Raw genomic sequence first — 181,218 nt, 5'->3', positions numbered from 1 at the left:
TACCGAAAGTACTTCGCAAGCAAAAGCAGATGCATTAGCACAAAAACTAATGACTGAAATTAAAAATTGTATATAAATATGATTGATAACAGAAATATTTTTAAGAATAATATAACCTAAAAGAAATAATTTAAAAATTTAATGATATGAGAATATTAATGGTGTTTCTAGCAATAATATTATTAAGCACTACAGCAGTAACTTCGCAACACGTTGTGGATAGTAGTAGAATTGTAAAAGTTCTTACGTTTAATATTCTCCATGGAGCTACTACGAAAAATAATTTTGATTTAAATCTTTTAGCTGGAGTAATTAAAGATACTGATCCTGATTTTGTTGCTATGCAAGAGGTAGATTTTAAAACAAATAGAGCCAAAAAGTATGATTTGGTTACAGAACTTGGATGGAGAACTAAAATGGTGCCTTTGTTTGCAAAAGCCATGGAATTTGATGGTGGAGAATATGGGGAAGGAATTTTGTCTAAATACACGTTTCTTAAAACAAGAAATGTGGCTTTACCATATAGTAAAGGAAACGAACCTAGAGCAGCTTTAGAAGTAGTATCTAAATTAAAATCTGGTGATACTGTCGCTTTTATTGGAACCCACTTAGACCATTTAGAAAATGAAACAGATAGGGTTGCACAAGCAAAAAAAATTAATGAAGTATTTTCTACAAATAAGTACCCTACTATTTTAGCAGGTGATTTAAATGCAATTCCAAAAAGTACTCCTATCAATATTTTAGAACAAGTTTGGACATCAACATATGATAAAACAAATCCAAAACCTACATATCCTTCAAATAACCCTAAAATAAAGATTGATTATGTAATGTTTCTTCCAAAAAATAAGTGGAGGATATTGGAAACTAAAGTTATTCAAAATACCATCGCTTCCGATCATTGCGCTTATTTAGTAACCATAGAATTATTAAACTAAATAAAAATTGAACAATCTGTAGGAATAAGTTTAATTTTGTCATTTATATAATTGTAATAATTTTTTAAATGTCAAAACCTTTTCAATTTAAACAATTTACTATTCGGCAAGATAAAACTGCGATGAAAGTAGGTACCGATGGAGTGTTAATTGGAGCTTGGACTGAAATTAATCAAGGTGTTTTTAACATTTTAGATATAGGTGCTGGCACTGGTTTAATTGCTTTAATGATGGCGCAAAAAAGTAATGCCGAAGTGATAGATGCAATTGAATTAAATGACGATGCTTATGAACAAACAGTTGAAAATTTTGAACAAAGTAATTGGGGAGATCGCTTGTTTTGTTACCATGCTTCTTTACAAGAATTTGCTGAAGAAATAGATGAAAAGTACGATTTAATAATTTCTAATCCTCCCTTTTATACTTCAACGTATAAGAATATTTCTGAAGAAAGAGCTATGGCAAGACATTCCAAAAGTTTACCTTACTACGATTTACTTGAAGGAACTTCAAAATTATTAGCCCCAAACGGAAATTGTGCATTTATAATTCCTTTTGAAAATGAAAAGGAATTTATTGATTTAGCGGCACAAAATAAGTTGTTTCCAGCTAGAATTACCAGAGTAAAAGGAACTTATAATGCTTCTATAAAAAGGAGTTTATTGCAATTTTCTTTTCATCAAAATGAAATTGAATTTCAAGAATTGATTATTGAAATTAATAGACATGATTATACGGAAGAATATAAAAATTTAGTACAAGATTTTTATTTAAAAATGTAATAAATTTAACCTATTACATGTTCAGGATTGTAACCTAAATAGGAAACTTCTTTTTCTTTAAAAACAATACCATTTTCTTCTAACTCGACTAAAATTGGTTCATAAACTTCTTTATTAATTGGTATTTGAACTCCTGGAGTGGTAATTTCTTTATTTAAAATCTTAAGTGTAGCAATTGCTACAGGTAAACCAACTGTTTTAGCCATAGCTGTATATACTTGATTGTCACCAAGGCATACCATACTACTTTCAATTTGATGTTTTTTACCATTTAGTTCATACCCAAACAAATGCTGCATAACAATCATATCTTTATCATTTTCTTTTAAAGTCCAACTGTCTTTTAAAATTTTTTCTAAAATTTGGGCTGGTGTGGCATTTTTTAAGCCAATTTTTTTTGTTGAATTAAACAAATCAAGTTCTAATAATTTTTCCCATATAATATCATCCTGATCAATTTTTAAATAGTGGCGTAATTTTAATTCTACAGAATCGTTAGGGTTGTAGGCTAAGAATGAATTGGTAAATTCTCTATAACTCATGTTCTCAGAATTTTCCATAGTGTAACTATCATCAGTCATTCCTAGTTGTACAAAAATATTCCAAGCTCTAGAATAACCTACACGTCTAATAGTTCCACGATATAAAGTTAAAATATCGTCTAAACCGTAAACACTTCGGTATTTTAAAGAGTCTCTATTGGCATAGGCTTCAAATTTTCCATAACCATCAATGTTTAAAATTTCGGTACGTCTAAATAATTTATGATATGGAATATATTTATAGGTTCCTTCTTGAATAAATTTTGATGCACCACCTTGCCCAGCTAAAACTACATTTCTTGGATTCCAAGTAAATTTGTAATTCCATAAATTATCATCACTTTCAGGAGCTACTAATCCACCGCAAAAAGACTCAAATAATAACATTTTTCCTCCTTTTGTTCTAATTTCATCAATAATTTTCATAGCACTCATATGGTCTACCCCAGGGTCTAAACCAATTTCATTCATAAAAATTATGTTTTTATGAACTGCATCTTGGTGTAACGCTTTCATTTCATTAGAAATATAAGAAGCTGTTACCATACTTTTTCCGTATTTTAAGCAATCCTTAGCCACATTAATATGTAAATGAGCAGGGAGCATAGAAACTACAATGTCAGCATTTTTTATAGCATTATTTCGATCAAAATCATCAAAAATATTTAAGGTAATGGCCTGACCGTTTTTATGATTTAGAATTTTCTTTTTAGCAAGCTCAAGAGACATATCAGCAACAGTGATATGTAAATTTTCCGAAATTGATTTGTCTAATAGATACTTTATTAATGAAGATGAAGATTGACCAGCGCCAATAACCAAAATTTTTCGCATTGTTGTTTTGTTATAAATGGTAGACGAAAATACAAATTTAAAAACTTATTTTGTAAGTTAATTGTTATTTTCAAGGTCTATGGCATCTAAAATCTCTTTAGCTCTAATAAAATCTGCCGAATTTACTTTAAGTTTATAACCTTCAATAAATGCAGTTCCAATGGAAGTTGCTATGTTTTCGTCAATAATATAGCTCTCAATACCTTGGTTTGCTAATAATGATTTTGCAATGTGAATTTCGTGTATTAAGCTAGCAGTTAAAATTGTAACTAATGTATCTTTATGATCTTCCATAATTTTTTATTTTCACATAAATATACAAAATAATGGATTGAGAAATAATCAATTTTTTTAATTTTACTGTCAAAATAATATTACATGAATAAAAATTTAGTAATTATTTCAATTTTAGGAGCTATAACAATTGTTTTAGGGGCATTTGGTGCTCATGCTTTGAAAGAAGTTTTAACAGTGGACGAACTAAAGAGTTATGAAACTGCAGTAAAATATCAAATGTTTCATATAATTGTTTTATTAATTGTTAATACGTATACAGGATTTAATTTAAAGAATAAAAATGTAATTAGTTATTTGTTTTTAGCAGGAATTTTATTCTTTTCAGGATCTATTTATGCCATCACTTTAGGAGTTTCTCCAAAAAATATTTGGTTTATCACACCTTTGGGAGGTTTATTATTTATAATAGGATGGCTTAAGCTTGCATATTCTTTTTTAAAAATAAAAAAAGAATAAAAATGAAATTAAAAGAATTGGAATATTAAAATGTTTGTTGGCTTAAACTATTAACCATATTTTAGCCAAAAATTTATTGAAAGAAAAAATGAAAAACGTTTTTTTTTGTCAAAAAATGAAAACGTTTTCGTAATTTTTTGTAAAAAGAAAATTTGTATTATTTCACTGATATTTAATTTTTTATCAAGTGGAAAACGTTTTAGTAAATAGTCAGATTATACTGATAAATGTCATAAATATAAGCTTATAATAATGCTTAAATTTGTTGTAGATAATTAATAAAGATTACTAATAAATAAAACACAACTAATGGAAATTCTTAGAAAATCAGTAGTTACGTCATTAAATGACTTGGGGATTAAAAATGTTAAAGAAATAGTTTACAATCCATCTTATGATGAGTTATACAAATATGAATTAGACCCAAATTTAGAAGGATATGAGAAAGGTTATTTGACAGAACTTGGAGCTGTTAATGTTATGACAGGTAAATTTACAGGTCGTTCACCTAAAGATAAATTTATTGTAAAAGACGATGTTACAAAAGATACTTTATGGTGGAATTCAACTCAAGCTCCAAACGATAATAAACCAACAACTCAAGAAGTTTGGAATGATTTAAAAGGATTGGTTACTGAAGAATTGTCAGGAAAAAGATTATTTGTTGTAGATGCTTTTTGTGGAGCTAATGAAGATACTCGTTTAAAAGTACGTTTTATTGTTGAAGTTCCTTGGCAAGCACATTTTGTAACCAATATGTTCATTCGCCCAACTTCAGAAGAATTAGAAAATTTTGGAGAACCTGATTTTGTAGTAATGAATGGCTCTGAAATTTCAAATCCAAATTGGAAAGAACATGGGTTAAACTCTGAAAACTTTGTATTGTTTAACTTAACTGAGAAAATCCAAATTATTGGAGGTACTTGGTACGGAGGTGAAATGAAAAAAGGAATGTTTGCAATGATGAACTATTACTTACCATTAAGAGGAATTGCATCTATGCACTGTTCTGCTAATGTTGGTAAAGATGGCGATACTGCAATTTTCTTTGGCCTATCAGGAACAGGAAAAACAACGTTGTCTACAGATGCAAGTCGTCAATTAATTGGAGATGATGAGCACGGTTGGGATGATGAAGGTATTTTTAACTTTGAAGGTGGATGTTATGCTAAAACAATTAATTTAGATAAAGATTCAGAACCAGAAATTTATGCAGCAATTAAAAAAGATGCATTATTAGAAAATGTAACAGTTGATGAAAATGGTAAAATAGATTTTGATGATAATTCTGTAACTGAAAATACACGTGTTTCTTACCCAATTCATCATATTGAAAATATTGTAAAACCAGTATCTAAAGCTGGAGCAGCTCAAAAAGTAATTTTCTTATCTGCTGATGCATTTGGTACATTACCTCCAGTTTCAAAATTAACTCCTGAGCAAACTAAATATCACTTCTTATCAGGGTTTACAGCTAAATTAGCAGGAACTGAACGTGGAATTACAGAGCCAACGCCTACATTTTCAGCTTGTTTTGGAGCAGCTTTTTTAACACTGCACCCTGTTAAATATGGTGAAGAATTAGTGAAAAAAATGGAAGCTAATGGAGCAGAAGCCTACTTGGTTAATACAGGATGGAACGGAACAGGAAAAAGAATATCTATAAAAGATACACGTGGAATTATTAATGCAATTTTAGATGGTTCTATTGAAAAAGCTGAAACTAAAACAATTCCAATTTTCAATTTAGAAGTACCAACTTCTTTACCAGGAGTTCATACAGAAATTTTAGACCCAAGAGACACTTATGAAAACCCTGAAGATTGGACAGAAAAAGCAACCAAGTTGGCTAGTTTATTTATCAAAAACTTTGAAAAATATACAGATAACGAAGAAGGAAAAGCTTTAGTTGCAGCTGGACCACAATTATAAGTTAAGAAAGTATAAACATTTTATTAAAGCCTTCCATTTTGGAAGGCTTTTTCTTTTAAAAAAAATTAAAAATTGTATATTTCAGCCCTAAAAAGTAAATTAAACACAATGAAATTTATCAGTAATCCATTAAAACGATTTATTAACCTTGAAACATCTTCAAGTATTATTCTTTTTGCATGTTCAATAATAGCTATTTTATGGGCAAATTCTTCCTATGGTTATTTGTATAAAGATTTATGGAGTCGTGAATTTATATTGGGTTTTGTTGATACAAAATTTCATTTAGCCAAACCACTGATATTATGGATAAATGATGGTTTAATGGCCATATTTTTCTTTGTGATTGGTTTAGAAGTAAAACGAGAAATATTGGCTGGAGAATTAACTACTTTAAGAAAAGCATCTCTTCCAATTTTTGCCGCCATAGGTGGAATGGCTTTTCCAGTTTTAATTTTTTTAGTGTTAAATAACGGAAAAATAGGAGCTGAAGGTTGGGGAGTACCTATGGCAACAGACATAGCATTTACATTAGGAATACTTAAACTTTTAGGAAATAGAGTTCCTTTAGGGTTAAAAATATTTTTGACAGCATTTGCCATTGTTGATGATATTGGAGCGGTATTAGTAATTGCAATTTTTTATAGTGCAAACATTCAATGGGATTTAATAACTTATGGCATGTTGATTTTTGCTTTTGTATCTTTTTTAAGTTATAAAGAAATTTATTCAAAATATTTATACTTTGTTTTAGGAGTTATTGTTTGGTTGTTATTCCTAAAATCAGGTGTTCACCCAACAATTGCTGGAATTTTAATGGCTTTTGCAATACCAATTAAACGAAAAGCTAATTTGACCGAATATGTAAAACTGATAAGAGAAGAATTGAGCGTTTTTAAAGAAGATGCCACTCCTTCAAAAACAATTTTAACTAAAGAACAATTGGAAGTAATAGGTTCTGTAGAAGGAATTACTGAAAAAGTTAATTCACCTTTACAAAGTTTAGAGCATAATTTGCATGGATGGGTGTCTTATATAATTATGCCAATTTTTGCGTTAGCAAATGCGGGTGTAGTCATCAGTTTTGATGGGTTGGAGGATTCAAGTCATATAGTGGTAAACATCACTTTGGCTTTAGTTTTAGGGAATACAATTGGAATATTATTGATGTCTTTTATTGGTATTAAGTTGAAGTTAGCCGATTTACCAGAAAATGTAAATTTTGGACAATTAATAGGAGTAAGTTTCTTAGGAGGTCTTGGGTTTACCATGTCCTTGTTTATTGCTAATTTAGCTTATACAGAAGAAAATTTAATTTCTGCATCAAAAATGGGAATTATTCTGGGCTCATTAGTTGCTGGGATTTTAGGATATATAATTTTACGTTCAACATTAAAACCTAAAGTTACTACAGGTTAAAAACTTTGATGGTATTTATATTCTACAAATTTAAAATAGTTGTATAATTTATAATTAACATCCAACCCATAATCAATATTAAAGTCATAATCAATCACATTTTCATAAATATTTGGATTGTATTTTAAAGGGTTTCCAGCTCTAATATTCCATTCAGTAACATAAAATTTATTTTTAATTTCATAATACTCTTGCGAATAAAAATTGGCTGGTTTTGCAATAGAATATAAATAGGTTTCAAATCCTGGATCTATAATAATAATCTCGTACTCCAATTCATCATTTGCTATTCTCACAGCGCCTTCAGGAAGTTTAGTATCTTTATTAGTAGTGGTTTTAGTTGTTGAAGAACATCCAACAATAAATAACCCAATTGCTAAATAATACAATAAATGTTTCATAATTAGGTATTTTAGTATTAAATAAATGTACAAAAACTATTCCAATTTTATAGGTTTAAAATGTTAGTTTTTAAATAATTAAATTAAATTTGTTAATAATCAATTACAATTAAACAAATGAAATATTTATTTATTATTTTCACGCTGTTCATCTCTATTCAAGTACATTCTCAAGATAGATTGACTGGAACTAATTTTGTAACTCGATCTGAGGTAATTGCAAAAAATGGGATGGTAGCAACCTCGCATCCTTTAGCAACACAAATAGGATTAGATGTCTTAAAAAAAGGAGGGTCGGCAATAGATGCTGCCATTGCTGCTAATGCCGCCCTTGGACTTATGGAGCCTACAGGTAGTGGTATTGGAGGGGATTTATTTGCAATTGTTTGGGATTCCAAAACTCAACAATTATATGGCTTAAACGCTAGCGGAAGATCTCCAGAGAACTTAACTTTAAAATATTTTAAAGACCATAACTATAAAAAAATACCTTCTTTAGGGCCTTTACCTGTAAGTGTTCCAGGGTGTGTAGATGGTTGGTTTGAATTGCATTCTAAATTTGGTAAATTACCGATGAGTAAAATTTTAGAGCCCGCTATAACTTATGCAAATGAAGGGTTTCCAGTAACTGAATTGATAGGGTATTATTTACAACGTTCAGTCCCTTATTTAGGATCTCAATTTCTAAATGTACTGGATACTTATACTGTAGATGGAAAAGCTCCTTCGAAAGGAACAATTTTTAAAAATCCTTATTTAGCCAATACATACTCTAAAATTGCCAAAGGAGGAAGGGATGCGTTTTATAAAGGAGAAATAGCTCAAATCATTTCAAAATTTATTCAAGAACAAGGAGGTTTTTTATCCTACAAAGATTTTGCAACGCATAAGTCAGAATGGGTACAACCAGTTTCTGTTAATTATAGAGGTTTTGATGTATGGGAACTGCCACCAAACGGACAAGGAATTGCAGCGTTACAAATGTTAAATATTATTGAGCAATATGATTTTTCAAATATTAAATTTGGTTCTGCTGAACATATTCATATTGTAACAGAAGCAAAAAAATTAGCTTTTGAAGATAGATCCAAGTATTATGCTGATATGGATTTTGCAAAAGTTCCGGTTGAACAATTATTAGATAAAAAATATGCTAAAAAAAGAAAAAATTTAATTACCAATAGAGCAGGGAAATACAATGCTGGTGAAATTAGCGCTGGAGAAACTATTTATTTAACCGTAGCAGATAAAGAAGGTAATATGATATCATTAATTCAGAGTAATTATAGAGGAATGGGATCTGGTATGGTGCCACCAAAATTAGGTTTTATGTTGCAAGATCGAGGGGAGTTATTTAATTTAGAAGAAGGACATTTTAACACTTACGAACCAAAAAAGAGACCTTTCCATACGATCATACCTGCTTTTATAACAAAAGACGGAAAACCATATGTTAGTTTTGGTGTTATGGGAGGCGATTTTCAACCACAAGGTCATGTGCAAATTGTAATGAATTTGATAGATTTTGGTATGAATTTACAAGAAGCTGGTGATGCACCAAGAATAGAACATACTGGTTCTTCAACACCAACTGGAGTTAAGGTAGTTGATAGGGGTGAAATAAAGCTAGAAAGTGGAATTTCATTTGAGGTAATACGAGAATTAATTGCCAGAGGACATAAAGTAGGTTATGGTGGCTATTTTGGAGGTTACCAAGCAATTATGTACGATGCTGAAAATAAGGTTTATTTTGGAGCTTCAGAATCTAGAAAAGACGGACAAGCTGCAGGTTATTAAAATATATATTATGGAAAAAAAAAGATGTGGTTGGTGTGGGAATGACCCGCTTTATATAGAATATCATGATACAGAATGGGGAGTGCCAGTTTATAATGATGATAAACTATTTGAATTTTTAATTTTAGAAACTTTTCAGGCAGGTTTAAGTTGGATAACTATTTTAAAAAAAAGAGAAAACTTTAGAAAAGCTTTTGATGATTTTGATTATAATAAAATTGCTAAATATGATGAGGCTAAGTTTGAAAAACTTATTAATAATTCAGGGATTATAAGGAACAAGTTAAAAATTAAGGCTACAATTTCTAATGCTATTGCATTTAAGGAAGTTCAAAAAGAGTTTCACTCTTTCTCAAATTATATTTGGAATTTTACTAAGGGAAAACCAATTAAAAATAAATGGAAAATTTTATCTGAAGTCCCTGCAACTACTGAGCTTTCAGACCTGATTTCTAAAGATCTAAAAAAAAGAGGGTTTAAGTTTGTAGGTTCAACAGTAATTTATGCTCATTTACAAGCAACAGGGATGGTAAATGACCATATAACCGAATGCTTTAGATATCATCAAGTATCATAATTATTGAATGGGAATATAAATTTCTGTTATCCAGTTAGCTGGATTTGGTTCTTCATTTGGGCCAACGGTATAAACCTCAAAAGGTTCGCCTTTTTCAATGGCAGTATATCCTTTTTCAACTAAAGTTTTATATGCATTTTCCCAAGCTTGGTATAAATATTTGTAATCACCTTTTAAAATAGTTTTAAATGTTTTTTGAGGCAGTAAAAAACCAGTTAAAACATCACCTGTTGTAATTACTCTTTCTTTAATAGGAATACAAGTTGAAAAAATGGTTGTTTTATTTATTTCATCCCATTGATGAGTTAGTAAAAATGGTTGTCCAGATGCTTTGATTGAATTTTGATTTATGAACTCAAGTATTTTTGGAAACATTTCTTTAGTTTTAGCATCAATTGTTTCAATTTTACTAGATGTGGTTAGGTACAAATAATACCCGCCACCAAAATCTACCTCACCAATAGTGGTAAATGAATGTTTATCCATTTCTTTAATCAAATAATTTTCTATAAGCTCTAGACCTCTATTATACATAGGAGTCATATTTTTTTCAATTCCCCCTTGTGTTAACCAAAAAAGTTTTTCTCCAAAGTTGCTTTTACCTTTCATACCCCAAATAACTTCTGTATGGTTATCAATTTCACTAAATCTCCAATAAACTTCAGAAACATTACCTGTTCCAAAATCTATTTGTTGAATAATTTCTTTATTTGGAATAAGTGAAATTGTTTTCATAGTTCCCGTGCCATCTTTGCCTGTCCAAGTATATGATGCACCAACTCCAGAAGTTTTATTAGGATAAGATGCAACAATAGTAGAATCTAGTTCATACCAAGGCCCCCAATTTTCCCATTTTTTAAAATCATTAATTGTGTTAAAAACAACTTCAATAGGTGCTTTTATAATTTTTGAGCGTTTTATATCATAATTACCATCAAGTGTAGCTATATAAATTGATAACCCTATTACTAAAATTAAGAGTAAGAAAAAAAAATATTTTAAAGCTTTCATGGGAACTAAAATTTAGTGATTTACATTACTTAATTTTACTAAATTAATCATTTTTAAATTATTAAATTTGAACCTTATAAATAAAAAACAATCAAAATATGAAATTTAAATATTTAGTCTTGGTGCTATTAAGTTTTTCTTTTTTGTTTTCATGCAATTCAGAAAAAAAAGAGGAACTCACTAAAAAAGAAATTGCTCCAAAAGATTTTAATTATGTAGTAGAACAATTTGCAGATGTAAAAATTCTTCGTTATCAAATTCCGGGTTTTGAAGAACTGAGTTTGAAGCAAAAAAAATTAGTTTATTTTTTATCTCAAGCTGGAATGGCTGGTAGAGATATTATGTACGATCAAAATTATCGTCATAACCTAGCCATAAGAAGAGCATTAGAAGCTATTTACCAAAACTATGAGGGAGATAAAACAACGGATGAGTGGTTAAACTTTGAAACTTATTTAAAAAGAATATGGTTTTCTAATGGAATTCACCATCATTATTCAAACGATAAGTTTAAAGCTGGTTTTTCTAAAGAATATTTGAATACCTTATTAAAAGAAACCAATACAGAGATTTCAGTTGAAGCTTATGAGGTTATTTTTAATGATAAAGATGCTAAAAAAGTAAATTTAGATGCAAGTAAAGGTTTATTAAAAGGTTCTGCAGTAAATTTTTATGACTCAAATATAACTGCAGAAGAAGTAGATGAATATTATGCATCAATAATAGATAAAAATGATGCTACTCCAATTGAATATGGACTTAATTCAAAATTGGTAAAAAATAGTGACGGAACTTTAGAAGAAAAAGTATGGAAAGTAGGAGGTATGTATGGTGAATCTATTGAAAAGATGGTTTTTTGGTTACAAAAAGCTGTAGATGTAGCAGAAAATGATGCTCAAGCAGAAGCTTTAAAATTGTTGATTGAATATTACCAAACAGGAAATTTAGAAACCTGGGATAAATACAATATAGCTTGGGCAACCAATACAGCAGGTGATATTGATTATATTCACGGTTTTATTGAAGTATATAACGACCCAAAAGCCTTTAGGGGATCGTATGAATCTGTGGTTCAAATTAAAGACTTTGATATGTCTAAAAAAATGGCAGTTTTATCTGAAAATGCGCAATGGTTTGAAGATAATTCAACACTAATGGATGCGCATAAAAAGAAAAATGTGGTTGGTGTATCTTATAAAACGGTAAATGTAGTTTCCGAATCTGGAGATGCTTCACCTTCTACACCAATAGGAATAAATTTACCAAACAATAACTGGATTCGTCAGCAACATGGATCTAAATCAGTTTCTTTAGGTAATATTATCAATGCCTACAACAACGCAGGAGGTACAGGTAGATTAAATGAATTTGCTTTTGATGAAGCAGAAGTGGAAACTGAAATAGCATATGGAAAGTTGGCTGATAAATTACATACCGCTTTACATGAAGTTATTGGTCATGCAAGTGGACAAATAAATCCAGGTGTTGGAATGCCAAAAGAAACGATGAAAAATTACGCTTCTACTTTAGAAGAAGCTCGTGCTGATTTGGTTGGTTTATATTATCTGCCTGATGCTAAATTAGTAGAAATGGGAATTTCACCAAACGCTGAAGGTATAGGTAAAGCTGCTTACGATGGCTATATTAGGAATGGATTGATGACCCAATTAATTCGATTAAATCTTGGAGACGATGTTGAAGAGGCTCATATGAGAAATAGACAGCTAGTTGCTGCTTGGGCTTTTGAAAAAGGAACTAAAGATAATGTAATAGAAAAAGTTGTTAAAGAAGGTAAAACGTATTTTGTAGTTAGAGACTATGTAAAATTAAGAACCTTATTTGGTGAACTTTTACGTGAAATTCAACGAATTAAATCTGAAGGTGATTTTGAAGCTGGAAAAGCTTTAGTTGAAACTTATGGGGTTAAAGTGGATCAAGCTATTCATAAAGAAGTATTAGAGCGTAATAGTAAATTTAAATCTGCGCCTTACAGTGGTTTTGTAAATCCTGTTTTAACTCCTGAAATGGATACAGAAGGTAATATTACAGACATTAAAGTAGTGCAACCATCAAGTTTTGCTGAACAAATGTTAGCGTATGCTCAAAAATACACCACATTACCAAGTGTTAATTAAGAATTTATAAATACAAATTTTAAAGTCCGTTTCAATTAATTTTGGAACGGATTTTTTAATGCAAAGAAAAAGTGATTAAAGTAAAAATGGCAATAATTAAAAAGATAGTTATTAAAATGATAAAAGTATTTTTGTAATACTTTTTATGAATTTTAATATCTTTTCTGTAACTCCAAATCATTAATAATATAAATGCAATTACAAAACAAGCAGCAAAAATTAATTGTCCTTTACTAAACATATTTTAGATGTGTTATTAACAACAAAAGTACAAAAAAATAATAGTGTAAAGTAAAGTTTCTATACAGTTTAAATATCTAAAACTATAAATTTTCCTACTTTTAAACCCTACAAATAATACTACTAAATAATGAAAAATAAATTAAAGGCTGTACAAGAATTTCATGAGTCGTTTGGTCTAGGAATCAAACATAAACCAATTGCAAAATTAGCGGAGAGTAAATTGAAATTACGATTTGATTTAATGGCTGAAGAAAATGAGGAGTATTTAGAAGCTGCTAAAAATAATGATTTAGTTGAGGTTGCAGATGCTTTAGGAGATATGTTATATATTTTATGTGGAACCATTTTAGAACACGGTATGCAACATAAAATTGAAGAAGTTTTTAATGAAATTCAACGAAGTAATATGAGCAAATTAGGTGCCGACGGTAAACCAATTTATAGAGAAGATGGGAAAGTGATGAAAGGGCCTAATTATTTTAAACCAAATATTCTTAAAATTATTAAGGATTAATTTTAGCGTTTCTTTAATAAAAACTTAGATACAATATTTTTTTTGATTTTACGTTATTTGCATAACAAACTACTATGTTATGTTTAAAAATTTCTTTTGGATGTGTTCTGGAGCAGACACAGATATTTTAAAAACTTGTTCAAAAGCAGAACAAATTAAGTATGCAGGTATAGGAGGAACCGTTTTTTTTACTGCCCTAATGGCTTCTATTGCCTCAAGTTATGCATTGTTTACAGTATTTGACAATTATTTTACTGCAATATTTTTTGGTTTAATTTGGGGGTTACTCATCTTTAATTTAGACAGGTTTATTGTTTCAACTATAAAAAAACAAAACCATAAATGGCGAGAATTGTGGCAGGCTACTCCACGAATTATTTTAGCAGTTATTATTGCAGTTGTAATTTCTAAACCCTTGGAAATGAAAATTTTTGAAAAAGAAATTAATCAAGTATTGTTAACTAAAAAAAACGATTTAACCTTAGCGAATAAAAATCAAATAGCCACTCAATTTACACCTGAAATAGACAAGCTTCAAACTGAGATAAATGGTTTAAAAAATGAAATTGATTTAAAAGAAGAAACTACAAATAACTTGTATGAAACCTATATTGCAGAAGCTGAAGGTAGAAAAGGAACAAAAATCTTAGGGAAAGGACCAGTTTATAAAGAGAAAAGAGAAAAACACGATGCAGCTTTAGCAGAATTACAGCAAGCAAAAATTGAAAATAAAGAAAAAATAAGCACAAAAGAAACTCAAATTGCTTCTTTAGTTGCGCTTCAAAAAAAGCAAGAGCAAATAACTCAACCAATAATTGATGGTTTTGATGGCTTAATGGCAAGAATTAATGCCTTGGAAGAATTACCTTGGTTGCCATCTTTTTTTATTTTCCTATTATTTTTAGCTATAGAAACCTCCCCAATTTTTGCTAAAATTATTTCACCTCAAGGAGAATACGATTTAAAACTTCAAGATATTGAAAGTTCTGTTAAAAGTTGGGTTTTTCAAAAAGAAGAACAGAGAGCTATGGTTTTAGCAACAGACAGAGAAGTCAATCAAAATATATACAACGATTTGGCAGAAGAAGATAAACTTTATAATTATAAAAAGCAAAAAGCACGTGAGCTTTTACAACAACAAGCAGATGCTTTTTATAAAAGTCAAAAAAAGATGATAAGTTAATATTTTCATCAACATATCATCTCTTTTTAAAAATGATACTTTAAATTTTTAGTAACATTTTATTTCAGCCATTGCAGCAAATTTATCCCCATCAAAAGCCGATTTTGCAATAATTTTAAAAAACCTAAAGTTTGACTCATTTGTTAAATTTATATGATGAATGGTGTTGATGTTTTTCAATTCATAAGTGCCTTTATTTTCCCAATTTGTAGCATCAGTACTTATTAAAATTTCAATAGTTTTAATTTTCCTCATACCATCTCTTTGTAAAAATGAAAACCCGTTAACTAGTTTGTTTTCTCCCATATCTATTGTTAAGGTATGAGGGTATGAGGCTGCATTTTGTTTCCATTTAGAGTGCCAATAGGTTGAAGGATTATTATCTAAAACATAAGATGCTAATGCATCATCTTCTTGAGAACTGTATGATTCAATTTCCCAGTTTGATCTATCTAAATATTCTTTATCACCAAATTCAATAATGGGTTCATTATCAACAAATTTGTATGCATAAGAATAGGTTGTAATTTCACCGTTTATATGACAGAACCTTAATCTTAGCGCATAAGGTGTATTGTCTTTTTTAAACAATTCATTTAAGGGCATATCAATATTAAATGTATTATTTTCTGAAATTGGAGCTGCCCATGTTACAGCGTCATAATCGGCATTATCATCAGCTGGATCGTTGTAATAGCCTACATAATTTACATCAACATCACTTTGAAAAGTGCCATTTAAATTTAGTGAACCATTATTATATGTTGCTTTAATAGAGGTAATTTGTAAGCTTGCTCCAGTGTAATATTCTATATTGGAACTACCAAAAATTTGATTGTTATTTAAAATTGCACAACTAGCTTCAGTTAAGAAAGTTGGCGAGTTACCATAAGTGTAATTACCAGATCCCATAAGAGAAGTGCCTTTATTTTCTAAGGTAGATTCAGATACTTTTTGTTTGTTATGAGGTAAGTTTAAAGCATGTCCTAATTCATGCAATAATCCTCCAATATATTTTGTAGCATCTGCTCCTTTTTTAGTTCCATCTTTAAAATAATTGACATCCATGTGTTCATAATCTAGAGCAAAGCACCATTTTCCCCATCCATAAAATGGTACATCTGGATTATCTTGATCTTTAACTGGCACAACAACAATGGTATGCTCGCTTTTATTTTCTTCAGGATTTGTTCTAAAATATGCATCAACTTCCTCTTTAATTATAGCTCCACCTCCTTCATATGGATAGTTGCTTGTTGGGTATTTACCATTGATATAAATTATTTTTACTCTATTTTTTTCTTTGTCAGTTAATAAATTATATGTTTTATTTCCAAAACCGTAATGATTCATATTGCTTTTATAAAATTGCTGTCCGTGTAAAAAAATTTCACTGAGTCGTTTATGAGAATTTGGTAGGTTTTTAATATCTGATGGTATAAAATAAACAATATTAAGATTGTATTTTTCTGAAGAAGTATAATTAAAAGTTTCTTCTATAGGTTCAGGGTTAATAATAATTTCTTCAATTTCATTCTCTTTTTTGGAACAAGAAAATGCAATAGAAATTAACATTGTAAGAATGATAAATTGTAGGCTTCGATAAATTATTTTCATCTAAAATAAGGTTTAGTTTTAACTATTAATTTTAGTTAAAACTAGATTTTATTTACAGAGTTATGGTGGAATATTTTGTCAATTACAGCTCTTATTTTAATGTCAAAAAAAGAATAAAAAAATTAATTATTTAAAGGGTAAATAGTTACGCTATATCCAAGCCAGCTTTGTAGTTTATTGTAAATTTTTTGTTGATCTTCAGAACTAAAATTTTTGATTCTAGTGCTATGAGATCCTTTTTTCAGAACCATTTTTAGAGCATCTACATGTGGCTTTGGAGTTGGTGCACAAGCACCCCAAGTGTCATATTCGCCATAAATATATAAGATTTTTTTTCCTTTATTTTCAATAAAATCTCTAACATTTTTTATATAGTTAGGATTATAGGTTAAATCTACATTTTTAGGTGCAAATCTTAAATTTGTAGGCTTTAAAGCTACTTTTAATAAATCTTTTACAGGTGAAGTATCAAAGCCATAGTATCCTAACTCAGTCATGTGTTGATAATAAGAAGGTAATAAATCGTAATAAGTGGTATCATTATAAAAACTAATCCCTACAATTTTATTCACATACTCGAATAATTGTTTTGGACTTGCATTTTCATTTGGAATTTCATCACATTTTCCGCCCCATTGCCAAAAAGAAAAAGGAAATTCTAAAGTAGCATATTCTAGAGCTTCTTCAGCTGAAAGCTCGGTAAAACTCATATTTTTTTCTTCTGCATATTTAGAAATTTCATTCAAAACAGCCTTTCTATTTTTTAAAAGTAAGCGTTGAAACTTAGTTATATTCAATCTACATTCATCTGAACCTACAGTATTTATATGTTCTTGAGTTCTAATGTCTTCTGGAGTATTAATAAGTGGTGCTACATATGGAACAGCAACATCTACATCCCAAGGATATTTACTTTTATAAATTAATACGGTTTCCCCTCCTTTGCTTATTCCAGTTGAAATCCATTTTCCGGTATATAATCTTTTTAATTTGTTGACTAACTTGTGGTAATCTTCAATGGCTTGGTCATTTTTTAAATATTGCCATTGAATTGAATCAGGTCTAGATTTGCCATAAAATCGATACTCTACCTGTACTTGATTTCCTTTAAATATTTTACTTAATTCATAGGTTCTGGGTGTTGCATTATATCCTTCAGTAATAATAACCGTAGGTTTTGCTTCATCTATATGAGATAAATAAACATAATGTTTAAATGTTCCAGCATTTGGGTTTTTATGGTCAAGAGGTTGTTCTAATACAATTTGAAACGCTTTTGTAAAATGATCTTTTGGATCAAGTTTAGTAATTTCAGCTTTTGGGAAAAGTTTTTCTAATTGTTGTTTAAAAGTTAATATTTCTATAGGTTCTAAATTAACTCTACAGCTAATAATAGAAAAGCTTAAAGCTAAAAAAAACAAGAGTGATTTGTAAAATTTCATAAGAAAAAGCGTAATTTATAAAGTTTAAAGATACCTATTGCATTGGTGAATACGTTGTACTTTTTTAACGTTAATACCTAACATTTTATCAATAATGATAAGTGGACTTTATTATTTAGTCATTAGTGATTCAATCTCTTCAATTTCTATTGGCATAGCTTCTGTAAGGTTTTTAACACCGTTTTTAGTAATTAAATAATCATTTTCTAAACGACAGCCAATTCCTTCTTCAGCAATATAAATTCCAGGTTCGCAAGTTAATACCATTCCAACTTCAAATGGTCTTGTATATAAACCTACATCATGAACGTCTAAACCAATATGATGAGCTGAACCGTGCATATAATACCTTTTATATAAAGGTTTCTTAGGGTCTTGATTTTTAATTTTTTCTTTGGTTAATAGACCTAATTTAACCAATTGCTCTTCAACTAAGTTAACCATTTGTTTTTCATAATCAGCAGAAACTATTCCTGGTTTTAGTAATTTAGAACCTTCTTTTAAACAATGTAACACTGCTTTATAAACTTCTTTTTGGCGTTTAGTAAATTTTCTGTTTACAGGAAAACAGCGTGTGGTATCTGAGTTGTAATTTGCATAACAAACCCCAAAATCCATTAACACCATTTCACCATCTTTACATATACTATCGTTAGTGTTATAGTGTAATGCACAAGCGTTTTTACCCGATGCTACAATGGGCATAAAAGCATTTCTTTTAGCACCTTTTTTTAGTAGCTCATAAGTTAATTCAGCTTCTAGTTCGTATTCAAATAGTCCAGGTTTTACAGTTTTTAAAACTCTTTTAAAACTACCAACACTAATATTGGCTGCTTTTTGCATCAGGTTAATTTCTTCTTTAGATTTTATTTGACGTAATTCTCGAGTAATTTTAGCTGCTCTTTTATAATTATGAAGGGGGTACTTTTCTTTACACCAAGAAATCATTCTATCTTGGCGGGTATTAATTTCAGAAGTTAGCGTTTTTTTATGTTCATTATGACCTAAGTAAAATGCATCAGCTTCAAAAGCCATATATTGAATAGTTAATTCAAAATCTTGCAACCATTTTACATTTTTAATGCCAGAAACGGTATAGGCTTGTTCTTGGGTTAACTTTTCACCTTCCCAAATTTTAATGAGATCACTTGTTTCTTTTACAAATAAAATTTCTCTATTTTCAGGTAAGGCAGCATCTGGATATAAAACCAAAATAGACTCCTCTTGATCTACGCCACTCAAATAAAATAAATCATTGTTTTGTGTAAACCCCATAACATCGTCTGCATTATTAGGCATAACATCATTAGAGGTTAAAATAGCAATGGAATTGGGATCCATTTTTGCTGCAAAGTTTTGTCTGTTTTTTATAAATAAGGAAGAAGGTATTTGTTGGTATCTCATAATATAGTAGACTCTATAATTTTAGTTTTTAAATGCTAAATTTAGTGAAGTTTTTTTGTTCTATATTATTTTAGAATGATTTATTAGTGGCAGAGATTAAATTAATTTTTTTTCAATATATCTAGAATTCATAATTCTTAAAGCTCCCATATATTTCATTTTAAATGAAACCACATCACCAACTTTATATCTTTTTCTACTATTACTTAAATCCACTACCAGCATATCTGAACTAGCACCAATAAAAGTAATTTTTTTATCTACAGGTTGTAAAAAATCAGTTGTTGAAATATCTAATAAACCAATATCTAGAATTCCTCTTTTATGAGTAGTCCCATAGTCTTCAGGATTTATTTCTAACATTTCTCCTGATGGATTTTCCTCTAAATCCCCATAAGGTACAATGGGTTTTTCAGTAATTTCAATAATTTCTGCATGCAATAGAAAAACATCATTTTTCATTTTTGGAATGGTTTTATTTGAAAATAAATCAATACCAAAAAATAATGTTTCTCCAATTCTGAAATGGTTAACTCCTTTAGGTATTTGTTTTTTTTGCAAAAGAGGAATCATTACCGATGAGCCTCCGGTAACATTTTCAATTTTTTTACCAAATTTTGCTTCAATTAATTGTTCGTATAAACTTAACTGAATTAATTTGTCTTTACTTGGCATAACACCACTTAAACAGTTTAAATTAGCTCCAATACCCACTACTTTTATGTTAGGTAATTCAAATACTTTTTTGTAAAACTCCAGTAAGTGTTCCCCTAAAATGCCTTCACGTAAATCACCTAATTCAATCATAATAATAATGCGGTGAATTTTTTTTTGTCGTATGGCTTCTTCTGACAACCATTTTATGGTTGTATATTCCGTATTGAAACTTACATCGGCATATTTAACCACATTTTTAATACTTCTTTTTGCTGGTGGTTTAATATAAATAGTTTCAACTTTTGGATTTATAGATTTTATAATTTTTAAATTGGTAAGTCTAGCATCACAAACTTGTTCATCTCCTAATGAAAGTAAAAATTCTAAAAATTCTTTATGTCCACAAAGCATTTTTACTACTGGAGACCATTCTTTATCGTGTTTTTTAAAAAGTTGTTTTAAGTAATTATAATTGGTTTCTAAAGATTTTTTATTGAGTGTGACAAAAGCCATGAGTTAATTTTTAATTGATAAATAACTAATTGAAGAAAGAGAAATTCCAATTAAAATTGGATCTAAACCAAATGGAATTGGTGTTTTTAGTATGGTTAATATGAGTGTTGAAAAACCACCTAATAGCATAGCAACAAGAGCAGCTTTTGGCTTTCTTTTTTTTGAAATAAGAATACCAAGTACGGGTATAAGTAACCCTGAAACCATAAAAGAATAGGAGAGTAGCATTAATTCTAAAACACTTTGCATACTGCTTGCAATTAATATTGCTGTGCCTCCTACTAAAAATGTAGTAATTTGTGAAATTTTTATGGTATTGGGACTCAAATCTTTTAAGCCTAGAATATCAGTTACAAAATTTCCAGATGCCGCTAAAAGACAACTATCTGCAGTTGACATAATAGCTGAAAAATAAGCTGATAGCATTAAACCCATAAAACCTACAGGAAGTATTTTTTTTAATAATAAAGGCATTCCAATTTCAGGATCCATCATTAGGGCATTTTCAAAACCTTCAGCAGCAAATAAACCCTTTGCTGCTGCTACTCTAGCAAAAAGCCCAAGTATTACACCCATAAATGCCATAATTGGATATTCAAATAAACCTGCAATAAACCAAGCTTTTTTGGCTGTTTTTTCATTTTTACAAGCATATATTCGTTGATAAAGAGTCATTCCAACAAACCAAATAGGGACAATTATAACAAACCAATTTATTAACTGTACCCAAGATACATTTTTTAAAGAGTAAAATTCCTTTGGTAATACATTAATAATTTCTTGATACCCTCCTAAATAATTATAAGCAATTGGTATTCCAATAAAAATTAGCCCAGCCATTAGTATAATCCATTGAAAAGTATCAGTATATATAACGGCTTTCATACCTCCAAAAACAGTATAGAGTAGAGCAATACCTCCCATAATTAATAAGGCATCTAATAGGTCTAAACTTGGAAATGTACCAATTGCTAATTTAGCGCCTGCTAAAAATTGTGAGGAAGTAAACCCTAAGTAACCTATAAATGAGATAATTCCTGCAGCCATTGCTACAGTTACTCCGTAGTTATGTTTTAAAAATTCAGGAAATGTTAAAAAACCATGTAAATTTCCTTGTTTAACCACTTTAGGAATTAAGAAAACGGCACTAATCCAAGCGCCAATTAACCCTGTAAAAAGCATCCAAGAACCAGATATACCCATCATAAATCCTAGTCCGCCTAAACCGATGGAAAATCCCCCACCAACATCAGTAGCAACAACAGAAAGCCCTATGTGCATACTACTCATTTTACCTCCGCCAATGTAATAATCTTTAACATCTTTATTTTTCTTGAAGTAGTAAAAACCTATTCCAAGAACTAGAATCATGTATATTGTAAAGACAATTATGTCAGCAATTTCCATAAAAAATAGTTGCTATTTTTTTAAGCGCATTTCTAAATATTTATTTTCAAACCCAAGTTTTTCATATAAATGTTTCGCTGGGTTGTGAGGTTCAACATGCAAGGCGATGTCACCTTCAGCTATTTCAATAGCCTTTTGCATTAGTTTTTTGCCAACACCTTTTCCTCTAGTTTTATTATGGACAGCAATATATACTAATATGTTTTCAGGTATATACCCTCCCATTCCTGTATGGTTTATAATGGTAGCCCCTAATATACCCTCATTATCTTTTAAAACTAAAACAAAACCACCTAATGAATTTTTAGAATCTTTTACTGCAAAATTTAAACACTTTAAAATATCTTCTTTTTCGTCACCATATTCTTCTAAATGCTTGTATAAAAATTGTACAACTTCCTCTTTTTCTTTGCCTGTTGGTTTAGAAGCTTGGTTGTATACTTTAAAATTATTCATTTTTATTGATTTTCCTGATCTTGTAAATATTGTTTATATGCGGCTTTATCAATTTGTTTTCTTCTTCTAACCGATTTTTTTGTAAAATGTTTTTTTTCTCTCAATTGGTTTAAAAGTTTTGTATTTCTTGTTTTTCTTTTATAGCGTTTTAAAGCTCTTTCAATATTTTCACCTTCTTTTACTTCAATTATTAACATATATAATATTTAAATTTCTGCTAAAATACAAAATAGTTTCTATAGAAACAATTAATGAATTATATAATGTTTTATAATTATTTTAATTTTGAGGTAAAAAGATATAGGTATATCTATAAATAGTGGCTGATATTTTAACTATTTATATAGTTTCTGTAGGAATATTTTATAATTAAATAAAAATTAATTAATTGAAAATGAGGAGTGTTTATTCTGAAGGAAACTCCTCTGAAGTAATTATTGGAGAAGCATCAATTTCATCTACTTCCATAATATTGGTTAAAATATCAATTCCATCAATAATAGTTTGTAATTTTTCAGGTGGAAGTGCTTGAAGTTTTTCACTTAATTTTTGTTGAAAAGTTATTGGTGCTGATTGAAGTAATTCCATTCCTTTTGCTGTAAGAGATATAAGTGTAACTCTTTTATCAGCAGCTTTTGGTAGTTTAGCAATTAGCCCTTTATTTTCTAATCTTCTAATAATTCCTGAGATGGTACTAGCATTTAAATTTAAAAATGATTTAAGTTTAGATGCATTTGTTTTATAATCCTCTTGTTCAGCCAAAAATTGTAAGCATAATAATTGAGGGATACTAACACCTTGCTCTTTTTCAACACGCTTGCTTTCTAAATTAATAGAGCGTACTATTTTTCGTAGTTTTATTAAAATATCAATAAAAGTCATTCGCCAAAATTACATAAAAAATGCTTATTTAATTTTAAAAGCAGAAATATCAATCGAAGTTTTTGTATTAGAAACCAGCTCACTTACCAATTTGCCAGTTGCAGGGGCGAGACTTAAACCCATCATTGCATGTCCTGTTGAAATGATTAAATTATTAAATTTTTTTGACTGTTCAATAATTGGAAGTCCACTTGATGTGCAAGGTCTAAATCCAGTCCAAACTTTTTCTTTTGTGGGAGTTTGAAGGTTTATATCTGGATAAAAACTATGAATATTTTCAACAATACCTAGAAGTCGCTTAAGGTTTATTTTTTTGTCATTTGTAGTTGTTATTTCTAAAGTCCCTCCAAAACGTACAGTAGCGTTTAAAGGAGTTACTGCAACTTTTCCTTCACATAAAATAGCAGGAACCGAAGGCAAATTTTGTGTTCTTGAAACATCAAAACTATAGCCTTTTCCAGGTAATAATGCTAATTTTATTTCCAGTTTTTTTAAAAGTTGAGAGCTCCAAGATCCAGCAGCCATCACAAACGAATCTGCTTTTATGGAGCCAATAGGTGTTTTAACTTCTTGAATGGAGGTATGGTTTAATTTAAAGTCTATTATTTCTGTATTTGCTAACAATTTCACCTTCATTTTTAATACTTCTTCTTTTAAAAATTTTAAAAATAAATGAGGTGATAAATGCGCATCGGTTTTATAATGAACAGCTCCAAGTGCATGTACAGTTGTTCCTTTTTCTATATTTTGAACCTGTTTGTTGTCTAAAATGTCAACATTTACACCAAATTGTTGTGCTATTTTAGCCGTTTTTAGTTCTTCTTCTCCAGTTTTTTCATTTTGATAGAGCATTAATAACCCTTTTTCTTGATACAAGAAATTTTTATTGGTTTTAGCAAATTCTTGATACAATGCTTTGCTCAAAAATGAAAGGTTTTTTAAGTGTTGCATGGAGTTATTTACATGAGTTTGGGTGGAGTTTTTATAAAATTGATACAACCAATTAACAAGTTCTAAGGAAGCTTTAGGTTTAACATAAAAAGGACTTTTTGCATTGAACATCCATTTAATTCCTTTTTGAATAACTCCTGGTTGAGCAAGTGGAATTATATGGCTAGGAACAATCATACCAGCATTACCATAAGAAGCACCATCTAACATATCAGTTTTGTCAATAACCACAACTTGGTGTCCTTCTTTGGCTAAATAATATGCAGAACAGAGTCCTATGACTCCACCTCCAATAACCACTACTTTTTTACTCATTGTAATTCCACTTAAAATCCCAAATAGGTTGTTTATTTAAAAGATGTTCCACAAAATAATTCCATCTTTTTTTAGTAAAATAATTTCTATGCAAACCTTGATATCCGTGTCGCTGACTTGGTAAAATTAATAAATCAAATTCTTTATCTGCTTTTACTAAAGCTTCTGCTAATTTAAAAGTTGCAGAAGGGTTTACATTATCATCAATTCCTCCATGTACTAATAAAAGTTTTCCTTTTAAATTTTTAGCATTGGTAATATTTGAAACTTTTTGATATGTTGAATCTATTGGCCAACCCTGATACATTTCAGGCCACCAGGCTTTTTCCATTCTAAAATCGTGATCGGCTGAACTTGCTACACCAACTTTATAAAAATTAGGGAATCCAAGCATAGCTCTTCCTGTATCATATCCACCTGCAGAATGACCAAAAATACCTACTTTATCAATATTTATCCAACCATATTTTTCTCCTAAATATTTAATTGCTAACACATGGTCTTCCAAATTGTTTTCCATGTTTTTGTACGAAAAATTATGAAATTCTTTAGATCTATTTGAAGTTCCTAATCCATCAACCATCATAACAATAAAGCCAAGTTCAGCTAACGACTGATTCATAAAACCCCTGTCAAACGACTTAGGGAAAACTTGTGTATGCGGCCCTGTATAAGTATGGTCGATAATAGGATATTTTTTTGATGCGTCAAAATTTGTAGGTTTCCAAATAGCACCATAAATTGTTGTTTTACCATCTTTAGCTGTTAGTTCAAAAACCTCAGGAGACTGCCATCCTAAAGCAATTGCGTTATCTACATTTGCTGAAGTAAGTTTAGTTAGAATTTTTCCAGATTTTGAGCTTCGAAGTACTGTTTTTGTTGGAATATTAATAGTAGAATAATTGTCTATAAAATAGCTACCATCTTTAGAAAAAGAAATGTTGTGATGTGTATTTTCAGAAGTTAATAATGTTACTTTTCCTTTAAAATTTACTTTATAAAGTTTTTGATGATAAGGATTACTATTTGCTTCCTTTCCTGAAGCTAAAAAATAAATAAATTCTTTTTTTTCATCAATATATTCAATATTATTTATAAAATACTGACCGTTTGTTAATGAAACAATTTCTTCTGTTTCTAAGTTCAATAAATATAATTGTCGCCAACCAGTTCGTTCAGATAAAAAGACTATTTGTTTATGATTCTTTAATAATCTGTAATCAAAATTATCCACATTGGTTTCGCTTTGTTCTATAATTAAATTTTTTTCAGTGTGATTGTTTAGGTCTATTTGTTTTACATACTCTTTTTTAAAACCACGTTCGGCATAGTTTGCAAGTAACCTACCAGATTGCTGTAACCATTGTGTTGAAACACTGTTAATATGAGTGTTTTTTGGAAGTTGGCTTTTAACTTCCTTTTTTGTTTCTATATTAAAAAAAACAGGTTTTACATGAACCATTGAAGTATCTCCTGGTGAACCCCTGTAATAAGATAATAATTTGGGTTTGTAAAGTGAATCTATACTATAATCAAGCAAATACATTTTTTCAGCATTGCTAAAATCAACTACACTTGTAGCAATCCATTTTGAATCTTTTGACCAATTAACATAAAAATGCTTAGGGCGTTTCCCGTTTTCACCTTCCATAATATCGTACCAACCATAGTAAGTGGCATATTCATAATCTTTATCTCCATCAAAACTTAATTGATGATGTTCTTCATTGTTTTCTGTTGACTTTATAAAAAGGTTGTAATTTTTTGAATATGCAATCCATTTGCCATCGGGAGACTTAGTTTCAAACTGATTTTTCTTCTCCTTTAGGTCTTCTTCTTTTAGATGAATATTATAAGTTTTTAAATCTAGAAAATAAGTTTTTTTATCAAATTCAAATGTAAGATTTTCGTTTTCTGTTCTCTCTACATTTGATATTTCAATTTGATTTTTAGCAATATTTTTGCCTAAAAGTTTATTAAAAGATTCAACAAACTTAGCTTGATTAAAGAGTGGCTTTACTTTATTTTCTTTAAATGAAACTGTTTTGTAATACGCTCCTTCTTTACTATAATCTACAAACCAAATTCCCGAACCGTTTTGAAACCAATAAACATTTGTATTTAAATTAAAAGCAGTTTTATTGTTGTAATTTTCATACATAAAACTTACAGCTCGTTTGTAATCATCTTCAGTTATTTTTTGAGCTTGAATAGAAATTATTCCAATCAATAATCCAATTAGTGTACAATAAATCCGTTTCATTTTTTTTATTTTAAATTACTTGAAATCCGTAAGCATAAGGATCCTCTTCAGGATCTATAACAATAGTGTTATAACCATATATTTTTGCCCAACCTTGTATGCTCGGAATGATTGCTTTTTGATTATTTAAAGTTGTTTCTTGTTCAATTTTTCCAATAAATTTTGAACCAATATAACTTTCGTGAATATATTTTTCACCTTTTTTTAATTTTCCTTTCGCAAATAATTGTGCCATACGAGCAGAAGTTCCTGTTCCGCAAGGAGAACGATCAATAGCTTTATCTCCATAAAAAACTGCATTTCTACCAGATGATGTTGGATCAATAACTTGTCCTGTCCATAATAAATGAGTTACATTTTTAATGGTTTCATCTTCAGGATGAATAAAAAAGTTAGGGTATTTTTTATTGATTTCTTTTCTTATAATTTGTGAATACTGAATTAATTTGCTAGCTGTAAAATTTTGTATTCCTGAAAAGTTAGTTTGAGGGTCAATAATTGCATAAAAATTTCCACCATAAGCAACATCAAAAATAAGTTCACCTAACTCAGGACATTCAACAGTTAAGTTTTCTGCTGCTAAATAACTTTTAACATTTGTAAGTTTTACCCAATTTACTTTTTTACCTGTTTGTTGGTATTCAATTTGAACTAAGCCAGCAGGTGTTTCCATCTTAATTTTCCCTGGAGTTTTAGGATTAACTAACCCTTCTTCAATAGCAATAGTTACCGTTCCTATTGTGCCATGACCGCACATAGGTAAACAACCAGAAGTTTCAATAAATAAAATAGCGACATCATTTTCTTTATGGTTTGGCGGATAAAGAATGCTACCGCTCATCATATCATGTCCTCGAGGTTCAAACATTAAGCCTGTTCTTATCCAATCAAACTCTTTTAAAAAGTGTTGGCGCTTTTCACTCATAGTAGTTCCTACTAAATTTGGACCCCCACCAGCAATAACTCGTACAGGATTGCCACAGGTATGGGCATCTATACAAAAAAAGGTTTTTTTACTCATTTTTCACTTTCTCAATATAGTTGTCAATTCTTTTTTCTAAAATGGATAGTGTAACGGTTCCTTGTTCTAAAATAATTTCATGAAATTGGCGGATATCAAATTTTGTTCCTAAAATTTCTTCAGCTTTTTGGCGAAGTTCTCTAATTTTTAACTCTCCAATTTTATACGATAGTGCTTGTCCAGGCCACGAAATATATCGATCAATTTCAGTATTCACCTCATGTAGTGAAAGTGCTGTATTCGATTTTAAATATTCTATAGCTTGTTCTTTGGTCCAATTTTTTGAATGTATGCCTGTGTCAACAACTAGCCTACAAGCTCTCCACATTTCATAAGTGTATTTTCCAAAGTTTTCATAAGGTGAGGTGTAGATACCCATGTCATTTCCTAAAAATTCCGAATACAATCCCCATCCTTCTCCATAAGCCGAGAGATATAAATTTCGTCTAAACTGAGGAATAGTTTTACTTAACTCGCTGTTTAAACTAATTTGTAAATGATGTCCTGGAACCGCTTCATGTAAAGTTAAAGAAGGTAAAATATATAATGGGCGACTTGCCAAATTATAGGTGTTTACCCAATAATAACCTGGTTGGGTTTCACTACTTGGAGGGCTGTATCTTCCTCCTGTATATTTAGGTGCAATTACTTCTGGGACTGGAGCAACTCCATAAGGTTTTCTAGGTAATGTTTTAAAAAATTTAGGTAATTGCGCATCTATTTTTTTTGCTATGTTTCTAGCTTCTTTTAATAAATTATCACCTGTTTTTGCATAAAATTGCTCATCAGTTCTTAGGAAATGTAAAAACTCTTCAAAAGAGCCGTTAAAGTTTACTTGACGAATAATGTTCTTCATTTCGGCTTTTATACGAGCAACTTCTTTTAAACCAATTTGATGAACTTCTTCAGCAGTAATAGTAGAAGTGGTATAATAATTTACTCTATTTTGATAGTAGGCTTTTCCATTTGGTTGATTAGAAACGCCTCCTTTTTCTCTGGTTTTTATAAAATATTCATTTTCAAAAAAATCTTTGATGAGTTTAAATTGAGGAATTACTTTGGTTTCAATTGTAATTTTAGCGGCCGATAATAAAGAATCTTTCTGTTCTTGTGAACTATTTGAAGCTAAATTTTTAAATGGCGAATAGTAAAAGCTATCTTTATAATTATCAACTATTTGACTGTTGTATGTTTCTTCAAAATTGTTAAAAATAATTTTTGGTTGCGAAATGTCTTTTTTTAACCCCTCTTTCATTAAAGCAATATGTTGATTGACAAAGTTTGGCAAAGCATTAAGCTTATTTAAATAGTTTACAAATTGTTGATGTGTTGAAAAATCTCTAACATGATAAGGTAAACTTGTATGAAAGCCACTATCTGATAGTAAAGGGTTTAAATATGCTTCAAAATCATAAAAATCAATTTTATCTTGTAGGATAAATTTTAATAATTCTACTGAAATTTGTTCTGATTCTGTTAGCTCATTTAACTTTATGAAATTGAGCTGTTGAAGTTGCTCGTTTGCAAAATCAGCCTCAGATTTGTAAAATTCTTTGGTATATAAACCTAAGGGATATTCAGCTTTATCGTAACCTATATGTTCTTCATAAGTTTTTATGAGTGCTTTTAGTTTGGTTGAAGAGGAATTATCAGTTTCATTACCCAAATTACAGGAAATAAACATGACCATTAGTAGTACAAGTTTGGCTATATATTTCATAACTATTAAATTTTAGAACTTGTTAGTTTTCCATCCACCAAACGAGTAATGCCTAATGGGTTTTCATTTTTTAATTCATTTGGAAGTAACTCATTTGGCCAGTTTTGAAAGCTAAATGGGCGAACCCAACGTTTAATGGAATTAATGCCAACTGCAGTAAACCTACTGTCTGTTGAAGCAGGGTAAGGACCTCCGTGAACCATAGAAGGACAAACTTCAACTCCCGTAGGAACGCCATTAAAAATAATACGACCAACCCTATTTTGAAGAGCGTTAACAATATTTTGATGTTTAGGTAATTCTTCAGTTTCGGCTAAAATTGTACCTGTTAACTGTCCTTCTAATTTTAAAATAATTTCTTCTAACTGTGCTATATTCTCACATTGTACTACCATTGAAAATGGACCAAAAACTTCTTGATGTAAATTAATATTTGTTAAAAAGGTGCTCCCTTCAACAGTGGTAATTGCTTGACGCCCATAATTGGCTGAAACTTCTTTTGATAAATTTGCAACTGTTTGTAACCCTTTTTGAATGAGTATTTTAGCTTTGTTATTTTCGTAATTACCAATAATGTTTGGATGCAACATACAAGAGGGTTCAATTTTTACAATTTCTTCAGATAAAGCTTGAATGAAATTAGTTAAATCAGTGTTTTTTATTCCTAAAATTAACCCTGGGTTTGTACAAAATTGACCTGAACCTAAAGTAATGGAATTTGCATAAGTCTGTGCCCAATTTTTCCCTTTGTTTTTTACTGCTTTTGGTAATAAAACTACGGGATTTATACTTCCCATTTCAGCAAATACAGGGATAGGTTCTGGTCGTTGGGCTGCCATGTTGTATAAAGCTCTACCACCTTTAATACTGCCAGTAAATCCTACAGCTTTAACTTGTGGATGTTTAACAAGGCTTACACCTACATCAATACCACTACTATTTAAGTTTGAAAAAATGCCATTTGGCATTCCAGTTTTTTCAGCAGCTTGTATAATTGCAGAAGCAACCAATTCTCCAGTCCCTGCATGCATAGGATGAGATTTTACAATTACAGGACAGCCAGCAGCTAAGGCAGCAGCAGTATCTCCACCAGCAGTTGAGTAAGCTAAAGGAAAATTACTAGCACCAAAAACTACAACAGGTCCTAAAGCGACTAGCATTTTACGGAGATCTACTTTTGGTATTGGAGTACGTTTAGGATTGGCGGTATCTATAGATGCTTCAACCCAAGAGCCTTCTTTAACTAAATTTGCAAAACTTCGTAATTGAAAAACTGTTCTACCTCTTTCGCCCATAGCTCTTCCTTCTGGTAAACCTGTTTCATTACAGTATGTTGTAATTAATTCATCGCCTAAAGCTTCAATTTCATTTACAATTTCATTTAAAAATAGCGATTTTTTTTCGCCAGAAATTGTTTTAAAAGTTTTAAAGGCTTCAGTAGCCAAATTAATAGCTTTTTCAATTTCTATATTAGAAGCTTCAGTAAAAACAATTTCATTTTCAGCATTTATTTGAGGATTGAACGTTTTAAAAGTTACTTTTCCTAATGATGATAGTACGTTTCCTATATAATTTTTACCTGTAATCATACTTGCAGTTTTATGTTTTAATCTTGATGTTTTTAACTAGCGATGCTTTTAAATTCTAATTGAAAAAACTTTAATAAATAAAGAGGTTAATTTTTTTAATTTAATAACTTGGTAATGTTGGTCTAGTTTTTATGCTGTTATTAATAATTTTTAAAACTTGGTCTTTTTCTTCACCAATTAAGGGTAGGCGTGGTTCACGAACGTACTCTGTGCCTATTCCTGTTGCTACTTCTGCTAGCTTAATATTTTGTACTAATTTAGTGTTAATATCTAACTCTAACAATGGTAAAAACCAACGGTATATATTAATTGCTTCTTTTGTTCTACCAGCTGTAGCTAGCTTATAAATTGCAACTGTTTCATTTGGAAAGGCACAAACCAGTCCTGCTACCCATCCATCAGCACCCATAACTATACTTTCTAATGCTAAGGTATCCACACCACATAAAATAGCAAAACGATTTCCAAAACGATTACGCATTCTTGTAATGTTTGAAATATCTCTTGTAGACTCTTTTACCGCTTGAATATTTTTACACTTTGCTAGTTCTGCAAACATATCTAAAGTAACTTCTATACCATAATCTACAGGATTGTTATAAATCATAATTGGTAAAGTAGTACTATTGGCAATTTTTTTAAAATAAGTGGTAGTTTCCCTAGTATCTGCTTTGTATCGCATTGGAGGTAAAACCATGAATCCGTTGGCTCCATATTTTTCAGCTTTTTGAACAGCTTCAATAGCTTTTTTTGTGGATTGTTCTGCGATGTTAATTATAACAGGAATTTTTCCATCAACAATTTCTATAGTTTTTTTAATTAAAACGATTTTTTCATCATCGGTTAAGGTACTGGCTTCTCCTAAAGTACCTCCAAGTATAATTCCATTAACTCCAGCTTCAATTTGAGCTTTAATATTGACTTCAAAATTAACTAAATCTAATGTATCGTTTGAAGTAAATTTTGTAGTTACAGCAGGCATAACACCCTTCCATTGTATTGTCATAGTTAGTAGTTTTTTACAAATTTAGAATAACAGTTAAACCAAAGTAATCTGATTTTTATCGAATAATAGTATTATTTTAACTTATTTTACTATTTTTGAATAAAAATAGAATAATATTAGCTTATTTATTGAATAATAATGAAAGTTCTACCTTTTACAATACCAAAACCTGAAAATGTTACTTTATATACCGAACGTTATAAAGGGGAAACTTTTTATGAAAAGTTACATCAACATAAAGAAATACAAATAAGCTTGGTAATAGAGGGAGAAGGAACTTATATTATTGGAGATTGTGTGGGCGATTATAAAGTGAATGATATTTTTGTAATAGGTGAAAACTTACCGCACGTTTTTAAAAGAGATGAATCTTGCGAAGGGAGTTGTGAAATGATTTCAATCTTTTTTTCAAAAAACTCTTATGGAGAAGGGTTTTTTAAATTGCCTGAATTTGAACATTTTCAACCATTTTTTAACGATGCAGTACTTGGTTTTGAAGTACTGTCCAATAAAAGTGAAATTGCTAAACTTTTAACTAGAATTAGAAAAATTTCTAAGTATGAACAATTTACATCATTTATTGAAATATTAAATTTAATAGCTAAAGCTGAAACACATACGTTGTCATCCTTAATTAACTTAAAAAAATATGGAGGGAATGAAGGTAAAAGAATGAGTGATATTTTTCAATACACCATGGATAACTTTCAAAAAGAAATTACATTAAATGATGTGGCAGATATTGCTAATATGACTCCAAATGCATTTTGTAGGTATTTTAAACAGCGTACCACCAAAACTTTTGTGAATTTTTTAATTGATATTAGAATTGGAAATGCGTGTAAGCTTTTGGCTAGTAATAATGATTTTAGTATTACCGAAATTTCTTACAAATCGGGTTTTAATAATTTAGCGAATTTTAACAGAAAATTTAAGGCAATTAAAGGAATTACACCTTCAGAATACAGAAAAAAACATTAAATAAACCCAAGCTCTTTTTGAAGTTTTTTAGTAAGACTTTTTACTACTAAATTATACGAATGATCGATCAATTCTATAATTAATTTATTAGGAACGCTGCCTTCAATAGTAATGGTATTCCAATGTTTTTTATTCATATGGTATCCTTCAATAATGTCTACATATTGGGCTCTAAGTTCTATGGCTTTTTCTGGATCACATTTTAAATTTACCGTGGAAGGATGATGCTCTAAACCAGCTAAAGCAAACATTTTATTGGCAACTTTAAAAACCAAGGTTTGTTGATCAAAAGGAAAGCTTTCAGTTACATGTTTTTTAGCTAAACAACACTCTCTAAATTCTTCAATATTCATAGTTAGTTTAATTTATTTGTTTCAGAATTTGGTAAAACCAATTGAGAATAATTTAGTTTCCAACCAGATGTTTCAAGTAATTTTTCAATCATTAAAATGGTGTCTAAGGCTTCTTTTTTGGCAGAGTTTAATAAACCGCTTTCTGGAATTTTTTCAATAATAAACTTTTTTGATTCTTTATTGAGTTCGGTTAAATCAGTTGCATTAAATTTATTAAAAAAGCCATCAACTTTGTCATAATATTTCACTTCAGTTTCAACGGTTAAAACCTTTGGTTCTGGGAAATGAGTTAATATAATTTCTTTTTTATCCTTATTTGATTCTAATTGAATTTGTGATAAATCAAAACCAACATGTACTTTTGCGTTAATTAGTAAAATAGCTTTCTTTTTGCTCGAAATAATATTTAAGAAACGGTTTTTTGTGTTCTCATAATGATAAATTTCAGCAAAGTCTCCTTCAACTGAAATTAGCTTACACACACTTTTAATTTTTTCAATTAAAACAACAGATTGTTTTTCAGTTTTTTCGTAATCTTTCTTTTTGTAAAAAAATGAAAAGCCAAAATAGCTAAGAAATATACCAAATAAAGTTCCTAAAAGTAATTCCATAATTTTTTGAAGTTATTCAAAGATAAGAAACTTCATTAAACAATAAACAAATCACTTGCAATACCATCGGCTAAAAATTTTCCTTTAGCTGTTGTTGTTAAAATAGTTGTGTGTTGCTTGTTTTGTTGAATTTCTAAAAGTCCTTTTTTAATAAAAGGCACTGATTTTTTAGTTATAAATGCCAAATAGAAATTCCCAAACTCTTTTTCAATTAATTCAAAAGAAATTCCCCAAATGGTTCTTAAGCCTGTCATAATATACTCATTAAATCGGTTTTCAATAGTAAGTGTTTCTTTTTCTAAAGGTAAAATGTTTTCTGAAAGAGATTTGACATATTTTGCATTGTTTGAAATATTCCAAGCGCGTTCAAGTTTGTTAAACGAATGTGCAGAAGGACCAATTCCAATATATTTTTTACCTAACCAATAAGAAGTATTGTGTTTAGAGAAATAATTTTTTTTACCAAAATTTGAAATTTCATATTGAATAAGACCTTGTTTTTTGGTTTCTTCTACCAGTAGGTTAAAATGTTCTAAAGCCAAATTTTCATTAATTGGAGAAATTTTACCTTTTTTAATAAAAGTATGTAGTGCTGTTTTTTCTTCAACGGTGAGTGCATAACTTGAAATATGAGGAACATTATACTCAAAAGCAATATTTAAATTTTGTTTCCATTTTTCAATGCTCATGTTAGGCACTCCGTAAATTAAATCAATGGTTAAATTATCAAAATATTGAGTAACTTCTTTTAAGCATTTTTTGGATTCTTCAGCAGTATGCGCTCTATTCATAAACTTTAAATCGTCTTCAAAAAAAGATTGAATTCCAATACTTAATCGGTTAATAGGAGAGTTGGCAAGTTCTTTAATTTTTTTAGAAGTTAAATCATCAGGATTTGCTTCAAGGGTAATTTCAGGATTGTTAATTACCTTGTAGTTTTTATAAATAATTGATATTAAGTTTGCTATTTCTTTAATTGTTAAAAGTGATGGAGTGCCTCCGCCAAAATATATGGTTTCTATTTCATCATTTTCAAGTTCATTTTTTCTTAAAATTAATTCTTTTATTAAAGAAGCCATCATTTCTTCTTTTCTTTTTAAAGAAGTAGAAAAATGAAAATCGCAGTAGTAACACGCTTGTTTACAGAATGGTATGTGTAAATAAATTCCAGACAAAAGAGGTGTGGTTTTTAGTTGTTAAATGTACGTTTTTAAAAAAATATATAAAAGGTGATTTTTGTTACCTAAATTGTGAAAACTGAATTGTATTTTTGATTAAAACCCATAGTTATGTATGTACATATAGTTTCATTTAAAGTAAAAGATGGAGAAGGGATTTCTTTTGTTGAATTACAAAAATTTGAAGAATTAACCGAAGCAAAACCTGCAGGTCTAGATCATTTTCATATTTTTAAAGATAGAAATGAAGAAAATAGGTTTTTTTTGGTAGAATATTGGAATTCAAAAAAAGACAAAGAAAAAATAGAGATGTCAAAAGAATATCAACTTTTTAGAGAGCATCGAAAATTAGTAATTGATAAACGCTACGAAACTTTTGAATGTGATGTTGTAGTTTAATTATTTTTTACTCTATTTCCATTTTGTTTTACAAAAGCAGTCCAACCTGTATAGCTTTTACCAGCAGTTATTTTCCCACTGTTGTAAAAGTGACAAACAGCTGCTGCTAAACCATCTGTTGCGTCTAAATTTTTAGGTAAACTTTTTAATTTTAATAAACTCTGTAGCATTTTGGCTACTTGTTCTTTACTAGCATTTCCATTACCTGTTATTGCCATTTTTATTTTTTTTGGAGAATACTCTGTTATTGGTATTTCTCTTGATAAACCTGCAGCCATAGCAACACCTTGAGCACGTCCTAGTTTTAACATGGACTGAACATTTTTACCAAAAAATGGAGCTTCAATAGCAATTTCATCTGGGTGATAAGTTTCAATCAAATGTATGGTGCGTTCAAAAATTAATTTCAGTTTTACGTAATGATCATCGTATTTTTTAAGCATTAATTCATCTAATTGAATTAATTCCATTTTTTTATGAACTACTTTAATCAATCCAAACCCCATAATAGTGGTTCCTGGATCAATTCCTAATATGATTTTTTCTGAACTCAATTATTTGTTTATTTGTAAAATCAAATGTACAACATCTTGCATAAATATAAACGGACTCTTTTTTTTATTGTAAAACTAATCATAGTATTTGGTGCATTTTACTTTATATATCAAAAGTTGATGAATAATGGACTTTTGACTATTGGTGAATTGAAGTTACAAGTTTCAGTTTTGTGGACTCACAGTGCTTGGATGCTTCTTTTATTGCTTTTGTTGACAGATTTAAATTGGCTGTTGGAAATAATAAAATGGCAAAATTTGGCTTCTGTAGAAAAAAAAATCACATTTTTTGAAGCTTATGAGCAATGTTTTGCGTCCTTAACTGCATCAATGATAACACCTAATAGAATTGGTGAATATGGAGCTAAAGCTCTTTTTTATAAAGTTCCAAATAGAAAAAATATCATGGGATTAAATTTGTTAGGAAATTTGAGTCAGTTGGTTGCAACCTCTTTGTTCGGTGTTGTTGGACTGGTATTTTTTTTAACCAATTTCAAGGTTCAAACTCCAAAAATAACAATTCAATATAGCTTAATTTTAATAATTATAATTGTTTTAGTCATTCTTTTTATAAGAAACGATAATTTTAAGAAAGCAAAACTATTTTTAAGGCAAATTTCAAAAAAAACATACTTTTTAACACTGGTGTTAGCTGTTTTTAGGTACTTAGTTTTTACACATCAATTTTATTTTTTAATAATTTTATTTGAGTTGAATGTTGATTATTTTACCGCTATGTATTTAATTTTTAGTACTTATTTTATTGCCTCAGTTTTACCAAGTTTAACAATTTTTGATTGGGTGATAAAAGGTTCAGTAGCAATTTTTGTTTTTGGTTTTGTTGAAGTAAATGAGCTTACAATTGTAGCCATTACAACTTTTATGTATTTGCTAAATTTTGTAATTCCTGCAATTATAGGTAGTATTTTTGTTTTTAATTATAAACCCATATCTAACAAATGATTTATATTATTGGCATTATTTCTTTTAGTTATTTTTTATTGATAGCTTCATTTATCATTGGGTTTGATAAAATTAAGAATGTTAGTAATAAAGATTTATCTCCCAAAAATAACTTTTCAATTTTAGTTCCTTTTAGAAATGAAGCTGATAATCTCTCTAACTTATTACAATCAATTTTAAATATAAAGTACCCAAAAAATAAGTTTGAAATAATTTTAATTAATGATGATTCTTCAGATGATTCTGAATTGATAGTGTTCAATTTTATAAAACAGCATCCGCTTATAGGTAGCACTTTAATTAATAATGAAAGAAACTCAAATTCACCTAAAAAAGATGCGATAAATACAGCCATAAAAATTGCAAAATTTGAATGGATTGTAACTACAGATGCCGATTGTAAAGTTCCAACATTATGGTTGCAATTATTTAATCAAACTATTGAAAAAAACAAATGTCTGTTTATTGCAGCTCCTGTAAAATTTAAAAATGGTAAAGGTTTGTTATACCATTTTCAAAACTTAAATTTTTTAAGTTTGATAGGTAGTACTTTAGGAAGTTTTGGAATTAACAAACCCATAATGTGTAATGGTGCTAATTTATGCTATAATAAAGAAATGTTTATAAAATTAAATGGTTTTAAAGGAAATGAAATGGTAGCCAGTGGCGATGATGTTTTTTTAATGGAGAGAATTTTACAAACTTACCCCAAAAAAATAAGCTATTTAAAATCGCTTGATGCTACAGTTGAAACTTTGTCAGAGCAAAAAGAACAATTATTCTATAATCAGCAATTGCGTTGGGCAGCCAAAACAACAGCGTATAAAAACCAATTTTCCAAAATAGTTGGTTTAGTAGTTTTTTTTAATAATTTATTATTAATATTTTTAGGGATTTTAGCAATATTTTATCCAATTTATGGATGCTTTTTTTTAACACTTTTTCTTTTAAAATTAGTTTTAGATAGCATTTTAATTCTTAAAACGTCATTTTTTTTAAAAAGTACAGAATCTCTTATATATTATCCGTTAATAAGTGTTTTTCACCCTTTCTTTATTATTTTAATAGCTTTAATGTCATTGTTTAAAACAACATATAAGTGGAAAGAAAGACGGTTTGAAAAATAGTTTATTTGGCTTCAAATAAATTAGTAATTATACTTTCGGCATTAAACCATAAATAAAGTATAATAATTAATAATACTACCAACAGCATCCCTCTTTTATAATTTGGTTTTTTGCGTTTTTTAAATCGTTGACCTTCCATAGTATGTGCATTTAATAACTACTTTTTTATTGCTCGTAACATTTCTCTTTTTCCTGGAGGACCAGGTAGTTTTTCAACTAAAAAACCTACAGTTTGTAAAGCCCTTCTTACACTTCCTTTAGCACTGTAAGTTACTAAAACTCCATTAGGTTTTAAAGCATTGTACATTTTTTTAAAAATTTCTTCTGTCCATAATTCAGGTTGTACTCTTGCTCCAAAAGCATCAAAATAAATTAAATTAAAAATGTTTTTATCATTTATTTCATTAAAAAGCTGCTTTCTTTTGATTAAAGAAAATGATTTAGAGATGCGATGTTTTTCTTCCCATTTTTGCTGGTGTATTTGTTTAAAAATGCTATTAAATGTTATGGCATTTAATTGTGAAACATAATTTAATTTTTCAATTTCATCAAGAGCAACAGGGTAAGCTTCTATACCAACGTAATCTATTACCAAACCTGTTTTAGGTGCTTCTAAAAAAGTAATAAAACTGTTTAAACCAGTTCCAAAACCAATTTCTAAAATAGAAATGTGTTGTTTGGAAAATAATGACAACCCATTTTTTATAAATACGTGTTTAGCTTCTTGGATTGCTCCATGTTTTGAGTGGTATTGCTCATCCCAATCAGGCAAGTGAATGGTAGAAGATCCATCAGAGGTTATAATTATTTCTCTTTTCAATATTTAGTTAATAAGTAATTTTTTGATTCTAGGAATGGGACCTGTACACGTTGTTTTATGACACGCAATGCAAGAATTTACCATGAGGTTAAATTGTTCTTTAACGTTTTCTTGTGAAGCGGTAAAAATAGCTTGCTGATTTTTAATAAATGTTTTTGAAAAAACTTCAAAACTTTCAGTTCTATCTTTAGGGTTTGTTAAAACAGCAGAGTGAATATCTAAAAATTTAATCGAAAAATCGCCAATAGCTTCTTTGTTAACAATCTTTTGTTTAAGAGTCTCATTGGTTTTATACATTTCTTCCATCAGTAAAGCCATTTCAGAAAATTCATACATTACCAATTCTTCATTCGGATTTTTTAATTCTTTAGCTTTATTTGAGTTACAAGCCAAAAACAGTCCAAAACTTATAAATAAAATAATAACTTTTTTCATTATTCTTTCATTAACACACCGTTAGCCTCAAAAGATAAAGTGTATTTAGGTTCCGTAATTTTTGAAATTTCTTCTTTAGATTTACCAGCATCTTCAGCAAAATGGCGTAATTCTTCAACGGTGGTAGTAGTTACAAAAGCTTTTCCGTTAACAATTACTTCTCTTCCATCTGAATTAAGAGGCATGAAAAAGCCATAATCTTTAAATTTCACAAATGATTCTTGATTATTTCCTAAATCTAAATTCATCCAACAACCTTTGCTTTTACAAACAGAATTGATTTTAGAACTAAATTTTACATGGATAGTATCTCCTTCTTTTAGTCCTTTATAGTTGGTTGCCATTTGCTCTTTCGATATCACATTACTATCATTAATTGTATCTCCAAAAGAAAGGTAGGTAATCTGTTGTTTTTCAATATTTTTATTGTTTTCATTTTTACATGAAGCTAAAAAAAATAAAGCCAAAACTACTAATATGGTATTTTTTCTCATTTCAATTTATTTAAATTCAACATTTTAGGCAAATATATTAAAAATAAGCAATTAACTTAAGTGAGGTTTGAAATTATTAATTAAAAAAAATAAGTAATTTTGTTTAAATTAAATTTAGACGTGTTATGGCTTTACATATAGAAAAAATTGAAAAATCAAAAATTTCAGAAGTTGATTTTAACAACTTAAAATTTGGTCAGGTTTTTACAGACCATATGTTTGAATGTGATTATGAAAATGGTGAATGGCAAACTCCAAAAATTAGACCTTATCAAGCACTTTCTTTTGATCCTTCTGCTAAAGTATTTCATTACGGACAAGCTGTTTTTGAAGGAATGAAAGCTTATAAAGATGATAATGATGATGTTTGGTTATTTAGACCAGACCAAAACCAAGAACGAATTAATAAGTCTGCAGAGCGTTTAGATATGCCTCCTTTTCCAAAAGATTACTTTTTTGAAGGATTAACAACATTAATAAAAATGGATAGTGATTGGGTTCAAAAAGGAGCTGACAACTCATTGTACATTAGACCTTTTGTTATTTCAACTGAGAATTGTGTATCTGCATCCTCATCCAACAAATATAAATTTATGATTATTTGTTCACCAGTACAAGCATATTATGCAGGGGAAGTAAGAGTTGTTTTTGCAGATAAATATAGTAGAGCGGCTAATGGTGGAGTTGGTTATGCAAAAGCTGCTGGTAATTATGCAGCATCATTTTATCCTGCAAAATTAGCAGCGAAAGAAGGATATCAACAAGTGTTATGGACCGATGCAGCAAATCATGAATTTTTGGAAGAAGCTGGTACTATGAATGTGTTTTTTAGAGTTAATGATACCTTATTAACAGCTCCAACAAGTGATAGAATTTTAGATGGAGTAACACGTAAAAGTATCATTCAATTTGCTGAAGATAAAGGAATAAAAGTAGAAGTAAGACCAGTTAGAGTTACTGAAATTATTGAAGCTGCTAAAAAAGGTGAATTAAAAGAAATGTTTGGTGCTGGAACCGCAGCGGTAATTAGCCCTATTTTAGGATTTGCTCACAAAGGTGAAAAATTTGAACTCCCTAAGATTGACGATAGCTACGCTTCTTTTATTAAAAAAAGTATTACAGATATTCAACGAAATAAAGCTGAAGATAAATTTGGTTGGAGATTTCAAGTGAAATAAATCAAATCATTTTTAGAAATCTTGTCTAAAATAATAAGTTTTTATACATTGCATACGCTTAAACAATCGGATTTTTATCCGATTGTTTGGCATATTTATTGGTTTTAATTTAGTAAAATACCATTTATGACTACCTTAGAAGAAGCTAAAAATAAGTTACAAGAAAAAGGGTTTTTAGATGTAGAAACCCCAAAAGATATTAATTATGTTGAAGAAATTAATAGACTTAGAAAGGAAAAGAATGCAGTAATTTTAGCTCATTATTATCAAGAAGATGCCATACAGGATATTGCAGATTTTGTTGGAGATAGTTTAGCATTGGCTCAAAAGGCAGCGACTACAAATGCAGATGTTATAGTTTTTGCAGGGGTTCATTTTATGGCTGAAACAGCTAAAATCTTGAACCCGACCAAAAAAGTATTATTACCAGATTTAAAAGCTGGTTGCTCTTTAGCAGATTCTTGTCCTCCAGCTGACTTTGAAGCTTTTAAAAAACAACACCCAAATCATTTAGTTGTTTCGTATGTGAATACTTCAGCTGAAATTAAAGCTTTAACAGATATTGTTTGTACATCGTCAAATGCAGAGAAAATTATAAATTCGATACCTAAAGAACAACCAATTATTTTTGCACCCGATAGAAATTTAGGCGCTTGGTTAATTAAAAAAACAGGTAGAGATATGTTGCTTTGGGATGGAGCTTGTATGGTTCATGAAGCATTTTCAATTGATAAAATTTTAAATTTATATGCTGAAAATCCAGAAGCTGAAATTATAGCACATCCAGAGTCTGAAGCTCATTTACTAAAAGTAGCCAAATATGTTGGCTCAACTTCTGGGTTATTAAATTATGTAAAAACTAGTAAAGCTAAAACTTTTATTGTAGCAACTGAGGTTGGTATTTTACATAAAATGCGTCAAGAATCACCAGATAAAATTTTAATTCCTGCACCTGTAGAAGACGATAACTGTAATTGTAGTGAGTGTTTTTATATGAAGATGAATACGATGAAAAAATTATATTTGTGCTTAAAACACGAACTACCTAATGTTGATGTTGACCCAGAGCTAAGTAAAAAGGCACTAGTCTCAATTGAACGCATGTTGGAGCTTTCCAAATAACCATTTATATGAATGAATGCTGAAAAAAAGATACATAAAACTGATTTTTTAATTATTGGTTCAGGTATTGCTGGACTTACATTTGCTTTAAAAACAGCAACTCATTTTAAAGACGCCAAAATTACTATAGTAACTAAAAATGAAAAAAATGAATGCAATACCAAATATGCTCAAGGAGGTATTTCAACAGTTTGGGATAAAACAGTAGATTCATTCGATCAACACATAAAAGATACTTTAATTGCTGGTGATGGTATTTGTGATGAAGAAGTTGTTGAAATGGTGGTAAAAGAAGCACCTAAACGTTTACAAGAACTTATTGATTGGGGAACTAAATTTGATAAAGATAAAAATGGAACCTATTCTTTAGGTAGGGAAGGAGGTCACTCACAAGATAGAATTTTACATCACAAAGATATTACTGGAGCTGAAATAGAAAGAGCTCTTATTGAACAAGTTGAAAAATTTGAAAATATCAATTTTTTAACATACCATTATGCAATTGATTTAATAACTGAGCATCAGGTAAAAAAGAAACAAACAAAACGACAAGAGAAAATTACTTGTTATGGAGCTTATGTATTAGATGAGAAAAAGAGCATTGTTAAAACTTTTTCATCAAAGGTTACAATGTTGGCATCAGGTGGTATAGGTCAGGTTTATATTACTACAACTAACCCAGTAATTGCAACAGGTGATGGAATTGCTATGGCCTATAGAGCAAAAGCTGAAATATCAGATGTTGAATTTATACAATTTCACCCAACAGCACTGTACAATCCAGGAGAATACCCAGCGTTTCTTATTTCTGAAGCAGTTAGAGGTGAAGGAGCAATTTTAAGAGATTTTAATGGAAAACGCTTTATGCACAAATATGATGAACGGGAAGAATTAGCTTCGCGTGACATTGTTGCTCGAGCTATAGACAGTGAACTTAAAAAAAGTGGAGCTCCTTATGTATATTTAGATTGTACACATATTAATTTTGAAGAATTTCAGAAGCATTTCCCAAATATCACTGAAAAATGTATGAGTTTAGGGATTGACGTGAGGAAAGACTTTATTCCAGTATCACCAGCGCAACATTATATTTGTGGAGGTGTAAATGTTAATAAAAAAGGAAAAACCTCCATTAAAAACTTATATGCAAGTGGCGAAGTTACTAGGTCGGGGCTTCATGGAGCAAATAGATTAGCCTCTAACTCATTATTAGAAGGGTTGGTTTTTTCACATAATGCTTTTGAAAATTTAAAAAAACGTTTTTCAAAAATTAAATTTCCGAAGCAAATACCTGTTTGGAATGATAGTGGTGTTGTTAAAAACATGGAAAAAATATTAATTACTCATGATAGAAATGAAGTGAAGACAATTATGAGTAATTATGTAGGAATTGTACGTTCAAATGAACGATTATTACGTGCAGAAAGAAAATTAAAAGTTTTGTATGAAGATAATAAAAGATTATACGATCATTCCGAACTATCGGTAGATTTGTGTGAGCTTAGAAATCTTATTACTACTGCATATTTAATAACGCAATTTTCTAAAACTAGAAAAGAAAATAAAGGTGGCTTTTATAGTGCTGATTTGGTAAATGAGTTGTAAAATATAATTGTCAATATGTGATAATAAAAAAAACCGTTCATATGAACGGTTTTTTTATTTTTTATTTACTCATTTCAGTAAAATATTTATAAAATAATGGAATGGTTTCAATACCCTTTAAGTAATTGAAAACCCCAAAATGTTCGTTTGGAGAATGAATGGCATCGCTATCTAAACCAAATCCCATTAAAATAGTTTTGCTTTTAAGTTCTTTTTCAAATAGAGCAACAATTGGTATACTTCCTCCCGAACGTTGAGGAATTGCAGGAATGCCAAAAGTTTCTGTGTAAGCTTTATTAGCTGCTTGGTATCCAATATTGTCAATTGGAGTAACATAACCTTGACCTCCATGATGAGGTGTTACTTTTACTTTTACAGCTTTTGGAGCTATACTTTCAAAATGTTTTATAAACAAATCAGTAATTTCTTTCCAATCTTGATTTGGAACTAAACGCATAGAAATTTTTGCATACGCTTTACTTGCAATTACTGTTTTGGCTCCTTCACCAGTATAGCCTCCCCAAATACCATTAACATCTAAAGTTGGCCGAATTGAATTTCTTTCATTTGTTGTATAACCTGTTTCTCCATATATATCATCAATATCTAAAGCTTTTTTATAATTTTCTAATGAAAAAGGAGCTTTGGCCATTTCAGCTCTTTCTTGAGACGATAATTCTTCAACCTTATCGTAGAAGCCAGGAATAGTAATATGATTATTAGAATCATGCAAAGAAGCAATCATTTTTGTTAACACATTAATTGGATTTGCAACAGCTCCTCCATATAAACCAGAGTGTAAATCTCTGTTAGGGCCAGTAACTTCAACTTCAACATAACTCAACCCTCTTAATCCAGTAGTGATAGATGGTTGTGAATTTGAAATCATTCCAGTATCTGAAATTAAAATAACATCGTTCGCAAGTTTTTCTTGATTTCGTTCTACAAACCAAGCCAAACTTGATGAGCCAATTTCTTCTTCACCTTCAATCATAAATTTAACATTACATGGAAGATTCCCAGTTTTGGTCATGTATTCCAATGCTTTTACATGCATATACATTTGACCTTTATCATCACAAGCGCCACGCGCAAAAATGGCTCCGTCAGGATGTTTTTCTGTATTTTTAATAACAGGCTCAAATGGAGGAGAAGTCCATAATTCTATAGGATCAGCAGGTTGAACATCATAATGTCCATAAACCAAAACAGTAGGTAAATCTTTATTTATTATTTTTTCTCCGTAAACTATTGGGTAACCTGGAGTATCACATATTTCAACGTGGTTGCAGCCAGCTTTTTCCAAAGCTATTTTAATAGCATCGGCAGTATTTAAAACATCTTGACTGTAAGCAGAATCTGCACTAATAGATGGGATTTTTAGTAATTCAATAAGTTCATTTATAAATCTGTCTTTGTGTTGACTGACGTAGGATTTAATATTTTCCATTAAAATTAAAATTTATTTTATTCAAAAATACACATTTTTATCTGATTTAAAATTAATGAAAAAAATATGGAATAACTACTTTGCATTTTCTAAGTATTGTGTATATTTGCAGTCCAATTTCGCGGCTGTGGTGGAATTGGTAGACACGCTAGACTTAGGATCTAGTGCCGCAAGGCGTGGGGGTTCGACTCCCTTCAGCCGCACAAAAGCCTCTCAATATTGAGTGGCTTTTTTTATTCAGGTACAACATAGGTACAACATTTTGCTGATTTTAAAATCTAATTTAAATTGATATCAAATCTTAATCTTTAATACTTAATTAAATTATTAGAATGAAGTTGTAATTATAATTATTAAAGTTTAGGTCTTGATCGTATCCCAAGATTATTTTTTATTGAATAACTCTTTGTTTTTGGAGAGATTATAAAACCATTACCTTTATAATATATAACCTCATTTTGATTATCAAATCTTTTTCCATAAAAAGAGAAACCAAATAATGAATCAGTAAAATCTTTTTCAATTAAACCATACCCTTTATTGTTCCAAATAAGACCATTACTAAAAGAATCAATCCTATTAATTAAATACTCAACTCTTTCAATCTTTAATTTTTTATTATTGTAGTTTGTAGTTATTTGATTTAGATTAAGTTGATTATTTCTCTTACAAGATGTAAAAGACAAAGCAAGTAGAATTATTAAGCTATTTCTCATATCTTTTAATTTATTGTTTTTTTATCATTTTTAATACCCGATCAATAAGTACATCATCTATTGATGAATTCTTTTTCAGTTGTTATGATTTCAATACCTGGTTTAATGCCATGGTCTTCAATTAAATCTCCTTCAAGGGTATAGGCTTTCCATGATGGTAAGTAAACTTTAATGCCATTTGAGAGATCATAGGCCTTAGGATTTCCTGAAGCTCCATAGGTTGTCATACCCACTACTTTGGTGTTTGGCAATGTTTTCATCATTAAAATAAAAGACTCATTACTACTCATTACAGCCGAACTAGACAATACGTATACGTTCCCTGAATAGTTATGGTTTTTTTTGTTAGGATATATTTTTTATGTGACTTTTTTAATTCAAATTTAATAGGTGTTTTACTTGCAAAACCTGTCTCAGCTAAATTTGGTAAGAAAAATACTTTTATGGGTACTATGATTTTAGCTGTAATATTTAGTGTTGCTTTTTATTGGGTACACCCAAATGATGTGGAACTTACTTTTGGATTGAATATAATTATAGGAATTACAGCTGGTATAGTTTTACCACTTAGCTTATTTTGAAGCTTTTAAAACTAGTAATCCTGTCCTGATTAAATGTTACATATATTTTATAATTATCTAAAAATGACAAAATAATTAGGTGCTACATCTAACTAATGATAGATAATATTACAATAATTGTTCGAGAACTTTCTCCGTCTTTTGTTAGTTACATTTACTTAAAAAAATAATCTATATTTGTTAGCAACATTTAAACTTGATGAGTTATGAAAGCAAAAGAAAATCTATTTTAATTTTATTATTTTGTTTACCTTTTTTCACATAAGTTGTAGCCCTAATAATGATAAGACAGAGGAATTTAAAGAAGGTAAACTTATTAATAATATTAGACCAAACAATATAAAATGATTTTCGATAAGAAATCTTATTCACAGTTTGCTGTAATTCTAAATCAAATATATAGGGTACTTCTTATGAGACTATATACCTTCTGGTGGAGCAATACGAATCAAAGGCTCAAATCTAGTCATTGTGTCTGACTTAGATGGTGATATTGTATTCTCTGATTATAGGGAATGAAAATTTAAAACAAAATAATTATGTTTGGAATAATAAACTTTGAAACTTTTTTAATAGCTGGACTAATTTTGAATTTAACGCCTGGAGCAGATACAATGTATATACTTGGAAGGAGTATTTCTCAAGGGAAAAAGGCAGGGGTTTTATCTGCGTTGGGAATATCAACAGGAGCAATTTTTCATATAATTTTTGCAACGTTAGGGCTCTCTATAATTCTTGAAAAATCTGCCATAGCTTTCGAAATAGTGAAGTACGTTGGTGCTGCATATTTGATATTTTTAGGGTTTAAAGCGATTCTTAAAAAGCCAGATGAGAACTTTGAATTAAGTAAAGAAAATCAAGTTACTAATTATAGAAAAATTTATATTTCTGGAGTCTTTACTAATATTCTGAATCCTAAAGTAGCATTATTTTTTCTTGCATTTTTACCACAATTTATTGATCCAAGTTATGAGGTAAACTATTTACCTTTCTTGATTCTAGGAATTACATTTCTAACAACAGGAACAATTTGGTGTCTAATTTTAGCTTTGTTCGTGTCCAAATTGTCGAATCAAATTCGAAAAAACTATAAAATAAAAAATTGGTTGGATAAAATAACAGGCGTACTATTTTTAACACTTGGGATAAAGCTAGCATTGACAAAAAAATAATTGTTAACATGAATGATAGAATGATATGTAATTGGATTGAAAGTATAAAATAAAGCTCAGTCTACAACAAATATTTATATAATTTATACTTAAATTTGAGCTAATAAAAAACAATAAACATTCAACAAACGGTTTGTTATCACTGAAAACCTCCGATTTTTCAGTCGTGCAAATCTTATAAGAAACTAGTTGTGTGTTATTTAATCAAACTGAGTGAGCTACCAAGAAAAACATACCAAAGGATTTATTTCCAACTTCATAAAAAGTTTTTGGGAGTTTGAGACTTGCGAAAATGAATGCTACTATGAAATACTTCCAGACGGATTTTTTGACCTGATTTTTGAAATTAAAAATGGGCAAATTACCAAAGTATCGTTGACAGGAGTTTGGACAAAACAAATTCAAATCTCGATACCAAAAAATATCAAATTGATTGGCGTTTGCTTCAAACTGATTTCAGCTGAGTATATTTTTAAAAAGTCAATCAAAGAACTTAAAAACACAACAACAAACTTGCCAACTAATTTTTTTGGCTGTGAAAATTTCGACTTTGGAAATTTCGAAAAATTTACCGATTCAATAACCGAAAAATTAAAATACGGACTCAAAAACCTAAAAGAAATTGACAGTAGAAAATTTGAACTTTTCAAGATTATTTATGATCGAAAAGGTGAAATTTCAGTCCAAGAAATTTCAGAAAGGACTTTTTGGAGCAAACGGCAAATTAACAGATATTTTAACAGTCGTTTCGGTTTTTCACTTAAAACATTCTGCAATATCTTAAAATGTCATTCATCATTAAAACATATTGCAAATGGTAAACTTTTTCCAGAAAATAATTATTACGACCAAGCCCATTTTATCAAGCAGGTAAAGCAGATTACAGGCTCGACACCAACTAATTTGTATTTGAACGAAAATGACCGATTTTTACAATTGACCACCATTCAGACAACGTAAATTTGTGTTTTCAACTAAAAAATAAAAAAATGAAAGCAAACAAATTAACCCCCAATTTTGAGGTAAAGAGTATTAGAGAAACCATTGAATTTTATCAAAACGTTTTAGGTTTTTCATTGGTAATAGTGGTTCCCGAAACGCAGGATGGAATTGAACAATCATTGACAGGCGGAAAGAATTATGTTTACGCCTTGGTGAGTAAAGACAATATAGAAATGATGTTTCAGCGGACTGACAGCTTCAAACAAGATGTTCTTCTAGCAAAAGACATTTCAATGGGAGCAAGTGTATCGTTCTATATGGAAATTGACGGAATTGATGACTTTTACAAGCAAATAAAAGACGAAGGTTTGAATCCAACCGAACTGAAAACGGCCTGGTACGGAATGCGTGAATTTTATCTAAAGGACAATAATGGTTACATACTTGGATTTGCTGAAAAAAGTGAGTAATGGACATAGAAACTTGCTGAAATTTATTGTCTTTCGCTAATAGGATGATAGAAAAAATGTCATTTTATAAAGTTACTTTGGTGTTTTCTGTCGAAGACAAAATATTCACTTCAACCAATGTGGAGACCTTTGAATTTATCAATGTAAAATGCAATCCAAAAATATTTTGGAGTTTAGGGAAAAACATGAAGAAGTAATCCCAGGCTGCTATACGAACAAAACGCATTGGAATAGCATTTTGACTAATGGAAAAGTAATTGATTACAAATAGAAAAAGAGAGGGAATTATCAATGTTGACGAGATGAATTTCTCTACGTAATATCATAACCCAATCCCTCTCTTTTGTTCTTTCTGATTAGTAGTTGAAATTAATGAATTGTTAACTTAGGCTATATAAAATTTACGCTTACATTTAAGCTAAAATTGAAAGGGTAAATGCATTAATAAATTTTATAAAAATACATTAATATTAATTTGAGAGCAAAAAAACTTTAGATTATGATTTTATCAATTTTACTAAGTACTGTACTAATTGGACTTGGACTAATTCATTTTAATTGGGTTGTTGGAGGTAAATTTGGTTTTGAGGCATCATTACCGACAAAAGAAAGTGGAGAAAGAGTTTTGAATCCAAAAAAAATTGATAGTGCCATAGTTGGAATTGGATTAACAATATTTGGAATTTTTTACATTCTTAAATCTGGAGTTATTGAGTACAATCTACCTAATTGGATTATAAAATATGGAAGTTGGATAATTCCAATAATATTTCTTTTGAGAGCAATTGGAGAATTTAAGTATGTTGGGTTTTTTAAAAGTGTAAAGAAAACAGATTTCGGGAAATTGGATACAAAATTATTTTCGCCTTTATGTTTTATAATTGGAACAATTGGGATTTTAATTGAACTTATGAAATAAAACTGGTACTACCTAAAAGTGATAACTCTATTTATTAGTATAATGCATGCTTCAAATTCTGGTGTTTGTAATTAAAATTATATATTATGAAAATTTCAATTAGAATTATATTATTTGTATTTGTCATTATCATTTTTTCAAACTTAAGTTTTTTAAATTTAGGATATAATAAAATCCTTAATTTATATAATTTTCAAACAAAAAACAATGAATTTAATTTTATTTTATTGAAAGAAAAGGGGAGAAACATAGAGTTGATGAATAAAAAATTCGAATTATTCAAAAAAGAAAACCCTTAGACATCAGACACAGTTATTTTTAGAGTATTTGAAAGAAAACCAATAAAGTTTTGGAATTGGTATAAATATTTAACGGATGAAATTTATAAATACCCTCTTCTCAAAGAAGAATAATTCTAAAAAAATAAATTTACCAATCAAACAATAAACAAATATAAAAGTACCTTATTTTTGAATTAAAATAGGGGCAAATGTATATAATATAAGCATATAACAAGTAGGCATAATTTAAAAAAAGAAAATCGTAACTGTAACAATTTAAATAAACAATTGTCTTTACAAAAAAACTTTAACTGTTCAAAAATGAAATATAATTTTTTATTAATTGTAATCACAATACTAATCAATTCATTAAAAGCTAATTGTCAAAATGAAATAACAAAACAGTTAGAGTATGGCGAATACCCCGTTGGCTACAAAGTCATTCATACTTATGACCAAAGTAGGTCTTATTTAAACAAATATGATTACTATAAAGCAAGAACCAATAACCCTATTGGAAGGCCAATGCAAATATCTGTTTGGTACCCTGCAAAAAAAATTAATTTTTCAAAAAGAATGAAGTATAAAGATTATATTGGATATTGGGCATCAGAAACTGATTTTAAAAAAAACACTCCTAATAATAAAATAGATGCAATTAAGAACTTCATAAATCAAACTGAAACTACAAAGCAAAATGTTATTACTAATCTTTTAAATGAAAAAACTCATGCTTTTTTAAATGCTGAAGAGGTTGAAAAAGATTTTCCAATAATTATTTATGCTCCACCTATGAATAGCTCTGCTTCAGATAACAGTATTATCTGTGAATATTTAGCTAGTAAAGGGTATATTATATTTTCTGTTATGGCTAAAGGTGAATATACTTTATTACAAACCAGAACACTTAGAGATGTACATACGCAAGCAGAAGACTTAGCTTATCTACTAGGCTTTGCTAAAAGAAAGCACAAAAGTGAAAAAATTGGCACTTTTGGCTTTAGCTTAGGGGGATTATCAAATATCATTTTTGCTTCAAAAAATAAAGACATTGATGCAACTATTTCATTAGATGGATCAATTATGTCTCAAGGATGGTTAGATTTAATTAAAAAAAGTGAATTTTACAATCCTTATGATTTTTCTTCAAATCTCTTATTAATTGGAAAAAACCTAAAGAACCCTGAACAAAATCCTTCTACTTTTTATGATAAGGTTAAATATTCTAATAAAGCCTTAATAAGATTTAATCATAACAAACATAGTTATTTCTCTGGCTTAAATTTATTGTATGAGACGACTACAAATGACTCGCTATCTTTATCTGAAAAAGGAATGATCTATAACTTTTATATTGAAATGACTAGTTATATTGGAGACTTTTTTGATGCAAACTTAAAAGGCTTTGATTCATTCAAAGAAAAGGATAAAAAATTATATGAACACAGTTTCACTTTTGAGAAAGGACTAAAGAAGCCTTTAAACCCATCTTCTATAGGTCAACATATTTCTGATAATGGATTTTATTACACTGAGAAAATAATAAATGAGATACTTAAGCACGAAAAAGAGTACTTAACAAAATTAGATTGGCGAGAATTACTTCAAACTAGTCTTTATCTTCAAAATAATGCAAGATTAGATGAAGCTATTGAAACCCTATTATTATCTAATAAAGCATTTCCAAATTGGTATCTCACCAATTATAACTTAGGAAGGTTATATCTGGAAAAAGGAAACAAAAACAAAAGCGTTAAATATTTTAAAATAGCATTAGAGGATAACCCAAGACATTTGGAAAGCTTAAATTCACTAAAATTATTAAATGAAAAAATACCTGATTATCATCTTAATAAAATAAATAATATTACACCTTATCTAGGAAAGTATATTGTAGATAAAAAAAGAAACCGAAGAATTTATTTAGAGGATAATAAATTATATTTAGAATCTAATTATTGGGATGAACCTCTTGAAATATGGCCATTTACTAGAACCTTATTTTTAGTTGAAAGTGACAACCCTAGATATAATATGCAAATTTTATTTGAACTTGATGAAAAAAAAGCTGTTAAATCTCTTTCAATAAGAGGGCTAAACTCTGGCAGAATCAATTCCCCTAATATAAAAGAGTAATAAGTTATTATGGATAAAACTATTGCCAACACCGTATATAATTTATTGATAGTTCTAGTCTACTTACGAAAATCTTCGCGAATTTTCTATTCGGTTTGTATTTGCTAAATTAGTTGCTTAAAGCACGCAACTAATTTTATATAAACACGTTACCACACATAATGACCCGTCCTGAATTAGTAACTGATACTTATTGTTTGGAATTTATTACAATAAGAGGAATAGGCAGGGTGTGTGAAATTGACAATCAAATTGTTGGATTTTCATTAGTGGACTTAATAGAAAATAATATTTGGGCACTATTTGTACACCCTAACCATGACAAACAAGGAATTGGAAGACAATTACACGACTTGATGTTAAATTGGTACTTTAATAAAACTTCTAAAAATGTTTGATTGGGAACTGCACCAAACACAAGAGCAGAAATTTTTTATAGAAAATCGGATTGGAAAAAAGTTGGAACTCACGGAAAAGGAGAAATAAAATTTGAAATGACATTTGAAAACTGGAAAAATAAAAGTACAGCAAGTAATAATGTATAACCAAAATTGTTGGATTCACTAAAATAGAATAATTCTAAACCTTAAAATGAGTATATTTAACAAGCAAAAAATTGCACTATTAAAACAATAAGCACCATAAAAAGTACATTTATTCTTTAATTAAAATAAGATAAAAAATTATTTGATATAAGTATATATCAGGTTGGTATAAATTATGAAAAAGATATCCATATTAATAATATTACTCAGTCTCTTTAGCTGTAATTCAGAGAAAAAATCGAACAATGAAACAATAGAATTTGATTTAATTGGATTTTACGAATATAAAAGTAACGAGTTAGCTGAAAATCATTACATAGTAATTGACACATTAGACAACAAATTAAATGGATTTTATTTCGGAACTGAAAGTTCAGATGAACACGGAGTCTTTTTCTATAAAGTCAAAATGAGTAAACTGATTATTAAAAAAAATAATATTCAATTTGAGATTGGAGAAAGGAAGCTTTATGAGAACTCTCAAATGAAAATAATTAAAACACAAAATCAACTTGACAGAGAAATTTTAATTGGAACCTCAAAAAATATTTTAAAATATAGTGGAGTGATAACTAAAAGTGGATTTGAACTAAACTGTGAATCTGAATTTAATGATTGTTTGGGAGTCAAAATGAACTTTATAAATAAAACAGAATAAAATTAACGTATGCCAACAATACCTAATAATTCAGTGTGGCTTTTCGTTTAATAAAAAAAGTTTGTTGTATTTTTAACCACCTTGATTTCAACAGTGGAAAAGTCTCCGACATTTTCCATGCCGAAATCAGAGCTTATACTGTTGTACACAAGCTGAATCCAGCCGTATATTTTAGCACTTTTGGTTTTTCCCTTTGCTAAATTTCAAAGTTCAAAAACTAAAAGAGTTAAAATTCCAACAACATTGAATTGCTAACCTTAGTATGTAGTAAGAAATTAATATTAAACTTACTTTGTGCTAACTATAGTATACTTAATGAACACAGAATTATCCCTGAATTTTGGAAAAATAATTAGGGAACTTCGAAAGGAAAAAGACATCTCTCAAGAAGAACTAGGTTTTCGTTCAAACTTACATCGAACATATATTAGAATGATTGAACGAGGAGAAAAAAACATTTCTCTCGAAAATATTGACAAATTAGCGAAAGGGCTTGATGTATCTATGAAGATAATATTTGAAAAACTTAACAAAATACATCAATGAGAATTACTTTTTTAGGACAAGGAATAGAACCCATTGGACGTTTTTTTGGAAAAGATTGCAATGTAATGGGCGAGGTATTACTTTCTCGTCACGATTTATTTTTAAAATACCGATTTAAAACGCATTGCACTACCAACTTGAATGCTAAAGAACTTGAAGAACATTATGGAAATCGAGTGCGTTCAAGAATGCAACAGTTGTTTAATTTGGTAGCTTTTGATAGGGGGAGTGGGGATAAGAGAAACTAGTCAAAGGTTTGGCACTAAAATAATGTATTGCCAAATCTTTGAATTTTAATTTACGAAGACTCTCAAATAAACAATGTTGAAAAACTCCAATGCTTTTTGTAACTTAATACCAGTTTTATACCTTATAGTAAAATGTGTAATTGGATGGTTCAGTTTAATTAGTAATTAGATAGGGATATAAATAATAGGGTATTTTAAAATTTATCTAAATATTGCGGAATATAATCCCTAAAAAATAGTATATTTGGGGATTACAATCGCTAATTATGATAAAAAGAGACTTAGAAAAATTAATTGTTAATCGTTTTGGTAAAGGTAAAGCTATTCTTTTAATTGGTCCTCGCCAGGTAGGTAAAACTACTCTTTTTAATAAATTATTAGAGGATGAAGAACATCTATTTCTTAATGGCGATGATCCAACGGTTAGAAAACTACTTACGAACCCTAATATAGAGCAGCTTAAAAATATTATAGGAAACTATAAAGTTGTGTTTATTGACGAAGCCCAACGTATTGAAAATATTGGTCTAACACTAAAGTTAATCACAGATCAACTTAAACTTGTTCAACTGCTGGTAAGTGGTTCGTCTGCTTTTGAGCTCAATAACCAAACACAAGAACCCTTAACTGGAAGAAAATGGGAGTATCAATTATATCCTATTTCGTGGAATGAGTTTGAAGATAATGTTGGTTATTTAAAAGCACAACAACAACTAGAGCTTCGCGTTGTATACGGAATGTACCCAGATGTTATCAATAACTTTGGGGATGAAAAAGACATTTTAAAACAATTAACAGATAGTTATCTTTATAAAGATATATTGAGTTATGGGGGTATTCGCAAACCTGAAATTTTAGAAAAGTTATTGCGCGCATTGGCATTTCAAATAGGCAGCGAAGTGAGTTATAATGAACTTGCTCAATTACTAGGTATCGATAAAAAAACTGTCTCTAATTATATTGATTTACTTTGTCAAGCCTATGTCGTTTTCAAATTGCCAAGTTTTAGTAAAAACTTACGAAATGAAATAAAAACCAATCAAAAAATATATTTTTATGATACAGGCGTTAGAAATATGATTATTGGTGATTTAAATCCGTTAGAAGTTCGTCAGGATAAAGGTAATCTTTGGGAGAATTTTTTAATAGCAGAAAGATTAAAATACAACGCCTATACTAGTTCATTATCTAAAGGCTATTTCTGGCGAACCGTGCAGCAACAAGAAATTGATTATGTGGAGGAAAATGCAGGAAAAGTTACAGGATTTGAAATAAAATGGAATCCAAAAAGTAAAATTAAAATTCCTAAAACGTTTGTAAATACCTACAATACAGAAGTGAAAGTGATTACGAAAGAGAATTTTAGGGAATTCTTAAAATGATAAATTAATTTTTTAAAAAATCTTAGGTTTTTGAAACCAATTTCCAAACATACTTAAGTTAAGAGACAGCTTATGAAAATTTTCTTGGATTAAACCCCTATCGGTTGTTCCTTCTTTCCCATAGGAATAGTTTAAATTTATAAAAGATGAAAAGTTACTTTTTGAGGTGGGAAGACCTAGACCTAAAGAAAAACTATAACGATTAATATTTTTATTATTGATGTTTAAGTAGCCAGAATCATAATTTATACCAGCTCTGTATTTGATTCTACCAAAATAGCTAGTATGATTAGAAGGAGATTTAAATTCAATTCCAATAGCATATATTGATTGATTGATATAGGTAGATGCATTATTGGTTTGATTTGTGTTTTCCCAATATTTTATTCTGTAATCAACGTTTATTAAAATTTTTTTATTTAATTGAGAGCTAATTCCGAAACCCAATTTTAAGGGTAAGTTAAAATCATCTGCATTTTGGTTAAATTCACTAGAAATTATCCTACTTGATTTTGTGCCTACAGTAGCTTCAGCTCCTCTTAATATGGTTGGGAAATTAATTGTAGCACCAAAGGTTGTTTTACTGCCTAAAGTGTATTGAACTCCTAAAGTTGCACCTAAACTAAAATAAACATTTTTATCATTTAAATAAGTAGAGCTTAAACCGTAATTTAACCACTGTTCTTGACTTATTGATCCGAATAAACCAACGAATTCAGTTCCGAATGATAAATTATTGTTAATTTTAAATCCATGCCCCCAAAAGATTTCATTAATGCCTCCTGAACCAATAATTTTTGTTTTGTAATTATTAATACTGCCTTCAATGGGTTGTATTATGTCTATTTCATAATTAACTTTACTATATGGTTGTATGCCTATGCTCATATTCCAATATTTATTAATTGGAAAAGCCATGGCTAAATGAGTAAAATTAAAATTGTTTTCTTTTTGACTTACATCACTATCAAATTTCAATGAATAAGTGTTGTTAAAACCTAATTCATATAAAAAAGAATTTTTTTTAATTGTTGTTAATGAGGAGGGATTTGATTTATTAATTGTGGTTGAGGAAGACCTATAAGCAATACCTGAATTTCCCATTGCTGAAAATCCTCCAAAAAAATTTAAATTCTCTTTTCCAATGCCATAAATTGAATATGGAGAGCTAAAATCACTTTGTGCATTTAAAGTTAAGTTTATAGAGAAAATAAAATATAAGAGAATAGTTTTGGTTTTCATAGAGGTTAATACAGTAAATAAATTAATTCAATTTTCATTCTACTTTCTTTGTTTGATGCACTATCATATATTGAAAGTTTATCAACTGATTTATTATTATTAGGCATTTGAAATAATAAAGCATAGTTGGTTAAATAAGTACTTGTTTGAATTTCCTCAATAAAAGAAGTAATATCTGCTGAATAATAATAATCAAAATTTAATTCTTCATCATAAGATTTTAAGGTAGCATAAAGAGGATTACCATCAGGTCCAATTACTTGTTTTATAATTCTGTTTTTATTATCGATAATAAGAACTTTAAGAGAATCTATTGCTGATATTTTTGAACCATGATTATCGGGATTAGGATACATTTTCAAAGTAGCATTCATTACCGTTCCACCATTTTCACTTTCAAGGGAAGTTAAATCCCTAATGAAGGGAACTTCAAGTCTCATATTGAGACTTGTACCTGCTTGAATATACATTTGATTATTAGTATCTATACTTGGTAAAATATATTCACTATCTGTTATAGGGCTTAATAAGGTGGAGCTTTTATTATTTGAAATATTATTAAAAATTTCACGAATTTCAAAATCTATAAAGCGATCATTGTCAGAATTTAGACCATCATCTAAAGTATAATACATTCTTATTACTGAAGCACCCAACTCGCTATTAATACGAGTTTTAAAACCTAGGACATTATTACTAGTTTTATTAGGAATAATTGTAATCCCTTTAAATATTTTTTCTAGATCATTTATATTTTCAATTGTTTTATTTTGAATTTTTTTGAAAATATTTTCACCAAAACTATGATTTAAGATTATATTGATGGAGTCTTTTTTATTAGGGTAAGGAATGAATGATTTTTCCCCTAATATTTCATCCTTGAAATTTAAATATGACGTATTGTAAAATTGTGTTTGATCTTTGTCTTTAGGCTCAAAATCATCAATAATTTCATGTACGTTATAAGATAGTGGGTTAATTGTATCACCATAATAATACCTATCATAACGTAAAATAAGTGCAATTGAATCATAAATTGAATTTTCATCAATATAAAATTCTTTTGGAGCTAATGTAAAATAACTTTGTGATTTTAAATCTCCGAATTCATGATCTTTAATGGCTCCAATTAATATTCTATTTGTTCCAGAAGTTATTATAGAATCAGATTGAATTGTTGCGGTAAGTAGGGTTAAAGTATCAATTAGGACAAGTTTAGAGTCTAAATTAATAAAATCTTCCCCAACTAAATATTCTTTAGAATCATCATTGCAAGATATTAGAATACAAAACCCTATAAATAACAAAATTATAGTATTTCTCATTATTTTTTTTGGCAAATGTATTTTAAAGGTAAAATTTTAAATAATAAAATATATAAAATTTAAAAAAGCATCTACAAAAGCGTTAATTAAATGTTAAAGTGCTGATTTACAATACTTATGAAGTTTAGTAGAAGAAGTATGTAGGTAGGTAGATAGATTTTTGCAGTTTGTATATCTTATTATCCTTAATTAAATGGTACAACATATTTTTGTGTCATAATAATAAGTTTTAGATCAATGTACTTAAGGTTAGGGGTATTTTTATTAATGATTGTTTCAACTAAAGGTAAAGCTCAAGAAGTTGAAACTTTTGAAGCTAATATTAGTTCGACACTTAACAACTCCAATTCAGTTGGATTCAAAAACGCTTCCATTACTATTAATTTACCCCTTTCTTTAAAAAAAGGAATATTAACCAACAGCTTATTATTTTCAAATTATAATTTAGATTATAATTCAGATGAAACTATAAAAACTAATACTATTGAAAATCTTAAAACCTTTAAATATTCATTAGGATATTCTCATCTAATTAATAATAAATGGAGTATTAAAACTAGGATTTCTCCAACAATATCTTCAAATTTTGAATCTGAATTAACCATTGATGACTTTTTTATTAATGGTAGTTTGATTTTTAACAGATTGAATAAAAATAATCACATTCATATAGGAATAGTTTATAATACTAGTTTTGGAACAAAAAAGGCAATACCAATTTTAAGTTATTCAAGAAATTTGAATAATTCTGTTTCATACACATTAGGAATGCCAATTACAAAAATTGAATATTTCATTAATAAAACAAATAGTGCAAACCTTTATTTAAAGCCAAAAGGATTTTATTCAAATATTAGTGATAATTTAATTTTTGACGCAAATAAAAATGGTGATAAAATAAAATATCAATCGATGCTGTCTGGGTTTAAATATTCTCATGATGTTGATGAATTTTGGAATTTATCTTTTGATATAGGTTATCAATTTTCTTCAAAATATGAGTTGTTAAATAATAATAAAAGCGTCTATAAATTTAAAACAAATGATAGCTTTTTTATTGGGTTTAATTTGAAATTAGATTTATTATAAAATTAAAAATAAAGTTTATGAATTTAAAAAAAATGATTTTTAAAAGCACTATACTATGTATATTGATAGTTCTAGTAAGTTGTTCAACAGATGATGATGATGATATGGGAAATTGGTTAGAAAGTTCATCTTTTGATGGATATTCAAGAGCTAATTCTGCTGCATTTGTTATTGGAAATAAAGGATATATTGTTGCTGGTTACGATGGAGATGATTATATGTATGATTTATGGGAATATGATAAAGATGGAGATTATTGGGTTCAAAAAGCGGATTTTCCTGGAGTTCCTAGAACAGCCGCAGTAGGTTTTGCACTTAACGGAAAGGGGTATTTCGGGACAGGTTATGATGGAGATGACGAATTAAAAGATTTTTGGAGTTATGACCCAGTCTCTAACTCATGGATACAAAAAGCAGATTTTGGAGGTACAGCTAGAACAGGCGCTATTGGTTTTTCAGTCTCTGACAAAGGTTATATAGGTACGGGATATGATGGTAGCGAACTTAAAGATTTTTGGCAATACAATGACATAACAAATGAATGGACTCAATTATTAGGATTTGGAGGTAACAAAAGAAAAGATGCAACTGTATTTGTAATAAATGAAAAAGCATATATAGGAACTGGGATACAAAATGGAGCGTATCAAAATGATTTTTATGAATTTGATGGAATTTCTGAAACTTGGAAGCGTTTAAAAGATTTAGATGATGAAGATGAAGATTACGTAATATTATTATCAAATGGGGTTGGTTTTTCTTTAAATGGTTATGGATACATAACAACAGGTGAAGCATCAGGTATTACAACTAATTTATGGGAGTACAATCCCTTAACAGATACTTGGGAGGATAGACCTAGCTATGAAGGAACTGCAAGACAAGATGCTGTAGCCTTCTCTTTTTCTGATAGAGCATTTGTTTTGATGGGTAGAAGTGGAAGCTACTATTTTGATGATAATTGGGAATATCGTCCTGATTTAGAAAGTGATTTAGACGATTAAATACTGTTGTGATTGTTTGTAAAGTTATTAAAGTAACCCATAAATTCCATATGAGGATGCTTAAATAACTTTTATTTTTAAGAATTCAATTTTATTAAACTTTATTTTATAATTTTTTAAATGAAAAAATATGTAATTATTATAGTATTAGTGTTATTATTTATTCTTAAATTTTATAATACATTTGAAACAAAATATCATTTAGAAACTTTTAAATTAACTAATGGTTGGGGATATAAAATATCAACTAAGAATAAAATAATTATTAAACAAGATATTATTCCAGGGATAACAGATAACAAACCTTTTAAAACTGAAAAAGAAGCAAAAATTATAGGAGAATTGATAATTGATAAATTAGAACATAATAAAATACCAAGTGTTACTAAAAAAGATCTTGAAACTAAAGGAATTATATTTGACTAATTTTTACTATTATTGATTTAATATATAACAAACTATGGGATGTTTAATATAAAAAATGCACCTTCAGTTATTTTACATTTACTATCTTGGTTGATTGTAGTTCTAATTGTTTTAAGTGCTTTTTATAACAAATTTAACTATTTACCCAACGATGATTTTTTTTATTATAGATTATTTTTAAACATAGTTATATTTTATTTGAATTTCAGCTTTTTAGTTCCAAAATTATTACTTAATAAAAAAATTGGATTGTACATATTTACTTCATTTACTTTTTTTTTATTTTTTTTATTTATTTATTTAAATGTTTTACCTTCTATTAAACTGATTTCTAACGTTGAAAAATTTTCTGATTTTCAAAATAAAAAACTTTTTTTTGAAGGCTTTATTCAAGGAATTGTAATTTTTTTATTATTTGCGATTAGTTTAAGTATTAAATTATCAATGGAATGGTATAAAAATGAAAAAATTAAAAATTTAATAGAAACTCAAAAACTTAATGCTGAATTATCGTTTTTAAAATCACAATTAAATCCTCATTTTTTATTTAATTCATTAAATAGTATTTATTCTTTGGCTAATAAGAAGTCAGATCTTACAACTGATGCAATAATCACATTAGCTGAATTAATGCGCTATATGGTTTATGAAACAAATAAAGGACTTGTTTCTTTACAAAATGAAATTGATTATATAAAAAATTATATTTCTTTACAAAATTTAAGGTTAAAGGATTCAAGTGGAGTTCGTATTAATATTCAAGGAAACCTAGATCATAATATTGAACCATTGCTACTCATTACATTTATTGAAAATGCTTTTAAATATGGAACAGATTTTACAGGAAAAACATTTGTTGATGTAAGAATTATTGTTGAAGGAAATAATTTAAGCTTAAATGTTAGTAATTATATTTCTCAAAAAGAAAATAGTAATTTTAGTTCAGGAATTGGACTAGAAAATATTAAAAATAGATTAAATTTATTGTATCCAAATTCTCATAATTTAATCATTGAAAAATCTAATAACTTATTCAATGTTGCGTTAATCTTAAAATTAAAAAAGTAATGAGATGTTTAATAATAGATGATGAACCATTGGCAATTGAATTGTTGGAGGATTTTATATCTAGAATTTCAAGTTTACAATTAATTAGTAGTTGTTCCAATGCATTTGAGGCTGTTACAGTTATTCAAAACAACAAAATTGATTTAATATTCTTAGATATTGAGATGCCTGACTTTACAGGAATTGAATTTATGAAGTCTTTAAAAATAACTCCTTTGATTATTTTTACAACTGCTTATTCTCATTACGCAGTTGAAGGATTTAATTTAAACGCGCTTGATTATTTGGTTAAACCTATACCTTTTCATCGTTTTTTGAAAGCTGTTAGTAGGGCACAAGAAATCTACTTATTAAAAAATGAGGAAAGGGAAGTTGACATTGAGAAAAAAAACTTTCCAAGTTTTATTTTTGTGAAATCTGAATATGAAAATATAAAATTAAATTTTGAAGATATAAAATATTTTGAAGGTCTTAAAGATTATATAAAAATATTTACGGTTTCACATAAGCCAATATTAACATTAAGTAACTTTAAAAATATTGAAGAAAAATTACCAGAAAATTTATTTATTAGAGTACATAGGTCATATATTGTTTCATTTAAATATATAAAATCTGTACAACGAAATAGAATACTTATTGATGAGATAAGAATACCAATAGGGCAAAATTACAGAGAGGAATTTATAAGGAGAATTGGAGTATAATTTTTTTAATATAATTTAAATTTTATTGGTTTAGAGTGTATAAAGTATAAGTAATCGTGGTGATTAATCCAATCAAAAAAACAAAGACTGATAAGGTTAAAATTTTTTGTTTTATAGAAATAACTTTTCCTAAAAAATAGAGATCATCTATCATCTCATCATAAATATTTTGCCCTCTCTTCATGATGCGTTTGAATTCTTGTTTGAATTCAGTTAAAGAATTTTTCGAAAAATTTTCAGCATATAAAGCCCCTTTATAACCACTTTCATTAAATGACTTTCCAAAGTAGCGGTGAGGTAACATACTAAGTAGAGCAAAAATCATTGATAGCATACTACTGATTACCAGTATTTTGGATCCCAAGTTAATTATAATATCTCTAGTGTCATAACTTACAAAGTGAAGGCCAAAAAATAAAGAGGTTATTATAGAATTTACTGTTAAAATAATTTTGGCTTTATTATCAACCATATTTAAAAGTGTATAATGATTTCTTGAAACATTTCTAAAAAGAGTTTGTACGCCACGAGCATCAAATTTTTGTAACTTTTCTTTTTTTACTTTTAATAAATCAATTTTATTTTCTTCGTTTTTCATATTTTGTAATTTTCATGTCACACAGTTTTTCTGCTTCCTCAATTATTTTGAGTTTATTATGATATGAAATTTTTAAATCATCTAAAACAGTAGGTTTTGTTATTATTTCTTTAACTAAAATCACATTATTTTTAATGAGTTGTATTTTTTCATTCTTTTTTAAAGATGTTAAAACAGTGATAGGATACAAACCAAATTCATCAATATTTTTTCTTATTCCATTATTTTTAGGGTAATCCCAAGACAACATTTTTAGGCCAATACAATTACCATAATTAATGGCATCTTGGGTAAATCTTGTATTAGTCACTAACCAACCTTGTTTTAGATGAGTTTTGTTTTTCACATTTGAATTCCACTGTTTTTGAATATCCCAAAATCTGGAATTAATATATAATGGAACTTTAATATTACTTACGGCTTTTGAGTTCGAATGAAACTTACACTCAATGGCATAAGAATTTCCATTTTTTTGTGCTAGAATATCAATTTCATGTGTAACACATTCACCGTTTAATGTAACACCGACTTTAGTTTTAAAGCCTTTTTCTTTTAATAAAGCCCCTACTAATTTTTCGAAAGGGTATCCTGTTGGTCCTAAATCAAATAAGGCTTTTTTTAAGCTATATTTTGAAGCGGATACATTATTGATTTTTTTTAATATAAAAAAAGCTTTTTCATAGATTACATCAGAAGAAATATTGTTATAAATCATAGGATGTACACTTTTTATTATTGTACTAACTTCTTGATTAGACGCACCACAATTTTTTAATGACTCTTCAAGTTTTTGTATCTCAAATGGTTCTATTTCTCCTGAACTTTTTTTGACAGATATTAAATTTTTTTGCATGTTTTTTTATTTTAATACTTATAAAAATAATTTCAGGAATTGTTAATAAGTTTGCCATCGGTCATTTCAATAATTCGGTTGGAGGCTTTGGCAAAATCATTATCATGAGTTACTGCAATAATAGTTTGTCCAAATTCTTGTGATAATTGGTGAAATGTTTCAAGAACAATACTTGTGTTTTTACTATCTAAATTTCCTGTAGGTTCATCACACATAATAATTTTTGGATGATTAATTAAAGCTCTTGCAATAGCAACTCTTTGTTGCTGTCCTCCAGAAAGTTTAGATGCTGGTTTTAAGGCTTGGTTTTTTATTCCTAAAAGATCTAGCTTTTGATAAGCCTGTTCTTCTATTTCTTTGGAAGATAATATTCCTAGTTTTAGTGCTGGAATCATAACATTTTTTAAGCATGAAAACTCAGGAAGGAGATAATGAAATTGAAATACAAATCCAATATTTTTATTTCTGATAGTAGCAAGATTATTAGGTTTTTGTCCGGTAATTTTTTCTTCATTTATAAATAATTCTCCTTTGTAATCTGTATCCATTGTGGAAAGAATATATAATAAAGTTGATTTCCCACTACCAGATTTTCCAACCATCGTAATAAATTCACTGTCAAATATTTTAAACGATATATCGTCTAAAGCTTTAAACTTTATTGGTTGGTAAAAAATTTTACTTATTTTTTTGGTTTGAAGAATAACTTTTTTTTCCATTATTTTCTAAATATTTCAATGGGATCAATTTTGGCAGCTCCAATTGCAGGAAAGTAGCCAGCCCCTAAAGTGATTAAAACTCCTAGGATAGCACCAATTATAAATATCGGAGTCTCGTAGCCGATAGGGAAATATTCTCTATCGCCACCAATATAAATACCGCTCACAAGTTTAATTAAGCCAGTAGCCATTAATAGTCCAAATGATGTTCCTATAATTCCCATAATCAACGATTCTTTTAAAAAGATATTTATCACATCTTTTCCCGAAAATCCTGTTGCTTTAAGAATGGCAATATCATTTAGTTTTTCTTTGATAGTCATATTGATGATATTATAAATTCCAAAAGCTGCAACTAATAAAATAGCCAATGAAATTGAACCGAACATAACCTGCCTTGTTTTTTTGTTAGACATTGATTGTTCATTTGCAGACTGCCAGTCTTCTACTTTATAAATTGTTGAATTTTGTAGTTGTTTTGAAAATTTAGGAGCGTCGTTTGGGTCTTCAATGTTTACCAAAATATCGGTCAAATAGCTTGAGCTTTTTTTCATTAGCTGTTGTGAAATGGCTAGATTTATATATGATTTTGTTAAATCAATATTAGAATTACTAGTTTTAAATATACCTTCAACTTTCATCATTTTTACCACTCCAATTGAGGAAGTAATATTTATATTATCATGTAATTGAATGTTTAACTTTTCGGCAATCCCTACCCCAATCAATATTCCATTAGGTGTTGACATAAGGTTTCTAACATTTCCAGCCAACATAGTAGATTGTATATCAAACATAGCGTTGGCCTCCAAAATATTTACTCCGGAAGAAACTCCATTTATTTGAGAGATCCCATTATTATAAAAAATATTAACAGAAACCTGCGGAGTTACGGTAACAATATCGTCTTGTTTTTTTAAATCGGCTATAATTTTTTCAGGATTAACAAGTGTATTAGATAAATTGGCAATTTTGGGATTAATTATAATTGTTGTGTAGTTTGGTTTTATTTGTTTTATTAATGGTCTGCTTAAAGTATCATCTTGATATATTCTTAAATGAGGTTCAGCTTTAAATAGTGCTTCGTCAGAATAGCGGTTAAAACCAACAACTAATGAAATCATAAAAATAAATATTCCTATCCCTACAGTTACACCTAAAGCAGCTATTATGGTTTGCTTTTTGCGTGTAATTAAATGTGTATAAGCAATTTCTGAATTTATATTTAGTTTCATTTTGTCTTATCTGCTATAATTATGGTGTTTTCATCTAACCCGTTAACTATTTCTGCCCAATCATTAGAAATAAAACCTGTTTCAACAATTGTTTCAGAGCCACCTTTTAATTTAACTTTATTGCCATATCCAAGATAATTTCTCGGTATAACCAAAACATTATTTTTACTTTCAATAATAATATTTCCTTGAAGTTGCGTTCCAGAAATATTAAAGTCTAGTTCACTTTCAAATACTACTTTGCAATAAAACGATTGTGTTTGTTCATCAAATGATGGATATATTTCGGTTACAATTCCATTGTAATTTTTCTGTAATTGTGTATTTAGTTGAATGATTACTGTTTGCCCAAGTTTTACTTTTGAAATATTACTTTCATCAACACTTAATAAAGCATACAATTTTTCCTCATTTCCTATCACTGCGATAATATCTCCTTTTCTAATATAATCTCCTAATTCTTTTTTCAATTCATATACTTTTCCACTAACAATGGCTTTTATTTCATTGTATTTTTTAGAAACATTATTCGCATCTTTTTGAGATTTTTGTATAATTAATTGTTGATCTGCTTGTTGCTTAAGTAGTTTGTAATTCTCTTTAAGTGATAGGAAATTGGTTTTAGAATTCTCTAAGTTTAAAGCAATGTTTTCATACTCCAACTTTGAAACACTGTTTAATTTATATAATTTTTTATAGCGGTTTTCTTGTTTTTCATCCTGAATAAGTTTTTGTTTGGCAAGTTCAAGATTAATTTCCGCTTGTTTAAGGGCAGGTGCATTTGGATTTGTGTTGGCAGCTGCAATGGTTAATAATTTATCAGCACTTTGGGCGTTAATAATGCTTTGTTCATTATCAACAATAGCCAATAGTTGATTTGTAGTTACAATATCTCCTTCATTAATATTCAAATTTTTGATATATCCATCAGACAATGAAGTTAAATTATATTGATTCTCTGGCACAAGAACTCCCGAAGCAAAAACAGTTTCGATAACGTCTTTACGAATTGGTTTGGTTTCAGTTATTTGTTTTCCGCAAGAACCTATTAAAATCAGGCTTGTAAAAAAGAAGATGGTTTTTATTGAATCTCTCATTGTATAGAATTGTTAATTTCAATTTTTGATTTTGTATATAATAAATTTGCCAAAGAAGCACTATAATTAAATCTGCTGACTAACATATCGTCAAAAGCAATTAGAAGTTTATCAGAAGAAAGAATAGAAGCGTTAAATTGATTTAATGCCATTTGATAATTTTCTTCTTTTAACAAAAAAATTTGTTTAGCTGTTTTAAATTGAGAATAGGCTTTTTCATAGTCTAAAATCAATTGAATATTAGCAATCTCATTTTCTTGTTTTGTATGTTCAGCTTCTAATTCTAAAATTGTTTTATTTATTTTAGCACTTTTTGTAAGTGTAAACTTATTAATATCAGGAAACGGCATGCTTAGTTTTAATCCAATATATTGAGAGTTTACCCAATTACTGTTTGGGTCAAAAAATTCATTTTTACTGTTCTGCTGCCAACCATCATAAGCCACAATAGAAACGATTGGGTATTGGACCAATCTATTTGCTCTCAAATCCTCTTTGGCTAAATCGGCTTTTAACAATGATGATTTATGTTTTAATTGATTGTTTACTTGTAGCCCAATTTTATATGACTGGTTATAATTTGCATTTTCAGTAATGGAGAGCTCTTCATTTTGTGGAATGTCACAAAGAACTTTAAGAGAGTAATACTGTTGGTTGAGAGATATTTCTAATTGTTTTAGCTTATCTTCTAAAGAAAGTTTGTTTATGGTAGCATCATTTAAATCTTGTTGGCGTACAATTCCTTCGGTATATTTATTTTGCATGATGGCTTGTAAAGTATCGGCTGTAAACAGGTTTTTTTGAGAGATTTCAATTTGTTCTTTTAAAGAAATAATATTGTAATAGCTTGCTGAAATGGATTCAAAAAGTGCTTTTTTTACAATCAAATTGTCTATATCGGTAAGTTTAGAATTAATTTTAGCACTTTTTAACTTTGACCAACTTATAGGGTTGATAAGGTCTATTTGAGGAGAAAAATTCAAATTTCCTTTGAATTTCTGTCCAGTTGTTACTTCTTTAAAAGTACCAGGCTCACCTCCAAATGCTTCTGAAGGAAAATATGTAATAGGTAATTTAACATTGTTTGTTAATGAAAAAGAAGTTTGCATTCTAAAATTTACCAAACCAGCTTGTGCAGATATTTTTTGCCATTTTGCTAAAAGAACTTGTTGTTCTCCAGTTTTTATTTTAAAACTATAGTTTTCGGCATATTTAAAAAGGGAATCAACTGAGTTAAACTCCAATTTTTTTTGAGCGATTAAAAACAGGTTAGCTAAAAGAAAAACAAAGAGCATTAAAATTTTTTTCATTTTATTATATTAGATTTATTGATTCTAAAAAATTTTATAATTTTTTGATGATTTATTATGAGGTTTTAATCATTTTTAATTTTTAGAATCTTAGTATTTCGGTCATTATGCCGAATCGAATAATATCAATTTGTTTATTGAAATAAATATTGTAATAATCCATACCATGGTAAAATTGGACAAACAATCCTATGTCTTCCAAAAATTTTGGATGATAGTAAAATGTTAGGCGAGCATTTAACCTTTTTATATCAAAGGTATCTTGATTATTTATATTATCTAACATCAAGCTAGTTTCAGCCTTTAATGAAAAATTTGCCTTTCGACTTTTACTAGCCCCATCATCTATAGGAAGTTTATAGGCTATAAAAGTATTGTGCCAACGTAATCCGCTGTATTTCCCCTGCATTTCATCAAGCATCCAGCTTTTTGGGTGCATTTCAATAGAACTTTTAAAAAACTTGAAAGCATTTAAACGTTTGCTAAAAGATGATTTGATTAGGCCAAATTCTACAAAATTAGTGGCAAAGTTTCCAGTCATCAAATTTACTTCTCCATCTTCTTCATTATAGAAAGTTCCATTTTGGCCATTTGAATGGTGTGCGAATCGACCGAACAACGTCAGTTTCTTTGAGGCTAGCTTGTTTCCTGTTAAAAAATAAAGTGTGAGTTGTGGTATATAGCTAGGCGTTCTTACAGGATACGAGGTTTCATCATACATCCTGATAATAATTTGGCTTGTAAGGACACCCATTAATTTGGAATCCTTACGTTCCCGAATTTTAAAACTTGGACTTACATTTGCTTCAAACATAAGCGGTTCTATATTTCCGAAATCAAACGGAAACGTTACATAGCTATCGCCTTGATTAATCTGTGCCATTTTATCCAAATTAAGGATTGATGTGGCATCCCCATTTGTTTGCGCCAGCGCAACGTTTGCGACAAAACCAATGATAAACAGTAGACGACTAGCTAATTTCATTACAGATAAATTACTTTTATAACTTTTTGAATATCAGATTTTACTAGAAAACTCGCTTTAGAAAAATTAGGGCGATTTGACATTCCAATGGATTCATAATTTGAAAATCCTATGCCTTCACTTGGAATTGGTAGAAGAAATTTCTTGTCAATTTTACCATTTTTATTTTCATCATGTAAAATATTTACAGCATAACTTCCTTTTGGTAAATTTGTAAAAGTATAAGTAGTAGTATTATCTTTATCAATTATAGAAACTCCCTTTTTAAAATATTTTTTATATTTTTCATCAGGAATGGAACCATCTTTATTGTATAATGCAAAGATAACTTCTCCATTAGAGTTTCTAAGCCCTTCTGCTTTTACTGTTAAGGAATACGTTTTTTCAATTGTTGATGTGTTAAAAGACAACATGGAAAAAATAATTATTACAAATAGCGTTTTTTTTATCATTTTTAATTCGTTTTTTTATAACTCCAAACGGCTAAACCATTCATAATTACTGCATAAAAGAGTGTTTTTATTAATAGAGGTATGATGTCTACAAAATTTGATCCTTTTAGCATTACCATTCTCATAATTTCTACAAAATATTTTATGGGGTTAAATTCAGTTAAAATTTGTGCCCAATACGGCATACTCTCAATTGGAGTAAAAAGCCCACTCATTAAAATAAAAATTACGATAAAAAACCAGGCAATAAACATGGCTTGCTGTTGTGTATCGGTAAAATTTGAGATAAATAGTCCCATACCCAAAATAACCAAAAGATAAATTGCTGTATAAAAATAAATCAACCAAAGACTTCCTACCATAGGAGTATTAAATATGATTTTTGAGATAACAAGTCCTATGGTTAATAAAACAAATCCAATAATCCAAAAAGGGAACAACTTACCAATAATAAATTGAGATTTTTTTATTGGCGTTACGTTCATTTGTTCTAATGTTCCTATTTCTTTTTCTCTTACTATATTCATTCCAGATAGAAATAAAGTAATCATAGAAACTAATAAAACCAGAATACCAGGAACCATAAATGTTTTATAATTCAATGTAATGTTATACCAAAAGGAAGGAATAGACTCAATAATTTTAGTAGAACTTTTGTTTTCTGTTGGGGTTGATAATGATATGGTAATATTTTTGTTAAATGTTTGTACAATTTGATTGATATATACACTTTGTACTCCTGCTGCTGCCCCATCAATTGCATTTATTGTTATGGAAAGATCTGTATCTTTATGATTTGATAATTGACGTTCAAAATTAATTGGAATTTCTAAAATTACTTCGACTTCTCCTTTTGACATTGCCGCCTTAGCTTCCTTTATTGAAGAAAAATTAGATATCACATTAAAGTATGTAGAAGCATCAAATTTTTCAATTAACAATCTTGAATTTGAACTTTTATCATTATCAATATAAGAAAATTTTATATTTTTTATTTCAAAAGTTGCAGCATTTGATAAGATTAATAGTTGTAGTAGAGGTAATATAAAAATAATAGGTAACATCCCTTTATTTCTAAATATTTGCTTGAATTCTTTTTGAACGATGTATAAAATTGTATTCATTTTTCTCTTGAAATTATTTGTTTAGAATAGAGAAAATAGTTCTCTCTATTCTTTTAAGTCAATATTATTCCAGTCTAATTTTATATTTTTTAATGCTTATAGTTATAAAAATTAGAGTCATAAATAATATGATTAGAGTTTCTTTCCAAATAAAACTCAACCCAACTCCTTTAAGCATGATTGCTTTAATGATGATGATGAACCATTTTGCAGGAATTATATGACTAATAACTTGTAATGGGAAAGGCATGCTTGAAATTGGAAAAATGAACCCTGAAAGTAAAATTACAGGTAGCATTAATCCCATTAATGAAATCATCATAGCAGTTTGTTGTGTAGAAGAGATTGTAGAAATTAAGATCCCCAACGATAATGCATTTATGATGAATAACACACTTTCAAATCCCAGTAAAAACAAACTTCCTTCAACTGGCATTTTAAATATGAAAATACTGAGTAAAACAATAACTACAGCGTTAATTACTGATAAAAATATATAAGGGAATACTTTACCCAAAATAACTTGAAATGGTTTTATTGGAGATACTAACAATATTTCCATTGTACCCATTTCTTTTTCTCTAGTGATGGATATTGAAGTCATCATTGCCGAAACCAACATTAATATAACTGTCATTACTCCAGGTACAAATGTGAAAACACTTTTTAGCTCTGGATTGTAAATTAGCCTAGTTTCAGGATTTATTTGAGGAGAATGTTTAATTTGATGATTAATTACCAATTGGTAGTTTTTCAAAATTGAACTAAGATAATTGTTAATAGTGTTAGCTGTGTTTGGATCTGTTGCATCGGTAATTATTTGAACCGTAGTTTTATTTTCTTTTGTTAGCTTTTCGCTAAAATCCTTATCGAAAATTAAAACAGCTTTTACTTTTCCTTTTTTGAATACCGTTTCAATCTCTTTATCATTTTTAATGATTTGCTTATTGGTAAAATATTTTGAAGCTGAAATTTTATTAATAATTTCTTGAGTAGTGACATCTTTTGATTTGTCGAAGAACGCAATATCAACGTTGTTAATTTCATTAGTAATAGCGAAACCAAAAAGCATTACTTGTGCAATAGGCATTCCAAAAAGAATGAATAATGAGCGCGTATCTCTAAAAATATGGTAAAATTCTTTTTTTATAAATCCGGTAAATCGTTTCATATAGCTATATTGTTATCATTTAGATTGAAACGAAGGGCAATCTAAATTTTTAAATAGGAGATTGCCAAACTTCATTATGTTAAGTTCTCAATGACATTTCAATTATTATTTTTCTTTATTTTTACTCGATATTTCGTGCCAATTTTAAAAACACATCATTCATAGAATTTACTTTAAACTTTTCCTTTAGTTTTTTGGGAGTATCTAGAGCTTCAATTTTTCCCTCAACCATAATTGAAACACGATCACAATATTCAGCTTCATCCATATAATGTGTGGTGACAAAAACTGTAGTGCCATTGTTGGACGCTTTATAGATCATTTCCCAAAATTGCCGCCTAGTGATTGGATCAACACCTCCTGTTGGTTCATCTAAAAAAACAATTTTTGGTTCGTGTAATAACGCTACAGAGAATGCTATTTTCTGTTTCCAGCCCAATGGCAAAGATCCAACTAGTTCATTCACAATATTCTGTAGACCTAATTCTTCCACTAACAATTGTCTTTTTTCTTCAATCTTCTTACGAGACAAGCCGTAAATTCCTCCAAAAAATGTGATGTTCTCTTTCACAGTCAAATCGTCATATAAAGCGAATTTTTGACTCATATAACCAATATTTTTCTTTATGTCTTCAGAATTCGTAAAAACGTCAAAATCGGCTACTTTTGCATTTCCAGAAGTAGGGCTTGAAATTCCAATAAGCATTTTCATAGCTGTAGTTTTACCAGCCCCATTGGCGCCAAGAAAACCAAATATTTCACCTCTTTTTACTTCAAAAGTAATGGCATTTACGGCAATAAAATCGCCAAATTTTTTAGTTAAATTCTCAACTTGGATTACATTAGTTTCTATCATCGTTTTAATTTATGTCAAGTAGATGTTTAGATATTAGATTTATTTAGCTAACTCCATAAAGGTGTCTTCAATTGTAGTTTCTGTTGGCTGAATAATAATATTATTTAATCCTTTGTCTTTTAAAAACTGAAAAAGCTCTTTAGTGTCAAAAGCATCTCTTTTGTCGGTATAATGAACAAATTCACCAAAGGGATAAACACTATAACTATGTTTATACTCTTTTAAAGCTAACAGCAGTTTATAAATATTATTAGCCTTTATATCGTAGATTGTTGTTGGAAAATGTTTTACAATTTCTTTAGGGTCATCTATTTGTAATATTTTGCCATTCTGAATTAAGGCTATTCTGTCGCATAAAGCGGCTTCATCCATATAGGGTGTAGACACTAATATTGTAATGCCTTTTTGTTGTAAGCGTTTTAACATTTCCCAAAATTCTTTTCTTGAAACTGGATCAACACCTGTGGTTGGTTCATCTAAAAACAGCACTTTGGGTTTGTGGATTAATGCACAGGATAAAGCCAGTTTTTGTTTCATTCCTCCAGATAATTTCCCTGCTCTTCTATTTTTAAAAGGCTCAATTTGGATATAAATGTCTTTTATTAAATCGTAATTTTCTTCAATGGTTGTTCCAAAAATGGTAGCAAAAAAAGTTAAATTTTCTTCTACAGTTAAATCCTGATACAATGAAAACCGACCAGGCATATAACCTACATTACTTCTTATCTTTTTATAGTCTTTTATAACATCAAATCCAGCAACTTTGGCAAATCCCTTATCTGCAAATAATAAAGTAGTAAGTATTCTAAAAATAGTTGTTTTTCCTGCTCCATCAGGTCCAATTAACCCAAACAACTCACCTTTTTTAACTTCAAAAGAAACGTCATTTACCGCGATTACTTGATTGAATGATTTATTGATATTTTTTATGATAATACTCATAAACCTTACTCAAAATAATTTTTGTATTCTGTTAAATGTGTGTGTAATTTTTCAAAACTTTCTTTGTTTATTTTGATAGGTTCTGCTGTTAAACCATCAAATAAATCTTTCATCGGAACTAAAAAAATATGTAATTGGTTATGGGCTTCACCTGTCATAGTACATTTGGTTATAATAGTACTAAATTCTGTTTCTAAACTTTTTTTAAGCTGAGCGTAAGCTTCTGGATTGTCTTTTTCTGTAAAGTTGCTCATTATTTGGAGCATGGCATGAATGCCTTCAGTTGTTTCTTTATTGGCTTTCCATAATTCTCCATCGTTTAATTGTAATTCTTCTGAATTAGTGTGCTGATGTTCCTCTGTCTGTTGAGGTTGCTTTGGTGGTATTTTAGACTTTTTTTCTGTTGAATTTTTACAAGAAATTACACTAAAAAGTACGGTTATTGCTAAAAATAGTTGAATAGATTTTTTCATGGTTTTTTAATTTTATGATTAATAATTAAGAGAAAAATAATAAGCCAAACTCCTACTCTAAAAAGCATAGCTTTAATACTTTCAGAGGCTACACTTTTATTTAAAAAATAGAGGTATAGCAATATTGAGCTATGTGATATAAGTATAAAAAGAACAGCTTGTTTTAATAATTGATGTTTTGACCAAATTAAATATGAGGTTATAATTGAAATAAATCCAAACACAACATTATATATTACCAGCCATTTGATAACGGTGTATGCTTTTATGTCAATTTCAAATAATACTTTTGAACCTGCTATTATTGATAGCAACCCTAAAATAAAGGCTAATATTGATGCTATTTTAAACTTAAATTTCATTTATTTAATAATTTAATAAAATTGTTATTCGGATTTATTAGTTATCCACATTTCTGCTGGCATTCCAATTTTTAAACTGCCATCATTTTTTACATCAACTTTTACAGCATATACTAAGTTTACACGTTCTTCTTTGGTTTGAATAATTTTTGGCGTAAACTCAGCTTCTGAAGCAATCCAGCTTACAATACCAGAGTAATTTTTCATAGCATCTTTTTCATCAATTTTAATAATTACTTCTTGCCCAATTTTAATATTAGATAGTTGATTTTCACTAATATAAACGCGTAATTTCATGTTGGTTAAATCTGCTATTTTGTAAAGAGGTTTACCAAAGGATGTGATTTCCTTAGATTCAGCATACGTTGATAAAATTGTTCCATTGACTGGGTTTATTATATAGCTTTTTTGAAGTAAGTCATTTACTTGTTTGAGTTGTACATCAATGCTTTTAAGTTCATTAATTATTGGTAAATTTTGACTTTGAATGCTTTTAATTTGTTTTTGAATTACCTCAATTTCACCATTAATATCATCTAATTGTTTTTGAGTTCCTGCATCTTCTCTAACTAAATTTTCAATTCTATTTTTGTTAATTGTTGCAGTTTTTAATTGAGCATTAAGTACGCTAATTTGAGATAGTACATTACTTGATTTTGAACTGATAATTGTTTTTTGCACTAATAATTGATCTCTTTTCAAACTCAATGGAATTGTATCTATAAAACCAACATAGGCTCCTTTTTTTAGAATTTGTCCTTCTTCTGCAGTAAATTGAATTAATTTTCCGCTATTTTCTGCTGAAATCGTTATTTCTGTTGCTTCAAAATTTCCATATCCATCTGCTTTTTCATTTTTTTTACAACTTAAAAGAAAGGTTCCAATTAGAAATAGTCCAAATATATTTTTATTAATTTTCATAAGTGTTAATTTTTAGTTCCTTTAGTGGTATTATAATTTGCTTTTGAGTATAACAGTTGTGTGTAATGTGCTTTTAGGTTATTTTCAGCTTCATAAAGATTAGTTAACTCAGTAATGTAAGCTGAAGCTGTAATAACACCGTTTTTTAATTGAGATGCGGATGTTTTTAATATTTTTTTTCTTAGGCTTATAATTTTTTTATCGGATTCAATAATTTCTGATATTTTAATAATTTCAGCTTCATGTTTTGTTAATTCAATAGAGGTGTTAAGTTCAAAAACTTCTTGTTCGGTATCAATAATTTCTTTATTTACTTGTAATGATTTAAGTTGTTTTTTATTAGAATTCCAGTCAAATACGTTCCACTTTAATTTTATTCCTGCTAAATAGTAAGCTTGAAAAGAATTGTCGAGCATATTTAATCCGGGATTTCCATATCCTCCTGTGGCAAAACCTAAAAGTTTTGGACTATTTTTTTTAGATATTAATTTTTCTGAAGCTTTAATTTGACTTTTTTTCAATTTAAATAAATCCAATTCTGGACGATTAATTTCAGTATTAAAATCTAATGAAATTTCAGGATTGTCTAATGTAATCTCTGAAGAAATGTTTTCTCCAATTAATTGAGAGAGAGATTTGATGTAGCTAAATTTATCTTTATCTAACTCTATAAATTGTTGATCTACCTTAAGTAGTTCGGCTTCTAAAACACTTTCAGAATTTGGGAGTAAGGTCCCAAATTTTACACCAGCATTAACCTCTTTTAATGTTGATGCTAATTCATTTTTTTTAGCGAGTAATAAGGCTTTCTTTTCTTGCAACAATAAAATTGAAAAATAAAGTTGATTCACCCGTTCTTTTAGTTGATATAAATTTACTTCAACTTGTTTTTGTTGAGTTTTTAAAGAAGCTGTTTTTTCTTCAAGTGCTGCATTTGTATGCCCACCATCATAAATTAGTTGATTTACGTTTAAATTTAATTGATATTGATCATTATTAGGTGGTGTAATGTTTACATCTGGTAAACTTATGGGTAATTCTATGACTTCGGATTGGTAAGTAGCTTTTGATTCGAAGTCAATTTGTGGTAATTTACCAGTCTTAATTATTTCCTTTTCCAAAATATTTTGTTTTGTCAAAAGGTCATTCTGTTTTGATAAAGGATAATTCTTTTCGACTAGTATATAGCATTCTTTTAAGCTTATTTTTTCTTGTGCAAAAGAATTAATAGCAAAAAATATCATTAGGAGTGTAGCTATTTTTTTCATCTGTTTATAATTATTTTTTGTTTGACAAAACATCTATTTGATTTTTATAGAATTTAAAATGAAATCCACTACTTCAGTCTTTCTTTCTTCCATTAATTCTTTAAAAGTAGTTTTATCAACTTTTAAAAATCCTTTTAATAGCGGTGAAGCGATAAATGGAAAAATGTTCAATGCTATAATATTAATAAATAAATGCTCAGCCTTTATAGGTCTTATATGTCCGTCTTTGACTGCATTTTCAATTTGATTTCTAAACTTTTCAATATTGGGTAATTTATTTGAAAGTTGTTTTTCAATAAATTCTGGATTTCTATTAAGTTCTTGTATAATAAAATTTGGGAGATAAGGGTGTTTTATAATAAATGTTATATAATTATGAGTAAAGTTTTTTATTTTATCAAATAAACTATTATCTGCATTTATAATATCATTTAACTGTGGAGCTAAAGTTGAAAACGCTTTTTTAAAAACAGCTTCAAAAAGTAATTGTTTACTTCTGTAATAATAATGCAGCATTGCTTTATTAATACCTGCTTCATCTGCAATTTCTTGCATTCTAGCAGCTGCCATTCCTTTACGCTCAAATATTTCTTTAGCTGCATTTAAAATATTTGATTCTGTTGAGCTATGTTTTTTTAAATTCATATATAAACTAATTAGTTTAACCATTTAGTTAACAAACGTAACAACTAATTTTTAATTTTCAAAATAAGTTTTGTTTTTATTAAAAAATTTAACAAATTATTTAACTAAATGTTTAAAGATAAGAAGGAGAAAGTTAATTTAAGGAGTGTATAATTATCGTTTACGAAGTTAAATTCTTAGATACTTTTATGTTGTACTAATAATTTTTTAAGCACTTAAATTTTGCCATTTATTTTCTTAATGATTTTTTTGCTGGAATTGGTACATCAGTTTAACAATACGATCAATTTCCGTTTCAAAATCCTTGTATAAAGGTTCATATTTTGACACTAGTTTAACTCTCAGATTTAATAGAGTTTTATTAGGTTTCAAGCCGTTGTTATAATCTAATTTTACTTGTTTCCAAACACTTGATAATAAATTAGCGTCTCGTATCACTGACTTTAGCGTAGTTACATTACCATGTCCTGTTAACACAATAGTTGGGTTTAATTTTATTATGGTATTAAGTGTGTTGATCAACCCTAGAACATTTCCATCACTTGTAATCATTGGCATCCAATCTGAACTCAACACATCACCTCCAAATATAATTTTTTGTTCAGGTAGCCACATTAAAATATCTCCATGAGAATGTCCATTATTAGCGAAAATAAACTCAACTTCCACACCTCCAAAAGTACGCTTTTGAGGATAATTCAATAATAAATTAGGATAAATAAGATGCGTAGTACCAATTGTGCCTTTGGTCACTTTGGAATAAAACGCTACATCATCTTGGCCATACTTTTTCATTGTTTCCAGGGCTTGACTACTGGCAATAATTTCAGCATCAGCAAATGCTGCATTTCCTAACCAATGATCTGCATGGCTATGTGAATTAACCACCCAACGAACAGGCTGATTTGTAATAGATTTAATTGCTTTCTTAATTTTATTACCAATTAACTCAGAAGATCCTGTATCAAAAAGTAACACCCCGCTTTTAGTAACCACAAAATGAATGTTGGAATTCCATCCTTTGTTTTCAGGAGTAGGTAATCCAATGGATGGTGATATAATACTATAAACATTTTCAGCAATAGAGGTTACTACAAAATTGGAGTTAGTATTTGTTGACCAAGCGCATTGGACAATTAATATGATTAAGCTGAAAAAGGAAATAATTTTTACTTTAATACCCATAGTCGTGGTTATTTTTTTAGTTTTTTTACTGTAGCTCTTGCATTTTCATTGTTAAAGTTTAACTCCAGTGATTTTTTATAATTCACAATAGCTAGTTCGGTGTTTCCATTAACCATATAGGCTTCACCCAAACTATCAAATGCATTATATGAAAGAGGATAAAGTTCTGTATTTAAAAGAAATATCTCAATTGCTTTATTTCTATCATCTTCACGATTACTTTGTAACATATGGTATCCAATTCGATTTATAAGTGATTCAGGAGGGCTAAAATCCCATGAAAGTCGTTCAGAAAGCTGATTGAAATGTTGGAGTAGTTGTTCTTTACTTGTGATATTACGATAGGATATTCCGTAGCCATTGAAAATTGCAGATATACCCTTATAGAATGCAATGAGGGGTACAGATCCGTGGTTTTCATTTTCAAAATATTCCAGTTTGGCAGGAAACTCTCTTTTACATTTACTATTTAAAGATTCATATAATCTTATATGTCGATCGCGATTTCTAATATTTCTTTTGCCCCAATTGGCTGAGGCGATGTAAAGAAATCTTTTGAATGAATTTTCAGTAACAGCTGTTAATTTTTTATCCATCGTTTCTGCATTCCAAGTACCTAAACTTGGATCAACAGCAATAAAAGAGTTGAAAAGTGTTTGTTCTTTCATATAGGTATGAGTAACAAACAAACCACCTAGTGAATGTCCAAAAAGTATGCGATAGGGAACTGTTCTATATTTCTTGTCCAGCTCAGGAATAAGTTCCTCCTCTATAAAACTTAAAAAGTTTTCTCCACCACCAGAATCGTTTTTTCTTGTTGTAATAATTTTATCAGGTGTAAAATCTCTTCGCCTGTTAACGTTTTGAATTGCCACTACAATCATTTCAGGAATTCTCAGGTTGCCATTGTATCCAGAACTCATATAGTTCACCATACCTGTTACAGGTTTAAAGTGAACATGTCCATCTAGCACTATTAATACTGGGTACTTTTTATATGATGAACCTTCCTCGTAATAAGAATTTGGAAGACTTACCCAAAATTCTCTTGTTTCGTTAAGTGTATGGGAGTAGAGTTTGTCCTTAAACCCTATATTAATTGGATTGTGTTCTTGTGCATAGTTAGTACTTATAATTGTAAGCAAACAAAAAGCAGTAAAAATAAATTTATTCATGATATAAGAGATTTAATGAATGTTTTTCCTAGAATCTTTATAGAGCCATAGCAAATTTACTATTTTCCATTGTCCATTAATTTTGATAAGGTGTAAATATTCATACCAGTTGTCTGATACTAGTTTTACAGAAGCCGCTTTTTGATATGCATCTAAAATGGTAACCTCATTTTTCGGGTTTGTTGGAAATTTTATTCCAGATTTATTCCACGATTCGGCAAAATCCAGCATCTGTTTATAGGTAGTTTCTCTTATTTTTTCTTTTTTATTTTTAAAATCGAATTCGATGGTACGCTTTGCTAGTTGTTCGTGCATTACCTTTTTCATAAGTTTAGGTTTTAACTCTTGTAATGCGATTAAATAGCCCAAGGATATTCGCTTAATTTCAATTGAATCTTTCTTAGAGATAGGAGAAGCCAACTTGGTATATACATTGGAGAAATCTATTCTTTCATTGAGTAAGGTTTTGTCAACATCATGTACCGCTCTGCCAATTTGATTTCCGTTAGTATCATACTTCTTCACGCCGTAAGCAAATCTCCATTGATTTAAAGTTAATTTACCATCTTTATTGTGATACTCATATTTAATGTGGTTTCCATTTTCGTCATAAGTGTCATGATAAGAGGCGACGCCTGTTGCATTTTCAATAGGCTTAAAATTGTTGTCCAGATTGTAATTGGCTTTAGGATAACCTTTTTTATCGTAAACTATTCCTGTTGTACCAAACTTAAAGTATGGTGAAATTGTTACTGTGGAATCATTTAAATTATACCGGTTTTCTACTACCATTTTTTTATGCTTTTTCCATTGGTAATGAGCAATTCCCCAATTGGATTGCATGTGATTGTCTTTTAGGTCGTAAAAATTTAAATCGGTAATGAAACCATTTTTATCCTTTGTAAAGATCTCTTTAAAAACTCCTCTATCGTTAGTTATACGTTTTCCATTGGGGTCATAAAATGTTCGTATCTCCATATGGTTGTTATACAAAAATTCAATTCTGTAAGCACCAAATGTTGTTAGCGGATGTTGCTGTTGTGTGTGATAGTGGTGGTTAATAATTTCTACAAGTTGTTTGTTTTTATATGTAAATACATAATGAGAAGAGGAATCTGCCTCCAGTTTTGATATTGGGTATATTCCCAAAATGGGTACGTGTGGTGATACATGATTGTACCTAATATGTCTAAAGTATTTTTTATTGTTTTGGTTTTGAGCTTGTAGTCCAAAACTAAAACAAATTATTATTAGTAATGATATGTGTTTAATCATTTTGTGAGTATTTAATGAAATACAAATAAACCCTATATTGTCATTCAAAAATAAAAAGTAGATAAATAAGGGATTTTAACTAACAGAAAAGGGGATTCTTATAAAAATGGTTTTCAGCTTTGTAAACTATGTTTTTATCTGCCTTAAATGCTTTTTTGTCTACTAAAGTAGTGGTATAAAAGAAAATTCTTTATGTTAGATGTTTGGTGTAAATTTGTCTGATGCTACTTAATAAAAAACACTTACTGAATACAGTTGTAAGTCATGCCATTTTTTGGGTACTATTGTTCTTGTTTTTTGTGCTACCAACATTGGGGTATCAAAGCATGAAGCTAGCTTACGTAGCTGCGTATGCAACTAAAATTATTCCACAAATGATGGTTGCCTATGTAATGATTTATGTGCTAGTACCATATGTGCTTAATCGATATGGAAAAATTCTTTTCGGAATAAGTGTGTTTGTTCTGCTTTATTTAGCATTTGTACTGTACACCTTTTTTAGGTATTATGGTTTTGAGATTATCTTTCCTGAGTTTTATCGTTTATCTCGTAAAGTTGATTTTTGGTGGCGAGCTACAGATTTTCATTATTTTGCCCAAAATATTATTTGGTTTCTTTTTCCTGCTGTTATACTTATGTCAGTTCGTTATTACAAGCATCAGCGTGAAGCACTAGAGTTAAGGGAACAAAAGAAAGTTGCAGAGTTGAGTGCATTGAAAAATCAACTTAATCCTCATTTTTTATTTAATACCCTTAATAATTTGTACGCATTGGCAATTAAAAAATCAGACCAAACCCCAGAGGTGATTGCAAAATTGTCTGAAATTTTAGATTATACCCTTTATAGATGTAATAAAGAATTCGTAGCTCTTAGTGATGAAGTTAAGTTGTTGAATAATTACATAGCACTAGAGAAAATTAGGTATGGAAAAAGGGTGTATATAAGTTTTGAAAGTAATGTGGATAATACGGTAAAAATAGCACCTTTACTTTTACTCACTTTTTTTGAAAATGCTTTCAAACATGGGGTGAGCCAAGAAATAAGAGAAGCCAGCATTATTGCTTTATTAAAAACAGAGGGTAGTAAGATTTATTTTAGTATTGAAAATACAATTTCCACTCATAGACATGATGAAGAGAGTAGGGAAGCAATTGGGCTTAGTAATGTTCAAAAACAGCTTGAGTTACTTTATCCAAATAATCATAAATTAGTGGTGCGTAATGAAGATCAAAAGTATAAGGTAGATTTAAAAATTAAGACAGCATGAAGTACAAGTGCGTAATTGTAGATGACGAAGAACTTGCTAGGGAGCTAATAGAAACACATCTTTCTCAATTTGATGAATTTGAGTTAGTGGCATCTTGTGAAAGTGCTTTGGAAGCCACTAAAATACTAGCAATTAATTCCATTGACCTGCTATTTTTAGATATTGAAATGCCAGTACTTAAAGGAACCGATTTTTTAAAAAGTCTCAGTAATGTACCTAAAGTAATTTTTACAACCGCTTACCGAGATTATGCCATTGAAGGGTTTGAACTTAATGCCGTTGATTACTTACTTAAACCTATAGTTTTTGAGCGGTTTTTTAAATCCATTCAAAAATTCTTGGAAAGCATTCAACCAAAAACTATAAAAGTAATCAAGGAAGAAGCATCGGAATTAAGCAACTATGTTTTTGTTCAAGCAAACAGAAAAAATATCAAAATAAAATTTGATGATATTTTGTATATAGAGAGCTTAAAGGATTATATAAAAATACATTATAAGACCCGTAACGTAATGACCAAATATAGCATTACAGCCTTTCATGAATTGCTTGATAATCGCTTCTTAAGAATTCACCGATCGTTTATTGTAAATAAGGAAGCTATTACAGCATTTACAAAGCACGATATTGAAATTGGAAAAATTGAGATTCCTATTGGTCATAGTTATAAACACCAAGTAATGGAACGTTTAATTTCTTCTTGATGAAATTTATTTTTGTAAGCTTGAGAAACTCTTAATTGGATGAACCCATTCCCATTCAGATTTTCCGAAATTACCCGAATCTTCAATTACTTTAATATGTGTTTCGTCAATTATTTTTATGGTTATTTTCCCATACAATTTGTCTTTACCTACAGGAATATCTGCCCATGAGAGTTCTATTTTATCTTCATTTATTATTCCATGACCCACATGGCACCAGTTTTCTCCTAAATTAATATCGTTAGTTTTTTGATTCATTCCTAACCAAAACACATGATTATCAACAACGTTTATCCAAAACGGATTTTTGCCAGCAGATTGCCAAAAGCCTGGTTTTATTAATGAATTTGAATTTTGCATAGTATTGTTTTTTTCAATTGTTCCTTAAAATAATTCTGTTGCCTCAAATTTAATGAAATTTATGAAGTAGGCTTTAGAAATGATTTTTTTGAAAAGCTCTTCAATATTGATTTGAATAACATTGATATTTTTTTAATTAGTATTGGTTTATTCTTAAATTTACAGATATTAAAAAGTAGATTGCTACATTTTAATTAAAAATAATATTTTATACATGCATAAAATCAATACTTCAATTTTATATAGCGGTCAAGAAAAAATTTTACTAGCAGTAGATTGTATAATTTTCGGATTTGATTCCCACAAACTAAAACTCTTATTATTTAAAAGAAAAGTAGAACCTCTCAAAGGAGAATGGTCATTAATTGGATCTTTCGTTAATAATCAACAAACTTTACAAGATGCAGCTAAGGAAATATTATATAAATCAACAGGATTATCTAATGTATATTTAGATGAGTTAAAAACCTATAGTAAATTAGATAGAGATCCTGGTGAAAGAGTAATTTCTGTTGCTTATTTTAGTTTGATTAGAATTAATGAATTCGATATTGAGAATGTTGAAAAATATGATGCTCATTGGTTCGATTTTGACAATATTCCTAACTTAATTTTAGATCATAATGAAATGGTAAAAGATGCAATTTCTAAGCTTAGATCTAAAGCCATATACCAACCCATTGGATTTGAATTACTTCCAGAAAAATTTACCATCCCACAATTACAAATACTCTATGAGTGCGTTTATCAACAAAAACTAGACGATAGGAATTTTAGAAAAAAGATTTTATCATTTGATATTTTAACAAAAACTACAGAAAAAGATAAATCGGGATCAAAAAAAGGAGCTTTTCTATATATGTTTGATAATGAGAAGTATAAAGAGTTTGTTGCTAAAGGTAATAATTTTGAGCTTTAAATAATTATGTATTATTTTGACTATATTGAATAATAAACGTATATTTAACATTTATTATTTTTAAATTATGTCAAAATTAAATGGAAACATATTTAAAAGAGCAACCGCACAAAAGATTTAATATTTTAACTGGAGAATGGGTCTTAGTTTCTCCGCACAGAACAAAAAGACCTTGGCAAGGAAAACAAGAGGTCACTGAACCAAAAGATAAAATTTCGTATGATTCAGAATGTTATTTATGCCCTACAAATAAGCGTATTAATGGGGTGAAAAATGACGATTATAAAAGCACCTATGTTTTTTCAAATGATTTTGGTGCGCTTATGAACAACTCTGAAAAATTCAGTTATAAAAAAGGTCTGTTAAGGGCTGAAGGAGAAATAGGTATATGTAAAGTTGTATGCTTTTCGCCTAATCATTCCCTATCAATACCAGATTTAGAGATTTCAGAAATTGAAAAAGTAATTGAAACTTGGCAACAAGAATATTCTTTATTAGGCAATCTTAAAAATATTAATTACGTTCAAATATTTGAAAATAAAGGGGCAATTATGGGTTGTAGTAATCCGCATCCTCATGGACAAATATGGGCGCAATACTCTATCCCAACTGAAATTCAGAAAAAAACAGCCACACAAAAAGAGTTTTATCAGAAAAATGGTACTAGTTTATTAAAAACCTACCTTGAGGAAGAATTGAAGGAACAAACTAGAATTATATCCGAAAATAAACACTTTGTAACATTGATTCCTTTTTGGGCTGTTTGGCCGTATGAGGCTATGATTATACCAAAACAAGCAATGCCAAATATTAAAAACTTAACAGATGATCAAAAAAATAGTTTTGCTCAACAGCTAAAACTTTTAACACAAAAATACGATGCACTTTTTAATACATCATTTCCATATTCAGCAGGGATCCATCAAGCACCTACCAATAAAATGGTTTATGAAGAATGGCATTGGCATATGAGTTTTTATCCACCATTGCTTAGATCAGCTACCGTTAAAAAATTTATGGTAGGCTATGAAATGTTTGCCATGCCTCAAAGAGACATTACGGCTGAATTAGCGGCTGAAAAATTAAGATCATTATAATTTTAAAATGATACATATTAATTAAATAAAGACAACGTAACTTTATGAACTCAACATACGATTTATGTATAGAATCTCCAGGACGTATTAATATTATTGGAGAGCACACAGATTATAACAACGGATTTGTTTTACCAACAGCCATAGATAAAAAAATAAAGTTTTCTTTTAAGAAAAATGAAAATTCAACAATTTGTAATGTCCGTAGTGTTAATTTTAATGCAAGTTTTTCTTTTGATTTAACTAAAGTTGAACCAAGTAAACATCAATGGGAAAACTATATTTTAGGAGTTGTTTTTGAGCTACAGCAACTTACAAACAATTTAAAAGGATTTGATTGTGTTATAGAAAGTGACATCCCTATTGGCTCAGGAGTTAGCTCTTCAGCCGCTTTAGAATGTGGTTTAGCTTTTGGTTTAAATGAACTTTTTAAATTAAAACTTTCGAAACAATTAATTGTTGAATTATCGCAAAGAGCTGAGCATAATTATGTAGGTACCAAGTGCGGTATAATGGATCAATTTGCCTCTGTAATGAGTAAAAAAGACCATGTAATTTTGTTAGATTGCAAATCTTTAGAATTTGAATACATTCCTGTTTCAATAAAACCATATAAAATAGTACTTTTAAATACGAATGTTTCTCATAATTTGGCTTCGGGAGAATATAATAAACGTAGAGTGCAATGTGAAACTGGAGTAAAAATAATTCAAAAAGAACATCCACATGTTGTATCTTTAAGAGAGGTTACATTAGATCTATTAAATAAATTTGAAAGTACATTGGATCCAACCATTTTTAATAGATGTAAATATGTGATAGAAGAAAATGAAAGAGTAAAAAAGACTGTAGATGCATTAAAGAACAAACAATTAACAACTTTAGGAAAATATCTTTACGAAACACATGAAGGCTTAAAAAACCTATATGAAGTAAGTTGTTCAGAGTTAGATTTTTTAGTAGAATTTTCAAAAGATTATAAAGAGGTTTTAGGAGCCAGAATGATGGGTGGAGGTTTTGGAGGGTGTACTATTAATATCATACATGAACATAAAATTGAACAATTTATTGAAGATATTTCAAAGGCTTATTTTAATAATTTTAATATTAAATTAACTGCTTTTGAAGTTATGCCTAGTAAAGGAACATCTATTAAAAATTAATTAAACTTAAATATATTTTTATGACCGCAAATTTTGAATTTTTAGATTATTTCATATTTATAATCTATGCACTATTAATTTTAGGTGTTGGTTTATGGGTGTCAAAAGATAAAAAAGGACATCAAAAAAATGCTGAAGATTACTTTTTAGCGAGTAAATCGCTGCCTTGGTGGGCAATAGGAGCATCCTTAATAGCTGCTAATATTTCTGCAGAACAGTTTATTGGAATGTCTGGTTCAGGATTTGCTTCTGGTTTAGCAATTGCTTCTTATGAATGGATGGCGGCTATCACATTAATTATTGTTGGGAAATACTTTTTACCCATTTTTATTGAAAAAGGATTGTATACAATTCCTGAATTTGTTGAAAAAAGATACTCCACCAATTTAAAAACCATATTAGCAGTATTTTGGATTGCGCTATATGTATTTGTAAACTTAACGTCGGTACTATATTTAGGTTCTTTAGCACTTGAAACAATTATGGGAATTCCTATGATGTATGGTGTAATTGGTTTAGCTCTTTTTGCAGCGGCCTATTCATTATATGGCGGTTTATCAGCGGTAGCTTGGACCGATGTAATTCAGGTAGTGTTCTTGGTTTTAGGAGGTTTAGCTACAACTTATCTAGCTTTAAACACCGTTTCTGATGGACAAGGAGTTGTAGAAGGAATTAAAACAGTTTACAATGCAGTACCTGAAAGATTTGCAATGATATTAGATGAATCAAATCCAGAATTTAAAAACCTTCCTGGACTGGGAGTTTTAGTTGGAGGAATGTGGGTAGCAAATTTATATTATTGGGGGTTTAATCAATATATTATTCAACGTACTTTGGCTGCAAAATCTTTAAAAGAAGCACAAAAAGGGATTTTGTTAGCGGCTTTTTTAAAGTTAATCATTCCTTTAATTGTTGTAATTCCTGGAATTGCAGCTTATGTAATGGTAAATGATCCTGAAATTATGATGAGACTTGGAGCTGAAGGATTACAAAATTTACCTTCGGCAGAGCAGGCTGATAAAGCCTACCCTTGGTTGTTACAATTTTTACCAACAGGTTTAAAGGGTGTTGCTTTTGCTGCATTGGCAGCCGCTATTGTATCTTCTTTAGCCTCTATGCTAAATTCAACTTCAACAATATTTACAATGGATATCTATAAACAATATATTAATAAAACAGCAAGCGATAAAGCAACGGTTAATACTGGAAGAATTTCTGCTGGAATTGCATTAATCATTGCTTGCATTATGGCTCCTTTGTTAGGTGGTATAGATCAAGCTTTCCAGTTTATTCAAGAGTATACTGGAGTGGTGAGTCCAGGTATTTTAGCGGTATTTATGTTGGGATTATTTTGGAAGAAAACAACTAATAAAGGTGCTATTATTGGTGCTCTAACTTCAATTCCAGTGGCAATGTATTTTAAAGTTGCTCCAAAGGGTTGGTCAACAAATTCAATCTTTGTAAATGTTCCTTTTATGGATCAAATGGCATATACTTTAATTATTACCATGATAGTTATTGCTCTTGTAAGTTATTTTCAAAACAAAGGAGCAGATGATAAAAAAGGAATTGCTATTACTTCAAATTTGTTTAAAACAAGCCCAATATTTAACGTTGGAGCCTTTGCAGTGATGATAATTTTAGTTGTTCTTTATTCACTATTTTGGAAATAATAATATAAGTTTAAGTTAAAAAAGAGTTGGCAGTTGTCAGCTCTTTTTTTGTATATTTGAGATGAATTCATCTTTTATATATGAAAACTTTTAAAAATAGTACTACTCATACAAAATCTTACAGACAGTTATTTGAGTGCCTTATGTTTTTTACTGTCATTTCATAATTATTTTTAGAGTTTCCTCAAGCATTTTTTTAGAGACCTTATCCAATACTTTTTAATTATGAAATCCAAATCTGTATTTATACAACCAGAAAGACCAGCTTCAGTACAAGGTAATTTTTATCAGCCAATAAATAATAACATTGGTCCAGGGATGAATGAACGAATTCAAAAACTGAGAAAATTAAGTTTTGAAACCGAACCTACCTTATCAATAGAAAGAGCATTAATCCAAACAAAATTTTATAAAGCTAATTTTGGAAAATATGCAACCCCTGTACTAAGAGGGCTAAATTTTTTAGAACTATGTAAACAAAAAAGTATTTATTTAGGAAATGATGAATTAATTGTAGGTGAACGAGGTCCAAAGCCAAAAGCAGTTCCAACATTTCCTGAACTTACCTGTCATAGTGTTGAAGATTTCCACGTGTTAAACACCAGAGAAATGCAACGATACACTATTTCTAAAAAAGATATTACTACTTATAAGAATGAAGTAATTCCTTATTGGAAAGGGAAATCAATGCGCGAAAGAATTTTTAGTCATGTTCCAAAACAGTGGAGTAAATTATACGAAGCAGGTTTGTTTACTGAATTTATGGAGCAAAGAGCTCCTGGACATACAGCTTTGGATGGAAAAATTTATAAAAAAGGCATGTTGGATTTTAAAAAAGAAATACAACAACAAATAAATCGTTTAGATTTTTTAAATGATCCAGAAGCTACTGATAAAAAAGAACAATTAGAAGGAATGAAAATTTCTTGTGAAGCAGTCATTATTTTTGCCGAACGACATGCCGATTTAGCGGAAAAGCTAGCGAATGTAGAAACTGATTCGAAAAGAAAACAAGAACTGTTAAAAATAGTAGAAGTATGTAGGTGGGTGCCTGCAAATGCACCTCGTAATTTTTATGAAGCCATACAAATGTATTGGTTTGTGCATTTAGGAACTATTACAGAATTAAATGGTTGGGATGCTATGAATCCTGGTCATTTTGACCAGCATTTAACACCTTTTTACGAAAAGGAATTAGCCGAAGGTACTTTAACAAGAGAAGAAGCAAAAGAATTATTAAGTTGTTTTTGGATAAAAGTAAATAACCATCCTGCACCTCCAAAAGTAGGAATTACAGCCAAAGAAAGTGGTACCTATAACGATTTTACCAACATAAATATTGGAGGTGTAAAACGCGATGGATCCGATGGCGTTAGTGAAGTTTCATATATAATGTTAGAAATTGTTGAAGAATTGCACGTGTTACAACCTGGAAATTCGGTACATATAAGTTCTAGAACTCCAGATCGGTTTTTAAAAGAAGCATGTAAAGTAATTCGTCAAGGGCACGGTTATCCTTCCATTTTTAATCCAGATGTATACATTCCTGAGATGTTACGACAAGGAAAATCTCTAGAAGATGCTCGTGAAGGAGGTTGTAGTGGTTGTATTGAAGTTGGCGCTTTTGGTAAAGAAGCCTATATTTTAACAGGTTATTTAAATGTTCCTAAAATTATTGAAATCACATTGAATAATGGTGTAAATCCATTAACAGGTAAACAGGTTAGTATTAAAACGGGAGATCCAAGAGATTTTAAAAGTTATAATGAATTGTATGAAGCTTTTAAAACGCAACTAAATTATATTGTAAATCAGAAGATTTTAGTAAGTAATTATATCGATAGGATGTTTGCAAAATATAGTCCTGCAACTTTTTTATCAGTAGTTATAGACGATTGTATTACCAATGGGAAAGATTATTACAATGGAGGGCCTCGTTATAATACAAATTACATTCAATGTACAGGTTTAGGAACGGTTACAGATAGTTTAGCAACTTTGAAAAAACATGTTTTTGAAGATAAAAATATATCAATGGATACCATTTTAAATGCAGTTTCAGTAAATTTTGAAGGAAAAGAAATTTTGCGTCAAACGATATTGAATAAAACTCCTTTCTATGGAAATGATGATGATTATGCCGATTCAATTGCGCTACAAGTATATAACGATTTATTCGATGCCATTGACGGAAAACCTAATACAAAAGGAGAGAGTTTTCATTTAAATATGTTGTCAACAACTTGTCATGTGTATTTTGGAAAAATAATGGGAGCAACACCAAACGGACGTTTAGCTCACAAATCTATCTCAGATGGAACTTCTCCATCACATGGTTGTGATACCAATGGACCTTCAGCAGTTATAAAATCATTAACCAAAATTGATCAAGTAAAATCAGGAGGCACCTTATTAAATCAGCGGTTTTTACCGAGTTTATTAAAGCGTGATGAAGATATTATGAAACTGGGTAACTTAGTACGGAGTTATTTTGCTTTAGGAGGGCATCATATTCAATTTAATATTGTAGATACAGCAACCTTATATGCGGCTCAAGAAAATCCTGAAGATTATAAAGATTTATTGGTTAGAATGGCGGGTTATAGCGATTATTTTAACGATATGAATGCCGATTTACAACAAGAAGTAATTGATAGAACAGAAAACGAATCGTTTTAAATGAGCACAGGTCTAATTTTTGATATTAAAAAATATGCTATAAATGATGGTCCTGGAATTCGATTAACCGTATTTTTTAAAGGATGTAATTTGCAGTGTAAATGGTGCCATAACCCAGAGAGTATGTCACCAAAAGTGCAAAAAATGTACAATGTTAAAAAATGTATTGGAGCATTAAGCTGTATTAAAAATTGCCCAAATAATGCTCTAAAAATGACTTCAGAGGGTATATTTACAGATTATACTATTTGTAATTTATGTGGTAAATGTGCTGAAGTTTGTCCAACTAAAGCTTTTGAAATGTTAGGTTCTACAATTTCAATTTCTGATTTGATGCAGAAGATTGATAATGAAGCAATCTTTTTTGATCAATCAGGTGGTGGTGTAACATTTTCTGGAGGAGAACCTTTAATGCATTCAACATATTTATTGGAAGCTCTAAAAGAATGTGGAAAAAGAATGTATCATAGGGTAGTAGATACTACTGCTTTTGCAAGTTTAGAAACCGTGTTGGAGGTAGCCAAACACACGGAACTTTTTTTGATTGATTTAAAAGTAATGGATTCTATGAAACACAAAGAGTTTACAGGTGTTTCTAATCAAAAAATACTTTACAATATTGTAGAATTAGCAAAAACTAATTGTGAATTAATTTTTAGAATGCCCTTAATTAAGGGAGTAAATACGTCTAAAAAAAATATTATTGAAACTGCAAAATTTATGAATTCTTTAGAAGGAAACAGAACCGTTATTAACCTGCTTCCTTACCATAATATTGCTGAAAATAAATATAAAAAATTAGGAACTCCAAATAACAATCACGTATTTGAAGCTCCTAATATAAATGAAATAACCAATATTATTTCAATATTTAAAAATAATGGTATTTCTGCCTCTGTTGGGGGATGATTAATATCTAAACGTATAAGGATTTTATTATTCAGCTTTTGTTTTAATTATATCAACAAATACTAAAATTTGTTACCCTATTTTTAAAAATTTCTAAAATTCCAATTAGTGTAGTTGGAAGATTTTTCGAGTTTAGATTCTATTTCATCAGGTAATTCTGGGAAAAAATCAATTCCGGTTAAGTTTTCAATTTCATCAATAGTAACCACAAAGTTATACAAACCTTTTTCTGAAGCTTTGTGAGGAATTAAAAAAGCAATAGCTTTAATTTTTGGTTGATGGTAATCTAATATAATTTTATAAAATTGTGTTGGAACAGCTACTTTTTCACTGCCAATTGTTTTTAAATTTTTAGATAAAACTCCACCAGTAATCACATATAATTTATCATATTTTTGTACCCAATAACGTACTTTTTGCTCCAATCTGTTCCATATACCAGCATTAAATTCATACAATTGAGGAGTAATATTAGAAGTTAAAAAAGTTTCGTTAAAGGCTTCTTTTGAAAATTTACGATCACCAGCTGGACATAAATGACCTTTGTTATAACCAGAGTTTTTATAATTTTTGTAGTTGGCACTTTGAGTTTTTACTTTTGAATCTTTTTCAAAGTACGGTCTTTTAAAATTTTGGTTTGAAAGATGTTCCAAAGTTAATTCATAAGCAACCCATTCAGCTTGTTCAAATTTTTCATTATAAGAAAGAGAATAATAATTGTGATGTATTATTTGTCCAGTGGTTGACGTAGGTAAATAGTTGAAATTTGAAGAAAAAGAAATGTTTTTTTCTTCCACATCATAATTATCATAGATATATAATATACATGCAAATAACAATGCAATTATGGCATAAATAGTTTTCCTATTTTTCACTTTTTAATGGAATTTCTTTAAAGTTAGAAGTTTTAGGTAAGTCTTCAAAAATCTTTACAAATTCAGCAGGAGGAGAAGTTAATTTACGTTTTTCTAAATCTATCCAAGCACCATAAACTTTTATTTCGGCAGAAAGTTTTCCAGCTTCATTAAAAATTTGATGATTAAAACGCCAACGTTCAATCTCTTTTGAAACTCCTTCTAATTCCATTTTTACTGTAATATTTTCACCTATATGAATTTCTTTGTAAAAAGAAGTTTCTTCTTTAAATAAAATAGGACCAATATTTAGTTTGGCAAATTCATTAATAGACAGCCCATGTTCTTGAAAATACCGAACTCTAACTTCAGCAGCATAATCATTATACGCTGTATGTCTCATATGACGATTTGGGTCAAAATCAGACCATTTTGTTTTAAATAATACTTCGAAATTCATTTGATATTTTTTTGAAGTTGCTAATTTAAGGTAAAACGTAAAAAGAGTCGAGAAATTTCTCGACTCTTTTAAAACAATTATAAACTACTAATTTAGTTAATTTAAGGTTCATTTAAAACGAACCAATCCTTTTTTTTAATTTTTTATACAACGTACAGAAAATCCAGCACCACGATTAGGAACCATTCCCCCATAAATATTAGCATTCGCATTAAATATACGTAATGATTTAGCATCGTTTCCACTTATACTACTTGACCAGTAATAGCCTTTGTTTGAGGTGTCTAAAGACCCATTTTTGTTACGTGCACCTGCCAAAACCCATTTTAAAGGAGAGGCAAAAGCTCCAGCTGCATCATTGGTAACCCAAGTTAAACGTTCGGCATTTAATTCGGCTTCTGTAGGTAGCCTATAACCAGATGGACAAGGGTTGTTAGTTCCATTTGAGCCTTGCCAAAGTGCGTTGTTTTTAGAACTTCGCCAATCAGATTGTGAATTGCTTGTTGTTATAAATTTCCCATGTCCAGGGATGTCAGAATTGCTTAAAGTGCCTATGGTATTACTTGACCTTTTTTCATGTCCATCTGTTAAACGTCCCCATTGATATAGATCTCCAAAAGCTAAAGCATCTGTTGGACTTGTGGCTACCCGAGTTGCTCCAAGGTTTTTATTCATCCATGTTTTACCTGTTTTGGGGTTATATACACTGCCAATCTTGTTTGGAAGCTCATAAGGAATACCAATAGGTCCCGGTTCATATTCAATAAATTTTTCAATATTGACATAAATTATACAAGGTTCACATCTAATTCCGCCACAAATTGGTGTAAATATTATTTTGTAAGTTCCATAGCTAGTAAAAGTATAATTAAAAGTTTTACCATTATCAGATAGTATAATGCCATCTGGATCTACAACTGTCCATTTATATTCAACATCACAACTTTCAGGATTACAAACATAATTTGGTGCTGTAAATGTGTAGTTCATGGTTGGCTTTAATTCAATTTCATTTCCACATTCAATTTTTTTCTCAAAATTTGATTGAAAATAGATTTTTTGTTTTGGGTTTTTTGGAATTTTTTTATGATATCCTTTTATAGAAACACTGTTTTCTATCCATTCACCACAATCACATTCACTTTGCTGATCACAACATTCAATTATAAACCGATCACTTTTATCTAAACATAAACGTTCAGCATCTTCAACAATAAAAGACCAAACTCTTGGAGGGTCACAAGGTATTGATGGTGGTATTGTATAAGTAAATGAACCTGTATTAGGAATTCCAGTTGCTAAAACTGAATACACTACTCCGTTTGTATTGTCAAATAATGAAATATTAACTAGACCAGTTGGAGTAGTACCAGACCAATTTAAATTTATGGTTTCACCTACACAGTATTTCTTATCTGAATTGAAAGGTTCAATATTAATATCACAAGGTTCTGGTTCAGTTTGTTGATCGCTTGAAAAACATATTATTTTTTCACAAACATTACAGTTAACATCTTTAACTTTTACTTTTAAACAGAAATAAAAATCAACATCGCAACATTCTAAATTTAAAACTTCTGGATACAAAATATCTAAATTAACTACTCCATTTATAATGGATGGATTTCCAAGTTGCCAAGTTAAACTGCTGGTACCATTATCTCCAGTATTTAAAATTAAATTACCCAGATTTGTAGTTGAAGTAGTTAAGGTTCCAAATAGACCTAAATCATCTGGTTTACAGGCTCGATCAGAATATTCGATATGGTAATCTACCATAGAAATTTCTACTTCTTGTATTGGAACACTTCCTCCGTTAATACTAACATTAAAAGTCCCATTATTTTCTTGAATAGTTGCCTCAAAATCTTCAACATCACAACATTCTGTTCCGGTTACACATGCTGCAGGAGCTTCTGGGCTTCCATAATTAGCACTTAATTCTACACCAGAAGTTGTCATTTCTGCAGTAGCCGAAACACTTTCGTTACAACAGTTTCCTCCGCCAGATTTAACTACTGGAATGGTAATGGTAAAATCGTTTCCAGGGAATATTTGAGTTGTTGGGTTAATATTAATTATCAATCCGCCAGAAGTTGTAAACGGAATTGGAGTAGCATAAGAATCTTCAATAGCTATTTGTCCGTTAACTGAAACACAGTCAGGTAGCATATCAGTAATTACGATGTTATCTAAAGGTACACTTCCATTATTAGAAACTGTAATAGTATAATTGAAGGATTGACCATTTTCAACAATCTCTGTATTAGCTTTTTTAAAAATACCTAAAATACCAACTTGATCTATTGTATAATTTACAGCGCTAGAATGTGTCCCAAAACCGGTGGTACTTGGAATACTTGCAACATTAGTTTTAGTTCCATAAAGTTGTGCTAAAACTTCAGCATTAAATTTTATGATTAAGAAATTTGATCGGTTGTAATCACAAATACCAGGCATATTGGTAATATTCCAAAACGGATTTTGTAAATCTGTGGTGTTAGCTGTTACTGGAAAAGGAGGTGAAATTGGAGCTCCAAAAGGTGGGCTGCAACTATTTCTATAGCCTCTGTTTTGGTCGGCATAATATTCATACGTAATAGTTCCTGGTAGTATTTCTAAATTTTGACCTGGCATACCAAAAACATCGGTTAAGGTTGTAGATAAATTACCTGAGCCAGAATTTCCAATCATAACACTAAATTCAATGATATCTCCAATTTGATAAATTGGTGGAACAATGGTGCTTGGAGGATTTAAAATACATTTTTTAATAGAACCTCTTGGTTCAGGTGTAGCAACATCAAAATCTACAGAAGTTGTTTTATTTTGAAGCGAGGTATCTATGGTAGGACAGTTGATAGCTGGACAAGGAGATGAACCTCCTCCAGAACCATTTCCACTTCCTGTTCCAACTGCTTGATAATCTATATTAGCTGAATTTGAAATAGTTGTACCTGAACTAGTTGTTAAATTCACTTCAAAATCTACCCATATATTAATTTCTTCGCCAGGATTTAAAATAAAACCAGAAGGCGCTGTAAATGTATAAAAGATGTTTGAATAAGGTGGTATTGAAGGTGTAACAGACCATCCTATAGGTGGGCTTATTCCTGTAATTGTTATTCCGGGAATATTAAAGTTATCTGTAATAACAAGGTTTGTCCAAGGTACATTTCCATTGTTTTTAGCCTGAATTCGATATTTTCCAGCACACCCAGGAGGAATGTTAAAATATGGATGTGTATATGGATATCCATTATTATCGTAAGCATATTTTACAAAAGATAAATCTGTATTTGGAGAAACTAACGGATCTGAATTGGCTGATATGGAACCAGACATTGTACCGCAAGTTCCATCTCCTAAGGTAAAATTATAATTTGCAACATTAGTAATTATTGAACCTTCTGGTGCACAATTTTGAAGCGTTATATATTTAGTGTAAAAAGAGTTACTAGCCATTGAATAATTTACCGTATGTACAGCTCCACTTACTACAGGTACAGAAGGACTTTCTGTTATGGTTCCTGACAGTTTATAAGTTCCTAAACCAGACCCATTTGGATTATTATGATGTAGTTTAATTTTCCAAGTGGAAAGCCCACAAGTTAAATCACCAGTTACAAATTCTTTAGAAATTGACCAATAATTTGCAGCCCTTGCTATAACATTTACAGAAGTTGTACACGTAGTAATAACACCAGCACAATCTAAAGTTACTGTAACATCAAACGTTCCAACAGTTCCATTACAAGTTATATAACCAGGAAATTTATAAAATACATTAAAATTATGACCATCATTACCGTTTAAAGTAGGGGATGGTGCATTTTGGTAGGTGCCTCCTCCCATATCAGTAAAAGGAATGGCACCAGAACTTTGAAATATTAAGTTCGATGAATTGGTTATACTAACCGTTTTTACGCAGCCAGCATCATAACTTCCTGGTAAAGTAATGTTTAAAGGGATGTTGTCTCCTGTTAAAGCTTCTGTTGGTACAGAAACTGTAACATTGTCACCGTTTAAATTGCAAGTATTTGTATTAGGTGAAGTATTTACTGCAATTTGAGATTGTATTATGGTTGTTGCAAATAAAAATACTAGCAACATATATGTTTTGAATGGATATAATATATTTTTCATGATAGTAATTTTTATTGGTTATTAAAGGTGAAACAATGAGTAAATACACACGATTTGCAATTGCTTTCTTCATAAAAGACTTTAACTTTTATACAAACAGTATATTCAATTTCACAACAACTTGGATCGAAACCAGAGATTGGGCCTGGTAAACCAATAGTTAAGTTTACAGGAATTGCACCTGTTAAAATCGAATTACTTGTATATTTTACGTTTTTTGTGGCATTGTTATTAGAACTTAGGCTTCCAGAAGCAGTTTCATTTATAAGCTGTAAAGATGTTGATCCATTAATAGTGGTTCCTGGCATTAAAAACATGCCCGATTCTTCAACAGTACTAACACCTTTTGAACAAGCTGAAGGGTTGGCTGAATAACTATAAGATTGTATTTGAAATTCAATACCATATATAGGAACACTTACATTAATATCGCCATTAAAATTAAATTGATTACCATTTGTTCCATTCAATGAAATATTAAAATTATCAAAAGAAAGATCCATTTCTTCGCATTCTTCGCAAATGCAATTAGGTAATTCATCAAAATTGACACTAACGCCTGGTTGGCATAAAATAGGACTTGGATCTAAATCATCTCCTTGTAAACCAAAACCAATTGAGGTTACACTTGCAGAAACAGTTACTTCAAAACAGTAGCTTATTGTGGTGGTGCTTGCTCCAATTTGAGTTAAAAGTGTGGGATTTGGACTCACTAAAGTATAAGATAAAGGTGAATAGGTTTGGTCGAAAACAGATAAACCTGAACTAGGGTTTGTATATGTTAAATCACCTGATGTACTTGAATAAGTTGAATCAAAACAAATTTTAAATTTTCTGTTTTCGCCTTCATATCCTAAACATTCAATTTCTTCATTTGAAATGGTAAAATCTATTTCGCAATTACTGAAAGTAAAAAACATTGGTGCTGATGAGTTTCCTGTGGATGTTTCAGTAACTTTCCATCGGTATTGACCATCACTTAATTGGTGATCTTTAAAAATTTGCAATGTATTTAAAGATGTACTTGAAGTTTTTTCAATATATATACGTTGTGATTTTTGGTTATTTCCAATTTTAGTAACTTCAATAATGTATTGAGGGTTTAAAATTTTAGTGCCAATTACTTTCCAAGTAAAATTTTTAATTTCACTTGAATTTTTAAAAACACTGTTATTTTTTGGTAAAACACCAATTATTTTTTGTTGTTTCTTGTCTTTTTTTGAAGGATTGGTAAATACAACAGAGCCACTATTTTTAGCAATCATTTTATCTTTTAATTCATTAGAAACAAAATATGGGTTTGAATTCTCTCTTGATGATTGCTTCTTATTTTTATTAGATGTGGTAAGCTTTTTGCCAAAATTATAGCTTACGCCAAAACCGTAATTAAATACTTGTGGTTGGATGTTTTTTTCGGTGTATTTGAACTCAATTTGCGTTCCATCTTGTCTAATAATATCTACTTCATTTATTACACCATCTTTATTAATATCAATAAATTGTTTACGACCATCTATGGCAGTAATTCCATCAGAAAAAGCTGACAAATAATTGGCTGTTGCATACAAACCCCAATTTGGATGTAATTTATAACCCAATCTAATACCAGCATTATAAAAACCAATATTTGATGTTTCGTTTGTATTATAATTGTAAACAGGTATGGTAGTGGAAACATCTACATTTTCGGAAGTAAAATTACCTTCTAATGAAATTGGTTTGACAAGCATGATTCCGGCTCGACCAAAAATAGTTGTTTCTAAACTGCCAAAAGTTGTTTTGTAGTTTGGACCAATGCTATAGTATGAAGTTTTCCATTTTTCAGAATTAAATTTAACAGGATAAGAAACTTCATTGGCAAAATTCCGTAAATTTCCTTCGGTTGGGTTTGAAAAACCTCCTAGAGAAATTCCTAATCCAATTTTAGAAAAATAGTAAGTTGAAGATAGTTCGATAAAACTACCATCAGCAGCATAAGAATTGTCACTAAATGTTGATGTAGCAGAAGAAATGCCAGTAGTTATCAAAACTTCAACTAAACTAGAGTTGTTTTTTTCTAGTTCTGTTATTTTTTTTTGAGAATACCCAAAGGTAACACATACAAAAAAAACAAGAATACCTAATTTTTTCATAATAAAATTTGACTTTTTGTTAATAGCTTCCTTACCATTTAATAAGGCTTTTAGTGATATATCAAAAAAAACAAAAATTGTTACCCTTATAGAAAAAAATATGAGTTCAGTATATTTTAAATTGTATTTATTATAGCATTAAAATTAGGGTTAATAATGAGTTTGATTTTTTTGATTTAATAACAAAATACAAAAAAAAAATAACTTATATTTTTTGAAGTCAAAATAGGTTGCATTAAAAATCTAAGTTTATAGGTATGGAAAAATTTTCTAATAAACATAAAAACAACCCCTTTCAATGTTTTTTATCAACGAAAGGGGTTTGATTATTAATATAAAAAGTAAAAATTAATTTTTAACTAAATGATGCTGAGGTTTAATTTTTAATTCACTTAAAACATTCAAAGCTTCTTCAACGTAAATGTCTTTTTTTAAATTTTTATGCCAAGTTTCTCTTTTTTCAGCTAAATCTTTATCACTTTCTATTAACGGCTTTTCGTATAAAGGAGAGTTAAAGGTTAAGTTAGTGGTATAATTTCTTATAGATTTATATTTTAAAGATTCATTTTTGTTGTTTTCTATATCTTTTTTGTATTCATTTAAATTTAAATAAATGATAGTGTCATCTTGAGATTTTTTTAACCATTTAGCATTTTGATTTATTAGTTTAAAATAATGGTTACTTGCTACTCGTTTTTTACTATTATTTATAGCAGTATCATAGTTTTGGTAGTTATTCCAAAGTGAGTAATTGGCTTGAGGAACTTTATCAAATTTTAAAGGGTTTTCTAAATCACGTTCACCAATTTCCATATAAGTAAATCTGTCTGGTAACATAATATCAGAATGAACTCCTTCAAGTTGTGTTGAACCTCCATTAATTCTATAAAATTTTTGAATAGTCATTTTCAAAGCACCAAAATCTTCTTTTAAACTATGATATCTATTTAAGTCTAAAACACTTTGCACTGTGCCTTTTCCATAGGTTTGTTTACCCCCAATTATAACTGCTCTTTTATAGTCTTGCATAGCTGCTGCAAAAATTTCTGAGGCAGATGCTGAAAGTTCATTTACTAATACTACTAAAGGACCATCCCATTGAATTTTTGAATTTTTATCTTTTTTTATATCTGGAGCTCTATCGCGGTACTTTACTTGTACAACAGGACCTTTATCAATAAACAATCCAGTTATTTCTATAGCGGTTTGAAGAGAGCCTCCACCGTTGTTTCTTAAGTCTAATACTAATCCTTCAACGTTTTCTTTTTTCAAACGTTCAATTTCTTGCTCCATATCAGTAGCAGAATTTCTAAAGTTTTTCTCGTCAAAATCTATATAGAATTTTGGCAAATGAATCACTCCAAAAGTTCGACCTTCTTTTTTTACAATACTAGATTTTACAAAAGTTTCTTCCAATTCAACAACATCTCTAATAATTGAAATTTCTTTTATGGTACCATCTACTTTTTTAACTGTTAGCCTAACTTCAGTTCCTTTTTTACCTTTAATATACTCAATGGCATCATCTAACCTCATTCCAACAATGTCAACAGGGTCTTCATCACCTTGAGCAACTTTAGTAATTAAATCTCCTACTTCAAGTTCACCTTGTTTCCAAGCTGGACCTCCAGAAATCAATTCACTTACTTTGGTATAATCATTTTTCTTTTGAAGCCTAGCTCCAATACCTTCTAATTTACCCGCCATTGAAATATCAAAACGTTTTTTTACACTTGGATCAAAATACGTGGTATGAGGGTCAAACTCTTCTGCAATACAATTGATGAAAGTTGAAAACCAATCAGAATAGGTCAATTCATCAAATCTTTCAAAAGATTCTTTCATGCCTATTCGTGTGGCTTCTCTAGATTCTTTTTCAAGCTCATTGATAGATTTCATAACATAAGAAGCATCTTCTTTTTTCTTATCTTCTTCATCAGTTAATTTATCATATAAACGAGAAAGCGTACTAAATTTAAGTTGTTTATGCCAAACATTTAATAATTGATTTTTATTTGTTGCATATGGAGCTTTTTCATAATCAACATTTAAAATTTCATCTTTACTAAAATCGAAAGGATGTTTTAAAATTTCTTGATAGTAATTTTTAGATTCATTTGTTCGTTGTTTAAAACGCTCATAAACTGTAAAGAAAAATGTTAAATCTTTATTATTTATTTGATCATCAATTTGTGTTTTATATTTTGAAAACTCATCAACGTCCGATTGTAGAAAATATCTTTTAGCTGGATCTAATCTATCTAAAAAGTCAAAATATATTCTTTCAGAAAAAGCGTCATTAATTTCATGAGGTTCATAATGTCCTTCTGTCAAAACATATTTTAAAATGGTTAATAAAATTTTATCTTTTGGGTCTGGGTTAGCTACAGTTTGAAAACTTGTAAATAAGCTAACAACAAAAAATAAGGATAATAAAATTTTAAATTTTCTAATCATCATCTGTCAGGCTGTTTAAGATTGTTTTGTTAGTAACTACTAAAATAATGCCATTATTTTAGCTAGTGGTCTAATTTAACTTTTTTTTATAAATACTAAGGAAAGATTCAGAAATTTTAATGTTTTTTTATTGAACAGTTTCCTAAGTTGTATTCAAACACTATTTTATGTGTTATTTGTTTACGGTTTTTAATACATTTTACTTTTCTACTCAAAGATTAAATTGAAAAGTTAAAAGTATAACTACTTCAAATTTTGTTTATAAAAAATAAGCATTATTTACTACAATATTAAAAAAAATTAAGACCGAAGTTTCTTTACAAAATGTTAAAGTTTAAGTTATTGTAACCAAATAAAATATAGTAGTTTTGTTATTTAATAAAATAACCATGAGTAAGAGACCTTTAATTTTAGTAACAAATGATGATGGAATAACAGCTCCAGGCATAAGAACCTTAATTTCTGTGATGAACGAGATAGGGGATGTTGTAGTAATTGCGCCTGACGGACCACAGAGTGGAATGGGACACGCAGTTACAATTAATGAAACGTTGTATTGTAATGAGGTAAAAATTGATGAAGGTCCACAACGCGAATTTAAATCTTCAGGAACACCAGCAGATTGTGTAAAATTAGCGGTTAGTGAAGTTTTAGATAGAAAACCAGATTTATGTGTTTCAGGCATCAATCATGGGTCAAATTCCTCTATCAACGTTATTTATTCAGGAACTATGAGCGCAGCAGTTGAAGCTGGTGTAGAAGGGATTCCAGCTATAGGGTTTTCATTACTGGACTATTCTTGGAATGCAAATTTTAAACCTTTAAAAGAGTTTATTAAAAAAATTGCTCTGAATGTATTAGAAAATAGCCTGCCAGAGGGTGTTGTGTTAAATGTAAACTTCCCAAAAAGTGAAACATTTAAAGGAATAAAAGTTTGTAGACAAGCACGTGCAAACTGGGTGGAAGAATTTGATAAAAGAACCAATCCGCAAGGAAGAACTTATTATTGGTTAACTGGTAAGTTTGTAAATATGGATAAAGGTGAAGATACTGATGAATGGGCTTTAGCAAACAATTATATTTCAGTAGTACCTGTTCAGTTTGATTTAACAGCACATCATTTTATTCAAAAATTAAACAATTGGAATTTGTAATTTAAACGAATGAAAAAAGAAATGCTTATTGGCTTTTTAGTAGCTTTAATAGCTACATCTTTTGGGTGCTATATTTTTATTGAATTTTTTTCAAATTTTGGATTTTACAAAAGTTTAGAATTAATTAAAGAAGGAAATTTAGAAGAAAAAGTATTAATGTTAGGGGCTTTAGCAAACTTTTTTGTATTCTTTGGGTTTTTAAAAAAGAAACAAATATATAGAGCTAGAGGTGTGTTATTGGAAACGTTTTTCATTGCTTTTTTAGTCTTATTTTTAAATATATTTTCTAAATAATTTATAATGAAATATTACATAATTTCAGGCGAAGCTTCTGGTGATTTACACGGGTCAAATTTAATGAAAGAACTATTTGTAAATGATTCTAAAGCTGAAATTAGATTTTGGGGAGGTGATTTAATGCAGCAAGTTGGAGGAACTTTAGTAAAGCACTATCGCGATTTGGCGTTTATGGGGTTTGTGGAAGTTTTATTGAATATTAGAACTATTTTTAAAAATATAAATTTTTGTAAAAAAGATATTTTACAATTTAAACCTGATGTTTTAATATTGATTGATTATCCAGGTTTTAACATGCGAATTGCTGAATTTGCAAAAAAAGAAGGCATAAAAGTTCTCTATTATATTTCACCTCAAATTTGGGCTTGGAAAGAAAATCGCATAAAAAAAATAAAGCGTGATGTTGATGAAATGTATGTGATTTTACCTTTTGAAAAAGAATTTTATGAAATTAAACATCAATTTCCAGTTCATTTTGTAGGTCATCCACTAATTGATGCAATTGCAAGTAGAGCTCAAGTAAATGAAATTAAGTTTAGAAAAGAGCACCACCTGTCTAACAAACCAATTATAGCGTTATTGCCAGGAAGTAGAAAGCAAGAAATAAAAAAATTACTTTCTGTAATGTTGAAAATGGTGGAAAAGTTTGAAGGTTATCAATTTGTAATTGCTGGAGCTCCAAGTCAAGATTATAAGTTTTATCAGCAGTTTATAACTAAAGATAATGTCAAATTTATTGGAAATAAAACCTATGATTTATTGTCAATTTCTTACGCAGCTATTGTAACTTCTGGAACTGCAACTTTAGAAACAGCGCTTTTTAAAGTTCCTGAAATTGTTTGTTATAAAACAAGTTGGATTTCTTATCAAATTGGAAAACGATTGATAAATTTAAAATTTATTTCATTAGTAAACTTAATTATGAAAAGAGAGGTTGTTACGGAACTTATTCAAAATGATTGCAATGAAATTAGATTAGAAAGTGAACTTCACAAAATTTTAGAGACAAAAAAACGAAATCAACTTTTTTTAGAGTATTTTGAATTGGAAAAAAAATTAGGAGGTAAAGGAGCTTCAAAAAAAGTGGCAGAATTAATTATAAAACAAAACCCTGAAATAAATTAATATTTCAGAGCTTTTCTAGATAATTAATTGAATAATAAATGTTGTAATATTTTATTTACAAACAGCTTCTAGAGCATCTTCGATATCTCCAGGTGTGCTCATAATTTTCATAAATGTACCCATAGTCAACTCAGGCCAATGTAAGGCAAGTCTATACTTACCGTGTAACATAGTTGCTGTTTTATTTTGTAAAATAATTTCATAAGGCATTGCAGCAATATGGCCTTCACCAATTATTGGTAAAAAATGATTTTCACCTTCTTCTTTATTTTGCAATCCAATTCCAAATACTGCAACCTTTTCATTTTTATATACAATTTTATACACTTCAACTGTTTGCCCTTTTTTTGCTTTTAAATTATTTTCAATGGTTTTTAATCCTTCTTCAAAAGATGAAAATTCATTTAAAGTTATTGGATCTGTAAAGTAAGGCATCATTATTTTGTAATGATATTTTTTTAATTTATCAGCTTTTAAACCCCCACCAAAAGGTTTAAATTCTACTCCAATACTGGATAGTGAAGATTTTAAATCTGAGTTAAACTTTTTAAAAGTGCTACTAAAAGTGTTGTAGTTGTCTCCAAGATAAGCTCTTAAAATATAATCAGGGTTGGTGTAAGAAATTGTAATTTTTCCATTTTCTTGTACTAATCCAATTTTAAAAGCTGCAGCTAATGCTCCTCTATCAGTGACTTTCACTACCGTGTTTTTTAAGTCTGTTCTAGTAAATACAAGTACCTTTAATCTAGCTTTATTTGAAGGACTATAATTTCCTATAATATTAAATGAATTATTTTGTAAAGCCTGTGTAACTTTTTCAGTTACTTGTTGCATAGATTCACTAGACTCTCCCACTTTTATGTATGGTGCTACCTCTTGTCCAAAGGCGGTAAATGTCATTAAAATAATTGTGATACTACTAAAAATTAAGTTCTTCATAATTTTGATTATTAATTACTCAAAATTACTTTATAATGAATTTCACTTAGCTGATATAAGTCATTCTGTAACTATTGTTACAAGTTCAAAATATTTTGTAGTTTTATATCGCTATGATAAAGTTTTTGAAATTTGTACCTTTTCAATTAACCATATTTTTGGTGTTGGGCATTTTGGTTGGTAAATATTTTATAATCCAACCCCAACTAATAACACTACTTAATTTTTTTGCAATATTAATTTTAGCGATAGTTTATTATTTTGAAAATAAACGGTACTTCCCTTCAATTAAGTTTTCCATTGCAGCTTTTTTAGCAATTTTTTTTATAGGAATTAATGCCATAGTTTTAAGTACTGAAAGCCATAAAAACAATCACTATTCAGTTTATACCAAGTCTTCAAAAAATCAAAAATCTAAGAAAGTCATTACAATTAAAAAGGTTCTTAAACCTACGATGTTTTATGATAAATATGAAGCTGAAATTCTACAAGTAAATAATCAAATAACCTTAGGGAAAATTTTGGTTAATTTGGAAAGAGATTCTTCAAATGTAATTTTGAATGTTGGTGATACATTTATAGTTAACTCTGGTTTAAAAGAAATAAAAAAGCCTTTAAACCCGTATGAGTTTAATTATAAAAACTATTTGAAGAATCAACAAATCAATCATCAAATTATTATTTCTGAAAGAGAACTATTTTCCATTGCAAAAACAAATATTACCTTAAAAAATATTGTTGCTAAAATTAGAATAAAAATTATAAAATCATTAAAAAAATATGGGTTTAAAAATGATGAATTGGCAGTTGTAAATGCCCTAATTTTAGGTCAAAGACAAGATATCTCAGAAAGTTTATTGGAAAGTTATACAGGTGCTGGTGCCATACATATTTTGGCTGTATCTGGTTTACATATTGGTATTATATTAATGTTGTTAACATTTATTTTTAAGCCTATTAGTTATTTTAAACATGGTAAAACTTTGACTGCTGTAATAATTATACTATTGTTGTGGATGTATGCAATTATAGCAGGCTTGTCTCCATCGGTTGTAAGAGCTGTTGCAATGTTTACTGCCATTACTATTGGAATGTATTTAAATAGGCCTTCAAATGTTTACAACAGTTTAATAATTTCAATGTTTTTTTTGCTGCTTTTTCATCCTTTTTATTTGTTTGAAGTAGGTTTTCAATTAAGTTATTTAGCGGTATTTTTTATTGTGTGGATTCAGCCTAAATTATTTAATATATGGATTTCAAAAGTATGGATATTGAGAAAAATTTGGCAGTTGTTTACAGTTTCAATAGCTGCACAAATAGGTGTATTACCATTAAGTTTGTATTATTTTCACCAGTTTCCAAGCTTGTTTTTTATTTCTAATTTGGTAATTATTCCTTTTTTAGGAGTAATTTTAATAGTAGGAGTTATTATAATTGTTTGTGCTATTTTAAATATTTTACCTTCTATTGTAGGAGATTTTTATATTTTAATTATACAGAAGATGAATTTTTTTGTGAGCTGGATTGCTCATCAAGAAACATTTTTGTTTAAAAATATTCCATTTTCATTCAGCGCAATGCTCGCCAGTTATTTAGTTATAATTCTTTTTGTTAAATGGCAAGAAAAAAAATCAGTAATTCGTTTTAAATTTGTTCTTTTTTCAGTTATAGTTTTTCAAATAGTTGTATTGCTTGAAAAACAACAACTTGAAACCACCAATGAATTTATTGTTTTTAATAAAATAAAATCAGGTATTATTGTTCAGCGTTATGGAGATGATATCATTTTATTCTCTAAGGATTCAATTTCTAAAGAAAATTATCCAGTAAAGCCCTATCTTATAGAAGCTGGGATGCATAAGTTGAAAGTTCAAGCGCCAAGAAATTTTTATCAATTTTTAAATACAACAGTTTTAGCTGTGGATAGCTTAGGAATTTATAATATTGAAACGATTAAACCAACGGCTATTTTATTACAATATTCCCCAAAAATTAATTTAGAGCGTTTGTTAAATACATTACACCCTAAGTTAATAATTGCAGATGGATCCAATTATAAAAACCTTGTGAAAAATTGGGAAGAAACTTGTTTAAAAAACAAAACTCCTTTTTACAATACCATGCAAAAAGGAGCTTTTATATTAAGAGGATAAGCTTTTAAATTACTCTTTAAATTCAGGTTTAAAGTTGGAGGCATATTCCGTAAAAGCTTCTTGCGATTTGATGTTTTTATAATCTTCTTTTTTAATCAGCTTTAAAAATAATTCTAATTGTTGAGGTGTTTTATAACCTACTACGGGTGTTATTAAATTATTTTCTTCATCTAAAAATAACATAGTAGGGTAAGCTCTTACACCTAAATATCCAGATAATTGATGAGAGCTATTTCTTCCTTTTTTATTAGAATCAAAATTTGGGTTGGTAAAAGTTTCGCCTTTAAAATTTACTACTTCATTTCCTTCAGCATTAAACTTTACGGCATAAAAATTATCATTAATATACTTTACAACATCTTTATTTTGAAAGGTGTTTTTATCTAGCATTTTGCAAGGTCCACACCAAGTAGTATAAGCATCAACAAAAATTTTCTTTGGAGTTGTTTTTTGAGCGGTTAACGCTTCTTCAAAACTCATCCAATTTATTTTTTGGGCATAGGTTGTAATGCTCAAAAGCATTATTATTACTATAATTAATTTCTTCATATAACTATTTTAAATTCTATTTTTTAGTTTGACGATTAGTTTTTTTAAAAATTACACTTTACTTTAAATTTATTTAACACCATGCATTAGTTTTTTCAATACAGGGTTTAATAACAGCGCAATAATCCCAATAATTATTGGAACAAATGTAAATATTAAAAAGAAAGTTGAAATGTCATACTTAGCGGTGATATCATCAATCATTGAACCCATTTTACCCGATGTTTTGTTTCCAATTGCCAAAGCTAAATACCAAACACCAAACATAAAGGCAATCATACGAGCAGGTACTAATTTACTAACATATGATAAACCTACAGGAGAAACACAAAGTTCGCCTAGAGTGTGGAAAAGATATGCAAGAATTAACCAAACGATACTTACAGAAGCTGTTTTAGCACCTTGAGGTATGCCCGAAGCACCATAGGCTAAAAAGGCAAAACCAATTCCTAAGAAAAAGAGCCCTATTGCATATTTGTTAGCGGGTTTAGGATTGTATTTGCTTTCCCACCATTTAGAAAATAGTGGTGCAAATGCAATGATAAATAAAGAGTTTAAAATTAAAAACCATGTAGCAGGAATTTGAATTTCATTTTCTTTTTTCTTAATAATAGTTGCGGAAATATTGGTATCAATTAATTCAGCTTGTTCGTCTGTTAGGTACTTGTAGTTCACTCCTTTTTTATCAATATCAATAATAGCTATTTTATCATTTTTCACAAAATCATTGGCTGATCTAATCACTGTGGTATTGTCAACTAAAACAGCGTTTTCTGGCAGTTTTGTATTTGCAGTTATAGCGTATGTTTTAGTAGTTTCTTTACCTTGATTATTTGTCTCAGATATTTGATAAGTTTGATATGAAATTTCATAAGAATAGGTGTTGAAATTATTGTAAATTTTCCAAACAACAATTCCCCAAATTAATACAAAACTAAATCCTAAAATTAAGTTAGAAATCAAATATTTTTTAAAAGTTTGACGGAATAATAAAAATAAGACCCAAGTAATAATGGCAATTGGAACTACGGTTATAATGACATCAACAATATTAAAAATTAAGGCGGAATTTCCAGATAATATTCTACTAGTATAATCTTTAGCAAAAATACTCATTGATCCACCAGCTTGCTCAAATGATGCCCAAAAGAAGATAATAAAGAATGCAAAAATGACTACTGCAATCATTTTATCACGAGTTATTTTACTGTATCTTACAATACGTGATCCAAGTAAAAAGACAAATAAAACGAGAGTTACTAAAATGGTTTGACCTGAATAATCTGTCCCTCCAAACTCTAAAAAGTTTACCTCTCCAATTTTAGAAAGAGGATCATTAATAACCCATGTTAAACCTAGAGCTGCTACAATTACGATTATTATTTTATCAATTAATGTAAAAGGGTTTAATTTATCTTCAATTTCGGTATGGTCATCAGCTTCAATTTTTTTATTGTCTTTGTTAGGTTTACTTCCTGCTTCTCCAAAAATACCTTGTGCTAATGTAAATTGTAACAATCCAAGTAGCATAAAAATACCTGCCAATCCAAATCCCCAACTCCAACCTAAAATTTCACCTAAATAGCCACACAGCATAATTCCTAAAAAGGCTCCTGCATTAACTCCCATGTAAAAAATAGTATACGCGCCGTCTTTTTTCTCTGGAAAATCTTTGTAAAGAATAGAGATAAATGAACTCATATTAGGTTTAAAAAAACCAGTTCCAATAACTAATAAACCTAATCCTAAATATAAAAAGAAAGGAGTTTCTATTGCCATACTTGCGTGACCAAAAGTCATAATTAAAGCACCAATAATAATTGCTTTTCTATTTCCTAAATATTTATCGGCTAAAGTTCCACCAATTATTGGAGTTAAATATAGCAAAGCTAAATAAGTACCATACAATGCTAATGCATTTTCTCGAGGCCAATCCCAGCCCCCAATTCCCAAGGCACTTACTAAAAATAATACCAATAAGGCACGCATTCCATAAAATGAAAAGCGTTCCCACATTTCGGTAAAAAATAATACAAAAAGACCCGAGGGGTGCCCTAAGACTTGCGTGTCGAAAAATTCGTTTCTAGATTTACTCATATTGATAAGTGATGGTAATTAAGATTATTTAACAGTTCCAATAATAAATTTATCGTATAAATACAAGCAGATAACAGTTCCAATACCAATGGCACTAAATAGCATCCAAATTTTTGAGGGGTTGTAACTTGTCCATAAAAAATCTGTTAATTGTTGGTTGGTCATCCCCATTAATTCACCTGCTTTTGCAATATAATCGTTTTGAGAAAACCCATCTCCAATTTCTTGAATTTCTAAACCACGTTTGGCAACTTCAGTTTGTAATAGGCTTATTTTATCTGACCAAGCTTGGTACACATCTCCAGATAAAAACCCGGTAACATAGTTTCCTACGGCAACAGGTAAAAATGAAGTCCCCATATATAGTGCTTCTTTACCTTTTGGAGCAATTTTACCAACATATTCTGTAAATTTTGGAGAACTTGCCATTTCACCTAATGCAAAAATGAAGATACCAAGAATTACAAAGAAGCCATTGCCAGTGCTAAATGCCAATCCAATACCAATAGCATTAACAATAATACCAGAAATAATACCATTAAGTGGTTTAAATCGCATTACTAAAGTAGAAATTAGTATTTGAAAAAGTATAATTGCTCCAGCATCTAAATTTACCATCATTTCTGGTGCAATTGTTCCATCTTTGGTTCCTATAGCTGCTGCTAATTTTGGAGAAATATTAGCGATAGAATCATAAATTACACTGGTATTTACCCATTGATCTATAAAGTTTGGAAGTGTATAAAAAAGTTGATTAAACATGGTCCAAAAGCCAACCATAATTAATAAAAACAAGGTTAGCTTTTTATCGGCTAAAGCTGTAACTATATTGGTTAATGACTTTTTTAAAGTAGTTCCTAAACTTTCGGTTGACTTTTCTCTTTCAGGTTCTTTATAAAAGAATAATACTAAAATTAAGTTAACAGCTATTGCAGATGCAGCCATAAGGAAAACAATTTTCCAACCATAAGCTTCACGTAATTTTGATGAGAATATTGGCCCAATAAAACCACCAATGTTAACCATCATATAAAAGATACCAAAACCAATAGATGAAGTTTCATCATCAGTAGTTTTTGTGATTGTAGCAGAAATAACAGGTTTAAATAAAGCAGCACCTAATGCAACCCATAAAAAAGCGAAGTAAACCAATCCGTAAGAAGACACTTCACCCATAAAGAAATATCCTGAGCCAAGGATTATATATGCAATAATCAATACTTTTTTATAACCAATTCTATCAGCAATAGCTCCTGTAATTAATGGTAATAAATAAAGAATACCAGTTACAGTACCCATAATACTACCTTTTTGACTTTGAGTAAATCCTAAAGCACCGTCATCAGTTGAATTGGTTAAGTATAATGCTAAAACAGCAAATAATCCATACCATGCCCAACGTTCAAACAATTCCATAGTGTTCGCTACCCAAAATGCTCTTGGAAACTTCTTAAAAACCTGTGTAAATTTCATATTGTAAATTTATTTATATAAAAAGCCCAAATCACATGTATTTGAGCTTTTTAAAGTTATATTATATATTTTGTAACATTTAACTAGTTAAATAAGTCCTAAACTACTCCGTGCATTAATTTTTTTAGAGGTTTGTTAAAAATTATAATCAGTAATGAAATACCAATTAATACAAATCCAATAGTTGAAAAGATTGAGATGTATTTATCTAAACCTTCTGCAGCGGTTAATACTTGTCCGCTATCACTATGCCCTCCAGTTAATGAAGCAATTTTACCTCCGACATAATTAGCAATTGCAAAACTTAAAAACCAAGCTCCCATTGCAGTACCAGCAATATTTTTCGGAGATAGTTTAGTTACCATTGATAATCCAATTGGGGATAAGAATAATTCACCAGTTGTATGCAATAGATAAAGAACTACTAACGTAATTAAAGGTACTTGATAAGCTTCATTTACAAATTGTAAACCAACATTAGTTACTAAAAACCCTAATGCCAGTTGTAAAATTCCGAAAGCAAATTTTAAAGGAATACTTGGGTTTTTACCTATGTTAGCAAGTTTTACCCACATTACTGAAAATATTGAACCAAAAACAATAATAAAGAATGGGTTAAAAAACTGGGTCATAGATGCAGGCATTTCCCAGCCAAAAATACTTCTATCAACATTTCTGTCAGCAAACAATGTTAATGAAGTTCCTGCTTGTTCAAAGCAAGCCCAAAAGGTAATGTTAATAATCATAAAAATTAATAAAGCTATCATTCTATCTTTCCAAATAGAAACTTTTTGTTCAGCGTCTGCGGTAATTCCTGCTTTGATTAATGTAAATGAAATAAATAAAAACAGACCAATTAAAATATAGTCCATCCAACTATTTTGAAGTATTAAAAAATAGCACACTGGGATTAAAAGTAACGATAAAATTCCGACCATATGTGCTTTGTTTAAAGGTCCAAAAACTTTTTGCTTACCTTCTTCGGTAAAACCTAATCCTTCTGCAGCTGCATAATTATTTCTACCTGTCCAAAAGATGATAAGTCCTAAAAGCATACCAATACCTGCTAAGCCAAAGCCATATTTAAAACCATAAGTTTCACCAACGTATGCAATAACGGTTGTAGCTAAAAGTGCTCCAATATTAATTCCTATATAAAAAATAGTAAATCCAGAATCTCTTCTTGGATCACCATCTTCATATAATTTACCAACAATTGTAGAAATATTTGCTTTAAAATAACCATTACCTATAATTAGTGCTCCCATACCAATCATTAAAAATTGTTCAGAACCTCCTAAAATTAAAAACTCACCAATAGCCATTAAAATAGCTCCTAATAAAACGGCATTTCTATATCCCAAAAATTTATCAGCCATTTTACCCCCAAGTATTGGAGCAGCATAAACCAATCCAGTATATGCTCCATAAATTAAAGCCGCATCCGCATCGCCTTTCATTAAAGATTTTACTAAATAAAGTGTTAAAAGTACTCTCATTCCATAGTAACAAACTCTTTCCCACATTTCAGAGAAAAACAGCGTCATTAGCCCTTGTGGATGTCCTTGCTTAATTTGATTATTTGTCATAATGATTATTTAAATTAAATTATTTAAAACAGTTTTTAGTTTTTGAAGCTTATTAATCTATAAAAGGCTTCATTGTATGTTCTTTTTTTCCTAAATTTTCTTTGATAAAAGTAGTCATTTTATTGTACAAATGTAATCTTGTGTTTTTACCTCTGTATATTCCATGTGTTTTATCTGGATAAATAGCTTGTTCAAAAGGTTTATTTGCTTCAATCAGCGCATTGGTTAAACGCATGGTATTTTGCACGTGTACATTGTCGTCCCCACTTCCATGAACTAACAAAAATTTACCTTTAAGCATATTAGCATAATTAATAGGAGAATTTTCATCATATCCTGCAGGATTTTCTTGAGGAGTTCTTAAAAATCGTTCTGTATAAACCGAGTCATAAAATCGCCAACTGGTTACAGGTGCAACTGCAATTGCCATTTTAAAAACATCATTTCCTTTTAATAAGCAGTTAGTACTCATATGTCCTCCAAAGCTCCATCCCCAAATACCAATTTCATTTGCATCAATATACGGTCTTTTAGCTAATTCTTTTGCAGCATCAATTTGATCTATAGTTTCGTATTTAACTAAATTTAGATAGGTTGATTTTTTAAATTCGGCACCTTTAAAACCTGTTCCTCTTCCATCAACACAAACTATAATATAACCTTGTTGAGCTAAATGTTGAAACCAATAATCGTTAGTTCCATTCCAACTATTACTAACAGATTGTGAACCTGGGCCAGAATATTGTGTCATAAATAGCGGATACTTTTTATTGGCATCAAAATTAGAAGGTTTTAATATCCAAGCATTAAACGCACCATGTTCAGTTTTTAAGGTAAAAAATTCTTTTTTGGAAAGCTTATAGGTGTTTAATTTTTCTAAAAGTTTTTGATTGTTTAATACCTCTTTTAATTTTGTGCCTTTTGCATTATGAAGTGTATATATAGGCGGCATATTAGCGTCAGAAAAAGTATTGATAAAATAATTTAAATTTTTACTAAATGAGGCATAATTGGTTCCTGATGCATTGGTTAATCTTTTTTTATCTTTTCCATTTAATTTTATAGAATAAATTGTTCGGTTGATAGAACCATCTTCAACAGATTGGTAATAAAGAGTTTTTGTTTTTTCATTAATACCATAAAAATTAGTGACTTCCCAATCACCATTTGTAATTTGGTTTTTTAGAACTCCTTCATTTGAATAATGATAAATATGATTAAATCCATCCTTTTCACTTGTCCAAATAAAGCTATTGTCTGTTAAAAAAGTTAAATTGTCATGAATATCTACATATGCTTTGTCCGTTTCATTTAAAACAACCTTAGCAGAATTATCGGTAGCATTTATAAAGTATAAATTTAAATTGTTTTGATGGCGATTAAGTGTAGTTACGCTTAAAATATTAGCTTGATTAGTCCACTTTATTCTAGGAATGTATTCATAATCACCAACATTTATTTTTGAAGTTTTTTTGTTAAAAATGTTATACAAATGCAAGGTAACAACCGCATTTTTTTCACCCGCTTTTGGGTATTTAAAAACTTGTTGTGTTGGATAAAGGTTTTTACCTGTAATATCCATTGAAAAAGTTGGAACTTCAGTTTCATCAAAACGTAAAAATGCAATATTTGTACTATCTGCACTCCAATCAAAAGCTCTTACAAATGAAAATTCTTCTTCATATACCCAATCGCAAATACCATTAATAATAAAATTTTTCTTCCCATCAAAAGTCACCTGAGTTATTTCATTGGTTTCTAAATTTTTAATAAAAATATTATTGTTTTTTGCGTAGGCTACTTTTTTGCTATCTGGTGAAAAAGTAGGTTCTTGTATTTTGTCTTTATCAACTAATTGTAACTTTTTTGTAGCCAAATCATATACGTAAAAAACTCCTAAACTAGATCTTCTGTAAATAGGTTCTGAGTCTACACCAAGTAATAATTTTGTTTCATCATTATTAAAATTATAGCTTTCAAAATATTTTAAACCTTGTAAGTTTTTACTATCAACAATAGTTTCTACTTTTTCTAGTGTAGCATAACTATATTTATCAACTGAAGTGCTGCGTGAATTTCTATCAAAATTTAATAGGGAATAAAAATCTCCATTCATAGAATTTAAAGAATTCATTCTTTGGGTGCTAAAAGTGCCGTTCCAAATTTCTTCTAATGAAATGTCTTGTTTTTGCGCTGTTGCTAAGGAAGTTATACTAATAAATAGAATAAATAATTTTTTCATAAAATTATGATTTCTTAAAATAAGTGTCAAGTTTAAGAAAAATTTCGCAAAACGGACCTGAAAAAAATCATAAAAGTACTCATAAAGGATATTTGTTAAATTTTAATATTTAAAAAAATTATCTTTGTCAAAACAAAAAAACAGCACCATGCCCAAAACCGTAAATGGATTTTCAAAACTTACAAAACTGGAAAAAATAGATTGGTTAGTTTCAAATTTTTTTGATAATGATATTAAAGTGAAGCAAGTTTTAATGCAATATTGGAATGCAAATCCAATATTACAAGATTTACATGATGATTTTATTGAAAATACGATTTCTAATTTTTATGTACCCTTTGGAATTGCTCCAAACTTTCTTATAAATGGAAAGGATTATGCAATCCCTATGGCAATTGAAGAAAGTTCGGTGGTGGCTGCAGCCTCTTTGGTTGCTAAATTTTGGAGTACTAGAGGTGGGTTTAAGGCAAAAGTGATTTCTACAAAAAAAGTAGGTCAGGTCCATTTTATGTTTCAAAATAATAAGGGTGAACTTCAAACATACTTTAATCAAAAAAAAGAAGAGTTGTTGAAAGCTACAGAGACCATTACTCAAAACATGAAAAATCGAGGAGGTGGAATTTTAGATATTGAACTTCGAGATAAAACATCGGAATTAGCCAATTACTATCAGCTTCATGTCACATTTGAAACTGTAGATAGTATGGGCGCTAATTTTATCAACTCTTGTTTAGAAGCCATCGCTCATGAATTTGAAAAAGAAGGAATTCAAATAGTGATGAGCATTTTATCAAACTATGTTCCAGAATGTTTGGTTTATGCCGAGGTAAGTTGTAAAGTAGAAGAGTTGTATGCAGAAAATGCTGAATTGTTTGCTCAAAAATTTGTACAGGCTGTTCAAATAGCCAATGCAGAACCTCATCGAGCAGTAACTCATAATAAAGGAATTATGAATGGTATTGATGCAGTAGTAATTGCAACAGGGAACGATTTTAGAGCTATTGAAGCCGGTGCGCATGCCTACGCTTCAAAAAGTGGAACTTATAAAAGTTTAACAAATGCTTCTATTGAAAATGGAGTTTTTAAATTTTGGATTGAAATACCATTAGCGCTTGGCACCATTGGAGGATTAACATCTTTACATCCACTATCTAAACTTTCATTAAAATTATTAGGAAATCCATCCGCAAAAGAATTGATGGAAATTATTGCTGTTGCTGGTTTGGCACAAAATTTTGCAGCTTTAAGAGCCTTAACAACTACTGGAATTCAAAAAGGACATATGAAAATGCACTTAACTAACATTATAAAGCAGTTAGGTGCTAGTGAAGAGGAAAAGCAGTTTTTAATTAATTATTTTGAAAATAAAACCATTACTCATAATGCGGTTGTTGAAGCATATAAAAAATTAATAGGAGATAATTAACATGGAGTATTACAGCAATGGTAAATTATTACTTACAGGTGAATATTTTGTACTTGATGGAGCAACTTCATTAGCGGTTCCAACTGCTTGTGGACAAAATTTGCAAGTAACATCAATAAAAGAGCCTCAGTTAATTTGGAATAGTTTCACTAATGAAGGAATTTGTTGGTTAGAAGTAATTTTTGATTTACCCAACCTTCGTTTAGTAAGTGCAACTTTTGAAGCTAGTGAAGACGGAGGAAACGATACTTTAGCTGAAAATTTAAGAACTATTTTACAAGAAACACAAAAATTGAATCCTTCTTTTTTAAATTCAAATAATGGATTTAAGGTAAAAACCAATTTAACATTTCCAAAAAATTGGGGTTTGGGCACTTCTTCAACTTTAATTAATAACATAGCCAATTGGGCAAAAGTTAATCCATATCAATTACTTGAAAATACATTTGGTGGAAGCGGTTACGATATAGCTTGTGCACAATACAATACCCCAATTTTATATAAGAGAAATGGTGCTAAACCATTAATTGAGCAAGTAAATTTTAATCCAGTTTTTAAAAATCAATTGTATTTTGTGTATTTAAACAAAAAGCAAAATAGTAGAGAAGGAATTATACGTTACAAGAAGTTAAAAGGAAAATTAACTTCCGAAATTCAATATATTTCAAATTTGTCAACTTCATTTTTAACTTGTGATAAATTACAAGATTTTGAACAACTTTTAATTGAGCATGAGCAACTAGTTTCAAAAATTATTCAAATAAACCCAGTTCAAAAAGAATTATTTACCGATTATTTTGGGCAAACTAAAAGCTTAGGGGCTTGGGGAGGTGATTTTATTTTGGCAACAGGCAATAATGATACTCCTAACTATTTTAATAGCAAAGGTTTCCAAACAGTAATACCTTATACAGACTTAATTTTGTAATGAAAAAGAAATTTATCATTATTGGAGGTGGTGCTGCTGGCTTTTTTGCAGCAATTAATGCTGCAGAATTCAACCCTAATTTGGAAGTAATAATTTTAGAAGGGAGTAATAAAGTATTACAAAAAGTGAAAGTAAGTGGTGGTGGTAGGTGCAATGTAACACATGCTTGTTTTACACCAAGTGAATTGATAGAATTTTATCCTCGTGGAAAAAAAGAATTATTAGGCCCTTTTCATCAGTTTATGACTGGTGATACTATGGAATGGTTTGAAAAAAGAGGGATTTTGCTAAAAATTGAAAACGATAATCGAGTTTTTCCTGAAAGTAATTCTTCTCAAACTATCGTAGATTGTTTTTTAGAAAGTGCAAAAAATGTTGGAGTAAAAATTTTGACAAGTACTAGGGTTAATGCAATAGATAAACAACAAGAAAAGTATCAAATTACTACTGAAAAAAATAATTTTGAAGCTGATTACCTGTTAGTAGCTACAGGAAGTAATTCTAAAGTATGGAACATGGTTGAAAAATTAGGACATTCTATTATTGAACCAGTACCATCGTTATTTACGTTTAATATTTCAAATCAATTATTAAAAGATATTCCTGGTATTTCTGTTCCAAATGCATCCATTAAAGTGTTGAATTCTAAATTATTTGAACAAGGTCCTTTATTAATTACTCATTGGGGGTTAAGTGGACCAAGTATTTTAAAGCTTTCAGCTTGGGGAGCTCTTGAATTGAATGCAAAAGAATATCAATTTGAAATTGAAGTAAATTGGCTATCTAAAAAATACGAAACTATTCTAGAATTTTTAAAATCCACAAAGAAACAACAATCAAAAAAACAAGTTATAATAAGGTCTATTTTTGAAGAAATTCCAAAAAGATTGTGGGAAAAATTAGTAACAGCATCTCAAATACCAGTAAATTTTCAATGGGCGCAGCTTAGTAATTTACAGTTAGAAAATTTAGCTAAGCAGCTTACTCAAAGTGTTTTTAAAGTTACTGGAAAAAGTACATTTAAAGAGGAATTTGTAACAGCAGGAGGAGTAGATTTAAAAGAAATTAATTTTAAACGCTTTGAAAGTAAGCTTCATAAAAATTTATTTTTTGCAGGTGAAATTTTAAATATTGATGCAATTACAGGTGGTTTTAACTTTCAAAATGCTTGGACTAGCGGTTGGATTGTTGCTAATACTATTTCTACTTTATAAAAAATGAAAATACAAATAAGATATAAAAGATTGCACCTGAGATGGATTTTTGTTTTCGGATTATTTTGGCTGGTTTTAGGGATAATAGCAATCACAAATAATTTTGAAAACTATTTAAACTATGGCTATTTAATAGCGGCATTGCTTTATTTTGGAATTTATTTTTTTAAAAGTAAGAAGCAATACCTGACTTTTGAAAATAATGTAATTACGTTAAATAAATTAATTCCTAAAAAAATAAATTTAGCAGATTTAAAACAACTTAAAAAAAATGGTAAAGACTACATTTTGAAATCAGATATTGAGGTACTATACATTAAAACTCGTTTGATTGATAAAAATTCACGTAAAGATTTGAATACAATCTTGAAAAATTGGAAAGCTAATTAAGCCAATTGTCCACGGTGAGGTTTTAAAGCATCTCTATAAATTTTCATAGCTGTTTCATCTATGGTTATAAATGTAATACTATGCATTTCAGAAATTGCAATAAAATTGATTTCATAAAAATGTAGTTTTTTAATATTGGCAAATTCTTTTAAATGAATGCAATGGTGTTCAGCAGTTTTTAATGAAGTTGAACCTTTAAAATCCCAAATGAGTTTTAGTTTTTTATTCAAGAGTATTCTTTTTTATAGGTGACTTATATAAATTAATAAATTTCCACTTTTATATGAAATAACTACCGTTTCTTCATCGGCTTTATTTCTAGTTCCAATTCGTTCGCCAAAAGTTAAATCTTCATTTTTAAGTGGGTATTTTAGCCCTTTAGTGCTTATTCCGTAAGCATTTGGAAAAGGAATTAAAGAAATATTCCTGCCTTTTACTTTAGTTAACTCAATGTGTTCTTTAATAAAAAAATATTTTCCAAAGTCATCAAAAAATGAAATAGATACATCTAATTTCCATTGTAAAGCAGTACTTATATTTCCTAAAAAATGGTCGTGTTCTTTTCCACTTCCTCCATAAACATCAATATAATAATAACCTCGTTGTTTTAAAATTTGTAATGCTTTTTCAAAGTCGGTATACTCTTGGTTAGGTGTTTTAATTACCTCAACAGTTGTAGGTATATTGTGTATAGAGTCAAAATCTCCAGTAACTAAATCTGGTAATATGTTGTTTGCTTCAAAATGGTTGTAGGCACCATCAATGGCACATACCATATCGTAATATGATAAGTTTGGAATTTCTTTTGGAGCATCACCATTAAGTAATAAAAAAGCCTTTTTAGTTTTCATTAAAGCAAAAGTAACTAAAAAGGCTTTCCCAGTAGAATTTTTATTCTTTAGATTTTAGATCAATCATTCGTTGCTTGTGATTTACACTTCCACTCAGCTCGTAAGCTTTTGTTATAAACTTTAAAGCATTTTTGTAATCTTCCTGAGACTCATAGTATTCGGATAGTGAATCATATGCGTTTGCACTATCAGGATAATATTTAACCCCCATTTCAAAGAATAGCTTAGCCTTTTGAGGTTGACCCATTTGTAGGTTCATATAACCATAACCATTGAGCATTTCTTCAAGCATAGGTGGAACTGTATACCCAAAGTTTTTAGCATAAATATTCGTTTGTTCATTTAGCATTTCCTTGATTTCATCAACAGTAGTTTCAGGGTTATTGTATTTAGGTGGGTTTTTAAATTGAAACCATTTAAAAATAAAAACTAATCCATCTCTAATTGATGGCAAAGGAACAGTTCCGTGTAAATCTTCAGGATATATCTTCCATAAAAAGTTTAATTGGTTTTCATTTTGTGTTTCTGCAAACCTTGAAAATTCTATGATTGAACGCCCAAACAGCGTAAACTCAGATGTGTTGTTCATTACATTTTCAGTAGTAATTGTTTCATCCATCATATGCAATTGTTCTGCTGCAAGTGATACAAAAAGAGATTTCCCTTTAAAATTTTCAATAGCTAATTTTTGTTTGGCTTCTTTTAATAGTTTTTGATTGTCCCAATCTAAACTTGGATCAATTGCAATGTAGTTTTTAAAATTTTCAGAATGATTTAACAACATATTTATGGTAAACAATCCTCCGTAAGAATGACCAATTAAAGTTCTATAATTAGTCGTTTTGTAATTTTTATCAATGTAAGGTATGAGTTCAGTTTTAATGTATTTAGTAAACTCTTCAGCACCACCAGTATCTTGTTTGAATGCTGATCCACGTCGCGTTTTTATTTTTGAAGTGGTTAAATCTCTAGTTCTATTTGTTTGATTAGAAATTCCAACTAAAATCATATGTGGTAAATAATGTCCCCAATAGTTTGATTGTACAGTTTCTAAAGTGCTTAAAAGCATACTTCCATCTAAAATATAAACAACTGGATATTTTTCAGAACTGTCGGGGTTATAATTTTCAGGTAGTTGGATCCAGAATTTTTTGTGAGTTTCAAAAGTGTTGGAATATAGGCTGTCGGATTTAACAACGTGATTTAAATAATAATTACCTTTTGAAGATTGAGAATAACCTGAAAAGGAAATTAGAAGCATTAAAATTACCTTAAAAGTTGATGACAAAATTTTGTTCATTGATGTGATTTTAGATTTAGTAATAAGAAAAGCCTTTAGAGTAGTATTTTGCATTAAACATTACTTTAAAGGCGTGTTAGTTTTTTATATGTAATGGATTGAATAATTATTTTTTTAGAACTGATAAAAGTATAATTCCCGCTCTACCAACTAAGAATATCACCATTCCAAAAGTTGGGCTCAATAGCGCTATCTTTAATCCAGCAGCTAATACCGAAGGAGCAACATCTCCTGCTGCTTGAATTGAATCAAAAGCACCGATCAAACCAATTAGTTGTCCTAAAAAACCCCACACCAAAGCGAATAAACTTATGTGGCTAATTAATTTTTTAGTTTTTCCTTCAGCGTCACCTTTCAAAAATGCTTTAATAATTAGTGCTATAACTATTAAAAACATTATTAACATTGGATACGTAAAAGTTGGTCCTCCATCGTTTAAAAGATTGATAATTAAAAAATTCATTTTATTTATTTTTTAGTGTTAATACACTTCAAAAGTATTCCTTAAAAAGTCTGATGGATTCAAAATTCGATAGAATACAAGAAATGAATTGTTAACACCCAAATTAGTCCATTTTTTGGTAAACTTGATTAGTTTATGTCAAATATCGCTACTTTTTTGAATTCTATCGCAAAAGGAGTTACTTTTAACTGAAAAAGCTTGATATTGCACCATTAATGAAACTATCAAAAGAAGTTTATAAAGGGTTAATTACAGTTGTTTCTCATTTAGTTTTCTGGCTGATTATATATTTCATTTATACCTATTTTTTAGGATATGGAAGTAATAATACGGAATATGTAAATAAGTTTTCAATTTATTTAATGCCAGTAACTATATGTGTTAGCTATTTCTTTTTATACTTTTTAATTCCCAAATATTTACTCACTAAAAAACAAGGACTGTTCTTGCTATATAGTGTTTATACATTTATAGTTTCAGCTTTTTTGATTATACTATCCATACTTTATGCTTTAGTTTTTTTAATTGAATTAAACTCAAAAGGAACACCACCACTAACTAAATCGTTACCATTTATAATTTTGGGAGTTTATTTTGTGGTTTTAATGGTGATTGTTTTTGGATTGGTTTTATATAATTATAAATCAATTGTAAAAAATGAAGATTTAAAAAATAAGTTTTTGCAAACCCAGTTACAATTAAAAGAGCAAGAGTTGAAGTTTTTGAAAATGCAGATTCACCCACACTTTTTATTTAATTCATTGAATACGATTTACGGATTTGCACTTAAAAAAGGAGATGAAACTCCAGATATGATTTTAAAACTCTCTAATTTGTTAGATTATATTTTATATCAGGTTAAAAAACCGACTGTAAATTTAATTGAAGAAATCAATCATATTAATGAGTATATTGAGTTAGAAAGAATTAGGTTTCAGGATACTTTAAAAGTTAGTTTTAATTCAGATATTGAAAATGAGTCAATTCAAATTCCTCCAATGTTACTAATTCCTTTTGTTGAAAACGCTTTTAAACACGGAAGTATAGTAAATGGTATTTTAACTATTGAGATTGCTATTGAGCAATATAAAAATGAATTTAATTTCAGTATAAAAAACACAGTAAAAGAATCAGTCAATAATATTGAAAAAGGAATTGGATTGGAAACAGTTAAAAAGCGATTGGATTTATTATTTAACAATGATTATGAGTTAAATATTGATGAATCTAATGATAATTTCAATGTTCAATTATTCATTAAAAACTTATAAAAATGACAAATAAAATAAATTGTTTGGTTGTTGATGACGAACCAATGGCCCGTGAAATTCTGAACAGTCATTTAAAAAAAATTGAAGTTATAAAAGTTATTTCAACATGTAAAAATGCCATAGAAGCGTTTAATATAATTAATACAAATCCAATTGATTTGATATTTTTAGACATTAATATGCCCGAAATTTCAGGGCTTTCTTTTGCAAAGTCAATTAACAAAAACATTAAAGTAATATTTACAACAGCTTATAGAGAATATGCAGTAGATGGGTTTAATTTGCAGGCAGTAGATTATTTATTAAAACCCATATCATTTGAGCGTTTATTACAAGCAGTAAATAAATATGTAGGTGAAAATACTTTTGAAATAATTGAAGAAAAAGTTGAAATTAAACAGAAAAAAAGTGAATTTATATTTGTGCGTGCTGATAGAAAAATGGTAAAAGTAAACTTTTCAGAAATTCAATACATAGAAAGTTTTAGTGATTATTTAAAAATTCATTTATTAGATAAGCTAATTGTAACCAGAGAAACCATTACAAGTATTGAAGCAAAATTACCTCAAAATGAATTTATAAGAATTCATAGATCATTCATAGTTTCAATTTATAAAATAAACTCGTTTACTAACGAATTTATTGAAATAAAAAATAAAGCACTTCCAATTAGTAGAAGTTATAAAAAAGAGGTTTTACAAAGGTTAGAAAATGTTTAGCTAAAACAATTATCTTTGTCAAAATTTTTTATTTTGATTGAAACCGATTTTATTTTATCCGATTTTTCTTTATCCAAAATACAAGAAGGCGCAGTTACATGGAAAACACCAAGTAATATTGCATTGGTTAAATATTGGGGGAAACAAGAACCCCAAATACCTAAAAACACTTCTATCAGTTTTACGTTAGATGCTTGTTTTACCTTAACTACACTAGAATTCAAGTTGAAAACCAAGCTTCAACCAGAGTTTAATTTTGAAATTTATTTTGAAGGAGAAAAAAAAGATGATTTTAAGCCAAAAATTGAAAAGTTTTTTGAAAGAATTGAACAATATGTGCCTTTTTTAAAACGATTTGATTTGGTAATTAAAACTCGCAACTCTTTTCCTCACAGTAGTGGAATAGCTTCTTCAGCTAGTGGTATGAGTGCTTTGGCATTGTGTATTATGAGTTTAGAAAAGCTAATTAAACCAACAATTTCACAAGAATTTTTTAATAAAAAAGCTTCTTTTTTAGCTCGTTTAGGATCGGGGAGTGCCTGCAGAAGTATAGAAGGTGAATTAATTGTTTGGGGAAATCATTCTAAAATTGAAGGAAGTTCTAATTTGTTCGGCGTAAAATATCCATATAAAGTTCACAAAAATTTTAAAAATTATCATGATACAATTTTGTTAGTTGACGAAGGTGAAAAACAGGTATCAAGTACAATAGGACATCAATTAATGTTGAACCATCCTTTTGCTCAACAGCGATTTAAACAAGCGAATGATAATATTTTAAAAATATCAGAAATACTTCAAAATGGAAATCTAAAGCAGTTTATAGAAATTGTAGAAAGTGAAGCATTAAGTTTACATGCAATGATGATGACAAGTAATCCTTACTTTATTTTAATGAAGCCCAATACTTTAAAAATTATCAATAAAATATGGGAGTACAGAACAATAACCAAATCAAATGTTTGTTTTACGTTAGATGCTGGTGCAAACGTTCATGTATTATTTCCAGAAGAGGAAAAAGAGAGTGTTAATAATTTTATAATAAATGAGTTAGTTCAATTTTGTCAAGAAAATCATTATATTTGCGATAGAATTGGATTAGGGGCAAAACGATTATCCAATATTTAAACTTATGAAAGGACCGCTTTTTTACGCGAAAATTTTACTTTTTGGAGAATATGGAATTATTAAAGATTCCAAAGGCTTAGCCATTCCTTATAATAGTTATAAAGGAGCATTAAAAAAATCTGAAAATTTAACAGATATTGCTGAAAAATCAAATCAAAATTTACAAAAGTTTTACCATTATTTACAAAATTTAAACAATGAAAACTTAGTAAGTTTTAGATTGAATGAGTTTAAAGCAGATATCGATGCAGGAATGTATTTTGATTCAAGTATCCCTCAAGGTTATGGGGTTGGAAGTTCAGGAGCTTTAGTTGCTTCAATATATGATAAGTATGCCATTAACAAAATTACCGTTTTAGAGAATTTAACTAGAGATAAATTGCTTAAATTAAAAGAAATATTTTCTTTGATGGAATCTTTTTTTCACGGAAAAAGTTCTGGTCTAGATCCTTTAAACTCTTATTTAAGTATTCCAATATTAATCAATTCTAAAGATAATTTAGAAGCTACAGGCATTCCTTCTCAAAGAGAAGGTAAAGGAGCTGTTTTTTTATTAGATTCAGAAATAATTGGTGAAACCGAACCAATGGTCAATATTTTTATGAATAAAATGAAGAATGAAGGCTTTAGAAAAATGTTGAATGAAGATTTCGCTAAATTTACAGATGCTTGTATTGATGACTTTCTGCATGGCAATGTAAAATCTTTATTTGAAAACGTAAAGCAATTGTCAAAAGTAGTTTTAGATAATTTTCAACCGATGATTCCTAAACGTTTTCATACAATTTGGCAAAAAGGCTTAGAGTCTAACGATTATTATTTGAAACTATGTGGTTCTGGTGGAGGTGGTTATATATTAGGGTTTACGGAAGATTTTAACAAAACTAAAAGTATTTTAAATGAGTATAAACTTGAATTAGTTTATAGATTTTAAAACTTAAACGTTATCATTTTTCAAATGATAAAAACGATTGCTTACTTTTATGGATTTACTTGAGATTTCTAAAAATAACAGTAAAAAAAACGCTCCGTTTTATGTTAAAATGTTAAGTTTATTTTCTGTTGTTAGAGGCTATAATATATTACTTATTATAATAGCTCAATATTTAGCTTCAATTTTTATTTTTTCTCCAGAAAAATCTCTCAAACATGTACTGTTAGATATTGATTTGTATTTTATTGTTTTGGCAACTACTTGTGTTATAGCTGCAGGTTATATTATCAATAATTTTTATGATTATGAAACAGATAAAATAAATAAACCATTAAAAACTAAATTAGATGCTATAGTTGACCAAAAAATAAAACTTCCTATTTACTTTATTCTTAATTTTCTAGGATTTATTTTTGGATTGTTAGTTTCTTGGAGAGCAGCGTTGTTTTTCTCGGTGTATATTTTCTCAATTTGGCTGTATTCACATAAGTTAAAAAAATACCCATTAACAGGTTTATTCTCTGCGGCCATATTAGCTTTACTTCCTTTTTTTGCTGTTTTTGTTTATTATAAAAACTTCTCCGAAATTATTTTTACACATGCAGCGTTCTTATTTTTTGTCTTATTAATTAGAGAATTGGTAAAAGATTTGGAACGAATTAAAGGCGATTTTGTTAAAAATTATCAAACAATAGCTGTAAAATATGGGGAGTATTTTACTAAAATATTAATTTCTTTTTTAGTAGTATTAACATTAAATCCTATTTATTTTTTATTAAAATATCCTGAAATAGGAGGGATGAAATATTACTTTTATGCAAGTGTTTTAATTTTAATTTTATTTTTATGCTTTTTATGGTTTAGCAAAAGTAAGCGAAACTATGTGTTGCTCCATTGGATGTTAAAATTACTAATTCTAGCAGGAGTATTTAGCCTCGCTTTAATTGACTATTCAGTATTAATTGAGCGTATTATTCCAAATTAAGATAATTTTGGTATTAGTTTTTATTTGGATCGCCTTGTTTATTGCTTTTTAGCACTTCAACTCTTCTTCTTTTTTTGCTAGTAGTTGTGGTAAGTGAGCTTTCTTTCATTTTTTTATTAACCCACCATCTTTTTAAATTTGGGTTTTTACGAATTGGGTTTATAATAACTCTTTTTATTGAAGTGGATGTTACTTCTCCTTTAACATCATCAAATTTTATGTAACCAAATGCTTTTCGTTCCTTTTTTTTAATGGTTTTAGTTTTAAAAGCCACCTGTTTTTTAAGCTCATTTTTTTCTTTTACTTGAGCAAATGAGATGGATGTAATTAAAAATAGTGTGATAATTAATGTAGTTTTCATAATACTTAATTTTTAGTTTATATAATTATATAAATGAACCTTAAACATTGTTACCCATTATTTTATAAGAATTTTGATGTTATTAATATATTAAAGCTATTTTTGCAAAAAATATAACATATAACAATGAATTCAAGTAAAAACTCGTCGAGAGGACGACAACAAGGGAAAAAAAATCCTCAGAAACCTACCCACAATAAGTTTGAAGGAAAAAAGAAGTATTCAACTTCTAAAAATGAAAATACCAAGAAATCTTTTAAGAAGCCTTTAGATGTTGAAAGAAAGGCTACTTCAAAAAATACAAGCTCAAATTCAGAAGGTATTCGCTTAAATAAATACATTGCAAATGCAGGAATTTGTTCTCGTCGTGAAGCGGATGTCTTTATTAAAGCTGGAAGTGCCACAGTTAATGGAAAGTTAGTTACTGAAATGGGATACAAAGTATCTCCAACTGATGAAGTGAGATTTGACGGAACCTTAATAAGTCAAGAAAAAAAGAGGTATGTATTATTAAATAAACCTAAAAACTTTATTACAACTATGGATGATGATAGAGGCAGGAAGACTGTGATGGAATTAATAGGAAATGCTTCCAAAGAACGAATTTATCCAGTTGGTAGACTTGATAGAAATACAACAGGATTATTGTTATTTACTAATGATGGTGAATTGGCAAAAAAATTAACGCATCCAAAACATAATATTCAGAAAATATATCATGCAACCTTAGATAAAAAATTAGCAATGAGTGATATGCAAAAAATTTCAGAGGGTTTTATGTTAGATGATAGACGTGTGATTGTAGATGAAATATCATACATACAAAACCAGCCAAAAAATGAGGTTGGAGTAAAAATACATTCAGGAAGAAATAGAATTGTGCGTAGAATTTTTGAACATTTTAATTACAATGTTATAAAATTAGACCGTGTAATTTTTGCAGGTTTAACTAAAAAAGATTTGCCTAGAGGTCATTGGAGGCATTTAACCGAGATGGAGGTAAATACTCTTATGATGTTGTAATACAGTAATTTATAAAATTTATTTTCAGAATAATTAAATTAATTTTATTCATAATAATATTTTTATATATTTGATTTTTATAGATATTAAATCATAAATAAATTTTATTTTAAAAGTTTAATTATAACTAGTTTGTTTTGAAGAGAATAATAGTAGATTATAAAAAATTAACACCTGAAATTTTAAACTTATTAGTAGAAAAATTTCCTGATGGTTATGGCATTAGAGATATCGTTAAATTTACAAATCATAAAGGTCAATATATAGAAGCAGTAGAAGTTTCTACAGAAGATACTATGTATTTGGTAAAAATTAGCGATGAATTAGTAGATAGTATGGAAAGTCATGAAGAAGATGAAGAAGATATAGTAATTAGTGACGATTTAAATATTGATGTAGATGATGCCGATTTAGAAGTTGATTTAGATGATGATTAACAATTAAAAATTTATACAAAAAAGCCGCGTGGATTTACCTATCGCGGCTTTTTTATTTAGTAAAATAAAAAAGCCTAAACAAATTTGTTTAGGCTTTTATGGTGGTGCCTCCAGGAATCGAACCAGGGACACAAGGATTTTCAGTCCTTTGCTCTACCAACTGAGCTAAGGCACCATCGCTTTAGCGGTTGCAAATATAAATGTATTTTTTATACAAATCAAAACAATTTTTAAAAAATCTATTGTATTTTTGATACTTATTAAAAATTTTGAATGAACTTAATAATTGACGTTGGTAATACAAGAATTAAAATAGCAGTTTTTAATAATGCTGAAATAATTCATAATGAAATAATTACAACCGAAGAGTTTTATTTTAAAGCACTAAAACTACTTGAAGTTTATAGTTGTAAAAACGCTATTTTATCTTCTGTAGGAAACTTAAAAAAATCTCAAATTAATGAACTAAATAGTAAAATTAACTTAATTCAGTTAGATTACATCTCCAAAATTCCTTTTAAAAATTGTTATAAAACACCAAAAACGTTGGGTGTAGACAGAATTGCGTTAGTTTCTTCAGCAGCTTCCCAGTTCCCAAATAAAAACGTTTTAATTATTGATGCTGGAACCTGTATCACTTATGATTTTATAAATGAAAAAGGATGTTATTTAGGTGGAGCAATTTCACCAGGTATAAAAATGAGGTATCAATCATTGCATCAATTTACAAAGAAATTACCATTATTAGAAACAAAACAACCTGAAGGCTTAATTGGGGGATCAACAGAAGAGTGTATTCATTCTGGAATTGTTAATGGAGTTATAAATGAAATTGATAGTAATATTGAAAGTTATAGAAAAAAAAATAAAGATTTAACAATAGTTTTAACAGGTGGAGACGTTAATTTCTTGTCAAATAGATTAAAAAATGGCATATTTGCCAATCCTAATTTTTTATTACAAGGATTGAACACAATTTTGACTTATAATTTATAATAAATGATAAAAAAAATAATAGTAGTTTTAACTCTATTGATATCAATTGTTGGTTTTGCTCAAAAAAACAACACTTCTGCATATTCTTTTTTTGGTATTGGAGATAAAAATAGTTCTAGTACTGTTGAGCAATTAAGTATGGGAGGAATTGGAACTTCTTTAAGTGATGTCTATCACTTGAATTTATCTAACCCCGCTGCATATGCTTCACTTAGATTTACGGTGTATTCTTTAGGACTTGAAAACAAAAATACTTGGGCAAAGGATAGTAATGATAAGCAAAGTGCTGCAGCTACTTATCTTTCTTATTTAGCAATGGGGATTCCTTTAGGGCAAAAAGGAGGACTCGCTTTTGGCTTACTACCTAATACTACTGTTGGGTATTCTTTACTAGCTAATCAATATGATACTAGCGGAGAAGTAATTGAAGCCTCTGCATATAGTGGTGATGGTGGAACTAATAAAGTATTTTTGGGTTTTGGCTATAATTTATTTAAAGGTTTTGATATTGGACTTCAAGGGAGTTATGTATTTGGAAAAATAGAAAACAGTATTATTAATCAGCAAAAGGACGTTGCTTTGGCAACTAAATATGAAACTATTTCAAATGTTGATGGTTTTTCTTTAAATGCAGGTTTTCAATATAAAACAAAATTAAATGAAAAAATAAATTTAAATGTAGGAGCAAATTTTGACTTTGAAAATGAAACGGAAGCTGATGGTAATGAATATTTATATTCTGTATCTTTGATTTCATTTGAGTCTCCAAGAGATACTATTTTAAACCGAGAAAGTAAAGGCTTTTTAAAAGCACCATTAAAAACTACTTTAGGAGTTGGTTTAGGAAGTGATAATAAATGGTTTGTTGGTGCAGATTATAGTTTCCAAGAAGCTCTTAATGTTCAAGGGGGAGTATTTAATAATTATTCAAAAATTAAATACGATGTATATAATAAAATCGCTTTAGGAGGTTTTTACATTCCAAAATATAATTCAATAACAAGTTATTGGGAGAGAGTAACTTACAGGGTAGGCGTGAAGTTTGAAAAGACAGGATTGATGGTTGATGCTTCTGGGAATGGAAATGATTTTACAGCGATTGATGATTTTGGCATATCTTTTGGAGTAGGCTTACCAGTTGGTCAACAATTATCTAATTTAAATTTGGGTTTTGAGTTTGGTAAAAGAGGTAAATCAACTAACGGATTAGTACAAGAAAATTATGTAAACTTCAGGTTAAGTTTATCACTTAACGATAAATGGTTTAAAAAATTAGAAATATTTTAATTAAAAGGATAAGAAGATGAAAAAAATGAGACAAATTATAGCTTTATTATTTTTTACAGTTTCTGCACCAATGGTTTTTTCACAAGCTAATGATTGTAATATAAAATACAATTTATTTAAAGGGGATGTAAAAGCTAAAAAATACGATGCGGCTTATGAAAATTGGATGTGGTGTATGGATAATTGTCCAACGCTATCAGTTAATATTTATAAGTTAGGAATAGATATTGCAGAACACAAGTTGGAAACTGCAACAGAAGCTGATAAAAAAGTTGCACAAGATTTGGTAATGAGAGTGTATACTCAAAGAATGGAACATTTCCCAAAAGATAAAGCGGATATTTTAGATAAAATTGCAAGTTTTAAAGCCGAAATTGGAGCTTCTGATGAAGAAGTTTATAGTTGGTTAGAAAAAGCGTTCAAAGAAAATCCAACTGAATTGTCTCCAAAAAATATTTATAGATACTTTGATGCAATACTTCAAAAACATAAAGATGCAAATCCTCAAATAGTATTTGATACTTATGATGAAGTGGGTGAAGCTTTAGAAAAAAGTAGAGCTGAATATTCTAAAAAAATAGATATTATCAATGCTAAAGATTCTACTTCATTAAGTTCTAGAGATAAAAAAAATAGAAAAGTTTACCAACAAATATTAACCAATTTTGCAATTGTTGAAGGCGGTTTAGATGCTAAATTATCTGCTATATCTACTTGCGAAAACTTAATTCCTTTAAATAAAAAGAATTTTGAAGCTAATAAAAACAATGCTGTTTGGTTAAAAAGAGCAGTGTCTAGAATGTACAATAAAGAGTGTACTGATGATCCTTTTTATGATACGTTAGTTGAAGCTTATGTTCATGCAGACCCTTCACCTCAAGCATCTGTATTTTATGCAGGTATATTGATGAAGAAAAATGAAGTTAACAAAGCCATGGAGTATTTTAAAAGAGCAGTAGATCAGGAGACTGATTCTTATAAAAAAGCTGGTCACTTATTACGTGTTGCGCAAATTTTAGGAAAAAAAGGAAGAAAGTCTGAAGCAAGAAGTTATTGCTATCAAGCTTTAAAGGAAGCTCCAACAATGGGAAGTGCATACTTATTAATTTCAGGCTTATACGCAACCAGTGCAAATTCTTGCGGTGATGACGTTGTTTCTAAAAGAATGGTATATGTTGCAGCCTTAAATATGGCAGTTAAAGCAAAGTCTGTAGATCCAAGTATTGCTAGACAGGCAGACAAATACATAAACACGTATTTAACGAACTTGCCTTCAAAAAAGGATTTATTCATTGCGAATGTGGAAGTTGGCTCTACATTTAAAATTGGATGCTGGATTAACGAAACAGTAAGAGTTCGTTCTAAAGATTAAATTTAAAATATTATAATTGGTATATTTGTTATATGACAAAATCAGTTATTCATATAATTTTAAACATTGCTGTTGTTTTTTCAACAGCAATGTTTTTTTCTTGCACTAATGATGTAAAAGAAGTTCGTGATTTTTTAGCAGATAAAAATTTACCTTTAGGAAGAGCTGAAAAGATTAACCATAAACATACTGATTCTGGACGAATAAATATTAAAATGAAAGCTCCGTTAATGCTCGATTTTGATAACAGAGAAGAACATCCGTATTCTGAATTTCCTGAAGGAATAAAAATTACAACCATTGAAGTAAATGGAGATTCTATCACCATTGAGGGCGGTTATGCAAAAAGCTTTAAAAAAACAGAAGTTGCAGAAATTAGAAAAAATGTAGTAATTTATAACTACGCTCAAAAAAATAAATTAGAAACTGAGCAAATTTATTGGGATCAAAAAACTCATTATTTTTTTACAGAAAAGAAATTTACATTTTACACCCAAACCGATACTATATATGGAACTGGTTTTGAAGCTACGGAAGATTTAAAAACTTGGTGGGTGAAAAATCAAACAGGAATCATTAATATTAAAGAATAGAGATGCAAAAAATTTGGAAAATATTTGAATACGGTTATTTAATTGTCGCTATAATTTTTATTGTAGAAACAGTTTTAAATTGGAATACCAATAGAGAAAGAGCTTATTTATTATTAGTGTTCGCTGTTTTGGCAGTTTTTATGTATTTTTTTAGAAAAAGATTTAGAAAGAGAATTGAAAAAAGGAATTCAAAATAAATGGAACTTGAATTAGCCATCATATTTATTTCAATACTGTTATCTGCTTTTTTTTCAGGAATGGAAATTGCATATGTATCGGCTAATAAATTTCAAGTTGAACTGCAAAAAAAGAGGGAAGGTTACATCGCTAAAATATTAACTAAACTAACCTCAAAATCATCCAAGTTTATTACAACTATGTTGGTTGGTAATAATATAGCATTGGTAATTTATAGTTTTTTTATGGGAAAACTTATTGTAAGTTTATTACCTTTAAATACTTTAAATGAATTTGCTATATTACTCATTCAAACAGTAATTTCTACCTTAATAATTTTAGTAACTGCTGAGTTTTTACCAAAAGCAATTTTTAGAATTTATGCCAATGAAACCTTGTGGTTTTTTGCGCCGTTGGCTTATGTTTTTTATATACTATTTCATTTTATTTCAGATTTTATTACACTTATTTCAGATTTTGTATTAAAAATGTTTTTTAATACCTCAAAAGATATTCAGCAAACTGAATTTAGTAAAGAAGAATTAGGAGATTATATCACAAAGCAGTTAGAAAATGCAAAAGATACAGAAGAGGTAGATTCTGAAATTCAAATTTTTCAAAATGCACTTGAATTTGACAATTTAAAGGCTCGTGAAATCATGATTCCTAGAACAGAAATTGTAGCTGTAAATATCAATGAAAGTTTATCCAATTTAAGAAAGTTATTTATAGAAACAGGATATTCAAAAATATTAGTTTATAAAGGTTCTTTAGATGATGTTTTAGGATACGTACATGCATTTGAGCTGTTTAAAAAACCCAAAACCATTAAATCAATACTTTTACCAGTAGAGTTTGTTCCTGAAAGTATGTTAATTAACAATGTGCTAAATAGTTTGATAAAAAAGAAACGAAGTATTTCAGTAGTTTTAGATGAATTTGGAGGAACATCAGGAATCATAACAGTTGAAGATATTGTAGAAGAATTGTTTGGAGAAATTATTGATGAACACGATACTGTTGAATTGTTAGAAAGTATTTTAAATTCTCGTGAATACGAATTCTCTGCAAGGTTAGAAGTAGATTATTTAAACGAAACCTACAACCTAAACCTTGAAGAAAATGAAGCCTATGAAACTTTAGGAGGATTTATCGTATATCATAATGAAGACATTCCTAAACAAGATGAAATTATTGAAATAAACAACCTTCATTTTAAAATGTTAAAAGTTGACTCTTCAAAAATTATGGAGGTTTATTTAAAGGTTTTAGATCAAGCAGATTAATTGTTAATAAAAGCATAAAAATAAACAGTTATTTAGCATTAATTCTAATCATTTCACTTTCATAATTAAATACTAAATCGTATTTTCGCACACTGTAATTAAAAGAAATATAATAATGGCAATTTTATCAAAAATTAGAGATCGTTCAATGTTCTTAATCCTAATTGTAGGTTTAGCACTTTTTGCATTTGTACTTGATCCAAGCTCAATTCAACAATTTTTTAGTTCAAGTAAAATAAATTCAATTGGTGAAGTAAATGGTCAAGAAATTGATAGAGAAGAATTTGCTCGTCAAGTAGAAGCTTATAGAACACAAAGTGGAGGTAGAGCGACTCAAATGCAAGCTGTAAATGCAGTTTGGAACACAATGATTAGCGAAAAAATATTTGAAACGCAATTAGAAGAGGCAGGTATTGTAGTGGGTGAAAAAGATATTTGGGATGCTATGACTTCTTTGCCTGAAATTCAAAACTCTCCATTATTTAAAAATGAAGCGAATCTTTTTGATGAAGAAAAGCTAAAAGAGTACATAGCAAACATGAAAGATGATGCTGAGGCTGGTAATACTCAAGCTTGGATGAACTGGTTAGCTACTGAAAGAAGTATTAAGCAAAACCTTGAACGTCAGGCTTATACTAATTTGGTATCTGCTGGTTTAGGGGCATCCTTAGAAGAAGGGAAAAGAGATTATTTATATCAAAATACCAAAATGGACGCTCAATTAGTGTATGTACCATATACTACAATTGCTGATAGTTTAAGTGTTGTGTCTAGAGAAGAAATTAAGAAGTACCTTGAGGATAATACTAAAAGATTTAAACCAGAAGCTACACGTACATTACAATATGTAAAATTTGATATCGTTCCTTCTGAAGCTGATGATGCAGACGTAAAGGCAACTGTAGAAAATTTTATTAATGATAGAGAAGAATATAGTAACGCTGCAAAAACTACTGTAAAAATAGTAGGTTTAAAAAATGCCACAGACTATGAAGCTTTTTTAAATGATAATAAATCGGATCTATCATTAGATAATGGTTATAAATACAAAAATCAATTACCAGCAGAAATAGCCGATGAAGTTTTTAATGCAACTGTAGGAGATGTTGTTGGTCCTTATAAAAATAATGGTTATTATAAAATTTCTAAAGTTGTTGAAACCTTAGAATTACCAGACTCTGTAAAATCAAGTCATATTTTAGTTCCCTATGTTGGAGCAACAAGATCAATTTCTTTAAAAACAAAAGAAGCAGCTAAAAAATCAGCTGACAGTATTTTTACTTTAGTTAGAAATAACAAAGCTAAATTTAATGAAGTTGCAGATGAAATAAATACCGATGGTACAAAAGGAAAAGGTGGTGATATTGGTTGGATAAGAAAAGATCAAGCTTTTTCACAAGGATTTGATCGTGATTTTGCAGATTATATTTATAAAAACAAAAAAGGAAGTGTTGCTGTTGTAGAAACTGCTTTTGGTTACCATGTAATTAGAATTGATGACCAAACTGAAGCTGAAAAAGCTGTAAAACTAGCTACTTTTGCTCGTTTAATTGAAGCTTCAGAAGAAACAGAAAATAATATTTTTGAACAAGCTGAAACATTGGCAGCAAGATTGTCTGAAGGTGGAAATATTGATGAATTAGCTAAAGAAGATGATTTAAATGTTCAATCAGCTGTTAATTTAAAAGCTTTAGATGAAGCTATTCCAGGACTTAATACACAACGTCAAATGGTAACATGGGCTTTTAACGAAGAGAGAGAATTAGGAGATTCTAAACGTTTTGATATTGATGTGTTAGGAAAAAGAGCTTATGCAGTTGCTGTTTTGAAAGGTAAAACAGACAAAGATGGTTTAGTGATTAGCTCAGATTTAATTACACAAATTAGACCAGAGTTGATTAATAAGAAAAAGAGAGCTTTAATAGAAAAAACATTTAAAGGAAGTACTTTAGAAGAAATAGCTTCTTCAGCAAATACATCTGTACGTTCAGTATCATTAGTAACTTTAGCGAGTCCATTAATTTCTGGAGTTGGTAACGAACCAGCTGTTGTTGGAGCAATGTCTACATTGCCGATTGATCAAGTTTCTGATGCAATTGAAGGAGACAAAGGCGTGTTTGTTGTTAAAGTAACCAAAAGAGAATTACCAGCTGAGCTTGAAAATTATGAATCTTTCAGAAAAAGAAAGGTTACTCAATTACAAGGAAGAGCTTATCAGCTATATAAAGTTTTAGAAGAAACAGCTGATATAAATGATAATAGAAGTAAATTCTTTTAAAGAACAATAAAATAAATAAAAAAAGCGAGCTATTAAGCTCGCTTTTTTTATTTATAGGTTTAATGATTATCCATTCATAGAAATCAAAAATTCTTCATTTGATGTGGTAAATTGGATTTTATCTTTAATAAACTCCATTGCTTCAACAGGGTTCATGTCTGCTAAATATTTTCTAAGTACCCACATACGTTGTACGGTTTTAGGATCTAATAGTAAATCATCTCTACGTGTACTTGATTTAACTAAATCTATTGCTGGATAAATTCTTCTATTAGCAATGTTTCTTTCTAATTGAAGTTCCATATTACCAGTTCCTTTAAACTCTTCAAAAATAACTTCATCCATTTTTGAACCAGTTTCAGTTAAGGCTGTTGCAATAATTGAAAGGGATCCTCCATTTTCAATATTACGAGCGGCTCCAAAAAATCTTTTTGGTTTGTGTAATGCATTGGCATCAATACCACCAGATAAAATTTTACCAGATGCTGGAGCAACTGTATTATAAGCCCTTGCTAAACGCGTAATAGAATCTAACAATATAACAACATCATGTCCACATTCAACTAAACGTTTAGCTTTTTCTAGTACAATATTGGCAACTCTAACATGTTTATCTGCAGGTTCATCAAACGTTGAAGCAACTACTTCGCCTTTAACATTTCTTTGCATATCAGTAACTTCCTCAGGTCTTTCATCAATTAAAAGAATAATTTGATAAACTTCAGGGTGATTAGACGCAATGGAATTTGCAATGTCTTTTAATAACATTGTTTTACCAGTTTTAGGTTGAGATACAATCATACCTCTTTGACCTTTTCCAATTGGGGAAAATAAATCTATAATTCTTGTAGATAAAGTGCTACTTCTACCAGCTAAATTAAATTTTTCTTGAGGAAATAAAGGTGTTAAGTGTTCAAAAGAAACACGGTCTCTAACTACATTAGGACTTAATCCGTTAATTTTTGAAACACGAATTAATGGGAAATATTTTTCACCTTCTTTAGGAGGTCTTACTACACCTTTAACAGTATCTCCAGTTTTTAAACCGAATAATTTAATTTGTGATTGAGATAAATAAATGTCGTCAGGAGATGATAAATAATTATAATCCGATGAGCGTAAAAATCCGTAACCATCAGGCATCATTTCTAAAACACCTTCACTTTCAATAATACCATCAAATTCATAATCAGGATCTCTGTATCTATTTCCTTGTTTACGTTGTCCTTTTTCTCTTGGTTGCTTATTGTTGTTTGGTTGTTTAGATCTGTTTTGTTGTTTTTGTTGATGATGAAGTTTATTGTCGTTTGGTAATTTATCTTTTACCTCATTTTTATCATCTTTATCAACTACTTTTTTTGTTTCGGTAGTGTTGGCTGGTTTGTTAATCTCTTTTTTAGCGTTATTTTTTTTAGAAGGGTTTTCACCTTCTTTATTATGCTTTTGTTTAGGAACAACATTGTCAGCTTTTTGAGCAATAGGAGTTGATTCTTTTTTAGTTTCAGAGCTCTCTGAAACTTTTGGTTTTTCTACAATCTTTTTTTTATCCGTTGATTGATTAGGATTTTTAGATTGTTTATCAGAATTCACTTTTTTTACGATTCTTTTTCTTTTAGGCTTATCGCTCTCAGAAGAATTTGTTTTAATAACTTTTGATGGAGTTGAAGCTTGGATATCTAAAATTAGATAAACTAAATCTAATTTTTTTAATTGACTATACTTTTTTGCTCCAATAGTTTTTGCTATCTCTTGTAATTCTACAAGAGTTTTCTCCTTTAGTTGGGAAATTTCAAACATCTATGTCTATTTGTAAAATTTGTTAATGTATAAATATTTTGTTCTTATTTGTTAAGAATTTTTTGTGAAATAATCAAAGTGGTGATTAATTGTCTTAGTTGTAGCTTTCGTATACTATTATGTAGTAGACTATTGCAAATATATAAATTTATTTTGTAATATAATCTTTATAACTTTAAAAATAAAACGTATTTTTGCGTTCAATTATTATAAATATGATTCAAAGAATACAAACTGTTTATTTATTACTTGCTACAGCTTTTTCAGGAGGAGTAATTTTTCTCCTAAATTTATGGGTGCAGGAAGAAGAAATTAAGTTTTTTGTAATGGATTCTTTTAATTCTGACAATCTTTTATTAAAAGGGCTGTCAGCATTATTTTTTATTTCAGCGATACTAACTTTGGTTGCTATTTTTCAATATAAAAATAGACAATTACAATTTGTTTTAGGACGTTTATCAATTTTAATCAATTTTATTTTATTAGGAGTTATCGTATATTTTACGCAAAATTTATCTGGAGAAATTAACGTTTCTGAGAAAGGTATTGGGTCACTCATTCCTATCGTTACAATTGTTTTAGTAGTTTTAGCTAATAAAGCAATTAAAAAGGATGAGGAACTTGTAAAATCTGTAGATAGATTACGTTAAACCTAACATCTTAGTATATTTAGTGCATAAAAACCATTTCAATGAATTGAAATGGTTTTTTATTTCTAACGGTTTTCAGGGATATTAGAAAATGGCTATTTTTGGGTAATTATAAATAAAAAATAATAAATAACTTTGATGATGAGGAAAATACAGGAAAAGATTAAAGTTCATATTGCAGATGATCATCAATTATTAATTGATGGTATAATTGCAGTTTTATCTTCAGAAGAAAATATTGAAGTTGTTGGTTACTCCCTAAATGGCAACGATGTATTAAGCTGGTTTGCTTCTAATGAAGCCGATATATTAATTTTAGATATTAATATGCCACAAATAGATGGAATTGCTGTATTGCAAAATTTTTTAAAGCATAAATTTCAACAAAAAGTGATTGTTTTATCAAGTTATGATGATACAAAACTTATTAAAGAAGTGTTGAAAATTGGTGCAAATGGGTTTTTAGCTAAAAAATGTGCTGCTGAAAATATTGTTGATGCTATAAATAAGGTTTATAATAATCAACAGTATTTTAGTGAAAGTATTCAAGAAAAATTATTGGCTACTTTTACAACAAGTTTGGTTAAGAATGAAACACCCTCACAAGATGGCTCATTTTTTAGCTCTTTAACCCCTAGAGAAATAGAAGTTTTAAGGCTTATTACCCAGCAATTTAGTTCTAAAGAAATTGGTAAAAAATTACATATAAGTGTTAATACTGTTGAAACTCACCGTAAAAATTTAATTAGTAAATTGCATGTAAAAAATGTTGTTGGATTAGCTTTATATGCTGTAAAAAACAATATAGTTTAATTACTTTTTGAATAATGAATTACGATGAACAGGTATAAAAAAATAATTTTTTTCTTCATTATCATAAGCTGTAGTTATCATGGTTTAACTGCATTTACTTTTCCAAAAGCTAATTTTATTGAATATGATTTTAATTTTTCAGATGATGAAAGATTGAAACAAGTAAAAGATTTATTGGAAACTAATAAGACTGAAGAAGCTATTCAAAAGTTATACCAATTAATTGCAGAAGCTGAAAAATTAAAAGATACCAATTTGATAATTGAAGGGAGCTTGTTGTTAGCAGATGTTTATAGAGACAATGGAGATTATAAAAGCTCAAATAAACAATTTTATAAGTTGCTTCCCTTAATTAAAGAAAATAATAATTATTTGCAAATTTTATATTTTAAAAAAGGAGGTAATTATCAAAAAGAGGGCGAAATAGATAGTGCAATGGTAAACTATAAGAATGCCCTTTTTTACAGTAATTTTTTTAATAATAATGAAGATTTAAAAGCTAAAATTAATGCCAATCTTGCAGGAATTTACTATTTAAAAGAAGATTATGGAAAGGCTATTGAGCATTCCAAAATAGCAGCTAATTATCAAAAAATTCTTGGAAATATTGAAATTGAAGCAGGAATATTAAACAACCTTGGTTCTATATATTTTATGCAAGGGAATTATAAAGAAGCTTTAAATGTATTTCAGCAAACATTTAAATTAGTGGGGTTTGGACAAGAAGATTTACAAAAGCAAATTAGAAGGTCTTCATACATCAATAGTGCTTATGCATATAGTGGTTTAAAACAATTTCAAAAAGCATTCGAATATCAAGATAAATATATTTCTTTAGATGACTCAATAAAACAAGAGTTAAAGTATAAGGAAATAGCTGAAATTGAATCAAAATTCAAAGTAGCTTCAAAAGAGAAAGAAGCAGAAATTGAAAAGTCTAAAAGGTTAGAAGCTGAATATTTATCATATGGGTTAGGTTTTTCAATATGTATTTTATTAATATTACTATTTGTACTTTATAAAATGTATAAATTGAATAAAAAAAATTACACTTTAAAAATTGACCAAAAAAGGTTAATGCATCAAAGTAAAATTGAAAAGCTAAAAAGTGATTCTCAAACAAAAATTTTAGCAGCAACTTTAGACGGTAGGTTAGAGGAAAGAAAGGTGATTGCTTCTGTTTTACATGATAATGTAAGTGCATTGCTCTCCGCAGCTAATTTACATTTATTTGCAAGTAAAAAGCAATTGAAAGACCAAGTACCAGTTGAAATAAATAAATCTCAAAAAATATTAAACGAAGCATCGGAAAGTATTAGAGATTTATCTCATAGGTTGGTTCCTTCACTTCTTCTAAAATTTGGATTAAGTATAGCGGTACAAGATTTATGCGAAAAATCATCAAATTCAACGATCGAATTTTCTTGTGACACTAAAAATATCACACGTTTTGATCAAAATTTTGAACTTAAAATATTTAATATTATTAGTGAATTAGTTAATAATATTTTAAAGCATAGTAATGCAAATAATGCAACTATTAAATTAGAACAATTAGAAGGTCAATTACAGCTCGTTATTTTTGATAACGGAAAAGGCTTTGATTTAAATGAAATAAATGATGGAGTAGGGTTGAGCCAAGTTAAAGCTCGAATCAATGTATTAGAAGGTATTATAAAAATAAAATCTTCAACTGAAGGGACAAGAATCTATATTTCAACGCCAATAGTTTACTAACGTTTTTCTAACTCAATAACTTCTAAATTGCTTATTTTATCCTGGTTAATTTCAAACCTTAACATAGTTCTTATTTTATGAAAGCCATATTTGCCAGCAGCTCCTGGATTCATATGCAATACATTTAATTTTTTGTCAAAAATTACTTTTAAAATATGGGAATGACCACTTATAAATAATTGAGGAGGCTCACTTTTAATTAACGGTCTAATTCTAACATCGTAATTAGTTGGATACCCGCCAATGTGAGTCATCCAAACAGTTACATTTTCAATAGTAAATTTTGCATCTAAAGGATATTCATTTCTAATTAATTTATCATCAATATTCCCATAAACAGCTCTAACAGGTTTTAATTTTTGTAAGGTGTCTATAACTTCTATAGATCCAATATCTCCTGCATGCCAAACTTCATCAGCTTGTTTTACGAATTTTAAAATTTGATCATCAATATAACTATGTGTATCAGAAAGTAGTAGTATTTTTTTCATTCTTTATAAAATTCTTAACTGGTAAATATGCCTTATATTTGCAAGCATACAAAAATAACATTTCAATTGAGATATTTTTTAGAAATAGCCTATAAAGGAACTAAGTATCATGGTTGGCAGTTACAACCAAATGCTATTTCAGTGCAAGAATTAATTAATAAAGCTTTAACAACAATTTTAAGGAAACCGATTAATATTGTTGGAGCTGGCAGAACTGATGCAGGTGTACATGCAGAACAGTTATTTGCACATTTTGATATTGACAGTATATTTAATATAGATGAAGTAGTTTATAAAACAAATGCATTATTACCAAATGACATAGTGATACTGAATATTATGAAAGTAATAGAGGATGCTCATGCGCGTTTTGATGCCATACAAAGAAGCTATCAATACAGAATTTTTTTAGGAAGAAACCCTTTTTTAGTTGAAACAACATGGCAGTTAATTAATAAAAAGTTAAATGTTGTTAAAATGAATGAGGCTGCTAAAATTTTACTAACTTACACAAACTTTAAGTGTTTTTCTCGTTCTAACACCGATGTAAAAACTTATGATTGTGACCTTAAAAAAGCATTGTGGGTTCAAAATAAACAGCACCTAATTTTTTATATTACAGCAGATCGTTTTTTACGTAATATGGTAAGAGCAGTTGTAGGAACTTTATTAGATGTTGGTACAAATAAAACATCACTTGAAGAGTTTAAAAAAATAATTGAAAGTAAAAATAGGAGTAACGCAGGACCATCTGCGCCTCCACAAGGTTTGTTTTTAACAGAAGTAACCTACCCAAATAGAATTTTTATACATGAGTAAAAAATTAACAGGAAAAGCTTTTGACGCAAAAATATTTAAGCGTTTAATGGGCTTTGCAAAAAAATATCGATTGCAATTTGTTATTGGAACGCTTTCAGCAATATTATTATCGTTGGTTTCAGTAGCAAAGCCTATTTTATTACAAGAAATTGTAAACACCTATTTTGAAACTAAAGATAAAGAAGGTATTCTGTATTTTTCATTACTAATGGTTGTATTTTTAATAGCAGAAGTTTTTTTACAATTCCTTTTTATTTATAAGGTAAATTGGTTAGGTCAAAATATTATTAAAGATATAAGGGTAAAACTACAAAAGCATATGCTTCAATTTAAAATGGCATATTTTGATCAATCTTCTGTAGGAAAATTAGTTACTCGTTTGGTTTCAGACACAGAAACAATAGCACAATTTTTTGGACAAGGATTGTTTATGATTATTAGTGATCTTTTAAAAATGTTGGTAGTAGCCATTGTTATGTTATGGATGAATTGGAAATTGGCATTAATTGCTTTTATTGTATTGCCAATATTAATTTATGCTACAAAATTGTTTCAAATAGCCATTAAATCAGCATTTCAGGAAGTTAGAATTCAGGTAGCAAATTTAAACGGTTTTGTGCAAGAACGAGTTACTGGGATGAACATTGTTCAGCTTTTTAATCGAGAAAAAATTGAATATGAAAACTTTGTGAAAATTAATGAAAAACATAAAAAAGCTCACATTAAAACGGTTTGGTATTATTCCATATTTTTTCCTATAGCTGAAATTTTATCATCAATAGCAGTAGGGTTATTGGTTTGGTATGGAGGTTTAGATATTGTCGATTCAGGAGTAACAAACGCAGGTCAAATTATTGCATTTATTATGATGTCTCAGATGTTATTTAGACCGTTGCGTCAAATTGCAGATAAATTTAATACTTTGCAAATGGGAATGGTTGCTGGAGATCGAGTTTTTGAAATTTTAGATACACAAAGTCAAATTACTAAGACAGGAAATGTTGAAGCAACTCATTTTAAAGGGAATATTTCGTTTAAAAATGTTCGGTTCAGTTATATTAAAGATGAAGAAGTTTTAAAAGGAATTTCGTTCAATGTAAAGGCAGGAGAAACCATTGCTATAGTTGGAGCAACTGGAGCTGGAAAATCAACCATCATCAATTTAGTAAATCGCTTTTACGAAATAAATGATGGCGAAATATGTATAGATAATCATAATATAGAACAATACACACTCACTTCTTTAAGAAATCAAATTGCTGTAGTATTACAAGATGTTTTTTTATTTTCAGATACCATTTACAATAACATTGTTTTGAGTAATGAAAATATTACTTTAGATGAAGTGAAAAAAGCGGCTAAAGAAATTGGTATTCACGAGTTTATTATGAGTTTGCCAAATAATTACAATTATAATGTGAAAGAGCGTGGAGTAATGTTGTCTTCAGGACAAAGACAGTTAATAGCTTTTTTAAGAGCTTATGTAAGTAAACCAAGTGTGTTAATTTTAGATGAAGCAACTTCTAGTATAGATTCGTATTCTGAACAATTAATTCAAGAAGCTACAGATAAAATAACTCAACATCAAACATCTATTATAATTGCGCATAGATTAACAACGGTTAAAAAGGCGGATAGAATAATTGTAATGGATAAAGGTAAAATTGTTGAACAAGGTTCGCATTTAGAACTACTTCAAAAAGACGGTTATTACAAAAATTTATACGATATGCAATTTGTTAATGAGGCGGCTGTTTAATTTTTTTAATTAAGATCGTATCGAATAGTTTCTATTAATTCGTTATGGTTTTTAAATAAGATAAATTCACCATCTTTTATATAAGAAATTTTACCTGTTTCTTCAGAAACAACTAAGCAAAGGGCATCTGTTTTTTCTGTAATTCCAATAGCTGCCCTATGTCGTAAACCAAATCTAGTAGGTAAACTTTTTTTAGATAACGGTAAAATAATTCGAGTGGCAACTATTAAATTTTCTTTAATAATGATGGCTCCATCATGTAAGGGGCTATTTTTATAAAAAATACTTTCTAAAATAGGTTGATTAACTTCAATGTTCATTTTATCACCTGTTGGTTTTACAAAGTCTAAATTATTAGAGCGTTCTAAAACAATTAAGGCTCCTGTTTTTGTTAAAGACATGCTTTCACAGGCAAGTAAAATAGCTTCTACATCCATATCGGTATATATTTCAGTTTTTAAAAATTTAAGTTGTTTTAAAAAACTTCTTTTACTTGTAAAATTGGTAGATCCAAGCATTAATAAAAACTTTCTAACTTCTGGCTGAAAAACGATAAGAATGGCTATAGCTCCTAAACTAATTAAAGCACCCAATAATCCGCTTAGCATTTCCATTTGTAATGCTTCGGTAATTTTCCATATTAAAACTACTAAAGCTATTCCAATAAAAATATTAATAGCAACGGTTCCTTTAAGTAATTTGTATACATAGTACAGTAATACTGCAACTAAAACAATGTCTAAAATATCTAAAAAAGAAAAGTCTAAAAAATCTAGCATTCAATTAGTTTTTGTAAAAATAGGAAAAAGATTGCACACAAAATAGTTATTCACAACCACAATCAGGAACTTTTATTTGATTAAAAATAAATTCGATGTGATTGGTTAGAATAGCGGTATTATTTAAATTAAATAACATTGTTTTGTAAGCTAGGTAATCTTGGTATAATAAATTTTCATTAAAATTTAAATGAAGCATGGTTTGTTTACCTTCTGAGGTAAAGTCAATAAATTCAAGCAATGTTTCTTTAAAATCTCCTTTTTCAATTTTAGAATCATTTAATAATACATTGTTTGGATTAAAAACCAAGTTGATGTTATTAAAATTCAAATAGTTATTTCTGTTTTCTTTGATGAAGTATTTGGATAAAATACTGTCTTTTTTATAAACAACATTGTCAAATTCTAAGAATGATAATTTTTGGGAAATGGTATCAGAAAAACTAAAATAGTTATGCATTCCTTCTTTTGAATGTATGGAATTTGCATGTTTGTCTTGAAGCGTTATAATATCATCAATAAATGTTTTTAAAGGTAAACGTTTATCTATGTTAAATATCCAATGTGTTGAACTTATGGTGTTTTTTCTATTTAAAACGGCCAAAGTATCATTGTTATTAACTTCATAAAAAAACCATACTTGTGAATGGTCAAATACTTCTTGAATTCCTTTTTCTGCTAGAGTTGGAATTTTTAGTTCTTTTTTAGCACAGCTTATCATTAAAAAAGGGAGGATAAATAGTATTTTTTTCATTGTTTATTCTACATTTTTAAGCAATTCAACAATTTTAATAGCTTCAACAGCTTCTTTTACATCATGTACGCGTAAAATGTTAGCACCATTTAATAAAGCTATTGTATTTGCAGTGGTAGTTGCGTTTAAGGCTTCTTTTTGTGTTATTTCTAAAGGTTTAAATAACATAGATTTTCTTGATAAACCTGCTAGTGTTGGAACTTCTAAGCTTTTAAAAAGTTCTAAATGCTTAAGCAGTTTATAATTGTGTTCTAATTTTTTAGAAAAACCAAATCCTACATCAGTTATAATATCATTAACGCCTAATAGTCTTAATTCGTTAATTTTTTTTGAGAAGTAAAATATAACATCATTCACAACATGATTGTATGTGCAATTTTTTTGCATATTTTGCGGTGTGCCTTTCATATGCATAATAATATAAGGAACATTGAGTTTTGCAACTGTTGTAAACATATTTTCGTCCATATTTCCAGCTGAAATATCATTAATAATACATGCGCCTTCATTTATACATGCTTCTGCTATTTCACTTCTAAAAGTGTCAATTGACATTAGTATTTGAGGAAATTCTTTAGCTAAAAGTTTAATCACTGGTAAAATACGTTCTTTTTCTTCTTTTTCAGAAATATGTTTAGCACCTGGTCTAGAGGAATAAGCTCCAACATCTATAAAAGTAGCTCCCTCACTTAGCATTTTGTCAACTTGTTTTACAATGCTTTGGGGGTTGTTGTATTTTCCACCGTCAAAAAATGAATCAGGAGTAATGTTTAAAATCCCCATTACTTTTGGTGATGATACATCGATAAGCTTTCCATTACAATTAATACTAAACATTATTTTACTACTTTATTAATTACTTTAGTCATTTTTGGAGCTTGATAGTTGAACATTTTTGAAACAAGTTCTTCTATAGAGTCGCTTATAATTAACATTTCTTTGTTAGATTGTTTTAAGTATCCTTCAGTTACCATAACTTCTAACTGTTTGATTAAATGATTAAAAAAACCATTGGTATTTAAAATTCCAACAGGCTTTTGTTCAATACCTAATTGTCCTAAAGTTAAGGCTTCAAAAATTTCATCTAAGGTGCCAAAACCACCAGGTAACGCAATATACCCATCAACAAGTTTACTTATTTTTATTTTTCTTTTGCTCATAGTTTTAGTAACAATCATTTCAGTAATTTCAGTATGTGCTACTTCTTCATGACGAAGCAATCCTGGAATTACACCAATTACTTCTCCTTTTTTTTCAATTATTGCATCGGCCAAAACTCCCATCATTCCTATCTTTCCACCTCCATACACTAAACCAATGTTGTTTTTGGCAAAGTGAAAGCCTAATTTAATAGCTTCATTTTTATATATTTCATTAAACCCTAAGCTTGAGCCACAAAAAACAGCAACTTTCTTCATAAATAGATAATTGATTTTTTAATTCATTAAATTTGTTCGAAATTTACGGAATTAATTAAAGTTACATGCAACAAACTTCAAAACAATACGATGAGGTAATTGAAAAATGCCGATCACTATATATTAATAAATTAAAAGATTACGGAACGGCTTGGAGAATTTTAAGATTGCCATCGCTTACAGATCAAATTTTTATTAAAGCACAACGAATTCGTCAGCTGCAAGAAAATGTAACAAGAAAAGTTGATGAAGGAGAAGTTTCAGAATTTATTGGAATTATAAATTATGCCATAATGGCTTTAATTCAATTGGAAAAAGGAGTTGCTGAACAACCAGACATGTCTAATGACGAAGCCGTAAAACTGTATGATACACACATAGCAACAACCAAACAATTGATGGAAGACAAAAATCACGATTATGGGGAGGCTTGGAGAGATATGAGGGTAAGTTCTCTTACAGATTTAATTTTACAGAAGCTATTGCGAGTGAAACAAATTGAAGATAATAAAGGAAAAACATTAGTATCTGAAGGTATAGATGCAAATTATCAAGATATGATTAATTATTCCGTTTTTGCTTTAATACATATTAATGAAAAAGAATTGTAATATGAAAATAGTAGTTCAAATATCAAGGCTTATAGTTGCCATAACGTTTATTTTTTCAGGATTTGTAAAATTAGTTGATCCGCTTGGTTCAGCGTATAAATTTCAAGAATATTTTGGTGCTGACGTTTTAAATTTAGAATTTTTAATTCCTTATGCTTTGCCTTTTTCGGTATTTTTAATTTTAGCTGAAATAATGTTAGGGGTTTTCTTGTTGGTGGGTTACCTTCCAAAAATTACGGTTTGGAGTTTGCTTGGAATGATTTTAATTTTCTTGTTTTTAACTTGGTATTCTGCTTATTATAACAAAGTTACTGATTGTGGTTGTTTTGGTGACGCCGTAAAGCTATCGCCTTGGGAAACATTTTATAAAAACGTATTCTTAATTTTACTAATTATACTTTTGGTTGTAAAATATGAATATATTAAACCGTTTCCAAGTTTGAATTTAGCAAAATGGGTTTCCTTTTTGTCGTTTACAGCTTTTTTATACATAGGGTATTATGTATTAATTCATCTACCAATTATTGATTTTAGACCTTATGCTGTTGGAAAAAATATTAAAGAAGGAATGCAATTTGTTGGAACAGAATTACCACCAGTACATGATTTCTTTTTAGAAACAAATGATGGAAACGATTTAACAGAAGAAGTCTTATCAGCAGATAATATAATGTTAATTGTAGCGTATAATTTAAGTAAGAGTGAAAAAAGTGGTTTAAGTAAACTAAAAGATTTAACAGATAAAGCTATAGAAAATGGTTTTAAAGTTTATGCCTTATCTGCATCAATGAATGAAGAATTTTTAGAAATTAAAAATAAATATAATTTAAATTTTGAAATGTTGTTTTGTGACGAAACTACACTCAAAACAATTATAAGAGCTAATCCAGGCATTGTTACTTTACATAAAGGTACTGTTACAGGTAAATGGAGTTGGACAGATGCTGATGAAGTTCAATTAATACTTAAATAAGTTAACATGAAGCAGGCATTTCTTGTATTTGTTGGAGGAGGTTTTGGAAGTGTTTTAAGATTTTTATTAGGAAAATGGCTGAATAATGTTGAGAATTATATTCCTTATGGCACATTTTTAGCAAATGTACTTGGTAGTTTACTTATTGGTTTTATTATTGGTGTGCTATCTAAGTCATCAAATATTCCAGCCAATCAATCATTATTACTCGCAAGTGGTTTTTGTGGGGGCTTTACTACTTTTTCTACTTTTGCCTACGAAAACCAACTTTTCCTTAAAAATGGAGACTATTCTCAGTTTTTGTTCTATACTTTAGGATCGTTAGTTTTTGGTTTTTTAGCAGTTTTTTTAGGCTTATATCTTTCCAAACTTGTTTAATTTGTCTGTTTTTTAATAAAAAACAAATTTTCAACAATACCAATTTACTTAATACAATAAAAAACTCAATAAAATTTTAAAAACCCTATAAAAAATAGGGTATATTTTATTTAAAATAATAAAAATTATATTTATACCCTATAAAAAACAAGGTTAAAGTATATTTATATATATTTTTGTGATAAAATTAATTAAAAAATCATTTTATCATGAAAAAAATCGAAGCGATTATTCGAAAGTCAAAATTTGATGAAGTAAAAGAAGCTTTACATCAAATTGAAATTAACTTTTTTAGTTACTGGGATGTAACCGGTGTAGGAAATGAAAAACAAGGACACGTATACAGAGGTGTTAGTTATAGTACTACAGATATTCAGCGTAGATTTTTATCAATCGTAGTTTCAGAAACTTTTTTGGAAAGGACAGTAGATGCTATTTTAAAATCAGCATTTACTGGAAGTGTAGGTGATGGAAAAATATTTATATCAAATATTGAAGAAACCTACAGAATAAGAACTCGAGAAAGAGGTGCTAACTCATTAAAATAAATAACTACTAACTTTTTTATTATGGAAAACACATTATTTACAGTGAGCAATGTTTGGATGATGATTTGTACTGCACTAGTATTTTTAATGCATTTAGGATTTTCATTGTTAGAAATTGGATTAACAAGACAAAAAAACACCATCAATATATTATTTAAAAATGTATTTATTATATCAATTGGTTTGGTATTGTATGCCTTGGTAGGGTTTAATTTAATGTATCCAGGCTCATTCATTTTAGGAATTATTCCTGATTATTTTTTCGATTTATTTGGGTTGTCAATACCTGAAAACGGTTTAACAGCAGAATATGCAAGTGGAGGTTATACTTATTGGACTGACTTTTTATTTCAAGGAATGTTTGCGGCAACAGCGGCAACCATAGTTTCTGGAGCTGTGGCCGAAAGAATAAAATTAGGCGCTTTTATGGTGTTTTCAATTTTTTATATTGGAATTGTGTATCCTATTACAGGTTCTTGGAAATGGGGAGCAGGTTGGCTAGATGAATTGGGTTTTTATGATTTTGCAGGTTCAACCTTAGTACATTCTGTAGGTGGTTGGGCAGCTTTAGTGGCGGTTTGGTTATTGGGAGCCCGAATTGGAAAATTTAAAAAAGATGGTTCTATTGGAGCCATCCCAGGTCATAACATTCCTTTAGCTACTGCAGGTGTGTTTATACTTTGGTTGGGCTGGTTTGGTTTTAACGGAGGGTCTGTTTTATCTGCAAATCCTGGAAGCACTTCTTTAGTTTTAGTAACCACTTGTATTGCCGCAGCTTCAGGTGGCTTAGCAGCTTTTTTTGTTTCATTATTTAAACATAAACAATACGATTTATCAATGTTTTTAAATGGAGTGTTAGGAGGATTGGTCGGAATTACGGCTGGAGCAGATTTAATGAGTGTTACCGATTCAATTTTTATTGGTTTTATAGCTGGTACGCTTATTGTTTTAGGAGTTGGATTTATTGATAGTATGAAATTAGATGACCCTGTTGGTGCTATTGCTGTTCATTTAATATGTGGTATTTGGGGAACACTAGCAGTAGGAATTTTTGGAAGTATGGCTGGATGGGGACAGTTTGGAATACAATTGATTGGAGTTTTGTCAGTGGGTGTTTTTTGTTTGGTTTCTGCATATACAATCATAAAAATATTAAAATCTACTGTAGGGATTAGAGTTTCTTTAGAAGAAGAACAAGACGGTTTAGATATTCATGAACATGGTATGGATGCTTATCCTGATTTTCGATTAAACCAACATTAATTGCATTTAATTAATGTACTTAATTGCCAATTTTGAAGATTTTTTTAAAAGCATATAATGTTTAATAGGATTGCTATGGAATAAAAATGATTACTAACAGTTAAAAATTTACTGTATAAAATCAATTAAAAAAAATACTAATACTATTTACAGTCATAATAAGTGGTAACTTAATGCAAGTTTTAAGAAAATAGAAGTTAGATATTGGAGTTGATTTTACTAATAGATATATTTGGGATGGATTAGAATTTTAAAATTCTCCTGTGATGTAACCTAATGTAAAGTTTATTTCAGATGACTTTACCTTGGATGCTTAGATTTCTTTTAACGTCCTTAAAAGCTGAGATGCCCAAATAGGTTTTTTAATGTTTGTTATAGGCTTTTACACCAGCCAAAATCTCAATAGGAATTGTATTTTCTTTTGGTGGAATTGGACAAGAGTATTTGTGATTATATGCGCAATAGGGGTTGTATGTCCTGTTAAAATCAATGCGAATCATTGTAGTATCTTTTTCAGGAATCTCTAAATCAATATATCTGCCACCTCCATAAGTACTTTTACCGTTTGTAGCATCATTAAAAGGTAAAAATAAATGATTTTCATATCCAATACTCGTCATTAATTGTTGATTTTGATAAATATTTAACTCAATTTTTTTTCCATTTAAAGTAAAATATGCAACTCCGTATTTTTTATATAATGGCAATCGGTCTGTGGTTGTTGGCATTTCAAAAACAGGTTCATTAGGAGTTCGTGTAAACTTAGCTGTAATGTTGTATTTTTTATCAATGGGGAAAAAATCTAAAGTCTTAAAACTTTTTAAATCTTCTTCTGTTAATGGTGATTCTTCAGCATCAGCAAATTGAGTATTTAATTCGTATTGAAAATTTTTAATTTCATCTTCATAACCAATTTGTTTATGGGTACAACCGATTAATAATGATAGGATACTTATAAGTAAAAACGTTTTTTTCATGCCAAAAAAGTTTGTAACTCAAAAATACAAAATATTACATTTGTAATAAAAAAGATTGTTGTTTAAATAATTTTTGTAGTTTTGAAAAAAAATAAATTAAAAAATGATGAATTGTTTCACATACAAGGTTTCCGTAAAGAAGAGGTTTTTAATAAACTGTCGGAGTATGTATGTGTTATAATTATGTAAATATAAAATATAGTTATCCAATATAAACCCGGCTTTTTGCCGGGTTTTTTAATTTTGAAAGTATGGTAAAAAGAACATTTATAACTTATCAAGATTCATTTAGAGGACTCTCAAACGAGGTTTGGTGGTTGGCACTCATAACATTTATTAATAGGGCGGGGACTATGGTTTTGCCATTTATGACGCTTTATTTAACGAAAGATTTAAACTTTTCGTTAGCGCAAGTAGGAACTATTATGAGCTGTTTTGGAGTGGGTTCATTATTAGGTTCTTGGTTAGGAGGTAAATTAACCGATAAAATTGGTTTTTATAGAGTTATGTTTTGGAGCTTATTAATCACAGGTTTTTTATTTATAGCATTACAATTTATACATTCATTTATTGGGTTTGCATTGGCAATTTTTATAACCATGTCTATAGCAGATACTTTTAGACCAGCTATGTTTGTTTCATTAAAAGCCTATAGTAAACCTGAAAACCAAACGCGCTCACTTACCTTAATTAGGTTGGCTATAAATTTAGGATTTTCATTGGGACCTTTCTTGGGAGGAATTATTATAGCGACTTTAAATTACTCTGGACTTTTTTGGGTAGATGGTATAACTTGTATTACTGCGGTGTTTTTATTAAAATTAGTATTGAGTAAAAGAGAACTAAGTAAGAAAAGCGAAGCTATTGTAGATACTTCAGAAACACAACGTTCGGTATATAGAGATAAACCTTATTGGTTGTTTTTGGTGATTGTTTTTTTAATGGGCTTTATTTTCTTACAATTATTCACTACCATGCCACTATATTACAAAGAGGTGCATGCATTAAGTGAAGTACAAATAGGCTTAGTTATGGGGTTAAACGGATTTTTAATCTTTTTATTTGAAATGCCTTTAATTCATTATATAGAAAAAACATTACTAAACAGAATGAAAATTATTACTTGGAGTTTGGTTTTATTTGCACTAAGTTTTATAATATTAAATGTAAGTAGTTGGGTGGGTGTTTTGATTATTGGAATGTTGTTTATAACTTTTGGTGAAATGTTAGCGTTTCCATTTACTAATAATTTTGCGATGAATAGAGCTCCAAAAGGTAGAGAAGGCCGTTATTTAGCACTATATACTATGGCGTTTTCTGTTGCACATATTTTTAGTGCCAAAACAGGGATGGAAATTATTGATAGATTTGGATATATTACTAATTGGTTTGTAATGGGTGGCTTAGGGTTTGTAGCAGTTATTTTAATGATTTTTTTAAGAGATTTATTACATAAAGAAAAAGAGGTGATAGGTAATTAATTGCCTCTTTTATAGTTTTTGTTTTCTAAAAATATTTTTTAATGGGGTGTTTTTACAATAGCATATAATATGTTTATCAGAAAATAGAGCTATTATTTTTGATGTTTATTTATATTTAATTGTATTTTTTGACAAATTATTTTAACCTTTAATTAAAGAGGTTAAAATATCAATAGCTGTTTTAGAAGTTGTTGTTTTGGAACTGATAATAAATTTAACACCAGTACGAAGCAAGTACTCATAATTTTGAGAAGGAATATTTTCATGAATAACAACCATAATATCTTCTCTTCCATACAATTTTAACTCATCAATAATTTGTTGAATAAATACTTTGTGATTGGTTGTTGATAATAAAATATTTAACGAATGTACATCATTCTCAATAGCTTGTTTCACTAATTTTTTTGAAGTTTGAAATAAAAATCCAATATCAACATCAAATCCTAAATCGGCATACCTTGTGGCTACTATTTTTAAATTATTATCTTGTGATTTTGACCCAAGTTCAGCAATCATAATACGAGGTCTTCTGCCTTCTAATTCTGCAAATGTATTGGCTAAATCGGTAGCTTTTTTAAACTCTTGATCGTTTGGTTTTTTATTGAACATTATTAGAATTTGTTAAAAAGATTGCTAAATTTTATTCAAATACGTTTTCTAATGCATTTGATATTTCTCCTAAAGTGGCTCTTTTTTTGGCAGCAATTATTGCTAATTCTAATAAATTTTCGTTCCCAGTTTTGGAACAAGCTGCTAAGTTATTGAGAGCTTCAGATATTTCAGTTGTATTTCTAGAAGCTTTTAATTGCGTTAGATTATTTAGTTGATTTCTTCGTATTAACTTGTTGTCTTCTTGTATCGAAAGATTGATATTTGACTTAACTTGTATATTAAGAATTCCATTTTCAATGGCTTTATTTATCCCTCCAAATTTTTCAATTTCTTGCAATAAAGCCCAAGTTTTGGTGGTTATTTCTTGGGTTTGTTTTTCAACAAATGAACTTCCTGCCCAAGGATCAACAGTGTTAGTAATATTTGTTTCTTCTTGTATAAAAAGCTGTGTGTTAAGAGCAATTCTATCAGAAAAATCTTCGGATAATTCATTGGAGTTGTCAATAATATTGGTATCAATACTTTGTGCACCTCCAAAAGCTGCCGTTAAGGCTTTAATGGTGGTTTCAGTAATAGTATCAAAAGGGTGTTGTTTAGTTGAACTCCAGTTATGAGTTTGACAATGTACTTTTAAAGCTAAAGATTCTTGATTTTTATGGTTGAACTGTTTTACTATTTTAGCCCAAAGCATACGAGCAGCTCTCATTTTAGCAATTTCAATAAAATGATTCCTATCAATGTTCCAAGAAAATGATAATTTTGTAGCAAATGAATCAATATCTACACCGCTATTAATTGCAGCTTTAAGGTATTTTAAACCATTTGCTAAAGTATAAGCTAGTTCAATTTCTGGTAGAATTCCTACTTTTTGTAAGTGATAGTTTGAAATTGATATAGTATTAAATTTAGGCAGATGTTTATTGGTGTAATCCAAAATATCTGAAATTATTCTCATAGGAGGCTTAGGTAGTTGCATAGTAGTATTATGCAATGTAAGCTCATCAATTTGAAGAATGCCAGAAAGTAAGTTCTCATCAATATTTTGTTCTTTAGCAGCTACTATGTAAAAGGCAAGTATGGGTAAAACAGCTTTATTTATAGATATAGAAACAATTAATTGTTCTAAAGGAAGCTTTTTGAAAAGGATCTTCATATCCTCTACAGAATCTATGGCAATCCCATTTTTTCCAATATAATTTTGTACATGCTCATAATCAGAATCATAACCGAGATTTGTTGCTAAATCAAAAACAACCGAAATATGTTTTTGATTAGCGGTTAGGTTTTTGCGATAAAAGGTATTACCTTCTTCTGCTGTTGAAAAACGAGTACTTTGTATAATTGTCCAAGGTTTTTTTACGTACATAGTTGAATGAATACCTCTTAAAAATGGCGCAATACCAGCAACATAATTTTCATGGTTAAAATTAACTTCCTTAGTGCGCTGAGTGCTAATTGCTAGTTTAGAAAAATCTTTACGTTTCATTTTTCAATCTTTTTTGTTCCAAAGTTTTAGAAAGCCGTTTTGCACTTATTGGAATAATTAATGTTTTGTACGGTTTCCTTTTAATAAAAGGACTAATTTCTATATTGTTTTTAATGTTTTCTTGTTCATTTAGGTATTTGTTAGAACCAACTAAAACAAGCTCTCCACTATTAAATTTAATTTGTTCCTTTTGAGCGTTTTCTGCTATTTTTCGTTGGATGGTTCCTTCTTTTAATTGATGTAAAAAGCCACCTCCTTTTTCTATATCTTTAAAAATAGCCAATGCTTTTTCTGCAATTTCTTTAGTAATGGTTTCAATATAGTATGTATCAGTTACTATATGTTGTGCATTTTTAAAATTATTTTCTTCTTTTAAAATTAGTAATTGATTTTGTGCAATTTGTTCTCCAAATTCATTAGGATGATGAAATAAGGTGTCAAATGAACAATTAGAAATAGTATTGGCTCCTCCTAAAATGGCACTCATGCTTTCAGTTGTGGTTCGAAGCATATTCACATGTGCATTGTATAAAGTTTTGTTTCTTAGACTAGGTTCAGCAAATATTTGTGCAATAGAATTGGTGTTGTATTCTCCTAAAATTAAATTGTATAAATAACGAAAAGCTCTTATTTTGGAGATTTCAAAAAAATAATTACTACCCATTGCAAAATTAAATTGAATTTTTTGAGCAATATCATCGCCAAATTTGGTTAAATATTCATTGGCATGTGCTAACGTATAGGCTGTTTGTTGAACGGTATTTGCCCCAGCGTTTTGATAAATGTTAACATCTACACTTAATAAAAATTGTTTTTTGTTTTGTTGAAGTAGGTTTTCTATTACATTAAAATCATTGGTTAATGAGTTAAACCAATTTCCAGTTTTAGCTAAATTGCCTACAATATCTAAATTGTAATAAACGGTTTCATTTTTAAGAAGTTTGAAAAGCTCATCGATAAAAGTTTCATCTAAAAAATAAAATTGAAAATGGAATTCGAGCTGTTTATTTAATAGATTTTTAAACAGTATTTTGGAGTTAAAAGGTTGATTAACAATAAATTTAATAGAGGCGACTCCATTTTTTATAGCATTTGTAGCTTTTAAATTTGCTTCTTTTTCTGATGAAATAGTTATTTTTTGGCAAATTTTAAAATCTTCTTGAGGTGTTGGAATCTTTAACTTTTCAAAATTGTCTAAGTGGTAAAATGGCTTTATAGTTATTCCTTCATTAGTTGTAGTTAAAAGAGTTTTGTTATAATCTGCTCCTTTTAAGTCAAATTGGATTTTTTGTTTCCAAGCAGCTGCCGAACTAGGATTAAAATCTTTGGTTATAAAGTCACTCATAATTTATAGTATTTTGAAAGCGAAATATGTTGAATAAAAATAGGAAAAGTAACTTTAAAAATGGTAGCATTACTTTTTTAAAGTATCATATTCAATAATATAAATTTCTTCATTCTCTTTTTTCATGTAGTATTCTTCTCTAGCAAATTTCTCTAACTGTTCTTTATCTTGTAATTTTTTTATGAGTTCTTTATCTTTTTCAATTTCAGTTTTAAAATGTTCTTTTTCACTTTGTAGTTTATCAATTTCTTTATTGAATTCTAGATGATTCAGCAATGAATTTTCATCAAAAAATACCATCCATACCACAAAAATGGAAAGTATAATTACATACCTATTGGTAATAATTTTAATGATAGGTTTATTTTTTAATTGATGAAATGTCATAAAAAACTATAGTTTGTTAGTTATTACAGTTCTAACGATATCTATAGCAACCGTATTATATCGATCATTAGGAATTATAATATCTGCATAGTTTTTGGTAGGTTCAATAAACTGTTGATGCATTGGTTTTAAGGTGGTTTGATATCTTGTTAATACTTCATTTATATCTCTACCTCTTTCTTCAATATCTCGTCTAACTCTTCTAATCAAACGTTCATCTGTATCTGCATGAACAAATATTTTAATGTCAAAAATATCTCTTAATTCTTTGTTATTAAAAATTAAAATTCCTTCAACAATAACTACTTTTTTGGGGTGAGTAATTAGCGTATCTGAAGTTCGATTATGCGTTACAAATGAGTACACAGGTTGTTCAATTACTTTTCCTTGTCTTAATAAATTTAAATGGTCAACCAATAACTCAAAATCAATAGCTTTTGGGTGGTCAAAGTTTATTTTTGTACGTTCTTCATAAGATAATCCAGTGGTAATATTGTAGTATGAATCTTGTGAAATTACACAAACTTCATCAACAGGTAATTCATGTAAAATTTGATTTACTACGGTTGTTTTTCCGCTTCCAGTACCTCCAGCTATTCCAATTATAAGCATAAATAGTTAGTTTGATGTTAGCAAAATTAAGGAATAAAAATAAATATATGTGAATTCAATTTTTTATTATTTAGGAGGAGTGTGATAAATAAAAAAAGCCTCTTCAAAATTGAAGAGACTTTTTTGAGCCGATGGAGGGACTCGAACCCACGACCTGCTGATTACAAATCAGCTGCTCTAGCCAGCTGAGCTACATCGGCTTGTTTGCGGGTGCAAATTAAAATACTTTCTAGATAATAAACAAGTATTTTTTTATTTATTTTTTAAGTGCAATTTAATGTCTTGAATTTAAGAACTATTTTAAAGATATTTTCAACTGTTCTTTTTTCTTCATAATGTTTTCAATGGTATTAAAAATGTCCTTTTTTAGTTTTTTGTAATTTTTAAAATAGGTATTTATTTCTCGTTCTAATTTTTTATGAGACTCTAAGAAATTTTTATTGCTTTTAACACTATTGGTTTCAATTAAGTCAACCAATATTTTTTCGTGTTTGTTTATTAAATTTATAAATGTGGAAATTAATTGCTTTTCAGTGGCTATTTTTTTTACAAAATCTTCAATGTTTTTTTTAAGACCCAAATCTAAACAGTCTATAAAATACATGCTTAATAAATTGTCTAAAAAGCGTAATTCATCATTAATAAATTCAATTTCTGAAATCCATAATTTTGAATCGTAGTGAAGCTCGGCGATGCTTTTTTCTCTGCCAAACCAGTCCTTTTTTATTTTGGTTTCCATCGTTTGTAATTTTAGATTATTTTTTATTCTTGTTTTAAAATACTTTCGAGATATTCAAAAATTCTAATTTTAAAATTTTGATAAGTTATAGTGTAATTAAAAATCTTTTCTGCCAATTTTTCATAAGCAATTAATTGAAACGATTCATAATATAACTTTCCACTTAAATTGTTATGTTGCTCGGTTAGTTTGTGTAAAATTCTTTGATTGTTTTTTAGTAAAATGTCAATTTCTTGAATAAAAAGCTGTATCCGTTCATAAAGGTTTGGAATTCTAGATTTAAAAGAATTGGATTGAATTAGTTTTTTTAAAAAGGCCAATTCTGTTTTAATAAATTCAAATCTAGAAATCCAAATTAAAGTATCATACTCTAATTCATTAATGCTTTTATTGTGTTCGAATTTTTTATAGGTAAGTTCGCTAGTTTCCATAGTTTTTCAATTTAAATGCTCTTCTAATTAAATTGAAATTTGTGAGATATAAAATGATATTCCTCAAACGTAAAATTTATTTCATTCATTCATTGATTATAAAAATAAAGCAATCAATTGGGCATTTAAGCTATATAATAGGCGCTTTTTAATTTAAAATTCTTTAAAATATAGATAATTGATTATTTGAAATTGAGGAATATCATTCCAGTTTATAAAAGTCTGTAATAACTTTAAAGTAAATAAAAATGTATGAACCATGAAAAAATTAATTATTTTATTAGTTTATTTATTTTTTACTACAGAGAATTTTGCACAAATGATTTCAAATATAGACCAAATTTCTCCTTTTCATGACAATTTAGCTGCAGTAAAAAAAGATGGAAAGTGGGGGTTTATTAATAATGATGGTGTTTTAGTGATAGATTACAGAGACGATTTAGTATTAAGTAATTTGCCTGATGCCAATTTTTTATATCCTGTATTTAAAGATGGAAGGTGCTTAATTAAAAAGCTTGTGGATAACAAATATTTTTTTGGATATATTAATAGACTTGGTGAAACTGTAGTAAATCATCAATTTTTAAACGCTACAAATTTTTTTAATGGATATGCAATTATTGTTCAATTTACCAATGATACCATTGGTTATAATAAAGTGTTAAAAAAAGCAGTAATTGCTAATAAAATTGAAGAATACATTATAAATACCAATGGGGACAAAGAAGCTTATTTATACAATATACGAACTTATATTCCTTCAGAATTGACTATTCAATTACCTCCAAGCATCCGCTCTAAATTTATTGCTCCAAATTTAGTTGCTGTAAAAAAGGATGATTATACCTGGAGTATTTATAAACTATAATTAAAAAGCTTAACTATGTCACTAAACTTTAATCAATTTGCAATAGATGCCAATAAATTTCTAAAGATATATACAAAGGAATTAAATCTTGGCAATGATACCGAACAGGCAGGACGTATTTTATCTTCTATATTACATGGCTTACGAGAGGTTATATCTACCGAAGAATCATTACAACTAATTGCTCAATTTCCAATGTTTTTAAAGGCTGTTTATGTTAATGGATGGTCATCTCGTAAAAAGAAGAAAGTAAAAAGTATGACCGAGTTTATTGATTTAATAAGGGTTTTTGATGGAAAAACTTCAATTCATGATTTCGGATCAGATGCCAAAGCTGAGAATTATATTAAATCAACATTTATGGTGTTAAGAAAGTATATTTCTTTAGGTGAATTAGAAGATATTAGAACAGAACTTCCTAAAGACCTAAAATTTATAATATATCAAAATATAATGTTTTAATGCTTTTAATATGGAAACAATATCACCTTATAAAGTAGTAGAAATTAAACTCGATAACATTATATTAAATGCTAATTTAAGAATGACCAATCCTTCAAAAGGAATCATATTATTTTCTCATGGAAGTGGTAGTAGTAGATTGAGTATACGAAATAATTATGTAGCAAGTTTATTATTTAAACAAGGGTATTCCAGTTTGCTATTTGATTTATTAATGCCTGAAGAAGATTTAGTTTATGGAAATCGGTTTGATATTAATTTATTGACTGAACGTTTAGTATTAGTTACCCATTGGGTTTCTAATTATAAAGAAACTAGCAATTTACCTATTGGTTATTTTGGATCTAGTACTGGAGCAGCTTCAGCATTAAGTGCAGCATCTAAAATAGGTGAAAAAGTAAAGGCTATAGTTTCACGAGGAGGTAGACCAGATTTGGCAATAATAGAGTTAAAGTCTATAACTATTCCAACTCTTTTAATTGTTGGAGGAAATGATGGGGTGGTAATTGAATTAAATAAAAAAGCAAAAGAACAAATAAATGGCGTTTGCGAGCTAGAAATTATTGAAGGTGCTTCACATTTATTTGTTGAGTCTGGAAAATTAGATTTAGTAGCACAAAAAACAATAAGTTGGTTTAATACTTATATAAAAAATAAATGAACTTATAATGTTTATTAATAGAGAACAGGCTGGTAGTTTATTAGCAGATGAATTGTTAATTTATAAAAACAACAAAGATGTTGTAGTAGTGGCAATTCCTAGAGGAGGAGTGCCAGTAGGGTATGAAATAGCAAAAAAATTAAACCTTCCTTTAGAAATTGTACTCTCAAAAAAAATTGGTCATCCATTTAATAAAGAATATGCTATTGGAGCTGTAACTTTAAAAAGTAAAAGTTTAAATGAATTTATTGAAGGAGTAACAGCACATTATATTGAAAGTGAAATTAAAAGAATTAGAGAGGTTTTAACAAATCGTTATAAATTGTATTATGGAGATAGAATTCCTATGAATTTACAAAATAAAACAGTGATTGTTGTGGATGATGGCGTAGCTACTGGAAGAACATTACTTTCAAGTATAGACCTTATCAAAAAAGAAAATCCAGCAAATATTGTTGTAGCTCTTCCTGTATCATCCATAGTTGCATTTAATACCATTAATGAGTTGCCAATAGTAAAAGAGACAATTTGTTTATTAACCCCAAAAAATTTTAGAGCAGTTGGACAATTTTATAAAGATTTTAGACAAGTTTCAGATGAAAAGGTAATTCAATTATTAAAATAATAATTTATAATGCAGTTTTATAAACAGAAACAGGGAAGTGAAAACTTCCCTGTTTCCTTTTAAAGAATTTAATTCAACAATTTAATGTTGTACAATTTTAAAATTGCTTTATAACTCAAGTAATTTTAGAATCATACGAATCCAAACCATTTTTAAATTCTTTAACTAATTTATACTTTGTTAAGTATAAATTTTTCTTTTTCATGGGTTTTTTGTTAGAAACAGGAAGCCTAAACTTCCTGTTTCCTTTTTAAGAAAGAATAAGGTAACTTCTTGATATTGAAATAATCTTTCAAAAATTTTTATTACTAAAAATTAGCTAATAAATTAAAACTGTCAAAAAGGATATCTTAGCCTTCCTAATTTATAATGTTTTAAAAAACATCATGAATTTATTTTTTAGATTTATTTTTTAAGAAATCAAAGAACTTAAATTTTATGTTGTAAATGTATATGGGAAATTTTATAAATAAAATGATTGCCATCAATTTACGATATGATTGTTATCAGTTTAGTTTTAATAAATAATAATGCCATAGGCAATACTTAGTAAGTAAACACCAATTAAAAACAATAAAATGTAAAACACTTGAACAAATTTGATGTTTACAAAATTTAACCATTTAACAGTTTGTTTAGGTATTATAAAAAGAGACAAACCTAATAGTAAAGAACACCAACCAAATAAAGTTATTATAATTCTATAATCTGCTTTCCATATATTGTGAAATAAAAGATTAAGCAACCCAATAATTATGGCTAAAAATGAAATAATTATGGTAAACTTTTGATCTTTTAAATCTATTACAATTTGCCTTATTCTTTTGGGGTTAAAACTTAATATTAAAAAGAAAATGATTAAGTACCACCCCCAAAACTTTGCTAAATAAATTGAGCTATTTTCCATAAGTTAATATTTAAATTCTTCATGTAATACTAAAAATGGGATTTCTGTATGGTAACTTATTTCTTCAACAGTTGGTCTAAATAAAATTCGTTGAAAAAGATTTAAGTTTTTGGCTATCATAACAATCATATCTATATCTCTACTTTCTGCAAAGCATTGAATTCCTTCTTCAGTTTTTTTATTGGTTATTTTATGAAAAGTACATTTTTCATCTGTAAAAAAAGTATGAAGCATTTCTTTATTCTCAACTTGATAAGGGGTTAAATTTTCATCTTTTTTTGTAATATGAACCACTCTTAAAAAAGCATCTTGTAATTTCATAAATTCTAAAATCTCTTTTAATACTTTTGTTTGATAAAAAATATTATAATCTGTTGGAAAAGCAATTTCTTTTAAAGGTTTGTAAATTGAATTTTCGGGAACAATTAATGTCGGACATTGAACTTGTGTTATTAAATCTCCAGTATTACTACCAATAAGAACTTCATTTAAACCAGATGCGCCTTTGGTACCCATTACTATAAGATCAATATTTTTTTCTTTTAAATGATTTTTTACAGAATCAATAAAAAAGTCATAACTAGTAATTGTAAAAAAATTGTGTTTTGGGTTTTTGGTAAGTGATTCACATTTTTTTAATTGTTTTTTTATAGTTGTTTTGGCTTGTTTTAATAAGGTATTTTCAATAATACCTTGTGTAGCTACTAAAGGATAATCACCGCTGCTTGAACTATATGAAATTAATGTAACATGCAATAAATAAAAATTACAAGCAGTTTCCTTAAATAATGAAATTGCGTATTTAATTGCATTCCATGAGTTTTCAGAAAAGTCGGTAGGGAGAAGTATATTTTTCATAATGCTTAATTGTTTAATAGCGTTTATACTCAAAGTTAAAACGCACATTTAAAAAGCAAAATGATATATATCAACACTTTGTAGTATTAATTTATTTTTTGTAGTTTTTCTAAATTCAGAATTTTAATATTTCTTCCTTCAATATCAATAATTCCATCTTTTTTAAAATCGGAAAGAGTTCTAATAAAAGTTTCAGTAGCTATTCCAGCAATACTAGCCAAATCACTTCTGGAAATTTTAATGGATTCTTCGGGTCTATTTTTAATTTTTTCTGAAAAATGCAAAATGGTATTAGCCGTTTTTTTTCTTACAGAACTGTAGGCCATTTCAAGCAAATGATCTTTAATTTCTTTGACATTATCTGTTAAATGGTCTATTAACTCTAAAGTAACTTCATGATTTTGTTCTAAAATTTTTTTTAATTCACTCTTAGACATTCTAAAAACCACGGTTTCTTCAATTGCGGTAGCATATTCTTGATAAGGGAGATTATGTAAAAATGAAGTTATCCCAAAAAAATCATCTTCTTTATGTAAGGCTGTAATCAATTCTTTTCCTTGTTCATCAATTTTATAGGTTTTTACTACGCCTTTTTTAATTAAGTAAACATAATTTGAGTTGTCTCCTTTATGATAAATAATTTTATTCATCTCAAATGAGATTTCTTCTACATTTTCAATAAAAAATTTCTTTAAATGATTTAAGTTTTTAAGTTCATATTTTGAAATTATTTCTTCATTAAAATGATTTTCTGTTTCAACAGAAACCTCATTTAAAATGGCAATTTTAGCAAGCCTGCTTTCAATTGCGCTAAACAATTCAGATTCGTCAAAAGGCTTTGTAATATAATCGTCTGCACCTAAGTTCATCCCTTTTCGGATATCTTTATGCTCGGTTTTTGCAGATAAAAATATAAAAGGAATTTTTTTGGTGGCATCTTCTTTAGATAAAATTTGTAATACACCATAACCATTTAGTTCAGGCATCATGATGTCACAAATAATAATATCAGGTAGGTGTTTTTTTGCTTCAATTATTCCATGTTTTCCATTTGAAGCGCAAATAACAGTATAGTTGGCTAATTCTAAAAGTTCAGCCGTATTCTCTCTTACAACAGCATCATCCTCTATTAATAAAACTTTTTTCATGAGTTTATGTTTTAATATTTAGATAGTGCAAGGGGAATTTGAATGCGCTATTTTTTGCCTCCTTAAATTTAATCATTTTGTTTATCAATAAATAATTTATTGATTGTTATTTTTGTTTTCTTTAGGAAGAATTAATACAAATTCGGATCCTATGTTTTCTTCACTTGAAAAATTAATTTTTCCTTTTAGATTTTCTATATGAGCTTTTATAATATTGAGTCCAATGCCCGTTCCTTGGATATTTAATGCATTTTCAGCTCTAAAATATCGATTGAATATAAATTTTTGATCGTTTTGAGGAATTCCTATTCCTTCATCTTTTATTTTAAAAATAATAGTACCGTTATTTTGGTAAACAGCAATTTGAATTGTGGTATTTTCTCCAGAATATTTAATAGAATTGTGTATTAAATTAGAAAGTATTAACTCTAATATGCGTTCATCTTGTTGAAGAACAAAATCATCAATATTATCAGGGATTATAATTCGTTGCCCTGTTTTTAATAATAAATTGGCATTATAAACCACTTCATTTATAACTTTACTTAAATGAAATGTTGAGAATTTATAAACTATTTTATTAGAGTCTAATTTTTCAATGGATAAAAAATCATTTAAAATGTCATTTAAGTAATGAACTTTATTGGTAATAATTTCAATATGTTTGTCACGTTTTTTTTGTTCTTCATTGCGTTGGTATTTTTTTAAGAGCATTGAGGAAGTTAAAATTCCACTTAAGGGAGTTTTAAATTCATGAGAAACCATAGATAAAAATTTTGTTTTAAGGTCGTTAAGTTCAATTTCTTTTTTTAAGGCAGCTTTAATTCTAGTTTCGGCAATAATTCTTTTTTTAATTTCTTCTTTGTAATTTAAATTTAGCTCTTTTAGTTGTTTAATGGTGTTATTGAGTTCAGCAGTTCTATGCTTAATTTTTTTTTCTAACTCGTCGTTTAATGTTTCAATTTGTTTTTCATTTTTTTTTCTAGTAGTAACATCAATAATTAAAGCAATTACAAAATTGTCATTTCCTACTTTAAATGGGTTTAATCCAATTTCAACAGGAAATTCTTTATTGTTTTTACCAATGCCATATAAGTCTGATCCATGTTCAATTTTTTTAATATGGTTTGTTTTTATAAAATTGTTAAAATGTGCGATGTGATTTTTGTGAAATTTAGAAGGAATTAAAATGTGAAGTGCTTTATTGATTAACTCACTTTTACGGTAACCAAACATGTTAGCAGCTGAAGAGTTAGCGGCAACTATTATTTGTTTTTGATTAACAATAATAACTCCTTCAGGAATAGCTTCAAATAAAATGTCAAAAATATTTTTATTTTGATGAAACATAGAATTTTAATTAAGAGAGATTTTACTATTAAATTTCGGAAAAAAAGTTTAATTATTTGATTTTTAATACATAAAATGTACATAAACTGATGGGAGTCATTATTTTTTAGAAGAAATAAAAGTAATTTTAAATTGATGGATGTTATAAGAAATAAGAAATTTGATTTAAAATAATGCTTACGTTTAAAAATTACAATATAGCTGATTGGTTTTCATTTTATAGAATTGCTGCAGCTCCATGGTTAATATGTCTATTACTATTAGATAATCGAAACCTATTTACTTGGTTTTTATTAGTTAGTTATAGTACGGATATGATTGATGGGTTTTTAGCTCGGAAATTAAATATTGCAAGCGCTAGAGGTTCTCAATTAGACTCATTTGGAGACCAAATTACATTTGCTATTGGTTTGTTAGGTTTGTTTGTTTTTGAATACGAATTTTTAAAAAAAAATTACCTGCTAATTCTAATTGCTTTTTTGCCTTATGTTATTCAAATGCTACTCGCATTTATAAAATATAAAAAAGCAACTGCCTTTCATACTTATTTGGCAAAATTATCGGCCATAGTACAAGCAGTTTTTATTTTATGGTTATTATTTTTTGAGCCTATTTATTGGTTGTTTTATGGAATGATTATATTGGGGGTTTTAGAAACTATTGAAGAAATTACACTCATATTCATGTATGATTCTTGGGTGACAGGCGTAAAAGGAATTTATTGGGCTTTAAGAGATAGAAGAAGATTAAAATTGTAATAGTTTATGAAATGCGGAAATTTTCTTTTTTATCAATAATATGGTTATGTATAGCATTTTTAATTGTTGATGTTTTAACTTTTTATTGGCTACAGGCTATCACAAAATCAATAGAAATTCCTTTTTTTAGGCCAATAGTTTATACGGCTTTTTGGGTGTTTACTTTTGGTTTAATAACTTCAATAATTACTTTAAGAGTTACTTTAAATTCAATACATCCCAAACGTAAACAATTGTTTATATCATCGCTTTATGGACTTACAGTAACTTCTTTTTTTCCAAAAATAATTTTTGTAATTATTATTAGTGTACTCTATTTTTCTAATACTTTTTTTACTGAAGAAGTTTCTCTGATTGTTATTCCGTTAATTGGAGTGTTTTCAGGAGTTTTACCGTTTTTTGTAATACTTTATGGAATTTTTTTGGCAGTATATCGATTTAAAGTTTATACAGTGAAGTTAAAGTTTGAATGGTTGCCTAAAAAATTTAATCATTTAAAAATTGTCCATATTTCAGATCTTCATTTAGGAAGCTTTAATTACCGATATCAAATATTAGAAAGAGCAGTAAATATGATAAATGATTTAAATCCTGATTTTATTTTTTTTACTGGAGATTTAGTGAATAATTATGCTTGGGAATTGAAAGGTTGGGATACTGTTTTTAACAAATTAAACGCAACCAAAGGAAAGTTTGCAGTTTTAGGGAATCATGATTATGGAGATTATAGCACTTGGGAAACAGCTAGTTTAAAGGAAGCTAACTTTAAAGCTATTTTAAAATTTTACCAGAAAATAAACTTTAAAGTATTATTGAATGAAGCTGACATTTATGAAGAAGAAAATGAAAAAATAGCCATTTTAGGCATCGAAAATTGGGGAGTTCCTCCATTCAAACAATATGGAGATTTAAAAAAAACATTGACTATAACCAAAGGTGTTTCTTTTAAAATTTTACTTTCACATGACCCAACGCATTGGAGTGAAGAAGTAGTAGGTAAAGAAAATATTGCGCTTACACTTTCTGGTCATACCCACGGAATGCAAGCTGGAATTCAGTTTAAAAATAAAAAATGGAGTCCTATAAAATATAAATATAAACATTGGGCAGGTCTTTATAAGTTTAATAATCAATATTTATATGTAAATAGAGGTTTGGGTTGGTTGGGCTTTCCTGGTAGATTGGGAATGCGACCAGAAATTACATTGATAAAGCTTGAAAATTAGTAGTATAACGTATTTACAAATAGGTAATTAATTTAATGTTTAATAGCCTTTTTTTCATCACGTTTTTTTTGACGTTCTAACTTTTTAAAGTAGCCTCTAAATAAAAAATTGTGTTTTAAGGCTTCTAAATCTTCATTTAGTTTAACACTACTTTCTTTAATATTAAATATAGTTTCATCAATGTTTTTAACCAATATAGTGTCTTTAACTAAATAGTTTAAAGTACCTTCGCTATGTTGTAGCATTGTAATAAAAGCATTTAAATTAGTTATTACAGAGTCCATTTTTTTACTTGATGAATCTAAATTTGTAATTACCGATTTGAATTGGTTGGTAGCAATAGAATCGTTAACAATTAAATTTGCAATACTTTGGTCAAAATTAATTGAAGTAACGATGGTATTTAATTTTGAAAAAGTTTGAGATGCTTCAGCACTTGTTTTGGTTAAATTTAAGATGGTTTGTTTTAAATTTTTTGACAGTTCATCATCTTTAATTAGCATTCCTAAAGTACCTTTTCCTTGATTAATAGCTGTTGTGATTTTTTGAAGATCTGAGGTAAGTATGGCTGCATTTTCATTTGTTGTGTTTAAGGTTTCCAGCATATCATTTGTGTTAATTTTGCTATAGGATTGAATGGTGTCACCTGGTAACAAAGCTCTTGATAAATTTTTATTAGGGGCAATATTTATCACCATACTACCAACCAAACCATCTGAGCCTATGGCAGCTATGGCATTTTTTTTCAGGTGTTTAAGTATTTTTTCTTCAATAACCATATCAACGCAAATAGTGGTGTCATTAATCATAACGATACTTTTTACCGTTCCTACATTGATTCCTGAATACCTAACATTATTACCAAGTTGTAAACCATTTACATTATTAAATACAGCACTTATTTTAAAGGTATTTCCAAATAAATTTTGTTTGTTTCCAATAAAATATAGGGTTAGGATTAATAGTAATGTACTTATTACAATAAACAGCCCTAAATTAAATTTTTGTGTATTCGTTTGTTTCATCATAGTATTATTTAAAAAATGCTTGAACCTTTTCATCTTTTGAAGAGACTAATTCTTTAAAAGTTCCTTCAATATAATTAACACCATCAATTAATAAAATCATACGTTCTGAAATAACTCTGGCACAATCAACATCATGAGTAATAATTAATGATGAAGTACCTTGTTTGTGTTGGATAGCTCTTATTAATTGAATAATTTCCTTTGCAGTTATTGGGTCTAAGCCCGTTGTTGGTTCATCATAAATTATAATCTTCGGTTTTAAAATAATAGCACGTGCTAAGGCTACTCTTCGTTTCATTCCACCTGAAAGTTCATCAGGCATTAAATCAATGGCGTCAATTAATCCTACATTATCAAGTGCCTGTAATACTAGTTCTTCTGTATCAAAATTTTTTTCAATACTTTTTCTTAAGGGAAATTCTAAATTTTCTCGGACAGTCATAGAATCATACAACGCATTTCCTTGAAATAAAAATCCCAGTTCAGTGCGTAGGCTATTCAAATCATTTTGACTTAATGTAGAAATATCTTTTCCCATAATTTCTATAAGACCTTCATCGGGTTGCATCAATCCAACCAAACATTTAATCATTACAGATTTTCCTGAACCTGATTTCCCCATTAATACTAAATTTTCACCTTTATATAATTCTAAATTAAATCCATTAAGCACGTGGTTAGTTCCAAAGCTTTTTTTAAGATTTACAATTTTTAAAATTGGAGATATGTTTGTATTTGGTTTCATAATTTAAATTTCGAAAAAAATGTCAGAAATAAATACCGCAATAAAATCTATAATAAATAATAACATTGAAGAGTAAACCACTGCTGTATTAGATGCTCTACCTACACCAACAGCAGATAATTTAGTATACTAAGTTCAAATAAGAGCTTTAAAATGGACGCTGTAAGAATGCGTTCTTTTGATTTGATATACATTATTTATTAATAATTTATGTTATTATAAAGTATAGATATTTGGCATTTGTTTTAGAGTGTATTTTTCTGGCATATTCTTTAATGCAAAATTTCTGAAACTTGAACCATATTTTAAAACGGCCATTTTAGATGTTTGTCTTTACAATTTAACCAATTTTTCAACTTTTGTTTTTCGAGATTTATGAAAATCAACAAAGGCATCTTCTTCCTTTTTTGAATTGCTAATTGCCTGTGTTAAATAAAAAGCATCTTCAATGGCTTGCGCTTCACCTTGCCCTAAATCTGGAGTCATACTGTGGGCAGCATCTCCAATGAGACAGATATTACCTTTGTGTCAGTTTGTTTAATTTTTGTCAATAGTTTTGGATTTATCTAATCAAATACCTGAAGTGCATTTGGAGGTAACCAAATACCAGCACCTACTGCATCAATAGTTTTAGCTTTTTCGAATAATTTGTATAGGGTTCTTAATTTTTCAAATACTAAAGCTGTAGTAAATCCTCCTATTCCTCCTCCAATTATTGCTTTCATGATTTCTAATGTTTTATTTTAGTCTATCAATCAATATGGCTTTTTCAACAAATTTTCTATGGTCTAAGCTGGTTAGTTTTTCTAATAGATCAAATGATGCAATATAACTTACTAGACTACCATTTGAAGAAATAAATTTTCCATCTTGAACAACCGAAACTTTATTATCGTCTGCCACCATTATATTTGGATAGATTGATTGTAAAGATTCTCCACCACCGCAATAGGTTACAATTTCTTTTCCATCAGCAATACCTGATTCACCAATTAAAAAGGCTCCTGCACAATGACTTGCAATGTAATCAGTTGTTTTATTTTGTTCTTTTACAAAATCAACTAATTTTTTATTGGATGTTTGATCGGATGGATTATAGGAACTAGGAACAACTAAAACTTTTAAATTAGGTATCGCGTTAATCAAATAATCTGGTGTTATCCTTAAACCGAGAGCACTTTCATATACCTTGTTTTCAGCTGCTATTGTTATAACATTGAAAAGATGTCTTCCTTGAATATCTGGATTTGAAAAAACATCTAAAGGTGCTACAACTTCATTAATGATTACTCCATCAAATACTAATATTCCTATTGTTGGCAGGTTTTTGTTAATCAATTTTTCTGTCATTTTTTCTTGTTTTGATGTTTTAGCATTTGTTGTCTTTTCAGAATTATTTTTTGTTTGTTCAGAACAGCTTAAAAGCAGAAAGGTAAGCAGAGTTAATAAGGTTATTTTTTTAATTTTATTATTTTTAGTTTCCAATTATTGTTAATATTCCTATTATTAAAAGCACTATCCAGCCAGGATGTTTTCCCTTTGTACCAACTAAAACCAATAAAGAACTAATGCCCATGGTATAAACGATTGATTGTAAAATAAAATCAACAAATTCTATATTTTGTTGGTTTTTTGTTAATGCTACTTTTATTAATACTGTCCCAATACACCAGCCAAAAATAGATGCCAAATGCCAAGTAGCCCATAATAGTATTCTTAAATGTCGTTCTTTTAATTCACTACTTTCTTTTGATGGCACTAATTTTCCTTTATCCCTTTTGTCGTTAAAAATTAAATACTCCCCAAGAATTGAATGAACAATCCCCAATAAAAAGCATAAAATTCCAGCAGATAAAAAATAGATATTCATTTATTGTGTCATTTTACCAAGGTTATTTTTTTCAGCTTTTTCAAAATAAACTTCCCTTACAAATTCCATGTTCTTCCATAAATAAGTATTTCCCTTTAATCCTTTGGTAGCTCTCATTCTTCTGTTTAATCTTTCTAATTCCTTTTTTGTAGCCTTTCTTTTTTTGTCTAATTTTCCATATAGTTTTATTGCAGGTGGGTTAGGAAATTTTCTTTTGAACAAGGATTTAATCCAAAACCAGCGATTACTATTAACGCCTAATGCACAAATATTTTTATTTAAGTTTTCACATAATGGTAATTTTGATGGAAATTTTTCAAAATAGAAACCTGTTTGATTATCATTTAAAAAAAGCGACCCAATAGGTGTAACTGTTGGGTTGTTATTGGTGTCAACGGACGCAATAGATACGTGAAAATTTGATTTAAAACTTTTATTAAAATGTTGTCGAATGATATTCCAATCCTTATTAATGTCCATTTTGTTTTTTGTTTATTTACGTTTTAAATAGAGTATTGTTATAATAGTTGGTAATAGGAATCCTTTTAGGGGTTTTAAACCTGAAAACATTGAAAGAAATAGTTGGTCAGTTGATTTTGAAACTAGCCAAAATTGTGATAATACAAGCAAGCCAATTCCTAACCACATTCCTATTATTCCAATTTTTTTGTTTTTAACAATTAAAATGAAGGCTAAACTTACTAATATTAATACTCTAAAAATTTTATAATTAATCTTTCATTAAAAGTGGTAGATAAAGTGCTTAAAAAGTTTTCTGAAGCCATAAAGTCAATTCCTAAATAAACATTATAGAGTTTAAAAGAATGATATAAGAAAAGAAAAACAATCAAAGAATATAATATAATCGATGGTATAATTTTTTTTAGCATACTTGATGAAGTTTTTAATCAGTAATTAAAACTTAATAAATGTTTTAATAAGGTCAATTCCATCATCAATGTCTTTATCATTATTTGATGATTTATTTATTTCGTACCAACCTATATAAAATAAATATAGAGTTTCTGCTTTTTGTATTGCCTCACTTTCAGAATAGCCTAACTTCTGAATTAGTTGAGAACCATATATGATTCTTGTTTTTTTAAATTCATTTAATAACTGTTTTAGATTGGAATTTGTTTCGGATTCTTTTCTTAAATAGAACATTAAATCTTTTCTCGATTTATCTCGGAAACCTAAAATTAAAAAACGCTCAAACCTTAATTTGGGATCTCTAATACTATCAATTTCAGTTATAATTGGCTCCATACTTTTGTTATACCAGTACTGAATTATTTCATTTAAAAAATTTTTCTTGGTTTTAAAATGATGGTAAAAACTAGATTTGTTACAATTAAGTTTTTTTGCCATTTGCTCTACATTTATTCCTTGTTTTCCTATAATAGAAAAGTACTCGATTCCTAGTTTTAACCATTTTGTTTTTTCAATTTTAAGTGCAGGCATAGTATTAGACGTATTCGTTTAATGCAAATATATAAAAATTATTGAACGAAAGCGTTTAATTTTGTGAAATTTGGAGACTTTTAATTTTTTACAATAAAACAAGCTAGTAGATCATTTTTTTAACTAAATCAATTCAAATTAAATGATAGTCGTAAAACCACAAAAACTTGATAATCTTACGACTACCAAGTTTTTGTTACTAATTGATTTGTTAAAAAGTCGGGGTGGCAGGTTTAACCACCTTTTTATACTACACTGTTAAACAGTTATTTATATTGTTTTCTGTAATTATACACACCTAATTGCGCACTAAAACTATAAAAAGAACTTAAAAGTTATAATTTGTTTCTCTTTTATATCATAAGTATACAAATTTTACCCAATAAAATTAAAAAATACTTAATAGGTCTATAATTGTTGTGCCAAATAATATTGAAGAATTTACTTGTTTTTTAACTCAGTTCTTTGTTGTAGCCAGTTAATTTTTTTTATTCTGTCTGTAATATGCAAAAAAAGCTTTTATAAGTAAGAATGGAAAGATAATAATAACCGAACCCCATAGGTTGCTTGGTGTAAATGTTTCGGGAAAACTACGTACAACAAAAAACATTAATAAAGCGCCGAGAATAATTGAAATATGAAGTATGAGCATATTAGGTGTGAATATTCCAAAAATAACTATTACTGATTGTTGTGTTCTGTGAAGTAGTATGCGTTCTATAGCTACAAAAATTAGGTTAAGTACAAAAAATGTATTTTTAAAAAACAATATTTGCATATTCATTAACGTAATTTCCTCATTTTTCCAGCTGGATACAAAACCAAAAAAGACTACAATAAATACAAAATATATACCCATTGGGAATAACGAAGGTAAAATAGAGGGCTTTTTAGATAATCCTAAAATGGCATTTGAGTTACTTTTATAAAGTAGGCGGTCAATAATAATGCGCAATACTTCATTGCACCAAAAGAAATAGAGAATATAAAATATGGTGGTTTTTCCATTTAAAATGGAAATAATTGTAAAGAGTGTGAAAACCAAAAAATCCCATTGCGAATAGTGTTTTAGATGTTTTTCAATAAAGGAATGCATTGTTTAGACTAGTTTAAGAATTGATTTTTAGTTTTCTTCGTTTAAGCATATATTGTATAAATAGTATTATTAAAAAAGCAATTATAATACCTGGAAGATACATTACAAAATAGGTTAATAGCATTGGTAAAAAACCATCAACTGTGGGTTTTACCTTATAAGGGTTGCCTAACTTTATGGCTTTATATTCGAGGCCATTTTTAGGTAAAGTTCCTAAACTGTCAATAGATAAGTACAAAGCATTGGTGTTTGAAAGCGTATTATGAAATGAAAATTTAGCTTCTTGAGTATAATAGTTAATCACTAAATTGTCTTTTGGTGTAGGTGAAAAGTGCTGTTTTTCACCTACAAATAGTTTATGTTTTTTGCTAAATTTAAAATGGAAACCTGAAGACATTTCGTTTATATCTGTTGGCAGCAATCCATCCATTAATTGCACATAAAACGTTGCTTTTTCAATTGGTGACTGCCATACACTGCCACTTTCTAACAAGTAAATAAACGCATTTTTGTTATCCACATTATAACCCTTTCTTATTTGCGCATTATTGGTATTTACTATAAAATATACTTCGACAATTTGTATTTCGTTGGGTTGAAACGTCATTTCCCACACTTTCCAATTGTCGCTATATGGCATTGTATTTTTATCATTATTATTAAGCTCTGGATAAGATTGTTTAAGTAGTGGTAGCCAGTTGCCTTTGGCTTTTATTTTAAACGCATTTAATGAATCTATACTCACTTGGTTTAAGTTTGTTTCTCCGCCAGCGTAAATACCATTTACAGGGTATCCCATTTTAAACTGTAAGCGGTCTTTAGTAGTATTGCGAAACCAGTAAACGCCTTTTACAACCGCAAAGCCTTTGTACAACTGAATGTAAATTTGCTCTTGTTGCATTTGCACCTTTTTAAAGCTAAGGGAATCTTCGGGATGTAGCATTGTAAAAACAGTGCCGCCTGCGTTCCAAATACCAGGTTGAGCTGCATTGCTATATAGCTTATGGCTTATAAAAAATATAAGGATGATGCTATATGCTATTTTGAAAAGTCCGGCTTTCATAAATTTTCTAAATATTGTGTTCCTTCATCAACACTAACACCTACTAAGTATTTAAGAAAAGTTGCTTTGTGTAATTCTATTATAGCATTTGCCTTTAGTTTCTTGTATATTTTTTCAGAAACATTAATACTTTCAACATTGGTTGTCACTCTAAATTTAGTAGAGCTAGTATTAGAAGTCGTTGTTAACTTGTCGATTACTTGTACTGTAGTTATTTGTTTTAGATTTCCGTTTCTATTGAATTTTGCATACTTATTAATCAGAATCAGCAATTTAATTGAAGTATAAATAAAGGCGATTATTACAGGAATTAAAAAAATGAATATTCCTTGCCATAGGGTAAACAATAAAATGCTGTAAATAGCTATGTAAATTAATGCTCGTCTTACTTTTTTAAAAAATATTTCTTTTACTAAATCAATTTCACTTTGGCGCATTGGCTTAGTAATGCTTTTACTCTTAAACGGGGAAGAATAAGATGTTTTGGCAGTAATTGTAATTAGATTTTGATTTTTTTCTAAAATAGTAAAAGCTAAAACTTCTTTGTTTTTTGGGCTAGATTCTAAATACACTTTATCGTTAACGTTTACTTTAGCATATTCTGAATAGGGTACACTATGTTCGTTGTTATCAATACTTATATAATAATAGGTTCTGCTAGACTTGTGTCTTGTATTTGTGCCCATTCTTGTATTATAACTTCTTGATTTAGTAGTGTGTTTGTCAACACGTTTATCGGTAATAATACCTGTGTAACAGTGTTTAATACCGCGTTTTAAATCGATATACGTACTCCAGAATAAATAAGAAAAAATACCAGCAAAGAATACCAGAAATATAGAAAACATCACTAAAGGAATCCCACTAAAGTTATCTGGTTTTATAACAAAAAAATAGATGAAAGAAAATATAGCACTTGCAACACCTAAGAACAAAACAGCAAATAAGTACTGTTTTCTAAGTTTATTTCTGTCTTGAGAGGATAGTGGTTTTATTTCAAAATTGTTAGTTGTCATTTTATAAATGTTATGGGATATTTATAAATGTAATATCTTCTTTAAACTCTGAAAATAGGTTTTCATCGAAAGCTGTACTACCTACAACACTGTTATTATTAAAAGTTGTTTTATAAAAACTAACGCTAGAAATGGTTTTAGTTTTTATATCAACTATTGCTTCAGCATATTTTATTTTATTACCCGAAGCATCTTTTTTGTACTTGTAAATTTTTATTTCAAAAGGGATTACTTTGTCTAAATTTTTATTGTAAAATTGCCAAGTTTGGTTACAATGTTGTTGTAAATTGAACGGAAGATTATCTTTGGGTGCTTCTTTGTTAAATCGTTGTATTCCTTTATCTAGTTTGCTTTTAATACGCTCGTCGTCTATAAGTTCAAAACCAATGTATACGTTTTCGTTATAGATATGTGCTTTATAATGGTTTTTTGGCACTATGTAAGAGAAAATCTCTTTATTCTCTAAGTAAAAATGATTGGAAACAAGATTAGGTTTGCCAGCTTGTTTCATAGCATATACCTTTTTATATAAATGTCCTTTTTGGGTATAGTGATGTGTGATGACAGTTTCATCTAAATTACTGCTAATTTTGTGAAGCAAATTGTCTTTATATTCGAATTTTACGGTATTCGTATTTCCGTTATTTAAACGAATTTGCTCATTGCTTAGATGAACATTGTCATCATAGGTGTAGTGATGCTTTTTATTTAGGACAGAATTACTATACTTCCCAGTTTTTTTGTGTAATCTCCCCTTTTTATAAGTGTTTTTTTCTTTTTCCCAAGACTTGTTTTGCTTATTTCGGCTTTCATAGCTTTCCATAGCACCTTCACTGTTAAAGCTGTAGCTACTAATTTTTGATACCACTACACTATCATTTTCAATATTGTAGGTGGTAATTTCAACTTGTTTGGTGTTTGATTCAAATTCATAATCCTTAGCGTTTATTTGTGGTAGGGATTGAGCTAAAAAGGCAGGTGAATTCAATAATAGAATACACAAAAAAAATGGTTTATTAATATATATCATTATTGTTGCTTTTGATTATTCATACGTTGAAAATATTTTGCTTCTTGTCTAAAATAGTCTCTCATATCTTTTGGAGCATTAGCTATTACGTAGTCTAAAGTTTTCTTATCTACTGCCATAACAGTTCTAAAAGCCAAATATTTATTTACATTATAAATTTCGTTCAAAACTCTTAAAAACACTTTGCGGTCTGATTCACCTTCAGCTTTATTTTCTCTAATAACTTGTCCTAAATCTGTTATATGTTTTGAGATATTATCTTGGTTTTTGTTAAATGAATTAATAAATGTCCTGACTTCTGGCGATACTTTTCTACTACCTATATCTACCTTACCTATATACTTGTAATTGCTTTTTTTGTTTGATGTGATATTTGTACTGTTAGTGGATGTATTGCGATTGGCATAATCAACCACTAATTTTCCTTCTTTAAACTCTCCATAGGTAATTAGATTTGTTTTTTTGTCTAATTTTACACCAAGTCCTGTAATAAACCCATTATGTGCAAAAGCACCCTTATAAACAAATGAACTGGTGAAAAATTGTCCAGAATTATTAATTTTACCTAAATCGTCCCAATCGCCCATATAACTATTGCCGTTAGTCCACATATAAGTACCAGCTTTGTATGGCTTACCGTCTTTAAAGAGTCCTTCATAAACATCACCTTGATTGTAGGTGATAGACCCATAGCCATTGGTACAATCTCCTAAACAAGTACCGTTGTTTTTTTTGTTTTGAAAGGCTGTGAGTAAATTGGTAGTTAGTTGACCATTAGTATAAATACCAGCTTCAACAGTTTCTCCGTTTTTCACAAAATATCCATAACCGTGTTGTTTTGTATTTTTCCAATGGCCATAATAGTGTAAGTTGTTCTGTTTCCAGTGGTAAATGCCATAACCATCGAGTTGACCTTCAAGGTAATTACCACTATAAGTGTCGCCATTGGCGTAAATAAACTCTCCGTAACCGTTAAGTTTTCCGTTTTTAAAAAAACCTTCTACTTTTGCACCGCTTTCATAAGTATATGTCCCATAACCGTCTGTACAATTTCCTGATGTGCACGAAGTGGTTGATGATTTCTTTTGAGATGTGTTTATATTATTGTTAATGGTGGTTGTAGCTAGCTTATCATTAGAATAATCAAAAATGCGGCCTTTGTTAAATTGCATTGGTTTTGCATTGCTATAATCTTGAGCAACATAAGTAGCTACGCCATTTACAGCATATACTTGGTCTTGTGAGTTAGCAATAAAACCTTTGGAAGTTACAGGTACTTTTTTTCCCTTATGATAAAATGCAATGCGTGACTTATCTTGGTTTAGTATATACCATACTTCACTGCCTTTATTTGTCATAGAAATGGCTGGGTATGCCGTGGTTCCATTATTTGCACCATTACCAAAAGCATTTTCAGCAAAGTATACGTCATCACTTTTGGCATCAGTTATAATAATATTTCTATATTCGGTTTTAACCTCCCATTTCCTATTGGAAAACATACCGGTCTTTCCTTCTTCTATACAAATTGCAGTTTTTCCATCGCTCACAATTATGTTTTGTACGTTAATTAAAGGCTTAAAGGGTATTGAATTATTTAAGGAAATACTCTCATCAAAGGCATTTGGGGCAATGTAATAGGTAGACGTTAAAGGATTGAAAAAAATATAATCATTATTGAATCTGCCAAATAAATTTGTGTTGTCTAATTTTCCGTTAATATATAAATAAGGTATTGCAAGCCCTCCTTTTAAATTTTGATCTCCTGTTGTCTTTTTTAGTATTGCATTTTTGTTAAAATCCTTATATTCACTATGGTAAATAATACTTCTTGTGTATTGTTTTATTAAATTACCTGCAGCAGAGGTTTCTGTCCTATTAATCCAGTTGCCTTTTTCATCGTATTTGTATTTAAAAAAGGTTTTCTCACTGTTTAGGGTTAACTTTCTTGCAGTTAATAAGCCATTTCTGTAGTATTCTATTTTAGTGGTTGGTGCCTTATCTGTTGTTGTAGACACGATAGTTACCATAAGTAAGTCATCTTGTTTTTGGTAACTGTATTCGATAGTTTGGTAGGAATATGTTGCTTTTATTATTCGGTTATAGTTGTCATATTCATAAATTCTATCCTCATCGTTTATTAAATTTCCATTTGCATCGTATGTAGCCACTGTTGTTTTTCCATCAGAATAGGTATAAGCAATAGGTCTGTTTTGTTGGTCTCTTTTTATATGATAAATGTTATCAAAATCTAGCGTATTACCATTAACATCGTAAAAGGAAAAATATTCTTGAAACACATCTCCTTTTAGTTGCGTAGTTTTTAAGTTAGCACCTTTTGGTAATGGGTTTACTGGGGCATTTTGCCAATCTATATTTTGTGCAAATGCAAATGAGAATAAATTAACCAGTGCAATTAGTAAGATACTCTTATGCTTCATAAACGTTTACTTTGGGTTGGTAATTTAAAGTAGTTATGTGGTTTGAGAAATACGATATATTACGTATTTTTCTGTTTATATAAATGAAATTCTTTTTTTTCATTTGTTCATTTTTTAGTTTGTTTTGTATTATACTGATATAGGTTGACCATTTTTTTGTTAATTATTTTTTTCTTAAATAGTCAGATACTGTAAATTTTG

At 28.9% G+C, this 181,218-nt stretch carries 179 protein-coding genes, 3 tRNA genes and 2 pseudogenes; 82 read left to right on the top strand and 102 right to left on the bottom strand.

The features are described 5' to 3' along the window. The first annotated feature begins 146 nt into the window (after window positions 1-146). The gene (locus Q0714_RS11725; RefSeq protein ID WP_298265256.1) at window positions 147-941 is read left to right on the top strand and encodes an endonuclease/exonuclease/phosphatase family protein; all 795 of its coding nucleotides are present in this window, start codon (window positions 147-149) and stop codon (window positions 939-941) included. Window positions 942-1,009: 68 nt separating this feature from the next. Further along, on the top strand, window positions 1,010-1,723 hold the full coding sequence (locus tag Q0714_RS11720; RefSeq protein WP_298265254.1) for a methyltransferase: 714 nt from the start codon (window positions 1,010-1,012) through the stop codon (window positions 1,721-1,723). Window positions 1,724-1,728: 5 nt separating this feature from the next. On the opposite strand, the gene Q0714_RS11715 is transcribed toward Q0714_RS11720, so the two are convergent. Both Q0714_RS11715 and Q0714_RS11710 read right to left on the bottom strand, forming a co-directional pair. Continuing rightward, the gene (locus Q0714_RS11715) at window positions 1,729-3,117 is read right to left on the bottom strand and encodes a saccharopine dehydrogenase family protein (protein WP_298265266.1); all 1,389 of its coding nucleotides are present in this window, start codon (window positions 3,115-3,117) and stop codon (window positions 1,729-1,731) included. A gap of 39 nt (window positions 3,118-3,156) precedes the next feature. Further along, window positions 3,157-3,393 (bottom strand): DUF2007 domain-containing protein, encoded by a 237-nt coding sequence (locus Q0714_RS11710; RefSeq protein ID WP_298265252.1) that lies wholly within the window; start codon window positions 3,391-3,393, stop codon window positions 3,157-3,159. An 84-nt stretch (window positions 3,394-3,477) separates the two neighbouring features. On the opposite strand from Q0714_RS11710, the gene Q0714_RS11705 reads away from it, so the two are divergent. The 3 genes from Q0714_RS11705 (at window position 3,478) to nhaA (ending at window position 7,203) form a co-directional block, all read left to right on the top strand. Continuing rightward, window positions 3,478-3,852 carry a DUF423 domain-containing protein gene (locus Q0714_RS11705; protein ID WP_298265250.1) on the top strand — a complete coding sequence of 125 codons (375 nt, stop codon included), beginning with the start codon at window positions 3,478-3,480 and terminating at the stop codon, window positions 3,850-3,852. Window positions 3,853-4,161: 309 nt separating this feature from the next. Continuing rightward, window positions 4,162-5,784 carry a phosphoenolpyruvate carboxykinase (ATP) gene (gene pckA, locus Q0714_RS11700; RefSeq protein ID WP_298265247.1) on the top strand — a complete coding sequence of 541 codons (1,623 nt, stop codon included), beginning with the start codon at window positions 4,162-4,164 and terminating at the stop codon, window positions 5,782-5,784. 108 nt (window positions 5,785-5,892) lie between these two features. Beyond that, a complete protein-coding gene (gene nhaA, locus Q0714_RS11695) occupies window positions 5,893-7,203 on the top strand; it encodes a Na+/H+ antiporter NhaA (RefSeq protein WP_298265245.1) in 1,311 nt (436 codons plus the stop codon). Here the strand turns inward: nhaA and Q0714_RS11690 are convergent. Further along, entirely contained in the window at window positions 7,200-7,604 is a 405-nt protein-coding gene (locus Q0714_RS11690) for a DUF6146 family protein (RefSeq protein ID WP_298265243.1), read from the bottom strand. The two genes, nhaA and Q0714_RS11690, sit on opposite strands and share 4 nt — an antisense overlap. Window positions 7,605-7,721: 117 nt before the next feature. Here Q0714_RS11690 and ggt point away from each other — a divergent pair, with 117 nt between their 5' ends. Together ggt and Q0714_RS11680 are read left to right on the top strand one after the other, a co-directional pair. Then, window positions 7,722-9,401 (top strand): gamma-glutamyltransferase, encoded by a 1,680-nt coding sequence (ggt, locus tag Q0714_RS11685; protein ID WP_298265241.1) that lies wholly within the window; start codon window positions 7,722-7,724, stop codon window positions 9,399-9,401. A 10-nt stretch (window positions 9,402-9,411) separates the two neighbouring features. After that, complete coding sequence (locus Q0714_RS11680; RefSeq protein WP_298265239.1) at window positions 9,412-9,978, top strand: DNA-3-methyladenine glycosylase I; 567 nt, start codon at window positions 9,412-9,414, stop codon at window positions 9,976-9,978. Here Q0714_RS11680 and Q0714_RS11675 read toward each other — a convergent pair whose 3' ends face one another. Further along, complete coding sequence (locus Q0714_RS11675) at window positions 9,979-10,989, bottom strand: SRPBCC family protein (RefSeq protein ID WP_298265237.1); 1,011 nt, start codon at window positions 10,987-10,989, stop codon at window positions 9,979-9,981. It abuts the gene before it with no gap. 98 nt (window positions 10,990-11,087) lie between these two features. On the opposite strand from Q0714_RS11675, the gene Q0714_RS11670 reads away from it, so the two are divergent. The 3 genes from Q0714_RS11670 to Q0714_RS11655 all read left to right on the top strand — a co-directional run bounded on the left by Q0714_RS11670 (window position 11,088) and on the right by Q0714_RS11655 (window position 15,064). Further along, window positions 11,088-13,124, top strand: a complete 2,037-nt coding sequence (locus tag Q0714_RS11670; RefSeq protein ID WP_298265235.1) for a dihydrofolate reductase — start codon at window positions 11,088-11,090, stop codon at window positions 13,122-13,124. A gap of 370 nt (window positions 13,125-13,494) precedes the next feature. After that, window positions 13,495-13,881 (top strand): nucleoside triphosphate pyrophosphohydrolase family protein, encoded by a 387-nt coding sequence (locus tag Q0714_RS11660; RefSeq protein ID WP_298265231.1) that lies wholly within the window; start codon window positions 13,495-13,497, stop codon window positions 13,879-13,881. A gap of 79 nt (window positions 13,882-13,960) precedes the next feature. Then, a complete protein-coding gene (locus Q0714_RS11655; RefSeq protein ID WP_298265228.1) occupies window positions 13,961-15,064 on the top strand; it encodes a DUF4407 domain-containing protein in 1,104 nt (367 codons plus the stop codon). Between the two features lie 48 nt (window positions 15,065-15,112). Here Q0714_RS11655 and Q0714_RS11650 read toward each other — a convergent pair whose 3' ends face one another. From Q0714_RS11650 to Q0714_RS11585, 14 genes are all read right to left on the bottom strand, one after another. Continuing rightward, window positions 15,113-16,681 carry a discoidin domain-containing protein gene (locus Q0714_RS11650; RefSeq protein WP_298265226.1) on the bottom strand — a complete coding sequence of 523 codons (1,569 nt, stop codon included), beginning with the start codon at window positions 16,679-16,681 and terminating at the stop codon, window positions 15,113-15,115. Window positions 16,682-16,803: 122 nt separating this feature from the next. Next, the gene (locus Q0714_RS11645) at window positions 16,804-18,123 is read right to left on the bottom strand and encodes a S28 family serine protease (protein WP_298265224.1); all 1,320 of its coding nucleotides are present in this window, start codon (window positions 18,121-18,123) and stop codon (window positions 16,804-16,806) included. 111 nt (window positions 18,124-18,234) lie between these two features. After that, window positions 18,235-19,527 (bottom strand): aminopeptidase P N-terminal domain-containing protein, encoded by a 1,293-nt coding sequence (locus Q0714_RS11640; protein WP_298265222.1) that lies wholly within the window; start codon window positions 19,525-19,527, stop codon window positions 18,235-18,237. 96 nt (window positions 19,528-19,623) lie between these two features. Further along, window positions 19,624-20,697, bottom strand: a complete 1,074-nt coding sequence (locus Q0714_RS11635) for an alanine/ornithine racemase family PLP-dependent enzyme (protein ID WP_298265220.1) — start codon at window positions 20,695-20,697, stop codon at window positions 19,624-19,626. A 3-nt stretch (window positions 20,698-20,700) separates the two neighbouring features. Further along, window positions 20,701-22,068 (bottom strand): sodium:solute symporter, encoded by a 1,368-nt coding sequence (locus Q0714_RS11630; protein ID WP_298265218.1) that lies wholly within the window; start codon window positions 22,066-22,068, stop codon window positions 20,701-20,703. A gap of 48 nt (window positions 22,069-22,116) precedes the next feature. Beyond that, window positions 22,117-22,560, bottom strand: a complete 444-nt coding sequence (locus Q0714_RS11625) for a GNAT family N-acetyltransferase (protein ID WP_298265216.1) — start codon at window positions 22,558-22,560, stop codon at window positions 22,117-22,119. Window positions 22,561-22,562: 2 nt separating this feature from the next. Beyond that, window positions 22,563-22,757: a 30S ribosomal protein S21 gene (gene rpsU, locus Q0714_RS11620; protein WP_298265214.1), complete on the bottom strand. Its 195-nt coding sequence runs from the start codon at window positions 22,755-22,757 to the stop codon at window positions 22,563-22,565. A 208-nt stretch (window positions 22,758-22,965) separates the two neighbouring features. Beyond that, on the bottom strand, window positions 22,966-23,442 hold the full coding sequence (locus Q0714_RS11615) for a MarR family transcriptional regulator (RefSeq protein ID WP_298265212.1): 477 nt from the start codon (window positions 23,440-23,442) through the stop codon (window positions 22,966-22,968). A gap of 24 nt (window positions 23,443-23,466) precedes the next feature. Further along, window positions 23,467-24,708, bottom strand: a complete 1,242-nt coding sequence (locus tag Q0714_RS11610; RefSeq protein WP_298265210.1) for an FAD-binding oxidoreductase — start codon at window positions 24,706-24,708, stop codon at window positions 23,467-23,469. Further along, on the bottom strand, window positions 24,701-26,971 hold the full coding sequence (locus Q0714_RS11605) for a DPP IV N-terminal domain-containing protein (protein WP_298265208.1): 2,271 nt from the start codon (window positions 26,969-26,971) through the stop codon (window positions 24,701-24,703). The genes Q0714_RS11610 and Q0714_RS11605 overlap by 8 nt, the downstream gene beginning before the upstream one ends. 10 nt (window positions 26,972-26,981) lie before the next feature. Further along, window positions 26,982-27,992, bottom strand: a complete 1,011-nt coding sequence (locus Q0714_RS11600; protein WP_298265206.1) for a 4-hydroxyproline epimerase — start codon at window positions 27,990-27,992, stop codon at window positions 26,982-26,984. Beyond that, window positions 27,985-29,712 carry a DUF885 family protein gene (locus Q0714_RS11595; RefSeq protein WP_298265204.1) on the bottom strand — a complete coding sequence of 576 codons (1,728 nt, stop codon included), beginning with the start codon at window positions 29,710-29,712 and terminating at the stop codon, window positions 27,985-27,987. Before Q0714_RS11595 ends, Q0714_RS11600 begins: the two co-directional genes overlap by 8 nt. Before the next feature lie 5 nt (window positions 29,713-29,717). Further along, window positions 29,718-31,301, bottom strand: a complete 1,584-nt coding sequence (locus Q0714_RS11590) for an aldehyde dehydrogenase (NADP(+)) (protein WP_298265202.1) — start codon at window positions 31,299-31,301, stop codon at window positions 29,718-29,720. A 100-nt stretch (window positions 31,302-31,401) separates the two neighbouring features. Further along, a complete protein-coding gene (locus Q0714_RS11585) occupies window positions 31,402-32,307 on the bottom strand; it encodes a dihydrodipicolinate synthase family protein (RefSeq protein ID WP_298265200.1) in 906 nt (301 codons plus the stop codon). 138 nt (window positions 32,308-32,445) lie between these two features. Between Q0714_RS11585 and Q0714_RS11580 the strand changes: the two genes are divergently transcribed. Beyond that, window positions 32,446-33,288 (top strand): AraC family transcriptional regulator, encoded by an 843-nt coding sequence (locus Q0714_RS11580; RefSeq protein ID WP_298265198.1) that lies wholly within the window; start codon window positions 32,446-32,448, stop codon window positions 33,286-33,288. Here the strand turns inward: Q0714_RS11580 and Q0714_RS11575 are convergent. The 3 genes from Q0714_RS11575 to hemW are packed head-to-tail and all read right to left on the bottom strand — an operon-like array spanning window position 33,285 to window position 35,427. Next, window positions 33,285-33,641, bottom strand: coding sequence for an MmcQ/YjbR family DNA-binding protein (locus Q0714_RS11575; protein WP_298265195.1), 357 nt, complete (start codon window positions 33,639-33,641; stop codon window positions 33,285-33,287). The genes Q0714_RS11580 and Q0714_RS11575 overlap by 4 nt on opposite strands. Window positions 33,642-33,643: 2 nt before the next feature. After that, window positions 33,644-34,252, bottom strand: a complete 609-nt coding sequence (locus tag Q0714_RS11570) for a DUF4230 domain-containing protein (protein WP_298265193.1) — start codon at window positions 34,250-34,252, stop codon at window positions 33,644-33,646. Between the two features lie 35 nt (window positions 34,253-34,287). Beyond that, on the bottom strand, window positions 34,288-35,427 hold the full coding sequence (hemW, locus tag Q0714_RS11565) for a radical SAM family heme chaperone HemW (protein ID WP_298265191.1): 1,140 nt from the start codon (window positions 35,425-35,427) through the stop codon (window positions 34,288-34,290). A gap of 114 nt (window positions 35,428-35,541) precedes the next feature. Here hemW and Q0714_RS11560 point away from each other — a divergent pair, with 114 nt between their 5' ends. Further along, window positions 35,542-35,829, top strand: coding sequence for an antibiotic biosynthesis monooxygenase (locus Q0714_RS11560; RefSeq protein ID WP_298265189.1), 288 nt, complete (start codon window positions 35,542-35,544; stop codon window positions 35,827-35,829). On the opposite strand, the gene ruvC is transcribed toward Q0714_RS11560, so the two are convergent. Continuing rightward, window positions 35,826-36,383: a crossover junction endodeoxyribonuclease RuvC gene (ruvC, locus tag Q0714_RS11555; protein WP_298265187.1), complete on the bottom strand. Its 558-nt coding sequence runs from the start codon at window positions 36,381-36,383 to the stop codon at window positions 35,826-35,828. The two genes, Q0714_RS11560 and ruvC, sit on opposite strands and share 4 nt — an antisense overlap. A gap of 120 nt (window positions 36,384-36,503) precedes the next feature. On the opposite strand from ruvC, the gene Q0714_RS11550 reads away from it, so the two are divergent. Both Q0714_RS11550 and Q0714_RS11545 read left to right on the top strand, forming a co-directional pair. Continuing rightward, entirely contained in the window at window positions 36,504-37,346 is an 843-nt protein-coding gene (locus Q0714_RS11550; protein WP_298265185.1) for a lysylphosphatidylglycerol synthase domain-containing protein, read from the top strand. Continuing rightward, window positions 37,343-38,473, top strand: coding sequence for a glycosyltransferase (locus Q0714_RS11545; protein WP_298265183.1), 1,131 nt, complete (start codon window positions 37,343-37,345; stop codon window positions 38,471-38,473). Before Q0714_RS11550 ends, Q0714_RS11545 begins: the two co-directional genes overlap by 4 nt. Before the next feature lies 1 nt (window position 38,474). Here Q0714_RS11545 and Q0714_RS11540 read toward each other — a convergent pair whose 3' ends face one another. From Q0714_RS11540 to Q0714_RS11525, 4 genes are read right to left on the bottom strand one after another with little or no spacing between them, the layout of a single operon-like run. Then, window positions 38,475-38,612: a hypothetical protein gene (locus Q0714_RS11540; RefSeq protein WP_298265181.1), complete on the bottom strand. Its 138-nt coding sequence runs from the start codon at window positions 38,610-38,612 to the stop codon at window positions 38,475-38,477. Window positions 38,613-38,630: 18 nt separating this feature from the next. After that, window positions 38,631-39,293 (bottom strand): tRNA (5-methylaminomethyl-2-thiouridine)(34)-methyltransferase MnmD, encoded by a 663-nt coding sequence (gene mnmD, locus Q0714_RS11535; RefSeq protein ID WP_298265179.1) that lies wholly within the window; start codon window positions 39,291-39,293, stop codon window positions 38,631-38,633. 3 nt (window positions 39,294-39,296) lie between these two features. Continuing rightward, complete coding sequence (locus tag Q0714_RS11530; RefSeq protein WP_298265177.1) at window positions 39,297-39,728, bottom strand: hypothetical protein; 432 nt, start codon at window positions 39,726-39,728, stop codon at window positions 39,297-39,299. Beyond that, window positions 39,728-40,222 (bottom strand): DUF4920 domain-containing protein, encoded by a 495-nt coding sequence (locus Q0714_RS11525; protein ID WP_298265175.1) that lies wholly within the window; start codon window positions 40,220-40,222, stop codon window positions 39,728-39,730. The genes Q0714_RS11530 and Q0714_RS11525 overlap by 1 nt, the downstream gene beginning before the upstream one ends. Window positions 40,223-40,347: 125 nt before the next feature. On the opposite strand from Q0714_RS11525, the gene Q0714_RS11520 reads away from it, so the two are divergent. The 3 genes from Q0714_RS11520 to nadB all read left to right on the top strand — a co-directional run bounded on the left by Q0714_RS11520 (window position 40,348) and on the right by nadB (window position 44,127). After that, window positions 40,348-41,400, top strand: coding sequence for a branched-chain amino acid aminotransferase (locus Q0714_RS11520; RefSeq protein WP_298265172.1), 1,053 nt, complete (start codon window positions 40,348-40,350; stop codon window positions 41,398-41,400). Window positions 41,401-41,526: 126 nt separating this feature from the next. Beyond that, window positions 41,527-42,522, top strand: coding sequence for a quinolinate synthase NadA (nadA, locus tag Q0714_RS11515; protein ID WP_298265170.1), 996 nt, complete (start codon window positions 41,527-41,529; stop codon window positions 42,520-42,522). A 12-nt stretch (window positions 42,523-42,534) separates the two neighbouring features. Beyond that, window positions 42,535-44,127: an L-aspartate oxidase gene (nadB, locus tag Q0714_RS11510; protein WP_298265168.1), complete on the top strand. Its 1,593-nt coding sequence runs from the start codon at window positions 42,535-42,537 to the stop codon at window positions 44,125-44,127. Window positions 44,128-44,188: 61 nt separating this feature from the next. On the opposite strand, the gene Q0714_RS11505 is transcribed toward nadB, so the two are convergent. After that, window positions 44,189-45,577, bottom strand: a complete 1,389-nt coding sequence (locus tag Q0714_RS11505; protein WP_298265166.1) for a dipeptidase — start codon at window positions 45,575-45,577, stop codon at window positions 44,189-44,191. 121 nt (window positions 45,578-45,698) lie between these two features. Between Q0714_RS11505 and Q0714_RS11500 the strand changes: the two genes are divergently transcribed. Continuing rightward, window positions 45,699-45,780: transfer RNA gene (locus tag Q0714_RS11500), tRNA-Leu, on the top strand. 150 nt (window positions 45,781-45,930) lie between these two features. Here the strand turns inward: Q0714_RS11500 and Q0714_RS11495 are convergent. After that, a complete protein-coding gene (locus Q0714_RS11495; protein ID WP_298265164.1) occupies window positions 45,931-46,293 on the bottom strand; it encodes a hypothetical protein in 363 nt (120 codons plus the stop codon). 53 nt (window positions 46,294-46,346) lie between these two features. Next, window positions 46,347-46,649: a S41 family peptidase gene (locus tag Q0714_RS11490; protein ID WP_298265264.1), complete on the bottom strand. Its 303-nt coding sequence runs from the start codon at window positions 46,647-46,649 to the stop codon at window positions 46,347-46,349. Between Q0714_RS11490 and Q0714_RS11485 the strand changes: the two genes are divergently transcribed. The 12 genes and pseudogenes from Q0714_RS11485 to Q0714_RS11430 all read left to right on the top strand — a co-directional run bounded on the left by Q0714_RS11485 (window position 46,626) and on the right by Q0714_RS11430 (window position 56,173). Continuing rightward, window positions 46,626-46,874: an MFS transporter gene (locus Q0714_RS11485; protein WP_298265162.1), complete on the top strand. Its 249-nt coding sequence runs from the start codon at window positions 46,626-46,628 to the stop codon at window positions 46,872-46,874. The two genes, Q0714_RS11490 and Q0714_RS11485, sit on opposite strands and share 24 nt — an antisense overlap. A gap of 539 nt (window positions 46,875-47,413) precedes the next feature. Further along, window positions 47,414-48,046, top strand: a complete 633-nt coding sequence (locus Q0714_RS11480; RefSeq protein ID WP_298265160.1) for a LysE family translocator — start codon at window positions 47,414-47,416, stop codon at window positions 48,044-48,046. 213 nt (window positions 48,047-48,259) lie between these two features. Further along, the gene (locus Q0714_RS11475; RefSeq protein ID WP_298265158.1) at window positions 48,260-49,006 is read left to right on the top strand and encodes a DUF6597 domain-containing transcriptional factor; all 747 of its coding nucleotides are present in this window, start codon (window positions 48,260-48,262) and stop codon (window positions 49,004-49,006) included. A 29-nt stretch (window positions 49,007-49,035) separates the two neighbouring features. After that, complete coding sequence (locus tag Q0714_RS11470; RefSeq protein WP_298265156.1) at window positions 49,036-49,458, top strand: VOC family protein; 423 nt, start codon at window positions 49,036-49,038, stop codon at window positions 49,456-49,458. A 499-nt stretch (window positions 49,459-49,957) separates the two neighbouring features. Beyond that, window positions 49,958-50,377 (top strand): DUF3995 domain-containing protein, encoded by a 420-nt coding sequence (locus tag Q0714_RS11465; RefSeq protein ID WP_298265154.1) that lies wholly within the window; start codon window positions 49,958-49,960, stop codon window positions 50,375-50,377. A gap of 602 nt (window positions 50,378-50,979) precedes the next feature. Next, window positions 50,980-52,794, top strand: a complete 1,815-nt coding sequence (locus tag Q0714_RS11460) for a hypothetical protein (RefSeq protein WP_298265152.1) — start codon at window positions 50,980-50,982, stop codon at window positions 52,792-52,794. A gap of 161 nt (window positions 52,795-52,955) precedes the next feature. Continuing rightward, window positions 52,956-53,192 (top strand): GNAT family N-acetyltransferase, encoded by a 237-nt coding sequence (locus Q0714_RS11455; RefSeq protein WP_298265150.1) that lies wholly within the window; start codon window positions 52,956-52,958, stop codon window positions 53,190-53,192. Further along, entirely contained in the window at window positions 53,193-53,339 is a 147-nt protein-coding gene (locus tag Q0714_RS11450; protein WP_298265148.1) for a hypothetical protein, read from the top strand. A gap of 175 nt (window positions 53,340-53,514) precedes the next feature. Next, window positions 53,515-53,997, top strand: coding sequence for a hypothetical protein (locus tag Q0714_RS11445; protein WP_298265146.1), 483 nt, complete (start codon window positions 53,515-53,517; stop codon window positions 53,995-53,997). A 315-nt stretch (window positions 53,998-54,312) separates the two neighbouring features. Next, complete coding sequence (locus tag Q0714_RS11440; RefSeq protein ID WP_298265144.1) at window positions 54,313-54,543, top strand: helix-turn-helix transcriptional regulator; 231 nt, start codon at window positions 54,313-54,315, stop codon at window positions 54,541-54,543. A 20-nt stretch (window positions 54,544-54,563) separates the two neighbouring features. Further along, window positions 54,564-54,791: pseudogene (locus Q0714_RS11435) on the top strand (ATPase); the annotation flags it as partial. A gap of 266 nt (window positions 54,792-55,057) precedes the next feature. Further along, complete coding sequence (locus tag Q0714_RS11430) at window positions 55,058-56,173, top strand: ATP-binding protein (protein WP_298265142.1); 1,116 nt, start codon at window positions 55,058-55,060, stop codon at window positions 56,171-56,173. Window positions 56,174-56,185: 12 nt separating this feature from the next. Here Q0714_RS11430 and Q0714_RS11425 read toward each other — a convergent pair whose 3' ends face one another. Together Q0714_RS11425 and Q0714_RS11420 are read right to left on the bottom strand one after the other, a co-directional pair. Continuing rightward, the gene (locus Q0714_RS11425) at window positions 56,186-57,415 is read right to left on the bottom strand and encodes a hypothetical protein (protein WP_298265140.1); all 1,230 of its coding nucleotides are present in this window, start codon (window positions 57,413-57,415) and stop codon (window positions 56,186-56,188) included. Window positions 57,416-57,420: 5 nt separating this feature from the next. Then, complete coding sequence (locus Q0714_RS11420) at window positions 57,421-58,740, bottom strand: DUF4270 family protein (protein WP_298265138.1); 1,320 nt, start codon at window positions 58,738-58,740, stop codon at window positions 57,421-57,423. A gap of 237 nt (window positions 58,741-58,977) precedes the next feature. Between Q0714_RS11420 and Q0714_RS11415 the strand changes: the two genes are divergently transcribed. From Q0714_RS11415 to Q0714_RS11395, 5 genes are all read left to right on the top strand, one after another. Beyond that, window positions 58,978-59,829, top strand: a complete 852-nt coding sequence (locus tag Q0714_RS11415; protein ID WP_298265136.1) for a DUF6268 family outer membrane beta-barrel protein — start codon at window positions 58,978-58,980, stop codon at window positions 59,827-59,829. A gap of 17 nt (window positions 59,830-59,846) precedes the next feature. Beyond that, a complete protein-coding gene (locus tag Q0714_RS11410; protein ID WP_298265134.1) occupies window positions 59,847-60,833 on the top strand; it encodes a kelch repeat-containing protein in 987 nt (328 codons plus the stop codon). A 120-nt stretch (window positions 60,834-60,953) separates the two neighbouring features. Next, the gene (locus tag Q0714_RS11405; RefSeq protein WP_298265132.1) at window positions 60,954-61,259 is read left to right on the top strand and encodes a DUF4907 domain-containing protein; all 306 of its coding nucleotides are present in this window, start codon (window positions 60,954-60,956) and stop codon (window positions 61,257-61,259) included. Between the two features lie 39 nt (window positions 61,260-61,298). Further along, entirely contained in the window at window positions 61,299-62,327 is a 1,029-nt protein-coding gene (locus Q0714_RS11400) for a sensor histidine kinase (RefSeq protein ID WP_298265130.1), read from the top strand. After that, on the top strand, window positions 62,327-63,034 hold the full coding sequence (locus Q0714_RS11395; protein WP_298265128.1) for a LytTR family DNA-binding domain-containing protein: 708 nt from the start codon (window positions 62,327-62,329) through the stop codon (window positions 63,032-63,034). The genes Q0714_RS11400 and Q0714_RS11395 overlap by 1 nt, the downstream gene beginning before the upstream one ends. A gap of 22 nt (window positions 63,035-63,056) precedes the next feature. Here the strand turns inward: Q0714_RS11395 and Q0714_RS11390 are convergent, their stop codons facing one another. The 20 genes from Q0714_RS11390 to Q0714_RS11295 all read right to left on the bottom strand — a co-directional run bounded on the left by Q0714_RS11390 (window position 63,057) and on the right by Q0714_RS11295 (window position 81,680). Next, window positions 63,057-63,632 (bottom strand): Pycsar system effector family protein, encoded by a 576-nt coding sequence (locus tag Q0714_RS11390; RefSeq protein ID WP_298265126.1) that lies wholly within the window; start codon window positions 63,630-63,632, stop codon window positions 63,057-63,059. Beyond that, entirely contained in the window at window positions 63,613-64,485 is an 873-nt protein-coding gene (locus Q0714_RS11385) for a restriction endonuclease (RefSeq protein WP_298265124.1), read from the bottom strand. Before Q0714_RS11385 ends, Q0714_RS11390 begins: the two co-directional genes overlap by 20 nt. Window positions 64,486-64,517: 32 nt before the next feature. After that, window positions 64,518-65,204, bottom strand: coding sequence for an ABC transporter ATP-binding protein (locus tag Q0714_RS11380; RefSeq protein ID WP_298265122.1), 687 nt, complete (start codon window positions 65,202-65,204; stop codon window positions 64,518-64,520). Then, entirely contained in the window at window positions 65,204-66,439 is a 1,236-nt protein-coding gene (locus Q0714_RS11375) for an FtsX-like permease family protein (protein ID WP_298265120.1), read from the bottom strand. Before Q0714_RS11375 ends, Q0714_RS11380 begins: the two co-directional genes overlap by 1 nt. Then, window positions 66,436-67,536, bottom strand: coding sequence for an HlyD family efflux transporter periplasmic adaptor subunit (locus Q0714_RS11370; protein ID WP_298265118.1), 1,101 nt, complete (start codon window positions 67,534-67,536; stop codon window positions 66,436-66,438). The genes Q0714_RS11375 and Q0714_RS11370 overlap by 4 nt, the downstream gene beginning before the upstream one ends. After that, window positions 67,533-68,846 (bottom strand): TolC family protein, encoded by a 1,314-nt coding sequence (locus tag Q0714_RS11365; protein ID WP_298265116.1) that lies wholly within the window; start codon window positions 68,844-68,846, stop codon window positions 67,533-67,535. The genes Q0714_RS11370 and Q0714_RS11365 overlap by 4 nt, the downstream gene beginning before the upstream one ends. Window positions 68,847-68,928: 82 nt before the next feature. Further along, the gene (locus Q0714_RS11360) at window positions 68,929-69,831 is read right to left on the bottom strand and encodes a hypothetical protein (RefSeq protein WP_298265114.1); all 903 of its coding nucleotides are present in this window, start codon (window positions 69,829-69,831) and stop codon (window positions 68,929-68,931) included. Then, entirely contained in the window at window positions 69,831-70,283 is a 453-nt protein-coding gene (locus tag Q0714_RS11355; RefSeq protein WP_298265112.1) for a DUF2141 domain-containing protein, read from the bottom strand. The genes Q0714_RS11360 and Q0714_RS11355 overlap by 1 nt, the downstream gene beginning before the upstream one ends. A gap of 2 nt (window positions 70,284-70,285) precedes the next feature. Next, entirely contained in the window at window positions 70,286-71,407 is a 1,122-nt protein-coding gene (locus Q0714_RS11350) for an ABC transporter permease (protein ID WP_298265111.1), read from the bottom strand. Between the two features lie 64 nt (window positions 71,408-71,471). Further along, the gene (locus Q0714_RS11345) at window positions 71,472-72,578 is read right to left on the bottom strand and encodes an ABC transporter permease (RefSeq protein WP_298265109.1); all 1,107 of its coding nucleotides are present in this window, start codon (window positions 72,576-72,578) and stop codon (window positions 71,472-71,474) included. Window positions 72,579-72,699: 121 nt separating this feature from the next. Further along, window positions 72,700-73,434: an ABC transporter ATP-binding protein gene (locus tag Q0714_RS11340; protein WP_298265107.1), complete on the bottom strand. Its 735-nt coding sequence runs from the start codon at window positions 73,432-73,434 to the stop codon at window positions 72,700-72,702. A gap of 39 nt (window positions 73,435-73,473) precedes the next feature. Continuing rightward, window positions 73,474-74,376, bottom strand: a complete 903-nt coding sequence (locus tag Q0714_RS11335) for an ABC transporter ATP-binding protein (protein ID WP_298265105.1) — start codon at window positions 74,374-74,376, stop codon at window positions 73,474-73,476. A 5-nt stretch (window positions 74,377-74,381) separates the two neighbouring features. After that, complete coding sequence (locus tag Q0714_RS11330; RefSeq protein WP_298265103.1) at window positions 74,382-74,849, bottom strand: hypothetical protein; 468 nt, start codon at window positions 74,847-74,849, stop codon at window positions 74,382-74,384. Beyond that, entirely contained in the window at window positions 74,846-75,211 is a 366-nt protein-coding gene (locus tag Q0714_RS11325) for a hypothetical protein (RefSeq protein ID WP_298265101.1), read from the bottom strand. Before Q0714_RS11325 ends, Q0714_RS11330 begins: the two co-directional genes overlap by 4 nt. Window positions 75,212-75,235: 24 nt before the next feature. Further along, window positions 75,236-76,132, bottom strand: coding sequence for an HlyD family efflux transporter periplasmic adaptor subunit (locus Q0714_RS11320; RefSeq protein WP_298265099.1), 897 nt, complete (start codon window positions 76,130-76,132; stop codon window positions 75,236-75,238). Window positions 76,133-76,137: 5 nt separating this feature from the next. Next, the gene (locus tag Q0714_RS11315; protein WP_367181343.1) at window positions 76,138-77,376 is read right to left on the bottom strand and encodes a TolC family protein; all 1,239 of its coding nucleotides are present in this window, start codon (window positions 77,374-77,376) and stop codon (window positions 76,138-76,140) included. Window positions 77,377-77,433: 57 nt separating this feature from the next. Further along, window positions 77,434-78,045 carry a TetR/AcrR family transcriptional regulator gene (locus Q0714_RS11310; protein ID WP_298265095.1) on the bottom strand — a complete coding sequence of 204 codons (612 nt, stop codon included), beginning with the start codon at window positions 78,043-78,045 and terminating at the stop codon, window positions 77,434-77,436. 237 nt (window positions 78,046-78,282) lie between these two features. Beyond that, a complete protein-coding gene (locus Q0714_RS11305) occupies window positions 78,283-79,230 on the bottom strand; it encodes an MBL fold metallo-hydrolase (protein WP_298265093.1) in 948 nt (315 codons plus the stop codon). 8 nt (window positions 79,231-79,238) lie between these two features. Further along, entirely contained in the window at window positions 79,239-80,405 is a 1,167-nt protein-coding gene (locus Q0714_RS11300) for an alpha/beta hydrolase-fold protein (RefSeq protein ID WP_298265091.1), read from the bottom strand. A gap of 12 nt (window positions 80,406-80,417) precedes the next feature. Further along, the gene (locus tag Q0714_RS11295; protein ID WP_298265089.1) at window positions 80,418-81,680 is read right to left on the bottom strand and encodes a nuclear transport factor 2 family protein; all 1,263 of its coding nucleotides are present in this window, start codon (window positions 81,678-81,680) and stop codon (window positions 80,418-80,420) included. A 221-nt stretch (window positions 81,681-81,901) separates the two neighbouring features. On the opposite strand from Q0714_RS11295, the gene Q0714_RS11290 reads away from it, so the two are divergent. Beyond that, the gene (locus Q0714_RS11290; RefSeq protein ID WP_298265087.1) at window positions 81,902-82,948 is read left to right on the top strand and encodes a sensor histidine kinase; all 1,047 of its coding nucleotides are present in this window, start codon (window positions 81,902-81,904) and stop codon (window positions 82,946-82,948) included. After that, entirely contained in the window at window positions 82,945-83,652 is a 708-nt protein-coding gene (locus Q0714_RS11285; protein ID WP_298265085.1) for a LytTR family DNA-binding domain-containing protein, read from the top strand. The genes Q0714_RS11290 and Q0714_RS11285 overlap by 4 nt, the downstream gene beginning before the upstream one ends. A gap of 6 nt (window positions 83,653-83,658) precedes the next feature. Here the strand turns inward: Q0714_RS11285 and Q0714_RS11280 are convergent, their stop codons facing one another. Then, window positions 83,659-84,012 carry a hypothetical protein gene (locus tag Q0714_RS11280; protein ID WP_298265083.1) on the bottom strand — a complete coding sequence of 118 codons (354 nt, stop codon included), beginning with the start codon at window positions 84,010-84,012 and terminating at the stop codon, window positions 83,659-83,661. A 214-nt stretch (window positions 84,013-84,226) separates the two neighbouring features. Between Q0714_RS11280 and Q0714_RS11275 the strand changes: the two genes are divergently transcribed. From Q0714_RS11275 to Q0714_RS11250, 6 genes are all read left to right on the top strand, one after another. Beyond that, a complete protein-coding gene (locus Q0714_RS11275; RefSeq protein WP_298265081.1) occupies window positions 84,227-84,931 on the top strand; it encodes an NUDIX domain-containing protein in 705 nt (234 codons plus the stop codon). Between the two features lie 80 nt (window positions 84,932-85,011). Continuing rightward, window positions 85,012-86,028 carry a UDP-glucose--hexose-1-phosphate uridylyltransferase gene (locus Q0714_RS11270; protein ID WP_298265079.1) on the top strand — a complete coding sequence of 339 codons (1,017 nt, stop codon included), beginning with the start codon at window positions 85,012-85,014 and terminating at the stop codon, window positions 86,026-86,028. Window positions 86,029-86,072: 44 nt separating this feature from the next. Further along, the gene (gene galK / locus Q0714_RS11265; protein WP_298265077.1) at window positions 86,073-87,191 is read left to right on the top strand and encodes a galactokinase; all 1,119 of its coding nucleotides are present in this window, start codon (window positions 86,073-86,075) and stop codon (window positions 87,189-87,191) included. Window positions 87,192-87,211: 20 nt separating this feature from the next. Then, window positions 87,212-88,864, top strand: a complete 1,653-nt coding sequence (locus tag Q0714_RS11260; RefSeq protein ID WP_298265075.1) for a sodium/sugar symporter — start codon at window positions 87,212-87,214, stop codon at window positions 88,862-88,864. Between the two features lie 225 nt (window positions 88,865-89,089). After that, window positions 89,090-91,543, top strand: a complete 2,454-nt coding sequence (gene hypD / locus Q0714_RS11255; RefSeq protein WP_298265073.1) for a trans-4-hydroxy-L-proline dehydratase — start codon at window positions 89,090-89,092, stop codon at window positions 91,541-91,543. Beyond that, the gene (locus Q0714_RS11250) at window positions 91,544-92,452 is read left to right on the top strand and encodes a glycyl-radical enzyme activating protein (protein ID WP_298265071.1); all 909 of its coding nucleotides are present in this window, start codon (window positions 91,544-91,546) and stop codon (window positions 92,450-92,452) included. A gap of 83 nt (window positions 92,453-92,535) precedes the next feature. On the opposite strand, the gene Q0714_RS11245 is transcribed toward Q0714_RS11250, so the two are convergent. From Q0714_RS11245 to Q0714_RS11225, 5 genes are all read right to left on the bottom strand, one after another. Continuing rightward, on the bottom strand, window positions 92,536-93,327 hold the full coding sequence (locus Q0714_RS11245) for a DNA/RNA non-specific endonuclease (protein WP_298265069.1): 792 nt from the start codon (window positions 93,325-93,327) through the stop codon (window positions 92,536-92,538). Then, on the bottom strand, window positions 93,317-93,766 hold the full coding sequence (locus tag Q0714_RS11240; protein WP_298265067.1) for a thioesterase family protein: 450 nt from the start codon (window positions 93,764-93,766) through the stop codon (window positions 93,317-93,319). Before Q0714_RS11240 ends, Q0714_RS11245 begins: the two co-directional genes overlap by 11 nt. 135 nt (window positions 93,767-93,901) lie before the next feature. Then, window positions 93,902-97,912: an FISUMP domain-containing protein gene (locus Q0714_RS11235; RefSeq protein WP_298265065.1), complete on the bottom strand. Its 4,011-nt coding sequence runs from the start codon at window positions 97,910-97,912 to the stop codon at window positions 93,902-93,904. An 11-nt stretch (window positions 97,913-97,923) separates the two neighbouring features. Further along, window positions 97,924-100,044 carry a hypothetical protein gene (locus Q0714_RS11230; protein WP_298265063.1) on the bottom strand — a complete coding sequence of 707 codons (2,121 nt, stop codon included), beginning with the start codon at window positions 100,042-100,044 and terminating at the stop codon, window positions 97,924-97,926. Between the two features lie 348 nt (window positions 100,045-100,392). Continuing rightward, on the bottom strand, window positions 100,393-102,504 hold the full coding sequence (locus Q0714_RS11225) for a carboxy terminal-processing peptidase (protein ID WP_298265061.1): 2,112 nt from the start codon (window positions 102,502-102,504) through the stop codon (window positions 100,393-100,395). A gap of 386 nt (window positions 102,505-102,890) precedes the next feature. Between Q0714_RS11225 and surE the strand changes: the two genes are divergently transcribed. The 3 genes from surE to lpxB are packed head-to-tail and all read left to right on the top strand — an operon-like array spanning window position 102,891 to window position 105,077. Further along, window positions 102,891-103,655 (top strand): 5'/3'-nucleotidase SurE, encoded by a 765-nt coding sequence (gene surE / locus Q0714_RS11220; protein WP_298265058.1) that lies wholly within the window; start codon window positions 102,891-102,893, stop codon window positions 103,653-103,655. 9 nt (window positions 103,656-103,664) lie between these two features. Beyond that, window positions 103,665-103,949: a hypothetical protein gene (locus Q0714_RS11215; RefSeq protein WP_298265057.1), complete on the top strand. Its 285-nt coding sequence runs from the start codon at window positions 103,665-103,667 to the stop codon at window positions 103,947-103,949. Between the two features lie 6 nt (window positions 103,950-103,955). Beyond that, window positions 103,956-105,077: a lipid-A-disaccharide synthase gene (gene lpxB / locus Q0714_RS11210; RefSeq protein ID WP_298265055.1), complete on the top strand. Its 1,122-nt coding sequence runs from the start codon at window positions 103,956-103,958 to the stop codon at window positions 105,075-105,077. Window positions 105,078-105,128: 51 nt separating this feature from the next. On the opposite strand, the gene Q0714_RS11205 is transcribed toward lpxB, so the two are convergent. Then, window positions 105,129-106,016, bottom strand: coding sequence for a hypothetical protein (locus Q0714_RS11205; RefSeq protein ID WP_298265053.1), 888 nt, complete (start codon window positions 106,014-106,016; stop codon window positions 105,129-105,131). Window positions 106,017-106,141: 125 nt separating this feature from the next. On the opposite strand from Q0714_RS11205, the gene Q0714_RS11200 reads away from it, so the two are divergent. Continuing rightward, complete coding sequence (locus Q0714_RS11200) at window positions 106,142-108,169, top strand: ComEC/Rec2 family competence protein (protein ID WP_298265051.1); 2,028 nt, start codon at window positions 106,142-106,144, stop codon at window positions 108,167-108,169. Window positions 108,170-108,178: 9 nt separating this feature from the next. Here the strand turns inward: Q0714_RS11200 and Q0714_RS11195 are convergent, their stop codons facing one another. From Q0714_RS11195 to Q0714_RS11175, 5 genes are all read right to left on the bottom strand, one after another. Further along, window positions 108,179-108,718 (bottom strand): thioredoxin fold domain-containing protein, encoded by a 540-nt coding sequence (locus tag Q0714_RS11195; protein ID WP_298265048.1) that lies wholly within the window; start codon window positions 108,716-108,718, stop codon window positions 108,179-108,181. Window positions 108,719-108,787: 69 nt separating this feature from the next. Next, window positions 108,788-110,815, bottom strand: a complete 2,028-nt coding sequence (locus Q0714_RS11190) for a peptide MFS transporter (protein WP_298265044.1) — start codon at window positions 110,813-110,815, stop codon at window positions 108,788-108,790. Between the two features lie 24 nt (window positions 110,816-110,839). Then, on the bottom strand, window positions 110,840-112,288 hold the full coding sequence (locus Q0714_RS11185) for an MFS transporter (protein WP_298265041.1): 1,449 nt from the start codon (window positions 112,286-112,288) through the stop codon (window positions 110,840-110,842). Between the two features lie 98 nt (window positions 112,289-112,386). Then, window positions 112,387-113,877 (bottom strand): peptide MFS transporter, encoded by a 1,491-nt coding sequence (locus tag Q0714_RS11180; protein ID WP_298265038.1) that lies wholly within the window; start codon window positions 113,875-113,877, stop codon window positions 112,387-112,389. Between the two features lie 52 nt (window positions 113,878-113,929). Further along, window positions 113,930-116,119 carry a S9 family peptidase gene (locus tag Q0714_RS11175; protein ID WP_298265036.1) on the bottom strand — a complete coding sequence of 730 codons (2,190 nt, stop codon included), beginning with the start codon at window positions 116,117-116,119 and terminating at the stop codon, window positions 113,930-113,932. Between the two features lie 148 nt (window positions 116,120-116,267). Here Q0714_RS11175 and Q0714_RS11170 point away from each other — a divergent pair, with 148 nt between their 5' ends. The 4 genes from Q0714_RS11170 to Q0714_RS11155 are packed head-to-tail and all read left to right on the top strand — an operon-like array spanning window position 116,268 to window position 120,077. Beyond that, window positions 116,268-117,545, top strand: a complete 1,278-nt coding sequence (locus Q0714_RS11170) for a hydroxymethylglutaryl-CoA reductase, degradative (protein WP_298265262.1) — start codon at window positions 116,268-116,270, stop codon at window positions 117,543-117,545. Between the two features lies 1 nt (window position 117,546). Further along, complete coding sequence (locus Q0714_RS11165) at window positions 117,547-118,473, top strand: GYDIA family GHMP kinase (protein ID WP_298265034.1); 927 nt, start codon at window positions 117,547-117,549, stop codon at window positions 118,471-118,473. Next, window positions 118,473-119,687 (top strand): NAD(P)/FAD-dependent oxidoreductase, encoded by a 1,215-nt coding sequence (locus tag Q0714_RS11160; RefSeq protein ID WP_298265031.1) that lies wholly within the window; start codon window positions 118,473-118,475, stop codon window positions 119,685-119,687. Before Q0714_RS11165 ends, Q0714_RS11160 begins: the two co-directional genes overlap by 1 nt. Before the next feature lie 3 nt (window positions 119,688-119,690). Then, window positions 119,691-120,077: a hypothetical protein gene (locus Q0714_RS11155; RefSeq protein ID WP_298265028.1), complete on the top strand. Its 387-nt coding sequence runs from the start codon at window positions 119,691-119,693 to the stop codon at window positions 120,075-120,077. On the opposite strand, the gene Q0714_RS11150 is transcribed toward Q0714_RS11155, so the two are convergent. From Q0714_RS11150 to Q0714_RS11135, 4 genes are all read right to left on the bottom strand, one after another. Next, a complete protein-coding gene (locus Q0714_RS11150; RefSeq protein WP_298265025.1) occupies window positions 120,074-120,307 on the bottom strand; it encodes a hypothetical protein in 234 nt (77 codons plus the stop codon). The genes Q0714_RS11155 and Q0714_RS11150 overlap by 4 nt on opposite strands. Before the next feature lie 12 nt (window positions 120,308-120,319). Next, entirely contained in the window at window positions 120,320-120,928 is a 609-nt protein-coding gene (locus Q0714_RS11145) for a thiamine diphosphokinase (RefSeq protein WP_298265022.1), read from the bottom strand. Window positions 120,929-120,968: 40 nt separating this feature from the next. After that, on the bottom strand, window positions 120,969-122,228 hold the full coding sequence (locus Q0714_RS11140; RefSeq protein WP_298265019.1) for an alpha/beta hydrolase-fold protein: 1,260 nt from the start codon (window positions 122,226-122,228) through the stop codon (window positions 120,969-120,971). A gap of 106 nt (window positions 122,229-122,334) precedes the next feature. After that, a complete protein-coding gene (locus Q0714_RS11135) occupies window positions 122,335-122,691 on the bottom strand; it encodes a MotA/TolQ/ExbB proton channel family protein (protein ID WP_298265017.1) in 357 nt (118 codons plus the stop codon). A 215-nt stretch (window positions 122,692-122,906) separates the two neighbouring features. On the opposite strand from Q0714_RS11135, the gene Q0714_RS11130 reads away from it, so the two are divergent. From Q0714_RS11130 to Q0714_RS11110, 5 genes are read left to right on the top strand one after another with little or no spacing between them, the layout of a single operon-like run. Beyond that, window positions 122,907-123,962, top strand: a complete 1,056-nt coding sequence (locus Q0714_RS11130; protein ID WP_298265014.1) for a sensor histidine kinase — start codon at window positions 122,907-122,909, stop codon at window positions 123,960-123,962. Between the two features lie 2 nt (window positions 123,963-123,964). Next, window positions 123,965-124,681, top strand: a complete 717-nt coding sequence (locus Q0714_RS11125) for a LytTR family DNA-binding domain-containing protein (protein WP_298265011.1) — start codon at window positions 123,965-123,967, stop codon at window positions 124,679-124,681. Between the two features lie 33 nt (window positions 124,682-124,714). Further along, window positions 124,715-125,809, top strand: coding sequence for a diphosphomevalonate decarboxylase (locus Q0714_RS11120; protein WP_298265260.1), 1,095 nt, complete (start codon window positions 124,715-124,717; stop codon window positions 125,807-125,809). Window positions 125,810-125,813: 4 nt separating this feature from the next. Then, window positions 125,814-126,743 (top strand): mevalonate kinase, encoded by a 930-nt coding sequence (locus tag Q0714_RS11115; protein WP_298265009.1) that lies wholly within the window; start codon window positions 125,814-125,816, stop codon window positions 126,741-126,743. 49 nt (window positions 126,744-126,792) lie between these two features. Continuing rightward, the gene (locus Q0714_RS11110) at window positions 126,793-127,728 is read left to right on the top strand and encodes a geranylgeranylglycerol-phosphate geranylgeranyltransferase (RefSeq protein ID WP_298265007.1); all 936 of its coding nucleotides are present in this window, start codon (window positions 126,793-126,795) and stop codon (window positions 127,726-127,728) included. 13 nt (window positions 127,729-127,741) lie between these two features. Here Q0714_RS11110 and Q0714_RS11105 read toward each other — a convergent pair whose 3' ends face one another. After that, on the bottom strand, window positions 127,742-128,089 hold the full coding sequence (locus tag Q0714_RS11105) for a hypothetical protein (protein WP_298265005.1): 348 nt from the start codon (window positions 128,087-128,089) through the stop codon (window positions 127,742-127,744). Window positions 128,090-128,215: 126 nt separating this feature from the next. Between Q0714_RS11105 and Q0714_RS11100 the strand changes: the two genes are divergently transcribed. Together Q0714_RS11100 and Q0714_RS11095 are read left to right on the top strand one after the other, a co-directional pair. Further along, on the top strand, window positions 128,216-129,112 hold the full coding sequence (locus tag Q0714_RS11100; RefSeq protein ID WP_298265003.1) for a pseudouridine synthase: 897 nt from the start codon (window positions 128,216-128,218) through the stop codon (window positions 129,110-129,112). A gap of 137 nt (window positions 129,113-129,249) precedes the next feature. Next, window positions 129,250-129,549, top strand: coding sequence for a hypothetical protein (locus Q0714_RS11095; protein WP_298265001.1), 300 nt, complete (start codon window positions 129,250-129,252; stop codon window positions 129,547-129,549). A 99-nt stretch (window positions 129,550-129,648) separates the two neighbouring features. Here the strand turns inward: Q0714_RS11095 and Q0714_RS11090 are convergent. Beyond that, a tRNA-Phe gene (locus Q0714_RS11090) sits at window positions 129,649-129,724 on the bottom strand. Between the two features lie 98 nt (window positions 129,725-129,822). Between Q0714_RS11090 and Q0714_RS11085 the strand changes: the two genes are divergently transcribed. From Q0714_RS11085 to Q0714_RS11055, 7 genes are all read left to right on the top strand, one after another. Beyond that, window positions 129,823-130,545, top strand: a complete 723-nt coding sequence (locus tag Q0714_RS11085; protein ID WP_298264998.1) for a type III pantothenate kinase — start codon at window positions 129,823-129,825, stop codon at window positions 130,543-130,545. A 3-nt stretch (window positions 130,546-130,548) separates the two neighbouring features. Next, complete coding sequence (locus Q0714_RS11080; protein WP_298264995.1) at window positions 130,549-131,832, top strand: hypothetical protein; 1,284 nt, start codon at window positions 130,549-130,551, stop codon at window positions 131,830-131,832. 16 nt (window positions 131,833-131,848) lie between these two features. Further along, on the top strand, window positions 131,849-133,204 hold the full coding sequence (locus Q0714_RS11075) for a hypothetical protein (protein ID WP_298264993.1): 1,356 nt from the start codon (window positions 131,849-131,851) through the stop codon (window positions 133,202-133,204). Between the two features lie 32 nt (window positions 133,205-133,236). Further along, entirely contained in the window at window positions 133,237-133,797 is a 561-nt protein-coding gene (lptC, locus tag Q0714_RS11070) for an LPS export ABC transporter periplasmic protein LptC (protein ID WP_298264991.1), read from the top strand. A gap of 2 nt (window positions 133,798-133,799) precedes the next feature. Next, a complete protein-coding gene (locus Q0714_RS11065; RefSeq protein ID WP_298264989.1) occupies window positions 133,800-133,994 on the top strand; it encodes a hypothetical protein in 195 nt (64 codons plus the stop codon). Further along, window positions 133,995-135,260: a hemolysin family protein gene (locus Q0714_RS11060; RefSeq protein ID WP_298264987.1), complete on the top strand. Its 1,266-nt coding sequence runs from the start codon at window positions 133,995-133,997 to the stop codon at window positions 135,258-135,260. A 115-nt stretch (window positions 135,261-135,375) separates the two neighbouring features. After that, complete coding sequence (locus Q0714_RS11055) at window positions 135,376-137,538, top strand: peptidylprolyl isomerase (RefSeq protein WP_298264985.1); 2,163 nt, start codon at window positions 135,376-135,378, stop codon at window positions 137,536-137,538. Window positions 137,539-137,604: 66 nt separating this feature from the next. Here the strand turns inward: Q0714_RS11055 and rho are convergent, their stop codons facing one another. Further along, a complete protein-coding gene (rho, locus tag Q0714_RS11050; protein ID WP_298264982.1) occupies window positions 137,605-139,335 on the bottom strand; it encodes a transcription termination factor Rho in 1,731 nt (576 codons plus the stop codon). A 215-nt stretch (window positions 139,336-139,550) separates the two neighbouring features. Here rho and Q0714_RS11045 point away from each other — a divergent pair, with 215 nt between their 5' ends. The 3 genes from Q0714_RS11045 to Q0714_RS11035 all read left to right on the top strand — a co-directional run bounded on the left by Q0714_RS11045 (window position 139,551) and on the right by Q0714_RS11035 (window position 142,535). After that, window positions 139,551-139,985 (top strand): DUF4293 domain-containing protein, encoded by a 435-nt coding sequence (locus Q0714_RS11045; RefSeq protein ID WP_298264980.1) that lies wholly within the window; start codon window positions 139,551-139,553, stop codon window positions 139,983-139,985. Window positions 139,986-140,123: 138 nt separating this feature from the next. Next, window positions 140,124-140,798: a response regulator transcription factor gene (locus tag Q0714_RS11040; protein ID WP_298264977.1), complete on the top strand. Its 675-nt coding sequence runs from the start codon at window positions 140,124-140,126 to the stop codon at window positions 140,796-140,798. Between the two features lie 24 nt (window positions 140,799-140,822). Beyond that, window positions 140,823-142,535, top strand: a complete 1,713-nt coding sequence (locus Q0714_RS11035) for a tetratricopeptide repeat-containing sensor histidine kinase (RefSeq protein ID WP_298264974.1) — start codon at window positions 140,823-140,825, stop codon at window positions 142,533-142,535. Here the strand turns inward: Q0714_RS11035 and Q0714_RS11030 are convergent. Then, window positions 142,532-143,026, bottom strand: a complete 495-nt coding sequence (locus Q0714_RS11030; protein WP_298264972.1) for a metallophosphoesterase family protein — start codon at window positions 143,024-143,026, stop codon at window positions 142,532-142,534. The two genes, Q0714_RS11035 and Q0714_RS11030, sit on opposite strands and share 4 nt — an antisense overlap. Before the next feature lie 27 nt (window positions 143,027-143,053). Between Q0714_RS11030 and truA the strand changes: the two genes are divergently transcribed. Both truA and Q0714_RS11020 read left to right on the top strand, forming a co-directional pair. After that, window positions 143,054-143,845, top strand: coding sequence for a tRNA pseudouridine(38-40) synthase TruA (truA, locus tag Q0714_RS11025; protein ID WP_298264970.1), 792 nt, complete (start codon window positions 143,054-143,056; stop codon window positions 143,843-143,845). After that, window positions 143,838-145,604: an ABC transporter ATP-binding protein gene (locus tag Q0714_RS11020; RefSeq protein WP_298264968.1), complete on the top strand. Its 1,767-nt coding sequence runs from the start codon at window positions 143,838-143,840 to the stop codon at window positions 145,602-145,604. The genes truA and Q0714_RS11020 overlap by 8 nt, the downstream gene beginning before the upstream one ends. A gap of 5 nt (window positions 145,605-145,609) precedes the next feature. On the opposite strand, the gene cdaA is transcribed toward Q0714_RS11020, so the two are convergent. The 4 genes from cdaA to Q0714_RS11000 are packed head-to-tail and all read right to left on the bottom strand — an operon-like array spanning window position 145,610 to window position 148,555. Further along, window positions 145,610-146,383, bottom strand: a complete 774-nt coding sequence (cdaA, locus tag Q0714_RS11015; RefSeq protein WP_298264965.1) for a diadenylate cyclase CdaA — start codon at window positions 146,381-146,383, stop codon at window positions 145,610-145,612. Window positions 146,384-146,429: 46 nt separating this feature from the next. Further along, a complete protein-coding gene (locus Q0714_RS11010; protein ID WP_298264963.1) occupies window positions 146,430-147,137 on the bottom strand; it encodes a hypothetical protein in 708 nt (235 codons plus the stop codon). Between the two features lie 3 nt (window positions 147,138-147,140). Then, window positions 147,141-147,974: a dihydropteroate synthase gene (gene folP / locus Q0714_RS11005; RefSeq protein ID WP_298264960.1), complete on the bottom strand. Its 834-nt coding sequence runs from the start codon at window positions 147,972-147,974 to the stop codon at window positions 147,141-147,143. After that, window positions 147,974-148,555, bottom strand: coding sequence for a TIGR00730 family Rossman fold protein (locus tag Q0714_RS11000; RefSeq protein WP_298264958.1), 582 nt, complete (start codon window positions 148,553-148,555; stop codon window positions 147,974-147,976). The genes folP and Q0714_RS11000 overlap by 1 nt, the downstream gene beginning before the upstream one ends. 65 nt (window positions 148,556-148,620) lie before the next feature. On the opposite strand from Q0714_RS11000, the gene Q0714_RS10995 reads away from it, so the two are divergent. The 5 genes from Q0714_RS10995 to Q0714_RS10975 all read left to right on the top strand — a co-directional run bounded on the left by Q0714_RS10995 (window position 148,621) and on the right by Q0714_RS10975 (window position 152,328). Next, window positions 148,621-149,166, top strand: a complete 546-nt coding sequence (locus Q0714_RS10995) for a DUF1599 domain-containing protein (RefSeq protein ID WP_298264955.1) — start codon at window positions 148,621-148,623, stop codon at window positions 149,164-149,166. 1 nt (window position 149,167) lies between these two features. Then, entirely contained in the window at window positions 149,168-150,139 is a 972-nt protein-coding gene (locus Q0714_RS10990) for a BT_3928 family protein (protein ID WP_298264952.1), read from the top strand. Between the two features lie 6 nt (window positions 150,140-150,145). After that, the gene (gene crcB, locus Q0714_RS10985) at window positions 150,146-150,517 is read left to right on the top strand and encodes a fluoride efflux transporter CrcB (RefSeq protein WP_298264949.1); all 372 of its coding nucleotides are present in this window, start codon (window positions 150,146-150,148) and stop codon (window positions 150,515-150,517) included. Window positions 150,518-150,726: 209 nt separating this feature from the next. Further along, on the top strand, window positions 150,727-151,065 hold the full coding sequence (locus Q0714_RS10980) for a P-II family nitrogen regulator (RefSeq protein ID WP_298264948.1): 339 nt from the start codon (window positions 150,727-150,729) through the stop codon (window positions 151,063-151,065). Between the two features lie 21 nt (window positions 151,066-151,086). Continuing rightward, window positions 151,087-152,328, top strand: coding sequence for an ammonium transporter (locus Q0714_RS10975; RefSeq protein ID WP_298264945.1), 1,242 nt, complete (start codon window positions 151,087-151,089; stop codon window positions 152,326-152,328). A gap of 362 nt (window positions 152,329-152,690) precedes the next feature. Here the strand turns inward: Q0714_RS10975 and Q0714_RS10970 are convergent, their stop codons facing one another. Further along, window positions 152,691-153,305 carry a DUF1684 domain-containing protein gene (locus tag Q0714_RS10970; protein ID WP_298264943.1) on the bottom strand — a complete coding sequence of 205 codons (615 nt, stop codon included), beginning with the start codon at window positions 153,303-153,305 and terminating at the stop codon, window positions 152,691-152,693. Between the two features lie 251 nt (window positions 153,306-153,556). Between Q0714_RS10970 and Q0714_RS10965 the strand changes: the two genes are divergently transcribed. Continuing rightward, window positions 153,557-154,786 (top strand): MFS transporter, encoded by a 1,230-nt coding sequence (locus Q0714_RS10965; RefSeq protein WP_298264940.1) that lies wholly within the window; start codon window positions 153,557-153,559, stop codon window positions 154,784-154,786. 141 nt (window positions 154,787-154,927) lie between these two features. Here Q0714_RS10965 and Q0714_RS10960 read toward each other — a convergent pair whose 3' ends face one another. From Q0714_RS10960 to Q0714_RS10925, 8 genes are all read right to left on the bottom strand, one after another. Next, window positions 154,928-155,398 carry a hypothetical protein gene (locus Q0714_RS10960; RefSeq protein ID WP_298264937.1) on the bottom strand — a complete coding sequence of 157 codons (471 nt, stop codon included), beginning with the start codon at window positions 155,396-155,398 and terminating at the stop codon, window positions 154,928-154,930. Window positions 155,399-155,429: 31 nt separating this feature from the next. Continuing rightward, complete coding sequence (locus tag Q0714_RS10955; protein ID WP_298264935.1) at window positions 155,430-156,887, bottom strand: methylmalonyl-CoA mutase family protein; 1,458 nt, start codon at window positions 156,885-156,887, stop codon at window positions 155,430-155,432. Further along, on the bottom strand, window positions 156,877-158,232 hold the full coding sequence (locus tag Q0714_RS10950) for a methylmalonyl-CoA mutase subunit beta (protein ID WP_298264933.1): 1,356 nt from the start codon (window positions 158,230-158,232) through the stop codon (window positions 156,877-156,879). The genes Q0714_RS10955 and Q0714_RS10950 overlap by 11 nt, the downstream gene beginning before the upstream one ends. A 69-nt stretch (window positions 158,233-158,301) precedes the next feature. Next, window positions 158,302-158,619 carry a septum formation initiator family protein gene (locus Q0714_RS10945; protein ID WP_298264930.1) on the bottom strand — a complete coding sequence of 106 codons (318 nt, stop codon included), beginning with the start codon at window positions 158,617-158,619 and terminating at the stop codon, window positions 158,302-158,304. A 6-nt stretch (window positions 158,620-158,625) separates the two neighbouring features. Then, window positions 158,626-159,231 carry a uridine kinase gene (gene udk / locus Q0714_RS10940; RefSeq protein WP_298264928.1) on the bottom strand — a complete coding sequence of 202 codons (606 nt, stop codon included), beginning with the start codon at window positions 159,229-159,231 and terminating at the stop codon, window positions 158,626-158,628. Window positions 159,232-159,357: 126 nt separating this feature from the next. Continuing rightward, window positions 159,358-159,431: transfer RNA gene (locus tag Q0714_RS10935), tRNA-Thr, on the bottom strand. A gap of 95 nt (window positions 159,432-159,526) precedes the next feature. After that, window positions 159,527-159,970 (bottom strand): hypothetical protein, encoded by a 444-nt coding sequence (locus tag Q0714_RS10930; protein WP_298264926.1) that lies wholly within the window; start codon window positions 159,968-159,970, stop codon window positions 159,527-159,529. Between the two features lie 23 nt (window positions 159,971-159,993). After that, entirely contained in the window at window positions 159,994-160,401 is a 408-nt protein-coding gene (locus tag Q0714_RS10925) for a hypothetical protein (RefSeq protein ID WP_298264923.1), read from the bottom strand. 259 nt (window positions 160,402-160,660) lie between these two features. On the opposite strand from Q0714_RS10925, the gene Q0714_RS10920 reads away from it, so the two are divergent. Genes Q0714_RS10920 through Q0714_RS10905 form a run of 4 tightly spaced genes read left to right on the top strand, consistent with a single transcriptional unit; the run spans window position 160,661 to window position 163,017 of the window. Further along, on the top strand, window positions 160,661-161,269 hold the full coding sequence (locus Q0714_RS10920; RefSeq protein WP_298264920.1) for a WG repeat-containing protein: 609 nt from the start codon (window positions 160,661-160,663) through the stop codon (window positions 161,267-161,269). Window positions 161,270-161,284: 15 nt separating this feature from the next. Beyond that, window positions 161,285-161,731, top strand: coding sequence for a DUF2267 domain-containing protein (locus Q0714_RS10915; protein ID WP_298264918.1), 447 nt, complete (start codon window positions 161,285-161,287; stop codon window positions 161,729-161,731). 10 nt (window positions 161,732-161,741) lie between these two features. Beyond that, a complete protein-coding gene (locus Q0714_RS10910; RefSeq protein ID WP_298264915.1) occupies window positions 161,742-162,392 on the top strand; it encodes an alpha/beta hydrolase in 651 nt (216 codons plus the stop codon). A 7-nt stretch (window positions 162,393-162,399) separates the two neighbouring features. Beyond that, window positions 162,400-163,017, top strand: coding sequence for a phosphoribosyltransferase (locus tag Q0714_RS10905; protein WP_298264912.1), 618 nt, complete (start codon window positions 162,400-162,402; stop codon window positions 163,015-163,017). A gap of 517 nt (window positions 163,018-163,534) precedes the next feature. On the opposite strand, the gene Q0714_RS10900 is transcribed toward Q0714_RS10905, so the two are convergent. The 4 genes from Q0714_RS10900 to Q0714_RS10885 all read right to left on the bottom strand — a co-directional run bounded on the left by Q0714_RS10900 (window position 163,535) and on the right by Q0714_RS10885 (window position 167,280). Then, window positions 163,535-163,924, bottom strand: coding sequence for a hypothetical protein (locus Q0714_RS10900; RefSeq protein ID WP_298264909.1), 390 nt, complete (start codon window positions 163,922-163,924; stop codon window positions 163,535-163,537). A 3-nt stretch (window positions 163,925-163,927) separates the two neighbouring features. Then, window positions 163,928-164,782 (bottom strand): universal stress protein, encoded by an 855-nt coding sequence (locus Q0714_RS10895; protein WP_298264907.1) that lies wholly within the window; start codon window positions 164,780-164,782, stop codon window positions 163,928-163,930. 86 nt (window positions 164,783-164,868) lie between these two features. Next, on the bottom strand, window positions 164,869-165,930 hold the full coding sequence (locus Q0714_RS10890; RefSeq protein ID WP_298264904.1) for a response regulator: 1,062 nt from the start codon (window positions 165,928-165,930) through the stop codon (window positions 164,869-164,871). A gap of 96 nt (window positions 165,931-166,026) precedes the next feature. After that, window positions 166,027-167,280: a PAS domain-containing sensor histidine kinase gene (locus Q0714_RS10885; protein WP_298264902.1), complete on the bottom strand. Its 1,254-nt coding sequence runs from the start codon at window positions 167,278-167,280 to the stop codon at window positions 166,027-166,029. Between the two features lie 173 nt (window positions 167,281-167,453). On the opposite strand from Q0714_RS10885, the gene Q0714_RS10880 reads away from it, so the two are divergent. Together Q0714_RS10880 and Q0714_RS10875 are read left to right on the top strand one after the other, a co-directional pair. Beyond that, window positions 167,454-168,038, top strand: coding sequence for a CDP-alcohol phosphatidyltransferase family protein (locus Q0714_RS10880; RefSeq protein WP_298264900.1), 585 nt, complete (start codon window positions 167,454-167,456; stop codon window positions 168,036-168,038). Window positions 168,039-168,049: 11 nt separating this feature from the next. Beyond that, window positions 168,050-169,264, top strand: a complete 1,215-nt coding sequence (locus tag Q0714_RS10875; RefSeq protein WP_298264897.1) for a metallophosphoesterase — start codon at window positions 168,050-168,052, stop codon at window positions 169,262-169,264. Window positions 169,265-169,296: 32 nt separating this feature from the next. Here Q0714_RS10875 and Q0714_RS10870 read toward each other — a convergent pair whose 3' ends face one another. The 14 genes and pseudogenes from Q0714_RS10870 to Q0714_RS10805 all read right to left on the bottom strand — a co-directional run bounded on the left by Q0714_RS10870 (window position 169,297) and on the right by Q0714_RS10805 (window position 181,017). Then, a complete protein-coding gene (locus Q0714_RS10870; RefSeq protein ID WP_363317272.1) occupies window positions 169,297-170,292 on the bottom strand; it encodes an MlaD family protein in 996 nt (331 codons plus the stop codon). A 4-nt stretch (window positions 170,293-170,296) separates the two neighbouring features. After that, complete coding sequence (locus Q0714_RS10865; RefSeq protein WP_298264893.1) at window positions 170,297-171,037, bottom strand: ABC transporter ATP-binding protein; 741 nt, start codon at window positions 171,035-171,037, stop codon at window positions 170,297-170,299. A gap of 3 nt (window positions 171,038-171,040) precedes the next feature. After that, window positions 171,041-171,151 (bottom strand): annotated as a pseudogene (locus Q0714_RS10860) (ABC transporter permease); the annotation flags it as partial. A 219-nt stretch (window positions 171,152-171,370) separates the two neighbouring features. Then, window positions 171,371-171,523, bottom strand: coding sequence for a hypothetical protein (locus Q0714_RS10855; protein WP_298264891.1), 153 nt, complete (start codon window positions 171,521-171,523; stop codon window positions 171,371-171,373). A gap of 80 nt (window positions 171,524-171,603) precedes the next feature. Continuing rightward, window positions 171,604-171,762, bottom strand: a complete 159-nt coding sequence (locus Q0714_RS10850) for a hypothetical protein (RefSeq protein ID WP_298264889.1) — start codon at window positions 171,760-171,762, stop codon at window positions 171,604-171,606. Window positions 171,763-171,775: 13 nt separating this feature from the next. Next, window positions 171,776-172,387 carry a DJ-1/PfpI family protein gene (locus tag Q0714_RS10845; RefSeq protein WP_298264887.1) on the bottom strand — a complete coding sequence of 204 codons (612 nt, stop codon included), beginning with the start codon at window positions 172,385-172,387 and terminating at the stop codon, window positions 171,776-171,778. Window positions 172,388-172,511: 124 nt separating this feature from the next. Beyond that, window positions 172,512-172,907, bottom strand: a complete 396-nt coding sequence (locus Q0714_RS10840) for a hypothetical protein (RefSeq protein WP_298264885.1) — start codon at window positions 172,905-172,907, stop codon at window positions 172,512-172,514. After that, a complete protein-coding gene (locus tag Q0714_RS10835; RefSeq protein ID WP_298264883.1) occupies window positions 172,908-173,387 on the bottom strand; it encodes a hypothetical protein in 480 nt (159 codons plus the stop codon). Window positions 173,388-173,822: 435 nt separating this feature from the next. Then, window positions 173,823-174,371: a TetR/AcrR family transcriptional regulator gene (locus Q0714_RS10830; protein WP_298264881.1), complete on the bottom strand. Its 549-nt coding sequence runs from the start codon at window positions 174,369-174,371 to the stop codon at window positions 173,823-173,825. Between the two features lie 478 nt (window positions 174,372-174,849). Then, a complete protein-coding gene (locus tag Q0714_RS10825; protein ID WP_298264880.1) occupies window positions 174,850-175,467 on the bottom strand; it encodes a hypothetical protein in 618 nt (205 codons plus the stop codon). Window positions 175,468-175,480: 13 nt separating this feature from the next. Beyond that, entirely contained in the window at window positions 175,481-176,530 is a 1,050-nt protein-coding gene (locus Q0714_RS10820; RefSeq protein WP_298264878.1) for a hypothetical protein, read from the bottom strand. Next, window positions 176,527-177,546 (bottom strand): hypothetical protein, encoded by a 1,020-nt coding sequence (locus Q0714_RS10815; RefSeq protein ID WP_298264876.1) that lies wholly within the window; start codon window positions 177,544-177,546, stop codon window positions 176,527-176,529. Before Q0714_RS10815 ends, Q0714_RS10820 begins: the two co-directional genes overlap by 4 nt. A 10-nt stretch (window positions 177,547-177,556) precedes the next feature. Then, on the bottom strand, window positions 177,557-178,576 hold the full coding sequence (locus Q0714_RS10810; RefSeq protein ID WP_298264874.1) for a hypothetical protein: 1,020 nt from the start codon (window positions 178,574-178,576) through the stop codon (window positions 177,557-177,559). After that, complete coding sequence (locus tag Q0714_RS10805) at window positions 178,576-181,017, bottom strand: hypothetical protein (RefSeq protein ID WP_298264873.1); 2,442 nt, start codon at window positions 181,015-181,017, stop codon at window positions 178,576-178,578. The genes Q0714_RS10810 and Q0714_RS10805 overlap by 1 nt, the downstream gene beginning before the upstream one ends. Window positions 181,018-181,218 lie beyond the last annotated feature (201 nt).

It is taken from the genome of uncultured Lutibacter sp. (assembly GCF_947493565.1).
Classification (GTDB): domain Bacteria; phylum Bacteroidota; class Bacteroidia; order Flavobacteriales; family Flavobacteriaceae; genus Lutibacter; species Lutibacter aestuarii.
This window is presented reverse-complemented; position numbering and strand designations above follow the sequence as displayed.

Bases quoted from the DNA above. Each gene is read 5' to 3' on its own strand.
- Q0714_RS11725 (WP_298265256.1), top strand. From the start codon at position 147: ATGAGAATATTAATGGTGTTTCTAGCAATAATATTATTAAGCACTACA.
- Q0714_RS11720 (WP_298265254.1), top strand. From the start codon at position 1,010: ATGTCAAAACCTTTTCAATTTAAACAATTTACTATTCGGCAAGATAAA.
- Q0714_RS11710 (WP_298265252.1), bottom strand. From the start codon at position 3,393: ATGGAAGATCATAAAGATACATTAGTTACAATTTTAACTGCTAGCTTA.
- Q0714_RS11705 (WP_298265250.1), top strand. From the start codon at position 3,478: ATGAATAAAAATTTAGTAATTATTTCAATTTTAGGAGCTATAACAATT.
- pckA (WP_298265247.1), top strand. From the start codon at position 4,162: ATGGAAATTCTTAGAAAATCAGTAGTTACGTCATTAAATGACTTGGGG.
- nhaA (WP_298265245.1), top strand. From the start codon at position 5,893: ATGAAATTTATCAGTAATCCATTAAAACGATTTATTAACCTTGAAACA.
- Q0714_RS11690 (WP_298265243.1), bottom strand. From the start codon at position 7,604: ATGAAACATTTATTGTATTATTTAGCAATTGGGTTATTTATTGTTGGA.
- ggt (WP_298265241.1), top strand. From the start codon at position 7,722: ATGAAATATTTATTTATTATTTTCACGCTGTTCATCTCTATTCAAGTA.
- Q0714_RS11680 (WP_298265239.1), top strand. From the start codon at position 9,412: ATGGAAAAAAAAAGATGTGGTTGGTGTGGGAATGACCCGCTTTATATA.
- Q0714_RS11675 (WP_298265237.1), bottom strand. From the start codon at position 10,989: ATGAAAGCTTTAAAATATTTTTTTTTCTTACTCTTAATTTTAGTAATA.
- Q0714_RS11670 (WP_298265235.1), top strand. From the start codon at position 11,088: ATGAAATTTAAATATTTAGTCTTGGTGCTATTAAGTTTTTCTTTTTTG.
- Q0714_RS11660 (WP_298265231.1), top strand. From the start codon at position 13,495: ATGAAAAATAAATTAAAGGCTGTACAAGAATTTCATGAGTCGTTTGGT.
- Q0714_RS11655 (WP_298265228.1), top strand. From the start codon at position 13,961: ATGTTTAAAAATTTCTTTTGGATGTGTTCTGGAGCAGACACAGATATT.
- Q0714_RS11650 (WP_298265226.1), bottom strand. From the start codon at position 16,681: ATGAAAATAATTTATCGAAGCCTACAATTTATCATTCTTACAATGTTA.
- Q0714_RS11645 (WP_298265224.1), bottom strand. From the start codon at position 18,123: ATGAAATTTTACAAATCACTCTTGTTTTTTTTAGCTTTAAGCTTTTCT.
- Q0714_RS11640 (WP_298265222.1), bottom strand. From the start codon at position 19,527: ATGAGATACCAACAAATACCTTCTTCCTTATTTATAAAAAACAGACAA.
- Q0714_RS11635 (WP_298265220.1), bottom strand. From the start codon at position 20,697: ATGGCTTTTGTCACACTCAATAAAAAATCTTTAGAAACCAATTATAAT.
- Q0714_RS11630 (WP_298265218.1), bottom strand. From the start codon at position 22,068: ATGATTCTAGTTCTTGGAATAGGTTTTTACTACTTCAAGAAAAATAAA.
- Q0714_RS11625 (WP_298265216.1), bottom strand. From the start codon at position 22,560: ATGAATAATTTTAAAGTATACAACCAAGCTTCTAAACCAACAGGCAAA.
- rpsU (WP_298265214.1), bottom strand. From the start codon at position 22,757: ATGTTAATAATTGAAGTAAAAGAAGGTGAAAATATTGAAAGAGCTTTA.
- Q0714_RS11615 (WP_298265212.1), bottom strand. From the start codon at position 23,442: ATGACTTTTATTGATATTTTAATAAAACTACGAAAAATAGTACGCTCT.
- Q0714_RS11610 (WP_298265210.1), bottom strand. From the start codon at position 24,708: ATGAGTAAAAAAGTAGTGGTTATTGGAGGTGGAGTCATAGGACTCTGT.
- Q0714_RS11605 (WP_298265208.1), bottom strand. From the start codon at position 26,971: ATGAAACGGATTTATTGTACACTAATTGGATTATTGATTGGAATAATT.
- Q0714_RS11600 (WP_298265206.1), bottom strand. From the start codon at position 27,992: ATGAGTAAAAAAACCTTTTTTTGTATAGATGCCCATACCTGTGGCAAT.
- Q0714_RS11595 (WP_298265204.1), bottom strand. From the start codon at position 29,712: ATGAAATATATAGCCAAACTTGTACTACTAATGGTCATGTTTATTTCC.
- Q0714_RS11590 (WP_298265202.1), bottom strand. From the start codon at position 31,301: ATGATTACAGGTAAAAATTATATAGGAAACGTACTATCATCATTAGGA.
- Q0714_RS11585 (WP_298265200.1), bottom strand. From the start codon at position 32,307: ATGACAATACAATGGAAGGGTGTTATGCCTGCTGTAACTACAAAATTT.
- Q0714_RS11580 (WP_298265198.1), top strand. From the start codon at position 32,446: ATGAAAGTTCTACCTTTTACAATACCAAAACCTGAAAATGTTACTTTA.
- Q0714_RS11575 (WP_298265195.1), bottom strand. From the start codon at position 33,641: ATGAATATTGAAGAATTTAGAGAGTGTTGTTTAGCTAAAAAACATGTA.
- Q0714_RS11570 (WP_298265193.1), bottom strand. From the start codon at position 34,252: ATGGAATTACTTTTAGGAACTTTATTTGGTATATTTCTTAGCTATTTT.
- Q0714_RS11560 (WP_298265189.1), top strand. From the start codon at position 35,542: ATGTATGTACATATAGTTTCATTTAAAGTAAAAGATGGAGAAGGGATT.
- Q0714_RS11550 (WP_298265185.1), top strand. From the start codon at position 36,504: ATGAATAATGGACTTTTGACTATTGGTGAATTGAAGTTACAAGTTTCA.
- Q0714_RS11545 (WP_298265183.1), top strand. From the start codon at position 37,343: ATGATTTATATTATTGGCATTATTTCTTTTAGTTATTTTTTATTGATA.
- Q0714_RS11540 (WP_298265181.1), bottom strand. From the start codon at position 38,612: ATGGAAGGTCAACGATTTAAAAAACGCAAAAAACCAAATTATAAAAGA.
- Q0714_RS11530 (WP_298265177.1), bottom strand. From the start codon at position 39,728: ATGAAAAAAGTTATTATTTTATTTATAAGTTTTGGACTGTTTTTGGCT.
- Q0714_RS11525 (WP_298265175.1), bottom strand. From the start codon at position 40,222: ATGAGAAAAAATACCATATTAGTAGTTTTGGCTTTATTTTTTTTAGCT.
- Q0714_RS11520 (WP_298265172.1), top strand. From the start codon at position 40,348: ATGGCTTTACATATAGAAAAAATTGAAAAATCAAAAATTTCAGAAGTT.
- nadA (WP_298265170.1), top strand. From the start codon at position 41,527: ATGACTACCTTAGAAGAAGCTAAAAATAAGTTACAAGAAAAAGGGTTT.
- nadB (WP_298265168.1), top strand. From the start codon at position 42,535: ATGAATGCTGAAAAAAAGATACATAAAACTGATTTTTTAATTATTGGT.
- Q0714_RS11505 (WP_298265166.1), bottom strand. From the start codon at position 45,577: ATGGAAAATATTAAATCCTACGTCAGTCAACACAAAGACAGATTTATA.
- Q0714_RS11495 (WP_298265164.1), bottom strand. From the start codon at position 46,293: ATGAGAAATAGCTTAATAATTCTACTTGCTTTGTCTTTTACATCTTGT.
- Q0714_RS11485 (WP_298265162.1), top strand. From the start codon at position 46,626: ATGGTTTTTTTTGTTAGGATATATTTTTTATGTGACTTTTTTAATTCA.
- Q0714_RS11480 (WP_298265160.1), top strand. From the start codon at position 47,414: ATGTTTGGAATAATAAACTTTGAAACTTTTTTAATAGCTGGACTAATT.
- Q0714_RS11470 (WP_298265156.1), top strand. From the start codon at position 49,036: ATGAAAGCAAACAAATTAACCCCCAATTTTGAGGTAAAGAGTATTAGA.
- Q0714_RS11465 (WP_298265154.1), top strand. From the start codon at position 49,958: ATGATTTTATCAATTTTACTAAGTACTGTACTAATTGGACTTGGACTA.
- Q0714_RS11460 (WP_298265152.1), top strand. From the start codon at position 50,980: ATGAAATATAATTTTTTATTAATTGTAATCACAATACTAATCAATTCA.
- Q0714_RS11455 (WP_298265150.1), top strand. From the start codon at position 52,956: ATGACCCGTCCTGAATTAGTAACTGATACTTATTGTTTGGAATTTATT.
- Q0714_RS11445 (WP_298265146.1), top strand. From the start codon at position 53,515: ATGAAAAAGATATCCATATTAATAATATTACTCAGTCTCTTTAGCTGT.
- Q0714_RS11440 (WP_298265144.1), top strand. From the start codon at position 54,313: ATGAACACAGAATTATCCCTGAATTTTGGAAAAATAATTAGGGAACTT.
- Q0714_RS11430 (WP_298265142.1), top strand. From the start codon at position 55,058: ATGATAAAAAGAGACTTAGAAAAATTAATTGTTAATCGTTTTGGTAAA.
- Q0714_RS11425 (WP_298265140.1), bottom strand. From the start codon at position 57,415: ATGAAAACCAAAACTATTCTCTTATATTTTATTTTCTCTATAAACTTA.
- Q0714_RS11420 (WP_298265138.1), bottom strand. From the start codon at position 58,740: ATGAGAAATACTATAATTTTGTTATTTATAGGGTTTTGTATTCTAATA.
- Q0714_RS11415 (WP_298265136.1), top strand. From the start codon at position 58,978: ATGTACTTAAGGTTAGGGGTATTTTTATTAATGATTGTTTCAACTAAA.
- Q0714_RS11410 (WP_298265134.1), top strand. From the start codon at position 59,847: ATGAATTTAAAAAAAATGATTTTTAAAAGCACTATACTATGTATATTG.
- Q0714_RS11405 (WP_298265132.1), top strand. From the start codon at position 60,954: ATGAAAAAATATGTAATTATTATAGTATTAGTGTTATTATTTATTCTT.
- Q0714_RS11400 (WP_298265130.1), top strand. From the start codon at position 61,299: ATGTTTAATATAAAAAATGCACCTTCAGTTATTTTACATTTACTATCT.
- Q0714_RS11395 (WP_298265128.1), top strand. From the start codon at position 62,327: ATGAGATGTTTAATAATAGATGATGAACCATTGGCAATTGAATTGTTG.
- Q0714_RS11390 (WP_298265126.1), bottom strand. From the start codon at position 63,632: ATGAAAAACGAAGAAAATAAAATTGATTTATTAAAAGTAAAAAAAGAA.
- Q0714_RS11385 (WP_298265124.1), bottom strand. From the start codon at position 64,485: ATGCAAAAAAATTTAATATCTGTCAAAAAAAGTTCAGGAGAAATAGAA.
- Q0714_RS11380 (WP_298265122.1), bottom strand. From the start codon at position 65,204: ATGGAAAAAAAAGTTATTCTTCAAACCAAAAAAATAAGTAAAATTTTT.
- Q0714_RS11375 (WP_298265120.1), bottom strand. From the start codon at position 66,439: ATGAAACTAAATATAAATTCAGAAATTGCTTATACACATTTAATTACA.
- Q0714_RS11370 (WP_298265118.1), bottom strand. From the start codon at position 67,536: ATGAGAGATTCAATAAAAACCATCTTCTTTTTTACAAGCCTGATTTTA.
- Q0714_RS11365 (WP_298265116.1), bottom strand. From the start codon at position 68,846: ATGAAAAAAATTTTAATGCTCTTTGTTTTTCTTTTAGCTAACCTGTTT.
- Q0714_RS11360 (WP_298265114.1), bottom strand. From the start codon at position 69,831: ATGAAATTAGCTAGTCGTCTACTGTTTATCATTGGTTTTGTCGCAAAC.
- Q0714_RS11355 (WP_298265112.1), bottom strand. From the start codon at position 70,283: ATGATAAAAAAAACGCTATTTGTAATAATTATTTTTTCCATGTTGTCT.
- Q0714_RS11350 (WP_298265111.1), bottom strand. From the start codon at position 71,407: ATGAATACAATTTTATACATCGTTCAAAAAGAATTCAAGCAAATATTT.
- Q0714_RS11345 (WP_298265109.1), bottom strand. From the start codon at position 72,578: ATGAAACGATTTACCGGATTTATAAAAAAAGAATTTTACCATATTTTT.
- Q0714_RS11340 (WP_298265107.1), bottom strand. From the start codon at position 73,434: ATGATAGAAACTAATGTAATCCAAGTTGAGAATTTAACTAAAAAATTT.
- Q0714_RS11335 (WP_298265105.1), bottom strand. From the start codon at position 74,376: ATGAGTATTATCATAAAAAATATCAATAAATCATTCAATCAAGTAATC.
- Q0714_RS11330 (WP_298265103.1), bottom strand. From the start codon at position 74,849: ATGAAAAAATCTATTCAACTATTTTTAGCAATAACCGTACTTTTTAGT.
- Q0714_RS11325 (WP_298265101.1), bottom strand. From the start codon at position 75,211: ATGAAATTTAAGTTTAAAATAGCATCAATATTAGCCTTTATTTTAGGG.
- Q0714_RS11320 (WP_298265099.1), bottom strand. From the start codon at position 76,132: ATGAAAATTAATAAAAATATATTTGGACTATTTCTAATTGGAACCTTT.
- Q0714_RS11315 (WP_367181343.1), bottom strand. From the start codon at position 77,376: ATGATATTTTTTGCTATTAATTCTTTTGCACAAGAAAAAATAAGCTTA.
- Q0714_RS11310 (WP_298265095.1), bottom strand. From the start codon at position 78,045: ATGAATTTAAAAAAACATAGCTCAACAGAATCAAATATTTTAAATGCA.
- Q0714_RS11305 (WP_298265093.1), bottom strand. From the start codon at position 79,230: ATGGGTATTAAAGTAAAAATTATTTCCTTTTTCAGCTTAATCATATTA.
- Q0714_RS11300 (WP_298265091.1), bottom strand. From the start codon at position 80,405: ATGAATAAATTTATTTTTACTGCTTTTTGTTTGCTTACAATTATAAGT.
- Q0714_RS11295 (WP_298265089.1), bottom strand. From the start codon at position 81,680: ATGATTAAACACATATCATTACTAATAATAATTTGTTTTAGTTTTGGA.
- Q0714_RS11290 (WP_298265087.1), top strand. From the start codon at position 81,902: ATGCTACTTAATAAAAAACACTTACTGAATACAGTTGTAAGTCATGCC.
- Q0714_RS11285 (WP_298265085.1), top strand. From the start codon at position 82,945: ATGAAGTACAAGTGCGTAATTGTAGATGACGAAGAACTTGCTAGGGAG.
- Q0714_RS11280 (WP_298265083.1), bottom strand. From the start codon at position 84,012: ATGCAAAATTCAAATTCATTAATAAAACCAGGCTTTTGGCAATCTGCT.
- Q0714_RS11275 (WP_298265081.1), top strand. From the start codon at position 84,227: ATGCATAAAATCAATACTTCAATTTTATATAGCGGTCAAGAAAAAATT.
- Q0714_RS11270 (WP_298265079.1), top strand. From the start codon at position 85,012: ATGGAAACATATTTAAAAGAGCAACCGCACAAAAGATTTAATATTTTA.
- galK (WP_298265077.1), top strand. From the start codon at position 86,073: ATGAACTCAACATACGATTTATGTATAGAATCTCCAGGACGTATTAAT.
- Q0714_RS11260 (WP_298265075.1), top strand. From the start codon at position 87,212: ATGACCGCAAATTTTGAATTTTTAGATTATTTCATATTTATAATCTAT.
- hypD (WP_298265073.1), top strand. From the start codon at position 89,090: ATGAAATCCAAATCTGTATTTATACAACCAGAAAGACCAGCTTCAGTA.
- Q0714_RS11250 (WP_298265071.1), top strand. From the start codon at position 91,544: ATGAGCACAGGTCTAATTTTTGATATTAAAAAATATGCTATAAATGAT.
- Q0714_RS11240 (WP_298265067.1), bottom strand. From the start codon at position 93,766: ATGAATTTCGAAGTATTATTTAAAACAAAATGGTCTGATTTTGACCCA.
- Q0714_RS11235 (WP_298265065.1), bottom strand. From the start codon at position 97,912: ATGAAAAATATATTATATCCATTCAAAACATATATGTTGCTAGTATTT.
- Q0714_RS11230 (WP_298265063.1), bottom strand. From the start codon at position 100,044: ATGAAAAAATTAGGTATTCTTGTTTTTTTTGTATGTGTTACCTTTGGG.
- Q0714_RS11225 (WP_298265061.1), bottom strand. From the start codon at position 102,504: ATGATGATTAGAAAATTTAAAATTTTATTATCCTTATTTTTTGTTGTT.
- surE (WP_298265058.1), top strand. From the start codon at position 102,891: ATGAGTAAGAGACCTTTAATTTTAGTAACAAATGATGATGGAATAACA.
- Q0714_RS11215 (WP_298265057.1), top strand. From the start codon at position 103,665: ATGAAAAAAGAAATGCTTATTGGCTTTTTAGTAGCTTTAATAGCTACA.
- lpxB (WP_298265055.1), top strand. From the start codon at position 103,956: ATGAAATATTACATAATTTCAGGCGAAGCTTCTGGTGATTTACACGGG.
- Q0714_RS11205 (WP_298265053.1), bottom strand. From the start codon at position 106,016: ATGAAGAACTTAATTTTTAGTAGTATCACAATTATTTTAATGACATTT.
- Q0714_RS11195 (WP_298265048.1), bottom strand. From the start codon at position 108,718: ATGAAGAAATTAATTATAGTAATAATAATGCTTTTGAGCATTACAACC.
- Q0714_RS11190 (WP_298265044.1), bottom strand. From the start codon at position 110,815: ATGAGTAAATCTAGAAACGAATTTTTCGACACGCAAGTCTTAGGGCAC.
- Q0714_RS11185 (WP_298265041.1), bottom strand. From the start codon at position 112,288: ATGAAATTTACACAGGTTTTTAAGAAGTTTCCAAGAGCATTTTGGGTA.
- Q0714_RS11180 (WP_298265038.1), bottom strand. From the start codon at position 113,877: ATGACAAATAATCAAATTAAGCAAGGACATCCACAAGGGCTAATGACG.
- Q0714_RS11175 (WP_298265036.1), bottom strand. From the start codon at position 116,119: ATGAAAAAATTATTTATTCTATTTATTAGTATAACTTCCTTAGCAACA.
- Q0714_RS11170 (WP_298265262.1), top strand. From the start codon at position 116,268: ATGCCCAAAACCGTAAATGGATTTTCAAAACTTACAAAACTGGAAAAA.
- Q0714_RS11165 (WP_298265034.1), top strand. From the start codon at position 117,547: ATGGAGTATTACAGCAATGGTAAATTATTACTTACAGGTGAATATTTT.
- Q0714_RS11160 (WP_298265031.1), top strand. From the start codon at position 118,473: ATGAAAAAGAAATTTATCATTATTGGAGGTGGTGCTGCTGGCTTTTTT.
- Q0714_RS11155 (WP_298265028.1), top strand. From the start codon at position 119,691: ATGAAAATACAAATAAGATATAAAAGATTGCACCTGAGATGGATTTTT.
- Q0714_RS11145 (WP_298265022.1), bottom strand. From the start codon at position 120,928: ATGAAAACTAAAAAGGCTTTTTTATTACTTAATGGTGATGCTCCAAAA.
- Q0714_RS11140 (WP_298265019.1), bottom strand. From the start codon at position 122,228: ATGAACAAAATTTTGTCATCAACTTTTAAGGTAATTTTAATGCTTCTA.
- Q0714_RS11135 (WP_298265017.1), bottom strand. From the start codon at position 122,691: ATGAATTTTTTAATTATCAATCTTTTAAACGATGGAGGACCAACTTTT.
- Q0714_RS11130 (WP_298265014.1), top strand. From the start codon at position 122,907: ATGAAACTATCAAAAGAAGTTTATAAAGGGTTAATTACAGTTGTTTCT.
- Q0714_RS11125 (WP_298265011.1), top strand. From the start codon at position 123,965: ATGACAAATAAAATAAATTGTTTGGTTGTTGATGACGAACCAATGGCC.
- Q0714_RS11115 (WP_298265009.1), top strand. From the start codon at position 125,814: ATGAAAGGACCGCTTTTTTACGCGAAAATTTTACTTTTTGGAGAATAT.
- Q0714_RS11110 (WP_298265007.1), top strand. From the start codon at position 126,793: ATGGATTTACTTGAGATTTCTAAAAATAACAGTAAAAAAAACGCTCCG.
- Q0714_RS11105 (WP_298265005.1), bottom strand. From the start codon at position 128,089: ATGAAAACTACATTAATTATCACACTATTTTTAATTACATCCATCTCA.
- Q0714_RS11100 (WP_298265003.1), top strand. From the start codon at position 128,216: ATGAATTCAAGTAAAAACTCGTCGAGAGGACGACAACAAGGGAAAAAA.
- Q0714_RS11085 (WP_298264998.1), top strand. From the start codon at position 129,823: ATGAACTTAATAATTGACGTTGGTAATACAAGAATTAAAATAGCAGTT.
- Q0714_RS11080 (WP_298264995.1), top strand. From the start codon at position 130,549: ATGATAAAAAAAATAATAGTAGTTTTAACTCTATTGATATCAATTGTT.
- Q0714_RS11075 (WP_298264993.1), top strand. From the start codon at position 131,849: ATGAAAAAAATGAGACAAATTATAGCTTTATTATTTTTTACAGTTTCT.
- lptC (WP_298264991.1), top strand. From the start codon at position 133,237: ATGACAAAATCAGTTATTCATATAATTTTAAACATTGCTGTTGTTTTT.
- Q0714_RS11065 (WP_298264989.1), top strand. From the start codon at position 133,800: ATGCAAAAAATTTGGAAAATATTTGAATACGGTTATTTAATTGTCGCT.
- Q0714_RS11060 (WP_298264987.1), top strand. From the start codon at position 133,995: ATGGAACTTGAATTAGCCATCATATTTATTTCAATACTGTTATCTGCT.
- Q0714_RS11055 (WP_298264985.1), top strand. From the start codon at position 135,376: ATGGCAATTTTATCAAAAATTAGAGATCGTTCAATGTTCTTAATCCTA.
- rho (WP_298264982.1), bottom strand. From the start codon at position 139,335: ATGTTTGAAATTTCCCAACTAAAGGAGAAAACTCTTGTAGAATTACAA.
- Q0714_RS11045 (WP_298264980.1), top strand. From the start codon at position 139,551: ATGATTCAAAGAATACAAACTGTTTATTTATTACTTGCTACAGCTTTT.
- Q0714_RS11040 (WP_298264977.1), top strand. From the start codon at position 140,124: ATGATGAGGAAAATACAGGAAAAGATTAAAGTTCATATTGCAGATGAT.
- Q0714_RS11035 (WP_298264974.1), top strand. From the start codon at position 140,823: ATGAACAGGTATAAAAAAATAATTTTTTTCTTCATTATCATAAGCTGT.
- Q0714_RS11030 (WP_298264972.1), bottom strand. From the start codon at position 143,026: ATGAAAAAAATACTACTACTTTCTGATACACATAGTTATATTGATGAT.
- truA (WP_298264970.1), top strand. From the start codon at position 143,054: ATGCCTTATATTTGCAAGCATACAAAAATAACATTTCAATTGAGATAT.
- Q0714_RS11020 (WP_298264968.1), top strand. From the start codon at position 143,838: ATGAGTAAAAAATTAACAGGAAAAGCTTTTGACGCAAAAATATTTAAG.
- cdaA (WP_298264965.1), bottom strand. From the start codon at position 146,383: ATGCTAGATTTTTTAGACTTTTCTTTTTTAGATATTTTAGACATTGTT.
- Q0714_RS11010 (WP_298264963.1), bottom strand. From the start codon at position 147,137: ATGAAAAAAATACTATTTATCCTCCCTTTTTTAATGATAAGCTGTGCT.
- folP (WP_298264960.1), bottom strand. From the start codon at position 147,974: ATGTTTAGTATTAATTGTAATGGAAAGCTTATCGATGTATCATCACCA.
- Q0714_RS11000 (WP_298264958.1), bottom strand. From the start codon at position 148,555: ATGAAGAAAGTTGCTGTTTTTTGTGGCTCAAGCTTAGGGTTTAATGAA.
- Q0714_RS10995 (WP_298264955.1), top strand. From the start codon at position 148,621: ATGCAACAAACTTCAAAACAATACGATGAGGTAATTGAAAAATGCCGA.
- Q0714_RS10990 (WP_298264952.1), top strand. From the start codon at position 149,168: ATGAAAATAGTAGTTCAAATATCAAGGCTTATAGTTGCCATAACGTTT.
- crcB (WP_298264949.1), top strand. From the start codon at position 150,146: ATGAAGCAGGCATTTCTTGTATTTGTTGGAGGAGGTTTTGGAAGTGTT.
- Q0714_RS10980 (WP_298264948.1), top strand. From the start codon at position 150,727: ATGAAAAAAATCGAAGCGATTATTCGAAAGTCAAAATTTGATGAAGTA.
- Q0714_RS10975 (WP_298264945.1), top strand. From the start codon at position 151,087: ATGGAAAACACATTATTTACAGTGAGCAATGTTTGGATGATGATTTGT.
- Q0714_RS10970 (WP_298264943.1), bottom strand. From the start codon at position 153,305: ATGAAAAAAACGTTTTTACTTATAAGTATCCTATCATTATTAATCGGT.
- Q0714_RS10965 (WP_298264940.1), top strand. From the start codon at position 153,557: ATGGTAAAAAGAACATTTATAACTTATCAAGATTCATTTAGAGGACTC.
- Q0714_RS10960 (WP_298264937.1), bottom strand. From the start codon at position 155,398: ATGTTCAATAAAAAACCAAACGATCAAGAGTTTAAAAAAGCTACCGAT.
- Q0714_RS10955 (WP_298264935.1), bottom strand. From the start codon at position 156,887: ATGAAACGTAAAGATTTTTCTAAACTAGCAATTAGCACTCAGCGCACT.
- Q0714_RS10950 (WP_298264933.1), bottom strand. From the start codon at position 158,232: ATGAGTGACTTTATAACCAAAGATTTTAATCCTAGTTCGGCAGCTGCT.
- Q0714_RS10945 (WP_298264930.1), bottom strand. From the start codon at position 158,619: ATGACATTTCATCAATTAAAAAATAAACCTATCATTAAAATTATTACC.
- udk (WP_298264928.1), bottom strand. From the start codon at position 159,231: ATGCTTATAATTGGAATAGCTGGAGGTACTGGAAGCGGAAAAACAACC.
- Q0714_RS10930 (WP_298264926.1), bottom strand. From the start codon at position 159,970: ATGGAAACCAAAATAAAAAAGGACTGGTTTGGCAGAGAAAAAAGCATC.
- Q0714_RS10925 (WP_298264923.1), bottom strand. From the start codon at position 160,401: ATGGAAACTAGCGAACTTACCTATAAAAAATTCGAACACAATAAAAGC.
- Q0714_RS10920 (WP_298264920.1), top strand. From the start codon at position 160,661: ATGAAAAAATTAATTATTTTATTAGTTTATTTATTTTTTACTACAGAG.
- Q0714_RS10915 (WP_298264918.1), top strand. From the start codon at position 161,285: ATGTCACTAAACTTTAATCAATTTGCAATAGATGCCAATAAATTTCTA.
- Q0714_RS10910 (WP_298264915.1), top strand. From the start codon at position 161,742: ATGGAAACAATATCACCTTATAAAGTAGTAGAAATTAAACTCGATAAC.
- Q0714_RS10905 (WP_298264912.1), top strand. From the start codon at position 162,400: ATGTTTATTAATAGAGAACAGGCTGGTAGTTTATTAGCAGATGAATTG.
- Q0714_RS10900 (WP_298264909.1), bottom strand. From the start codon at position 163,924: ATGGAAAATAGCTCAATTTATTTAGCAAAGTTTTGGGGGTGGTACTTA.
- Q0714_RS10895 (WP_298264907.1), bottom strand. From the start codon at position 164,782: ATGAAAAATATACTTCTCCCTACCGACTTTTCTGAAAACTCATGGAAT.
- Q0714_RS10890 (WP_298264904.1), bottom strand. From the start codon at position 165,930: ATGAAAAAAGTTTTATTAATAGAGGATGATGCTGTTGTAAGAGAGAAT.
- Q0714_RS10885 (WP_298264902.1), bottom strand. From the start codon at position 167,280: ATGTTTCATCAAAATAAAAATATTTTTGACATTTTATTTGAAGCTATT.
- Q0714_RS10880 (WP_298264900.1), top strand. From the start codon at position 167,454: ATGCTTACGTTTAAAAATTACAATATAGCTGATTGGTTTTCATTTTAT.
- Q0714_RS10875 (WP_298264897.1), top strand. From the start codon at position 168,050: ATGCGGAAATTTTCTTTTTTATCAATAATATGGTTATGTATAGCATTT.
- Q0714_RS10870 (WP_363317272.1), bottom strand. From the start codon at position 170,292: ATGATGAAACAAACGAATACACAAAAATTTAATTTAGGGCTGTTTATT.
- Q0714_RS10865 (WP_298264893.1), bottom strand. From the start codon at position 171,037: ATGAAACCAAATACAAACATATCTCCAATTTTAAAAATTGTAAATCTT.
- Q0714_RS10855 (WP_298264891.1), bottom strand. From the start codon at position 171,523: ATGACTCCAGATTTAGGGCAAGGTGAAGCGCAAGCCATTGAAGATGCT.
- Q0714_RS10850 (WP_298264889.1), bottom strand. From the start codon at position 171,762: ATGAAAGCAATAATTGGAGGAGGAATAGGAGGATTTACTACAGCTTTA.
- Q0714_RS10845 (WP_298264887.1), bottom strand. From the start codon at position 172,387: ATGACAGAAAAATTGATTAACAAAAACCTGCCAACAATAGGAATATTA.
- Q0714_RS10840 (WP_298264885.1), bottom strand. From the start codon at position 172,907: ATGAATATCTATTTTTTATCTGCTGGAATTTTATGCTTTTTATTGGGG.
- Q0714_RS10835 (WP_298264883.1), bottom strand. From the start codon at position 173,387: ATGGACATTAATAAGGATTGGAATATCATTCGACAACATTTTAATAAA.
- Q0714_RS10830 (WP_298264881.1), bottom strand. From the start codon at position 174,371: ATGCCTGCACTTAAAATTGAAAAAACAAAATGGTTAAAACTAGGAATC.
- Q0714_RS10825 (WP_298264880.1), bottom strand. From the start codon at position 175,467: ATGCATTCCTTTATTGAAAAACATCTAAAACACTATTCGCAATGGGAT.
- Q0714_RS10820 (WP_298264878.1), bottom strand. From the start codon at position 176,530: ATGAAAGCCGGACTTTTCAAAATAGCATATAGCATCATCCTTATATTT.
- Q0714_RS10815 (WP_298264876.1), bottom strand. From the start codon at position 177,546: ATGACAACTAACAATTTTGAAATAAAACCACTATCCTCTCAAGACAGA.
- Q0714_RS10810 (WP_298264874.1), bottom strand. From the start codon at position 178,576: ATGATATATATTAATAAACCATTTTTTTTGTGTATTCTATTATTGAAT.
- Q0714_RS10805 (WP_298264873.1), bottom strand. From the start codon at position 181,017: ATGAAGCATAAGAGTATCTTACTAATTGCACTGGTTAATTTATTCTCA.